A 230,686-nucleotide genomic window follows, 5' to 3' on the forward strand; every position below is an offset into this window, starting at 1 on the left:
CGGATTGGTCTTGGCATACATTGTCTGTGTCTCCTTTACTTCACCGTTTACAGAAAGAGAAAAACGGATGTCGCCGCTGCTCTTATTATCTTGTATTCCGTAATACGTAAAAAAGCGTGAATACGGACTATCTTCAGCAAAGTTGAACGTGAAGCTGCCTTTAGCATGAGTGCTGAAAGTTTTGTAAAAATTGATACCGTCAACAGGGAACTCATATTCGCCGTCAATACCCCTGTCGAAAACAATTTTATTATTATATCCGCTCGTAGCAGCATTCCACTTGACATCCTGTCCGATCCATTTAAAACGCTCGACGCCATTGTCCTCTATCAACTCAGAAAGATACTGTGCTCCGGTTGCAGTGATAAATTTAGCACGATATGCATATCTGTCAGTTGTGTCAAGCAGAGGCACCGTGAAGTTACGGTCGAGCGTCTCCGGTATTGGCAGCAGATAATATCCGTCTGACAATGGTATATTGTCTGAAGACACTGTGCTTTTGCCGTCACGCAGACTGAAGGACACTACCTGAACATTCTGTATTTCCTCGCCTCCGGCATTGACCTTAGCCAATATCATACGGCCCGAGACACCGCCGTCGGCACTTGGAACAAGTCCTATCAGCTCAATGCTCTGAGCCTGTACTGACAGGCCGAGCCATGATAGGATTGAAACAATTATATATCTTGCTTTCATTATCTTACGTTTATTTTGTTTGTATAATCCTTGTTAGATGTGCGCACACGCACGATGTATGTGCCTGAAGGCAACTGATGAGAGTAGCTGTCTGAAGACGTTGTCGTGTAGACGCATCGGCGTCCGGCTGTGTCGAACATTTCTATTACCGACTTGCCTGAGAGGCCTTCTATGCGGCATGTGTTTCCGTCGATGCTTACCGAAGGCTTGCCGCCGGCAACCTGACCTACGCCAGTGGTCTCCTCATGTACACTAAGCACGAGTGCAAAGCGCGACTTGGCTTCATCAACATTATTGACGTCAAATTCATATCCGTTGCCGTCGAGCAGACTCCATCTCTGACCTGTTGACTTGTCAAGCAGTTCTGCCTTGTCGTTAAGACCATAGCCATAAGATTTTATTGCAGCTATACGGAACTTTCCTGTAGACGAGAGTCGCAAGTAAAGCGGTATCTCAACCTTTTTGCCCGGAAGCACGTTTACCGACAGGTTGCGGTTTCCGCAGACAGTGGCAATCTCGTTGGTCTTAGAGTTGAGTCCTCCCCACATCTTCACGGCATCCTCACCGAGAACAAATCCGGCAGAAGTTTCATCCTGCAGCTTCACCTCAGTGCGGTCGGCCAGCTTGTCTGAGTCGCCCTCATAGAGACCGATACGCAGCATCTTGCTTTCATGCAGCATGTAGTGGTCGAACACGCGGCGGCTTATGCTCGTATTCTTAGCCTCTGGTGTTATCACAAGACTCGCACCTGCCTGACGTGTCTGCACGAAGAACGGCTGGAACGGCATCAGCTTCTGAGTCTCGTCATAGTTCTCAACCATATCCCAGGCTGTATATGTGTCGCTTTCAGGATTATACTGGTAGAGATATTTCACCACCTCATCCTCATTCAGCACGACATTATGCTCCTTCGTAAGGTTTATGTTAGACAGATACGGATTACCTATGAGGTTCCATCCTGCGTCAAACTCGCTCTCGCTCGGATAATATTCAAGCATATCTGCATAAGCTGCGTTGCCGTTGCTGAGCAAGCTGCCTAGAGATGTGTTCACGATACCCTCCGCACCTCCGTCAGAGTCAATCTTTATCTTAACGCCGTCGCTGAGCACACCCTGCAACAGCTTAGCCTTTACGCCAAACGACACGTATGGCGATGTAGCCTCTATCACATTCGCTCCGTCTTCATTGTCAGCCAGCGACAGCTCTACAATAGGCTCGAGCGCAACGTTGAGCTTAAGTTCGCTATTGTCGGTAACTCCCGAAAGCTTTATTGTAACAGGATTAACAGCCAGACTGTTAAGGTTGTCACGATTAATCGTCACAATGATATCCTGTTCTGCCGGACCGTTAAGGTCGAGTTCTGATATGTTTGCAGAAGCATATTCTGACTCAACTACAGACACCTGCACCTTGCTTGTCGGATTCTTGCTTATCACACGGCTCTTTACAGTTATCTTGTTGTTTACGTCGCTTATAATTATAGTGTCGCCGTCAGCATGACCGTCAACAGACAGATTTACCTTTACAGGATATTCACCCGCAGCACCGTCGTACATCAGCATCATCTCACATCCGTCATTAAGAGTTGTGCCGTCAACCTCAAACTTCATTCTGCCGTTATCCTGACTCAACATCGGAACAAACGTTGAGAATGGTTCTGTAGATCCTATCGGACGCAGAGCCAACGTAACCGCCGGTGCCGATTCTGCCTGCTGCATAGCGAAGCTTACTGTTGCCTTCTGGCCAGATGAGAACACCGACGCCTTGCTCATGGTCAACGTATAGAACGAGTTGCTCAGCGGCGTAAGCTCTGCATGGTCAGCATTTGCATAGTTATAAGGTGTTCCGTTCATCACGCCAATGCCGAAGCTTGCGCTTACTCCCTGCGGAGCTGCCACATGAACGGCCTGACCAGCCTCTGTATCCTGACTGTTCTGGCTGAACGTAGCAGTGGGGTGATATGGCATGTGAGAGAAGTCTTCGTTAGACGTTGTTCCATACAGAGTGAGCTGAGTGCCCGTAACAACATCATAAACTTTTCCGTCCTCGTTCGTATGATCCATATCGATGAACGACACCAGACCCGGCTCGTCAAGACGCGGATTGTTCAGCATATACTTGCGTATCTCGTCAGACGAGAGCGCACGGCTCCACAACATCACCTGGTCAATGGCACCCTTAAACCACTTGTCACCCTGATAGTTCTGTCCAAGAAGCAATGCCGAATTTATCTTGGCAGTAGGCACGCTTGTCGAGCGGAAATACTCTGCTCCATTAAGATATACATGGAATCCGTCTGAAGCTGCCACAAGTGCCACATGCATCCAGCGGCCTACATCCGTAGACTTGAAATAATGTGTGGTAGACCATCCGTAATATCCGTCATTCCAGTGGAAGCGCAGGTTCTTGTCTGCAATATGTATTCCGCAAACTCCACCGTTGCTGCCGCGGAAGAATATCAGAGGCTTAACGCTCTTGAGCATATCCTCGTTGTCCACACGCACCCATCCCATCATGGTGACATTGTTGAGTCCATTAAGACTTCCGCTTATCTGAGACGACTGCACAGCAGCTCCGCCACTTGTAAATGTCATGGCCTTACCCGGATCCTGTGGCAGCATCTTGTTGTTCACAGTGATCACCAGCGGCACCATTGTACCGTTCTTGCTTTCGATGGTATCCTTAAGAGTCTTGCTACCTTTCAGCATTTCTACGTCAAGCTGCAACTTTGCCACAGCCTTGCCGTTGACGAACTTCATGTTATCAGCAACCTTGAACAGTCCTGTTCTCGAGCTGATTTCATAAATTCCTTCAGGCTCATTCATTCCGCCTACAAGGCGCGCATTTACATCATATGAAATATCGCTTTGATCATAAACGTCGATTTCGTTTCCTTCCCAGTTTCCTGCGAGCGAAGGCTCTACCGCAGCCTTATTCTCAAGCACGGCGAGCATCTTGTCTGCCAGTCCGGCAGCTTTCACGCCTTTGGCAACAAGCGTTTTTCCGCTTTCGCCAGCCTCCATGTCGGCCACTTTCATCCACACCTTTTGGTCTTCATACAAGCCGCAGGCATAGAGCTGATACTGCTTTCCGCTATGCCATGACAGAGGCAGCTCTATATCAAGAGTCAGCTGACCGGCATCAGAGAACGGACGTATCTGGAACACCTCGGAAGCAGCAACATAATACTGAGTGTTGACACCCATGCTGTCCGGATGCAGGTTTGCATAACGATAGACACCGAATTCAGGCGACTGATCGCCCGAAGGCGTAAGATATATAGCAGTACCGTTGCCTGTGTCATAGGCTGTACGTCCCTGAGGAGTTTTCACCTCTGACTTGACTGCACCTACAGCCACCGGCATCTTCACATAAGAAGTAACGGCCTGAGTACGCGGAGCCATTCCTGCACGCGAGAAGAGCTCATGCTCCTTGTCAAGCGCTCCGGCATTGAAGTCGTTGTAGTAAACCAAAGCGTCAGCCTCCGATGTGTCATGAGAGAACATGGCGCGCTTAACATCGTTCGCGTTGAGCGCACGGTTCCATATCTTCAGTTCGTCTACACTTCCCTTCATCGCCATGCTCTCAAATCCGTCGGCAAAGAGCGACAGGTTGACAGCACTGTTAAGCGGAGCCCACTGCACTATGCGCGGAGCCGAAGCCACCTCGCTGCCATTTATATATAATGTAACATTTCCGTCACGGTCTTCGCTCAAGGCTACATGCGACCAGCGTCCCTTAGTCAGCGCTCCGCCTACGAGGTCGGTCTGCTGAGTCTCGTTTGTGTCGTATGTTGCACGGTCGAACAGCTGTGCTGGCGCATAGCGGAACTTCAGCTTGCCCTGATCCAGGAGCAACGCCCATCCGCGCGTATCGCGCTGCTGCTCTACAGGACGGTTACACAGAATGACACCGTCGTTCTCCGGTTTAATCCAGAAGTCTATGGTAAAGTCATTAAAGAAGTAGTCAACATTTCCCAAGTCTATACGGCCGCTACCGTTGCTGTAAAGAGCCTGGCCAGGCTTCGGAGTGTAATCAACAGCCGTTGCCTTTGCCGAAGACGACTTGACTGTATATTCAGCCGACTCTGTTGTTACGTCCGGCGACTCGCGCAGGGTCAGCTTCAGCTTAACTCTGTCTCCGTCCTTCAGGTTAGACGTGAAATACTGATACGGATTGTTCACATCTGTCCCGTTTACATACCATGTATAGTCATAGTAAAGCGGAATAGTCCACTTTGTATCAATTCCGAATGTGCGGCGTCCGTTGACATTAGAAAGTTCTTTCAGCGCAAAGCCGTTCTTGAAATAGCGGTCAGCCGGATGCTCAAGGTCAGCTACCCACACGCCACGTCCGTAATCGCCTATCACCATTTCCTGGGTGGTATAGTTCAAGGCAAGACGCTTTGCCGAAAGCGGATTATATCCCTTAAGCCACAACGACCATTGGCCAGTATTGTGGTCGCGCAGATATATACCTGACGAAGAGCTGAAGAAATACAGGTCTCCTGTTCCCTCATGGAAGAATATATCGTCACACGAAATTGACGGCAGACCCTGCGAGAGGTTTTCGCTGTCTCCTGTTGTAAGATCATATTTAAGCACCTTTCCGGTCTGTGCAACATATATAACGTTGCTGTTATTCGGATCAGCAGCAATCCAGGCATTAGTAAACTTAGCCGGAACTTTAGAGCCGTTGGAACCGATCACCTTGACAGTCTCAAACGTATTGCCATTGTCTGTCGACTTGACAATTGTGTGGTTGGTGTTCAGCACAAACAGTGTAGGCTTGTCGCCGTCACGTGTTATCGCAAAATCACGCGCACCTGTTCCCGCACCGGTCTCATCCACTGTATTTGCAGACAGGTTTATCGTCTTGCGGCCGAAGTCCTCTATACGGAAGAACGACTGGGCATTGTTTCCCGGATTGTGAATCAGATACCAGTAGCCTGTACATACATCAGCCATCGAATAGCCTTCATACCAAGAGCTGAGCGATACGCCTTCAAGGCCTCCGCCTCCGCTTCCTGAGAAATAGCATGTGCCGGCATAAGGATTAAGGAAGGCTTCCGTACCCTCATATCCGCGCCAGTTGCCCCAGCGTCCGTAGCGGTATGTCTGAGCGTCCACATCCTGCGTGTTGCCAAGCATTGTCTGGTCGCCAAACTCGTTTACCTTAATAGAATAGTGCAGCTGATTGCCCATCGAGCTGTTTATGTTAGTCCACTCATGATTGTTTATGTCCTTATCCTTTACCAGAAGTCCCGCATCAGAGCCGCGGAACACGCGTCCGCTGCGGTGAGACACGATGCAGTGGTTGTCTGCATTATGACGTGCACTCGTAGTTGTATAGTACTGTCCGTTGTCGGCCAGAGCCTTAAGGCGGTTACCCCATCCGAACTCTCTGAACGTATGTCCGCCGTCACTGCTTATTGCAGAACTCATTGAGCATCCGTAGAGCCACTGGGGATCCTTAAAGTTTACGCCAAATCCGCCGAGCCAGCCCCATGGCGACTCGTTTCCGAAGGCCAGTCCGCTGCCGATACCATTTATAGGCTCCTGCAGCGTGCGCCATGTCTTTCCGCCGTCGTCTGAACGGTAAACAGCAGAATATACGCCATAGCTGACGTTACGCGACGCTGTTGCAAACCACATCTGCAACGGGTTGTCGGGATTCACTTCAAGGAAACTCTGGGTTGTAGCCTTAAACGGGAACTCGTTCACCTGACTGTAACGCAGTTCTGTTCCGTCCTGATTATACACGTCGAACGTCATGCGCTTTATTTCAAAGCTTCCGTCGCTCTTCGGGGTAAGTCCGTCTTCAGAGTAATATATGCTGCGTGATGTCGGTATATATATAATGTTGCGGTTTGTGGGATGGAAGGCAAAGTTCTGGAAGAACGAACCCTTCATTCCTGTCTCAGGGTGTGTCTCCTTCAGGTTATCCGGCAGCACAATCTGCTTCCAGTTGACGCCCTTGTCCTCGCTGTACCACAACTGGCTGCCGAGATAATTCGAACCCGACTGTATTGCGCCGATAAACTTCAGTTTTCCCGACGCATCTTTAAAGGCATAGCCGCGCTTAAACGACTTATGCGTAGCGCCCTGCACCCTAGTCCAGTTCTGTCCGCCGTCCGTAGTTTCATACACAGCACTACTGTTGCCGTTCTTCATAAAGGCAAAGAAATGGTTCCAGTCATCCGGGTCTACGGGTATAGCCGAATGTGAGCAGATCTTGCGGAACTCACGGTCGGGTATTCTGTCCGTAACGCAGTCCCATGTCTTGCCAAGATTATCCGTACGGAATATTCCGCCTCCGTCAGGGATAACCATCAAGGCATCAGGGTCAGTAGGATGCACTACTATCCAGTGCACACGGCCCGTATAAGGCTTCTGCTGCACGGGGCGGAAGTAGCCGGGATTACGTATACCCTTCATCCTGTCTTCAGGCGTATAAGGTATTTCGGGATAATATGTCTCAAGCTGTTTTGAATAAAGGCGACGAACCGACTTCATTGTCTCACCGTAATAAGCCGTATCCACAAACTGATAGATAGAGTCGCTGCCCGGCGTGTGGCCAAAAGTAGGAAGCCACTGCTTGGCATACATACCATACTCGCGCGAACCGCGCACCTTTCCACGATTCGTTTTTATGTATCGGTCCATAATCCTTGTTATCTCCTGCGGGAACCATCCGTCGCGCGCAAGCTTGATGTAGACCTCATCATTCAACAAATCCTCCTTTTTCACCTGTTCATAAGCAGAATCGGGTAATGTGGAAACAGCACGTTCCATCTTCGAACGCTTCTTGTCGTCAACGTTCTTCTCGCGGCCCAGATGTGCCTGCATGAACACGAACGGCAGCAGAAGCGCCACTAATCCTGTCAATCTTTTTCTAACCATAATACCTTTATTTCTGTTTATATAAGTTTTTGCATCAAATAATCTATTATCTGTTTCTCTGATGTGTGTGCAAAATTATACATTTGTAGCCAATTTAAAAAATAATTCGGATTATATTTGGCATAAATTAATAAATTTCCTGTTTTTTGTTCTATTTTAAATAACTTTTAAACAATCATGTCAACAAATACAAAATAATTGACTAACATCAATTCTTACAATTTGTAAACTATACCAACCAATATTTTGCCGTATCTGAAAAATAGAACTATTATTTTGATAAATAAAACAACTCATTCGTAACATATAGAAAGAATTGACTTATATCAAGAAGGCAGCATGCAGGAAAGACAGATTCTTGATTTTATAACATTATTTCATTATGCTTAATAGGCATTTCACCCATATTTTTACTATAAAAATCATAAAATCTTGACGATTACCGGCCAAATTAAATAATAAACATTAAAAAAATTATGTTCCATTTGTATTATTGCATACATATTGTGTATCTTTGCACCCGAATCAAAAATACATTTAAATTATGAAGATGAAAAAAGAATACGTTTCACCCTCAATTCAAGTGTTACAGATAGAGTCGGAGAACATCCTTAGCGGAAGCAATTTCAATGGCATGGATGGATTACCTTCTGATCCAAGAAACTCATATTTTGATGAAGACGAAGAGTATTAACAAGACAAATAAGCATTATTATTTAATCAGATAGGACCGTTACATCAGATAACGGTTTTATTTTGTCTGAAACATTGCTCCATAAAGACAAAATCCATTGGTAGCAAAAACAGCAACAGCGTTTACAATTATAATATTACAGGATAACAGCAATTTAAGAAATTAATCACCGACATGAAGAAGACTATTATTGCGGTTGCGTGCATCATTGCAGGCTGCACGACAAAGACTAAGGCAAACACGGCCGACAGCGTCAACACATTCCGCTCTGTCAACCTGCAGGAGGTTGTTGTGTCTGTAAACAGAGAGCAGACACGCAAAATCAACACTCCGCAGCACGTTGTGAGCGTGCCGAAGAGCTTTATCGACTATGCCAACAGGCAGTCGACAGCCGACCTGCTCAGCGAAACGGGACAGGTGCTCGTGCAGAAGAGCCAGCAGGGCGGCGGAAGCCCTATCCTGAGAGGATTTGAGGCATCGAGAATACTGCTCGTTGTCGACGGCATAAGGATGAACAACCTTATATATAGAAGCGGACACCTGCAGAACTGCCTCACCGTTGACCAGTTTGCGCTGAAGAACATGGAGGTGCTTTTCGGTCCGTCGTCGCTCAACTACGGCTCTGACGCCCTTGGCGGAACAATTACTTTCAACACGCTCTCGCCTACCCTTGCCGCCGACGGACAGACACACACAAGCGAAGGGCATGCAGTGCTTAGGTATGGCAGCGCAAATCAAGAAGGCACGGCTCACGTTGATTTCAACTACGGAACAGAGAAGTTTGCGTCGCTCACGTCGTTCACGTTCAGCAACTTCGGCGACCTGCGCGCCGGAACAACGCGCAACCCTTTCCTGCCAGATGACGACAGCTACATTGAGAGCAACATATACGTGCAGCCGCAGGACGGCAAGAACGACATAATGCTGTATAACGAGAAGCCGCAGCTGCAGAAGCGCTCGGGCTACTTTCAGTATGACTTCATGCAGAAGCTGCTCTACAAGCCCAACGCCAACAGCCAGCACATGATTAATTTCCAGCTGTCTAACACCAACAACTTCAACCGCTACGACCGTCTGAGCGTAACGGAGGTGAAGGACGGCGAGCTGCGCCCAAAGTTTGCAGAGTGGTACTACGGACCGCAGTTCCGACTCCTCGCTGCTTACCATTACGACGGACGCAACCAGCTCGGAGCCGACAGAGTGCACATGGCCGTTGCATATCAGAACGTGAAGGAGAGCCGCCACGACCGCAAGTTCCAGAAGGAGGAGCTTTACAACAACTGGGAGAACGTTAACATCGTGTCGCTCAACACCGACTGGATTAAGTTTATGGACAACCACAAGCTGCATCTCGGAATAGACGGAACGCTGAGCTTCCTCAAGTCTACCGCCAACACCGAGAACGTGCTGACAGGCGAAACATCATACAACACCACACGCTATCCCGACGGAAGCAACAGCATGCACACCATCGAGGCATTTGCCACACACGTGTGGAACATCAGTCCGAAGTGGAGCATGCACGACGGAGTGCGCCTCGGCTACGCCACCACTTATTCGAGCGTGCTCAACGTTGACGAGTTCCCCTTCTTCGGCGGCGACAGTCAGCGCAAGAACAACCTTACATACAGCGCGGCGATAGGCATGAACTGGCTGCCCACAAAGACATGGAAAATCGCCCTCTCTGCATCGACTGCTTACCGCGTGCCCAACATCGACAATACATCTAAGGTGTTCGACTCTAAGGTAAGCACCGTTACAATACCCAACAAGGACATCAGACCGGAGAAGACCGTGTCGGTTGACCTCAACATAACAAAGCACATCGACAACGTGCTGACATGGGAGAACGTTGTATACGGCACCTACTACTTCGACGCCATAACCACGGCGCGCGGCACATTCATGGGCGAAAGCCAGATGGAATATCAGGGCGAGATGTGCGACGTCTACACATACACCAACGCCAAGACGGCCGTATTGTGGGGCTTTTCGTCGAGCCTGACCGCCACACCGACAAGACAGACCGAGCTTTATGCTTCGTTCAACTATACCTACGGCCGCATTCTGAGCGGCGAGAAGAAGCAGCCGCTCGACCACATTCCGCCAATCTACGGACGCGTGGGAGCAGCATTGCTGACCGCTGACGGCAAGGGACGCTTCGACATGTACGCCCTCTACAACGGCAAGAAGTCGGTTGACGACTACAACATGGACGGCGAGGACAACATCGACTACGCCACCGTGAAAGGTGCCGACGGCGAAGGCATGCCGGCATGGTTCACCCTCAACGTAAAGGGCAGCTACAACCTTAACAAGAGTCTGACGCTGCAGGCCGGCGTTGAGAACATCCTCGACACCCAGTACCGCGTGTTCTCGTCTGGCATCAACGCTCCGGGACGCAACGTATATGCAGCCCTGAGAATGACATTCTGATGCATGCCGTGCAAGACAACGGCTGCATAAGGCAGACGAAGCCGCATTAAGGCGGCCGCCCCGGCAGGAACATCACAACAAGAACAATGCTGACCGAGGCCACTAAAACTAACTTCCAATCGGCCATTAAGCCGCATAAGGTCTAACTATACAAGCAAACCGATGCTTTCATCCGTTCAGGACGAAACGGCGATACGGCCGAAACAAAATGACCGATTTGGACCAAACAGAAAAATAGGGGTTAAACATAAAAAAGTTTTTTCGAAAAACTCGTCACTCGTCACATCTCGACATATCAACTTGATATACAGAGACATACGATGTGACGAGTTGTTTTTTCAACTCATCACACACCGCTTCTACACCATGTTTTTGTACCTCCCTGATTTAGGTTGACTCCAAGTAGGCTTTTCCTGATTAGAGTTGACTTCTGCATGGTGTGCACTTCTCATTTCGGTTGACCTAAAACAAATTCTGAAAGGTATCCTTTCATCATGCAAAAGGACACCTTTCAGAATACAATACGTGGCCTTTTAGCTTGTAAAAGACCACATATCAGAAACCGGCTCTAAACATGCCTGTATGTAAGTATTATATTTCCGTCGTATTCCTTGCGGTCGCACAGCTCTGCCGAGGCAGGAATTTGCGGTGCGGCAGTGCCTCCGCCTACGGTGCGCGGCGATATTTCTACGCGCAGTTCGTCCCAGCATCCGTCCTCGGCGAGGAAACTCCGGTGGGTTTCGGCTCCGCCTTCAACCAGCAGCGACTGAATTCCCTTGCCGTAAAGCCATTTCATCAGCTGCGGCACAATGGGCTTGCTGAAGTCGGCTTCGGGCACAAACGGCCTGTTGCGGTCGATTACTATGCGCATCGGGTCACGTCCCGCCCACAGTCTTACGTTAAGCTGCGGCTTGTCGCGCTCCGCCGTAACACGGCCCACGAGTATGGCGTCGTTCTCCGCCCTGAGCTTATGCACGAGCATCTTGGTGAACGGCGTTGACAATGCCACAGGCCTGAAGTTGTCGTCTATAAACCCGTTTGCCGTCTGACACCATTTCAGCGTCACATAAGGACGGCTGTGAGTGTTGAACGTCATGAAACGGCTGTTCAGCTCAAGACATTCTTTCTCAAGCACGCCCACCGTAACCTCTATGCCTGCGTCGCGCAACTTCTGTATGCCGCGGCCCTTCACCTTGGCAAAGGGGTCTACGCATCCTACCACCACGCGCCTTACGCCCTTGCTCACAATGAGGTCGGCGCACGGCGGCGTGCGGCCGTAATGAGAGCATGGCTCGAGGCTAACATACATGGTCGACTTGCTGAGCAGTGCCCCATCCTGCGGCTTCACCGACGCAAAGGCGTTCACTTCGGCGTGGCCTTCGCCGCATCTTATATGATATCCCTCGCCTATTATGCGGCCGTCTTCGCTCACAATAACGGCCCCCACCATAGGGTTTGGCCTTGCCGTAAGCCGTCCGCAGCGTGCCAGTTGAAGGCACCGGCGCATATACATTTTGTCTTTTTCAGTCTGTTCCATGCTGCAAATATACTTCAAGTGAACGAGAAACAGAAATTTACGGGTGCGAGATTCTCCCTTAACTTCACTCCAAAGGCGCTGCAGGTTTATAAAAAAATCTTAAAAATACTGTTCTTTATATACGACATAAGGCCAAAAACGCTTATCTTTGTAATATCATTTTGATATCATAATAAACTCTTATTTATAACCAAAAAACACCTTATTTATGGAAAACAAGGAATTCATTTTCAAAGGTATGACACTCAACGGCATCGGCATGCTCGTTCTCAACCTGTTTCTCTACATCGCGTCGGTAGGTCTGATTGCTCTTTCGCCCACGACATTCAGTGGCGCCACGGCCATAGCTTCAGGCGTGGCAGGCGGCATACTGTTCATTGTCAATATCATCGTCAGCTGCGGTTTCGTGAAGGTTGAGCCGGGCGAGGCGCGCGTGATGATGTTCTTCGGCAAGTACCGCGGCACGTTCAACACGCCCGGTTACCATTGGATTAATCCGTTTATCACCACCAAGAAGCTGTCGATGCGCGCACGCAACCTCGACGCCGAACCTATAAAGGTGAACGACAAGACGGGCAACCCGGTAATGATTGGTATGGTGCTGGTGTGGAAACTGAAAGATACATACAAGGCAATGTTCGAGATTGACGCGCAGACCATGGCAGAGTCGAAGGCTGCCGGCGACGCTGCTGCTGCAAGTGCAAAGACTGCCAACATAATGAACGCCTTCGAGAAGTTTGTGCGCATACAGGCTGACGCCGCCCTGCGACAGGTGGCCGGACAGTATGCCTACGACGACGGCGAGCAGGACAACGGCGAACTGACTCTGCGCGACGGCAGCGACGAGATAAACAAGGAACTTGAAGCCAAGATTGACGAGCGCCTGGCAATGGCAGGTATTGAGGTAATTGAGGCCCGCATCAACTATCTGGCCTATGCTCCCGAGATTGCTGCTGTGATGCTGCGCCGTCAGCAGGCAACGGCAGTTATTGCCGCACGCGAGAAGATTGTGGAAGGTGCCGTGTCGATGGTGAAGATGGCTCTCGACAAGCTTTCGGACGAAGAGATTGTTGAACTCGACGAGGAGAAGAAGGCAGCCATGGTGAGCAACCTGCTCGTTGTGCTCTGCGGCGACGATACGGCACAGCCCGTAATCAACACCGGAACGCTGAACCACTGATATAATTCATAATTCACAATTAAGAATTCATAATTGGGAGCGCGCTGTCATGCCGACGGCATAGCTCCCATAAGTTCCATATCTCCCACAACACCCATCACATGCTAAAGAAGAAAAGCAAGAAACAACTAATGGAATTCAGCCGTTCGCCAAAGCTGTCGGGCAAGGTCAACGTGTGTCTCGGCCTGCCGCTGACAGCCCTTTGGCTGCTGCGCTGCTGGAAGATTGACTGCTGGTATAACGGCACAACGATACTTTCATACATCGTACTCCTACTGATGCTGAGCACCGGCATCTACCGCTGGGCGTTCCGCAAGGGTGCCATAAGCGACACGGTTACGCTTGGAGGCTTCAGCAACCGCATGTACCTGCGCTACAGACAACTGTATATGCCAGTGGGCATTGGGGCAGGCTTTCTGCTGATATTTGTCTTCACGACGCTACTAACACTCATAGGCGACGGCATTGACGGACTTACCATCCAGAGATTATCTGAAGAACTGGCCACTTTCGGTTGGATGTTTATCCTGGTTTTGTATAAAGTTCTGAAGTCATACGTCGACTTCTACGAATATTACCGCTCGCCCGAAGCATCCCGAATGAAGGTCGACTGATATTGATTATACGGCAGACAAGGAGGAATGAAACATGATTAAACAATACCTAAGCAGCATAAACATAACTAAATACAGCTGCAGCGCAAGGCTGTATGGCAAAATACATATCGGCATAGGACTGCTCGTTGTGCTGTTCATCATTGCATGTATGGCCATTGAAGGAATGCCGGAGCCGATGATTTTGATTATTATGAGTCTGATAGCCATAGGCATCTTAGGCTATGGGGCTTATTTCACATGGCTGCGCGGAAAGCCGCTGAAACGCGAGATTACGCTCGGCTCATGGTCCAACAGACTGTATCTGCGCAGCAGATGGCTGTTTATCACGGCAGGCATAATCACCAGCCTGGCAGGATATGTCGTCACTATAATGATTCTATCGCTGATTTCCAACGGCTATGAAGGCATGATTTCTGTGATGATAAAGAAGATGAACGACTGGTTCGCACTGCTGATTCTGCTCATATACAAAGTGTTTCATTCTTACATGAGCTATTATCTGTACTACCGCTCGCCCGAATACAGGGCTTCGCTGAACAAAGATAAAGACACAATACGGGCATAAACGGCAGCAGCCCATAAGGCCGCCGGACGCAAACCCGCAAACATAGAAGATGAAGAAAGACAACAACACCAAGAGCTTTGTCCTGCGTGTGGACTCAGAGACGATGGCAGCCATAGAGAAATGGGCTGCCGACGAGTTCCGTTCCACCAACGGACAGCTGCAATGGATAATATCGGAGGCGCTGCGCAAGAGCGGACGACTGCCGAAGAAAAAGCGCGCACGCAAAGATGAAGGAAAGGAGAATGAAGAATGACATACCGTGAACTGTGGCGCACACTCGAACCGCTGTATGGCAACGGTGAGGCGCGTGCCATTACCGACTATGTGCTAGATGTCTGCTTCGGAGTGTCGAAGGCCGACATCCTGTGCGGAGCCGTTGAAGAGATGACGGCAGAAAAGACTGCAGAACTGAACAAGATATTCGGGCGTCTTATGAAAGGCGAGCCTGTGCAGTATGTGCTCGGGCGCGCCGAATTCTGCGGGCGCTGGTTCAGTGTCCGCCCCGGTGTGCTCATACCCCGCCCCGAGACCGAGGAGCTTTGCGCGTGGATAACAGCCGACAGCAAGGCTTCGGCCAGCCCGAAGGTGCTCGACATCGGCACGGGAAGCGGCTGCATAGCCATAACGCTGCAGCTCGACATGCCGGAAAGTAAGGTTACGGCGTGGGACATTTCAGCCGATGCGCTCGACGTGGCACGCGAGAACGCACAACAACTAGGCGCCAACGTAAACTTCGTAAAGCTGGATGCGCTCAACGCAAAGCCTGAAGGCGAATGGGACGTGATAGTGAGCAATCCGCCATATATCTGCGAAAAAGAGAAGAAGGACATGGCCGTCAACGTGCTGGAACATGAGCCTCACACGGCCCTATTCGTGCCCGACGCCGACCCGCTGCTGTTCTACCGCGCCATAACGCGCCTTGCGGTGCAGACGCTTAGCAAGGGCGGACGGCTGTATTTTGAGATTAACCCGATATATGCCGACGACACTTGCCATATGATGCAGACCGAAGGCATGACGGCAGTAGAGCTGCGAAGCGACATGTACGGCAAGCAACGCATGGCAAAGGGCGTAAAGGCATAACGACAAAACAGAGCAAACAGACAACACGGCAACATACACATAGCCGGCAGTGCCGGCACAACATGACAAAGAGATGAAACAGATAACAGAACAGGAGGCATTCTTCAAGCTGTCGGCCATGTGCGCCGCAGCCGAGCACTGCCGCCACGAGATGAGTGAGAAGATGGCGCGCTGGCAGCTGCCCGACGACGTGCAGGAGCGCATAATGCAGCGGCTTGTTGACGAAAAGTATATCGACGAGGAGCGCTACTGCCGCTTCTTCGTGCGCGACAAGATACGATACAACAAATGGGGACGCCGAAAGGTGGAACAGGCGCTGATGATGAAGCGCATACCGCGCGACATAATATCGGGCGCGCTCGGTGAGGTTGACGCCGAAGAATACATCGCCGTGCTGCGCCCCCTGCTGCAGAGCAAGCGCAAGACGATAAAGGCGGCAAGCGAATATGAGCTTAACGCCAAACTGATAAGGTTTGCCATGGGCCGCGGCTTCGACATGGACATAATAAGAGAGTGTCTCGACTGTGAGGAGTTTTAAGCCACACCGTCCGCCACGATATGGCTTCACTGTATGCCAATGGCCATGATACGTGTTGGAAATATGACTCACAGAAAGTGTTATATGGGCAATCCTGCATGCCATGAGCGGAGATTAAGGCATACGGGAAACGGTAAAAAGTCAGGACAAAATTATTTTTCAATCCAGAAAAACAAAGTATAATGTATGTTAACAGGCATACGTTATACCATGCAATAAATTAACTTTTCTTTACTTTCCGACAGTTTTTAGCCGCCGAAACTTATGATTTCGGCAGCCAAAAGCATGCCTTTCAGCATGCAAAAGGCATGTTTTCGCACTGTAAAAGGGCACCTTTTGCAGCACAAACAGCCGTATAACGGCAAGCAGGAAACCGCAAGACGGCACACAACCGGCGTAAATCACTACATATCAACACATTACACAAAACATTCATTTTTCGCTATTTTTACGGCAAAACCACGCTGCAGCGGAGAGCACCGCTGCTCTAAGAGCGTCAAACGGACGGCGAACGGTAAAATTATTTTACACATCACGTCAAGCCGCAGCATAACCACAGGCGCATAACCGGTCTGCGCCATGACGCCCGAACGCCACGGCCGGCGGCAACATCAGAGCGTATTTTGTATGCCGTGCGGCAGATTTCGGCTCACGCAGCAAACGGTTTGCCCTTATTTTTTATTGTTCATGCCGCGTATAGTTCTTATTTTCAAACAAATTGCTTACCTTTGCAAAGCAAAAAGATGAAAGAGAAATAACAAACTAAAGAAATGAATATAGCAGGTGAGATTAGCAGCAGCGTGATAAAGGCCGTGAAGGAGCTTTACGGAGCCGACATCACAGAGAACATGGTTCAGCTGCAGAAGACAAAACGCGAGTTTGAGGGTAGCCTTACCCTGGTGGTTTTTCCGTTCCTAAAGATATCAAGACAGAAGCCCGAAGCTACGGCCGAGGCCATTGGCAACTGGCTTGTTGAAAACTGCGAGCACGTTGAGCGCTTCAACGTGGTCAAGGGATTTCTTAACCTCGTGCTGGCACAGCAGTCATGGATCAAGCTGCTCAACGCCATCAGCGCCGACGAGCACTACGGCGAGCGCAAGGCCGGAGCCGACGCTCCGCTGGTGATGATAGAATACTCATCGCCCAACACCAACAAGCCGCTCCACCTAGGACACGTGCGCAACAACCTGCTGGGCTGGAGCCTTGCACAGATTATGGAGGCAAACGGCAACCGTGTTGTCAAGACCAACATCGTGAACGACCGCGGAATACACATCTGCAAGTCGATGCTGGCATGGCTGAAATGGGGCAACGGCGAGACACCCGAGAGCAGCGGCAAGAAGGGCGACCACCTGATTGGCGACTACTATGTGGCCTTCGACAAACACTACCGCGAGGAGGTTAAGGAGCTTGAGGCTAAGTTTAAGGCTGAGGGCATGACCGACGAGGAGGCCGAGAAGAAGGCCAAGGACGAGGCTCCGCTGATAAAGGAGGCTCACGACATGCTCGTGAAATGGGAAGCCAACGACCCCGAGGTGCGCGCACTGTGGGAGAAGATGAACTCATGGGTTTACGCCGGATTCGACGAGACTTACAAGGCTCTGGGCGTAGGCTTCGACAAGATATACTATGAGTCGCAGACTTATCTGAAGGGAAAGGCAAAGGTGGAGGAAGGACTCGAGAAGGGACTCTTCTTCCGCAAGGACGACAACAGCGTATGGGCCGACCTCTCTGACGAGGGCCTCGACCAGAAGCTGCTGCTCCGTTCAGACGGTACTTCGGTTTACATGACGCAGGACATCGGCACGGCAGAGATGCGCTTCAACGACTATCCTATCGACAAGATGATATATGTTGTGGGCAACGAGCAGAACTATCACTTCCAGGTGCTGTCAATATTGCTCGACCGCCTCGGCTTCAAGTGGGGCAAGGAGCTTGTCCACTTCTCTTACGGTATGGTGGAGCTGCCTAACGGCAAGATGAAGAGCCGCGAGGGAACGGTGGTTGACGCCGACGACCTGATAGCAGCAATGATAGACGACGCACGCCGCACAAGCGAGGAACTGGGCAAGTTTGCCGACATGAGCGACGAGGAGCGTGCCGAGGTTTCGCGCATGGTAGGTATGGGTGCGCTCAAATACTTCATCCTGAAGGTTGACGCCCGCAAGAACATGCTGTTCAATCCTGAAGAGTCAATCGACTTCAACGGCAACACAGGTCCGTTCATTCAGTACACTTACGCCCGCATACGCAGCATCCTGCGCAAGGCCGAGGCTCAGGGCATAGCAGTGCCCGAGGCATTCAGCGGCAACGTAAACCTGAGCGTCAAGGAGACAGAACTGATACAGAAGATGAACGAATATGAGGCTGCCGTGCGCCAGGCCGGCATAGACTACAGCCCGAGCGGCATAGCCAACTACTGCTACGAGCTGACCAAGGAGTTCAACCAGTTCTATCATGACTTCAGCATCCTCGGTGCCGACACTGACGACGAGAAGGCTCTGCGCCTGCTCATCGCCAAGAACGTGGCCAAGACTCTGAAGAACGGCATGAGACTGCTCGGAATCGAAATGCCGGAAAGAATGTAATAATTGTTGAGGAGTTAGAGCAGTTAAAGTAGTTATCGCTCACGGTGTGAGCTTAGTAGTTAAAGTCAAATGCCTTCAAGGCGTGATTTTAGTTTTGTTCAACTGCTCTAACTCCTTTATCTTTCATGATATCAACTTATCTTATTTCATCAGCCAAGGTGCTCAATATAAACTGCTCCACTAAATACCAGTTATTATGAACTATGAATTAACGAACTGTAATCCTCCAGATTATCGTAATGACACAGTACTGCCTCTTCCTTTGGAAGTTAAGGCTGACGCATGGGCTGTTGACGCGGCATGCAGCGGCAATCCGGGACAGATGGAGTACAGGGGCATCGACCTTACTACGGGCGCTGTGGTGTTTCATTACGGTCCGGTGTTCGGAACAAACAACATTGGCGAATTCCTTGCCATCGTGCATGCACTGGCGCTTATGGAGCAGAAAGGCATCAAGAAGACTATATACAGCGACAGCTTCACTGCCATAACATGGGTAAAGAAGATGCAGTGCAAGACAAAACTGGAGCGCACGGCCAAGACCGCACAGCTGTATAACGTCATAGCAAGAGCCGAAAACTGGCTGCGCACGCACATGTTCCGCACGGAACTCATCCAGTGGGACACGCGCAAATGGGGAGACATTCCGGCCGACTTCGGACGAAAATAGCCCCGCGTCTGCAATGCAGGCATACAAATAAGCCGGCATGACGGCATAAAAAGTTATAAAAACATCAACCTAAAACATCATGAACCCTTACACACAATGCGCCCTGCTCTCGGCCTCAACGTTGAGAATGTTGCCGCACATACTGCTATATCTGCGCTTCAGGAAGACCATTGACGCCGACCTCGAGCCTTACGGAGAAGGCAAGGGCGGCATACTTACCTTTATTAAGGTGTGCACACGGCAGAAGGTGTTCCGCAACCTGTTTTATTATCGCCTTGGCGAATACCGCTCCGTGTTCATCAAGTGGCTCATGCCCGAGGACAAGTCGCTCCACATAACATGCCCGTCGATAGGCGAAGGATGCCATCTAGAGCATTCTTATTCAACCTATCTCAACGCCGACAGCATAGGCCGCAACTTCTATTGTCTGCACCTCGTTACGCTCGGCAACGGCAAGGACGGACGCCCCACCATAGGCGACAACGTAAGCATATACACAGGTTCGATGGTGTTCGGCAAGGTAAGGATTGGCAACAACGTCAGGATTGGCGCCGCCACAGTTATATATAAGGATGTGCCCGACAACTGCACCGTGGTGGGCAATCCGGCCGTTATAGTAAAGAAGGACGGCAAGAAAGTGAATATTCCATTATAACAAAATATCAACAAGACACATGACCGAATTTGAGAAAATGCGCAGCAGCCAGCTCTACAACTTCTCCGACCCGGAGATATTCAAGAGTCTTGACCACGCAAAGAAGCTGTGTGCCAGGCTGCAGACAGTCACCATAACAGACGACTGCTACCGTGAGATGATTGAAGACCTCATACCCGGCATACCGGAGGACAGCGTGGTGTGCCCGCCGTTCCACTGCGACCACGGCAACGGCATAACCATGGGGCGCAACGTGTTCGTAAACTACAACTGCGTGATGCTCGACGGAGGACGCATTACCATAGGCGACAACGTGCTTATAGGCCCCAACTGCCAGATATACACGCCGCAGCATCCGATGGACTACGTGCCGCGCCGCGGTACGATAGAGACGGCTTATCCTGTAACCATAGGCGAGGACACATGGCTCTGCGGCAGTGTTATCGTGTGTCCGGGTGTAACGATAGGCAAGCGATGCATCATTGCTGCCGGCAGCGTGGTTACTAAAGACATACCCGACGACTCGCTCGCGGCAGGCAATCCGGCTGTGGTAAAGCGCCGCCCGGTGGTTGACAAATAAGCCACGCGCGGCTCATCTTCATCACTATACAACAACAAAGATTATTTTCTGATTATGAAACCAGTTGACAAGAAGTCTCTTCTCTTTGTGTGTCTCGGCAATATATGCCGCTCTCCGGCTGCCGAGGCAATACTGAAATATAAGCTCGAAGACAACAAGCGCCTGGCAGGACGCATTGAGGTAGACTCTGCCGGCATCGGTTCATGGCACGAAGGGCAGCTGCCCGACCGCCGCATGAGAAGCCACGGAGCAAGCCGCGGATACGACCTGAGCAGCAGGGCAAGACAGATTAAGCCTGCCGACTTCAGCCGCTTCGACTATGTTTTCGCGATGGATCATCAGAATGTGGCCGACCTTAACCGCGTGGCACGCAACGACGACGACCGCAAGAAGATAATGTGTACGGCCGACTTCATGACCCATCATCCGCAATACGACACCGTGCCCGACCCATATTACGGAGGCGATGCCGACTTCGAGCTGGCTCTCGACCTTATCGAAGATGCCTGCGACGGCATCATTGCATGGCTCGAAAAACAGCTGTAATGCTCTGACGAGCAATGCCTAAGCCATAGCAAGGCTGACAGCATACCCATTTATTATTAGCGCCGCATATACCTGCAAATAGGTATATGCGGCGCTCTGTTTTCACACCCCAGCACACTTAACGCTGCCAAACATGGCTCATCGTGCCGTGCAAGGCATGAAAACAGGCCGGCCATCACCCTTTTTGGTGATTCGAAACGCACATTCATTTAATCTTATTTTACCGATTTTTAAGTATTGTAAACATTTTTACAAGCCATTACCTTTGCATCGAAAAATCAAAAAATAAGACATAAATGAACTTAACGGGAAAAACTTTTCTGACATGTGCCGCAGCCATTCTGTTCACTTCCGCACAGATGCAGGCACAACATTCGGCTGCCGACAGCGTGTATCAGCACGCCAAGGGCAACCGCCTGAGCATTGGCGGATATGGCGAGGTGGCACTGACACGCAACTTCTACAGCGACAACGTTTATCGTTATTCTAACGCAAGCCAGTATAAGAACGATCCGAGCCACGGACGCTTCGACATTCCGCATGCCGTGATATACATAAGCTACGATTTCGGAAAGGGCTGGAGCATGTCGAGCGAGATTGAGTTTGAGCACGGCGGAGCAGGCGGTGCCGTTGAGAAAGAGTTTGAAGAGGCCGGCGAATGGGAACAGGAAACCGAGAAAGGCGGCGAGGTGGAGCTGGAGCAGTTCTGGATTCAGAAGTCGTTTGCACGCTGGGCAAATATCCGTATCGGACATATAGTAGTACCCGTAGGCCTTACCAACGCCCATCATGAGCCGCTCAACTTCTTTACAGTCTACCGCCCCGAAGGCGAATCTACCATTCTTCCCTGCACATGGCACGACACAGGCATCAGCTTCTGGGGCCGTTCGGGCGACTTCCGTTATGAGGTGCAGTTCATTGCCGGACTAGACGCCTTCATGTTCGACCGCGACAACTGGGTGCAGAACGGTGCCGGTTCGCCATTCGAATTTAAGGTGGCCAACAAGTATGGCTTTGCCGCACGCATCGACAACTACACCATTCCGGGCCTGCGCATCGGTCTTAGCGGATACTACGGACAGTCGATGCACAACACCTATCCGCACGACATGGAAGGCGAAGGCAAGGCCAACGACAAGGTTAAGGGCAACGTCTATATCGGAGCTTTCGATTTCACCTACTCGGGCCACAACTGGATTGTAAGAGGTAACGCCGACTACGGATATGTGAGCGATGCATCGAAGATAAGCGCAATAAAGCGCAACCTCGTGTCGAGCGGCGCGCCTTATAAGAAGTCGCCCGTGGGCAAGAATGCCGTAGCGGCAGGCATCGAGGCCGGATACGACATTTTCTCACAGATACCCAAGCTCAGAAACAAGAACCAGAAGCTGTATGCCTTTGGCAGATATGAGTACTACGACTCATACATTCCTGCCGCCGACCAGGCCGACTACGAATATACCGACCGCAACCGCATGGCCGTAGGCCTCAACTACTACCCCGTTCCGCAGATTGTCGTGAAGGGCGAATACTCAAAAAGATTCCTCAAATCAAAATACAACGACGAGCCTTCGGTGTCGATAGGCGTGGCATATCAGGGATTCTTCCTGTAAGACGACGAAGCCGGACACCCTGAATGTATAGAAGAAACGATACAAGTATTAATATTAAAACAAAGTAAGCTATGGAAAAAATCTTTAAATTGCCCCTTGCACTCATGCTCGGAGCAGCAGTAATGTTTGGTTTTTCGTCATGCAGCGACGATGACGACATCAACGACGGCAGTGCGTTGACAGAGAAAGAAGCCTTTCTGAAAGAGGCGGCAGGCGTGTATGTGAACGACGTTGTATATTCAACCTACGGAAGTCTGGCTGCCGAGACAAACAGCCTTTACGAACAGCTGTATGCCGTTAAGGAGAAGTTTAAGACAGACCCGAACTCGGTTACGCAGACAGAGATTGACAACATCTGCGCCACATTCCTGAGTGCGCGCGCCTATTGGGAAAAGAGCGAGGCATTCCTGTTCGGCGCAGCAACCGACTTCGGCATCGATCCGCACATCGACACATGGCCGCTCGACCTGGAAGGACTGGCCACAGAGCTGAAGAACACCGACAAAGTGGCCAACATGGACGGCGAAGACGGCATATCCTATGCAGCCAACAAGCTGGGACAGGAGCTGCTGGGATTCCACGGCATTGAGTTTATCATCTTCCGCGACGGCGCCAACCGCAAGATAGAGAAGCTGCGCGGCGTTGAAGACGACCCTGATTTTGTTAAGGTGGCAACAAACGTTACAGGTCTTGAAGAACTGATTTATGCCACAGCCGTTGCCGGCGATCTACGCGACCGCTGCTATCAGCTCAACGTATCATGGAACGCCGACGCACCCGAAGAGCAGCGCACACGTGTCGTAGACGAGTGTGAACTGCCTTGCACCGTGGGCAGCGGCAACAACTCTTACGGCACAAACATGCTCAACGCCGGTCAGGCCGGAAGCACTTATGCCATGTGGCGCGAGGTGGCAAGTACCATCCTGCTGAGCGGATGCGAGAATATTGCAAAGGAAGTGTACTCACAGAAGATGGGACTTGCCTACAGCGGCGAAGACCCCAACTACATTGAGTCGCCCTACAGCAAGCGCTCCTTCTATGACTTCTACGACAACATCATAAGCATAGAGAACAGCATATACGGCGGCGTTGAAGGCAACCGCAACGAAAGCAAGTCGATCATGGCGTACTTGAAAAAGTATAACCCGGAACTTGCCGCCACGGTTGAGACAAACATAAAGAACTCTCTCGATAAACTTACGGCATGCCAGAACAGCGGCACTGCCTTTGTTGACAATCCCAAAGCTCAGTGTGTGGCCGACGCCATAGCTGCCATAGAAGCGCTCGATGCAAGCCTGACGGCAGCATCAACATGGATTGCAGCCAACTGACAATACTTTTTAAAGGTTATTAGAAGTTATGCCACGGCAAGCCTTCACACGGTCTGCGTGACGTAACTTTACGCCTGAAAGGCAAGAGCAATCGCTGAACCGATAAAGAAAGCAAAGACAAAATAATCTTAAAACAGCATATTATGAAATTTATAAATATCAGAAACTGTCATGTTGCCGCTCTCGCGGCGTGTGCCTGTCTGTCGTTTCAGGCCTGCACTGACGATGAGCGTCTGCCGGAGAACACGGGCGACATTGAGTATGTGGGACAGGATGTGGGCAACTTCTCGGCCGACGAGTGGTATCCGGGCGGCAAGCTCGGCACTACCGAAAACGTAGGCGCGGGCTGCTATGAAGACGACGCCCCTATAGTAGACGAAATGGGACTGCTAAGTGAATTTCATCTCGGTGAGGTGCTCTTTGAGCGCAACTTCAACACGAGCACTCCGCCGTTCAACGGCCTAGGGCCGGCATCGGTCAGAAAGTCGTGCATCGACTGCCATCCGGGCTACGGTCACGGCAAGAGGCAGGAGTCATATAAGGCTGGCTTCGGCAACGGCTACCTGCTCGTGATATATCATCCCGAAGACGGAGCCAACAGCAACGACGGCCCCTACATCAGCGAGGTAACGGGCATGCCGCAGACACAGGCCGTGTCACCGTTTCTTCCGCCCATTGACGAGGACAAAATCAGCATGACATGGAAAACCGTGGAAGGTACGATGCCGAGCGGACTGTCGGCAACGGAGTTTCCCGACGGCGAGAAATATCAGCTCATATATCCCGAAGTGACCATTTCGCAGGATGCGTTCAACACCGACCCGAAGCCTACCAACATTGCCGTGCGCCTGGAGTCGACGATAGGCATAATGGGCACGGGCCTCATTGACGCCATACCCGAGGACTCGCTCAAGAAGCAGTATCAGGAGGAGGCTAAATACATAGAGCTTAACCCTGCCATGTGGGACAAGGCCGCCAACGACTGGGCATCTACGGCCTACTACACCAACTGGACTTCGCCGGGCGCGCTGGCCGACGGCACTCCCGTCACGGGGATGATAAAGCGCTACACCTATGCGCTGACACGTGCCAGCCTGCAGGACGGCGCAGGAGCCAACGCCATGTGGAACATTCCGAACGTGAGCCGTCCTGACCGCCCGAAGCTCTACACCACCGACGCATGGGCCTTGGCGATGTCGAAGAATCAGGATGTGATTGCTGCGATAAAGAGCGACCCTACGTCGCCGTATTATGCCGACGGAACTGACAGCGGCATTGCCGACGCCGTGAAGAATCTGCTGTCACCAAGCACCAACCAGTTTGACAACCAGTGGCACAACTTTGAGCCGGAGATGAGCAACGACAACTTCTACGCCTTCATGGTGTGGCACCGCGGACTGGCCATACCTCGCGCCCGCAACCTCAACGACCCTGATGTGCAGCGCGGCAAGAAGCTGTTTATGGAGATTGGCTGCGCCACATGCCACCGTCCGTCGTGGACAACGGGCGACGACAACTACTGGACGCCCGACGTGATAAAGGGCAAGCCGCTGCCTAAGTATCCTCGCCAGAAGATTTATCCTTACTCTGACTTCGTGCAACACCGTCTGCACATGATCAACGACATTCACGGCTCATGGTGCCGCACCACACCGCTGTGGGGCCGCGGTCTGTCGCTGATTAACACCGGCGCACAAGACCGTCTGCACGACTGCCGCGCACGCAACGAGATAGAGGCCATAATGTGGCATGCCTACAGCAAGGAGAGCGACGCATACGCCTCGGCAGCAAAGTTCTATAACCTCAGCAAGGCCGACCGCGACGCCGTGGTGAAGTTCCTGCAGGCGATATGATTTTTTGTAGTTAAAGGAGTTAGAGTAGTTAAAGGAGTTAAAGTCATATGTCTTGTGGCTTTACTCCTTTTGAATATTGTGAATAAGTAATTCAATAAATATTTTTGCTTAACTTCTAAAGAGCAAGGCTATTGACTTTAACTCCTTTAACTACTCTAAACTCCCGTCTTACAAAAGTGAAAAATCCAAATGCGTAGTGGTTGAAAAGAAACAGCAAGACTATTGACTTTAACTCCTAGCCAACTTGTTGGCGATAACTACTTCTAACTCCTTTAACTCCTAAAAGCACATGACCCTTTCCCGTTCCCTCCTTGCTCTTTACGTGAGCATCATAACGATAATGGCTGCGGCCACGATAACAGAGAAATACATGGGCAGCGACTATGTTGCCGACGCCATATACGGCTCATGGTGGTTTGCCGTCATGTGGGCACTGCTGGCAGCAACAGGCGTGGCGTATATCGTGAAGAGGCGCATAAGGCGCGCGTCGGTGCTGCTGCTCCACGGCTCGTTCGTCGTGATACTGCTCGGCGCCCTGCTCACCCACGTGTCGGCATCGCAAGGCACGGTCAGACTACGGCTCGGCGAGACAACCGACACGTATGTGGTCAGCACGAAAGACGGCGACATACGGCACACGCTGCCGTTCAAGCTAAGGCTGAAGTCGTTCGACATACACTATCACGACGGCACAAAAGCCGTGGCCGACTATGTAACAAGGCTCACCGTTACCGACGGCGACAAGACCACAGAGGCACTTGTGTCGATGAACAACATATTCAGCTACAAGTCTGTAAGGCTCTATCAGATGTCTTACTCCCCCGACATGTGCGGCAGCGTGTTATCGGTCAACCGCGACCCATGGGGCATACCCGTAACCTACTGCGGCTACGCCCTGCTCTTTATTGCAATGGTGTGGATGCTCATCGACCCCAAGGGGCCTTACCGCCGCCTGCTGCGCAGCGACATCGTGAGAAAGGGAATGATGACCTTTGCGCTGCTTGTCGCCACTACGTTCATGGCTCACGGCGCAACGACGCTGCCCAAGGAGACGGCCGACAAGTTCGGACGGCTGTATGTTCTCTACAACAACCGCGTATGCCCGCTGCAGACTCTCGCCATAGACTTCACGAAGAAGCTGTGCGGAAGCGCAAGCTACGGCGGCTACACGGTAGAACAGGTGCTGATGGGCTTCGTTATGTGGCCCGACGAGTGGAGCCGCGAGCCGCTGCTCCGACTGAAGGGCGGCGCCCTGCGCGACAGGCTGCAGCTGCCCCGCCACTGCACCATAAACACCTTCTTCAACGACATGATGGGCGGATACATCATTGGCCCCTACCTGAACGAATACTACAACGGGCACGACGACGAGTTTCACCGCCAGGTGGCCGACGTAGACGCGCGCATACAGCTCGTGATGGACCTGCGGCGCGGCAAGCTGCTGAAGGTGTTTCCGTATACCGTCAACGGCAACACCACATGGTATGCCCCAACAGACATCATGCCCGACTCTGCCGTAGCCCCGGCCGACAGACAGTATATGCAGAACGTATTTTCGCTGATATATCAGGAGGCGCTGGCCGGCAACATGGCTTCTGTGGGCAACATTGCCGACAAGATGCTGCGCTATCAGCACAAGAACGGCGGCAGCTCGCTGCCTTCGGACATGCAGACGCGGGCCGAACGGCTGTATAACGCCGTGCCCTTTGCCACCATTCTCTTCATGCTCAACCTCGGCATGGGCTTCGCCACGCTGTTTGCCGTTCTCTGGCTTATGACACGCCCCACAAGGCGCACCTTGCGCGGCAGCATGCTAATGAAAATTGCAGTAGCTGTCATGCTGCTTTCTTTCGCGGCGCTCACTCTCTGCGTGGCTCTGCGCTGGCTGATAAGGGGCACCGCACCCATGGCAAACGGCTACGAGACGATGCTGCTCATGGCATGGATAATCATGGCCGCGTCGCTGCTGCTGTGCCGCCGTTTCGCCATAGTGCTCACCTTCGGCTTCATCATGTCGGGCTTCTTCCTGCTCGTGTCGCACATAAGCCAGATGGATCCGCAGATAACCCACATCATGCCGGTGCTGCAGTCGCCCCTGCTCAGCATCCACGTATCGGTGATAATGACGGCCTTCGCCCTGCTCTCGCTCACCTTCATCTGCGGCATCACGGCCCTGCTGCTGCGCGCCATGAGGGGCAGCCGTGCAGAGGGGCTCGCCGCTCAGCTTGCAGCCCTGCGCGCCCTGTCGCAGCTGTTCTACTATCCTGCCATGGCGGCCCTGGCCGTGGGCATATTCGTAGGCGCGGTGTGGGCCAACGTGTCGTGGGGCACCTACTGGAGCTGGGACGCCAAGGAGGTGTGGGCGCTGATAACCTTCATGGTGTATGCCGCGGCTGCACACGGGACATCGCTCCCGATGATGCGCAGGCCCATGCCGTGGCACGTGTTTATGGTGGCAGCCTTTGCCACAATACTGATGACATACTTCGGCGTGAACTATTTTCTCGGCGGAATGCACTCGTATGCATGACGCCGGGACAGAGCCGATGCACTCAAGGGCAGCAAAAGGCAATGCTGCCCGGACTGTCGTTTTGTAAAAAAATCGGATAAATTCCGTCCGTTTGACGCTCTCAGAACAGCGATGCCCGTGGCAAAGCCATAGTTTGGCGCAAAAAACACGAAAAACATTGCTGTTTTGTCATCTTCCTTATTATCAGCACTTTATGCTTACGAAGAGACAAAACTGCAATGGTTAAAAAATATTACTCTGCCGTTTACGGTGCAAAAGTGGGCCACTTACGCTGCAAAACATGCCCACTTTTCGTCCGTAAAGCATGCTTTCAGACTCAAAAAACCATGCTTTTATTCCTTTAATAGTATGATAAAAGTAAATGTATGTTAACCATGCAACATTTTTATCCAATAAAATTAACATCCGTTGTATTTTAATTTTCCAAAACGGAAAATATTTTTGTCATAAGTTTTTACCACGCAACAAAGCCCATGAGCAGGGCGGAAAACATGATAAGACACAAAATAAAACGGGAGGCCTCTTCACAGAGACTTCCCGTCAGTTAACTTAAAACAATCAATAAAAGAAATAGATTGTCACGTTAAAATTATATGTTCGGCGGCACACACGGGGCACATCAGCCCCACTGCCGTCAGTCTTTATATTGATAATGTCTGGCTATTATCTTATGAAGAGCAGCTCACGATACTTAGGCAGAGTCCAGAGCTCGTCGGCAACGATAAGCTCGAGCTTGTCTATGTGGTAGCGTATCTCCTCCATCTTTGGAGCCACCGTGTCGTGATATGCTATGGCTTTCTCGCGCTCGCTCTCAATCTTGTTGGCCACCTTGCGCGCGTTGATAAGCTCGTCAACACCGTTCTCTATTATCTGCGTGCGCTCGGCAATCTCCTCAATAATCTTGATGTTGCGCGAACAGAGCTTCTCAACCTTCTCCTTAGAGAATATCTGCAGCATGTTCTGAACGTTCTTGGCCAGCTGGCTCTGATAGTGGGTTGCCACAGGTATGATGTGGTTCATCGACAGGTCGCCCATTACACGTGCCTCAATCTGTATGCGCTTGGTGTATGTGTCCCATTTAACCTCGTTGCGGGCAGCAAGCTCTTTCTCGCTCATCACGTTCATGTCTTCAAACATCTTTATCGACTCCTTGCTCAGGTAGTTGTCGAAGATAAGCGGACAGCTTGTCTCGCAGTCGAGTCCGCGGCGCTTTGCCTCCTCAACCCACTCGTCAGAATATCCGTTTCCGTCGAAGCGTATGGGCTTGCAGGTCTTGATGTCCTCACGCAGCACGTCGATGATGGCGCTTGTCTGGTCTTGTCCCTTCTCGATGAGGGCGTCAACGCGCTTCTTGAAGTCGGTCAGAGCCTCAGCCACGGCAGTGTTGAGGGCTATCATGGCCGAAGCACAGTTGGCCTCGCTGCCCACGGCACGGAACTCGAAGCGGTTACCTGTAAAGGCAAACGGACTTGTACGGTTGCGGTCGGTGTTGTCTATGAGCAGTTCGGGTATCTCAGGTATGTCGAGCGTCATGCCCTGCTTGCCTGCCACGTTGAACAGGTCCTTGCTGTTGCTGTTCTCTATATGGTCGAGCAGTTCTGACAGCTGCTTGCCGAGGAACGAAGATATGATTGCCGGAGGTGCCTCATTGGCTCCCAGACGATGGGCGTTGGTTGCGCTCATGATAGAAGCCTTGAGCAGTCCGTTGTGTCTGTATACGCCCATGAGAGTCTCAACGATGAAGGTAACGAAGCGCAGGTTGTCTTCAGGGGTCTTGCCCGGTGCATGCAGCAGCACGCCGGTGTCGGTAGACAAGCTCCAGTTGTTGTGCTTGCCCGAACCGTTGATGCCTGCGAAGGGCTTCTCATGCAGCAGTACGCGGAAGCCGTGCTTGCGTGCCACTTTCTTCATGAGCGACATGAGCAGCATGTTGTGGTCGATGGCCAGGTTGGTCTCCTCGAATATAGGAGCTATCTCAAACTGGTTGGGGGCAACCTCGTTATGGCGTGTCTTACAGGGGATCGACAGCTCGAGAGCCTGCACCTCAAGGTCTTTCATGAAGGCCTGTACGCGGTCGGGGATGGTGCCGAAGTAGTGGTCGTCCATCTGCTGGTTCTTGGCAGAGTCGTGGCCCATCAGGGTGCGTCCTGTAAGCATCAGGTCGGGACGTGCGCTGTAGAGTCCCTCGTCAACGAGGAAATACTCCTGCTCCCATCCAAGGTTGCATGTAACCTTTTTTACTCTCTGATCGAAATAATGACAAACCTCAGTTGCGGCAGTGTTCACAGCGTGAAGGGCACGCAGCAGCGGAGCCTTGTAGTCGAGAGCCTCGCCGGTGTAAGAGATGAAGATAGTAGGAATACACAGCGTGTCGTCCATGATGAACACGGGTGATGTGGGATCCCAGGCTGAATATCCGCGTGCCTCGAAGGTGTTTCTGATACCGCCGTTGGGGAACGAGCTTGCGTCAGGCTCCTGCTGTACGAGCAGCTTGCCCGAGAACTCCTCTATCATGCCGCCCTTGCCGTCGTGCTCTATGAAGGCGTCGTGCTTCTCGGCAGTGCCTTCTGTAAGCGGCTGAAACCAGTGAGTGTAGTGTGTAACGCCGTTCTCCTCGGCCCACTGCTTCATGCCGGCAGCCACTGCATCGGCTATAGAGCGGTCGAGTCGCGAACCGTTGTCAATGACATCAATGAGCTTGTCATATACATCTGCAGGCAGGTACTTATACATCTTTGCCCTATTGAAGACATACTTGCCGAAGTATTCTGACGGGCGTTCCAGCGGAACCATTACTTCCAGCGGCTTTTTCTTGAAAGCCTCTTCAACAACCTGAAATCTTAAGTTTGTCATTGTTAAAAAGTTTTATTTATTATACTTATGCCTATTCTTTATCTGAAAACATATGCAAAGATAATGCTAAATTTCATTATGACACCTTTTTATGAGATAAATGTTGCTTTTTTTTACATTCATAGCACAATTTATAATACAAAGTAAGTCTTTCGCAGACTTAAATTGGCATAGCATGCGCCACACGCCACCACTCACCCACATGTCATTGACGCCACGTCGCCCGGTGTGTACTTACGCCCGTCAAGCAGAAACCTTACGGCCCGGCGTCCTGCCGCATTCTACTTCTGCATCCACAGACTTATGCGGCGCATGGCCTCCTTGCAGTCTTCACGCTCACCGAAGGCTGTAAGCCTTACGAAGCCTTCGCCGCTCGGCCCGAAGCCTACGCCCGGCGTGCATACCACCTGCGCTCCATAGAGCATCTGCTCAAAGAACTTCCAGCTGTCAATGTTGCCCGGAGTCTTCACCCAGAGATACGGAGCGTTTACGCCGCCATACACCTTCAGTCCTAAAGATGTCAGCGTCTCGCGCATTATCTTGGCGTTGTCCATATAGTATTTTATAGTCTCCCTTACCTGCTCCTTGCCCTCGGGGGTATATATTGCCTCGGCTGCGCGCTGGCTTATATAGCTTGTGCCGTTAAACTTGGTGCACTGCCTGCGATACCACATCGGATTCAGCGGATAGCGCTCCTTGCCGTCTATGCTGGCAGCCGTAAGTTCCTTGGGCACAACCGTATAGCCGCATCTAACGCCGGTGAATCCTGCCGTCTTCGAGAAGCTTCTGAACTCTATCGCAACCTTGCGCGCCCCTTTTATCTCATAGATCGAATGGGGAATGTCGTCGTCCTGAATATAAGCCTCGTATGCAGCGTCATAGAATATCAGAGTGTCGTTTTTCAGCGCATAGTTCACCCACTTGCGCAGTTCTTCCTTCGTTATAACGGTTCCCGTAGGGTTGTTCGGATAACACAGGTATATTATGTCGACACGCTGGTCGGGTATCTGTGGCACAAAGTTGTTCTCTTCCGTGCATGGTATGTAGGTAACGTTGCTCCACTTGCCGTCAACAAGCGCACCAGCCCTGCCGCACATCACGTTTGAGTCGACATATACGGGATATACCGGATCGGTAACGCCGAAGTTGTTGTCCCAGCGCACCAGCTCGCCAATGTTGCCCGTGTCGCTCTTTGCACCGTCGTTGACGAACACCTCACTCGGGTCGATATGTATGCCGCGCGAAAGATAGTCGTTCTTCACGATAGCCTCACGCAGGAACATGTATCCCTGTTCAGGACCGTATCCGTGAAAGCCTTCCCTGGTGCTCATCTCTTCAACGGCCTTGTGCATGGCCTTGATAACAGCAGGACACAGCGGACGCGTAACGTCGCCGATGCCAAGGCTTATCACATTGGCCTTCTGATGCGACACCTTAAAGGCGTTCACCTTTTTCGCAATGTCGGCAAACAGATAGTTTTTTGTCAGTTTTAGATAATGTTCGTTTATTAATGCCATATTTATTTTTTTATTGATGTTTAAGTTATTTTCTTTTCTATGTTGCGTTTGTTCTTAATTCCGGCCTCTGCCTGTTTCTAAAAATTCCTGATACAATCTTTTGCCTTAAAAACTCACCTTATCTGATTTATGCTTATATCCGCAGACCTTATCAAGGAAGCAGTATCTCGCCGTCAAACACAAATTCGGCACCGCCAGTAAGATAAACATGATTGTCAGTTTCTTTCCATTCAATTTCGAGCGTGCCTCCGTCCATCACGACCTTACTGCTGCAGCCTGCCACTCCGAGCTTTGCCGCCGCAACAGCCGTGGCACATGCCCCGGTGCCGCATGCCATCGTTATGCCGCTTCCACGCTCCCACACCCTTGTACGCAGCGTGTCTTTCTCAACGAGATGGGCAAACTCTATATTACAGCGTGCAGGGAAAGCCTCGTGATGCTCCAGCAAGCGCCCGTAGGTCTCTACGTCGGCAAGGCCTTCAGCGTCAGTGAATATCACGAAATGCGGATTACCCATCGACACAAACATGCCTTTAAAGAGTTTTCCGCCGGCTTCAAGCATGCCTCCCGCCTCGGCGTCTGTCCTAGGCACAAACTGTCCGGCCACATCAAAGCGCGGCTCAAGCATATCTACGGTTACGCTGTCAACCTTCTGTCCGCAGACATGCAGGTTCAGAGTCTTTATTCCTGAAAGAGTTTCGAGGCGTATAGTACGACTCGACGTCATGCCTTTTTCATAAAGATACTTTCCAATGCACCTTGAGGCATTGCCGCACATCATTGCTTCAGAACCGTCGGCATTGAATATGCGCATGGAAAAATCGGCATCGGCAGACACAGGGCGCCCTATCAGCACCAGTCCGTCGCTGCCTATGCCCTTATGGCGCGAACTCCACTTTATGGCAGCCTCAACAGGAGAAGGAATATTATACAGCAACGTATTAACATAAATATAATCATTCCCGGCTCCGTGCATCTTCGTAAATCTAATCATTGTTGGTGTCATTATGATTATCTTTTCACGTTAATGTTTTCTTTTTGCATGATTTTCAATGCAAATTTACAACATCTTGTGAAACATTTTCCTATTTTTGTCGAATTATTACACAACTTTAAATTAAAAATTACATTTAACTCTCAAATACATCAATTTAATAATAGATTAAAACATATATAACCATATAAATTAACAATTATCACTCGAGCCGATATCCATATATAATAATTCAACAATTTTCATCACGGCGTCATTCTTACTACATTTTGTTCTATATAAAACTATTATACTTACAATTTATAACAATAAAACTTTATTTTGATTACATTTTAAAAGAAAAATTACATTCCAACAAACATAACGACATAATACATTTGCATTTACGCACATATTGACATAATTTTGCAGACATAAATTACAAAACGAAAAGATAAAACCATTATTAATTATCAAAAAGCAACTAATCATGAAGAAAATTGAAGCAATTATCCGCAAGACAAAATTTGAGGAAGTGAAGGAGGCTTTGCTTGCGGCAGACATTGAATGGTTTTCTTACTATGACGTAAGGGGCGAAGGAAAAACGCGCCAGGCACGTATCTATCGCGGCGTAATGTATGACACGAGCTGCATAGAACGCACTCTAATCAGCATAGTGGTAAGAGAAAAGAATGTCGAAAAGACGGTTGCAGCAATACAGAAGGCTGCATACACAGGAGAGATTGGCGACGGAAGGATATTCGTGATACCAATTGAAAATGCCATACGCATACGCACAGGCGAGCAGGGAGACATCGCCCTATATAATGCGGAGCAGGAGAAATAGCTGCTGCTTCTTCGGCAAAAGCCGTCTATGCCGTTAATGACAACAATATCTTCATCTAGACCAAAAGTGGTATTTTGTTACATATAATAAGACATTCCTGCCAACGACGGCATGACAGGAATGTTTATCAAGGTAAAGTTATTTGCATTTAAAGTTTTTAGGATTATGACAGATTTGACAATAGGATTAAATACGGTATGGATGCTCCTTGCCGCAATGCTCGTATTCTTCATGCAGCCTGGATTTGCCTTCTGCGAGGCAGGATTCACCAGGAGCAAGAACACAGTGAACATATTGTTCAAGAACTTTGTCGACTTCATGGTCGGCTCATTGCTGTTCTGGTTCGTCGGCTTTGGCTTCATGTTCGGCAGCGGTGGCGAAGGCTTCATCGGAGCGCCAAACTTCTGCGACCTTTCGTTCTACACTCACCCGGCCGGACTGCCCACCGAGGGCTTTCTTATGTTTCAGACGGTGTTCTGCGCAACATCAGCAACGATAGTGTCAGGAGCAATGGCAGAGCGCACGAAGTTCAGCATGTACGTTATTTATTCAATTCTAATCTCACTAATAATTTATCCGGTAGAAGGCCACTGGACATGGGGAGGAGGATGGCTCATGGACGGCAGCGGAGACTCCTTCATGATGCGTACTTTCGGACATACTTTCCACGACTTTGCCGGGTCTGCCGTAGTGCATTCCGTAGGAGGTGTATTGGCTTTCACAGGGGCATTCATCCTCGGACCGCGCATAGGAAAATACGACAAGAACAACAAAAGCAAGGCCATACCGGGACACAACCTTACGCTGGCAGCCCTCGGGGTGTTCATCCTGTGGTTCGGATGGTTCGGATTCAACCCCGGCTCGCAGCTTGCCGTAGCCACAGCGGCCGACCGCACGGCGGTATCTCACGTTTTTCTCACGACAAACCTTGCAGCCGTAGCCGGAGGCATAGCCACTATGTGCGTAAGCTGGATTAAATACGGCAAGCCTTCGTTCTCGCTTACGCTTAACGGCATACTGGCAGGACTTGTGGGCATAACAGCCGGATGCGACATTGTGTCGCCTGCAGGTGCAGTAGTCATAGGCCTTGTATGCGGAACCGTACTTGTATTTGCCATTGAATTTATAGACACCAGGCTCCACATAGACGACCCCGTGGGCGCAAGCTCCGTGCATGGCGTATGCGGCATATTGGGCACGCTGATGACAGGACTGCTAGCCGTTGACGGAGGACTGATGTACAGCGGAGACTTGAGTTTGCTTGGGGCCCAGTGCATGGGCATTATATGCATAGACGCCTGGGCTGCCGCCTCAGGTTGCCTGATGTTCTATGCAATAAAGAAGATTGCCGGACTGCGTGTAGACAAACGTGTAGAGGAAGAGGGCCTCGACATCTACGAGCACGGCGAATCGGCATATAACTGATAAAAAGATGAATGTTTTTCAGGATAAATGATGCGCAGGAATTATGATCTGTCCCGTTCAGAGGAATGGGATAATCATATATTCCTTACTAAAAGACCTGCTAACAGCCAGCCAACCTTGTTGACCACGAACAATAGAGTATTAGTGTATCATTATTATTTAACGATGCGACATCGGTTGCATAATATCTTTTGTTGACGAAAAGAGCCGCTGCGCACAGATGCGCACGGCTCTTTTTTTATAATTATAACCAAGAAGTAAGCATTATCCATCGGTTTAACCCTACATATAGCCTCAACTGCCAGCTTCCGCCACAGGCATGGCTGTCCACATGAAAAGAGCAGATGGTTGACGACATAAAAGAAGCGACAAATACCAACAGAATGCACAAATGCCACTGCCGGACAAAACTATATGCAGAGCAACGACAGATCAAGATTATGCGCTATTTGAGATGACTAAAGCAGACTGTCATGGACAATTTGGAGGCAGTAAAAACTTATGACAAAAATATTTTCCGTTCTAGAATCACAAAGTACAACAGATGTTAAATTTTACAGATAAAAAGCCTGCACCCATTAACATCTATTCACTATTAAACTCGTAAAATGATGTCTGAAGAAAGATTTTATGGGCAAAAAAGTGCATTTCTGAAGCAAAAGTGACCGCCTTACGATATGTAAAGCGGCCACTTTTGCACCATAAACGGCATAGTAATATATTTTAACTATTGCACTTGCATCATAGAGACGGCGTAAAGCACTGATAATAAGGCACATGACAAAATGTGCAATTTTTCGCGTTTTTTGCGCCGACTTACGGCTTTGCCGCCGGCATCGCCATTCTGGGAGCGTCAAACGGACGGAAATTATCAGTTTTCTTTACTTTTTCATCCTCATGTTGAGCTGATAGATAGCGGGCAGGAATATGAACATAGAGAATATGAGCGACAGCACCACACTCTTCTGATTGCCGCCGAAAAGCCCGTCGAGACTGCTCATCGAGGCTATATGCGGGAACAGCGTGCACAAGACGTACACCACGGTGTTGTTGACCCAATGGACGGCCACACCGGGCAGGATGCTCCCCGTGCGGTAATACATCCAGCCGAGCAACAGACCAATGAGGAAGGCATGGGGCATCTGGGCTGGATTTAGATGGATGACGGCAAACACGGCGGCTGATATCAATATGGCCACCCACGGACGCGAGAAGCAGCCGAGAAGCGACTTGAGGATGGCGCCGCGGAACACGGTCTCCTCAACAAACGGAACCAGCAGGCAGAGCACAAAATAGCCATACTGGCTGCTCATGAGCTGGCGGAATGTTTCTTCTGACGTGTTGGCCAGGTCAGGCATAAGGCTCTGAAGCCACACCGAAGGCAGCAGAGTGCCGAGCGAGGCTATGCCGCTCCAGAAGAATATGCCCCACTTGCCTGAACGCAGATAGGCAGGCGAGAGCACGGCCCACTTGCGCCAGACAAACAGCGCAAGCGTGAGGGCACTGTAAACAGCGCACGAAAGTATCTGCATGGGGGCGGTTATCAGCTCAAGCTTCTGACCGTTAAGCACGGCGAGCACGTCTGACGAGGAATGGCCGGCGGCGAGAAGCCACACGGCAAACACCGCCCACGACACGAAATACTGTATGCAGATGAATGCAAACAGATATAATAATGCTTTCTTCATTTCTTGAATTTATGTGATAAAACTATGTTTTAACAGGAAAAATATGTGCGAATGGGCGCATCGCACTTAGCAATCACACCCTTTCGAGTATCTTTTCGGCAGCTTCGCGGTCGAGCCACAGCTGGTCTACGAGCTTTTTGATTGAGCAGAACTTCTGCTCGTCGCGCAGGCGGTGATAGAACAGCACGTCTACCTGCCGGCCGTAGATATCTTCCTCAAAGTCGAAGATGTTAACCTCGAGCGTGGTTTCATGACCGTCAAAGGTTGGCCTTGTGCCGATGTTCATCATGCCGTTGAGCAGACCGTCGCAGCCCTCCACCCTTACTTTCACGGCATAAACGCCATGCTCGGGTATCAGCTTCTGCGCATCGTCCACCTCAATGTTGGCCGTAGGAAAACCCAGTTTGCGTCCCTCACGGTAGCCGCCCTTCACCTTACCTGAAAAGAAGTAAGGATAGCCAAGGCACATGGCAGCCATGTCGGCCTCGCCTCCGGAAAGGAATGTGCGTATAACCGAGGAGCTTACGTTGACGCCGTTGAGCACGAAAGCATTGCCGCGCACCACCTCGATGCCTATCTCGCGGCCGTAGCCCACATAGTCGTCAAAGCCTTCTGTGCGGCTGTGGCCGAAGCGGTTGTCGTAGCCCATGATGAGTTTTCTTACGTTCAGGCGGTCGCGCAGCACGTCGCGCATAAAGTCGTAGGCAGTCATGGCAGCCATTTCGCGGTCGAAGTGGAGCACTACGCAGTTGTCGGCACCAGTCTTTGACAGCAGTGCCAGCTTCTCGTCGAGCGTAGACAGCAGCTTGGGCTGAAATTCCATGTTGAGCACCTGGCGCGGATGTCGGTCGAAGGTTATCACCGTCGACTGCAGTTCAGAGCTGGCCGCCGCGCAGTCGGTTACAGACTTTATGAGATACCGGTGTCCGCGGTGAACGCCGTCGAAAAATCCGATGGTGGCCACGCAGGGCGCCATCTCAGCGCTGTCGGTATCTGTAAATATAGTTCTCATAAGCTACTTTACGGTTATTATTTCACACACGGTCGAGCCATTCGTCGCCCGTAAGGTTAAGGCTCATCATGCCCAGCTGGCTGGCAGCAGCACAGTTTACGGGCGAGTCATCGATAAACAACGTCTCGTAGGCCGCCATGCCCGAGTCCATGAGCACCTTGCCGAATATCTGCGGGTCGGGCTTCAGCATGTGCATGCGGTACGACAGATATGTTTTCTCAAAATAGTCGTCAACGTCCATGCCGTCATTCCTGAACATGCCGTCCAGGGCCTTCTGCCAGTGTATGGGGTTGGTGTTGCTCAGCAGCACCATGCGGTAGCGCCCCCTGAGGCTTGCCAGTTTCTCGAGCCGCTGGCGGGGTATGCCTGTCAGCAATGCGTTCCATGCCTCACAGATGTCTGCATCGTCAGCATTAAAGCCGGTGCAGATGCGTCTCACCTCGTTGCAGAACTCTTCAACGCCGGTGTTGCCCACCTCAAGGTCGTGAAACAGGTCTTCCTGACGGCACTCGTCAACGTACCTTACTATCTCGTGTGCTCCAATCTTGTCGAAAGCCTCGATGCAGCGATGCTTGTCAAGATTGACAAGCACGCCGCCGAAGTCGAATATTATGTTCTTTATTTCTTGCATCTCAGCCTCTTTATTCCGCGCCATATCTCACCTACCCACATTACTATGGATGTTGCGCCGATTATGGTTATCCATTCCATGGCCGACAGCGGTTCCGTGCGGAACATCTTGCCGCCGAAGGTTACGATGAGCCACTGGCCTGCAAGGATGAACAGCAGAACGAGCAGCAGACCGTTGTCGTGCTTGAAGTCGTGGAACGCCGAATGGTTAGAGCCGAACGACTTGGCGTTGAACAGATTCCAGAACTGCAGCATGACGAACGTAGTGAAGAATATCGAGAGTTCATGTATATGAAGGTCGGCACCGCTCGACAGACTGTGCAGGAGCAATGCGAACAGCACGGCAAAGAATGCCAGGCCGCAGAACACGATGCCCTTGGCCATGCCGCGTGTGATGATAAAGTCGGTGCGCTTGCGCGGTTTTTCCTTCATCACCTCCTCCGACGGCGGCAGAGATGCCAGAGCCAGTGCGGCAAAGGTGTCCATTATGATGTTCACCCACAATATCTGTGTAACGGTGAGCGGCATCTCTGTTCCTATCACTGAGCCGCAAAGCACGAGCAGCAGAGCCGTAACGTTTACTACGAGCTGGAAGAACAGGAAGCGCTGTATGTTGCGGTAGAGCGAGCGGCCCCACATAACGGCGTTGACAATGCTGCGGAACGAGTCGTCTATCAGCGTCATGTCGCTGGCCTCCTTGGCAACCGACGTTCCCGAACCGAGCGACAGGCCCACATGGGCGTGGTTGAGCGCAGGGGCATCGTTGGTTCCGTCGCCTGTAACGGCCACCACGGCGTCGTGTTTCTGCAGCAGGTTCACAAGGCGCTGCTTGTCGGTCGGCCTTGCACGGCTCATCACCTTCAGCTTCATCACACGGTTGAAAGCCTCATCGTCGCTCAAAGCAGCAAAGTCGGGACCTGTTATCTGAGCCTCGGCAGGCGTATCGGCATCCCAGATGCCTATCTGGCGGGCTATCTCGATAGCAGTGGCCGATGTGTCGCCGGTTACTATCTTAACGGTTATACCTGCGTCGATACATTCCTTCACGGCTGCGGGCACGTCGGGACGTATCGGGTCGCTTATGGCTGCCACGGCCTGGAACGTAAGGTGAGCGTCGGGCGTCAGCTTGGCAGTGTCGATGTCCTCGCCGTTGCCGAGCACCTTATATGCAAACGCCAGTGTACGCATGGCCTGGTTCTGATATCCCGTCAGGCGCTCGCGTATCTCATTGCGGCGCGCGTCGTCTATGTCGCAGAACTTGGCAACAATCTCGGGCGCACCCTTCACGAAGAGCACTCGCTCAGAGCCGCGTTTAACTATGGTTGCCATATACTTGCGTTCGGTAGAGAACGGCAGCTGATGCTCTATGTTGTCTGCCTGGCGCAATGCCTTATAGTCAGTCTTGTTCTTCTCGAGCCACAGCAGCAGGGCCACTTCTGTAGGGTTACCAATGCCCTTGCCGCCTTCTTCGTCGAGATGTGCGGTTGTGTTGTATGCTATGGCTTCGTTAAACAGAGCAGCGTCGTCGGCATACATTGCCATGTCGGCCACCTGCATCTTGTTTTGCGTCAGCGTACCCGTCTTGTCGGTGCATATCACCGTAACGGCACCCATTGTCTCGCAGGCATGCAGCTTGCGCACAAGGTTGTTGTTCTTGAGCATGCGGCGCATGTTGAGAGCCAAGCTGAGCGTAACGGCCATAGGCATGCCCTCGGGCACAGACATCACAATGAGCGTAACGGCCATCATGAAGTATTCGAGCACCACCTTCACCATGCCGAGATAGTTGTCCGAATGCCACAGGTTGTGCGGATCGGTCAGTATGTCGCGGCCGAGGAATATCACAAATGCTGCCACTGATATGCCCACACCAAACTTGCTTATCATCTTGGCAAGCTTGTCGAGCTGCATGTTCAGAGGAGTCTTAACCGAAGTCATCTCCGTACTTGAGCGTGCCACCTTGCCTATTTCAGTAGCATCGCCAACCTCAGAAACCTGATACACGCCGCGGCCGTTCATCACCATAGTGCTGCGCAGCACCTTCGACGAGGGATAAGTGGCCTCCTTGTCGTTCTTGTCGGGGTCGGCATGCTTTGTTATTATCGGCTCGCCGGTGAGCGAAGACTCGTCTATCTGCAGGTCGGTCGACTCGATAAGCGTTCCGTCGGCAGGTATCTCGTCGCCGACTTCTATTATAACAATGTCGCCCACGACAATGTCCTTGCGTGCCACCTGCACCACCTTGCCGTTGCGGCGCACCTTTACTGGCGACTCCTCGCCTAGAGCCGTAAGCACATTAAACTTCTTGGCCGCGTCCATCTCGAAGTAAAAGCCGATGGTGGTGGCAAGGATTATGGCAAGGATAATGCCGATAGACTCAATGTAGTTGTTCTCGATTACGGCAAGACCGAGCGAGATAACAGCTGCAAAAAGTAAGATTTTGATTATCGGATCCTTGTATTTTTCAAGATAAAGTTTCCACAAGGGTGTCCTCTCCGGGGGTGTAAGCACATTCTCGCCATGCGCCGAACGGCTCTTTTCCACTTCATTATCCGTCAGCCCGGGCTGATTGGTGAATAATGGGTTAAATTCGTTACTCATTTAAGACGTATAAATAATGAATTGATATTATAATCCGACTTGAACATCACAGACCCGTCAAGACCCGTAAGCCTCATTATGAGTCCGTTAATTTTACATTCTGCAAAGTTAACATAATTCGCTGAATTGTATCAACGAGATGCCCACAATCATGGTTTTTTAACGAATATTTTACCGCAAAACAACTTTTCTTCGTCATTTAAAGCATATTTTGCAAAAAATATTTGGTTATTTGAATAAATAGCTATACCTTTGCACACGAAAACTTAACACCACAAGGTTTAAGAGGGCTTTTAGCTCAGTTGGTTAGAGCAACAGACTCATAATCTGGAGGTCCCAGGTTCAAGCCCTGGATGGCCCACCGAAAACAGGAAAGCAAAATGCTTTCCTGTTTTTTGTTGTATATATCAGAATTTATACTATGCCTTTTTATAGCAACCTTCATCAATCGCAAATCCACGTTTAATTGCACAATCCTCAAATATTGCTAATGCTTCCTCTATGTTTTTTATTTTCCCATAATTTATTTTTCAGCTAAAATCATTATAAACATTGTCAAAGTTCTCTATCTTATATTTTCATAGTACACAGGGTTTTGGCCATAACTTCTTTATGATTTTCATCCATTTTTCTTTTCTCCACTCATCTAATGTTATTTCTGCATTCAGTCCGATTATGCTTTTATCCTTTTTCCTTATCCATTTCAGAGTCTTTTTACTTTCTTTTGTGTATAATGGAAGTAAAGCAGATGCGGCTATATATCTGACAGAGACATTTTTGTGTTCTAGATAGGGCAACAGCAAATCCATTTTATTTTTTTTCTTGAGAAAGTTTATACATTTCGTTATAATGTCATGAGTTTTATTACAAATTTTGTAATTGCCAGAAATAATAGCTTCTCCTTGTATGATAGCATTTTTCTCAAAAAGATTCAATGCTCCTTCTATAGTTCTTATATTTCTCATATTTATATGAGTTTATTGCATTTATATTTTCATTTATTTTATATTTTTGTGTTTCGACAAGACCATGTGTTTTTTATGCCAGATGAACTTTCATTATTTTATTTTTACATATATAACAGAATCAAGTTCTTTAGCGGTGTATGTCATTTTTCTGTCATACATTTGGTATTTAACGATTGTGTCCCAAGGATTATTATAGAATACGGAAGTTGATATTATGTAAAAACGCATTTTGCCGTCATAGCTCTGACTGAAGAAACGTTCTGTTATATTGCCTTGATGGTACGTCCGGTGAGAATGTGCATGGAGATAGAAGTCTTTTTGTTGCTTTATTTTTTCTTTTTCTTTGTCAAATGATTTTATGATTCTTATGTTTGTGCTGTCACCATGCACACCCATTGTGTCAGAGGATGTATAAAAACATATTATGTCACTGTCAGTGAAGTTTATTATTGTTATGTCATTGCCACTGAAATACGTTACGGCAGAATCATAATTTGGGTCATGGCTTATTGGTAAAAAGACAAACAAAACAAGAATCAATACTAATAACGGTCCGAATAATAAACCTAAAATGAGCTTTGCTATCCTATCCATATTTTATTCATGTTTTTATCTGACTTCAATAATTCCATCTGACAATTTAAGTTCCTTTGCTGTATATGTCAGTTTCTTGTCATACATCTGATATTTAACGATTGTGTCCCAAGGATTGTTAAAGAATACGGAATCTGTGATAAAATAAAAGCGTATCTTTCCGTCCGGGCTGTAACTGAAAACGCCTTCAATACTTTTTGCAGGATATGAAAATCGTCCGTTATCTTTTCTATTTATATAATGATCATTCAGTCCGATGATATTGCTCTTGTTTTCGTCATATCCTTTGTAAAATTTAGAATTCAAACTGTCACAATAAGCCCCTAAAGAATCATAATACGAGTCGTATGTCACGTAATTTTTATCCGTGTAATTTATAACTCGTATGCTATATACGTAATCCATATAGCAACTATTTAATAAAAATAATGCAACAAGAGTATAAAGTGCTTTTTTTGTGATTTTAATCATGTCAACATAAATTTAATTATATTCTATACAATTTCAGGTCTCCATTTATCAAGTATATTTGTGTTTTAATGAAGAAATATTATTTATGTACACACTTATAATCCGATTTTTGTTACTATTCGTTTTGCCATAATCCTGTCTTTGTTGTTAATCTAATTCCCGTATTGCAAATTTGTCTGTTTTAATTTTGCATATAATACTATGGTATGGAAACACCCATCCGAGATTGTAGTGTCTGTATTTACCAGTCAGTTCACCGATACGTATATGTTCTTTATTAATCTGCCATACATACCAGTTATATGATTTCGTCATTTTGCTAAAATCTCCTTCACTGAACAGCCTGAACATTATCTTATCCGGCTCGCCGAGATTTTTGCTTTTACCGACTTTGTACCATACATTATCCAGAATACCTAATTTAAGTATTGTATGGGCACAAAAATGTATATCGTCTTTCACGATTTCCTCAATATCCGGCTCGTAATCCATAGGATAATGTTTTTTGAATACTCGTATCACCGAGCTGTTCAGTTGTGTCATGTCATTTGCCACATATTGAAAAAAACATTTATACTTGTTGTCTATCTCCACACAAAAGACATATCCGATTTTTGTTACTATTCGTTTTGCCATAATTCTTTATTTGCTGGTGTTCGATAAGATTTTTGAGAATAAATAATAATGTAAACTTAGCGGGCAAAAAAGTTGTAAACCATTTCTGGTATGTTCATATAAATCTAATCTTTTCGCCCGGAATTTTGGCATTTACTCGTATACATTGTGGAAATATATACCTTTAATTCCATAGTCTTGCATTTTTCTCATGGTTTTGAGTCCAATGATTACTAATTGTGTTTTCATTTGAAATGAACCGAATCTATGATTAGTGCGAAGGATGAAATCATCTGTTTGTAGAATGAAGTCGGGGCTTTTATAAAAAGGTCTTGAACAAATAATCTCATCATAAGAACCGCAGCACTCTCTCTTGTTCATAAATTTAACTTTGCTGCGTACGTCATCCACTTTAAATATTCCCTCAGGCATAAAATAATAAAATCCCGGTGATGCCGTTATTTGTATGAAAGTCAAATCAGGATAATTGTTTTCTTCGCAAAATCTTTTGAAGGTTTCTGTCACTATACAAAAAAGATCATAGGTATAAAATAAATCCCCTTTTTTCTTTCTTATTTTATAAGACATATTTATCACGTCTTCTAACCTGTTGTCTTACCCTGAAAAAAGTTGACTCATAAATAAAATAATTATGAGGAAAAATAAATCACAAAAGGGTCAATATCTTCAAAAAGTGATAGATCTTCGCTCTTCAGGTGTAAGTTTTTTGGGAATATCAAAAATAATTCCCGTATCAGAGGCTACAGTTCGCCGCTGGTGTGCTAAATTTGCACCTGAATTGTATTATGTCGATTTTATGACAAAGAAAAAGACACTAAGAGAGAAGCATGTTCGTGACTCAGTCAGCCTCCCGTCAGACATAGAGGCCCTTCAGGCCGAGATACTCCGTCTTAAGTCCGAACTGACCAAGGCCGAGATAAAGGCCGAGGCTTATGACGAGATGATAAATGTGGCCGAATCCGAGTTAGGCATCAGCATAAGAAAAAAATCTGGCGCCAAACAGTAACATTCCTGCACACGAAGAACCCTGTCCGATACAGGGTGAGACATCTTTGTGCGCTGTTTGGCGTAAGCAAGCAGGCCTATTACAAGTATGATGAGTCAAAGTCAATGATGAGGGCCGCCCGTGATGCCTTTGTGATTGAGTATGTCCGCAAGGTGCGCCGTATAGACCCCGGAATAGGCGCATTGAAGCTCTGGCACATGTACCGGCGTGATTTCAGCGGCAACAGTCCCGTCGGCCGTGACCGTTTTATAGAAATAATGTCATGTAACGGCATGATTCTCCGTAAAAGGTTGCGCCGTCCACGTACCACTGACTCAAGGCACGGTCTTCCGACATATCCCAATCTTATAAAGGAAATGTTGCCCCTCAGACCTAACCAGCTATGGGTCAGTGACATAACGTACATAATTATTTGGACAGACGACATACACTACCGTTTCTGCTACCTTTCAATTGTACTTGATGCATATACAGAAGAGATTGTAGGATACTGTGTCGGTCCGACGCTTGAGACGGCTTATCCCATTGAAGCACTGTGCATGGCTTTGGGAAGGCTGAAGGGCATGGACGGCATCAGCCTTATACATCATTCAGACCGCGGCGTACAATACGCAAGTTCCGAATATGTCAGGCTGCTTAATAAAAATGGTATAAGTATCAGTATGACGGAGACCGGGGATCCGAAGGACAATGCACAGGCAGAGCGTATTAATGGTACCATAAAGAACGAACTCCTTAAGGGTATGAGGTTCACCGACATCGGCCAGGTCAGGGAAGCCGTGGCAACGGCCGTGGACTTCTACAACAACGAAAGGCCGCACATGAGCATCAACATGATGACACCGGCACAGGCTGCTTCATGTCAGGGTGAGATATCTAAGCGTTGGAGCAGTTTTAGGACAAAGGCCATAAAAAACAGACAGGAATGCTCCGATATTGGAGAAGATGGACTATCTTTGCCTTCTGTTCATGGTGTCCTTTCCGGGCTACGCCCTCCAAGGACACCATGAACAGGGATTCTGTCCCGGTAAAAGTCAACTTTAATCAGTAATTAAAAGTAGAGTCAACCAATAACAGTTATAAGTTTAACCAGAGTCAACTTTAATCAGGGAATGGCTTGTTAGAAGTCAACCAATTTTAGGAAAGGACACAATCTTACAAACCATAAAAAAGTTTTTAAAGAAACTCATCACTCGTCACATCTGCATATAATAATTTGACATTCAATGCATTACGATGTGACGAGTTGACTTTCCAACTCGTCACACTATCGGCTGTCTCCATGTTATGTGATGAGTTTGGCCGGCAACTCATCACACTATAACACGCTGAGCGACAATAGGTTAAGCTGCAATGTGACGAGTGATGAGTTCCTTTTAAAAATATATTCGCCCGTATCATCAACATAGAAACATAAACATTACAACAAGAATGTGCAGCAGACGTTATAAATGCCATTATATTAAAATCTGTATAAAACAAAACGCTGACATACAAAAGCATACCTTTTACACCGCAAAACATGGCCTTTCAGCATGCAAAAGGGCACGTTTTAGAGATATGAAGATATCCAATAAATAAAAGTATAATACTTGATATCAACAATATACCCCCTATTATTCCACACATTTTAACCACGCTAAACAACTGTTTGAACAACTTGAATCAATTTATCTTAAAAAGATTTAGAGGAATGGCGGCTTAATGATAAATTGGCTAATTTTGCAACATCGGCTAATAGCCGGGAAACGATGTGAGGAGGCGAACGACAGGGAACGGAATGAAAGAAATTTATTTTTGATGTGACATATGAAAAGGATTTTATTTATAATAACCGCGGCAATAATTCTTGTGGCATGCGCCACGACGGACAGGCAACAGAATGACAGGAAGAAACAGGAGAAGGCTGAGATGATAAGCAGGGCGGTGTGCAACCGCGACTTCAAGATAAACGTGCAGACGGCTCACCCAACGAGAGGCATGTCGGTGCAGCTGACGGCAGACTTCGACCTGAGGATTAAAGGCGACAGCGTGGTGTCGTATCTGCCCTACTTCGGCAGAGCTTACAACGTGCCTTACGGCGGCGGAAAGGGGCTCAACTTCAGCGGCGTGACAGAGAACTTCAAGATAACGCAGCCTAAACGCGACAGAAAGCACGTGGAGTTCAGCGTAAAGAACGATGAGGATACATATAAATTCCACATTGATATTTTTGACAACGGCAGTGCGTCGATAAACGTCATGCCGCAGCAACGCGAGATGATATCGTTCAATGGCGAGATTGAACTGCACGAATGACGCCACAACGGCGACCTTGAAAGAAACCATTTTTGGGGATAGGCGCATGGACTAAAATGTAAACATTTCGGACGTCAGCCGAACAATTAACGCTCTCAGAGCAGCGATGCTATTCACAAATACGGGATTTTACATGAAAAACGCCCAAAATAGGGCGTTTATGTTAAGTTGTTATCATTCAACACATTACGCACGCTGAGCAACAAAACAGCAAGAGTTAAAAAATATTACTCGCCCACTTACGGTGCGAAAGTGGGCCTTTTACGAAGTGAAAGCAGGCCGTTTTCTACTCAAAAGTCATAGATTAAGGCACAAAAAACGCATGTTTTGGCTCGCTTAAAACAGCTAAAAGCAAACGTATGTTAATTAAGAAGACATACAAGCGCATTAAATTTAACATCCGTTACACATCAGATTTCTAGATTGAAAAATTATTTTGTCCTAATTTTTTACTACTAGCCAAACTATATGTCAAGGAGCCTTACAGTCAAGAAACAGCATCCTTAATGCGAAGCAAAAAATACGTTTGATTTTTCTGTCGTAAAACCTAAAACGGCTATACCTATTGTATTAATTCAGCAAAGATCAGAAAATTAAGATGCATATATAAAAGCTGCAAATCATAATTGGCTTGCACATCGCTTTATTTCTCTATCTTTGATATTTATAAATAAAAAAGGAACGCGCGACAACGGCGCGTTCCTTTTTTAAAGAAAGAGAGTGTTTATTTCTTGGTTACGTTAAGTTTGGCAACCTTACTGCCGGCCTTAACCAGATATATACCTTCGGGGCGGCTGTTAATATCGATACATACAGCATCGGCAGAACGGGCTGTAGCCGTAGCCACTACATGTCCGGCTGAATCATAGACAAATACAGGCATGCCTGCCTCAAGTCCGTAGACATAAATGCTGCTGCCGTCTGCTGTGATGCGTATGCCGTCGTTTCCGTCAACGGTCTCTATGCCGCTGGTGAACACGCGCACGATGTTAGAGCCAACCTCGCCATAGCCAGAGTAAACAGCCTTAACCTGATATTCGTTGTATTCTGTAGTCTTGGCCGTGTTGTCGAGATAAGAAGTCTCGGCTATCAGAGCTGCAGTGAGTCTGCCTCCGTTGCAGTAGACATTGTATCCCTCGAAGCCGAAGAGTGGCGACGTAGACTCGCTGACAGCCTGGGTGCGCAGTCTGACATCGGCAGACGGAGCCTTTCGTGATGCGACGTTGAACGCGCCGAAGGCCGGAGCCTGAGCGGCCGAACTGAAGTCGGCATAAGGACGCAGCACTATCGTTATGTTCCAGTTGCCGTCGATGTCGTTGTCGGTCAGCGTCTCCCATGTAGTTCCGTCAGAAGAGTAAAGGTCGCCCTTGCCGACAACGGCAGGTCCCTCATCGTATCCGAGCGGTACAGATATCTCATTGTGCTCAACATAGAGTACCACTCTGAGCGTACGGTCAGGATTAATCTGCAGCGGAGTATTCAGCTTGATGTTGTTGAAACTATACTGGCGCAGATTAGTGACATACTGCTGGCGCACAAGGTCGGTACCCTCATAAACGAGCAAGAACATCTGGTCGGGAACGTTATTTACATAAACCTCAACCTCTGAAAGCGACAGATGGCCGTAAGACTGCAAATCGTCTGATGTCCACTGTACGCCGGCGAAATATCCACCGCCGCTGGGCAGACCGGCAGCATCGTGTGCCGTACCGCTGTGCCATCTGAGGTTGATGCCGTCGCCTATAGCCGGAGCACTCCAGTAGAGCTGCACTCCATCAGAAGTCTTCTCGGCAGAAAGCATGCCCGGAGCCTGATAGTTGTTGCTATAGTCTACAACTGCCGTAACAGGCTCTGACAGCTCGCTCAGACCGGAAGTAACGTAGATAGCGCTCACCTGATAGTTATATGTGCCAGGCAGCAGGTTATGATCAGTGTAGCTTACGGCTGTAACAGGCTCCTCGTTGAGTTTGACGCCGTCGCGGTAAACATAGTATCCGTGGATGAGAGCATGGTCTTCTGTATCAACAGAAACTGCGTCAACATACTGAGATGTCTTGTCGGCATCGCTTCGCAGGGCCACGTATGCTACAGATGCAGGCAGCATGAAGCTGAACTTCTGCCAGTTTTCAGTTGTCGTGACAGTTGACAGCTTCTGGAAGTCGGCCTCCGACGTAGAGCTGCCCGACGATGTATAGACAGATATAGAGCCTACGCCTTTGCTGTCGTTCTCATTGCGTGCCACAAACGAGAACAGATTCTCGGCATTATCAGCCTCGCCTACAGGAATTATCAGCAGCGAGCTGTTGCCGGCTGCAGCCTCAACAGACTTGTCGCCCTGATAAGCCGTTGCAGATGTCACGGTCCATGCATCATTGCTGTTTATCCAGCCTTCGCGTGCGAATACAGAACCATCCGTCTGTCCTTCAGCGCTCTCATACACAGCAGCGTCGAGGGTTGCGGGGTCAACGAACGAGAGGTTAACGTTGTAGCCACACTCAGCCGGCACGGCCTTAATGTCAGAAGGAGGAACACAGTCGCCTGCGTCGACAATAGTAACAGTAGCTGCCTGAGACTTGTCAGACACAGAGCCGTCTATATAAACCGTCTGTACAGCATAGCTATATGTACCGGGGTCGGTTTCCTCGGTTGTATATGAGCGATATTTCAGCGGTTTGTCGTTCACCTTTACATCGTTGCGGTAAACGTTGTAGCCCTCAAGACCGAGTATTGTTCCCGGATCAAGGAAGATGAAGCGCGCGCTGGTTGGTCCCTGCAGTGCAAGTGCAAGAATGTTGAGTCCCTCCTTAGTAGTGATGAGCGACATGCCGCCAGCAGCCGTACCCGTCTCCGGACTGAGTTCGGGATAATCCTTAAGGTCGACAGAAGCCATCTTCTTGCCTGTGGTAAGGTCATACATCGACACTACATACGGATTTTCATAACCCTGCTCGAAGGCATAAAGCACGCCGTTATAATAAGCCGTTCCGGCCGCACCAGGATAAGACGGTCCTGTGCCAAGCTTGCTTCCTCGCTTATCGATGTAGATGGATGTCTCCCAGTCGCCAACCTCAAAGCCTCCGCGGCCGTTGTCGAGGTCAGGTATGTAAGCCAAATGGCGTGCTACTTCCGAGATAGAGATAGTGTCTGTAGCCACGCGCTTGTCCATGTCTATCTTATAAATCCAATTGCCGTTTGTAGAGGCATAAAAGTCCTCACCGTCGTATGCAAGGTTGAGTATTCCGTTGTCGACACCGTCTATCGAGAATCCTTCAACAAACTCGCCGTCAAGTGTATACTTGTTTACAGCCCCCTTGACGCTGTGCATTGTGGTGTAGATATACTCGCCGTCTGAAGCCACGCCCATCTCACCTGAGATGTAGCCCTTAAACTGGTTGATATACTCAAGACAGCCGTCGTTAGTGTTAACCTTGGTTGTCGTAAGGTCTATCGGGAACGACATGCCACCTTCTACAGGCAAATCCCAGCGCAGACGCACCGTGCGGTTGAGTTCAACGTCAGCGTTGATATTGCCTGGAGCAACAGGAGTGCCAAGGTCTAGTATCTCTGCCGTTACACCTGAGGTGAAGCCAGACACGCCGCCGTCGGCATAAACAGAGCGTACTTTGTAGACATGTTTGCCAGGCTCTGTCACCTCATCATGATAAGTAAGCTCACTTATAGGAGCCGTGGTTATCTGAGCGTCGTCGCGGAACACCTCATAGCCTACAGGTGCGTCTTCTGCATCGTCAGCCGGTGCAAAGTGAGCGGCAATGTTAACATTACCCGTGCCGCATCCTTCTCTTGAACAGGTTGACCATACAGAACCGTCGGTTGAAATAAGGTTACTCTTGCCCTCAACGGCCTTACCGGCATCAATACCGATAGGCATTACGCCGGCATCATGAGACACGAGGAACGAAACGATATACTCGTGGCCTCGCTCTATTGTTATAGGCTTGTTGAGCGAAACTGTGTTAAACTGTCCATACTTAATATCATCAGCATCAACGTTCTGCGAGTAAACCGACTTGCCGTCCTTATATATTCTGAGCGACAGGGCCTGGCACAACTCCTTGACATATACGTCAACCTTGTCGAGCTTCATGCCGCGATGCTCAATGAGGTCGTCGCCAGTCCACTTGGCTCCAATCCAGAAGATGCCGCCGTCGGCCAGACCTACGCCGGTGCTGCATGTGCCGTTGTCGTAGCGCATTGTGGTTTCGTTCTGACGGACGAGTCCGGGCTGTGTCCACGACAGAGCCACATTCTTGTTCTCAGAGATGCTTGCGCTCAGTGCAGTCGGTGCGAAATAAGGAGCACCCACGGTCATCTTGTAGACAACAGAGTCAGAATGGTTGGTCTCTACATCATTATAGATAGCCGTAACAGTGTATTTATATTCGCCACGTATAACGCCTTTGTCAACATAAGCAGTTTCTGCCAATGGTTTCTCGTTAAGGCGCACGCCATCGCGATATACATTGTATCCCGAAGGAGTAGCCTCTGCCTCGCCGCTCTTCCATGCCAGATTGACGTCAATGCCGTTCTCGCTTGATGCCGTAAGCTCTACAGGGCGCGGTGTGACGCAAGGGCCGACAGCCGTATAGCTGACATCTATCTTTCCAGCATTAACGTCTGGCAGAGTGAATATATTGAGATCAGCAGAATAATCCTTACCCACAACACCCTTTATGGCATTATAAGTAATCTTAACTTCCTGCTTCTCGCCGGCCTTCAGCACTCCAGCCTTTGGCGAATAAGAGAGCCAGTCGCCTGCATCACACAGCTTGTACACATAAATTCGGGCCGGTGACTGCTCCATTATGCCCACCAACGACAATGTTCCGTCAAACAGACTGGTTGTTGTCTCTATTCCGGCACCATATATCATCGGCGTGTACTGATAATCAGGCGTGTCAGAAACCTCGTGCTTAACATCAGTAAGCCTGCGTGTATTAAGGTTATACTGGCGCAGCACGATGCGGTCAACGCCCTGATAAGACATCTCCTCATGTGAGAGCCACAGATAAGGACCGCCGGGAGTTGTATTGTCGTAAGCAGAACCGTACACGTCAAGACTCTCTTCGTCAGAAATGTTGCGCATGGCCGAAGTTATCTTGCCTTCACGGTTAATGCGGCATATAGTGTTAGAACCGCCTGCCCAGAACTCATCGCTCCTTGGGTCGTAGGCAATGTGGGTGATGTTTATCTTAGGATCGTCAACAATGGTTATAGTCTTGACAAGCCGTTTGTTGCGCAGGTCGAGCTGATAGATGGCATTAGTGTCATCGCTTCCGTAGAAATAAGTTCCGTCGAACGCCATATCGTCCACCTTATAATACATGCCCTCAACATCGAACTCTTCGATGAATCTTCCGTTGCGGTCGTACTTATAGAACTTGCCAATGTTGTACCATGAAGATGTGTAGAAGTATTCTCCGTCGAAAACGATGGCCGACTGCAAATCGCCCGATGCGCCGAAGCTCTGCTGCAGCTGGAAACGGCCAGATATGTCTCCAGAACCTATCTCATGGTCAGCCAGCATACGCCACATAACCTCACCGTCGCCCGTATTTTCAAGCGTCACGGTCTTTTCAACTTTATCTTCAACATTAAGGTCTTCATGCAGCTCAGTCTCACAGACAGAAAGAACCGGAGTAGTTACATTTACGACCTCGTCGTTAGCTGAAGAGTTCTCAACGATCCATTTACCCTTATATAGGTTATGGCCTTCCTCGTCAATGATAATGGTATATGTGTCAGCCTCAATCTTCTCAAAGCTAATCTTGTTGCCGTCAGCACCAGCCTTAGCATTATATCTGCCTCCGCCGTCACCTTCGAGCGAGACGCTGCACCCGGCAAATGGAGTTCCGCCTGCGAGAACTGTCAGGCTGGCTGAAGTCCATTCAGGATTCCATACCTTTATGTCGTCAACATACCAATAGTCGATATAGAAAGCCTCCTCACCATGGGCACGGAAACGTACCTGGAAAAGATTCCCCGTAAGATACGGGCTGAGATCTATCAGCTCCTGGCGCCATGAATATGTACCCTCGTCGCTCAGATAATACTTGCAGCGTGTCCAGTTCTTGCCGTCGCACGACACTTCTACAGAGAGTGTGTCGCCCGTGGTGCTGTTATAGTTGAGCATACGAAGGTCGAAACGCAGCCATGTGTTCTTGACATCTGTTGTATTGAGCTGTCTCGATATGAGCGACTGTGAATAGTTCTTCAAAGAAGAATACTGATATGCAGCACAAGGATCAACAAGACCATAGGTATAATAATCTACACTCCACTTACTTGGATTACCGGCATCATCAGCAGGTGTCGACCACTTGTCGGCATCAAGCACCCACGAACTGAAGTCGTCTTCGAAAGGAAGAAGCCTTATGTCGGGCACTTCCACATTGACAGGCTCTGACATTCCTGTCTCGGTGCCATCTTCATAAACAGCCGTAACGGTATAAGTGTAGTTGCCGTAGTCGGGCACCTCGTCAGAATATACCAGACTAACAATAGGTTCAGCATTTACCTTGACAGAATTTCTGTACAGGTTGAATCCAACGAGCGGATTGCTTGCAGCAGCCTTAAGCGGGCGCACGTTGTTAGTGCCGACAAAAATGTCGTCGATAAATAACATGAAAGCATCATTCGACACACAGTTTATCGTAACATATTTTGCGTCCTTAGGTATCTTATAGCTCATCAGTGTCCATGTGGTAGGCACCTCTACATAGTCGCCATCTGAAACCCATATAAAGTCAGAAGCACGCTTGCCAGTGGTTGAATATCCCACACGGATGCGTTCAAGGCCATAAGTGTCTTTATAGCTCTTTGCCCTGAAGCTTATCTGGAAGTCTCTGTCAAAGTTCAGCTCAGGCGATATAATAAAGTCGTTGCTCTGACCCTGAACGGCAAAGTCAACCAGCATCTTCGTGCCAGAATATGGCTTAGCGTCAGGATTGTCGGCAACAGACGGAGTTGTCTTTGCCACATTCATAACGATGAATGCCATCTTGTTGCCCTGATTAGGAAACGATGTCGCAGCCCATGTATATGTCTGTTCATTGTCCATGTCAAGATACTCCCACCCTACACTGCCGGGAGAGTTGATGACAAAGTCAGGATGGCCTTCAAAGTCATCATAATATCCGTCGGTAGGCTCCGGACTGTTCCACTGCAAAGTAACAGTCTTGTCGTCTACTCCAACCATGTGCAGTCCGTCAGGAACGCCGTCGGCCGTTCCCTGCAACGACATCCGCGTAGGGGCAGCCCAATGCTGTGCTGCCGGAGGCGGAGCTATATGCTTTGGCTTTACTCTTAAGCTGTCGGCAGCTGAGACGCTCAGAGCCGCAGCTGAAGCCAATACTGAAAGAAAATATCCAATATATTTCATCTCAAAACACATTTTATTTAACCATCAATTTGAATGTTTTTTCGTGTTCATTTCCAGACACCTTAACAATTGTCACGCCTTTATAGCCCTGCAGCGCAAACTTGCATGCATCGCCGTCGGCCACACCCGAATAAAGAATCTGTCCCGAAGGTGAAGCACAAGTTATCTTGTCACCGGCATGCAGACCGCCAAGAATCACCATGCCCCTGCCGGCCGTTGCATAGAGGTCGCCGCCTACAGGAACGAACACACCTGTTGCATCATATTTGAAGTAAGCTGGCTCGGAAGAGTCATAAAATAGAGAACCGTCACCTGCAGTTACCGTAATGGCATAAGTCTTGCCTGTGAGGAATTCACCGGCAGAAGTCTCGCCGATAGTCATCGTCGTACCGTCATCAGGTGTCGCTCCTGAAGCAAGCATATCCCATACATAGCCATCGTTATAAGACATTGTGAGATAGTTGATTGTAGCTGTACGGCCGCCGTAATTGAGCGAGAAGCGCATCTTGCGGTACTTCTTGTCTTTTACATAATTCTCCAACAACACCTCAGAGCCTTCAGTGTCAAGCGAGCTTACCTCCTTAGCCGGACCTACAGTTTCCCACGTCTGTCCGTCTACAGTTCCTTCTATCTTAACTACACTCGTGCCATAAGGACCGCCTGACTTAAGGATAAATTTACAGTCGGTTATTCCTTCAGGATAGTCACGTGTCTCTACAACTCCATTACCATAGAATGAAAGTGTACCGGCTCTTACTTCGACATCGCCCGTAATATCAGCAAAATCGCTCAACGGAACGAACACAGTATTGTTGAACACTTCGTCTGTTACTTCAGCAAAATCAAGATAATATTTTGATGCGTTTTTAACCGGAGTCCAATCAACCTGCAATGTACTGTTGTCCTTAAGTCCAAAATTGGTAATCTGAGGCTTTCCGAGCTTCTCTGTAAGATAGAATTGCCATAGCCACAGGTTTGTCTGAAGTTTCTTCGATTTGCATACAAAAGCGATATACACTTCTTTGCCTGCATAATCCTTAAGGTCAACCTCTTCAGGAACGGCTTCGCCAAAGCTGTCTGCAAAAGAGAAACGCTTGAGCAGATGGAAATCACTGATATCTCTTGACTCAGTCGATACGTATACATCCAAGTCTTCAACAGTGGTTGACTCCATCACACCTCGTATAAAATACAAAGCACCATTCTCCGGAACCTTCATGCGGCACGAAATAAGCCAGTCGTCAGCATCGTTCCAGTAGTCAAACTGATATACAACGCCTTCTGTCGTCTCATCATAAATCCATGTAGTTCCGTCGCCGTTGTTGTCTACTATATTCCAGCAGTCAAGTTCACCGTTTGTCCATGAAGTAAAATCTCCAATATAAGGAGCCTCCATCACCTTACACTCCGTGGTGACAGGAACAGAAGCACCATATACGACAGAATTGTCTGCCATAACCATATATGCACGCACGTTATAAAGACTGCCCGGCTCAAGTCCTGTTATCTCTGCGCTGACCTTATCAGCCACAGCGTCAACCTCCACGTGTGTTCCTTCTATTGTAGGTTCGTCTTTCAAAGCCCAGCAGAAACCCATCGACTTAACGTCTTGAAGTTTCTTGACAATTGTAGCCTCTGCCTTCAGTGAGGTGTCACGAATAGACTTAGGCACCTCTGTGCGTATCACAGATATAGGTGTAACTCCACCATTAACTTGGAATGTCACCAGTCCGTCGGACTCGTTTATGTTGGTGACAGATACGTTTACGGGGTCGCCGTTCCAGTTAATGGCCGCAGGAGATGATGTGGGAGAGAACTCCGTATTGCCCGAACGGCCCGGATAAGTGTCTCCGGCACGCGAGTTTGTATCATCTATGCCATCGGCGGCAACAATATACATACATCTGTGCTTGGCATTATTGTTAGGTCCGTTTATCGACCAGTATTTCTCCACCATCTCGTCGGTATAGTCATAATGGTAAATAAGCAGGCCATGGGCCGGGATATACTTGTCCCATCCTGTCTGCTGGCGATTCTCAAGCACAAACCACTCAAAGCCAGTACCGGGAGTTCTGTCGGGCTGGCAGTCGATATATCTTGCCTCATTGTCCGCAACAGTCTTCAGCGTAACGTCCTCAGCGTCTTTCAGTTCAACAGGCGAGCACCATCCCATCTGCATGCGTTCAAAGGCCATGAGGCATGGAGGTGTGCGGCTGTCGTTGTTATAACTTCCTGATGCATAAAGACTATAAGCACCGGGATCTATGCCGTAGCCGTCAGTATAGTCGTCTGTGTCGTACATATCCTTAAGTCCGAGCACATGGCCAAACTCATGAGTAAACGTTCCTATACCATCCATCTTCACTCCGCTTGTTCCGACAAGTTCGGCAGAGCAGCTGTAATTGTTACATGTTATGCCATCTATCTTGAACGCCTGATCTCCAAGAGTCCATGAGTGAGGCCACATATCGTCTGCATTTCCTGTACTTGCCTCGCTGTATCCGGCATAGATAACGTTGACGTTGTCCATATATCCGTCGCCGTCGTTATCAAACTGCGAGAAGTCCATGTCAGGATTGTCGGCCTTGGCCATTGTCAGTGCCTCGACAACCATATCGCGCGGATTTACGTCACCGCCGGCTGATTCGTCATTGGCAGCATAATAAGTCTGCTCATGAGCAAGAGTGTAAGGACCGACGACAACAAAATTAGGGATAAACTGCCCCATGGAGTTGTCTCTATAATAGTCTTTCACGCTTCCGGTACCTCCGTCAACAGAGTAGCCCGGCTCGTTAAGCCATTTTGTAAAATCCTCATTCTTGAAATTCATCGCCTTGTCCTTGAAGTTGACAAGGATAACAAGATATTCGCTCTCCTTTACCTCAGCATTGCTCTTTACCATACGTGGCGCCGAAACCTTACGCGCCAGTATCTGCTCAGGGCGCTTTATATCTTTCTTTCTGAAAGACATAAGCAAATCCATCTGCTTGCGCACCGGAACCAACTGGCCAAGAAACTTCTGTTCGTCAGCCGAGCGTTTACCTACATTACTTACTCGCTGTGAGGTCAACAAGCGCAGCTTGTTCTTCTCATCCAGCCGTTCATACTTGAAAAAGCCATCCTTGTCTTTTCTGATAAGATAGCCGTCAACAGTGGTCATGTAATGAAAATTCTCGTCTCCGTGTATTCTCACAGTCAAAGTGGTGCCATCAGGCTGCACTACGGTTATAGGCCGCGGATTAGACTTGATACCATAAACATTGACCGAGAAACCTAGCGCCAGAGACAGAATCAGAGCACTGAATTTCTTTGATCTAGACATGAATTGTTGATTTAATTAATAAAAAAACGGAAAGGTCTGAGATATCCAGACCCTTTCAGTATGTTAATTTTTTATATTAGTCTTTTACAACTACCTTTATAGCCTTATTGTTTACTCTGACGATATACAATCCTTTTTCAACATTGAATGTTGTTTGTCCCTTTACATAAGCTGATTTTACCATCTTGCCTGACAGATCGTAAACTGAAACGTTTGCGCCTGCTGCTGAAGGAGTGACAGTAATGCAGCCTGAACCTACAGTAACATTCTCTGCATCAAGACCTGTCGCAGATATGCCGGTAGCAATGTTTGCCGACATTGTAACCAATGCACCGCCGGGATTAGTCTGTTCAAGTTTCATGATGTATTTGCCAGGAGTCTCTACGGTGTAAGTAAGATTGTAAGAGCCGTTATAATTTTCGTCATATACATATCCTGAAACTGCCAAAGGATTGTTAAGGTCGTCGGCACTGTAAAGCGTCATATAATAATAGTTGTTGGCATCGGCTGTTATCTTAAGGTCGCCTTCTGCCAGGTCGGCATAATACCATACAGGATTCAGACGTGAAGCTTCCTTCAGCTGGTTCTCACCGACAACTAACTCTATAGGATTGTCTGACAACTTGCCCGGCTCATAATCACGCAGATTGAACGTAACTGTCTTGCCTTCTTGTGCAGACAATGTTACAACCTGAACATAGAACACCTCATCCTTAGATGCGCCAAACTTGCCAAAGAAGGTTATTCCTACGGTGCTTGGCTTGGTTATATCAACAGGATAGCTGTCGCCGTCACGCATTACACGAACAGTAGACGACTGATATGAAGCATTCTGCTCATAATTGATGTCAGAACTGATTTCAAGCATTCCGTCAGCAGGTGCTACATACCTATACCATGTTGTCTGGGCTGACTTTGGAACATCAGCTGAACTACCTTCAACAACAATAGCTGTCTCCTTTGACTCGCCTTCTCCATAGGCAACTTCTTCAAGGTCGAAAGTGCCGTCGGCAGTAACATCTGAGAACTGAATGACATATTCAGTACCCTTTACAATCTCAGTCTTTATTGAGAATCCGTCCTGAACGGCTGTTCTATAAGAAGGATAAGGGCCTGAGCTCATAGGAAACTGAACCTTGACAGCAGGATCTGACGGTGATATAACCAGCCATCCGTTAAGCGTAGCTGTATATTTATAATATTTGTCACTGCCGCTCTTAAGGTCATTTGTTCCTACCACTGCAGGTATAGGATTGCCATAGACATCGCCCTGAGCAATATCCTCTACAGATACATTATACTTGAATCCGTTTATATCTTCATTAAGATTCCAGCATATTATATAGGTGTTGCCTGCACTAACTTCTACCTTAACATCCTTTGTACCGCTGGCGAGCGAAGAATACATATTGTTCTGGTCGTATACGGCAACATTAGTGGCTGAGCTGAGGAAATCAGCTTCACTGCTTATATTGAGGATTTTTGGTGTGCCTGCCTCTCCAGGTATCGTAATGCTGTAATAATACTGACCGTTGTATTGTGGAAGTGTGTTCTCACCCAGCTCAATAGCCTTAGGATTGTTGAACGAATCGCCTTCACCGGCAGGAACTAGAGTCATGTCAAACAAATCAGGTGAACCCGTAGCCTCATTCTTCTCTATGCAAATAAGATAGGTGTTGCCCTTAACCGCATTGAAGCGCAGCAGGAAACATCCGTCAACACTTGCAATCGGACTATACATAGAGTTGGCATTATACACGCTTACAGTTCCGCCATAAAGATATGAATCAGAGCTGAGCATTACAAATCCGTTGTCCTCAGCAACATAGCTATACCAGTATTCTCCAATTTCTGCCGGCAGCTCGTTGCCTTCAGCCTTGCCTGTGAAAGGCATATCGCTCGACGTACCTATAGTAGGATGCGTAATAACAAAGTTACCGATAAGCGGCGATGTGGAAGCCTTAATCTTTATTATATACACCTTTCCGGCTTCTACTTCAGTTTTGCCAACAACCGTACCGCTGACATAGCTCAAACTGACGCTCGTTTCCTCACTGCTGTTTTCCTCGCAGACAGACAGGCCTGACAAAGAGCCTGTAAAGGTCATCTCGAGCACACCTTCTTCTGAGCACTCATATTTTAGGTATGTAACAGAAGAGTATGTTTCTGTACTATAGTTACTTGGAATAAAGAAGTTACTCTGCCCCGTTACGTCGATAGCTTCCTCCTTGGTCTGTCCACCTTCGACAATAGCATTTTCTGCTTTCATGTCAAACGAAATCTCGCTTCCGCCCCTTGTGTTCAAAATAAGATAAACCGTCTGACCAGCCTTAACAGGAACAATACTGCCTGTTGCAGAGTTTATTCCATAAATCATTTTGTTGTAGGTACCGTCTTCAGACATCACATAACTTAACCCTTCACCTTTGACGGTTGTAAAAGTCAGCAATTGTCCTGACTCAGCCGGTGCTGTATACTTATAATACAAAGTAACATAGCCCGACTGACCTGTCAGATCATAACTGTTTGTTCCAACCTGCAAATCTAATGCCGTAGAGACATCAGTCTGCGCAAACAAACTGCATAAACAAAATTGCAGAAATGTTAAAAGTATTAACTTCTTCATAAGCACTAATTTAATGTTATAATGTTATTGTTTTTGCGACAAATGACGTATTATCTTATCAATTTGAGTTTAGATTTACCTTTATCTTATATTTTATAGTTAAAAAGAAATGGTTTGCGAATTACACAAACGAAATTTGAGAGTTAGAAGTGACTCCAACTCTTCTTTATAGTTTCCGATATTGTCGAAGAAATCCTTGATGGCCTGTCTGAATTTCTCTTTTGTCCTGTAGAATCCGGTGTTAATGACCTTCTTCCTGAGGAACTTCCAAAGCCTTTCAATCAAATTGAGGTTCGGCGAGTAAGGCGGCAGGAATATCTGTTTGATTTTCGTCCCGTTTACCCATTCCTTGAGCTTTTTGTTGTGATAATAGCGGGCATTGTCGGAGATGATATAGATGACGGAAGCTTCGGGATGCCTTTCCAAGGCTGACTGATAAACATCCCGGGTGGATTCGGCATTGACGCTCTCACAGTCATGCGCTATCACATCTGTCACGTCATATGCATTAAGCAACCCGTTGATGTTCACCCTGTCACGACCGCTGACGGTCGGCTGTTCAAGTCTCTCGCCTTTCTCTATCCACGCATAAGTGGAACGGCTGTTGTGGGTCGGATGGACACCGTCCGCATAATAAACCACCGCATCTTCCGGCATACCGGAAAGAATTTCTGAAAGTTTCCCGGCAAAGGCCGCCTGCCTTGAGGCATCAGCCTCACAAGGGACTTCCGATGTCTTCTTATAGGTAAATCCGATGCGGTTCAGCAAGTCTGCAACCCCCTGGGGAGTGTATTCAACGCCGAATGCGGACTTTATCCAGGCCGCCACACCTTTGGCATCCGTATATATGTGCTCGCGTAGTTCCTTGCACAAGGCTGCCAGCTGACGGCTGTCAAGAAGCCCCCAATAACCCTTGTAACGGTTTTCCAGAAGTTCATCAGCACCACCATGTAAATAAGCGGAACGATAACGGTATACAGTGGAAACGTCTATTCCAAGACATGAGGACACGAAAGAGGGCGTATTACCCATGCCCAACATCAGAATGCAAGTCACACGGGCATAGTCGGAACTTCCGGCTAAATTCCGTTGAAGTTTACGCAAAACTTCCATTTCTGATGTCGACAACTGAATTTCCATAGTGCAAAGATACTATTTTTTGAATGATTTTTCGCATTTCACTTACTTTTGACTATAACATCTTATAGTGCAAATATCGTAATATTTTTTAATATCAGCAAAAGATTATGTAATAAAATTCGAATCAATATACATTAATATAATTATTATAGATATATTTCGTTATTTTTAATACGAATAATAACTTTTTCAAGTCGATATCATACGATTTAATAGTAATTTCACATAAATAACAAAATAAGCACTCGTAAAAATATGTTATAGACAGATACATTATATTAAAAAATACATATAATAAAAATGGCTACCAAGCTTACAGAACGGTAAAATAAACTATATATATTTTCAGGTAGACACCAAGGCAAGAAATCGTTAATTTACAGAAAATATTATATTTTATCACTACTGTCCAAAGAAATTTTCCCATAGAGTCAACTGACCATCATCGGAGTTTTTCATCGGACGTTTTGGTTTAACGAATAGTTCGCCTAAGGGTTTCCTCTCGAAGAGAACTTTCCCTATAGCGGACGATAAAATATAAAGATCTTGATCGACATTATACACTTTCTTTGCAATGGCAAGCAGCAGATAGTCGCAGATGGCAATCCAAATCTGCGAGAAAACCGCATTCTGGCTCGTACCATAGAACGACTTGATATGCAGCCGCTGCTTTATCCATTTGAAGAAACATTCCACCTGCCAGCGTTCCCTATAGAGCTCTGCGATAGTCAGGTAGGAGTGGGTGAAGTCGTTGGTCAGGAATCTATAGACATTGCCTGTAGCATAATCTTCATAAACGACCATACGGAGAGTTTCAGGATACCACTTGGAGGTTCTAGGACCGGTAAGTCTGATTACAGAGTCACTAATAACACCAGTGTGCTTGTCAACGAGGCGTTCCTCCACCATTTCATACTTCATGTTGTCCTTGGCTCTTGTTACGAAGAACGCCTGCTGACGATGGAAGTGGTTGAACAACTGCCTGAAGTCAACATAGCCCTTATCCATGAGATAGTAACTGCCCGGCTCTACAGGAATCAGGCTCATAGCCTTGGAGTCGTGGACAGCAGCCTCTGTCAGATAGATGAAGGTTGGTATGGAACCACGCAAATCCAACAGCGTATGCATCTTCACTCCACCTTTGTCATGATGCAGGCGTGCCCACGGACAGAGCTGAAGGCACAACTTAATTGTACTGCTATCAAAGGCATATACGATGCCGTCCACGTCAAGTCGGGAAGGCTCATTCTGATACAGTTCCCTTGCCCAGGCAATCAGAATCTGCCCAAAGTCATAGTATATACGCCAGTCCTTTGTCTCATTAATATGGGCCAAGGTAGAACGCTGGATATACTTTATCCCACTCGAATAGAGTTTGGAAGACAGTGCAACCAGTGTTGCATCAATGCTGCGGAGGCTAATCTGGTCGGTGAACTGGGCAAAGCTCATCACCAAGAACTGGTCTCTGCATTTGAACCCGATGGCATGTCTGTTGCCATTGTATCTCTTTACGCATTTGTCGAACTCATATCTTGGTATGAGCGACATAATCTGAGCGAATACGGTCTTTCCCTGATTCATGATTTCCGCCTCTTGCAATACGATTTGCAAAAGTAAAAAATCAAATCTCGAAAAAATAATATTCGCGTAACTCATTGTAAACGATTAATTTAAATCATGTCTAAGATATTTTCTTTGGACAGCAGTGATATTTTATACAAATCACGATTGCTTAAGAAAGGAGAATACACATCCGCAAAAGGAGCCATGTCATGAATCAAAAGGCCACATTTCAGCATACAAAAGCATATCTTTCATGATACATTTAGGTATATTTTGCAGAACATGGAACAATACATTAAAATAAAAAATTCTAAGTTTTATACATAAAATAAACACCTAACGGAATAGCAAATTTGAGTAAAGCGTAGCGAACAGACTGAAAAAGCGTTCGTTACGCTATATTTTTCTCTTGTTCAAAAGCCAAGAAGAGACAGAATATGGACAAACGCAGCAAAAGTTCAGTTACTTTATCATTACCCGTGCGATGATGCAAATTTCTTGCGAAACCTAAATTTTGCATCGTTTGGCGTTATGTGTCGTATCTGTCGGTAACTCACTATGAATTAATTTTGTAACCAAAAAAAAGTGAGTTATGAGAAGTACATTTAAGGTATTGTTCTACGTGAAGAAAGGCAGTGAGAAACCCAACGGCAACCTGCCTTTGATGTGTCGCATTACGGTGGACGGAGAGATTAAGCAGTTCAGTTGCAAGATGGATGTTCCCTTGCGCCTGTGGGACGTGAAGAACAACCGTGCTTCGGGTAAGAGTGCCGAAGCGCAAAGAATCAACCGTGCCGTTGACAAAATCAGAGTGGAGATAAACCGCCGTTATCAAGAGTTGATGCAGACGGACGGTTATGTCACTGCTGCCAAGTTGAAAGATGCCTATCTCGGCATCGGTATCAAACAGGAAACCTTGCTAAAACTGTTTGAACAACACAACAGCGAATTTGCCAAGAAAGTGGGACACAGCAGGGCAAAAGGAACATTCCGACGTTATGTTACCGTCTGCAAGCACATCCGTGAGTTCCTACCCCATACCTACAAGCGTGAAGATATTCCGTTAAAAGAGTTGAACCTCTCGTTCATCAACGACTTCGAGTATTTCCTGCGTACTGAGAAAAAATGCCGCACCAATACCATTTGGGGCTACATGATTGTGCTGAAACACATTATTTCCATAGCGAGGAATGACGGTCGTCTGCCGTTCAATCCCTTTGCAGGGTACATCAACTCTCCCGAAAGCGTGGACAGAGGGTATATTACGAGAGAGGAGATACACACAATGATGAACACCGATATGCCCGACAAGACACACGAGCTTGTCAGGGATTTATTTCTGTTCTCCACCTTTACAGGTTTGGCATATTCCGATGTCAAGAACCTTACGGAAGACAACCTGCAAACATTCTTTGACGGAAATCTGTGGATTATCACCCGAAGAAAGAAAACTAACACGGAATCCAATATCCGATTGTTGGATGTTCCCCGAAAGATAATAGAGAAGTACAGGGGTATGACAAGAGATAATAAAGTATTCCCCATGCCGAGTAACACGACTTGCAACAAGAAGCTGAAAGCCATTGCCAAGTTGTGCGGTATAAAAGTCCACTTGACCTATCATGTAGCAAGACATTCGGCAGCGACCACTGTGCTGTTATCCAACGGAGTACCCATTGAAACCGTCAGCCGACTTTTGGGACATACCAACATAAAAACGACCCAAATTTACGCAAAAATCACAGCCCAAAAGATTAGTCAGGATATGGAAACATTGTCGCACAAACTGGAGGATATGGAAAAGAACATTTGCAATGCCATTCAGTAACCCTTAAATCAAACGATAATGAAAGAGGAAAGAAACATCATAACAATGAACGAGTTCGGCAATGTAGTTATGCCGAAAGATATACAGGCAACCGCCATGAGTGAGTGGGAGCTTTGCGAGTTGTTCAATGTAACCGCCCCGACTATCAGGGCAGGGATAAAGACACTCTGCAAGAACGGCATTCTGAATGAGTGTGAGATAAGGCATACCATCCGACTGTCCGACAAGTGCAGCATGGAGGTTTACAGCCTTGAAACGATAATCGCCCTTGCGTTCCGTATCGGCACATACAGTGCGAAGCAGGTGCGCAATGCCGTTCTTGAAAGACTGTACTTGCGAAAAGAGAAAACAAGCATCTTCTTTTCGCTGAACACCAACGGCATAGCCAAAGCCGAATACTTCTCGTAGCTGAATTGGTTGCACGACTGACGGAATCCATTCATTCAGTCACGAATAGAGTAATCAAGCCAGCGTGTCAGCATATAATCTGACCGACATATCAACAGGAACTCCAATTTTTTCTCCCGAAAAGCGTAATCCCCACATTCGTTTTTTGGGAGTTTTTTCGTCTGTCCTGCCCGACTTCCGTTCCAAACCATTGAAAGTTTTTTCTTCGGGGGCTATTTGTCACCGTTCTGCCGCGTTTTGCGTAACAACTTATCCGATAAATGCTTATACTTTTGTAGCTGGTATTTTTCAAACTTAAAACCATTTGATTATGTCAGCTAACAAACAACAAGACAGCCACAGACCGCCATCGGATGGTGGCATGGCAAAGGAGGAATTCATCCGAGTGGGGACTACGCTTTACAAGATTGTGGAGCAGCCCAAACTGAACGGAGGGTATGTAAGGAAACGCATAGCATGGAACAACGAAACCCTGCGCCAAGACTACGGCAAGGACTACATCGGCAGCGTTCCCAAGTATGACGGCTTCTGCACCGTACCCGAACACATCGGCTACCATCCCGTGGTCGGCAAGTTCCTTAACCTCTATGAACCGATAGACCACCAACCTAAAGAGGGCGATTTCTCGCATATCCAATCTTTGGTAGGTCACATCTTCGGGGAGCAATACGAGTTGGGCATGGACTACCTACAACTGCTCTACTTGTACCCCATTCAAAAGCTGCCTATCCTGCTGTTGGTATCAGAGGAACGCAACACAGGCAAAAGCACATTTCTGAATTTTCTAAAACTCCTATTTCAGAACAATGTAACCTTTAACACCAACGAGGATTTCCGTAGCCAATTCAATTCCGACTGGGCCGGCAAACTGCTTATCGTGGTGGACGAGGTGCTGCTCAACCGTAGGGAGGACAGCGAGCGGTTGAAGAACCTAAGCACCACACTTTCCTACAAGGTGGAAGCCAAAGGCAAAGACCGTGACGAGATAGCGTTTTTCGCCAAGTTCGTGCTATGCTCCAACAACGAGTACTTGCCTGTAATCATTGATGCAGGGGAAACACGCTATTGGGTACGCAAGATAGACCGCTTGCAGTCTGATGATACCGACTTCCTGCAAAAGCTGAAAGCGGAGATACCCGCCTTTCTTCATTTCCTGCAACACAGAACACTATCCACCGAAAAGGAAAGCCGTATGTGGTTTGCTCCATCGCTGTTGCATACCGAAGCCTTGCAGAAGATAATCCGCAGCAACCGTAACCGACTGGAGATAGAGATGCACGAGCTGATACTTGACATCATGGATAGTGTCGGCACGGACACATTCTCGTTCTGCTACAACGACATTCTTCTGTTGCTGGTACACTCGCAGGTAAAAGTGGAGAAGCACCAAGTCCGAAAGGTGTTGCAGGAGTGTTGGAAACTTACGCCTGCACCCAACGGACTGACCTATACCACCTACCAATTCAACTACAATCGGGAGTGTCGGTATGAGCCTGTAAAACGGGTCGGTCGTTTCTATTCTGTCACGAGGGAACAACTTGAATCCCTGTAATATCATTCTTTTTTTTGTTGAATTGATGAATAAGGATATAACTATGCTGACAATAAACAATATACACTCTCAACAAAATCTCAACAATCGAAAAGAGAAGTTGAGAGAGGAACAGCACCCGATTGTTGATTTCTCTTTTGGCGAGTGGTTTGTTGAGAAGATGTTGAGCAAATATCTTTCTGTAAATAAATGTGTTATATAAGCCATTCAACAAATCAACGTTTTTACAATCATCATCAAATCTATAGAATATCATGAACATACAAGAAGTTAAACAAATCAGAATCGCAGACTATCTGCAAAGTTTGGGTTACACGCCCGTCAAGCAACAGGGCAGCAGCTTTTGGTACAAATCACCGCTGAGAGAGGAAACGGACGCATCTTTCAAGGTAAACACAGAACTCAACAAATGGTACGATTTTGGACTTGGCAAGGGCGGTAACATCATCGCATTGGCAGCGGAACTCTACCATACGGAAGATGTAACCTGCCTGTTGAAGCGCATAGAGGAACGGACACCATACATCCGCCCTGCATCGTTTTCTTTTGGCAAGCAGCAATCCGACAACCGCACTTATCGGGTATTAAGAGTTGGCGAGCTGTCATCACCTGCGCTCATTGCCTATCTGCAAGAAAGGGGGATAGACATTGAACTCGCCAAAAGGGAGTGTAAGGAACTGCGGTTTGAGAATGCCGACAAACCCTATTTCGCCATCGGCTTCCCGAATATGGCAAGAGGGTATGAAGTGCGTAATAGATACTTCAAGGGATGTGTCGCCCCGAAGGACATCACCCATATCCGACAGCAAAAAGAGCCACGAACCGTCTGTTATCTTTTCGAGGGCTTCATGGATTATCTCTCGTTCCTGACCATCCGAGTAAAGAACAATCCGCAACACCCACGATTGAATGCACAGGATTACGTCATTCTCAACTCCGTTTCCAACCTCTCGAAAGCGGAAAGCATATTGGCAACCTATACCCGAATCGGCTGTTTCCTTGACAATGACACAGCAGGACGGAACGCATACGCCAACCTGCAACGGATGTTGGGTGACCGCTTGCAGGATATGTCGGTTCACTATGCAGGGTATAATGACTTGAACGAGTACCTGTGCAAAAAACTCTTGTCCCAATCGACAGAGCCGATAAAGGAGGAGAAGCAAGTACAATCCGCAAGGCGGATGATGCAGCCACCGAAAAAGAAAGGGCTGAAAATATAGAGGGGAACAGGTTCGCTTTCCCAAGGGTATTTAGACAGAAATACCATAGCTCAATAGGGCGTTTTCTTCACGCATTACACGGTAATGCTAAAAACTCCCTATCGAGCCAAAGGGAAATCCCTTTGGAAACCCTGAGAGCCAATGCCACAGGCAGAGAATACACTCATAACAATAACCGTAAAAATCAAACTACATGGGATATTTTTCATTGGACATAAAGAAAGCAAAAGGTTCATCGGACACCGTACAATCCGACCATATAGAGAGAAGAATCATACCTAAAAACGCAGACCCGACAAGAACGCATCTGAACAGGGTACTTATAGAATACCCCGATGGCGTTCATGGCAGGGATGAAGCGATTGCCCACAGGCTGAACACGGCAGGCATCAAGCGGAAGATTACACATGACCAAGTCCGTGTAGTCCGAGTGGTTCTGTCGGGAACACATGAGGACATGATGGACATACAGGAAAACGGAAGACTTGACGAATGGTGCAGCGACAGCATCCAATGGCTGCAAGCCACATTCGGCAGGGAGAACGTGGTTGCCGCCCATCTTCACATGGACGAGAAGACACCGCATATCCATGCAGCCATTGTTCCCATCGTGACAGGTGAAAGGCGCAAAGCCAAGAAAGAGCAGGAAGACGGCAAACGGAAGTATCACAAGAAAGCAAATACCGTCCGTTTGTGTGCCGATGACCTGTTCAACCGTCAGACCTTGATTGCGTACCACGACAATTATGCAAGGGTTATGGCTAAATACGGATTACAGCGAGGTGTGCGAGGTTCCGAAGCACGGCACACCACCACGACACAGTATTATCGGGACATACAGAAAAAGAACGCTGCCCTTGATGCAGAAAACAAGCGGTTACAGGAGCAGAAAACCGAAACCGAACAGGAACTCAGACAAGCCAAGAAAGAGGTACAGACCGAGAAACTGAAAGGTGCAGCCACCACCGCAGCGACCAACATAGCTGAAAGTGTCGGTTCTCTTTTCGGGAGCAACAAGGTCAAGACTTTGGAAAGGGAGAACACCGCCCTGTATCGGGAAGTTGCCACCCATGAGGAAACCATTGAGATACTGCAAAACCGCATACACACGATGCAAACCGAGCACAACCGCCAGTTGTTGGAAATACAGCAGAATCACCGTAAGGAGATGGCGGAAAAAAGTGTCAGACACAAAGATGAAGTATCAGGTTTGAAACGCATTATCGAAAAGCTGTGTGCATGGTTTCCTATGGCAAAGGAAATTATGAGAATAGAGAGCCTGTGCCGCCTTGTCGGGTTCAATGAAAGGCAGACCACGACATTGACTTATGGTAAGCCTTTGATATACGAGGGCAAACTTTATTCGGAGGAACATAATCGGAGTTTTACGACAGAAAGAGCAGGCTTTCAAGTGGTGAAAGACCCTGCGGACAAGTCTAAACTGACACTCGTAATCAACCGCCAGCCCATAGGCGAATGGTTCAGGGAACAGTTCGACAGGCTACGGCAGAGCATACGACAGCCAATTCAACCACAAAGGAAAAGTAGAGGAATTACATAAGTAGTTAAAACAGATTGCAATAAGCCTCCGATAATCGTATTTCCCTATCAGAGGCTTATTGCTGTTTAGATTTAGTTACGTTTCATAAATCATGATTTTTGTTTTTGATTGTCGACCTTTCTAAGTTGTGGAAGACATAAGGCTATTATAGCGAGAAGCAGAATAGCCATACCTGAGAACAAAAACCAACGGTTTACCCCGATTTGGTCTGCAAATGCACCCGACACTACCAACCCAAGCGGCATGGCAAACGACATGATGCTGCCAAGAAGTCCGAAAACACGCCCTAAATACTCGGGTTGTATCTGTTCTTGAAATAGCGCGGTCTGTACTCCATTATAGAATGGGGCAGAAAAGCCCATCAACGTACAACATATCGCAAATATCATAAAACCATTGGTTGGTAGCAAGCCGGAAACAGTCAATGACACTCCCATAAGAAAGATAGAGCCGATGATATTTGCCATGCGCTTTTTGAAACCTCCCCATGCGCCCAATAGAAGTCCGCCCAACAACATACCAACTGCAAAAACAATTTCCACCACGGAAGCATGCAAGGTACTTCCCTCGAAATAATTCATACTCATCAGCGGAAATAGCGCATTGATTGGCATATAAATGAACATATTGATTGCTCCTATCCAAAGCAATGTGAAAAGAGCTTTATTTTGTCGTATTGCGTTATAGCCAATGCGCAGTTCGGTGAAAAAGTTTTCTTGCTGCAGCGCTTCAATCGGTTGTTTTGGGATGTGAACCATTGCAACAGTGATACAGGCAATTATTGCTCCGAATACGTCAAGGGCAACCGCAGAATTCAACCCCCATTTTGCATAGAGAAAAGCGGCAATTGCCGGACTTAGGATGAAACTTGCCGATTGGATGGACTGGGTGTAGCCGGCACATTTGACTAACTGTTCTTCAGGCACTAAAAGAGGTGTTACCGCACTTAACGCAGGGGAATGGAATGCAGTGCCAACGCTTCTAATGAAGAGGATGAGCATTACTATCCATACAGGTAGTTCCGCTGACAGGGAAATTACGGTAAGTACCAGTCCAGCACAAGCTATGATGACATCTGCACCAATCATGACCATTTTCCGGTTCCAGCGGTCAACAAGTACTCCGATTGCAGAACCTAAAACCGCTTGAGGTAGAAACCCAACCAAGGTCGCCATTGACAACACCATCGCAGACCCTGTTGTATTTGTCAGATGCCAGATGATGGCCATTTGAAGAACCCCACTTGTTATCAGGGACACAGCTTGCCCCGCCCATATTGTATAGAAATCTTGTTTCCAATTTCTGATTTTTTCCATTTGAATTTTTCCTTTTATCTTTTGAATGTTTCTTGATTTTATAGCACAAAAAATCTCTCGACAAGCCTGAAATAGCATGCCGGATTACAAAGACAATGACATTCAAATCGAATTAATTAGATTTGAATGTGGAAAAATTACCAAGGTTTATGATATGCAATATTAACGGTGTTTTTACCTGTTAATATTGTACAATTGTTCATAATCATATTGAAAACCACTATATATGTTGCGACTTATCTTAATTGGGATGGTATTATATGCACACCGAATCCGCTGCAAAGTTACAATAAATTATTCGATTTTTGCACTAACTAAAGTAAAGAATTTCAATGCTTCCTGAATTTTGCCTTTCCTTTTTTATCCAAATCTGCAAAAAATAACGGCATAAGCAAATAGGTATATATCGAAAGGCAAAAAATGGCGAATACTGTTTGTATTGGATACTATATCAAAGATTTGTCGTATCTTTGCACCTGAAAGAGTTATTTGATAGTAAAACACCGCAAAACGCTGAAAATCGCACGGTTTCCTAGTCGTTACCATTACTTTTCAGATACTCCGTTAAATGTTTATTCATCAAACGGTTAGACGAAACCGTTCAGAATTTAAAATATAAGAACCGAAGGTCAGCGCAGCTAATTTGTGATCCGAAATACATTCAGATTTTTTTCTACAAATTAATCTACATCATGCTATCGTTGAATAGAAAAAGGAAGACAGCGGATTGAAAATCACTAGTGTTCGAAAGATTTTAACTATCTGAAAGTCAGTTATTTACTTGCATATATCAATATTTTTTTGTATCTTTACATCATAATAATAGAGCAAAAAATATTGAAATGAAAGATGTAAAAGTTCATGCAAAAGACATCCTGCGCATGATACCCGATGTAGAACTGGCCAAACTGTCCAGTTCTACAAAAGTGGACTATTGCGCCAAGGTATTGAGCGGCGAGCGGATGTTCTATCTCCTTGTATTTGCCCTCCTGGCGGCAGATCAGATAAGTCAGCGCAAACTTGAGGTTGTATTCAACAATTCCATGTTCAAGACGCTGTTCAACATAAGTGCAGACGCCCATGTTACGCACAGTTCCATTTCCACCCGCCTGTCAAAGATAGACCTGAGCTTCTTTGAGAAAGCCTATGAGATTATATACAGACGTTTCTCCCAACTGTACACTGAAGAGGAAATTATGCATCTGTATCTGATACGTGTTGACAGTTCCATGGTGGCCGAATGCTGCAACAGGCTCAAGGCCGGTTTCACCGTCGGCAAGAAGCCCGGAGACGGAAGGCAGCCGCGCAAGCAGATAAAGTATACCATGGCATACGACGGTTTCGCCGTCAGACTGGCCGAGGTGTTCAACGAGGCTGTATATCTTAGCGAGGACATGGCCATCCCAAAGGTAGTACTCAAGCTTGTCAAAAAAGACAGCAGACAGGCGAACTTATAGGTTATAGACCGCGGTCTCAGTTCCCTGGACAACTTTAACGCCATAAACGAGTGTGATGGCAAATTTGTAGGAAGGATAAAGACCAGCCGCAACATGGAAGTGGTGGAAAGCCTTATGAAAGAAGACACAGACACCGACCTTGGCAATCTTGAGCTGTATGAGGACAATATTGTACATCTGTACGACAATGAGGAGAAGAAATACTCCGAAACGCCATACCGCGTTATAAAGGCACGCTTCAAGCATCCGCGTGACACCACACGCCCTGCAAACAAAGGCAAGGTAAGGAGGGTTGAGAACGAGGTGTTCCTGATAACCAACGATTTCGGCCTTACGCCGAAGCAGGTAGCCGAGGCATACAGGAGACGCTGGGATATAGAGGTATTCTTCAAGTTCCTGAAGCAGAACCTGTCTTTCTCGCATTTCGTGTCAACAAGTGAGAACGGAATTAAGGTTATACTGTACATGACGCTCATCACTGCCATGCTCGTGATGATTTACAAGCGTGAGAACGGCCTGGGATTCTCTATAGGCAAATTCATGTTCTTTATGGAGATGCAGGATTGGGTCTGTCAACTCATGGTTGTGCTAAATGGCGGTAATGCGGACAAACAGAATAGTGATTTTCGGTTGAAGGCAAGAATTCCGTAAAAACGGATTTAAGCCATTGCAACATAACCTGGATAAAATAATCTTTCGAACACTAGTGATTGAAAATCCTGATACTTATTTCCGGCGGAGCGCAGATCCGCCGGCACATTTGCATTGTAGATTTATATCGTTGATTGCTAAAGGTGTAGACATTGGATGGCTGAGTCAGCGCCAACAAGTTGGACGGAAACTACAAGGCTATTGTTCTGTCGGATATGCACGAGTTGTTGAGCAAAGCGAAAAATTCGACAGCATATAATATAAGAACCGAAGGTCAGCGCAGCTAATTTGTGATCCGAAATACATTCAGATTTTTTCCATAAATTAATCTACATCATGCTATCGTTGAATAGAAAAAGGAAGACAGCGGATTGAAAATCCTTATATTCATTTCCGGCGGAGCGCAGATCCGCCAGCACATTTGCATTGTGGATTTATATCGTTGGTTGCTATAGGTGTAGACATTGGATGGCTGAGTTAACACCAACAAGTTGGACGGAAACTACAAGGCTATTGTTCTGTCGGATATGCACGAGTTGTTGAGCAAAGCGAAAAATTCGACAGCATATAATATAAGAACCGAAGGTCAGCGCAGCTAATTTGTGATCCGAAATACATTCAGATTTTTTCCATAAATTAATCTACATCATGCTATCGTTGAATAGAAAAAGGAAGACAGCGGATTGAAAATCCTTATATTCATTTCCGGCGGAGCGCAGATCCGCCAGCACATTTGCATTGTGGATTTATATCGTTGGTTGCTATAGGTGTAGACATTGGATGGCTGAGTTAACACCAACAAGTTGGACGGAAACTACAAGGCTATTGTTCTGTCGGATATGCACGAGTTGTTGAGCAAAGCGAAAAATTCGACTGCATAAAATATCAGAACCGAAGGTCAGCTATTGTTCTGTCGGATATGCTATCCGACAGCATAAAATATCAGGATTTGTGATCCGAAAAACATTCAGATTTGTTTTCTACACATCAATCTGCATCATGCTATCGTTGAATAGAAAAAGGAAGATAGCGGATTGAAAATCCTGATACTCATTTCCGGCGGAGCGCAGATCCGCCGGCACATTTGCATTGTAGATTTATATCGTTGATTGCTAAATGTGGAGACATTGGATGGCTGAGTCAGCGCCAACAAGGTGACCGGAAACAACAAGGCTATTGTTCTGTCGGATATGCTATCCGACAGCATAAAATATCAGGATCTGTGATCCGAAAAGCATTCCGATTTTTTTCCATAATCAGCCTGCACCGAGATCCGAAATACATTCAGATTTATCTTTGCTACTCAACACATTCCTTCTTAATTCAAACTATTAACCTGCTGTTTGCCGATAAAAAACGGGCCACTTTCGATGCAAAAGTGGCCCGTTTACGACTCGAAAACGATAGGTTAACAGTCTGAAAGCAGCAGACATGGTTTTGCTTACGGTTTATGTCGCACGACGGCATGCCGAGACTGCACGTTAAGCAAAGCAGAGCGTTTTGCTTACAGATTTTTGACATTAATCCGTCCCGCGGCTTTTCCATGCCGGCAGCAACCGACAAAAAGCGCACGCGTAACAGCTGGCGCTGCCAATTAAAACATCAGCGCGACAATATGAATTTTATCACCCACATCATGCATGATTCAGGCTAAAAACATGATTTTAGACATAAAAACAGGCATAAATCAAGAAAAATCGAGGATTGTCAGGGCTTTGTCAGGGTAGAAAAGCTTGGAAGTGATATGTGAATTAAATAATTTTGCGATGTGAATAACGCCTGAATCAAAATCGGGCAACACAACAAAACAATGAAATTTATACAAAAAAACACCCATAGTCCGGATAGGGTAAAAATCAGTAACAAACCTACATGAACCTTAAAAAAAGAACGATTATGAAGAAATTATTATTCCTAGCAATGACGATGCTGAGCACATGTTTCATGTCAGCACAGATAATGAAGGAAATTCCAGGATTACGCTATCACGCAATGAGCGAGAACGGCAAATGGATGTTATCCGTAGATAATGGCTACATAGGAATACTAAATACTGAGACCGACGAACTGCAGGAATACTGCGACGGAGTAACAGGCTACACCCTCGGAATGGGCAACATGGTAACCAATGACGGATTTTTAGTTGGTAATATTGACGGCGCGCCTTCAATATTAGACATTGAGAAAAAAGAATGGAAACAGCTACCTGTAAAAAAAGGCGACACATATTCATCAGCCAACGCCATAACAAACTCACGGAAATATATAGTGGGATACATTGGCAACAGCAACGGATTCGGAAATACTACTATTGAACCCGTTATATGGACAATGAACAGCGACGGTACATATGCAGATTACGAAAAATTGCCTTATCCGGAGAAAGACTTCACTGGAGTTGCACCACAATACATTCTGCCAAACTGCATTTCAGAAGACGGCACTGTAATCGGTGCGCAGCTTGTAAGACAAGACAACGAATGTCTGCCGATGATATACAAAAAAGCTGAAGACGGCACATGGACCTATGAAGTGTATGACAAAGGCTTATGCGAAGAGGGTACAGAATTTCCTGAGTTTCCGACAGAAGAACCTATCGTACCAAGTTATTACGATTATTTGAGCCAAGAAGAAGCCGGAGCATACAAACAGGACTCAACAGAATACGCCGACTCGTTGTGGGCCTACACCATTGGCGAATCAACCCAAAGGCCGACATATTATCCCGACCCAAAATATTACATGACAGAAGAAAACCTTAATATGTATAACGAAGCATGGGATAGCTATTTGACACTTAGCGATGAATATTCACAAAAACTCATGAACTTCCGAAGCTTCTACTACGAACATGTAACACCTAACTTCTACACAATGAATGGTGTATGGCTGTCAACAAACGGAAAATATTATGCCACGACTTGTAAGAAAGGATGGGAAGGGACTATTGGAGACGCAGCACTGCTGACAGTTGGCAAAACTTCTGAACTATATGACTATAAAGACGGTTTGTCAGGCTACTGTGTAACCAATGACGGAGACTTCTTCGTATCCGACGCTGGCACGGCATATGTCTATCCTGCCAACAGCAAAGAAAAAGTTACTCTAATTGACTGGCTTAGGTCCAAAGGTGAAACAGAAGCTGCCGACTGGCTATCTGACAAAGAAACTGGTATAGCTATATGCAGTGGCGACGGTCGTGTAATATCAGGATATTTTGGTGCGGCAGGCATATACGACAGTTGGTTGATCAAGCTCGACGGAACGCCTACAGGCATAACCGGCATTGAGCAGGATGGCAACAGCCACGTTAAGGCATACGACCTGCAGGGACGCATCGTGGCTGAAGGCGAATACAACGAGGTAAGAAACAATCTGAAAAGGGGTATATATATTATCAACGGCCGAAAGGTTGTAGTAAAATGAGAGTAGAAGAGCATGCGCCGCAGCAAAATCATAGCTGCGGTGCATGTCTGTAAACATCTGATTATCAGGGGATAAACATTATTTAACACCATTGTCCACCTTTTTATCCCCTATTTTATGCACCATAAATCAATAAAGAATGCTATCTTTGGAAGTCTGAAACGGCAAATTATCAAAATCATTAACCATAATCATCACGTTATGAGAAAAACATTTTTTACACTGATTGCACTGCTGCTGTCGCTCACGACAGTCAACGCACAGATGCTCACACCAGACGGAAGCATCACAGTAACAAAACAACGCACAGCCGTAATTAACAAGCACATGGCTCCGGCAATGGGTCCCAACCGCATAGCGATGGACGCAGACGAGAGAATAATGGGCTTCTATGACTCAGACGAAATGGGCACAAACGCCCTCGGACTGAACGGCAGCGGCCAGTTTAAAGCCGGCGTTGAGTTCACCAAGGCACAGATAGGCCACTTCGTTGGCGGACAGATAACCAAAGTGCGCTTCGCTCTCGGCGAGCTCATCGGAGCATCTAAAGTAAGCGTCTACAAGGTTGCGCTCGAAAGCGGTGAGATGACACTCATGTCGGAAGAGGCCGTAGCCAGCACACAGAAGGGATGGAACGACGTTACGCTCACAACACCTGTAGCCGTAGAAGACGGTGTGGACTATCTCATCTGCTACGACTTCACATCAGTTCCGGGAAAATATCCGCTGGTAGTAGACCAGGACGTAAACCCGGGCGGAGCTGTTGACGGCGGATGCCTCATGTACGGAAACCTCGGAGAGGGCGGCGAAGGATGGTACAACTTCGGCACACAATACGGCAACTTCTGCATACAGGCCGTTGTTAAGGGTGGCAGCTTCCCCGACGAAGACATCACCATAAGCTCATTCACATCATCAAAATTCGTGCAGGCAGGACAGAACATCGCCTACAGCTACAGAATAAAGAACAACGGAAACAACATCCCGTCTGCATACACCATCGACGTGATGCTTGACAACAACGTGATAGCTACAGCCGAAACACCCGTTGCGCTGACAAACAGCCCGCAGACCGTGAACGGCAACGCCACAATACCTGCAGACGCTGCATCAGGCAAGCACACACTGGCCGTTAAGGTGACAAAGATAAACGGACAGGCTCCTACAGAGTACACCGAGGACGACATTGCCGGCATGGACGTCAGCGTATATGCCGAAAGCATGCTGAGACAGAAGAACCTCGTTGAGCAGTTCACTTCAACAAAATGTACATACTGCCCGCTGGCAGACCCCGTTCTCCAGAAGCTTTCAGACATGCGCGGCGACATCATCATCGTGGCACACCACAACAAGATACCTGCAGCCGGCGACCCGATGATCTGCGACGATGCACTTGCCATATCAGACATGTTCAACATGAGCGGCAACCCGTCAGGAATGTTCAACAGATACTATGAGCCCAGCATGGAGCTGAACGCTGATCAGACACTGACTCTCGGACTCGGATACAACTCACAGTATGTAGACCTGGCTGCCGAGATGCTCAATCAGGTGGTTGAAAACTCTAACAGCGTGCCGGCATTCGCAAACATCAACATCAAGACTGAATACAACGAAAGCACAAGAGAACTGAGCGTTGAGGTTTACGGTAGCGGCGTCAGCGAGTTTAAAGACTACGTAGGCGAAGACGCAGCTCTGTCAGTGTTCCTCACAGAAGACGGCATACAGGCAGCCCAGACAGGCGGCAGCAGAGACGAAATACACGACAACGTTATGCGCAAGGCTTTGTCAGATGCATTCGGCAGCGCCATCAACTGGGACGGCAACACATACAGCAACAAGTACACTATCACTCTCGACAGCTCATGGAAGCCCGAAAACATGCACGTAGTGGCATTCATCAACCGTCCGGTAACAGATAATTCAGCCATGGACGACGTATGGATCAACAACGCCGAGATATGTAAGCTTGGCGAAAGCATCACAGCCGGCATCGAAGCCCCGATAACAGACAAGGGCACTGGCGTAGAGGTTGAGCGCTACACAGTAGACGGCCGCAAGATAAGCAAGCCTGTGAAGGGCCTGAACATCGTAAAGATGTCTGACGGCAGAACAATAAAAGTTATCGTGAAGTAATTTTCTTCAAAAGCACATCAGGCAGCTGACGGGACAAAAGCCTCAGGCAGCTGCCGCCATAACACAGCAAAGCCCCCTATGCGCACAACGCAGCGCATAGGGGCTTTGTCATATAATAGCGTCAGCAGAGCCGTCAGGCTGCATAAGGCAGGATTAAATCAGAATACTTGCCGCAACACGCAGACAGCCTTCAGCAGCTACGGGAGGCGCCCATAACACGCCATATATCAGGAAAAGAACGGCACGACACCGGCAAAGCCAAAATATCGCGCCTTAAACAAGGCAGAAAATACATTTCGAAGCAACAGAGCGGCAACGATACTCAAAAATTATAAAAACACATATTTTTCTGCTAAAAAGCCACATTTAGGCATAAAAACAGCCTAAAATAAGGGAATTTCGAAGGTTGTCAGGGTTTTGTCAGGGTAGAAAAACTTGACTTTAAGATATGATTTTAATAATTTTGCGGTGTAAATCATGATTGCGCAAGCAAAAAACATGAAAATACATAAAAGAAATTGCATAAAGTTCCCATAATCCGGATATGGGTACATACAGCAGAAAAAATCCTACACAACCTTAAAAAAGAACGATTATGAAAAAGTTATTATTACTTGTAGTGACGTTGCTGAGCACAAGTTTAATGTCAGCACAGACAATGAAGGAACTCCCCGGACTGCGCTACCATGCCATGAGCGAAAACGGAAAATGGATGTTAACCGTTGAACAGGGATGGATAGGAATACTTAACACTGAGACTGACGACTTTCAGCAATATGGCGGGGGCGACATAGGATACGACCTCGGCATGGGCAACATGGTTACTAACGACGGATACCTTGTTGGCTGTATAGATGGCAAACCGGCTATACTGAATATAGATAAACAGGAATGGCAGGAGCTCCCCGTAAGGAAAGGCGACACATTCTATTCAACAGCCAACGCCATAACCAACTCACGCAAATACATAGCAGGATTCATTGGCACAGACAAAGGATTCGGAAATACAAAAATAAAGCCAGTAATATGGACAATGAACAGCGACGGAACTTACGGAGAATATGAAGACCTGCCTTATCCTGAAAAAGACTTCACAGGCGTTGCTCCTATGTATATACTCCCAAACTGTATATCAGAAGACGGAAAGGTGATAGCAGCTCAGCTCATGAGACAAGACGACGAATGTCTGCCGATGGTATACAGAAAAGCAGAAGACGGCACATGGACTTATGAAGTTTATGACAAAGGACTGTGCGAAGAAGGGCTGGAATTTCCTGAGTTTCCGACAGAAGAACCTGTGGAGCCAAGTTATTACAACTATATGAGCCAAGAACAAGCAGATGCCTACAAACAAGACTCAACGGAATATGCAGACTCATTGTGGGCCTATAACATAGGCGAGTCAACAGAAATGCCAACATATTATCCTGATCCTAAATATTATATGACAGAAGAGAATCTGAATCTCTATAATGAGGCATGGGAAGAATGTGTGGCAATAAGTGACGAATACTCAAAACAACTAATGAACTTCAGAAACTTCTATTATGAGCATGTTACACTAAATTACTACGCACAAAATGGTGTGTGGCTGTCTACTAATGGAAAATATTATGCTACAACGTGTGAAAAGAATTATGCTGTAGGCGATGCGGCATTATTCACCATAGACGAAACACTCAAACCGCACGACTATCAAGACGGACTCTACGGCTACTGCGTAACCGACGACGGTGACTTCTTTGTGTCAAACCTCAGCACAGCTTATGTATATCCTGCAAACAGCACAGAAAAGGTAACTCTTATCGACTGGCTCAAGTCTAAAGGCGAAACAGAAGCAGCCGAGTGGCTGTCGGACAGAGAAACAGGAACAGCTATCTGCAGCGGCGACGGACGCGTGATATCAGGATTCTATGGAGCACCCGGAAACTACACCAGCTGGATTATCAAGCTCGACGAGACGCCTACAGGCATAACAGACATTGAGCAGGACGGCAACAGCCACGTGAAGGCATACGACCTGCAGGGACGCATCGTGGCTGAAGGCGAATACAACGAGGTAAGAAATAATCTGAAAAGAGGTATATATATTATCAACGGCCGCAAAATTGTGGTAAAATAAAAGTAACGTTTTTCTAAAAGCCGGCACATCCTGTCATGTGCCGGCAAATAATAAAACGATCTTGACATATAAAAAAGAGCTGCAATAAAGACAAAAAGAAAGGAGACGAAAAAAGAAAGAAAAAATAAAGAAAAAATAAAAAACAAGCATATTAACCTCTATATTAAACCCAAACCGTGCATAATGCAAGATTGGGATTAAACATAAAAATATTTAGAAGATAAATCTAAATACATCACTCGCCTTATCAGACCAAAGTATTAACCCCTTAATAATTACGAACTATGAAAAAGCAAGTACTTTTCGCTGCAGTTGCAACATTATTAGCTTCTGCCCCGTCTTCTGCTCAGATTAAAATGCAGAAAGACAATTTTATTCCGTTAAGCATCTCTAACGACGGAACTGTTTGCGGAACCTATGGACAGGCTACACCATATTTCTTATGGTCGTCGCAGGACGGAAACATGACAGATATAGGCGGATCGTCAAACGGTCCGGGGTCGGCAGGCAACGGAGTGATATCAGCCGACGGCAAATATATTTCGGGTGTTGCACATACGATACTAAAGCCAGATACCGAGCTGAAACGCAAGTCTTATATAGAGAAATACACATTCAATGATATCGTTAACGTAAACAAAGGATACATAGCAGTAGGCAAGACTGATGACAATAAGGGTATTGTAATCAGAAACACAGGATTCAATACAAGATGGAATCCTACTAATATGGATTCACCTATAAATACAGTATGTTTCCTTAACAACTATGTTGGAATAATTGCAGGTGACAATGCTTTTTATCAAGTTACCACTAGCTCAGGCTCATGGTGGACTGATGAATATGAGCATCCGGGCAAGGACGACGATGTAGACAAGTTTGTGGATGTAGACTTCAGCGGCGAGTTCTATGGTGCTGCAGCAGCAGTTCTGGCTGACGGCAGCGGCGCGCTTTACTATTCGGAGAATGGTGCAGAGACATGGAGCGCAGCTACAGGCTGGGAAGGCCATCCCGCAGCTATATGCCATGCATCAGACAAGAAGTTCTACATGGTTACTGAGGAAGGACGCATATACACATCTGAAGGCGCAGGCGAATGGACACAGTGCGGCGACCTTGGCAAGGCGCTAAAGGCTGTAAGCTTCGCTGACACGGAGAAAGGAATAGTAGTAGGCGACAACATCATAGCCGTAACCACAGACGGCGGAACCACATGGACTGAAATTGAGTCTGAAATAAGCGGCACATGGCTATCTGCCGTATGGAACGGCGACGATGTCTACGTGGCAGGCAAAGGCGAGGCCATAATATATTCAGCCGACAACGGCAAGACATGGGAGCAGATAAACACTGACCTGGCCGACACTGAAGGAACAGTAAACAGCATCATATATAACGGTAATGAATTATATACATGCGGTACTTCGAGCACATTCTATTTCCGTCAGTCAGAGGCTACGGAAACACAAATCCGCGAAATGGCACGCTATGACAGAAACGCCGACGAATGGACTCCTCTCGGTTATTTCTCACCAATGGGTGAAAGTGGAAGTAGTGGTTATTGTGTATCAGGAGATGGAAAAACTGTTGGAGGAAACGCTTACGTAATAAGAAATGCTGACTCGTTCAAATTCAAAAACGTGGCAGCTGCAGCAATATGGAATGAAGAAGACGGCAAACTGATAGAGTTGCCCGGACTATATCAGGAAAAAACATCAAACGCACGCATTGATGCACTGAACGCAGACGGCACAGTAGCCGTAGGCTATCAGGACATTGACGGTATGTGGGTGTCATCTGTATGGAAGAAGGAAAACGGTGTATGGGGCGACGGCGTCATTCTGTTCAAGGACAAAGAAGTAGGCCTTGCTGACTACGAAAACGTTATGCAGGAGTGCTCATGTGTTTCTCCAAACGGCAAATGGGTTGGCGGATACGGCTTATACATACCTACAGGACCGCTTGCCTATGCATCCGACGACTCTGCTGACAAGCATGAAATATCAGAACCTTATATATGGAACGAAGAAACAGGCGTGATACAGTTAGGCATGCTCGAGAACGCACCTTCGACAAATGGTTTTTATGGATTTGTAAGCAATGTGTCTGACGACGGCTCGCTGGCCTTCGGTACATTCCAGACCACAATGCCCGGAATAGAGATATGGGGTGTGCCGTTCATCTGGACTAAGGAAGACGGCATGCGCGACCTCAACGACTGGATAACAGAGAAATATAATACAGACTTAGATGGTTATAGAATTTTTGGTGTAACAGATTTATCTGATAACGGACAATATCTGCTTTGCTCAATCCGCAAGGGCAGCGAGTCAGGCGCTTGCGTCATCGACCTTAATGCTGAAGGCACAGGCATCAGCCTCGGCGAGACAGCAGCCGACAACAGCGTGAGGATATATCCTAACCCGGTATCAGACATGATACACATCGACCTCAACTCGGCAGAGAACGTGAAGATTAGCCTCTACGGACTGACGGGCAACATGGTCAAGACAGCTGCAGAGAGCGGCACAACAGCCACGATGAACGTAACCGATGTGCCCGAGGGCATGTATATCCTCGTGGTGGATAACGGAAAGAACAAGACAGTAAGAAAAATGCACATCACTCACTGATTAGCATGCCGTGCTTAATCTGAATCACGTATGGGCACGGCATATTGAATGGGGCGACGGCATGACATAACTGTTGTGAAACATTAAGGCCGGCGCCCCGTCTTTTTATGACACGGCTTCATAGCATAAAAAATATTATCTTAACAGCCGTCACCGCCACAAAGATGCACAGCCTGCAGGCAGCTATCCCGGCAAGGCATTTACCCCTGAATGTTTAACCCCATACGCCACACCGGGAATATATTTGCCGGACACTTCTGCCATACCTACAGTCACACATAAAGACACCGGCAGCCGGCAGCATGCGCATCGGAGTGACGCGTGGCGGCTGTTGATATGATGATGCCGGGGTTGGGTAAAGAATAAGGATAAATATATATCAGGCAGCCTATTGCCCATATATATCATGACGCGCTGTCCTGCCCGTCGTCAATTATCGACTGCAGATATCCGCGTATCGACACGTCGCTGCCGAGGCTAATCTTCTTACGGAGCCTGTTGCGGCTCTTCTCTACCGACTCAACCTCGCGGAACGTTATCTGCGATATCTCCTTCGAGGTCAGTCCCATGTATATGTAGGCACACAGGCGGCAGTCATTCTGCGTAAGGTTAGGGTGAGCCTCCTTGAGCTTGGCGTCGAAGAGTGGCGACACCTCGTTGAAGTATGTCTTGAAGCCCTCGTTGAGCCTATTGGCGGTCTGCTGGCGCAGCTTAAGCGATATGCCGTTGACGCGCTTGCGCGTGTCTTCCTCGGCTATGTCCTTGCTCAACTCGGCAAGCTCCTCGCAGATGTTCTTGTGCAGATTGTCTATCGACGAAAGGTCTATCGAGAATGTCGTCAGCTCGCGGCTCTTCTTTCCTATTTCGCTCTCCATTCTCTTTTTCTCCCATTCGTGCTCTTTCTGCTCAAGCATCCTCAGCTTCTTTTCCTGTTCGAGTATTATAGCGCTCTGTCGCTGCTCGTTTTTGCGCTTCTTTATGCTGACAACCACGAGCACCGACAGCAGCACGGCCACGAGTATGGTGGCCACAGATATTATCGTGCGGTTGCGCAGCTTGATGTTGGCAAAATCATACTTCATCTTCAGCTCCATGTTGTCGTTGCGCAGCTGTGCTATGTCATACCATGTCATCATCTGGAAGAGCTGCCTCTTCTGGTTGTCAAAGTTGAGCGAGTCGTTGAGTTTCATGCTCTCCTGCAGGCATCTCGACGCCCTTTCGTAATAGTTGAGCTTCATGTAGAGAGTGGCTATCTCCTTGAGATACTTGCCCTTTATGGCGTCCGACTGCTTCGGTATCACCTTCTCCTCGATATACCCAATCTCGCTGAGAGCCTTATGCTTCTGCCCCATGGCTATGTAAAGCTGCACGAAGTTGAGCCTTATCATCAGCTCTGACACCGTAAACTTTTCGCCCGGCAGCGTCTTCTCTGCCATCACAAGAGCCCTCTCGGCCTCTTTATATTTGCCCATCTCGGTGAGCAGTCCGCCCTTGTTGATATAAACGCGCGACAGCACATCTCTGTTGCCGGCGGCACACTGTATCGCACTGTCGAGGCAGGCAATGGCCTTGGGCATGTCCTTCTGTCCGCAGTAGACCAGCGCCATGTTGTTATACAATATGCTGCTTACCCCTGCCAGGCTCTTCAGACTTATCAGCATCCTCAGAGCCTTGGCATAGTCATGCGTGTCATAGTAGAGCTGCGCCTGATTGGTGTATATCTGCGACAGCACCTTCCTGAAGCCGTGCTTGCGGGCAATGGCCGCTGCCCTGTCGAACATCTTGCGGCCTTCCTCATGAAATCCGAGCATAGTGTAGCCTATTCCGGCCGAGTTGGCATACTTTGCCATTATCAGGAAGTCGGTCTTCTTTGAAGCCGTCTTCTTCACCTCATTGAACACCATCCTGGCAAAAAGCACCTCAGACAGGAAGTCGCCCTTCTCGGTGAACATCTTGCACATGGGATAATAGCTCGCTGCCAGCTGCGCAGGCTTCAGCGAGTCGGCATTGCTGCGGTTAATCTTGTTGATTTCGTTCAGATAAAACTTCCTGCCGGGCGTGTGCTGCACATACTCCTTCAGATATGCCGTCCACCGCTCCTTCAGCGCATTCTTTTCTGCCCCGCCTGCCACCGCAGGACACACACACGACAACAGCAATGCTGCCACTGCGGCGCGTAGAGCCACGCAGCGCACACCGCGGCATGCCGCAGCGCAACATTCAATGACACAGGCTAAAAGGAAAGGCAGACATAAGGCAGGTCTGCCGTATTGGGTATACATCAAGCGCATAACAGATAAAATTAATTTCAGCGGCAAAACATCAAACAGAAATACCGCCCATGTCAGCATCACGCTGCATGACGGCAGGCCGTGGCGTAAGACTTGTATGCATAGAGAGCCGCAATACTCAAAACATAATATCAGACAAGGCCGGTCTCAAAGGTACGAATTATTAATCAAAACGTGGCCACTTTATCCGCTATTTTTGTCTTTTTGCCGTAAATTAAGCCCTATCCTGCCGCCTTAACAAGGCCTTAACGACGTATGACATTGCGCCGTACGGCGTATGCTTTTTCTGCCTGTGCGGCGGGCCATGACTGAGATAATGCAGCCAGAACGGCGGCAACATAAAGCTGGAGGCAGATAGCCACGCAACAAATCATAACATTAATTATGCCGCCACAATGACAGTTATATCACTTTTTTGTTATAACTTTGCGCCCGGAATATAAACGTTTATAAGACATGTCATTAAAATGTGGTATAGTAGGACTGCCTAATGTGGGCAAGTCTACGATTTTCAACTGCCTGTCGAGCGCGAAGGCACAGGCAGCCAACTTTCCTTTTTGCACCATCGAACCTAACGTCGGCGTGATAACCGTGCCCGACAAACGCCTGACAAAGCTCGCCGAGATTGTTCATCCGGGACGCATCGTGCCCGCAACCTGCGAGATTGTGGACATTGCCGGACTCGTAAAGGGTGCCAGCAAGGGCGAAGGTCTGGGCAACAAGTTCCTCGGAAACATACGCGAAACCGACGCCATCATACACGTGCTGCGCTGCTTTGACGACGACAACATCACTCACGTTGACGGCAGCATAGACCCTATACGCGACAAGGAAATCATCGACACCGAGCTGCAGCTGAAGGACCTCGAGACCATAGAGGGACGCCTGAGCAGGCAGCAGAAGGTGGCAGCCGCCGGAAACAAGGAGGCAAAAATAGAAGTAGGGGTGCTCGAGGCATACAAGGAAGTGCTCGAACAGGGCAAGAACGCACGCGTGGTTGAGTTTGACAGCAAGGAAGAGCAGGACGCCGCACGCAACCTGTTCCTGCTGACGGCTAAGCCCGTACTGTATGTGTGCAACGTCGACGAGGCATCTGCCAAGACCGGCAACGACTACAGCCGCCGCGTTGAGGAGGTGGCAAAGGCCGAAGGCGCCGAGGTGCTCGTAATAGCAGGCAAGACAGAGGAAGACATAGCAAGCCTTGAGACATACGAAGACAAGCAGATGTTCCTCGACGAGCTTGGCCTCGAAGAGAGCGGCGTAAACCGTCTGATAAAGAAAGCCTACGCCCTGCTTAACCTCGAGACATTCATCACCGCAGGCGAGATGGAGGTTAAGGCATGGACATATCACAAGGGCTGGAAGGCTCCTCAGTGTGCCGGTGTAATCCACACCGACTTCGAGAAGGGCTTTATCCGCGCCGAGGTGATAAAGTATGACGACTACATCAAATACGGCTCTGAGGCTGCAGTGCGCGAAGCCGGCAAACTGGGCATCGAAGGCAAAGACTATGTTGTGCAGGACGGCGACATCATGCACTTCAGGTTTAATGTATAAATTTTAAGAGCAAAAGAGGCTTGAAAGAGTAGTTAAAGGAGTCAAAGTAGTTACCGCTCCCTGTGGTCGCTCAGGAGTTAAAGTCAAATGCCTTTAAACCTGCGCACCATAAAAACGTTAACTGCACAGGCTCTGCTCAACAGGCAAGGCTAATGACTTTAACTACCAGCAGGCCCAAGCCTGCGATAACTCCTTTAACTACTCTAACTACATAAATATTACCTATCATGATTTCCGAATTATTATACATCCTGTGGAACCCCAACCTGGTGGCATTTCATCTCGGGCCGATGTCCATACGCTGGTATTCGCTGTGCTGGCTCCTGGGCCTTGCGTCGGCATATTTCATCGTGAAGAGGCTCTACAAGGAGCAGAAGATAAAGCCGGAGCTGTTCGATCCGCTGTTCATCTACTGCTTCGTGGGCATACTGATAGGCGCCCGTCTGGGCCACTGCCTGTTCTATGAGCCCGACTATTTCCTGTCGAGCGGCAAGCATATAGTGGAGATGATACTGCCAATACACTTCATGGCCGACGGCTCTTGGAAGTTCACCGGATATGAAGGACTGGCAAGCCACGGCGGAACCATCGGACTAATCATCGCCCTCTGGCTATACGTGCGCCGCACAAAGGTGAACATCTGGCGCGTGCTCGACAACGTGGCGATAGCAACTCCCGTAACAGCATGCTTTATCCGACTGGGCAACCTCATGAACTCTGAAATCATAGGCAAGGCAACAGACGTGCCTTGGGCGTTCATCTTCGAGCGCGTCGACATGATTCCGCGCCATCCGGGACAGCTCTACGAGGCTATAGCCTACGCCATATTCTTCGTCATAGGCTGGTATTTCTACCGCAAAAAACCGCAGCGAGTGGGTACAGGATTCTTCTTCGGACTCTGCATAACGCTCATCTTCACGGCACGATTCTTCATAGAGTTCACAAAGGACATACAGGAAGAGTTTGAGGCTTCAATGCTGCTCAACATGGGACAGCTGCTCAGCATACCGTTCATTATAGTCGGCTTACTTTGCATATTCAACCGAAAGTTAATGGAACGACTCGGAACTGAAAAACAAATAAGCAAAGACAAGAAGAGCGAATAAGGGTGAATAAGCCAATAAAGAATAAGCATTGACATTATTACCTACAAGATGAACAACCTACTCTACATACTATGGAATCCTGACCTGGTGGCCTTTAACATAGGACCAATATCTGTATTTTGGTACTCATTGTGCTGGCTCATAGGACTCGCGTCAGCGTATTTCATTGTGAAGAGGCTCTACAAGGAACAGAAAATAAAGCCGGAGCTGTTCGACCCACTGTTCATCTACTGTTTCGTGGGTATACTAGTAGGCATGAGATTGGGCCACTGTCTGTTATATGATCCTGACTATTTCCTGTCGAGCGGCAAGCATATAGTGGAGATGATACTGCCAATACACTTCATGGAGGACGGATCGTGGAAGTTCATAGGATATAAAGGACTGGCAAGCCACGGCGGAACCATCGGACTAATCATCGCCCTCTGGTTCTATGTCCGCCGAACAAAGATTAATATCTGGCGAGTGCTCGACAACGTGGCGATAGCAACTCCCGTAACGGCATGCTTTATCCGACTGGGCAACCTCATGAACTCTGAAATCATAGGCAAGGCAACCGACGTGCCCTGGGCGTTCATCTTCGAGCGCGTTGACATGACTCCTCGCCATCCGGGACAGCTCTACGAGGCCATAGCCTACGCCATTTTCTTCTTCGTAGGATGGTATTTCTACCGCAAAAAGCCGCAGCGCGTGGGCACAGGATTCTTCTTCGGACTCTGCATAACACTCATCTTCACGGCACGATTCTTCATCGAGTTCACAAAGGACATACAGAAAGACTTCGAGGCTTCAATGCTGCTCAACATGGGACAGCTGCTCAGCATCCCGTTCGTAATCATAGGCATTCTCTGCATGAAGGGCGGAAAATGGATGCAGAAACTGGGCATTGAAAAATAGACTGATATCCTACGGCTTAACGGCCGAAATAGGGAAATACAGAGGAAAACAAGGGAAATTAGGGGAAATTTGCGGAAAATTTCCCCTAATTTCTTTTTTATTGCCCATTACGTTCAAGCAAAAAAAACATAACAAAAGGGATTTTCTGCCGGACATAAAATCCGTTCTGACGCGTTTTCTTGTGTTCGGCGTGAAGATGAGGGCTGTTTATGAGAAAACGGCTCACACGGGCTTAAAACGCCGTTATAAAAGAATGTCAGCATGACTTCATGATACTGACGCGCAACAATGATGCCATGCTGACATATAGAGCATATAATCTGACAAGGATTAGTCAAGCTTCAGCTCAAAGTCCACCACGTCGAGCCAGCGCCCGAGCTTGTAGCCTACATCGTGAAAATGCGACGCCTGACTGAAGCCCAGCTTGCGGTGAAGCTCTATGCTCGCCTCGTTGCAGCCCGTTATGCAGGCTATCAGCACCTTGTATCCGCGCCGGCGGCACTCGTCTATCAGGCGGTGCATCAGGGCAGTGCCGAGGCCGCGGCGGGTGAAGTCGGGCGAGAGATATATCGTCGTCTCGTAAGTGTTGCAGTAGGCGGCGCGCTCCTTCCACGGATGGGCATAGCATATTCCTGCCACGCGGCCGTCTTCTTCAGCCACGAGATAAGGGCAGCTTGCCGATATGTGCCCCACCCTTTCGGCCATCTGCTCTTCGGTGAGCGTCTCGGTCTCAAATGTCTCAACGCCCTCTACGATGTATCTGTTGTAGAGCGCGGTTATCTCCTGAATGTCTTTTTCCTCAACGTAACGTATCATTTCTGTATAATTTATGTTTGCTTTATCTCTTTATCCTCTACGTGCCGCGGCCTGCCATGCGCTGACAGATGCCGCAGGCGCCCTTGCATACATGCAACACAATCGAAGCCTGACGCCTGACATGCGCCTGACCTCGATTGCAGTATGAATAATCCGAGCCCCGGCCGTACCAGGCCCGGCGTGGCTTTACTGTCTGTTCACGCTGATCTTAATGCTGCGGTCGGCTATCTTCACCAGCACGACGCCGTCCGTGCGGCCTGCGCTGAGCGTTATGCTGCCTGCCGACGCCTTGCCTGCCGAGAGCATCATGCCGCCCACGCTGTAGAGCGCAACCTGCTCGCCGTCGGCAAGTCCGCTTACGGTGATGCAGCCGTCATGCGAGCTTACCACTACGCCGCGGCGCTCACCAAGGTTTATTCCGGCAGTGTTCAGCGTGGCGTCGATGAAGCACAGCACGGCCTTAGCCTCCTCGCTGTTAAGATAGCCGTGTGCCGATGCATACACGGTTATGTCGTATGCCGCACCGAGAGCCACATTGCCGTCGGCCGAGTAGGCTCCTTCAACGGCGTCAGACGCGCTTATCGTGTAATGATATTCCGCCCCTTCGGTGGCGCATCCGAACGTCAGCGAGTTGTCGGCATAGGCTATTGTCGGCGTGGCGCACCTCACGGGGTCAACCACCTGTCCGTCTTCCTCTATGATAAACTTAAACCCGCTCCACGGCTCCTTGACCTTATAGAGCGCCGTGGTGCCTACCGGCACGTGCAGGCGGCACTCTGTATATATGTCGCCGAACACGAAATTGCCCGTGCTCACCTCGTCAGGGTCGTCCCACTGGCAGGTTACGTCGGCAAGATAAGTGCAGTCCGAGAAGCTGCCGCTGCCCAGCGTCTCTACGCTCCTTGGCAGCAGTATCGAGGTCAGTCCGCTGCAATTGCGGAAGCATCCGGCGCCAATGTTCTTCAGTCCGGCAGGCAGAGTGATTCCGCTGAGCGAGGTGCAGTTGCTGAAGCAGTCATCATACAGCTTCTCGATACTCTCCGGCAGGGTTACCGAAGCCAGCTTTGAGCAGTAGCTGAAACATTCTTCGTAGAGCCTCGTTACGCCGCTCGGCACGACTATCGACTCTAAGGCTGAGCAGCTCTCGAAGCATCTGCTCTCTATGTTGTCTATGCTGTTGGGCAATGTTATTGCCTGAAGAGCAGTGCAGCCTGAGAAGCAACTGCTCCTTAAGTCGGTGATGCCGTCGGGCAGACTGACCGACGTGAGCGAAGTGCAGCCCGAGAAACACTCCTCGCCAAGTTCCCTCACACCCTGCGGGATGTCTATCGACTCGAGCGAAGTGCAATGATAGAAGCATCTCTTCTTCAGCTCCGTCAGGCTTCCCTCAAACTTCACCGATCCAAGCGACGAGCAGCTGTGGAAGCAGCTCTCGCCCATAGTGGTCAGACTTGCCGGCAGAGTTACCGAAGTGAGGCTCTTGCAGGCGTAGAAGCACTGATAGCCAAGCTCCGTGATGCCCTTGGGCAAACTGATAGCCTTAAGCCTGTCGCAGCCTGAGAAACATGCGCTGCCAAGCGATGTAACTCCTGCCGGCAGCTCAATCGCCTCAAGCATGTAGCAACGCTCAAAGCACATATCACCGAGCGATACGAGATTTTCGGGCAGGTCTACCGACTTAAGAGAGTAACAGAAAGAGAAGCTGTTGCCACCCAGCGAAGTTATGTTGTCGGGCAGGTCTGCCGATACAAGCTTAGAACACGACGAGAAGCACGACGAGCCCATCACGGTAACAGTGTTGGGAAGCACAACTCCCGTAATGTCGTTTCCGCTGAAGGCATTGTTCTGCACGGTGGTAACCGTATAGTCATCTCCGCCGTATCTCACGGTCTCAGGTATCACGATGTCGCCCGTAAGTCCCTTCTGCTGCATCACCGATGCCTTTCCGCCGTCGAGCAGATAAGTTATTCCGTCGATTGTAGCCGTCTCCTGTGCGCTGCCTGCCAGGGTCATCGCCGCCGCCAGACATGTAAGGATAATTTTCTTCATAAATAGTTTTTTTAATGTTCAAGAAATGTATGTGTTCACTTGTTTTATTTGTAAAAATAGCCGATCGTTTCTCCGTGCAAAAATAAGAAAAAAACAACAAACCGAAAGGTCCTGCCCGAAAAAACAGCATTTTCCTGACTTCGTCACTCAAAAAAACTAAACATTATAATTCGTTGATAAACAATATTTTGTAATTTTGTGTCACCCATTTTAGGGTGACACGATGCAAAAAACATGTTTATACGTAAAAAGAAATACCCATCAGGCAATGTAGGTGTCATAGTGGTTGAAAAGGTCAAGGGCAAGATGAATGAGCTTACCACTATAGGTATAGCGCGCACTCAAGAAGAGGTAGATTCTCTCGTAATGAAAGGTCGTAAATGGATATATGAGGAACAGGAACACCGCCATCCACGGCTGGATCTTTTCGGTGAGGAACGTAAGAAGTGTGATGCAGAACTTCTGAGTGCCGAACAGATGCTTTCGTGCATAACCAACATCTCGATCAATGGAGCGGACCTGATACTTGACCGTGTCTTTGACAGCGTTGGATTCAACAGGATAGATGATGAGGTATTCCGCCAACTTGTAAAAGCCCGTTTGTCTTATCCTGCAAGCAAAGCTGCGACAGTGGAGTATCTGAAGAATCATTTTGACGAAGATGTCAGCCTGTCGAAGATCTATCGTTATTTGGACAAACTGAGCGATAACCAACATAAGATAGTTCAGGACATAAGCGTCCTTCACACGAAGAATATTTTAGGCGGCCACATCGGTGTGCTGTTTTATGATGTCACCACACTCTATTTTGAATCGGACTATGAGGACGAGCTTCGCAAAACCGGTTTCTCCAAGGAAGGGCGTCATCAGAACCCTCAGATTATATTGGGACTGTTGGTCAGCATTGGCGGCTATCCGCTTGCGTATTGCATCCATGAGGGCAACAAGTACGAGGGGCACACGATGCTTCCGGTAGTGACTGAATTTGTCCGGAAATATGAGCTGGAAGATTTTGTCGTGGTGGCTGACTCAGGGTTGATGAACAACGATAATATAGCCGACCTTGAAGCAAACGGTTACAAGTATATCATCGGTGCGAAAATCAAGAACGAGAGCAGGAAGATACAGGAATGGATACTGGAGCAGCCTAAGACGGACTGCCAAATGGTTGAATACGATAAAGGTAACGGACAGAGGTTGTTGGTCGGATATACAGAAGAGCGTGCCCGAAAGGATGCTTATAACCGTGAGAAAGGTATACGCCGTCTGGAGAAGGCATACCACAGAGGTACGCTTACCAAAGACAATATCAACAAGCGTGGATACAACAAATTCCTGAAAATGGAAGGAAATGTAAAGGTGACCATCAATTACGAGAAACTGGAGAAGGATGCGAAATGGGATGGTCTCAAAGGATACCTTACCAATACGAATATACACGTCAATGACGTATATGCCGCCTACCATAACCTGTGGCATGTTGAAAGAGCTTTCCGCATATCAAAATCAAAGATTGAGATAAGACCAATGTTTCACTTTACAAGGCGCAGGATAGAAGCACATGTCTGTATCTGCTTCGTGGCCTTGAAAGTTTACAAGGAATTGGAGCGTCTGCTGAAACTATCAGGCATAAATATGAGTGTGGACAAGGTGCTCGAACTTGCTAAAACTATAGTGACTATACAGATGACATTGCCTCAAAGTAAGCAGACTATCAACAGAACTATGCTGATGAAACGTCATCAACGCATTGCTTCATTGTTTACTGATGATTTTTGGGTGACACGTTGACGAAGTCAGGACATGTAAGGATAATTTTCTTCATAAATAGTTTTTTTAATGTTCAAGAAATGTATGTGTTCACTTGTTTTATTTGTAAAAATAGCCGATCGTTTCTCCGTGCAAAAATAAGAAAAAAACAACAAACCGAAAGGTCCTGCCCGAAAAAACAGCATTTTGTGTCGACCAACGCCTTGTATGGCATCAACCCACCCTTAATGCCGACGGCAGGTTTTGGGGATATTTTGCGGAAATAAAACACCTGCAACGAACCGCCAAAAAACGATATGTGCCCTTTCGCACGGCAAAAGCATATCTTCTGCACGGCAAAAGAGCACATATCAGAGGCCGAAAGACGGCCTTTTATAATACACTGAAACTCAATACGTTATACAATACATGGCGACGCACGCCAGCGTCGGCGGCAGACTGATGCATACCATGCCGCCGTAGGGCACGCCATAGGGTATGAGCCACGGCAGCGTCAGGCCTCAGTTCGGCCTGCCACGGCTGCCTTCATGCCTGCCTTGGCGTTGGCATACATGCGCACGATGATGTCGCACGCCTGGTCTAACGTCATCGAGCCTGTGTTTATCATCAGGTCGTAGTTGCGCGGATCGTCCCAGCGCTGACCCGTGTAATATTCATAGTGAGTGCCGCGGGCCTTGTTGAGCCTCTTTATCTCGGCCTCCGCCTTAACCTTGTCCAGGCCGTATTCAGACGTGCATCGGTCGATGGCTGTGTCACGGTCGCAATAGCAGAACACGCGCACAACGCCCGGACGGCCCTTCAGCACAAAGTCGGCGCAGCGCCCCACGATTACGCACGGCTCCTTGTCGGCCAGCTGCTGCACTATCTTGCTCTCGGCAAGGAAGAGCACGTCGTCCGACAGTCCCCTGCCCGCCTGCGTGCCGTAGCCCTGCGACAGTATGCACTTCAGCCAGAACGACGGTATGGTCTGCTCGTTGCGCCTTATGTAGTCTTCGTTGATGCCGCTGCTCTTTGCCGCCATCTTTATAAATTCGCGGTCGTAGAGCCTTACGCCGAGTCTCGAGGCAAGCATCTCGCCCAGCATGTGGCCGCCGCTGCCAAACTCGCGGGCTATGGTAACCACCACGTCGGCAGGCGCCGCGGCAGCCTTGCCTTCGGTCTGCTTAGAGTAGCCCAGCACGCCGTTGAGCACACGGCAGAACGGTGTGAGGAAGTGAACTATCGGCCCCACGAGCAGCGCCGCAGCCACCGTGCCCTCGCGCACGCCGTGTATGCCGCCTATGAAGAGCATCGAGAATACGCAGGCAAGGATGACGTTGCCCACGTCGAAGCCCAGTTTAACGTAGCCGAAGTCGCCGCCTATGCGCCTTGCCAGCACCCTGACGAAGAACTCGCCCGCCACCATTGCCACGTCGGCCTTAACCTCGAGCGTTATGCCGCACGCCAGAATGACGCATCCGGCGAGCATGCTGAGCAGCTGCATGGGATAGGCCTCGGGCTGAAGCCACGACAGCGACGACATGGATATGTCGATAAACGTGCCGAAACAGAGCGTAACGGGTATCTGTATGAGATACATGCGGAGGTCGGCGCGCAGCTGTGAGCGGCTCATCATGAGCGGCTCTGTGGCCACGAAAAGAAGGTTTACGATGATGGTCCACTGGCCCATGGTAAGGGGCGTGAACATACTCAGCACGTAGTTGACGCTCGTTATGGGCGACGTGCCCAGCAGAGCCTTTGTGATGAAGGCTATGCCGTAGGCGTTGATAAACACCGAAATGATAAAAAGGATGTAACGCCTTGTTAGAAATATTGTCTTTTTCTGCATAATATTTTGACTTGAAAACAAATCTGTTCTAATGGAGAATTGAGAATGGAGAATGGATAATTATGATTTGACTTGAGGGGTATTGAGATGCCGGATGTTGAGCGTGCTGCCGGTGTATTTTGGCTTTTACGGCTGTAATGCTGTCCCCTGCAACTATTCTGTTCTCCTTTCTGATTATGCTATCCTTTCTTTTGTCTTTATTCTCCACGGAGAAATGTTCTCCTTTGTATTGTATTCTGATTTAAATCACGGCGCAGAACTTATTATCAGTGTGCGTATATGTTGATGACTTACGACATTCATTCATGCCGACAGTCATAGACTTAAAATGTCTGATGGGCTGCCATACGGCGCCTTGTCTTTAACCCAAATCGGCTATTATGATTCGGTATGAAAGCCTTAATGCACAAAAGTGATAAAACCATGTGCGGTATGATGACCTGTTGGGGGTTGGTTTTCTGCCGCCAATACAGCGCGCACCGCGCCACGGCGGCAGCCCTGCCCTGCCCTATTTGCCTGTAACTATGCGCTTTATGTCGTTCAGTTTGTTGAGCGCCTCCACGGGCGTCAGGTTGTTGATGTCGAGCCCCAGTATCTCGTCGCGCACCTGGCACAGCACTGGGTCGTCGAGCTGGAAGAAGCTGAGCTGCATGCCCTGCCGGCTCATGTTTATCTTCTCTGCCGACGGCTTGCCCACTCCGCCAACCTGGGCGTTGTCTGCCTCAAGCTCCTTCAGTATGGTCTCTGCCCTCTTCACGATGCTCTTTGGCATGCCGGCTATCTGCGCCACGTGTATACCGAACGAGTGCTCAGAGCCGCCCGGCTCGAGCTTTCTCAGGAAGATAACCTTGCCGCCCGACTCTCTTACGCTTACGTTGAAGTTCTTTATGCGGGCAAAGTTTTTCTCCATCTCGTTGAGCTCGTGATAGTGAGTGGCAAAAAGCGTGCGCGCCTGAGCCTTGGGATGCTCGTGGAGATACTCCACAATGGCCCACGCTATGCTTATTCCATCGTATGTGGACGTGCCTCGTCCAAGCTCGTCGAAGAGCACCAGCGAGCGCGGAGTAACGTTGTTGAGGATGTTGGCAGCCTCGGTCATCTCAACCATGAAGGTCGACTCGCCCAGCGATATGTTGTCCGACGCCCCCACACGTGTGAATATCTTGTCCACCAGACCTATCCTCGCGCTCTCTGCCGGCACGAAACATCCTATCTGGGCCAGCAGCACAATCAGTGCCGTCTGTCGCAGCAGAGCCGACTTTCCGGCCATGTTCGGACCTGTGATTATTATTATCTGCTGCTTCTTGTCGTCGAGATATATGTCGTTGGGCACATAGCTCTCGCCCACGGGCAGCTGCGTCTCTATCACCGGGTGGCGTCCCTGATGTATGTCGAGCACAATGTTGTCGGCATCAATGGCAGGACGGATGTAGCCGTGTTCGGCGGCAGTCTTGGCGAAAGACAGCAGACAGTCGATACGGGCTATGAGCGACGCGTCGGTCTGTATGGCGGGAATATACTCCTGCATCGACAGCACCAGCTCGGAGAACAGCTTGCTCTCCAGCTGCAATATTTTGTCTTCGGCACCCAGAATCTTCTCCTCATATTCCTTCAGCTCCTGCGTTATATAGCGCTCGGCGTTGGCAAGAGTCTGCTTTCTCACCCACTCCTCCGGCACCTTGTCCTTGTAGATGTTTCGCACCTCGAGGTAATAGCCGAACACGTTGTTGTAGCCTATCTTCAGCGACGATATGCCCGTAAGCTCAGTTTCGCGCTCCTGTATCTTCAGCAGATAGTCTTTGCCGCTGTAGGCAATGTTGCGCAGTTCGTCGAGCTCGCTGCTTACGCCGTTCTTTATCACGCCGCCCTTGCTCACGAGCTGCGGCGAGTCCTCGTTGACCTCTCGCTCAATGCGGTCGCGCAGGCCCTCGCACAGCGCCATCTGGTCGCCTATGCGGCGCAGCACGGCGTTGTCTGCCTCGAGACATGCACGCCTTACGGGCACCAGGGCCTGCAGGGCTGTCTTGAGCTGCACCACCTCGCGCGGCGACACACGGCCCACGGCAACCTTTGATATGATGCGCTCAAGGTCGCCAATGCGGTGGAGCTGACTGTCGAGAAGGTCTTTGAATTCGGGATGGCGGAAGAAATATTCAACCACGTCGAGCCTGTCTTCTATCACGCGGGCATCTCTCAGGGGGAACACCACCCAGCGTTTCAGCATGCGGGCCCCCATCGGCGACACGGTGCGGTCAATGACGTCGAGCAGCGACGAGCCGTCGTCCTGCATGGGGTGCAGCAGCTCCAGAGAGCGTATGGTGAACTTGTCGAGCCTTACGTAGCGCTCTTCCTCAATGCGCGATAGCGACGTTATGTGGCCAATGTGCGTGTGCTGCGTCATCTCGAGATACTGAAGTATGGCTCCGCTCGCCACCACTCCACTCCTTAGATGCTCCACGCCGAAGCCCTTGAGCGACTTTACGTCGAAGTGGCTCAGCAGCTTCTGGTTGGCAGACTGCTCGGTGAAAACCCAGTCGTCGAGCTCGAAGGTGAAGAACTTGTTGCCGAACCAGCGCTCAAACTCTGCCCTGCGGCCGCGCTCAAAGAGCACTTCCTTAGGCGAGAAGTTTACGAGCAGCTTCTCTACATAGTCGTAGGAGCCTTCGCCCGTGAGGAATTCGCCGGTAGATATGTCGAGAAACGCCACTCCGCAGGCCGTCTTGCCGAAGTTGACGGCTGCCAGAAAGTTGTTTTCCTTGTAGTTAAGCACGTTGTCGGTCATGGCCACTCCGGGCGTAACCAGTTCGGTTATGCCTCGCTTAACGAGCTTCTTGGTGAGCTTGGGGTCCTCCAGCTGGTCGCAGATGGCCACTCTCCTGCCCGCCCTTACGAGCTTTGGCAGATACGTGTCGAGCGCATGATGCGGAAATCCGGCCATCTCCGTAGGGTCTTTCGAGCCTCCGTTGTTGCGCCTGGTGAGCGTTATGCCCAGTATCTTGCTGGCGTCTACGGCGTCCTGAAGGTATGTCTCATAAAAGTCTCCGCAACGAAACAGCAGCAGCGCGTCGGGGTGCTTTGCCTTCAGCGACATAAACTGCTTCATCATCGGGGTTAGTTCGTTGTCTTTCTTTGCCATGATCTGTTGTGGATAGCCTGCCTGTTCTGGTCTGTAAGTCAGGCACTATGGGTTATTTTCAAGCTGCAAACTTACTAATTTTTTTCCAATTTCTGACTGACCGAAAAGGAAAAACAGCTGAAAACTGAGAATTGAAAGACAATTAAGCGGCTGTTCTTAATCTCTTCCAATTCCCAGTTTTCAAATCCCAATTTTCTATTTCTTATAAGTTTGTTGTCATCTTTTTCCGCTGAAGCCCTTTGTCGGAGTGGTTTTCTGCGTCGTTGTCGAGGGCTTGCTTCCTGTGCTTCTTACGGGCTTTGTACCGCTGAACGAGCCTGAAGGCTTTACAGTTATGCTGCCCGATGTGCCCGTACCTCTCGACGGACGGCTCGTAGCGGGCTTGCCGGCTGAGGTTGTAGGCTTCTTGTTGGTAGTGGGACGGCCGTGCGACGCGGTGCCCGTAGAAGGCTTGGGAGCCGTAACCGTGTGGCCCTGATTAGTCGGTTTAGAGGGCTTTGGGGTTGTCGTCACGCTGTGGCCCGAGTGGTTTGTGGTGCCCGTCCTTACCGGCGTCAGCTTGTGAGCGCTGCTGTATGTGCGGCCCTTATACCAGCTCTTGCCGCCGTTGCTGCGCCAGCTGTGGCCTCCTCGGTAGGTGGTGTAGACGCTGGGGCGGCTGTAATAATAGTAAGAGCGGTCAGTGTAGCGCGTATAGATGCTGTATCTGAAGCCCGAACTCCAGTAGACCGGACGGTAGAAATATGTCCTTGACATATACAGGTTATACTGTGCCGCGGTGAGCACATAGCTCAGGTCGAGGTTGCGGCGCGTCCAGCACGTAGAGTAAAGGTCGTCCTGATAGTTGAGCGCCATGAGATAGTCGAGATTTATTTCATACACGGCGTCATACTGGCTCTCATAGAGTCCCAGTTCGTATGCCATCTTGTCTGTCAGGAACAGGGCCTCCTCACGGGCCTGCGTATATGTCATTGCCTGCAACGTAACCGTGGTTATCATCATTATGATGAAGGATGTAAGTAATCGTTTCATAACCGTCAATTTTTTAAATGTTAGACAATCAGCAGTATCAAACAAATGTTCTGAGAGCAAAGATAGTGAAATTTGGGCTAAAATGCAAGCTGTTTACCCTACAACAGCATCGGATTTTCCCTACAATTCAGCGGGATTTGCCCCCGCACACGGCACAGACGGGCACAACTGCCGTGGCTGAAGGGCAGGGCAGAGGGGGCAGGAAATAAAACTTTTTTTAATGTTTTTATATCGCATTGCGAACATATATTGCACAAAAGCGGCATAATTTTGCCCCCGGAACAGGACCTTAGCCCGACAAGGAGAGATTGTTTCATGAGATAACACGGGCCCGGCGCCGCCACGCAAGCTACCGCGGGGCAGGGCAGAGGGCACAAATACAACAGACCTTTAAAACTGATTTTAGAAATGATTGTAAGTATTAACCTGAACGAAGAGAGACAGAAAGACTTTGCCGACATGCTGAGCAAGGAACAGCGCGACAGCGCAAGGCGCATAATGGCGCAGCAACTGGGCCAGCTGCTGACACGCAACCCGGCCGAAAACCTGTACTGGACGGAGAGCAAGACCGACCTTATGGAGCTGGTCTACGACGTCTACATGGCCGAAAGCCCCGTTGACAGGCTGGGCCGCCCCTACAGCTTCAGCGAGATGGCGCGCAGGGCATGCACCGTGCTGCACGTGCCCATGCCGAAGAATCCCTACGCCATGGTGTATAACGCGAGAGAGAGGAAGGGCGTGAAGCAGAAGTCGTTCTTCAGCCGCTACTGCTGGCTGATGTACTGCAGGCACTCGCGCAACCCGCTCTACGCCATGATAAGATGCATGCGCTGAACAGACAACGCAACGGCAAGGTAACCATGAAAAACATTAACAGACCATAAAACACAAGACAATGGACAAGAACACACAGACAAGACTGTCGGAACACTTCACGCTGGAGGAGATGTGCCGCTCGGGCGCGGCAGTAAGACACCGCATAGACAACACGCCCGACAGAGAACAGACCGAACGCCTCAGGCAGCTCTGCCTGAACGTGCTGGAGCCGCTGCGCAGGCGATTCGGCGTGATACGCATAACGAGCGGATTCCGCTCCGAACGGCTCAACGCCATAGTGGGCGGGGCTAACACCTCGCAGCACATGAGGGGCGAGGCTGCCGACATACACATATCGGGCATGGAGACGGGGCGCAAGATGTATGCCTACATAACCGCCAACCTCGACTTCGACCAGCTGCTCTTTGAGCACTCCATGAGCAACGGGGCGTGCTGGCTGCACGTATCCTACAAGGCCGGCAAGGGCCAAAACCGCCGCCAGGCCATACCTTTCTACAAGGCGGCATGAGCCCACGCAACGCGCTGACACCCAGCACATTGCAAAAGGCAGCCTTTCGTGCTGCAAAAAGTTATCTTTCATCCTGCAAAAGGCCGTCTTCCGCACTCCGAAAGGCGGTCTTTCTGTTATGCACGGCATAGCGTATATTTATAAAAGATTTGGTGGATACCGACATTTCGCGCAGAAAAAATTTGGTGGAAGGCGGAATTATGGGCACCTATGTGTGAAATACACCAAGGATTATCGCCGGGAAAACGGCATCAACTATCTGCCTGTATACATGACCATGTTATTATAATCAACATACGCATACGAGACAAATATATGCCGCAAAACGAACATGGCAAACACGGGAAACAGAAAGGAAAAACACCGCAAATGCCATGAACGTAATGCGGCCGGATAGGTATGAAACTAAAACGTCATGTTCATGCTCACGCCAACGCTGCGGCCGTCGTAGTAGGGCAGGGCGGCAAGAGCCGTGGAGCGGCGGCAGGACGACTTGCGGAACAGCAGGGGATAGAGCCTGTAGGCCAGTTTAGTGCTTACGATGCCTATGCACGCACCCGCCACAACGTCGTTTATCCAGTGGCGGTCGTTGTAGACGCGCAGATAGGCCGTGAGCGGAGCCACCACAAAACCCGACCAGGCTATAAGGGGCGACACCGACTTGTATTCTTCATAAAGAAACTGCGCGCCCATGAAGGCCGTGGCTGTGTGTCCCGACGGAAAAGAGTTGCGCGTGCTTACGTCGGGGCGGCGCTCGCTTATGGCCAGCTTCATGGTGTTGACGATAATGCCCATCGTGGCATACGACATGGCAAGCATGATGGTGCGGTCCTTGAACGAGTGGCGGCCGCGCACGCCTGCAAGGTTAAGCCCGTAGACAGCCACCACGGGCGAATACTGCACATAGTCGTCAGCATGCATCTTGCGCCTGTCCTTCGGCACGAGGGCGTATCTCACGGCACGCTTCTGCCTGACCATCCATCCGTTCTCGATATACAGCGCCGACACGCCTACGAGGGCGGCAGGCACCACTATGTCGACAGCCCTGAGCCTGTGGCCGTCGTCGAAGGTGCAACGCCGCTGCACATCGCAGCTAAGGCTGTCGGCAGCACTGACGCCTGAAGCAGCACAGAGCAGCAGCATAATAAGGATGATCCTGAAGTTGAACATTTCTTTATATTTCATCATTTCGTTAATTTTTCCGGTGTGTCAAGCAATGTCATTGCCGATGGCATAAACCGGCAAAGATATCACACGGAAATGCTGAAAACCACCTATCGGGAAACTATTTTTTTAATGTATTTTTCAATATACGCATATCCCGAAAACTTATTTTAACCAAACAGCAAGCATCAACACAAGCTGTAGCACAAAGCACGGCCTACGACGGCAGTCAGCCAAGGCACAAACAGCCCGGCAAGCCGAAAGCATCATAAGCACGGCAAAAAGCCATGCGGGCGTAAGCGCCTGACAGTCAACACGAAACGAAACATCGGAACTGATCATGAAAGCATACTAACAGCAGTTGAGCATACAGTCTATCGTGGTAAAACTTGACATCGCTGATCAGAAAGTGTATCTTTGCAAACGTGAACGACATGAAGCCGCAGGCACCTCTAAGGACTGCATGGACAGCCGGCAACCATCAGCCGCCGAAGCGGCGCCGGGCAGCATGAAAGACACAACTGACACAAAGAAGCTTCTTAATGCAGAGAGAAACACACACAGATTATTAACCATTAAAAAAGAAAGGAAAAAAAGATTATGGCAGTTTTTTATAAGTTGTATCAGGAAAACAGAGAAGGTTCGGCAAACAAGGGCAAGTGGTATGCACGCGCCGTGCACACGGGCACAGTTACAATAGACGACCTGGCAGACGAGATGCAGGCCAACTGTACGGTGAAGAGGGCCGACATCGTGGCCGTACTGAGCGAGCTGGTGGAGACGATGCAGAAGCATCTGCAGATGTCGCACCGCGTGAAGCTCGACCGCCTCGGCACATTCAAGATCGGCATGCACACCAGTCCGGCCGACACCGTGAAGGACTTTACGGCAAGCGGCAACGTCAAGTCGGTGCACGTGCTGTTTCAGCCCGAGACCAAGATTGACAAGAACAAGACCCGCACCCGCGCACTGCTTACGGGCTGCAAGGTGCAGGAGCTGCCCAAGAACGCTGTGAGCGACGCCCTCGACGACGTGGAGGCCGTGTAGCAGCAGGGCATGAATGAATGCAGACGATGAACGTAAAACACATAAATTAAACCCAAAACGGTCATTAGGATTCGGTCGGGATTTAGCTTTATATTGAGCAGATTTTCGTTATATTTTTAGCAGGCATAGCAGGCTATGTCAAGAAAAATCTGACAAAAAGACGCCAATAGAAACAAAAAGACAGACTGAAAGCATCAATGCACAAAATTGATAAAGTAATATGCGGTCTGATGACCGATTTGGGTTAGAAAACTTACAAAAACAAAACAGACAATGGGAACAAAAGACAAGAACAACATTTCGATAATTCTGAAGGTGATAGTGGCAGTGGCAACAGCCATCTTGGGCGTGTTCGGAGTGAACGCGGCAATCTGAAAAGGATGCAGTTAATCAAAATCAACCAACCGGTCCGGCAGGCATTTCAGTCTGCCGGATTTTTATGTTTATTCAAAAAATATACAAAAAATGTGCATTTTTTTAATAAAAAAAATATAATTGTAAAAATAAATCGCTATATTTGGCAAATAAAACTCAAACATATAACACATAAACCTTAAAGCCTATGGGAAAATAATAGACACCAACATCTAAGAGATTAAAATCATTACACAAAATTAACCTGTTAAACTTATAGCTTATGAAAAAACTGATATTTATGCTCATGGCAGTAATCTGTTTCACGGCATGCTCAAACGACGACAACGACCCCCAAAAGCCTATTAATCCGGAACAGCCAAAAGCCGTGGAGCTGAACGATACCACCCTGACATTTGAACTGAATGCAGACACTGCAACTGTAAACATAGGCAGCAGCGAAGGCTGGTGGATAGAAGAAATTACGACAGAGGAAGACACTCTGAAACCTACAGCCGAGGAGAAGCAGCTGATGGCAGGAGGCGGAGCGTATGAAGCGCGATGCCAGTGGGTAAGCATGAAACGCAACGGCAGCAGCATCGAAGTGGCTGTAGACGATAACGTATATAAAGAACGCACTTTCAAGATTGTCCTTGCCACAGCCGACAGCACGGCCACCATCACGGGCGTGCAGGAAGAAATGATTACAGGCTGGTGGGACGACATCATAGGCCTGTCGACCAAGACCGTAACGCTCAACGGGGCAGGAGACCCTGCTACTGTAACTACCGAAGGAAAACACTGGTGGATAACATCAATAGAGGTTGACGGAGAGACGCTGTATAATTCCTACTACGACAACACAGAGAACAGAAACATGTATCAGACGGGCAAGTTCAACAAAAAGTGCGACTGGCTCAACGTAAGCGTGGACGACTGGACGCTGAACATATCGGCAGACATGAACTACGGAGAAGAAAGAACATTCAGAATAAACGTAGAGGCAGGTGACTACTTTGACTATATTAACGGCACGCAGGAAGAGCTGATGACGGGAGGAGGCACCCCCATAAACCTAAAGCCAAAACAAGTTACGATACCGGCAGAAGGCGGCACACAGACATGCACGACAGACAAAGACATTGCATGGATAATACACTGCACTTACATTAACGATAATATCTATTATGCCACATTGGATGAAAAAGAAAACTGCGCAGACACGGGCAAATTTGAAAAAACTTACGAATGGCTGACCGTGAAGCGCGACGGCGAAAATCTGTATGTAACGGCACAACCAAACAATACAGGAAAGGAAAGAACCTTCAAAGTGGTGATTACGGCAGGCGACGCAGGAGACACTCTATACGGCACGCAGCCGGCACAATGACGACGCAGGCAACACGCACACCGCAGACACTACAGGACGCAACGGCGGCTGAACACACATCATCCGTCCCATATATCCCTTTACGAGAAGGATATGGGGCGGATGATGTTCAATTTGCAACATAGTTTACAAAATATAATAAAAACAATTTTATTTCGTACAATCGAATTTTTGCATTATCTTTGCATAATATAATTATGTGTCATGCCTGACAGCAAATGTAATAACAAATGACAGGCTTAAAGAATTGCTCACCCTACATCGTACAGATATAACAAAGTTACTTAAAAATTTATGTAACAATAAACTTTTAATATCTGAAGGAAACGGCAGGGGAACAAAATATTATATTAATAAAAAGGTTGACACCTCAGAAGAAAAGGTTGACACCCCGGAAGAAAAGGTTGACAATACTAATACACATCTAAAAAGAGATGAACTTGAGCGGTTAATAACAGAAAAAGCAAAAGAATACATTTCTTTGGAAGAAATAGCTTTAAGAACTGGGAAAAAATCCAGTTATCTTAAAAATAAGATAATACCGGAAATGATTAGGAAAAATAAGTTGAAAAGACTTTATGCACAGACACCTAACCATCCCGAACAAAAATATAAAGCAACAGAAGAATAAAAAAACAACGATACGGAACAATGGAATACAATTTCAGAGAGATTGAGAAGAAATGGCAGAAACAGTGGGCCGAGATGAAGACCTACCAGGTTACTGAAGACAAGAGCAGGGAGAAATTCTATGTGCTCAACATGTTTCCTTATCCATCGGGAGCAGGACTGCACGTGGGACATCCGCTGGGATACATAGCCAGCGACATCTACGCCCGCTACAAGAGGCTGATGGGATATAACGTGCTCAACCCCATGGGATACGATGCCTACGGACTGCCCGCCGAGCAGTATGCCATACAGACAGGACAGCATCCGGCCATAACTACGGCCGAAAACATAAGCAGATACCGCAGCCAGCTGGACAAGATAGGATTCTCGTTCGACTGGAACCGCGAGGTGCGCACCTGCGAGCCTAAATATTACAAATGGACACAGTGGGCATTCCAGAAGATGTTCAACTCGTTCTACTGCAACACTTGCCAGAAGGCACAGCCTATAGAGAAGCTCATAGAGCACTTCAGCCAGAAGGGCACCGAGGGACTCGACGTGGCACAGAGCGAGGAGATGAGCTTCACGGCAGCCGAATGGAACGCCATGAGCGAGAAGGAGCAGCAGCAAGTGCTGATGAACTACCGCATAGCCTATCTGGGCGAGACGATGGTTAACTGGTGTGCCGGACTGGGCACCGTGCTTGCCAACGACGAGGTGGTAGACGGCGTGAGCGTGCGCGGCGGTTATCCCGTGGTGCAGAAGAAGATGATGCAGTGGTGTCTGCGCGTAAGCGCCTATGCACAGCGCCTGCTCGACGGACTCGACACTGTAGACTGGACTGAGTCGCTGAAGGAGACTCAGCGCAACTGGATCGGCCGTTCTGAAGGAACAGAGATGCAGTTTAAGGTGGCAGGACAAGACTGGGACTTCACCATCTTCACCACACGTGCCGACACAATATTCGGCGTAACGTTCATGGTGCTGGCACCTGAAAGCGAACTCGTTGAGAAACTTACCACACCTGAGCAGAAAGCCGAGGTGGACGCATATATAGAGCGCACAAAGAAGCGCACCGAGCGCGAGCGCATCAGCGACCGCTCTGTTACGGGCGTGTTCTCAGGCTCTTACGCCATCAATCCGTTCACGGGCGAGAACATTCCTATCTGGATTTCTGACTATGTGCTGGCAGGATACGGCACAGGAGCCATCATGGCTGTGCCTGCGCACGACTCGCGCGACTATGCCTTTGCCAAGCACTTCGGACTGGAGATACGTCCGCTCATAGAGGGATGCGACGTAAGCGAGGAGAGCTTCGACGCCAAAGAGGGCACCGTGTGCAACTCGCCTAAGAGCGGAGTGGAGACTCTCGACGGATTCTCGCTCAACGGCCTGAGCGTAAAGGAGGCTATAAAGAAGACCAAGGAGTTTGTAACTTCTCACAACATGGGCCGCGTGAAGGTTAACTACCGTCTGCGCGACGCCATCTTCTCACGCCAGCGCTACTGGGGCGAGCCGTTCCCGGTTTACTATAAGGACGGCATGCCTTACATGATTTCAGAAGACAAGCTGCCGCTCGAGCTGCCCGAGATTGACCAGTATAAGCCTACAGAGACAGGAGAGCCACCGCTCGGACACGCAAAGAAATGGGCTTGGGACACAGAGAAGAACGAGGTTGTGGACAAGAGCCTGATTGACAACAAGACAATATTCCCGCTCGAGCTCAACACCATGCCGGGCTTTGCAGGCTCATCAGCCTACTATCTGCGCTACATGGATCCGCACAACGACAACGCCCTCGTGGGCGAGGAGGCCGACCACTACTGGCAGAACGTTGACCTGTATGTGGGCGGAACAGAGCACGCCACGGGCCACCTTATATACTCACGCTTCTGGAACAAGTTCCTGTTCGACCTCGGTGTGTCGTGCCAGGAGGAGCCTTACAAGAAGCTCGTCAACCAGGGTATGATTCAGGGACGCTCTAACTTCGTTTACCGCGTAAACAGCGACGACCACTCTAAGAAGCCGCTCTTCGTTAGTCTCGGACTAAAAGACCAGTATGACGTAACGCCTATACACGTTGACGTAAACATCGTTCACGGCGACGTGCTCGACACAGAGGCATTCAAGGCATGGCGCCCCGAATACAACGACGCCGAATTCATACTCGAAGACGGCAAGTATGTGTGCGGATGGGCTATAGAGAAGATGTCAAAGTCGATGTTCAACGTTGTCAACCCCGACATGATTGTAGACAAATACGGAGCCGACACGCTGCGTCTCTACGAGATGTTCCTCGGTCCGGTAGAGCAGAGCAAGCCTTGGGACACCAACGGAATAGACGGCTGCCACCGCTTCCTGAAGAAGTTCTGGGCACTGTTCTACGATCAGCGCACGGGCGAATTCCTGCCCGACCAGAGCGAGCCTACGCCGGAGCAGTATAAGTCTGTCCACAAGCTCATCAAGAAGGTTACGCAAGACATCGAGCAGTTCAGCTACAACACCAGCATATCTGCCTTCATGATTTGCGTCAACGAGCTGCATCAGCTCAAATGCCACAACCAGGCATTGCTGACCGACGTGGTAGGCCTGATAGCTCCGTTTGCTCCGCACATAGCCGAAGAGCTGTGGCACGCACTGGGCAACAGCGGCAGCATATTTGACGCATGCTGGCCCGAATACAACGAGAAATACCTCGTTGAGAGCACCGTTCAGATGGGTATAGCCTTCAACGGCAAGCGCCGCTTCGAGATGCAGTTTGCAGCCGACGCCGACAACGCAGCCATAGAGCAGGCTGTGATGGCCGACCAGAGAACGGCAAAATACATCGACGGCAAGCAGATAGTAAAGGTTATCATCGTGCCGAAGAGAATGGTCAACGTGGTTGTTAAATAACAGCCGCGCCCATATCACTAAGGCAAACAGCAAAATAACAGGACACACACAGGCGGCAAAGGCCGGGCAACACAGCAGAGCCCGGCCACTGAGCCGGCCTGACTCACTCACAGGAGCCGACGCGCTCATGATAAAACCGTTATGTCAACAGAATTAAAAAGAAACACACTTTCACCTTAAAAAAATCACAAGCCATGCAGAAGCAAATATTAATTCGTGAAGCCAAAGACTACTTCAACATCACCCTCGGGCTGATGCTCTACACGTTCGCCTTCACGGTGTTCCTCCTGCCTTACGAGATAGTAACGGGAGGTATAGCGGGAATCGGCGCCGTGGTGTTCTACGCCACGAAGTTCCCCGTTCAGTACACATTCTTCATAATCAACGCCGTGCTCATCGTGGCCGCGCTGAAGATACTGGGCTGGCGCTTCCTGATGAAGACCATCTACGCCACGTTCATGCTGACGTTCCTGCTCGACGTGGCCCAGAGAGTTGTCATCCAGCCCGACGGCACGTTCTACAAGCTGCTGGGCGACGGCAACGACTTCATGTCGCTCGTCATCGGATGTATGATGACCGGCACGGCCCTGGCCATAGTGTTCCTCAACAACGGCTCTACGGGCGGCACCGACATCATAGCGGCCTCGGTCAACAAGTACCGCAACATATCGCTCGGCCGCGTAATCCTGCTAATCGACGTGTGCATCATAGGCAGCTGTCTGTTCATCGACACGTTCGGTCCCGTGCAGTTACGCTGCCAGAAGGTGGTGTTCGGCTTCTGCACCATGTTCATCGAGTGCACCATGCTCGACTACGTGATGAACTGGCAGCGCCAGTCGGTGCAGTTCATGATATTCTCAAAGAAATATCAGGAGATAGCCAACGCCATAGCCACCACCACCGACCACACGATAACCATACTCGACGGTCACGGATGGTATACGGGCAAGGAGACCAAGGTGCTCTGTCTGCTGGCAAAGAAGAACGAGAGCGTGACGATATTCCGACTGATAAAGGTTATCGACCCCAACGCCTTTGTGAGCCAGAGCTCCGTGATAGGCGTATACGGCGAGGGCTTCGACCAGATAAAGGTGAAAGTGCCCAAGAAGATGAAAGACAATACGCTAAACGGCAAGTGACGGCAAAAGGCCGCTGCCACGGGCGCACAGAGAAACAATAAAGAAAAGATGAAAATAGTTTTCGCAACAAACAACAAGAACAAGCTGGCCGAGATAAGAGACATGCTCGGCGACAAGATAGAAGTGATGTCGCTGGCCGACATCAACTGCCACGAGGACATACCCGAGACGGCAGACACGCTGGAGGGAAACGCCCTGCAGAAAGCCCGCTACGTGTTTGACAAATACGGCATGAGCTGCTTTGCCGACGACACCGGACTCGAGGTGGACGCGCTGGGCGGAGAACCGGGAGTCTACTCGGCACGATATGCCGGCGGCGAAGGTCACGACAGCGAGGCCAACATGGCAAAGCTGATGCAGAAGCTCGGCGACAACGACAACCGCAAGGCGCGCTTCCGCACGGTGATAGCCCTGATAACGGGCAGCGGCGACGACGGCGTGAAGCTGTTTGAAGGCGTGGCAGAAGGCGACATAATACGCGAGAAGAGGGGAGGAGAGGGCTTCGGCTACGACCCAATATTCCGCCCCGAAGGCTACGACAAGACATTTGCCGAACTGGGCCACGAGATAAAGAACAAGATATCTCACCGCGCCAGGGCCGTGCAGAAACTTGTAGAATATCTTAAACAGGCAAGCGGCAACAGATAGCCGCCTGCCTTTATATTATCATCACCGCCGCCGGAAAGCGCTGCGCAAAGCGCTCTGGCGGCGCAACGGCAATGCCGCTGAACGAAGAATTTTGGCATTTTATAAAACAAATCTTACCTGCCGGCGTTATATCATTGAGCAACAAGCCACAAGCTGTAAACAAAACAATTATGCGAAAAATAAACACCCATATCCTCAGACATATCATGTCATGCTGTCTGCCGTGCCTTTTTCTGCTATTATCAGTGCCGGCCAATGCAATAAGCGGCGGCAGCACAGACGGCTGGACCCTCTATCCAAGCTACGGCAACATAACAGAAATAGAGCCCACGGGCAAGGAGGTGTACGTGCTGGCATCCAACAGTCTGTTTTCGTATAACCCCGCAGACGGACTTGTTGCCACCTACGACAAGACAAATATGCTGTCGGACATCGAGATATCGCACATAGCATGGTCAAAATCGGCCAGTAGACTTATCGTTACCTACACAAACTCTAACATCGACCTGCTTTCAAGAAACGGCAGCGTGATCAACGTGCCCGACCTCTACATGAAGGAAGCTACCTACGACAAGACAATAAACAACATTTATATATATAACCAATATGCCTATCTGTCGACAGCCTTCGGCATAGTGAAGATGAACGTAAGCAACGGAAGCATTGCCGACTCGTATCAGCTCGGATTTCAGGTTGACTACTGCTACATCGAGGGCAACTACATCTATGCTGCATCGAGCACCCAGGGCATCTACCGCGGCAACATGCAGGACAACCTGCTCGACAAAGGCAACTGGAGCCGCACGGGCGACTATGTGGCGCAGAACATAGACCGCACAAAGGTGTACGACCAGACCGACGGCACATGGTGGACCAAGACCGAAGACGGAAAGCTAACAGGATATAAGATAAACAGCGACAACGTGCCCGTGTATGTAACCGAAGGCGTTGCACCCGACGGACCCGCATCCAACAACTTCTACCGCATATACATCAACAACGGAAGCCTCTATGGCGTGGGCGGCCTGTGGTCGCAGGAGACCGACGGCAACCGCCCGGGCGAAGTTCACGTGTGGAACGGCGACAGCTGGTCGGAGTTTGAAAAGGTTACAACAGACAAGATAGGCCACAGCTACGTTGACGTGCTGTGCCTCGACTTCGACCCAACAATAAGCGGACACGTCATGGTGGGCGCCAAGAGCGGCATGTATGAGTTTCAGGACGGCAAGTTCGTGAAGCACTACACAACGGACAACAGCGCGCTCGAGTCGCCGTTCAATCCGCCGTCGAAAGACTATACCATCGTTACATCTGTAAAATACGACGCAGCCGGAAACCTCTGGGCGCTCAACTCGCTGATAAGCAACAGCATAAAGTGCCTCTCGAAAAGCGACGGAAAATGGACTACATACAAGCATTCTGAACTGTCGGGCACCAACAGCTACGACCTTGAGAAAGCCTTTATCAGCAAGACCAACGGCAAGATGTGGTTTGTAAACAACAACTACAACAACACCATACTTTACTCATACGACTATGCCAACGACGTGCTGACAAAATACGGACCGAGCATAATAAACCAAGACGGAACAAGCCTCGGCGCAAACTATATATTCAGTCCGGTTGAAGACAGGGAAGGAAACGTATGGGTAGGCACCAACGCCGGACCTGTTTATCTCTCGGCAAGCGCCATACAGAACGGCTCAACTTACTTCACGCAGCACAAAGTGCCGCGCAACGACGGCACCAACTATGCCGACTATCTGCTATCGGGCATCGACGTGCGCGCCATAGCCATCGACGGCGGCAACCGCAAATGGATAGGCACCAACTCTAACGGAGTGTTCCTCATCAGCGACGATAACAACACGCAGATAAGCCACTTCACCACAGACAACTCGCCTCTTCCGTCAAACCTTGTGCAGGACATAGCCATCGACGGTGCGTCGGGCCGTGTATATTTCGCCACAGACAAGGGCTTATGTTCTTATCAGAGCGACGCAACAGAGCCGACAGACGAGATGACCAAGGACAACGTATACGCATATCCCAATCCCGTAAGACCCGACTACACGGGCCTGATAACCATCACAGGCCTTAGCTATGACGCCGACGTGAAGATAGTAACGTCGAGCGGAGCACTCGTAAACCAGGGCCGAAGCACGGGCGGATCATACACATGGGACGGCTGCGACCTCAACGGCAAGCGTGTGGCATCGGGCGTGTATATGGTTGAGACGGCAACATCGTCGGGCGACAAGGGCACCGTGTGCAAGATTGCCATAGTAAACTGACATCACAACAGACATAAAAATCTCAGCAGGAACACGTGACACGAAATACAGACATCCTATCTCACGAAAACACATTATGGACGCAGGGCATATCGGCAATAATGGTTATGCTGATGCACTTCATAATGCAGATTGAAGGTTACCCCCGCATCGTCAACATATTAGGCAGCATAGGCGTGGCTGCGTTTCTGTTCATATCAGGCTTCGGATTAAACGAAAGCTACAAGAAAAGCGGTCTTGCCGGCTACTGGCACAAACGCATCGTGCGCGTAATAATACCGTGCTGGCTCGTCTTTCTGTTCAAGCTGCCGTTTGAAGAGCAGTTCAGCCTGTCAAGGCTTGTCCACAACCTGCTCTTCACCGACTCGGAACTGTGGTTTGTCGACTATATCGTAAGATGGTATATCATCTACTGGCTGGCGCGCAGACTATCACCGCGCCACACCACCAAGATACTTGCAGGCTTCTCAGTGGCTTTCATCTTCGCCCAGCAGCTCATGTGCGAGCAGGCCTTTTCGTTCTTCTGCGGATACATCGTGTCGCAGCATTATGACAAGGTAAGACAGACAAGCCGCGGCAGGATAATAAAATTCACGGCGGCAGCCTTTGCCTACGGCACGGCGTTCATGCTCATCAAGGAAATTCCGTTCGTAAGGGGATACATCGGCACCGTGCCCTTCAACATCATACTGCTCAACATCAAGCTGCCGCTGGCAGTAGCCATAATCACAGCTCCATACATATTACCGCAGCTGAAGAGGCTCAGACCTATATCATGGTTCGGCAAGATAAGCTATGAAATATACATAGTTCACTTCTTCGTCCTGCCGTTTGTAACCGACTTTTTATCAATAATTAAATACATGGCGGCGTCTACCGTCATTGCCGCCGTGTTCAACAGGATAAACAACGAGCTGAAGAACAACTTCACCACGGTGTTCACCTCAATACTCTACATCGCCGTATGCTACATCATGGCATGTAAATACAGCATGAGGGCCACCGAACATTTCGGATACGTCAGCATGAGCTATGCCGTCATCCTTGCGCTCGTCACGCTGCTGTTTAATCGCCGAAAGACAATTATAAGCAGACATTCTGAGGCAATATTCTGGTCAATGGCTGTGATAATGGCAGTTGCAATGGCAGCCGTGCAGTATCATTTCGACCCCATGCAGAACCAAGTTGACCGCTGGTCGGCCATAGCCAATCCGCTCACCGCCATGTTCAGCGGCCAGTTTCCTTATTCGGCACAGACCCATTTAGGCGGCTATGCCTCGCCGTTCCCGGTGTGGATGGTGTTCCACATACCTTTCTGGGCACTCGGCAACGTAGGCCTTTCAGAGATTTTCACCGCCCTGCTGTTCGTCATCAGCGTCAAGGCCGCCTACGGCTCTCAGGCAGGCATAAAGGCCACCGTGCTGCTTGCGCTCAGCCTTAACCTGTGGTATGAAACGGCTGTAAGGAGCGACCTTATATCCAATTTTCTTCTTCTTGCATCATTTATAAACCTTCTTATATGCAAGAAGATAACCTTCAGTAAATATCCTTTGATGCTCGCTGCTATAGCCGGCCTGTGGCTGTCAACGAGAATAAGCACGGCCTTTCCTCTCTTCATCATGTTCTTTCCCTTCTGGCTCAAGCTTTCTGCGGGCCGCAAGGTGTCCACGCTGCTCATTGCCGCAGCCGTGCTGTGCCTTACGTTCCTGCCGTTTGCATTGTGGGACTGGCACGAACTGTTCTATGCCGAGAACAATCCGTTCTCGCTTCAGTCGAGACAGGGACGCCCGGCCGACTCGCTTCTGCTGCTCGCGGTTGCAGTGATAATGGCTTTAAAATGGAAGGGAAACAACAAGATGCTTATGCTATTCTCGGCTATAATGCTTATCCTCGTGCCAGTGCTGGCATACGGACACAATATGTATGTGTACGGCAACTGGACCGACATATTCAATTCGGCATACGACATAACCTATCTCGACGCCTCGCTGCCGTTCTGCATCACGCTCATGGCAGCCTTCGGAGCATGTCAGATGCAGGCAAAGAAACCCAGCTTGTAGAGCTTGAATACTGCCAACGACGGCTTATTTCCACGCAGATTGCGCAGTTCGGCGCCGCTGAACAGCCTGTGAAACAGCCTGACAAGCCACAGCATGTGCATCGACCTCAGCCTGCCCACCATGCCGAGCAGCGGCGAATAGTCTTTTAGTTCGCCGGCAAACTGATGCAGAGTGAGCATGGCCTCCTCTATCTTCTTCAGATAAGCCGCGTTGCCCTCGAAGCACGTATAAGCCACAGGATTGTCTATATGCCTTACCACGATGCCGTTGTTGCGGAACGCACGGCCAAGCATCACGTCCTCATATCCGTAGCCCTTTATCCTTTCGTCGTAAGGCACACGCTCAAGAACGGAGCGGTGATAAAAGAAGTTTGTCGTGCGGAACGAATTGTATGGCAGCCTGTTTCTCACCTCAACCGAATGGTTTTTCTCCTCAAATTTCTCATATCTGAAGCGCAGGTTCTCCTTATATAGTCTTGCCGAATCAGCCCCTCCGTCAACACACACACCGCCGCATACAGCCTCGCCGCGCTGAGCTCCGCTGCTGAGATAGCGCAGCAGAAAGTCGTCGTAGACCAGACTGAGGCGCGCGTCGACCATCAGATGCCACTCATATTTGCCCTTAGACGTCATATTGTTGCGCATGGCTGCACGGCAGTCGTGATGGCGGTCAATAACGTAGCGGCAGTGAGAAAGGCCGTCTATCGCCCTGTTTTCGGCTATCACGGCCTCGTTGGTGCTTCCGTCGTCTATTGCGAGAATCTCATATTCAAGGCCGTCTATGGCTTCGGCCTGTGAATGGAGCACGCTGACAAGCGCCACGGCACTGTCGTTATAGACGGGTATAAGTATTGACAATTCGTTTATCATTTTGTTTTGCACAGATATGAATATTTAAGGTGCTGCCGCCGGCGTACCTCTTTTGCAGGCCGGCGTATGTCATGCAAATATAATGAAAGGCGAGTGAAAAGTCAAAAGAAAAACGATGTATTTTGTTTTTGACTATTCCGAGCCGAATCCTATATTATGCAAATATAGTGAAAGGCGAGAGCATTGCAAAAATCAAAAACTTATTTTTGATTTTGTACTGCCGAGCCGAATCCTATATTATGCAAATATAATGAAAGCCGGCGGCAAAACAAAATAAAAGGCGCAGTTTTTAGACCGCGCCGCCAAGCGCGTACAATATACGCACCTTAAAAAACACAATAAACAGCATAATTTGCAAATAATGCTATTTATTTTTTTAAATTTGCAAGTATGAAACTCAGTATCATCGTTCCCGTTTACAACGCCGAAAAGACGCTCGGCAGATGCTTGGACAGCATACTGTCGCAGACGTATGAAGACTTCGAGGTGCTGCTCGTTGACGACGGCTCTACCGACGGCAGCGGTCTGACGGCCGACAAGATAGCGCAGGGCGACAGCCGCCTCACCGTCATACATAAGGCCAACGGAGGCCCCTCGGCGGCACGCAACTGTGCGCTCGACCGCATCAGAGGAGAGTATGTAACCTTTGCCGACAGCGACGACGAGCTCACACCGGGCACGCTCGGCAGGATAATGGCCATAATGGAGCAGCATCCTGAATACGACATACTTGAATATCCGGCTACGGAACGGCCCGGACGCAAGGACATGCACGTGATGAACCCGGACAGCAGGGTGTATGCCGACGCCATCGGATGGCTCTCCGACCACGGCTTCGGCCACTGCTGGATGTGGAACAAGGTGTTCCGCAGGCAGATGTTCGACGGCGTAAGGTTTCCTGAAGACAGAAGGATGTTTGAAGACGGCATCGTCCTCGGCAAGATCATTAGCCGCCATCCTGTGATGGCAACCACCGGCGAAGGCATGTATCTCTACCACTGGAACGGCGACGGACTGACAGCCAAGGCTGCCTGCGGCGGACTCGTAACCATGCTCGAGGCACAGCTCGAAGTGGTGAAAATGCTCGGCATTGACACGAGAGAGAAGAAATGGCACAGACTCTACATGGACATGTTCACGGCGCAGCTGTATGCCTACCGCGCCACTGGCAGACTGATGCTGCACAGCCAGAAGGTTGCAGCCGATATGCACGGAGGCATGAGCGGCATGATAAAATCGCTAATGCTCAACACGTTAGGACTGAAGACAGCGTGCAGGATATTCAAAACACTAAGACCATGAAGATTGTTTATCTGATAGAAGACTTCGCCATAAAGGGCGGGGCAGAGCGCATGATATCCGAAAAGGCCAACACCTTTACGGCCGTGAAGGGGCACGACGTAACCATTGTGTCGATATTCAGCGACAGCCGTCCGCCGGCATATCCGCTCAACGGCGTGTCGTTCGTAAGTCTGGGCGTGCCCTTTGCCGCCACTGACTGCAGCCTGCTTGCCAAGACCATGTCGCGCCTTAGGGTGCTTACGTCGGCTGCCGTGCGCTTCAACAGACTGATGTCTGAGCTTCGCCCCGACGTAATATTCTTCACGCTGCCCATGGGAGCGCTGCTCCTGCCGCTCTACCGCGGCAACGCAAAGAGAGTGTATGAGTCGCACTCGGCACGGCAGTTTACGCCTTACCACAGCTTGTTCGCGCCCATGGAGCTTATGGCCGACACCGTGGTGTGCATAACAGAACAGGACGCACGGCAGTATGCACGGGCACGCAATAAGAGAGTTATACCCAACTTTATCAACACTCCCGGCCACACCGCCGAAGACTACGGCGCAAAAAGGGCGCTGGCGGCAGGCAGACTTGAGCATCCAAAAGGCTTCGACATCCTTATCAGATGCTGGAAGGAGATAGACAATGCGCATCCTGACTGGCGGCTCGACATCTACGGCGAAGGCTCGCTGCGCGAAAGTCTGCAGCAACAGATAGACCAACTGGGGCTGAGCGGAAAGATAAGACTGTGCGGACGCACCGAAGACATGATGCAGACATACCCCAGATACAGCCTAATGCTGGCCACGTCGAGGTTTGAGGGCTTCTCGCTCGTGCTTGCCGAGGCACAGGCATGCGGACTGCCTGCCGTGACGTTCGACTTTAAATATGGTGCACGCGAGATTGTTGCCGACGGCATAACGGGCACAATAGTGCCGCAGGACGACATGCAGGGCTTTGCCAGGGCAGCAATAGACATAATGGCGTCTGAAGACAAGCGCCGCAACTATGGCGAAGAGGCTGCAAGGCGGACGATGCGCTTCTCGCGCGACAGGGTGATGGAGGAGTGGTACAGGCTGCTTGACGACCTGAGCCGATGAGCATCCCGCGCAGTATATCTTCTGATGAAACAAGCAGGGCAACAGCTTACAAGACGAGATATGACTACATATAATGTCATACCGCCTTACCGCAACTATAGCCTCAGGCATACTTTAATGGCTGTGCTTATGCTGCATGACATTTACACATACGGATAAATAATACATAAAGAAAATAGCACCTCAGGCGGTGCTATTTTTTGTTTACCCAAAATCGGCTATCAGTATTTATATAAAGCCATTTGCCGTCTGATGACAGATTTGGGCTTAAATACATGTTTCTTATTTCAACACAAACTAATCACGGCGCACAGAATATTTCTTATACACTTCAACATATTCTGCCGCCACCTTGCGGTAGTCGTGATACTTTCTTACAAACTCCACGCTCTGCTTTGACAGCAGTGCCACGTTGCCGGGCGTCAGGAGCGCCTGCTCGAGCGTAGCCACATTGTCGTCGAAGCTCTTCTCGGGACTTACGTTTATTATAGGCCTCAGTTTCTTCTCGCCTATAAACTCATAAAACTCTTCCTCGCCACCGCCTATAACCACCGTTCCGCGCGCCATTGCCGCCAGCGAGTTCATCGACGGCGTGTAGCTGTAGAACTGGTCCACCTGCACGTCGGCCTCGTCAAGCATCACGCAATAACGGTCGTAGGGCACGTCCTCGACATACATCACGCTGAGCCGTCCGGGATGCCTGCGATCAATCTCTTCTATCATCTCGGCTATCTTGCGCGCACCTTTCAGATACTCGCGCCTGCTCTGCACGCCCACCAGCACCTTTATTTTGCCGTCTGTGCCCTTCACGCGTGCGTCATGGGGCACATGCATGGGCAGAGGCACATAATGCAGCCTTGAGCGAAAAGAATCGACGTCGTAGGCAAGATAATACTCATACAGGCACGCCACGAAGGCGTCTGAGCTGCCGGCTGCCTTGTTGAAGCACGACACACACTCGGGCAGGCGCTGCTCTGCCAGTCGGGCCTTGTTCTGCTCCTGGTTGCGCACGCAGCCGTTCCAGTACATGTCCGAATATTCGGGCACGCCCTTCAGCTGGCGCTCGAGCACCTGCGGATCGTCGCCGTAGCATCCTTTTATAAGACAGCGGTTGTGGCGCTTCAGGAAACTGATGAGCATCTTGTTCCAGCTCATCTTCAGCGGCACAAACTGATAGTTGTGTATCTGCACCACATCGTTGCCGCACAGCCGCCTTATGTTGCGCAGGAGCGTGAGCAGCACCTTCAGTCCGCCAAGCTTTCCCCACCGCGGGTCGCGCCTGAGGTCGATGTCGCGCGGACAGTCGCGCGGAGCGTTGCCGTCAGACATCAGCACCACGTCGTGTCCAAGCTCAGCCAGACCGTCTCTCAGCGTAGCATGGGCATAGCTCGCCTCACCAATTAATAATATACGCACGGATTTTTTGGAATTAAAAATTAAAAAGTAAAAATTAAAAATTAAAAAATTAAGGAGCAAAAATTAAAAGGCGGGAAAGAACGGAATGTCAGGAAACTAACGGCTTTGCGGCTTGCATGAAATAGCCGGCTAAAGTTTTCCGTCTTTTATTATCCCTTCATTCTTCCCAGCCTTTTAATTTTTACTTTTTAATTTTTAATTATGAACAATCTCTAGCTCATCTCCAGCATGCGGTTTATCGGCTTCACTGCCTCGGCTGCTATGTCGGCAGGAACGTCTACGCTGGGCCATTCATATTTAAGGGCGTTGTAAACTTTGAGCAGAGTGTTCATCTTCATGTATTCACACTCGTTGCAAGAGCAGCCTACGGAGCCTTCGCTCACTTCGGGCGGCACGGGCAGGAACACCGTGTCGGGGCACTGGCGCTGCATCTCGAACAGTATGCCCGGCTCTGTTGCCACGATATACTCCTTGTCGGGATGTGCCACGGCATAGTCGAGCAGCACTGCCGTTGAGCCTACCACGTCGGCAAGCTTCACTACGGGACCCTTGCACTCGGGGTGAACCAGCACGATGGCGTCGGGGTGTTCCTTCTTCATCTCAACGATGGCCTGAGGCGAGAAGCGCTCATGCACATGGCATCCGCCGTTCCAGAGCAGCATCTCGCGGCCCGTAACGGCGTTGATGTAGCTGCCCAGGTTGTGGTCGGGTCCGAAGATAATCTTCTCGTCCTTCGGCAGCTGGTCTACTATCTTCTTTGCGTTGCCGCTCGTAACCACCACGTCGGTCAGCGCCTTCACGGCAGCCGTAGTGTTGACATAGCTCACCACGGTGTAGCCCGGGTGCTCCTGCTTAAACTTCTTGAGGTCTTCGGCGCGGCATGAGTCGGCCAGCGAGCATCCGGCGTTGAGGTCAGGACAGATCACCAGCTTTTCGGGGCAAAGTATCTTGCACGTCTCTGCCATGAAGTGAACGCCGCACATCACGATAATCTTGGCGTCGGTCTTGGCAGCCTTGCGCGCCAGGGCCAGCGAGTCGCCAATGAAGTCGGCCACCTTCTGCACCGATCCGTCGGTGTAGTAGTGGGCCAGTATTATGGCGTCTTTCTCCTTGCACATTCTTCTTATCTCGGCGGCCAGGTCGGTGCCGTTGTCAGCAGGCTCGTCTATGTAGCCCTTCTCTGTCCATTCTTCTTTAACCATAGTGTTTGTTTCTTTTGCCGTGTGTGCTTGTCCTGCTTTCAGGTTACCCTCAGGTTTCCACACCCACATAATTATTCTTATCCTTTGTTTTCCTTTTTTAAAAAAGAGAATGAGTTGTATGATATGCCGTTGATTTGTTCAAAACTTTAGGGCTGAAAGTTTGCTTATTTGGTTATCAACCCGTGGTTATGTGTTTTCAACATGTGCCATTAATATCTTCTGTCTGACTGTCAGGCGTTAAGGCATCTTATCCACAATTCTCCTGTCAGACTGCAAATTTAATAAGTTTATATCTTTTTTCGCCATTTATCTGTTGAAAACTTGCTTATTTTGTCTGTATAAAGGTGTTGATATACACGTGTATAATGTCGTGCCCGTGTGGCGTGTTGATATCCACATATTTTTCCAACGGTTTTCCACATGGTTATCAACAGGGTTTTCAACAGTGTTCCGTTGTTCTTTGTCCGCTGTGGCGTTTGTGCTTGTTTTCATGGTGTTTTCTGCGTTGTTTTAGGTCTGTGGCGTGGCTTTATCCCGTTTTTCGTGTTGCTGTATGCGTTTTTCGTGTTGTGATATGCCGTCTTTTGCCTTGCAACAGGTGGCTTTTTGCATTGCGATATGTGGCTTTTCGTGTGCTGAAAGATGTGCTTTCGGCTTGTTGATAAATGGTGTTTATTTTGTTGATAAGTTTTGTAACGGCCTTAGGCTCACGCTTTTATGATATGTTGAAATCTTGTTGAAAAGTGCCGTTATGCTTATTCTTTCCGGTGTGTTTTTCTGATGTGCCTATCTTCTGCGCAGTTTTTTCAGCCGTTCTGTCAGGCTGTTCCAAAGCGATGTCTTTTTGTGCAGTATAAACAGCGAGGCGGCTGTGCTCGCCAGGGTAAGCATTATGCCGAGGCAGGCGCTCAGCAGAGTGTTGCCGATAAGTGTTGAAAGATATGCCGCTATGCCTATCGGCAGATGTATGGCGGCATAGGTGCATACGCCTTTCGAGGGGCGGTAGGCGTAGCGTGTGTGGGCATAGGTGTATATCAGCGTCAGCTCGAAGAGATACGACACAAGCAGTCCGGCGCCCGTGCCCGTCAGTCCCATCAGGCGGTATCCGCCCATCACGGCTGCCACCTGCATGGCTGCCGACAGCGTTTCGAGTACGAAGAAGGCCTTAGAGTGGCTCTTGGCGAGCGTCATGTAGGCTATGGGCAGCGTTATGGCCCTGAGGTACATCGACATGACGGCTATCTGAGCCATGGGCACCACGGGCGTGAACTTGCGGCTGTAGAGCATCGGCACCACCAGCGGCAGAGCCACAATGAGCAGCGTGAGCATGGGTGCCACGATGAGCAGCGACACCTCTATCTGGCGGTTGGCCGTGAGCTTCATGGCCTGGTTGTCGTGGTTGACGGCCGACAGGCGCGGAAAGTAGTCGGTCTCCATCGCCGAGAATACCATGCCCGAGTAGGTTATCGTAAGCACGAATCCCGCGTTGTATAGTCCCACTATGTCGAGGTCGGCCTCGGCGTTGAGCAGCGCACGCAGCAGCATCTCGGCTCCGCTTGCCATTATGCCCGACATGATGAAGGCTATGCCCAGCCTTACCATCTCCATGCCTTCGCCCAGCAGGCCCTTAGTTCCGCTGAGCCGCAGGGGATAAGCCCTGTAAGAATATACCACCGTTATTATCATCGTGGCAAGCGCCATGAGTATTATCACGGGCACGATACCGGTCCATCTGAACATCCAGTATATGGGCACGGATATCAGCAGCGAGGCTATGACCGACCATATCTGCACCACGGCGAGCGCCCTTAGCCGTCGTGTGGCCTTCAGTATGGCCGTCTCGCCGCCCGTTATGGCCATCAGCGCCACGGCAGGCGAGAGCAGCATGAAGTGGAGCGTGTGGTCGCCCCACGAGAAGGCGAGGCTGTTGAGCAGCGGTCCGGCGGCTATGCACACGAGCATGCCGAGCAGTGCAGCCACGAGGCTCCATGCCCTGACAATCCTGATGAAGCGCTCCATGCCTTCTGTGTCGCCCTGATCGTAGAGTTCTGATATGTGCTTTATCGCACTGAAGGATATTCCGAGGTTGGTGGCCTGCGAGATAAAGTTGACCGAAGAGTTGAGAAGCGACGCCAGTCCCATGCCGGCAGGTCCGAGCAGCAGGGCCGTAATCTTGTTGCGTACAAGGCCGATAATGATGTTGAGTCCCTGCACGCCGCCGAATATTCCAGTATATTTCAGCACATGTCCGTAGCTGTCTTTACTTTCGTCTTTATCCATTTAAGATATAGAACGGCGGAATTGGGGAAATATTGTTTGGTTTAGTAGTTAAAGGAGTTAATGCCGAATGTATTGTTGGTTTAGGAGTTAAAGTAGTTAGAGGAGTTAAAGTAGTTAAAGCCAAATGCAATGTTGGTTTGGTAGTTAAAGAAGTTAAAGTCAAATGTATTGTTGGTTTTAGAAGTTAAAGTAGTTAGAGTAATTAAATCCGAATGCATTATTTGTTCTTTTCGCAAGCACTACGTTTGCTATTGTGCCGGCGGATCTGCGATCCGCCGGAATTTATTATAAGGATCTCCAGATCCGCTTAAAATACCGCTTTTTAAGTTAAAAGTGAAAAGCAGGCGCAAAAGCGCAATTAAAAATGAAAAATTAAAAATGAAAAACGCCTGACGGAAGCGAATGGTTAAGAGTGAAAAATCCAAATGCTTTGTGGTCAGATGTTTACAAATAAAAGAAAAACGTCCCGTTGAAATAATAACCAACGGGACGTTCTTTATTGTCTTAATACATATCTTTCTTACTTCTTAATTCTCACTTCTTAATTAAAATAAATGCTGCCCAGTATTGTGGCTTCGAGTAGGGACGAACGGTCTTCATTACTTTCTTCTTCGGCCACACCCATCGGCCTAAGCGCCTTATCTGTCCGTGCGACTTGTCGTCCTCGTCTGTCTCCACTTCTATCTTCACTTCATGGCAGCGCAGGTCGGTCTTGGCTTGGGCGAAGGCTTCCGACATGGGCATGCCGCCGAGCAGATGATGATAAAAACGGGTCATGAGCAGCTTGGTGGCCTTGTCGTCAACGTTCCACAGACTTGCCACTATCGCGCCGGCTCCTGCCTTCTTCAGTCCGCGCTGAAAGCCGAACACGCCCTCGGAAGTTATCGGTCCGAGACCCGTCTGACATGCCGACAGCACTACGAGGGCTGCCCTGTCGAGGCGCATCTCTGAGGCTTCGCGTGCCAGCAGTATGCCGTCGTCGTAGGCGCTGTATGCCGGCTGCACCATGCGGTTGGCACCAGCAAACACCAGTCCGCTGCGGCTCATCGTGTCGTCTTCGCGCAGACTGTCGCGGCAGAACGCCAGCGGCTCGGGCCTGTCGGTGTCGGCAAAGCAGAAGCCGTGGGTGGCAAGATGTATCATTGAGCACGACGGGGCGGCGAGCTTGAAGGCCGTTTCGGTGGCCTGCGTGCCTTTTATGCATTCAGCCTTTATGCCGTTGCCTTTTGCTATCATGCTCCTTATGGTGTCTGCCTCTGCCGCCGTGGCGGGCAGATAGGCGTAGGCTCCGTTGGCTGCGGGCGGCAGATGCAGGGCTGAGAGTATGCTGCTTGCGCTGCGGTCGGGCGCTGCTGTAGCTTCGTCCTGGGTCTTTGCGTCGCATTCGTCATAGCTCACTCCGCCCATTATCAGTGCTTTTCCCCTGATGTCTTTGTCGTCATTGGCAAGCTCGCGCGTAGAACTGAGGCGGCACACGTCGCTGCCGTTCATGGCGTCGGTCATGTTCTCTATGGCAAGCAGATGCAGCAGACCGTCGGGCGCGAAGTATATCCGTCCGCGCTTAGTCAGCAGCGGTTTCAGCTTCGACCATATCATAGAGCTAAGCTTAGTGTCGGTGTATATGGCGTTCTTGTCGGCAGCGCGCATCGAGTTCATCGCCTCGTTGAGCGTTCGGCCGTCGGTCAGCCTGAAGTTGCGCAGACTGTCTTCTGTCCACAGCGGCACGAATCCCACCTTGCCAGTGCCGTCAAGGGTCAGTGCGGCATAGCGTCGCGCCGATGTGCTGCCGTATCTTATAAACTCTATTGCCCTCTCGTTGCGCCCCAGCCGCCGCGCTATGTCGGCCGATGTCAGCCTCATGTTGGCGTTGAAGCTCCTGTATCCGTCCATCATGGCCATCAGCCTCTGCTCCTGCCTGTCGGCTTCGGCGTAGAGCGAGTCGCGCTGCCGTGCGTCAGAGCTGCCCTTGTCGGCCTCACGCCTCAGTGATGCTATGCTGTCATAAAGCCTCGATGCAGATGTGTCGCGCCGTGCCTCGGCCTCTATGTTGCGCTCAACCTGCAGCAGAAGACACTTGGAGAAGAGCGCCACGTCGTAGAGCAGCTGCGGGTCGGCGGCCTCGGTGGCGTAACATTCGGTTACAAGCGGTTCGTTGCTGAACCAGAAATCCTGCCGCTGCTTGTCGGTAAGGAAGGCAAACGAGCGGCACACATAGTTGCGCATAAGGCCGAAATACGTCTTAAACCACGCCGCCGCTTCTGTCTTCCGTCCGGCTTTCAGCAGAATTTCGGCGCGCTTTCTTACGCTTATCGCATAGTCGGGATGCTTCTCTCCGAGGTTTATTTTCTGCCATGTCAGGCACGAGTCAATGTGTGCCAGGGCTTTGTCTGCATGTCCGCATCCGCTCTCAGCCAGCGCCAGGTTAGCCATCACGATGTATCGTCCGGCTCCCTCTGCCAGCATGCCTGCAGCCTTGCCGAGCGATGCCGCCGCCGCTTCGTGCTGTCCGAGCGACATCTCTATAAATCCGCGGTTGGCCGTCAGCGTGGCCTTCTGCTCTGCGCTTATGCCGTCGGTCGGTGCCGTGGCGAGCAGCTGCAGGGCGTCGCCGCCGCGTCCGAGGTATGCATACGCCGATGCAAGGTTTATCAGCCGTGTGTCCTGACCTATCGTGGCGTCGAGCGGCTCGAGCAGGTCTACGGCGTCGGCGTATAGTCCGAGAGTGAGATACAGGTTGCTCATGTTCAGTTTTCCGCGCACGTCGAGCAGTCCTTCGCTGTCAATTGTGCGGTAGTTTTCGAGCGCCTCGCGATAGTTTCCCGTCTGTCTGTTGCACGTGGCCATGCCCGTCAGCGCCCTTAGCCGCCACGATCCGGGTATGCCTTTCTTGTCGTTCACCTCACGGTAGGCTTCAATAGCTTCGGCATAGCTCCCCGCGTTGCGCAGCGAGTCGGCCCTGAGCAGCGTTGCCACCGTCTGTCCTTCTGCCGTGGCGGCAGCGGCTGATAATATCAATAATGCAAGAAAACGAAACACGATGATAATCAGGAATTAAAAATTAAGAATTAAGAAAACATGTATAAATAATATTGAGGCAGCTGGATTTTTTGCCTTAACCCTAATATGTGGTGAGAATCCGGATGGAAGCACCGATACGCAAACAGACAAAACAGCATGAGCTCTGATAACCTTTCAGGGCTTAGTGAGCCTCATTTATGGTTTGTCATGCCGCTTCAGCCGTTTCGGCTTGTCTGATGCCTTTAGCTGCCTGGGGCTGTTCAGTTGGACACGATAATAAAGCTCAGGTCTTTGTCCGACTTGTTCTCCACGGTTATCACCAGCTCGCCGGCACGTTCTATCGTCCAGTTGAGCGTGCAGCAGTCCTTGCCTCCGTCGGCCTTGTCTGCCAGTTTGCGGCCGCTGCCCTTGTCGTCTACGTAGAGATTCACTTTGCCTCCGCACTCGGGCACCACCATCAGCTGCTGTTCGCCCTGCGCCATCATCGAGTAAGTTACGCTGCCGCCTGCCGCTACGGCGCGGTGGGTGCATCTTAGCGGAGCGCTCGTTGCCCTCATCTTGTAGGCGTCTTCAACCTCTATGAGCCCCATGTCGAGGTTTTTCAGCAGCAGTTCGTCAAGATATTCAACGTTATATTGCAGATGTCCGCGCATCGGCACGGCGCTCTTGGTGTCGACAGAGCTGAGCGTCAGTTCGCTGAACGGTATCTCGCTTATCATCTCCATGCCCGCCATCACGTTGTCGGCAGAGCGTGCCGTAACGGCGTCGCGTATCATCATGCACGCCTTTTCGGCCTTCATCATCAGTTCGGTTGTGTTTTGCGCATGTATGGCCGATGCACATACGGCAAGCACAAGCAATAATATTTTTCTCATGTCAGTAATATTTTAGTTGTCAGTCAATGTTCATTCATGTCCTTTCTGCTGTCTTTCCCCTTGCCTCTGTCGGAGGTATCGTCGGGTCGGCGCGGCCTTATTCGGCGTCAAGCAGGGTGAAGGCAGCCCAGAAGAACGGCTCGCGGTGCTGCTGTCTCATGTTGTTCACGGCAGTCCTGAAGGCCTCGCGCTTGGTCATTCCGCCGAGCCACAGCCTGTAGAAGTCCTGCATGAATATCGCCGTGGCGCGGTCGTTCACGTTCCATAGCGACATCATCAGCGTGTTGACGCCTGCCTCCTTAAATCCGCGCTGCAGTCCGTACACGCCCTCGGTGGTGTAGCTTCCGAGCGCCGTCTCGCATGCCGACAGCACAGCCATGTCGGTGTTGCCAAGGTCGAGCAGCGACAGCTCGTTGGCGGTCAGTATGCCGTCCTCGCGGTCGGGCTTGCGTTCGCCCGTCCATGTGGCGTTGGCACCTACGAAGGCAAGTCCTGTGCGCTGCATGGCGTGGTGCTTTGAGCCGGGATGGTTGCGCAGGAACGCATATTCGTCGGCATCCTTTGAGCCGTCTATGAAGAATCCGTGCGTGGCCAGATGTATTATGTCCGTGCTCTGTCCGTCGAGCTTGTAGAATGCCGTTTCGGTGGCGTTGCTGCCCGTTATGGTGTCGGCCTTGATGTCGGCTTTGGCCATGCATCGGGCTATGGCGTCGGTCTCGCGTCGCGTCTCGTCAAGATATACGAAGGCTTCCTGCATCGCTGCTCGTGTGTTGTTGCTGCCGTTGCCTGCTGCCTGCGCTGCCTGTCCGTCGCTGTAGTAGATGCCTCCGAACACGGTTGCCGTTCTTATGTCGTGCTTTCCGGCTCTGCTTACGAGCCTTGCTGTGGTAGACAGCTGTCGCAGGTCGTATCTGTCTATGAGGCAGCTGTCGGCCGATACGGGTATGGCGGCAAAGGCAATGCGGTTGAGTTCGCCTGTGGGCGAGAAGTATACGGTGGACGTGTTGCCGAGATATTGCTCAAGCGGCCGCCATATTATGTCGTAGAGCTTTGACCTTCCGAAGGTGTAGAGTCTGCGCACACGTGTTTCGGCAGGCATGAAGTCGGTCTGTCTAAGCAGCGCGGTCAGCTGTCTTGCCCCGTTGAGCATCACGGCAGCGGGACGTTCAAGTCCGGGCTTTATTATGAGGGCTGCCATGGCCGTGTCGGTGGCTACAAACTCTATGGCTGCCTCGCCGGGGCTGAGCGCCTTTCTAATCTCCTGCCACGACACAACTCTCATGGTGTCTGTGCGGTAGGCCTCGGTGCTGCGTGCCAGGCTCTTCTCTATGCGCTCTATCTGCTGCTGTATGCCGCTCAGCTGCTTGCTCGTCTCTGTGTCGCCTGTTCCTGCGTTGAGAGCGCGTGCCGCTTCGTTAAGGCGTGCAAGCGTGTCGAGCTGAGATATCAGCGCATTGTCGCCCGAGCGTATTATCGAGCGGCGTATGCGTTCCCACGAATGCAGCAGCAGACCTTTGTCAAACAGTGCTGCGTCGTAGGCCTGAGCTGCCAGCTCCCGGCTCTTGCGCGGCAGCATCCAGTTGATCATCAGGCCGCTTGTGCTGTGGTCGGCAAGAAACTGCGCGCGTTCGTAAGAGCCAAGATAGTCGAAGTTTGAGAGCACATATCTGCGTATCTGACCGGCGTATCCGGCTGCCGCTTCCACGGCTTCGTCGTCTCTGTTGAGCGCATAGCACAGCTCTGCCTGCCAGCGGCTTATCTGTATCTGGTCGAATATTGAGAAACGGTCAAGCTGCCTGTAGCATTCGGTGTTGTAGGGCAGCGCGCTTCTGAAGTCGCCGCGCATGACGTAAAGTCCTGCCATGTTCTGTGCCGCCGTCCACGGCCTGTGGCACAGCGAGTCGGCTTCGGCCATCAGTCTGTAGTAGTGAGTGATCTTTGATGTGTCTCTTACCATGCCGTAATAGTTGGCAAGAGCCTGTATGAGCATATAGTATTCGGGCAGTACACGGTAGTCGGCACCCTGCACAAAGCCGGGATATCCCTGCTCCATGTCGAGCAGCTGCGGTATCAGTTCGCCCAGCTGGCTGCTTATGTATTCGCGCGAGTTTCCGGCTCCGTCCTGCTGTTCCGCCGCAACGGGTGTGGTAGCATACAGTCTGGTGCCGTTGGTTACAATGTTTGTGAGCAGTCTTAACACATACGAATACTTTATGTCCTTGTTGTAGTTGCCTCTTTTATATACGAGGAATGTGGGCGATATTATGCCCGTGCACTGCGTGAAAATCTTGTTGAGGTTGCCCGGAGTCCTCAGCCGCGTTATGTCCACGCGGTTCCACATGCAGTCGAGATATGTCGTTGTGCCCTGCATGTTGTCCCTCTCAAGCTCCTCTATCATGCTCTCGTTCAGCTCCTCAGCCTTGTGGTCTTGTCCGAGAGCCATGTAAAGAGTGTACAGATTCTTTGAGAAGTTGAGATAAAATCCGGGCGAAATGTCGGTTATCTTCTTTGCCAGGAGGTATCCTCGCTGAAGGTAGAATTCGGCAGAGTCGGGCCTGTTCTCGCTGATGTGCCATGCGCTGAGATACAGATATCCGTTTACGGCGAGCGACGGCAGCTGTGCGGTGTCTGTCAGCAGCGGTTCGGCAGCCGACTCAAACAGTCGCCTTGTCTTCCTGTCGTTCTTGCCCTGCATCATCCTTATGCGTCCGAGCAGTGTGCGGGCGCTTGCCAGATATGCCTTGCGCATGGTCTTGCCGTCGTCCTTTATCAGCTTTGTCACCACGCCGGCGGCATCGTCGAGCCGGTATTCGTCAGCGAGATGCACGGCATAGCTCATGGTCGGCATAAACTTTTCGAGCCTTGCCTCGCCGTAGGTTTTCAGTGCTGCCTGCCAGCAGCTGTCCACCGTTGCCGAGTCGGCGGGCTGTCCGCTGCTGCCGTATAGCACTGCCAGGTCGTATCGTGCCTTGGCTTCATATCTGCGTCCTATGGTTCCGGGCAGCATCGTTGCCTCGTCCACCGTCTTGCGCTGCATGTCGAGCGCCTTGTCGTGTTCGGCGTTCTGTGCCAGTCGTGTGGCTATCTTTCCGCCTGTTGCCACGCGCGTCCAGCTGGGCTGCGTGCTCCTTTCGGCATAACATTTCATTATCTCTTCAGACAGGCTGAGATATATCTTCGGGTCTACCAGCGATGCCAGCGTCATGAATCCGTCGCACGCATCGATGTATCTGTCGTCGCATCTGCCCGTCCGGTTCATCAGTTTTATGTAGAGCTCAACCAGCTGCGAGCCGTCGCCCGCCTGTCCGTCGGCTATGTTGTCCATGAGTCTTATCAGCGCCACCTGCTGCAGCATGTCGGCATACGCCCTGCTGTCTTCGCCGTAATAGTTGCGGTAATATTTCAGGTAAGTGGCGTATTTTCTGCTTTCCGACACGTCTGTCCCATCGTTAAGGGCAGTAGTCCATTTGGCTATCTTGACTTCGCATAGCATCGGTGTGCCCAGCGGCCAGTAGGCAAGGGCGTAGACGAACATGCTGTCGAAGCACGGCGAGCCGGCAGCAAGCGTCATAAGCCGCATTGACATCACGTCGGGATGGCTGTATCCCAAAGCTCCCGATGCTATCCTGAAGGCTTCTTTCACGTAGTATCTGCCCAAGAGCCATTCGGCCGTTGCCACGCTGTCGGGCAGTTCTGCCGGTCTGCTGCCGCCGAATTCTGCCACGTCGGCTTCGTCAGACTCGCGCCCGAAGCCGCGGCCCTGCCTTATCATGGCAAGCATCGACATGGTCAGCGCGTCGTCTGCCGTGCTCTTGCGTCCTCTGAAGTATCTGAGAAAATCGTGCTCGAGCCTGCTCTCCTCGGCATAAAGCAGCGGAGAGTCGCCCTCGGTGTAGTTGGCTTTTATGAAGAGTCGTGTGGCGTTGTAGAGCATTGTTTCGGCCGTAAGCCTGTCCTTGCTTATTCCGCCGCGGCTCTTTTCTGCCAGCCTGCAGGCGTCGCATATCGAGCTGTATGCGCGGCCTGCGTCGGTCTGCACGGATATTACGGCTATGTGGTATCTTGCCCTTGCCTCCACGTCGGGCCTTTGCGGCACTGTCTTCTGTGCTGCCAGGGCTATGGCCTTGAGGGCTTCGGTCTTGCGCCTGTCGGCATGGTCAAGGCTGTCGGTCTGTCTGAATGATGCATATGCGGCAAGTGCGGGCACCAGTGCTGCGGCCTTGCGCAGCACTGCCGTGTATGCCGGCTCGCGCGACAGCGTGGCAGCGGCGTCGGCGGCAGCCCTTAGCAGGTCGGCGTCTGTGGCAAATGCCGTGTCTACGTTGGCAGCCGCCCATTTGCGGTGGGCCAATATGTCGGTTATGGCTTCGCTCCTTGCCTTGTCGTCATCCTGCTGCGCGGCGGCCCTGTGTGCGGCGTGGCTTGCTGCCGCAGCATAGGTCTTGCCGGCATGCGTCGGCATGGCAAGAAGCGACATAAGTATAAATAGACATAACAGTGGTTTCATAAGCCGTTTTATGTTATTGTTGTCCAGCCGTTGCCGGGTGCCTGTTGATGTCGTGCCTGCGCCTTGTCCATCCGTCCTCCCGGCTTTAGGCATGTGCCTGTTGCTATTTGTCGGGTGCCAGGTCGAGCTTGTCTATTATGTCGCCCGTTATCATGTCGGCAGGTGCGCTCAGCGTGGTTATCACCCATTGCTTTGATATCTCGTCCCATTTCTGCGACTCTATCACCTTCCATACGTTGTCGGTCCAGCCCTCCTTCGGCGTCAGTTTCTTGCGGCGCTTGCGGTCGTTTCTCCATTCGTCGCGGTATTCGTCGGTTACGTCGCAGCTCTCCTTCAGCGTTACAGACATCTTGTATTCGCCCGTTCCCCAGCTGTTGTGATACTGGTCGTTCTCGTCGCGGTATGCCATGAACGAGCGCGGCACGATGAAGCTCTCGCCCTTTATCACCAGTGGCGAGCCCTTGCTGCGTCCGCGCACGTAGCGGTATTTGCCGTCGGCCGCCACCTGTGACGAGTCGATGGGCACGGTCAGCTCGAAGCGTCCCAGCTCCTTGTCCTTCTGAAGCACGGTCAGCTCGTTTATCCACGACGATGTAAGCGTCATGGTCATGTCTATCTGATAGCTGCCGCGCTCGCTGAAATAGAAGGGCAGGGGCAGAGATGAGTTGGGCAGGTTAGACTCCTTCGGGCATAGTATGAGCGTGTCGAGCACCAGCTCAAACTTAGAGTGGTTCACTATGCGGTAGAGCTTGCTGTGGTCTACGTGGCATGATATGTAGAACACGGTGTCGCCTTTCTCGCCGCGGCGCAGGCATCCTATGCCGTTGAAGCGCATGCCGCGCGGGTCCATCGCCCCGTCTGTCGACGGCACCGAATAGAAGTCGTTGAGTTCGCTCACCGTGCCGAACTTGGTCTCAAAGGTGCTCTCGGCCTTAACCGTCTCCTCCCATTCGTTCTTCAGGCGCGACGGTCTTGTTATGAGCGATGCTATGGCGTTGACGCCCATGTCGATGAAGCTCGTCACGTATCCTCCGGCAATGCCCTTTCCGGCGTTTGCCATCGCCATGCCCAGGTCGGCCATGTAGCCTCCGCGGGCAGCGCGCTCGTTGCTCAGGTCCTGTATCTCGCTGCTCAGGGCGTCGCTCGTGTATATGAATGTCTCGTAGGTTACTTGTGCTTTTGTCTCAGTCGGTGCAAGCCATATGGCCATGAATGCCAGAATAAGATATGCTGCCGACGCTGCTGAATGTTTAATATTCATGTTGTGAATGATTTTAGATTGTGTGATAATATATTGTTAACGTTTTGGCAAAAATAATATTTTTTTACCATAAAAGCAAAGATATGCTTTATGATGTTGGCCGTAACACTTGTTATTTTCTGCCGAAAATAAGGGCTCAGGCAGGCGTTTTGACGAATAATTTACATTTTCTGACATACGCGTGCTTTGTCCTTCGGCCGCATGATGCTAACTTTGCATGCAAAAAAGATGGATATATTCAGCAACGATATAAGCTCGGCAAAGGGCACGTTCAGGGTGTTCCGCCTTGTCAACTCGCAGGGTTGCGAGGCTGCTCTGTCGTCGCTTGGCGCGGGCATCACGGCTATAAGGGTGCCCGACGCACGCGGACGGATAGACGACGTGGTGCTGGGATATGCCCGGCATGCCGACTATCTCTACGACAGCGCCTGCGCCGGAAAGACGCCCGGACGATATGCCAACCGCATTGCGCGCGGCAGGTTCAGCATAGGCAGAGACGAGTATCAGTTGGCTATCAACAATCCGCCCAACGCGCTGCACGGGGGCAACGACGGATTTCACAACGTGATATGGGGCGCCGAGCCTCATGACGGCGGCGTAAGGTTCACGTATCATGCCGCCGACGGCGAGGAGGGATATCCGGGAGCCATGGACGTGGCGGTTGACTATGTGTGGAACGACGATAACGAGCTGACCATTAGCTATGAGGCAACTGCCGACAGACCCACCATTGTCAATCTTACCAACCATGCCTACTTCAACCTTGCGGGCGAAGGCTCGGGCTCGTGCCTGAGTCAGCGGCTCAGGCTTAACTGCCACAGATGGCTGCCTGCCGACGTCACGGACATTCCGCTGGGAAGCATTGAGCCGGTGGAGGGCACTCCGATGGACTTTCTGCAGGCCAAGGCGCTGGGCAGGGACATAGGTGCCGACTTCAGCAACATGAGGACGGGCAAGGGATACAACCACTTCTTCTTCGTAGACGGATGGAACGGCGACGGGCAGCTGAGGCTCGTGGCTGTGCTCGACGACGATGAGAGCCGCCGCCGTCTGAGCGTCTACTCCACACAGTGCGGAGCCATGCTCTACACGGGCAACTGGCTTGCCGACAACCTGCCCGTGGGCAAGAGCGGCCGAAGGTATGCCGACCACGACGGCGTGGCCATTGAGTGTCAGGGTGCGCCCGACGCTCCCAACCATCCTTCACTGCCGTGCCAGGTGCTGATGCCGGGCGAGACATACCGCCATGTGATTAAATACGCATTTTCGATTAATTGTTAGAGAGTAGTAACATGGTTTGTTTTCAACCGTGGAGCGCGCCCCTGCCATAGGCTTTCGGGGCGCGTTTTTTTGTTGCTTTGCGGTAAGGATCTTTGCCTACGTGTATTTATAGCTTTAAAATATGTAAGCAAAAGCGTCTGTTACTCTGACAAAATGCTTATTAGGTATATATAAAAATTACTGACTGACACAAAACTTTTCTGTTTTAATTACAATGTAAAACATGGCATTTTAGCTCGCAAAACGTGGCTTTCCGGCGTGTTAAAAGCCGCGTTTCGTCTTGCAATATGCCGCCTTATGTCGAGCCGTATACCGATGCCTTATCAGCAGCACTGCAGGCGGCTCACTTCATGACGGCATAAAAAATGCGGCAGAACTGTCACAGCCCCGCCGCATCTGTAATTAAAACATGTTTTGTTAACAACAGACAAATTAATTATAAAGTCTTGAATGCCTGTATTCCCTGATGATTGATGTCCAGGGCTTCGGCCTCGCCAAGATAGCGCATGCTCTTGTCCTTGTTGCCGAGTCCGCAGTAGCCCAGTGCCATCATGTATTTGCAGTGAATCTCGTTGCGCACCTGAAGGTCGTCTTCCCATATCAAGAGGTCGGGCAGGGAGACGGCGAAATAGTCCATCCTTACCTTGTCGAAGAGATGCTTCTCGCCATAGTTGACCAACTTGTGGAAACGGCCGTTGGCCTCGCCCGTGCGGCCCAGTTTGAGCAGCGCCATGCCCTGATAGAATATCTTGTCGGGCTTTGCGTCGTTATAGTAGAGCGCTGCGGCAGGCTCTGTAGGTCCTTCGGTTGCCTTCAGCCAGCATTGGCGCGCCTTGTCGGTCTGGTTCATGGCGTCGTATGCCACGCCCATCAGATAGTAGAAGTCGTTGTCCTGCGCTCCGTACAGCTTGCCTTCGCCGAGATGATGAGGATATACAAGGCACTCTTCGAACAGGCTCACGGCATCGGCATAGCGCCCTTCGGCTATGGCCTTCTTTGCCAGTTCCACGCGTGCAAACTGATATTGTGCCGGCACCTTGCCTTCGCCGCCCTCCCAGGGGTGGAATATGTGGGCGTCGAGCTTGGTCTTTGCCTCCTCATACTGTCCTGTCTGGTTGAGCAGGGTTATCTCCTCGAGCAGCAGGTCGTCGCGTTTGGCAACGAGGTTGCCGTATTTTCTGAGCAGTGTGAGACGCTCGGCGTGAGGACGGCGCATGCATTTATACAGCTGGTCGAGCTCCATTAGCACGCGGGCGTCGGTGTCGTCAAGCGCAAAAGCCTTCTCCATTAGTCTCACTGCCTTGTCCTTGTCGCCCTGCTTGTTGAATGCCGCCAGGGCAAGATTGCGCCACACCGTGGGGAACTTGTCGTCGGCTGCAGCCGATCTTTCCCATGCCTTTATTGCAAGGTCATACTGCCGCTTGTCGTAGTAGAGGCAACCCAGATAATAAGGTGCTTTGGCTGCCCGGGGCAGATGTGCCATGGCGCAGTTGAGCGCGAGCACGGCTTCAAGACGGTTGGGGAAGCAGTAGTCAGAAGGATATATCTCGGCCTTGGCAAACAGCTCTTTGGCTGCTTCGGCGTCGGTTGCGGCGTTGCACCAGCCCATATAATAATATGTCATAGGCGTCAATGCTCCCTCTTCTATTGCTATATTCCACAGCTTCAGCGCCTCGCACGTGCAGCCTGCCGCGCAGTAGTCGAGCGCTATCTCGTCGTAGTTGTTGGCGCATCGTCTCATCATCGTCTTCAGCAGCTGCAGTGTGTCGTCGTCGCCCGTTATGAGATATTTCTCAAACAGACAGCCGTAGTTGAATCTGTCAATCCCGAGCGACTCCTCAATCAGTTTCAGAGCCTCGTCGTTGCGTCCCGCCTTGCGCAGTAGGGTAGCTTTCAGCGCGCGCGCCTTGTGGTTGTGCCAGTTGCGTATCAGCGAGCGGTCTATTTCGTCCAAGGCGTCGTCCAGACGGTTGCACATCAGAGATATTTGTGCGCAGGCAAAATAGCCCGCATCCTGCCATGCGCCGTTCCATGTCGACTTGTAGAACTGGTCGTAAGCCTCGTCTGTGCGGCCCTGATACTTCAGCGCCAGTCCGAGGTTGTATATCGGTTCGCCGTCGTATGGGTTGGGGTTGCGCTTCATCAGCACCCTGACAGCCGTGCGCAGATACTTCTCGGCACGCTCAAAGCGCCCCTTGCGGATGTACCACAGGCCGAGGGCGTTGTTGTTTCTCACGTCAAGCGGGTCGCGGCGCAGAGCCTCTTCGTAGTAGTCAACGGGGTTGTATGTGGCGTGGCGGTATTGCTCAAGGTGCAGACCTGTCAGATAGAGCTGCTCCGTGGTCTTTATCTCCTCGGGCAGCAGGGCTGCTTCGGCAGCGTCGGGTATTGGCTTAACCTCGTCGGGCTCGCTGTGCCATGTCAGCAGCGTGCGTCCTCCGGCTGTTATGTTGAGGTTGAGCTGACTGAGCTTGGCGCCCTTCACGTCCACATTCTCCTCCATTATGTTCTCAGGCGTTATCGTAACTTCCTTGCTGTAATAAACCGTTCCGTCGTCGTTGCGCAGCTCAACGAATACATGCTGCTCCGACGTGGCAAATATCTTGAAGTTCACTTTGCCCGACTTGCCGTCCTGATCGATGTTCATCAGCAGGTCTTTAGTGGCGTTCTTAACAATGCCAAGCTCGCGGTAGGGCAGAAAATACTGCACAAACGACTTCTCCTCATAGGGCTGAAGCCATGTGAAGTCGGGCTGATTTTCGGTGTAGACACCTGCCATAAGCTCAATGTAAGGGCCGTCGGTATCGGTAAGGTTGCGGTCCCACGCGCGTCCGAAGTCGCCGTTGCCCCATGTCCACTGCTTCTTTCCGGGCGAGATGTGATGGTTTGCCACGTGCAGCATTCCGGCCTTTGTGTCGTTCTCGTAGCCGCCCTCAAAGTCATACTTGCTGTTAACGGCCATATAGCTCGTAGGCACAAAGATGTTCTTATAGTTAGAGATGTCAACTCCCGCCGAATAGTCCATCTTGTAATATGTGCCCGTTGCTATCGGGAACGAGCTTACGGCGCGCTTGCCGTGGTCGAACACCGCGTTGATGTCGGGCGGGAACACACTCTGGTAATGGTCATTAACGGCTACGGCAGGGTTGGCCCACCACAGGAACGTCTGCGGCACGTCGGTGCGGTTATACACTGCGCCCTTTATTTCAAGATAAGCATGCCCCAGCCTCAGAGTGAATCCTGCCATACCCTTCTGATGGAACATGCGCTCTATTTCGCTCACCCACACCGTTACGCTGCCGTCGCTGTTGTGCTCAATGGCGGTGTCAACGGGCATGAAGGTGCTGGGGCGGTGATGCTGCGGCCAGTTGAACTCTATGCCTCCCGAAATCCAGGGGCCTGCCAGACCCACCAGTGCCGGCTTTATCACGTGGTTGTAGTAGATAAAGTGTCGCCGGCGTATCTTGTCGTAAGCCATCTGCACGCGTCCGCCCAGTTCGGGCAGAATCATCACCTTTATATATTCGTTCTCAATGAAGACAACCTCATATTCCTTGTCGGTTTTCTCGTCGGAAATCGACTCGATCACGGGGTAGGGATAAACCACTCCGCTCGAACCCTGATATACTCTCTTTTCAAGGAATATCGGATTTTTCTCGGGTGTGCCCACCTCATAGGTAGGTATCACCACCTTTTCTCTCCATGCTTTTACCATTTTAAAAACTCTTTTATATGTTATTTTTCTTTTTTTCTTTATATCATTGCTGACGGGCAGCATTGTCTGATGCCGTCATCAATGGGCTGTTATTATTGTTATGCGGCATTATTTTGTAAGTTCCTTCTCAATCTCTTCGAGCGATTTTCCCTTAGTTTCGGGCAGCATGCGCATGAAGTAGACGAAGCCTGCGGCGCATATTGCTGCATAAATCCAGAACGTGCCGTAGCTGCCGAGCGAGCTGTTGAGCAGCGGAAAGGTGTAGGTAAGCGTGGTGCTGCCCGTCCACAGCGCAAAGGTGCATGTGCCCACGGCAACAGCCCTGACGCGACTCGGAAACAGTTCGGCTATAAGCACCCACGTAACCGGACCGAGAGTCATGGCATAGCAGGCAATGGCCATAACAACGAGCGCCACCATGATGATGCCCTTAATCTCGAAATAATAGCACGTGCCCAGCACAAGATATATCAATGCGAGACCGCACGAGCCTATGAGCATGAGACGGCGGCGGCCAAGACGCTCGACGGTGAATATGGCTACGATGGTGAATATAACGTTGGTTACGCCCGTTACGACGATGTTGAACAGCACGTCGCTGAGCGAATAGCCTGCCGACTGGAATATCTCCTGGGCGTAGTTGAATATCACGTTGGTGCCGCTCCACTGCTGAAAAACGGCCACCACGATGCCGATGATGACGATGCTTGTGAGCGGACGGCTGAACAGCGTGCGCAGTCCGTGCTGCGAGCTGTCGGCATGAGCTGCGGCAGATATTGCCTTCAGCTCCTCGTCGGCATAGCTGCTGCCGCCTATGCGTGCAAGAATGGCGCGCGCATCATTGTCATTGCCCTTCATGGCAAGCCAGCGCGGACTCTCGGGAATGAAGAACACAAGGATGAGGAAGGCCAGCGCCGGGAAGGCTCCCGCCCAGAACATCCAGCGCCATCCCGTCTGACAGTTCCACGTGTCAATGGTGTTCATCACCACGGGTTCGGCTATCAGCCAGTTGGTTATCTGTGCCGCCAGGATGCCTATCACTATCGTCAACTGGTTGAGCGACACCAGTTTGCCGCGTATGTGCGACGGTGCCACCTCGGCTATATACATTGGCGAGAGGCCCGAAGCCATGCCTATGCCCACGCCGCTGAGGAAGCGCGCCGCCAGAAAATAGCTGAAATGGCTGAAATATCCCGTGCCGAAGGCAGACAAAAGGAACACCACCGACGAGGCGATGAGCAGCTTTTTGCGGCCGAAACGGTCGGCAAGACTGCCGGCGGTCATGGCTCCCGTGAGGCATCCCACGAGGGCTATGCTCATGGCAAGACCCTGCATGCCGGGGTCGTCGGCAATGTTGAAATACACTTCGTAGAACGGCTTTGCGCCGCCAATCACCACCCAGTCGTAGCCGAACAGCAGTCCGCCCATGGCCGAAACGATGCAGATAAAATATACAAAACCTTTGTTGAATGTTTTCATGGGTTACTTATGGTTTATAGTTTTACGTTTTTTCTCTTTCCTTTCACGCCGCCTTACGGCCTTGCTTGTTGCCCGCGGCGCGCTCGTCATGCCGTTTTATCATGGTCTGCAGCTTGTGTCTTGTCATGTGTGCCGCAGCCTTTAAACGGTGTTTTTTTATTATCTTATTATTTGTACATTAGGCAGCCGTGGCCGCCTATGTTGTTTAACACCGCAAAGTTACGCACATCCGCCGACATAAAAAATAGAAAAAAATAAGAATAAAATGGACAATATTATTATTGTTTTCAGTATATTTGCATCACAGTCTTTTACCATTTAAAACAATGTTGAGAATAAAAAGCGGATTTTCGGGCGAGCGCTCGCTTGTGCTGCCCAAGATGGTTACCGACATGATGGCAGCCGACGCCATTGTGTCTGTGCTCTACGTAACCGACATAGGCTATTATCCAAAGGCAGAAAACCACTACCGCGAGCGCCGCGAACCCATAGACCAGTATGTGTTTATCTATTGCATCGACGGCCGCGGAAGCTACGAGGTGGGCGGCAACAGCTACGAAGTGGCTGCCAATCAGTATTTTATCCTGCCCGCCGGAGTGCCCCACAGATATCAGGCCGACGCCGAAGATCCGTGGACAATCTACTGGATTCACTTCAAGGGCATGCTCGCCCCCTATTATGCCGCCGACGCTATAGCTCCCACGTCGGTGAATCCCGGCATACACTCGCGCATAAGCAACCGCATAAACATGTTTGAGGAGCTGTTTGAGACGCTCAATTCGGGCTACAGCATAGAGAGCATCCGCTACGCCATGTCGCTCTTTCACCACTATCTGGCCTCGCTCCGCTATGTTCACCAATACCGCAGCGTGGGCGAGAAGATAGACGAAGGCAACGTGGTTGAGGCCGCCATACATTATATGAAAGAGAACATAGAGCGCCACATGACGCTGCAGGAGGTGGCTGATTTCACGGGCTATTCGGCGTCGCATTTCTCCATGCTGTTCAAGGCAAAGACGGGGCACAGTCCGCTCAACTACATCAACCTGCTTAAAATTCAGCGTGCCTGCCTGCTGCTCGACACCACGCAGATGCGCATGAACCAGATATGCCACAAGCTCGGCATAGACGACCCATATTATTTCTCCCGCCTTTTCAGCAAGATAATGGGCATGAGTCCGCGCGCCTACCGCACGAAGCCGAAGGCGTAGAGGGCGGGATTTTTTAAATTAAAAATTAAAAAGTAAAAAGTAAAAATTGACAGGGGAGAGATTTCTTTGGGGGTAATTCATAATTGGCTGATGCCGAACTTCGCATTCACAATTTATAATTCATGATTCATAATTAACAATTAGCTGACGCCGAACCTCGTTTAATAATTGGCTGATGCCCAACTTCGTATTCACAATACATAATTCCTAATTTAAGATTTCATAATTAGTAATTTATACTTCTTGTTTCTTACATCATAGCTCTAACTTCTTGTTATTGGCCTATTTCGCTCCTTTTGGCGTAAAATTTATATTTTCTGAATATTTTGTTTCCGTATAGTATTGCGATGTTTGCTAATTTTGCAGCCGTAAAATTGTAACTTAAACCGATACTTTGAAAATGACATCAAGAATAACATTCATATTAGCCTTTATTATGACTGCTGCCCTGCAGGTCAGGGCCGACAATATATTATGGTATCAGCAGCCGGCCGGCGAATGGATGGAAGCCATGCCTGCGGGCAACGGCCGCCTGTCGGCTATGGTCTACGGAGGCATAGCCCGCGAGAGGATAGCCCTCGGCGAGATCAGCTTGTGGTCGGGAAAGCCCGACGCATCTAACAACGACATATGCGGAAAGGATAAGCTCGACGAGATGCGACGCTGCTTCTTCAACGGCGACCCGGAGCGCGGCAACGAGCTGGGCAACAAATATCTCAACGGACTGGGCCGCTCCTTCGGCACTCATCTGCCGCTCGGCGACATGGTGGCCGACTTCAGATATCCGTGCGGACAGATACGCAACTACCGCAGGAGCATCGACATGGACAGCTCGGTGGTGGCCGTTACGTTCAGCTGCGGCGACACAGACTACCGCAGGGAATACATAGCCGACTATCCCGACGACGTGATTGCCATGCGCTACACTGCCAGCCGCAAGGGAGCAATAACGGCAACGTTCGGTCTTAACCTGCTGCGCAAGGCCGGCGTGAAGGCCACGAAAGACGGGCTGACGCTGGCGGGCAAGGTAGACTTTCCGCTGCACGGAGCGGGCGGAGTGAGCTTCTGCGGCGAGGTGAGACTGCTGCCCGAGGGCGGAACAGTAAGCACGACAGACACCACTGTAACCATAGAGGGAGCCGATGCGCTCACCATTATAATAGATGTGCGCACCGACTATAACAACAAAGACTACATGCAGCTATGCGCTGCCACTGTTGACAAGGCCGCAGACAAGGGCTACGGAGCGCTGAGAAATGCCCACGTGGCCGACTATACGGCGCTCTTCGGGCGCATGGACATATCCCTGGGCGAGGGCGCAGGCAGCCAGTTGCCCACAGACACACGCCTGAGGCTGGCGCAGGCAGGGGCATCCGACCCTATGCTCGACGCCCTCTTCTTTCAGTACGGACGCTACATGCTCATATCGTCGTCGCGTCCGAGCGGCATGCCTCTGTGTGCCAACCTGCAGGGAATATGGAACGACAACGGGGCATGCAACATGCCATGGACGTGCGACTATCATCTCGACATAAACATACAGCAGAACTACTGGGCTGCCAACCGCGCCAACCTGGCCGAATGCAACGAGCCGCTGTTCAGCTATATCAGCATGCTTGCCGACAGCGGAGCCGTGACGGCGCGCAAGATGTACGGCTGCGGCGGATGGGTGGCACACACCGTGTGCAACGCATGGGGCTACACATCGCCGGGCTGGGGCGTAGGCTGGGGCATGAACGTAACGGGCGGAGCATGGCTCGCCACGCATCTGTGGAGCCACTATCTCTACACGCGCGACAACGACTATCTGCGCCGCACGGGCTATCCGCTGCTGAAAAGGACGGCAGAGTTCTTCATGGACTACATGGTGAAAGACCCGCGCACGGGCTATCTCGTAACCGGACCGAGCATATCGCCCGAGAACGGATATGTGTCAGAGAAGGGCAACCACCTAAGCCTGTCGATGATGCCTACGGTAGACCGCGCCGTGGTTTACGACATATATTCGGCATGCATTGAGGCATCGAAGATACTCGGCACCGACAAGGCCATGCGCCGCCGCCTTGAGCGCGACATAAAGATGCTGCCGCCCCTGATGACGGGCAGCGACGGACAGGTGCGCGAATGGCTCGACGACGTGCGCCGCAGCGACCCTGCCCACCGCCACTCGTCGCATCTGCTGACGCTCTTTCCCTTCGGACAGATATCCTATACGCGCAATCCCGACCTGATGGCAGCGGCGCGCAAGGGGCTCGAGATGCAGACAGGACAGAAGGGATGGGAAGACACCGAATGGAGCACGGCCAACATGCTTTGCTATTATGCCCGCATGAAAGACGCGCCGGCTGCCTACGGATGGCTGCAGAACCTGTTCAGAAAGTTCACCCGCGAGAACCTAATGACCGTGTCGCCGGCAGGAGTTGCCATGGCAGAGTACGACATATTCAGCTTCGACGCCACCGAGGCGAGCGTTGCCGGAATGTGCGAGATGCTGCTGCAGAGCTACGACGGCTTCATAGAGTTTCTGCCGGCATTGCCAAGCCAGTGGAGCACGGGCCATGTCAGCGGACTGTGTGCCGAGGGCGGACTCGTGGTGGACATGAGCTGGCGCGACGGCAAGATGACGTCGGCACGCATAAAGGCCACGGCCGACTGCACTTTCAGCGTGAAGGGCATAAGCGGCAAGATCAGGCTGAAGAAAGGAGAGGAAAAACTCATAAATTTCTGACCTGATAATATAATTTTATGAATTTTATATTGTTTAAACATGACGATATACGAAGTCTTTAGTCTTAAATATAATGTGTAGTGATTTTATATTAGCGGCATGTTCCTGCCGCGAACGAAAAAGAGGTTGGGGCCTTCGGGCCGTGTGGTTGCTATAAGAAAAAGTTTCTTTTGATGTTATATGATTATATGTTTATTGACGTTTGAGTTTAGATTTGCATGATTTAGTTTTACCATAAATTGTTTTATTAATTAATATCGGGCAATCACAATTCAGGGTAATATACAGGGGCGGCTTTCCGGTGACGGAAGGCCGCTCTTCTTTTATATCTCCTGTCAGCCTCTTGCTGTCCGTCTGCCGTGCATGCCCGTTCCTTCGGGAGTTTGTCGCCGCTCTGCCCGGGCTGGTCTTCATGCCGCATATATCTTTGCTCTGCAGGCAGATGTTTTTATTCTGCCGTCATGCTGTTCTCCTTCAGCCTTTCTGTAGATTTCAGTCTGCCGTCATGCTGCTTTCCTTCAGATGTCTTGTAGTTTTCAGTCAGCATTTTTCGCCAGCAGTATGGCGCAGCAGCCGGCGGAATGTTCAACAAAAACTGCCGTTGATGTATGGCAAAATTGGGGCAGCGTGATGCCGCGATGATTTACGTTTGACGCTCTCAGAATGGCCATGCCCGTGGCGAAACCGCGGTTGGATGCTGAAAATTGCACAAAAATGCACTTCTGTGTTAACCGCCTGATGTGCAGGGCGTTAAGCCGTTCTGCGGTCTGCCGTGCCCATTGTTAAAAAACATTACTGTGCCGTTTGAGGTGCAAAAACGATAGGTTTAAGCCACAGAAGAGATGCTTCTGCAGCGCAAAAACAGCCCGTTTGCGCCCCGAAAGGCATCATTTTGCGGCAGAGAAAGATGCCGTAAGGTGAATGTATGTTAAATATTTGGCATCTGTGAGTCTATTGAATTAACATCCGTTATGAATTGATTTTCCAGATTGAGAAAAATTTTTGTCCTGACTTTTTACCTTTTCCGCTGCCTCCGGCTGCCGTTTTCAGCAAAATAGAGAGATATGAAGAGCCGTGCATGATGACAATATAATCACAATTTAGTCCTGCGTTTTTGTAAAGAAATATGATGGCGAGGCTGTGGCTGTCCAGTCGCCGTGCAGCCCCAGAACCCCATTGCCGTCAATGATTTTTGCCGCCGTAGGCTGTTGGCCCTAATCTGTTAAATTATTTATACATACAGACCTGAAAATGCAAAAAAACGCCCCTCAACCCCCGCTTTTTGGCCAATTTGAGCCATTTTTGCTAATTTTTGCCAAATTTGCTCCATTTTCGTCGCCCTATATATTATATTTTTGCAGCAGAAAATTTGTGGCAAAATGGCTGAAAATGAAAAATGCGATAAAGCAGCCTGAACAATTTATTTAATAACAAATAAAAACCTTGAATCATTTAATACCGTAAAAAAGTAAAACAGAGAAAATCATGTAAACATTAACATTTCCAAGTTTAACCCAGAGCGGACGTCAGCCGGCATAATGAGGCTGAGCCGAGAAAAGAAAAAATTAAGAATAATTAATAATCAATACTAATTAACATGAAAAGGAAACTTTCTACTTTATTAATGCTCCTGGCATTGTTCTGCACGCAGGCAGTCTTTGCCCAGACAACAGTGACAGGACAAGTGGTGGATGAAAACGCTGAGCCGCTCATCGGCGCGTCAGTGCAGCTGAAAGGCACATCCACGGGAATGCCTACCGACATCAACGGTAACTTCAAAGTCGACGCAAAGAGCGGACAGACGCTTGTTGTGTCTTACATCGGATATGACACCCGCGAGGTGAAGGTGCCGGCATCGGGCAGCATGAAGATTGTGCTCAAGGCATCAGAAAGCTCACTCGACGGCGTTGTCGTAGTGGGTGTGCTCATGAAGAAGAGCGACCTTACGGGAGCCGTGTCGCATGTCGATGCCGACGTGCTGACCGAGAAGCCCGTGACCACCATCAACGAGGCACTGCAGGGACGCGTTGCCGGCGTGAACATCACAAAGGGTATCACTCCGAGCGACGACTCGTCGATAAAGATCCGCGGTACCAACACCATCAACTCGGGCTCGTCACCTATATATGTAGTAGACGGTCTGGTTATGGACAACCAGTTCGGATTCTTCAACTCTATCAACATCAACGACGTTGAGTCTATCGAGGTTCTCAAGGACGCTTCGGCCACAGCCCTCTACGGTTCGCGCGGTGCCAACGGTGTTATCGTGGTTACAACCAAGAAGGCTCGCAAGGGCGAAGGCACAGTGAGCTACGACGGCTGGGTGAGCTTCTCTACCATGGGCCACCGCCCCGAGACCATGAACGCACAGCAGACATTCGAGCTGCGCGCCGAGGCCTTTGCCAACGGATACGCCTTCAACAACCCCAACGCCACGGCTGAGGAGAAGCAGGCTTACTGGGACAACGTGATCATGGGCTCTAACACAGTGTTCTCCGACGAGGAGTTTGCAGGCTACCGCAGCGGCAAGACATACGACTGGCTGAAGCAGGTTACGCAGACAGGCGTTGAGCACAACCACAGCGTGAGCTTCTCTAAGGGCAGCGACAACAGCAACGTATATGTAAGCCTCGGATACAGCGGACTCGAAGGTATCGTGAAGGGCACAAAGCAGGACAAATACTACGGCCGTATCAACGCCGAGACACAGATAAAGCCCTGGCTGAAGATAGGTACAAACACATCTTACACCTACATGCACGACGACATGCCGTCGGGCGACGTATATAACAAGGCTCTCGAAAAGTCGAACCCGCTCATCGACTACACTCCCTACATGGACGACGCCACACGCCACAACGAAGAATATCTGACTCTCTACTGGCGCGTGCACACAGAGGAGAACAACAACGACTTCAACCCGTTCAACTCTATGGAGATAAAGACAGAGCGCGCACGCTATCACTTCACATCGGCCAACTATGTGAACATCAACCCGATAAAGGGACTCAACATACGCTCTACATTCGCCCTGAACAGATCAGAGCAGAGCTGGAACCAGTTTATACCTACAGGCATACAGGAGTCTATACGCCACAAGAACGGCGACGCCTACGCCACACAGCAGCGCTTCGGCGAGACACAGTGGCAGTGGGACAACACCATCAGCTACGACACACAGATTGACGGAGTGCACAACCTGAACGCCTTCCTCGGAACATCGGCATCAAGATATATATATAATGTGGTTAAGGCAGGCGGCAAGCGCTTCGCAAGCAACGACCTCGGATGGAACGTGCTGGGCAGCTCTGCCGACAGAGAGAACCGCGAGATAGAGTCTGACCTGCAGAACTCATCGCTCATGTCATACGTAGGACGCGTAAACTATAACTACGACCACCGCTACTACGTAACCTTGACCGGACGCTACGACGGATCTTCTAAGTTTGCAGCAGGCAACAGATGGGGCTTCCTGCCGTCATTCTCGCTCGCATGGGACATGACCAACGAGAAGTTCTTCCCGCAGCAGTCATATCTGTCACGCCTGAAGCTGCGCGGAGGCTACGGAGTTGTGGGTAACCAGGACATCAGCAACTACATGTATCTCACGCTCTACTATCCGCAGGCATCCAACGGCGAAGCCTTCTACGGCACCGACGGCCGCCGCGGCACACCGGGACTGACATGGGAGAAGCAGAAGCAGACCAACATAGGAGCCGACCTCGGATTCTTCGACAACAGGCTCAACATCTCGTTCGACTACTACATGATCAGAAACTCTAACCTCCTCATGTCTCACTCGCTGCCCAAGACATCGGGCTACACCTACACCGTGGAGAACATCGGAGAGCTGGAGAACAACGGATTCGAGCTCACCATCGGCGCAACACCTATACGCACCAAGGACTTCACATGGAACATCAGCGCCAACCTGTCGCACGACCAGAACAAGGTTACGAAGCTCTATGCAGGCGTTGACGAGATACTCAACGGCACCGACCGCTCGGGCAACATCTTCATAGGCGAGTCGCTCAGCAACATCTACACATACAAGTGCGGAGGCATTGCCAACGAGAACAACCGCGAGCTCTGGGAGAACGTCGACTTCAACGGACGCACCATCGGACTGGGCGACCTCTTCGTGCTCGACATCGACGGACCTGAGGGCAAGCCCGACGGCGTGGTCGACTCTTACGACCGCTACGTTTACGGCGACACCGACCCCGACATCTACGGAGGCTTCTCTACCGACCTTACATGGAAGGGACTCTCGCTCAACGCCGTGTTCACCTACTCGCTCGGCGGACACAGAATCAGCTCTTACTATGAGAACCTCGTAAGCTCTGTAGGTCTGAGCTATGCTTCTACCGACCTGGCTGACCACTGGACAGAGAGCAACACCGACGCCTACTTCCCAAGAGTGATGACAAACACCGTGGGCTACAACAAGTTCTACGCATGGGAGACAGACCGCTACATCCAGAACTCGTCTTACCTGCGCCTGGCTACGCTCACCCTGGCATACAACCTGCCCGACAACTGGCTCAAGCGCATACACATGAAGTCGCTCCGCCTCTACTTCACGGCAAGCAACCTCTTCACCATAACCGACTATAAGGGCTTCGACCCGGAACTTGGCGACTACAACTATCCGCCTACAAGGTCGTACACAATCGGATTAAACTTCAGTTTCTAACACTATCACCATTAAAATAGAAAAACCATGAAAATTAAAAATAAAATAATGACATTGGGCCTGGCGGCAATATCAGCCGTTGCCATGTCTTCATGTTCGGATTTTCTGGATGAAGGACCGAAGACCTCGCTTCCGGAAGACATCATATATTCAGACACTGCCTATGTAGAGTCGAACGTGCAGACTCTCTACAAGAACTGGCGCGGACTCTTCACCGACAGGTATCTCTGGGAGCAGATGGTAGGAACCGACGAGATACAGTCGGGAGCATACCAGGCGCTCAAGGAAGACGGCGGACGCCGCGGATCGCTCGACAAGTATGACGCCCTGCTCACCTCTGAGCTGTCATACGTGGTGGAGCAGTGGGAGAACCGCTGGCCCACAGTGAGCGAGGCTGCCAAGATAGTAAACTCGCTCGGAAAGCTCAATCTTGACGAAGACAAGAAGGTAGCCGGACTCTACGGCGAGGCAAGCTTCATACGCGGCGGACTCATGATGGAGCTGGCCATGCTCTACGGACGCATTCCTATCATCGACGTGAGCCGTCAGGACGAGCTGGGCTACGGCCGTCAGCCGCTCAAGGACGTATGGCAGTTTATCATCAACGACCTGAAGAACGCCGCACAGTATTGCCCCGAGACCAACAACCCTGGACGCGCCACACGCTATGCAGCCTCTATGATGCTGGGATATGCCTACATGGCAGCACCCGAGGAGACAGGCCTGCGCGACTTCAGCCTGGCAAAGGATGCGCTCGAGACCGTTGTGAAAGGCCCCTTCAAGCTCGTGGCTTACTATGACCTGTGGGACTACAGCATAACAAACACAAGCGAGTCGATACTCGAGTGGCAGTTCAACAACGTTTATCCTGACTGCAACAGCGTGCAGTTCCAGATAGGCTCGCGTGCCGTTCAGTCATACTTCGGCGACGGATGCTACTACAGCGGCTACGACCATGCCGTGCCTTCACAGTGGGCATACAGCAACGTTGAGGACGGAGGAATATGGGAAGACGGCGACATACGCAAGGAAGAGTCTATACGCTACGACTTCACATACTACGGACAGACACCTACGCTCGACAACATCCTGTGGGAGGAGCTTGGCGACGACCACGACGAGCTGCTGCCACATATCAAGAAGTATGAAGACTTCCGCACCGACTCTCACTCAGGCCTTGGCATCAACAACGAGTGGAACTCAGGCAAGAACATCCCGTTCCTGCGCCTTGCCAACGCCATTCTGCTCTACGCCGAGTGTCTCAACGAACTGGGACAGACGGGCGAAGCCGTTAAGCAGGTGAACATCGTGAGAAAGCGCGCATGGGAAGACAGCCTGCCTGCCGACAAGGCATGGAGCGAGGGCATGAGCCAGGACGAGTTCCGCAAGGAGATAATGACAGAGCGCGTGCGCGAGCTCTTCGGCGAGCGCTGGCGCAAGTTCGACCTCATCCGCACAGGCCACTTCCTCGACTACGTGTCAGAGCGCAACAAGTGGGCTAAGCGTTCGGGAACAATCCATGCTTACAACGTTCTGTGGCCGATACCTCTGACAGAGATCAACCAGAACGAGGACATGACCATGGACGACCAGAACGAAGGTTACAGATAAAAAACACAGCGGGCTGCGGCCTTGGCCATAGGCTGCAGCCACGCTGCCTTATAAAGGCGGGGCATAGCAGGGCCGTGTGTGCTTATGATAATAAAAAATATTCTTGCAAACTGTTATATCTGAAGCATACACCAATTTTAACCTACAGGCATACACTGGCCCGGTTATGCCCCGCCTTAAAAAAACAAAACAGGAAAACACAGTCCCTGTCTTACACGTATCATCGGCATCATTGCCGGAGCCTTAGTCTTCAGGATAAAAAAATGAAAATACAGCCAATCATATTGTTGCCGGCGTGCCACATAATCGGCATGCTTCTTGCCCGGGCTGCACAGGCGGCCCTGAGCGCGGCGTAGCCGGCATTCAAAGGCACAGCATGTAATTATTAACCTATTTAATTTATATAAAAGATATGAAAGCAAAACTTTACCTCGTCTCGGCTCTTATAGCCTCTGCCGGTACGGCCTTTGCAGCCTCGCAGAAGCCGCAGTACAATGAGATGACGCTGCCCGGAGGCGTGTCGACGGCATATTTCCGCGGAAGCCTGGTATATGCCGACGTAAACGGCGACGGCAACATGGACCTCATCGTGAAGGGCCGCGACCTTAACAACGGATGGAATCCAGACGTGGTGCTGATAACCACCGACAACAGCGGCAACCTTGACAACTCTGTCAAGCTGCCCGCAAGCATGCCCTATGAGAGCACGCTGAGCGCATTCGACTTCAACAACGACGGCCACGTTGACTATCTGCTCTGCAACTACGGCTACGAACTTTACAGAAACAACGGCGACGGCACCTTTGCCAAGGTGGAGAACTTCGCGCTCGAGAGCAACCTCAACATCAGCGACGACAACGGAACGTCGGAGTGCTGGTATATGGGACTGACGGCCATTGCCGACTTCGACATGGACGGCTATCAGGACCTCGTGGTGATGGATGCCGACGGCAATCCGGTGATGTATAAGAACAACGGCGGCGACGGCACCTTCGCAAAGGTGGCCGACTCGGGACTCTTCGCGCAGCGCAACGGAACAATGGCCGTGGGCGACTTCAACAACGACGGATGCCCCGACCTGGCCGTGAGCGGATGGAGCGACGCCGTGGGCAACGACTGCATAACAATCAACAAGAACAACGGCGACGGCACCTTCACGCGTGTTACTTCTGACGCCTTTGCCGGAACAGAGAAAGGCCAGATAATGTTCGTCGACGTTGACGGCGACGGCCGCCTCGACCTCTTCGTTACGGGACAGAGCGGCACAGAGTCGTGGGCAAGCGTGGCATATATCTACAGAAACAACGGCGACGAGACATTCAGCAAGGTCGACGCATCGCTCACAGGAGCACACAAGAGCGGATGCGACTGGGCCGACGTAAACGGCGACGGCATGATAGACATCATCTACTCGGGCGAGACAAGCAACGAGAGCAGGGCAGTGGTGGCAATCAACGAGGGCGGACTGGCCTTCACACAATATGACGACCTGCTCTGCAAGGCACGCGGAGGCGTGGCTGTGGCTGCATACGATATTAACAAGAACGGTTTCCCAAACATAGCAATAATGGGATACAACAACGACGGAGCTCCCCACATGCACGTGTATAACGGACTTTGCTCGCGCAACGTCAACGAGGCTCCCACAGCACCTGCCAACCTCGCCATGAAGGCTGACGGCGGAAAGGTTACGCTGACATGGGACGCCGCCGCTGACAGCAAGACTCCTGCCGAGGCGCTGCGCTACAACGTGTATGTCAAGCTGACCGACGGAAGTCTTGTTACGGTCATTCCGGCCGACCCCGCAACGGGCGCTCTCAGACTGGGCGACGTAAATGCCGCGCTGACATCGCGCAGCTATACGCTCAACATCAGCTCAGATAAGATAGCAGAATGGGGCGTGCAGGCAATAGACGGAGGCAAGATGGCAGGACCATTTGCCAAGTATGACCCCACATCGGGCATAGACACTGTAACTGACGGAGCCGCAGGCATCAGCATAATGTGCAGCGGCAACGCCATAACAGTGAGCGCAGACGCAACGCTGACTGTGGCCGACATGGCAGGCAACGTGCTGCTTGGCACAAAGGTTGCTGCCGGACAGGCCGTACAGACAGGTCTTAAAGCCGGAGCCTACATCGTCAAGGCTGAAGGCAAGGACGGAGCAGCAGTGGTGAGAAAGTTCATCATCAGATAGTATTGTTTTTCTAAGATTATTAATTAAAGTTTGTTTCTGAATGAGTGACGCCGGAGGTTTTCCACTTAAAGGGCGTCAAGAATCTCCGGCCGAACTCTCATTCCGGAAGTAAGACAGACAGCCGGGCAGGGTGCAGAATAATAAGCACCCGTTATGCAACAAAATAGGCCCCAGGTAGTTTAATAGTTGTAAAGTAATCATAAAGACATGCCGCGGCAAGGCTGGCATCAGTCACATAGCCTGTGAGGCAGGCGTTGTCTTCAATAAAAATAAATAATAATATGAAAATAGGAAAAGTGATATCAATGGCCGTTATGCTGGCATGTCCTGCGTGGATGTCGGCACAGCACAATATTACAGACGGCGCATGGAACATAACATTCGACGAGTCGGCCAAGACGCTCACTTACGAGCAGAACGGCAAGCAGCTGATAAAGGGAGCCTACGTTGAGGTGCACAACGCAGCCGAGGAGAAGCTCCTGTCGAAAGACTATCCCAGCGTGTCGCTCACGTCAGAGGCTGTAAGCGATGTGTTCGGCAGCGGAACAAAGTATACATACACCTATTCGGGCCTGGCCGGAAAGGATAACATAGAGCAGTCGATATACATCTATCCGGGCAAGAACTATCTGCTCGTAGAGGCTGCCATCGTGGCAACGGGCGGAACGACAAAGACCAACTACATTGCTCCGATGGTGAGCACCACGTCAACGACCTTCCTCCCCTCGGGCGGAGAGAACGTGGTGTACGACATGCCTCACGACAACGACAACTGGGTGGGCTATTCGGCACAGCCCTGGAGCATAGGTCAGCCTAACACATCGTGCGAGGTGTCGGCCATGTACGACGTGCTCAGCCGCCAGGGACTCGTAGTGGGATCAATAGAACACGACAACTGGAAGAGCGGAATAACCGTTACGCCTAACGGACAGAACCGCCTGCGCAACCTTACGGTGGCTGCCGGAGTGGTGAGCAGCCGCACCAACGACGTGTGGGAAGGACGCCCGTCGCTCACCAAGCACGGCTCTATATCAGGACAGAGAGTGCGCTCGCCTAAGTATTTCTTCGGATATTATGCCGACTGGCGCAACGGTCTTGAGGAACTGGGCGAGGCTACCGAGAAGCTCTGCCCGAAACTGAAGTGGGACAAGGGCACCATCTTTGCATGGCAGAGCTGGGGCGGAATGGCAGAGCACGTAAACTATGAGGGAGCAGTCAACGTGTCTGACTTCTTCAAGCAGCAGCTCGAGCCTAACAACTTCCACAACGAGAACGGCGAGTGCTACATCGTGCTCGACTCTTTCTGGGACAACCTCAGCGACGACCAGCTCAGAAGCTTCGTGCAGCACTGCAAGCAGAACGGACAGCACCCCGGAATATATCACACACCGTTCTCTTACTGGGGCAACGAGTCGCAGGCTGCCATGTACAGACCTTACGAAGGCAGTCCTTACACATGGGCCGACATAGCCATCAGGGCCAACGGACAGCTCAGAAAGATTGCCTCAATAGCTCTCGACCCGACTCACCCCGGTACGCTCGAGTATAACAGAGAGAGATTCAAGAAGTTCAAGGACCTTGGTTTCGAGTATATCAAGCTCGACTTCATCAACAACGGAACCCTCGAGGCCGACAAGTTCTATGAGCCGGGCATAACAACGGGTATGCAGGCCTACACTTACGGTATGGACAAGATTCTGGAGATGGCCGACGGCATGTTTGTCGACCTGTCTATCGCGCCCGTGTTCCCTGCCAAGGGACATGCACGCCGTATATCATGCGACAGCTGGGGCGAGCTCGACAACAGTATGTACACGCTCAACAGCATTGAGCTGGGCTGGTGGCTCGACCGCGTTTATCCTTACAACGACCCCGACCACCTCGTGCTCTCGAGAGCTGAGAGCGAAGGAGCCGCACGCATAAGATACACTTGCGGAGCCATGACGGGCACGGTGCTGCTCGGCGACAACTACAGTCTGGCAGGCTCTTATCCCGGCAAGCAGTCGGAGCGCGACCTGGCAATGAAGATTGCCACTAATGCCGACATCAATGCCGTGGCACACATCGGACGCTCTTTCCGCCCGGTAGACGGCAGGCTCGCCACGATGTTCAGCCGTTACGACAAGTATACTTACGGAGTTGACCAGGAGTTTGTGCTCGACACCGAAGACGCTCTCTATTATGTAGTGTTCAATTACGACAAGTCAGCACAGTACACCAAGACTGCCGACTTTGAGCGCCTCGGCATATCAAAGGACAACGTTAAGGGCATAAAGGAGCTCTGGACAGGTCAGACGGTTGAGGTTACAGGCAACGGATTCAATGTTGCAGTTCCGCAGTGCGACGTAAGAATGTACCGCATCGACAAGAACAGCGACGGCACAGGCATTGCCGGTGTAACCGAAGGAAATTCACAGAATGTTAAAATCAACTATAGCAACGGGAGCCTTACAATGGAGGCTCCCGAAGCCATATCATCTGTTGCAGTCTATGACATGTCGGGAGCATTGCTGCTGAACGACACATTCAAGTCAGCCGCAGGCAGCGCTGCCGTAGCCTTTGACGCCAAGGCCGGAGTGTATGTGGCAAGGATAGTGCTCGAGTCTGGCTGCCCGGTGGCAAAGAAGATTCTCGTAAAATAACATCATGCTTATGGCCGGCATCAGTACGGCAGACACGGCATAAAGCAGCAGTGCGGCACAAGCCGTAAGGCTGACATCAGAAACACACTTGCCGCCCGGCGGCAGAAGTATTATCAGAAACAAACAAATTGATCATGAAGCAAAGTACAGTTAAAGCCCCTAAAACCATAGCAGCCCTTATCATGGCCGTGCTTGCGTTAGCCCTGCTGGCGGCATGTCCGGCTTATGCCACGGGCAACTATTCGTTCAAGCGCATTGACAACACCTTCGGGCTGTCGTCGAGCAACGTAAAGTGTGTGGCCGAAGACAGCTACGGATTTATATGGCTCGGCACGAAGAACGGACTTCACCGCTACGACGGCCTCGACATGCGCAGGCTTAACTGCTTTGACCACAAAAAGAAACAGGGCAACAACAACATTGCGGCCCTGTATGAAGACGAACGCAAGATGATGTGGGTGGGAACAGACCGCGGTGTGTATCTTTACAACCCGAAGACCGACACGTTCAGCTTTCTTGACCGCAAGGACAGGCGCAACGGCAAGTATCCCGACAACTGGGTGCAGACCATCGACGGCGACGGCAAGGGCAACGTGTGGGTGCTTCTGCCCGACCTCGGCGTGTTTCATTATCACGGACAGAGCGTCGACTATTATTCAGTAACGCCGATAAAGGACAACCTGAAAGAAAAGTTCCCGTCTAACATCTGTGTCGACGACAACGGCGACGTGTGGGTAACCACGGCAAGCGCCGGAATATACAAGTTTGACAAGCGTGCCAGAAGGTTTGTAAGGGTGGTGGCCGCCGACGGACAGGACATGGAGGGCGTGATGTTCACCACTGTGGTTGAAGACACCGACGGCTCGCTCATCTTTGCGTCTACCAACGGCTATCTGTTTCGATACAATCCTGTGCATAACACATTCTCTAAAATAAACTTCTCGGCAGAAGGCAAGATATATATGCGCTGCATGCAGTGCTTTGAAGACGAAATATGGATAGGAACACAGCACGGACTGTATATCCTCAACAAATATGACAACACCGAGACCGTGCTGCACGAAGATCCGCTCAACAAGTTCAGCCTGTCTGACGACATAATCTACTGTCTCTACGAGAGCAGGAGCGGCGACGTGTGGATAGGCACGTCTTTCGGCGGAGTGAACTACACATCAAGAAACAAGTTTTACTTTAAGGTGTTCGGCCTGTGGTCGGGGCTTACCGGAAGGGTGGTCAACGGACTTACGCAGAGCGCTGACAACCGCATATGGATAGGAACGGAGGACAGGGGGCTGTTCTCGCTCAATCCGTCAACTAACATAATATCTGCAATCAGTGACATAACGGCAGCACAGAAGACGGTGCTGCTGCTTACAGCATTCAACGGCAGCGTCTATGCCGGATTCTCGCGCGGCGGACTGCTGCGTGTCGACGGCAGCGGCAGGGTGTCAACCGTGCTTAACATCAAGGAGAAGGACAACAGCGTGTATTCATATCTCAAGGACAGCCGCGGCAACGAGTGGGTGGGCCTTGGCTACGCGCTCTACCGCCGCGATGCCGGACAGAAAGACTTCAGGCACGTCAACGAAACCGGCTACGACTGGATATTCAATCTCTTTGAGGCTCACGACGGCACCGTATGGATAGGCACCATGGGCAACGGCGTATGGAGATACACGCCGTCTACGGGCAAATACAAGAGATACGTGTCGGGCGAGACATCGCGCAGCGGGCTGCGCTCCAACAGCATAAGCTCGTTTATGGAAGACAGCCGCGGCAACGTGTGGGTGTCTACCGACCGCGGCGGAATAAGCCGCTATAACAAGAAAGAAGACAACTTCACGTCGTTCGGAATAGAGGAGGGACTGCCCGACGACGTGGCGTACAACATACTTGAGGACAACAACGGCAACCTGTGGTTCGGCACCAACAAGGGCCTCGTGAAGTTTAATCCCGACACAAGGGCCGTGAGAGTGTTCACCGTGAAAGACGGACTGCCCAACAACCAGTTTAACTACAACTCGGCCATCAAGGCCAACGACGGTCTGTTCTACTTTGGAAGCATAGGCGGAATAATAGCCTTCAACCCCGACAAGGAAGACAACCAGACCATGCAGTCGTCGCTGTATTTCACTCAGCTGAGGATACTTAACGAGGAAGTTACCGTAGACACAAAGAACTCGCCGCTGAAGGAGAACATCATGTTCACCAGACGCCTCACCCTGCCTTACGACATGGCAACATTCTCGCTGAGGGTGGTGTCGCCGAGCTTCGGCGTTACCAGCGGCAGCATGTACAGCTACAAGCTCGAGCCCGTCAACTCAGAATGGATAAGCATGTCGGGCAACCAGATATCGTTTGCCAACCTGCCTCCGGGCACATACAACCTGTGTGTAAAGGTTGACACACACGGACAGACCATAACCAAAAGTCTTGAGATAGTGATAACTCCGCCATGGTACAGTTCTAAATGGGCCTATCTGGCATACATTATACTTATCGTGGCCGGAGTTATGCTGTGGTTTGTGCTCTACCGCAACCACAAGGAGAAGCAGCTGCGCGAGCGCCAGCACCTCTTTGCCGTGAACAAGGAGAAGGAGCTGTATCAGAACAAGGTGAACTTCTTTACCGAAGTGGCCCACGAGATACGCACGCCGCTGACGCTGATCGACGCGCCGCTCGAGGCCATAGAGGAGATAGGGATAAACAACAGCCGCGTGCAGCACTATCTGAAAGTTACGCGGCAGAATACCAAGCGGCTGCTCAACCTTACGGGCCAGCTGCTCGACTTCCAGAAGATCGACTCCAACAGGCTCACGTTCAAATATGAGAACGTAGACATAAGCGCGCTGGTGAACGAGACCATTGACCGCTTTGAGCCTGCCATGACGCTGAAGGACAAGGAGCTGATAAGAAACGTGGCCGACGAGCCCGTGATAGTTTCTACCGACAGGGAGGCCGTCATCAAGATTCTGAGCAACCTGCTTAACAACGCCCTGAAGTATGCCCGCCGCAGGGTGAAGGTGTCGCTCACTACAGACGACAGCAACTTCATAATAAAGGTTACGAGCGACGGCGACAAGATATCAGACAGCGAGAAGAAGCTAATCTTCAAGCGCTTCTACCAGATAGACAAGTCGAACAGCGGCGAGAACGGCGTGGGCATAGGCCTTCCGCTTTCGCTTTCGCTCGCATCGCTGCTGGGCGGAAGTCTTGAGCTGGCCGACGACGGCAGCGACGGCAACACCTTTGTGGCCATACTGCCGCAGAACAAGGAGGGCATAAAGCACAACAACAAGCTGACCGTTGACACGTCTGACTATCTGCTCGAGGAAGAAACCAACCAGGCAAAGGAGAACACAGGCGGATACACCGTGCTGATAGTTGAGGACAACGACAACATGCGCGAGTTTCTGGCCGAGCAGGCCAACATGTCGTTCACGATAGAGACGGCGCGCAACGGCAAGGAGGCTCTCGAGAAGCTGGCCGGCAGCCACATCGACCTGATAGTGTCTGACGTGATGATGCCCGAGATGGACGGCTTCAGCCTGTGCAAGGCGGTCAAGGCAGACATCAACCTGTCGCACATACCAATAGTGTTCATCACCGCCAAGAACGACCTTGAGAGCAAGATAAAGGGCCTTCAGCTCGGCGCCGAGGCATATATAGAGAAGCCCTTCTCGGTGAAGTTCTTCCGCCAGCTCATACGTTCGCTGCTCGACAACAGGCGGCGCGAGCGCGAGTCGTTCTCCAAAAAGCCCTTCTTCAACATGGACAACATGCACATGACGAAGGCCGACGAGGAGTTTATGAACAAGGTCATAAAGATTATAGAGGACAACGTGGGCGAAGACAACTTCAACGTGGAGTGCATGGCTGACATTCTGTGCATGAGCCACTCGAGCCTGCTGCGCAAGATAAAGTCGGTGTTCAACATGTCGCCCGTTGAGCTTATCAGGCTCATCAAGCTGAAGAAGGCCGCCGAGCTCATACAGGAGGGCAAGCACCTCATAGGCGACATCTGCTATATGGTGGGCATATCGTCGCCGTCGTATTTCAGCAAGCTGTTCTTCAAGCAGTTTGGCATAAGCCCGAAGGACTTTGAGAAGCAGTGCAGGGAGAAGCAGGGCAACGGCTGAGCACCATAAAAAAAACGGACAGACCAGGATTGTTACGGCAATGGCATGTGTGCCGGCACCGGCGCTGAAAGCCGGCGCCGTGGCCCGTGCCATGACCGCGAAGATGATAAGGACAAAATGTTTTAACCTATGAAAACAAGCAATTTCAGACGCATTGCGGCAGCTGCTGCCGTGGCCTTGTGTGCCGCCGGAGCAGACGCAAAGGTGGTGCTGCCTCACTTTGTTACCGACAGCATGGTGGTTCAGCAGCAGAGCCTCTGGACCATAACGGGCAGGAGCAGCGGCAGCAGGGTGAAGGTCAGGGCCTCGTGGAGCAGGCATGCCCTGACGGCTAAGGTGATGAGCGACGGCACGTTCAGCATCAGGCTGGCCACGCCCAAGGCCGGAGGACCCTACACGATAACCTTCGACGACGGCGACAGGACCACGTTGCGCGACATCTATTCGGGCGAGGTGTGGCTCTGCTCGGGGCAGTCGAACATGGAGATGCCCGTGGGCGGCTGGGGAAAGGTGATGAACTACTGGCACGAGATAATGTCGGCCAATCATCCCGAAGTGAGATTCTTGCAGATAAGCAAGCAGCGCAGCTTTGTGCCCGCGGCCGACACCGACGTGAACATGGGCGGCTGGCGCACGTGCACGCCGGAGACCGTTGAGAACTTCTCGTCGGTGGCATACTTCTATGCCCGCGAGATGTCAAGGCGCCTGGGCGTCCATGTGGGCGTGATAGACTGCACCTGGGGCGGCACGCCGGCCGAGGCTTGGAGCAGCTATGCAGGCGTCAGCTCGGTTGAGGGCTTTGAGAACGAGACAGGCATGATGGCCGACAACGGCTTCGACAAGGACAGGATAAAGGCCGAATATGAGCGCCGCGTGGCCGAGTGGGTGAGCATGGCCACGGAGGGTGTGGCCGACAGCGGCGGCAAGGTGTGCCTGCCCGCCGACGGCAGTCTGCCCGTGATGCCCGTTCCGGGGCAGTGGGAAAGCTCAGCCCTGCCCGGATTCAACGGCATTGTGCTGATGCAGCGCGAGATCGACATACCTGCCGGATGGGCAGGAAAGCCCGTGGAGCTGCACCTCGGAGCCATAGACGACGAAGACGTTACCTACTTTAACGGAACAAAGATAGCCGAAGGCTCGGGCTACAACGTGGAGCGCACCTACACCGTTCCGGCAGAGCTGGTGAAGGGCGGCAAGGCTCTGATAACCGTAAGAGTTACCGACTTTGAGGGAGAGGGCGGCATCTGCGGCAGCGCTTCAGACCTGTTTGCACGGCAGGGCGACAGCCGCCTGCCGCTCGACGGCAACTGGGCATACAAGGTGGCTGCCGACTTCGGCAAGCTGCCGCGGCGTCCTGTGTCGGCCGAGAGCGCGTCTTTCCCCACGGTGCTGTACAACGCCATGCTTTATCCGCTGCGGCAGTTGCCCATAAAGGGCGTGCTGTGGTATCAGGGCTGCGCCAACGTGGGGCGTGCCGCCCAGTATGGGCCGCTGTTCCGCCGGCTTATATCCGACTGGCGCCGCCTGTGGGGCAACGACAGCCTGCCGTTCTACTTTGTTCAGCTGGCGGCATATCTTAAGCCCGTGCAGGTGCAGCCCGACTCTGAGTGGGCGGCGCTGCGGCAGGCACAGGCAGGCGCGCTGAGCCTTGACGGCACGGCCATGGTGGTTACGACAGACATAGGCGACAGCACCGACATACATCCGAAGAACAAGCAGGAGGTGGCGCGCAGGCTGTCGCTCGTGGCCCTCCGGCGCGCCTACGGCTTCAGCGACATAACCGACAGGGCGCCCGCCCTGAGCAACTGCGAGATAAAGGGCAGCGAGGCAGTGCTGAGGTTTGACGGCGACGTGGTTACCAGGGGCGAGGCTCCGCGAGGCTTCATCGTGCTGACCGACAAGGGGCAGTGGGCTGCGCCCGAAGCCGTGAAGACCGACGCGCGCACCATAAGGATAACCGCAGGCGGAAACATAGTGGCCGTGAGATACAACTGGGCCGACTATCCCTGCGGCAACCTGTTCGGGCCGACGGGGCTGCCCGTGGCTCTGTTTGAGGCAGGCTCACGCTGACCGTGAGGCCCTGCGCACAGGAAAATCAGGACATTAAGGACATAAATATTTTTAACTAATAAAACACAGTAAAGACATGAAAATCGTAACAAAACTATTCGTGGCACTGGGCCTGCTGGCATTTGTCTGCAAGGCCGGAGCCAAAGAACAGATTGTGGTAGAGACCGGCAGCACGAGCCTCGTGTTCACCGTGGGCGACAACGGCCGGCTGTACCAGAGCTACTTCGGCAAGCGCCTTACGGACAAGAGCGAGTATGCCATGCTGCCGCAGGGCAAGGAGGCATACATGACACACGGCATGGAAGACTACTTTGAGCCTGCGCTCCACATAACGCGCTCTGACGGCAACCCGTCGACGCTGCTGAAATACAAGAGGCACGAGACAAAGGCATGCGACGGCGGCACGGAGACCGTGATATATCTTGCCGACCCCGTGTATGCCGACGAGGTGGCAATGCACTTTGTGGCCTACGCCAAGGAAGACGTGTTTAAGGCGTGGACCGAGATATTCAACAGGGAGAAGTCGGCCATAACGCTCGAGAAGTATGCCTCGTCGATGCTCCACATGTATGCGCCGAAATATTACCTGACACAGTATAACGGCGACTGGGCCACCGAGGCGGGCAGCCACACGCAGGAGCTTTACTTCGGCAAGAAGGTGATAGACACCAAGCTGGGAGCGCGCGCCGACATGTTCTGCCAGCCCTTCTTCCAGCTGTCGCTCGGCAGCAAGGCCACTGAGAGAGAGGGCGAGGTGCTGGTGGGCACGCTGGCATGGACGGGCAACTTCAGGTTTACGTTCGAGGTTGACAACCTTGGCGGCCTGCGCGTGATAAGCGGCATCAACCCCTATGCGTCGCAGTACACCGTGGCAAAGAACAAGAGCTTCAGGACTCCTGAGTTTATCTTCACCCTGAGCCAGAGCGGAACAGGACACGCCAGCCGCAACCTGCACGACTGGGCGCGCAAGTATCAGATAAAGGACGGCCAGGGCGACCGCATGACGCTGCTGAACAACTGGGAGGCTACTTACTTCGACTTCGACGAGAACAAGCTGCTCTCGCTCATCGGCGAGGCCAAGGAGCTGGGCGTTGACATGTTCCTGCTCGACGACGGATGGTTCGGCAACAAATACAAGCGCCACAGCGACACGCAGGCACTGGGCGACTGGGAGGTTACGGCCGACAAGCTGCCCAACGGCATAGGACGACTGACGGAGGAGGCCAAGAAGCAGGGCGTGAAGTTCGGCCTGTGGATAGAGCCTGAGATGGTTAGCCCCAAGTCGGAGCTGTATGAGAAGCACAAGGACTGGGTGATAACGCTGCCTAACCGCGAGGAGTATTACTTCAGAAACCAGCTCGTGCTCGACCTGTCTAACCCCAAGGTGCAGGACTATGTGTTCGGCGTGGTGGACGGACTGATGACGAAGTATCCCGACATAGCCTACTTCAAGTGGGACTGCAACAGCCCGATAACCAACATCTACTCTAACTACGAGAAGATGAAGCAGACACACCTTTATGTTGACTACGTGCGCGGACTCTACAACGTACTGGAGCGCATCAAGGCAAAATATCCCGACCTGCCCATGATGCTGTGCTCGGGCGGAGGCGGACGCACCGACTATGAGGCGCTGAAATATTTTGTAGAGATGTGGCCGAGCGACAACACCGACCCCGTGGAGCGCATCTTCATACAGTGGGGCTACTCGCAGGTGTTCCCTGCCAAGGTGCAGTGTGCCCACGTAACTACATGGAACAAGGCGGCAAGCATAAAGTTCAGGGTGAACGTGGCCATGATGGGCAAGATGGGCTTCGACATCAACCTGCACGACATTCCGGCAGGAGAGCTGGCCTACTGCAAGCAGTCGATAGCCGACTTCAACAGGCTGAAGCCCGTGATACTCGACGGCGACCAGTATCGCCTCGTGTCGCCATACGAGGGCAACCACACCTCTACGATGTATGTCAGCAAGGACAAGGCCAGCGCCGTGGTGTTTGCCTTCGACATATTCCCGCGCTACAGCGAGAAGCTATACAACGTGGTGATGGAAGGGCTCGACGCTTCGAAGAAGTATGACGTGCGCGAGATAAACCGTGCCGACGGCTCGCAGGGCGAGGTGAAGACCTACTCGGGCGAGTATCTCATGACCGTTGGTCTGCCGCTCTTCAGCGCGCAGAAGCTGAGCAGCCGCGTGTATGAGCTGAAGGCAAGATAACGGGGCCGATGCCTTTGAAATAAAACTAAAAAGGTCCGGCAGCCATGTCCTGATGACGTGGCTGCCGGACTTTCTTTTATCCCATATCTGCCTTCGCAGGGCATGGCTGCCGTTAGTGTGCCTGCCTCATTGCCGCCGGCTTTTGGGCGGCATGGGCGGATGTGCAGGGCTGAAGCATGCGGCGCCGTGAATGGTATGAGGCGGCTGCATGACGCCTGACTGGTTGCCTGACTCCGGGCGGCATGCATGGTGGCTGCCCGTATATTTGCCGCTGCGGACATAAATAAAGCCCGGAGCCAGAGAGTCTGACGCCGGGCAATGAAGCGCTCTTCACAAAAAATAATGTCCTATTTCATAATTTTTATTGCCTTGCTTGTTCCGTCGGCATACTTGCTTACCATGATGCTTACGCCCTGGGCTGCATTGCTGATGCGGCGGCCTGAGAGGTCGAAGTATTCTGTTGCTACGACATCCTTGTTGCTGTTTTCAACATTGCTGATGGCTGTTGTAGACTTGCCTGTTATGGTCATGTTTTTGCAAGATCCGCTGAAATAGTATCCTTCATCATTCTGGCTGTCGCCGGGATAGTAGAAGTAGTCAGTCAGTTCTATTCCGCTCTCAGATGTGTAAGAGTCGCTCGAGCTGCTGTATGTGAACTTGCAGTTGTCAACAAAGTCTGTTGCTGTTCCGAAGAGCAGTGCATTGTCGTCGCTTGCCACTCCGTAAGAAGAAACGATGAGGTCGTCGCCTTCAAACGTTCCCATCAACCATGCCTCAGGATATTCGGGCAGGAGGCTCTTTATATAGCAAATATCGCCAAGGTTTACTATGTCGACAGTTGCAGATTTGCTGTTTCCGTAGTAGTCGTTGTATGTATATTTGTGTGAAACGGCTTCTGGGAAGAGTTCTGCCGGATAATAGTAGAAAGATGTGCAGTAGGTGTACAGCTGAGTCTGGCTGCCGTTGGTGAGGAATGCTGCGAGATATTCGCCTTCAGCAGAGTAGTAGATGCCGCTCTCAGAGTCGAGTGTCAGTTTGAAGTTGCTGCTTGTTGAAGGTTCGCCTGTCTCAGCGTCCATGTAACATACATACAGAGACAGTCCGTCTTCGTTGTATATCTCCTGGTTGTTCTCTATGGTTATCTCCTTTGTGCTCTCGTTGTATGTACCTTTAAGATATATGCCTTCGCCCACAATAGTGCTAAGGAACATGTTTGGTATGCTTACCGTGCCGTCATTGCCGAACACGATGTCATTTTTTACGTGCAGTCTCTGCATCAGGCCTACCTGAGTTACTGACTCGCCGTAGTCTGCATAGTATGATTTGGTTGTTCCTTCAGGTGCGGCCTGTGCCTTCACCTTGTTTGTGCTGTTTGCTTTTTTCAGGTTAACGCGGTTGGAGGTCTCAAATTTCATGCTGTTTTCAGCTTTCAGTCCGTTCAGTCTGGTTGCCTTTAGCATTGGTGTCTGTGCAAATGTGTTCATTGAGAACAGTGTAAATGCAATAAGTAAAAGTTTCTTCATAAGCTAACTTTTAGTCGGTTAAACATTATAAGTTGATGTTGTATTTCTCTTCAAAAGTAATATTTTTTATCTTAAATGAGATTAAAATTGAAATATTTTTTTAGTTTTATGTTATCATAATTGATTTATATCAATCGGAAAATACGAAAAGTTACAGATTGTAAGTCTTTGCGCTGCTTTGTTTGCCCTTTGTTATTTAATAAGTGTAAAGTTGCGTCTTTTATGTTATGTACGTGCGCCTGTGCGTTACTTTTCTTATGGGCGCCGCGCGCGTATGTGCATGCGCCTGTTTCTGCCTGTGCGCGCGTGTGCAGCTGTCTTGTTCGTATGCGTGCGCACGGCCGTGTTTGTAGGGCTTCCGTCGTTGCCGTTATGCCGGCTTTGGGCATCGGGATATGGGCTGGAAGATGGTAAAAACTCAGGACAAAATTATTTTCCGTTCTGGAAAATCAAAATATAACGGATGTTAAAATACGGTTTTCAAATATATTCTTTTATTAACATCGGTTAGCTTTTGTGTGCGTTGTGTGTCTTAAAACCGGTATTTTCAGACGCCAAAAGGGCGCTTTTCATGGTGCCGGAGCACCGCTTTCGGTGCCTAAACCTATCGTTTTTGCATCGCAAACGGCACAGTAATGTTTTTTAACACGGCCGACCGAGTATCCGTTTTGATGTAAATGCCTGAATGTCAGATGTTTGTCGAAAATGCTGATTTTTCGGCTTTTTCGCGCCAAACGGCCGTGGCGCCACGGCTGTGGCCATTCTGAGAGCGTCAAGCGTCATGTCTTTTGTCATAAAAGTTTACAAAAGTCTGTCTCCCCGTGCAGCGTGTCCTGCCTGTAGGTCTTCCGCCGCCGGCAGGGGCATATGCGCCCCCGTGGCGTCAGATTATGCCGAAATGGCGCAGCGCCTTGCTCACGCCGTCGTTGTCAACATGGTCGGTAACGTATGATGCCAGCGCCTTCACGTCGTCTATGGCGTTGCCCATGGCCACGCCTATGCCCGCCGCGCAGATTATCGACTTGTCGTTGCCGCCGTCGCCGAAGGCCATAGTCTCGCTGATGTCCATGCCCAGGTGTTCGGCCATGCGCTGCAGCGCCTTGCCCTTGTCGGCCCCGCGCGCCGTTACGTCGGCAAATGCCGGATACCATCTTGCGGCTATGCAGTGGGGCAGCTGCGGCATGACGAGCTTCTCCTGCTGCTCGTCTATGATGGGCGTAAGCTGCAGTATGGGCTGGCTTAGCACCGTGTCGAGACTGATGTCCTCGCCCAGATCGTTGACGTTGAGCAGCTGTCGGAACACCTTGTCAACCATCTCGTCGGGATGATACACCGTGAGGTCTTTCGCCCCAACCACCATCGTGGCAAAGTTCATCTCGTCTGCCAGCCGTATCAGCGTGCGCGCGTCCTCGAGCGGAATGTCTACGCAGCTCACCACCTTGTCGCCTATGAAGCTGTAGGCGCCGTTAGTGGTTATATATCCGTCTATCAGATGTTCTATGGCGTGCAGGTTGTTGATCAGTTTCACCGGCCGTCCGGTAGATATATACACGCCCACGCCGTTTCTCTTTGCCTGTTCGAGTGCGTCAACCGTTGATTGTGGTATCTCGTGTGTGTTGAAGCTCACGAGTGTTCCGTCTATGTCAAAAAATAAAGCCTTAATCATACTCTTTTCCTGAAATTATCTTTATTGAGTGCAAAGATAGTGCAAGCCGAGTGCACTGCAAAATGAAAAACATAGTTTTTTAAGTTTGCAGTGCCGAGGCGCTGCCTATATTATTTAAAGATAGTGCAAGCCGAGTGCACTGCAAAATGAAAAACATAGTTTTTTAAGTTTGCAGTGCCGAGGCGCTGCCTATATTATTTAAAGATAGTGCAAGCCGAGTGCACTGCAAAATGAAAGACACAGTTTTTTAAGTTTGCATTGTTGAGGCGAAGCCTATATTATTTAAAGATAGTGCAAGCCGAGTGCACTGCAAAATGAAAAACGTAGTTTTTTAATTTTGCATTGTTGAGGCGAAGCCTGTTTTATATAATATAAGAAGTATGAATTTCGGATCGAAGATCCTTATACTCTATGCTGTCGGATTTTTCGCTTTGCTCAACAACTCGTGCAAATCCGACAGAACAATAGCCTTGCAAAATGATAACGCTATTTGTGGCTATATGTAAATCTACAGTATGAAAAACAAAGACTGATGTAAGCTGTATTTGGTTTCATATAAAACATATTTGCGATGCGAAAAAACAAGACTAATGTTCTGTCGGATTTGCAATCCGACAGCATAGAATATAAGGATCTGTGATCCGCAACTCATACCGCTTAACCAATGAAAATAAAAAATAATATGCATTCATTTTGCCATGCACTCGGCTTGCACTATCTTTGCCGTAATAAACAAAGGTAATGAATATGGGAAAGACCGAATATGAGATAATAACCGGAGAGATGACGGCGCTGCGTGACGACGCACAGAGCGAGCAGCTGCAGCACTTCTTCAAGACTGGCGAAGGCGAATATGGACATGGCGACAAGTTCTTGGGCATTAAGGTGCCTGCGACTCGAAGCGTGGCAAAGCGGCACAAGACGGCTGACAACGACACGTTAAGGCGGCTCATGCAGTCGGAATGGCACGAGATAAGGCTCTGCGCGCTGCTCATAATGGTTGAGAAGATGAAGAAGGCCGACGACGGAGCGCGCCGCGAACTTACCGACATGTATCTCTCTGTTACAGACCGCATAAACAACTGGGACCTCGTAGACCTCAGTGCGCCGCATATCGTGGGGAGCTATCTGCTCGACAAGCCGCGCGACCTGCTCTACACCCTTGCCGGCAGCCCCCTGCTATGGGACAACCGCATAGCCATGGTGGCCACCTATGCCTTCATAAAGCAGGGCGACCTCGACGACACCTATGACCTCGCATTGCGCTTCATCAGTCATCCGCATGAGCTTATGCACAAGGCCACGGGCTGGATGCTGCGCGAGGCAGGCAAGCGCGACATGGGCAGACTGAGAGCCTTCGTCATGGAGCATCATGCACAGATGCCGCGCACCATGCTGCGCTATGCCATCGAGAAGTTTCCCGAAGACGAGCGCAAGATGATACTCAGAATGAAGTGAGCCTTAACCCCCTATAGGCTGTTATGCTTTCGGGCTGAAAGCATCAATGCGCAAAATAGATAAAGCTGTGTGCGGTATGATGACCGTCAGGGTAGATAAGGCAGGCCGCACGCAACGCCAGACAGGCAGATGAACACGGGGCAGACGGCTAATTTGGGTTAAAATGCAAAGTAATGACTAAACCTTTTCAGTCTGCGTGCATCTAAATAAAATGAATGCCGTCAGGTTTGCTGACAAACATGAGGCAACGACTAACTATTTACAAACAACAAACGTTACATTTATACCTAAATTATGAAAAAAGGATTCATCGTGATGGCTCTTGCCGCTACATTCGCACTTACCGCCGTAACGCCGGCTGAGGGCCAGACAAAGAAAACAAGTCAGACTAAAACAGACAAGAAAGACAACAAGCAGAAAACCTATAAGACGTGGACGTCGTGGGCTGCACATCTCGAGCCTGAGTTCTTCACTACGGCCGAGGCAGTGCGCATAGGCGACAACGTGCTGCTGTATCAGCAGAACACGGGCGGATGGCCGAAGAACATCGACATGGCCAGGAACATGACCGACGCCGACAAGAAGAAGGCAGAGGCCGACAAGAGCATTGCCAAGTACAGCACGATAGACAACCGCGCCACCTCTACCGAGATAATCTACCTGTCGAAGCTGTATAACGCCACGGGCACAGAGAAGTATAAGGACGCCGTGCTCAGGGGCATGCAGTATCTCTTTGATGCACAGTATGACAACGGCGGCTGGCCGCAGTTTTATCCCTACAACAAGAAGTATCACACGCACATCACATATAACGACGACGCCATGATCAACGTGATGAAGATCATGCGCGACGCAAGTCTGGGCAAGGCTCCATTCGCCTTCTTCCCCGACAGCGTAAAGATGAAGGCCAAGACGGCTCTCGACAATGGCATCAGCTGCATACTGAAAACGCAGTATGTGCAGAACGGCAAGCCCACGGTGTGGTGTGCGCAGCACGACGAGAAGACCCTGCTGCCCGCCAACGCACGCGCCTTCGAGCTGGCGTCGCTCAGCGGACAGGAGTCTGACGACATCGTGCTCTTCCTCATGTCGCTGTCAAAGCCCTCGCCCGAGGTGGTCAACTGTATTGAGGCAGCCGTGGAGTGGTTCCGCCAGAACGAGATAGACGGATACAAGATAGAGAACTTCAAGAACAGCGACGGCAAGAAAGACTGGCGCCTGGTGAAGTGTGCCGAGGGCGAGGTGTCGAAGCCTCTGTGGGCACGCTTCTATACGCTCGAGGACAACCGCCCATTCTTCTGCGACCGCGATGGCGTGATGAAGTTCGACGTCAGCGAGATAGGCCACGAGCGTCGCACAGGCTACAGCTGGTACAACTCTGAGGCTCTTAAGGTGTTTAAGAAGTATGAGCAGTGGAGCAAGAAATACGGAAAGAACAAGACGGAGGGTAACTGATGAGATATTTTATTTATGCAGACAACCGGCAGCAGGGGCCTTTCTCCGTAAGCGAACTTATGGAGCGCGGCCTCTCTTCGGAGACTCTTGTGTGGGCCGAGGGCATGGAGCAGTGGACTCCGGCCTGGCAGGTGAGGGAACTTAAGGACGCCATGGAGGGCAAGGCGCAGCCCGGCCCCGTGCCTCCGCCCCTGCCGTTTGAGCCGTCGGCACGTGCAGAGAGCGCTTCAGGTCAGGCTGACGGCGGACGCGACGACCGCACAGGCGCATCCGGCAGCGCGGCATATTCGGCCGGGCAGGGCGGAGTCAGCGTCACGTCGGGCATGGCCGATGCTGCCGAAGAGATAATATATGAGCCTCGCCGCAGGCACATCGGCGGCCGCGTGGCAGGCATAGTGGTGGCCGTTGTCATAGCCTTTGCGCTCACCGTAACCTGTCCTACGCGCGAACAGCACTGCGAAGCCGTGGCAGGCGAGATAAGCGCGGCCATAAGCCAGAGCAACGGCGCGTCGGGCTTCTGGGGCATGTTCAGCAACATATTTGCCTCGGGCGTGGTCAACATGGCCGTAAGCCAGTTTCTGGATGTAGACAACTATTATCTCTTCTCCATAGGTACAATCAACATCGAGGGCAAGTCGAGAGCCGTGTCGTTCGGCATTCTCAACCACGTGTTCACCTTCGACAACGACTATATCAGGGAGGCTCTCAACGAGGAGCGCATGGCCGAGTGATGCCTTCTGCTCATTCTTTTTGTGTGGATTGACGTCTGAATAGTGTTTCAAGATGTCACATTGCAGCGGCGCAGGCTGCGATAGAGGATACTCTCTAAGACTGGAAGCCCTCAGGCAGAATAGCAATTAAGATTTGTATCAGGCTGTAATCTACCGATTTACGCGGTAATTACAGCCTGAGTTGCGTTAAGACAGTTCGTGCAGTTGACATCAAAAAATGAGCCAAATGAGCGTATTTGTTTTACTCTATGTTTACCCCAAAAATCATCATGTTTACCCCTGTTTACCCCAAAGAATTTCTTGTATTTATCTAAAAAGGAAATAGGTATGACAACATTTAAAGCAACGGTAAAAAAGCCGAGAAGCGATGGCTTTTACACAGTTTACATCAGGATTACGCACCAGCGCAAATCCAGTTATATTAAAACAAATAAAATTGTAGACGCTGCTCATATTACGAAAGGTGGTGATCTCACTGACCCTGTTGTAAATGAGTATTGCGCTATGCTCATCAGGCAATATACGGACCGCTTGAACCGCGTGAATGCGACTTGTTGGGAAATAAAGGAAGTAATAGAGTTCTTGTTGAAAGACGATGAAGAAGCGTGCTTCAGCGATTACGCGCGAAAGTTCATAGACAGGATGGAAGCGGATGGACACGAACGCAATGCAAAGAATTACAGACTTGCGGTAAACCATTTAGAACGCTTCATGGGGACAACCCGACTTCTGTTTAGCAACTTGTCATCTTCTGCAATAAATCTTTGGATAGAGAGTCTGTCAAAAACAAACCGAGCCAAAGAAATGTACCCTACATGTGTACGACAAATTTTCAAAAAAGCTATAGTCGAGCTAAATGATGAAGAGCGTGGTGTTATACGCATAAAGTTCAATCCTTGGCTTAAAGTGGCAATTCCCAAATCTGACAATACAATGAAACGTGCCATCAGTGCGGAAGCCTGCCGTGAGTTCTTCAACCGTCCTCTTCCAAAAACAAAGATGCTGTCTCCCCTTCCGGAACTTGGCCGGGATGTAGCACTTCTATCACTGTGTATCGGCGGTATCAACACCGTTGACCTTTACGAACTCAAAAAGAAGGATTACAACAATGGCATTATCGGCTATAAAAGGGCAAAGACACGTCACAGCCGCAGAGACGAGGCATATATGGAAATGAGAATAGAGCCATTTATCCAAGAGACCTTTAATAAGTATCTCTCCAAAGATGAGGATGATGAGTACCTGTTCGTATTCCACAGCCGTTACAGCAATTCCGACAGTTTCAATGCTAACGTAAATATCGGAATACGCAAGATATGCGCCGACATGGGCATGAAAAAGGAGGACTACTACTGCTATTATACGTTCAGGCATACGTGGGCAACCATTGCCCAAAACGATTGTGATGCAAACCTTTATGAAGTTGCATTTGGCATGAATCACAGTCATGGGTTCAATGTAACAAGAGGCTACTTAAAACTGGACTTTACTCCTGCGTGGGAACTTAATGCCAAGATTATTGATTTCATTTTCTTCAGCAATAAGAAGAGTAAACAAGGCAAAGCTCGTGACCTTGAAGCTCCAGAGGAAAAACTTTTCCGCATTTCAAAAAAGATGATGATATACGGACGCGCTTATTTCAAAGGAGATGTTGTTGGTGAACTAACAGATATCGGTTTTAGTAACGTTGACGAAGTTATCTCCGAACTAGTCAAACAGCTACCCAAAGATATTCCTATCGGTTGTACAGTCCAGTTCAGACTTAAAAATTGTGATAGTCAAAGAGAGGTTGTCTATGAAAGAAGCAAAGGCAAAGGATTTTAGCCTGCTTGTCAGTTAGGTAAACACCTGACATGAGGGAAGAACACCTTTCCGCCCGACTACAACACGAAGCCGTACCTGCCCGTCCGAGACAGGTCGGCTTTGCTGCTTCACCCTTATCTTGAATCCGGCGGACGGTTGACACAACACCGCCCCAGGAAGATGCCGACCAACAGCAGTAATCCCTTCCATACAAGGACGCACACCTTCTTCAACAACCATCCGGCAAGCCGCAGCACGTTCCTTACCAGCCATAACACCAACCGCCACAACAGCGAAAGTATGATGATGACAGGCACCAGGTATATTATCAGTAACAGTTCAAACATATACTCAAATTTAAGTGAAACCATAAGCCATACGAGGCTATTTTCCACCATAAATATACTAAAAATCAGCGAGATATGAAAATATTCCGGCAACTTTATCCTGACAAAATCATTGATTGACAAACGATTGCCCATTGTGCTTCCATATCAAGATAGCTTTATACATATCGTTTGGAATATACTGGTGACAAGTGTCTGTATTTCCAAAATCCGAAATCATCAGGTGCAAAAAACTAGTTTTCTCAGGTCTGATGAGTGACTATAAAGTAATGTCAAGGTCGTCTTAGCCTTGGTCGGCCATTACATTACTACATTATTGCATCATGTTGAAATATCCAAGCTCATTACCAATCTGAAAAATCTGATGCCTGTGCTTCCTTTTCCCTCTTGTTATCGAACAAACGGATAATGATTCTAATAATTCACGAATAGATGAACTAATATAACCGGACACTTGAAACCAAAGTAAGCCCCATTTCGCACCTTGGATTACAAGATAACTGGATGACCCGATACTCACAGACCGAGGAAAATCCTATTCGATACACCCGGCAATCGGATGCTCTCGATATCCCGGTCAAAATGATATGTTCCTTGAAGAATAGTGTTGTGCATTTTGTACGGAAGCCCCTTTTCACGGTAATTTTGGCGCAAGAAAGAACCCGGGATGACATTGCCCTGCGTTGCAGGATTTTCTAAGCAAGTTGTACTTTTGTGGCCACAAAACTCCGTTTGTTCTCCCAAAAAGTGACTTGCCGGATGCCATGCACCGGAGCGGCACCGCCGCTGTTTCGCCCTGCGAAATAAGGTAAGACAATCCCGGTTGCAAACAAACCGGAACATGAAGGAACATAGGAACAAGTACATCAAGGTAAGGATGACCCCGGAAGAAGTCCGGGCGTTCAAGGAGAAATCGGCCGGGTACAAGACCGTAAGCCATTACGTGCGCAAGGCACTCGAAGAGTATTCAAACGTAAGCGTCAGGCGGCAGCTTGAACTCATGCAGGAACTCGGTTCGTTCTACCGAAGATACCAAAGTGAACTGTCTCATATCGGTGGAAATCTCAATCAGGCAGTAAAGCGTGCCAACGAGCTGACGGTTGCCGGGTTGCTGCCGCCAAGCTATATCCAAGAAGTCCTGTTGCCGGTCATCCGGGACACACAGAACATAGTCAACGGGATAAAGAGGCAGCTTGACACCCTCACACAGAGAATAGGCAGACCTTAGGACAACATATACATTAACCCAGATAACTCCACCCCAAGATGATAGCGACCATATTACCCGGAAGCGCGGACTTTCATGCCGTGGGTTACAACGAGCACAAGGTGTCGAAAGGGCTTGCCCGGCTCATCGAGATGCGGAACTTCGGGACGGTCGGCCTGGCAGACAGACCCACTACAGAAGAACTTACCGGCTATCTTAAAAAATACAGTTCCACCAATAACCGCATCCGAAAACCCCAATTCCATGTGGCCGTCAGCTGCAAAGGCCGTGAGATGACGGAATCCGAGCTGCTGGACTTCGCGCACCGTTACCTCAAGGAAATGGGATATGCCGAACCCGGACAACCGTGGCTCATCTACGCCCACCATGACACCGACAACACCCACCTGCACATCATCACCTCACGGGTCGCCCCCGACGGCAGGAAGATAGCACACAGCCACGAGCGCAGGCGTTCCCAGGAAGTCATAGACCGTATTCTTGGCACGGACAGGCAGAAGAAGACCGCCGACGACATTGAAGCGGCCAGGCAATATACCTTTTCTTCTTTTGCCCAGTTTAAGGCAATAATGGTTTCTATGGGATATGAGGTATATCAGAAAGAAGGGATAGTATTCATCAAGCATGGCGGCAAGGTGCAGCGGCAAATTCCGCTGGCCGAAGTCGAGCGGCTTTTCAAAAGCGGCTACAGGGAACGCGCCCGTTGCCGCCAGCTGCGGAGCATCTTCAAAAAATACCGGGACGTGAGCGGCAGCAAAGAAGAGTTGCAGAAAGAGCTGAAAGAAAAGTTCGGCATCAGTCTCGTTTTCTTCGGCAGGAAAGACGTTCCCTACGGCTACATGATTGTCGACCACGCCCACCGCACCGTCATCAACGGGGCGAGGGTGCTGGCCACGGAAGAACTGCTGGACTTCGCCACCCCGGAGCAACGCTTCGCACGCATAGAGGACTACATAGACCGGCTGCTCACCCTCAATCCGAAAATCACACAGGGCGAGATTTTCCAGAAGCTGAGAAAACAGCGTGCCTATATCAAGAAAGGTGTCATCCACTTCGACGGGCAGACACGCCCGTTAAAGCCGTTCATGGCGGAAGCCATCGACCGGAACAACCGCATCCGTATCATTGAGATGTTCCACCCGGTTACCGAAGCCGAGCGCGACCTGCTCTGCAAAATCTTCAAGGTGAGCCGCCCCGACCTGGTGGAATTGTCAGGCGGCAGGCCGCAATCCCACACGGATGCCGTCAGCCGCCTGCATGAAATCTTCAATGACGAGAACGTCTTTTCCGTGCGGAACGCCCTTCATGAGGAAGGCTTCATCATCCGGAAGGAAGCGGGCGCGGCATACGCCGTCAACTTCGACAGGCACATCGTGATAGACCTTGCGGCGGAAGGGCTTGACACGGAACGGTTGAAGCCCCGGCCACGAAAACAGCAGCCCCGGCAGATACATTCCACTGGAAACGGAGGAAAGAAGATGCACCTACATGGACTGAAGGATTCCGGTGCCGGAAGCCATGCCGAAAAGCGTGAGTGGGAAGTCGGAAGTAAGGGCGGCTACGACGACATTGACGACGGGCGCAACCTCAAACGGTAGCCCAGGAGGGGAAAACGGAGACTCCCTTTTGTCACATTTTTAGCCGCATAGGCCATTCTTTTGCTTGTTATGTTACCCTAAACACTTCGGTCAGACAGACCGGAAACACAAAAGTGTTGTGCATTTCGTCACCGTCCTTTCCGGTGCATACTTTTGCACCGAACCAAACGACCGTGGACAAAATGATACAGACACCCGTCATCGTGACATTCGCCAACCAGAAAGGGGGAGTCGGCAAGACGACCCTCTGCGTCACCTTCGCCAACTACCTTGTGACGAAAGGTGTGCGTGCCGTGGTCATCGACTGCGATTTCCAGCATTCCATCCTGAAGTGCCGCAAGGCCGACATCAAGAAATACGGCGAGGAAGCCGTACCTTACGACGTGCTGGCCTACGAGGCCAACGACAAGCAGGCCATGACCGCGCTCATGGAGAAGCTGCACAACGACCCCAGCATAGACGTGGTGCTCATGGACTCGCCCGGCAGCCTGAAGGCGGAGGGGCTGATACCCATGTTCGTCAACTCGGACATCATCGTCGTGCCGTTCCATTACGACCTGGTGACCGTCCCCTCCACCGCGAGCTTCCTCCTGTTCATCGACCGCCTGCGCAAGGCCGTGGGCGGACGGATGAAAGCCCGGCTCTTCATCGTCCCCAACCTCCATGACGGACGGGTGGGCAAACGCTCCGAGCTGGAACTGTGGGAGAACACGGGGAAGACCTTCGCCAACTACGGGCTGGTGACGGACAAGATTCCCAAGCGGGCCGACATGGAACGCTTCAGTACGGTGGCGGAACTGGACATGCAAGCCGCAATCGTAAGCCCGGTATTCGACAGGATATACGCCGGAATCTTCGGCGACGACAGCCCCAAAGACATAAACCATCAATGACTATAGCGTAATGAACAAGGAATTACAAATAGACGACCTCACCAGAGGCATCAATGACGACGAATCTGCATTCAAGGGAGAAGGACAAGCGGAGCAAGGCACCGCACATCCCGGCGACAAGTGCTGGCAGGACTTCATGGCCTACCTTGAAGCGCCGACGGACGGGAACGGCAAGGCAGACCGTCTGGTATGCAAACTCGACCGCGACCTGGCCGACTCGCTTGACGACTGCGACATCCGTGGCCGCTGCCGTTCCGACCTCGTGAACGCCATCGTCCGCTCGTTCTTCGAGAACCACCTTTTCCGGCTGGCGCAATACCGCCGCGAGAAGAAATCATTGTTCAACAACTATAACCCCGAATCCCATGCGTAGAATCAACTGGACAGAAGCCATGCTCTCCCGGCTTGCCGAGCTTTACCCCGTGGAGACCACTGCACATACTGCTTATATGCTCCAGATAGGCGTGACGGCCGTGAAGGAGAAAGCTCGCGAACTCGGACTGGAGAAGCTGGTCAAGAGCCGGTGGCTGGAACGTGCCGGACACATCAGCCGCCACTTCGACAACCGCTCCTACGCCGAGATGGCCTGCGACCTGGGCATCAGCCGCACCACAGTCAGCCGCATGGCACGCAAGCTGGAGCTGAGCCGGAGCAAGGAAATGGGTTACGCGATGTCGTCCCGTGTTCGCCGCGAGATGGTCCGCCGCGAACGGCGCAGGGCAATCTTCGGGCTTGACCCCCTCACACGCCTCAAGGTCATCTCACACCGCGCCAAGGTCAGGATACGCTCCCGGCTGAAAGCCAAGGGCTACATTACCGGCGTACACCGGAACATACTGTACTTCACCGAAGCCACATGCCGGAAAGCCCGGCTGGAAGCCAAAGCCGCCAGGCTCGGACTGGCCTTCCAGCCTTTTCCCGGAGACAACACACCATTATCCAATGCCATATAGCCATGCAGTACGGACAAATCGTTTTTATCCTTTTCGTGGCAATGGCCTGCTATTACGTCTTCCTCATCTTCACGGACATAAGGACAGCGCAGGCGGCTCAGAACGCGGAAAAGGAGAACCATACGGAAGAAGAGATAGACATATCGGACGAGGCAAAGAGCTTCCGCCCGACCAGAGTCAGCAGGGATGAGGAAAAGAAGGAAGAGGCGGTTGGCAACGGGCAATCCGAACCGGACTCACCCCAAGAAAAAGGCTTCCGCCGTCCCGGTTACCGTGAGGCCGTCATGACCGACGGCATCCTTGTGGACGACCTCATCCACGAAATCGACAGGCTGGCGGAAAGCGGCACCAGCGACCTCGGCCTGGTCATATACACCTGCGAGAACGCAAGGTGAGAATCACACGTTCCTTTAGCGACCCCTGTTCCTTCGGCGATGAAACAACCATTTAACGAATTAAAGAAATGCAGGAATTAAAGAGAAGATGCCTACGCGCATTCGTCCGTTTCAAGCAGTCCGCGTTCGCCCGGAAGGGCGCGCTCGCCCTCGTGGCACTCACCCTCGCCGCCGGCGACGTCATGGCTGGCAGCAAGGGGGCGGCGGGCTTCACCAAGGCCACCCAGGAAGTAAGCTCCTACCAGACACCCGTCTCCAACCTCATGAAAGCCATTGCGGCGGTCATCGTGCTGGTAGGCGCTTTTAACGTTTATTTTAAGATGCGTGCGTCCGTAATGGATATGTGCTAAATTCCTCATTAGCAAGAGGATGGGTTAGAGTTCGATGACCCACTTCCACCCGACTTACCTGGCGAGGAAACTTCAAGGGGAACGTAGCACGTCGGGAAAGCGATAAGTTGACTAACTGCTAAGTCACGACTGAATCGCAAGGAAGAAAGACAGACATAAGGATAAAGTCTGGATTGATTGAACGATAGTCTCGCGACCATCGAAGTAGTTACGGCGGAAGGCAGTTACAAACGCCGTATTGTGGTGCACTGCTTCCCTGCATTTGGAGTAAGTGCAAGAACCTCGCCACAACGCAGCCGCAATAAGCGGAAAGAGACGAAAGTCGTATCCGATAGTCTGTCATGCCAATAGTTGGCACATATCTAAACGGAGATTGTCTAAGTCGGAATGCCGAAAGGCTATAGAGGTAGGCTCTTGAATATCCGATATGACAACGGAATCCTCGTAGTAGTCCGAGCAAGGGAAAGCCTTGTACATGGCGAAGGGGGATAGTTATTAACTTAATACAAATAAAGGAAGATGAGTGATTCATCAAAAAGAAATCCCGAAGGAGTATTAAAAACTCTCATGGAACACAGCAATGTTTCGGGCTACAAGTTCGAACGGCTGTATCGTAATCTATTCAATGAACGGCTGTTCTTCGTTGCCTATCAACGCATCTATGCGAAGCAGGGCAACATGACACCCGGCACAGATGGCAAAACCATCGACCAAATGAGCATTCAGCGAATAGAGCGTGTCATTGCAAGTCTCAGAGATGAGACTTATCAACCGAATCCTGCACGGAGGGTGTACATCCCAAAGAAAAACGGAAAGAAACGTCCGTTGGGCATACCCTCGTTTGAGGACAAATTGGTGCAAGAGGTAGTAAGGATGCTGCTGGAAGCAATGTACGAGGGCTGGTTTGAATGGACCTCTCACGGTTTCCGCCCCAACCGCAGCTGCCACACCGCACTAACACAGATTCAGAAAACGTTCTCGGGTGCAAAGTGGTTTATAGAGGGAGACATAAAGGGCTTCTTCGACAACATAGACCATAATGTGCTGATTGGCATACTGCGCAAGCGTATCGCAGATGAACGTTTCCTACGTCTGATAAGAAAGTTTCTCAAAGCAGGCTATCTGGAAGATTGGAAGTACTTCAACACGTACTCGGGAACACCACAAGGAGGTATCATCAGCCCGATTTTGGCGAATATCTACCTTGATGAGTTCGACAAGTACATGAAAGAATACTGCGAGATTTTCCGTAAAGGGAAGCAAAGGCACGTCAACAACGAATACTTCCGTCTGAACACTCGCAGGGGCTTGCTGAAAAAGAAAATGGAATCAGAAACAGATGAAGTAAAGAAAGCTGAACTTGTGCGATTATACAATGATATGCACAAACGAATGCTTTCAATACCCGTAAAGGATGCTATGGACAAGAATTACAGAAGGATGCAGTACGTAAGATATGCTGATGATTTTCTTATCGGAATCATCGGCAGTAAGGCGGAATGCGAAGAAGTGAAAGCGAATATCGCCCGATATATGAGTGAAAAGCTGAAACTTGAACTCTCGGACAAGAAAACACTCATCACCCATGCGCAGGACAAGGCCAAATTCTTAGGGTACGAGGTTTCTGTAAGAAAATCCGAAGCGAAGAAGAGAACCAAGAAAGGCTATCTTTCAAGGGTCTTCAATGGAGCGGTTGTCCTATCTGTTAACATCGAGACCGCAAGACGGAAGCTCTCCGACTATGGCGCACTGAAAATAGAGCGACCCAATGGTAAGGATTGCTGGAGGTCTGCGGCAAGAGAATACATGATAGGTATGAAGCCCGAAGACATTCTCGCCCAATTCAATGGCGAAATCAGAGGGTTTTATAACTACTTCTCTATCGCTCACAATACATCCTCGGTCTGTTCCAATTTCGGCTACATTATGGAGTGGAGTCTGTACAAGACCCTTGGGCAGAAACTCAACCTATCGTCTATGCAGGTAAAGGCAAAATACCGCAAGGATAAAGATTTTGTCATACCATACAAAGACAGCAAGGGCAGAGAGAAGTACAGAATCCTCTACAATGGCGGTTTCAAACGTAAAGCACCGCAGGACAACGAGGCATACGACTGTATGCCCCAGCGTCTCGCCATCCCTTACCCCAGTCTTGCAGAAAGACTGATGGAGGGACACTGCGAACTATGCGGTAACGAGGGGCGGATGCTCATGCACCATGTCCGAAACCTCAACTTGCTCAAAGGTGAATTGAAGTCGGAAGCACTGATGCTCAAACAGCATAGAAAGACCCTCGTTGTATGTGAGAATTGTAATGCGTTGATTCAAAAAGGTGTATTATGAGAGCGATGTTAATAATGGAGAGCCGTATACATGGAGACGTGTACGTACGGTTCGGGGGCAGACACTATGAAACGTGCCGCAGCAATGCGGTAACGCGCGTGGTGTCGAGCCTACAGAACGGCGACCAGGATGTCAAGAAGACCATCATGCTGACCATCGGCGGATGTATCGCATTCATCGCATTGTCAGAGGCTCTGCCGCTTTTCTTCACGTAAGGCCATGGAAGAGGACAAGAACAGTCAGGACGGCTTCCCCGTGTTCAAGGGACTCCAGAAACCGCTGGAGTTCATGGGCATCCGGGGCCGTTTCCTCACGCTGGCGGCGGTGGCCATAGGCGTGTCCTTCGTGGGGTTCATCGCCTTTTCCATCGTCCTGGGGAAACTCGCCGGGTTCGTCGCCATGCTGGTGATGGCCGCCGCAGGGCTGGCCACCATCTTCGTGAAGCAGCGCGGCGGACTGCACAACAAGAAACGGGCGAAGGGAATCTACGTCTATAAGAACATCCGGAAAACGGATTAAAGAGAATTGAAGAACTGATAAAAACAGAAAGCATCCTATGGCACAGAACAGGAAACGGGCATTCGAGGGGCTTTACGCCCAGCTGGAAGAGACGGACGGCCATGCCGTCCTCTTCTCCGCCAGGGGCGAGCCTTCGGTCATATTCGAGACGGCCAACCCCGTGCAGCAGCTATGCACGGACGCGGAGCAGTACCTGCGCTTCCAAGACGTGCTCTCCAACCTCGTACAGACACTCGGCGAGGGCTACGCCCTGCAGAAGCAGGACATCTTCTGCAGACAGGCCTACCACCACGACGTGCCGGAGGATGCGGAGTTCCTGACGCGGAGCTACTTCCGCTACTTCGAGGGAAGGGAGTTCACCGAGATACGCACCTACCTTGTCATCACGCAGGAGGCGCAGCGCGGCCAGTTCGTGCAGTACGACCCGAAGAAGTGGGCGGAGTTCCATTCCAAGGTGGCCAAGGCGGAGGACATCCTGAGCGAGAGGCACATCCGCCACAGGCGGCTGACAAGGGACGAGGTGGACGAATACTGCCACCGCTTCATGGCCTTCCGCTTCCGCCACGCCCCGTTCTCCATGAGCAACTTCAAGGCTTCGGACGAGTACCTGAAGGTGGGCGGCCGCGTGGTGCGCTCCTATCCGCTGGTGGACATCGACGAGATAAACCTGCCCTCACGCATCAGGCCCTACACGCAGGCCAGCGTCAACGGCTACGGCATCGCCACAGACCTTTTCTCGTTTCTGACAAGCGTTCCCCATGCGGATTGCGTGGTGTACAACCAGGTGGTGCAGATACCCGGACAGCGCAAGCTGCTCCGCAAGCTCCAGGCCAAGGCCAAGCGTCACGGCTCCATGCCCGACCCGAGCAACCGGATAGCCAAGGCAGACATCGAGGAGGTCTTGGAAAAGCTTGCCGTGGACAGTTCGCTGCTGGTCTACGCCAACTTCAACATCCTGGTGAGCTGCCCGGCGGACAAGGTAACGCCCGTCACTTCCTACCTGGAAACCAAGCTGTACGGGTGCGGCATCATGCCCTCGCGCACGGCCTACAACCAGCTGGAGCTGTTCACCGACAGCTTCCCCGGCAATGCCTACGCCTTCAATCCCGACTACGACCTGTTCCTTACCCTGTCGGACGCCGCCCTGTGCTTCTTCTTCAAGGAACACCTGAAGGAATCGGAGGACACGCCCCTGACCACGTACTACACCGACCGGCAGGGGCTGCCCGTCTGCATCGACATCACGGGCAAGGAGGGCAAGGTGAAGATGACCGACAACGCCAACTTCTTCTGTATCGGGCCAAGCGGAAGCGGCAAGTCGTTTCATATGAACTCAGTCGTCCGCCAGTTGTTGGAACAGCAGACGGATGTGGTCATGGTGGACACGGGCGACTCCTACGAGGGCATCTGTGGCTACTACGGCGGCACGTACATCTCCTATTCCAAGGAGAAACCTATCTCCATGAACCCCTTCAAGGTCACGGCGGAGGAATACAGGCTGAACTTCGGCGAGAAGAAAAACTTCCTCAAATCGCTGGTGTTTCTCATATTCAAGGGCAGCGCATTTCCGAGCAAGATAGAGGACATGATAGTCAACCAAACCCTCGTGGAGTATTACGATGCCTATTTCCATCCTTTCGAGAAATTCACGGAGAAGCAGCGTGCGGAGTTGCGGCAGAAGCTACTTGTAGACGCCAAGATGGATGACGATTACGAGAAGTACAACCATGAGATGGAAGATATTGACCGCCTGATAAACGCCAAGGATTCGCCGGAGGTGCCGGAAAGCCGCGCCCTGCTGCTCCCCTCGGAAGTTAGGCGCATGAAGCTCGTCCGCCAGTGCCGTTCGCTTATGGTCCTCATGCGCGACAAGGCCGCCTCGGAGTCCGAAAGGGAACACGCCGCACATATCGTGGAGAAATACCGCAAGGAGCTGTACGAGAATACCATGCTTGTCAAGATTGACAGGCAGATAGACCGCATGGAGGAGCAGAAACGGCGGATGAAGGTCAGGGAACTTTCCTTCAACTCCTACTACGAGTTCGCCGTGGAGCGCATCCCGCAAATCACTTCCCTGGAGAAAATAACATTCGACATACACAACTTCGCAGCCATCCTCAAGCAGTTCTACCGGGGCGGCGAGCTGGAGACGACGCTGAACGCCGACCTGGATGTTGACCTCTTCAACGAGTGTTTCATCGTATTCGAAATCGACAAGATAAAAGATGACCCTGTACTTTTCCCCATCGTGGTGCTCATCATCATGGACGTGTTCCTCCAGAAAATGCGCATCAAGAAAGGGCGCAAGGCCCTGATAATCGAAGAGGCGTGGAAGGCCATCGCCTCGCCCACGATGGCGGAGTACATCAAGTACCTGTACAAGACCGTCCGCAAGTTCCACGGCATCGCCGGGGTGGTCACGCAGGAGCTGAACGACGTGATAGACTCGCCCATCGTGAAGGAGGCCATCATTAATAATTCCGATGTGAAGATACTGCTTGACCAGTCCAAGTTCAAGGACAGGTACGAACAGATAGCCGCCATACTGGGGCTGACCCCCGTTCAGCGTCAGCAGATATTCACCATCAACGCGCTTGACAACCACGAGGGGCGCAGCTACTTCAAGGAGGTGTGGATATGCCGGGGACAGCATTCCGACGTCTACGGCGTGGAGGAAGCCCCCGAATGTTACTGGGCCTACACCACCGAGCGGACGGAAAAAGAGGCGTTGAAAACATACCTGCGGCACTACGGCACGGTGCAGGAGGCCATCACGCGCATCGAGGCCGACCGTAAAAAAGCGGGCAGCCCCAAGTACCTGGAGTTCGCCAGACAAGTCAACCAACATCAAAAAGTAATGTCATTATGGGAAAGCTGAAAAACATATTGTTAGGAACATTCCTGTTTGCCGCGTCCGCCCCCACGTTTGCCGGATGGCGCATCGTCATAGACCGTAACTGCATCGCAACGGTGGGCGCCAACCTGGCCTCGCAGAAGCTCATCGAGGGGCAGCACAACCAACGGCTGGACTCCATCGCCTCCAAGAAGCAGAAGGTGGAACTCTACACCGTGAGCATGGCCACCATCAAGGAGCTGTACAAGCTCTCGATGGAAAACATCTCCGGTTTCGGTACGGAGAGTCTTTACTACAAGGAAATCGGAAGTTGCGCCTTCGATATCCTCAAAGACGTGCCGGAACTTATTGAAACGGTGGGCAGGGCGAAGTTTACGAACAAGCTGCTTTGCCTCAATGAACTCGGCAACCTCGTAGCCGAGACCCAACAACTGGTGGGCGACTTCGTGAACATCGTGAACAACGCCAGGGTGCAGAACCCGCTCAAAGGGGAAGCCACGGCGGAGAGGAAAAGCGACGGGTACAACCTGCTCGACCGCTACGAGCGGCTGACCCTGGCCAATCGCATATATACTGACCTTACGAAGATACGCTACAAGGTGGAGGGAATGATGCTCATGGCACAGTATGCCACAGCGGACGACCTCTTCTTTGCCATCGACCCGGAGGGCTGGGCAAACGTGGTGACCATGAAGAACCGTGTCGGTAGCCTTGTCCAGTCATGGAACGGGTTTGTAGCTTCCAATTACTGAACCAGACAACAAGAGCCATGGACTATAATATAAAAGGTATAGGAAATTACAGGGCGTTTTTTGTTGCCGCCTTTATGGCAATCGCCGTCCTGTCGCTTCCCGTCAGGGTATCGGCCGGAGTCATCCCCAAAGACCTCCCGACCATCGAGGCCCTGATTGCCTTGCACAAGGCCGTCAAGAAGGACGAGGACAAGGCCATGCAGCGTGTGGCCGCCAGCTTCGGCGAGCAGTCGCTCCTCACCAAGGGGGCCGGCAAGTTCAACGACGTGCGCACCACCCTGAACACCAAGCTGGACAATGCCCATTCCTACTTAGTGCTGGCAGGCGCCATCTCTTCCACGGCCAACGCGCTGTACCGGTTGGTGAAGGAATACAAGGACTTCACCTCCAACACGTTCGGCCATGTCAGCAAGAAGCCCTTCGTGGCGTGGTACTATGCCGACGCCAACCTGGCCATATCGAGGGAAGTGAAGCACTGCTACAAGCTTTATGCGTCGGTGGCCGCTTCCGGCATCAACCTGATGAAGGCTTCCATGGACGAGAAGCTGAACCTGGTGATGACGCTGAAAACCACCATCGACAGGGCGAGGTACATCATCGACAACGCGAACTTGTACTGCTACCTCATTACCGACTGCGGATGGAAGCCGGATTACATCTGGGAGATACTGAACTCCGAGGTCAAGGACGAGATAGCGAAAACGATAATAGACAAATGGAACAAAGGATATGAAAGTTAAAGAGGCCATATTATTGCTGTGTGTAGTCTTCGCCCCGGTTGTGGCGGAAGCACAAGTGCCCGTCCGTGACAACGAGAAGAAGAAACAGTGGCAGTCCATGGAGAACGGGCCGTGGGACTTCGCGCCCGACTGGTACTATTATTTCCTGCACAAGGGTTACTCCGGCGCGGAAATGTATTGGAAATGGGCGGGCTTCAAGTCCGGCTTCCGTGTCCGCTTCAAGGAATCCAAGTCGAACATCAAACGCATCATGCCCACACGGGTCATATCCGAGGAGACCCAGCGGCAGAAGCTGGAGAAGGTGGAGGAAGAACGCAAATATGTGGAAGAGCTGTACAAGGAGGAGCTTGTCCGGGAGGCCGACCGCGCCGTTGACCTGGTCTATCCGGCCTACAAGGACGAGTTCAACCGGATGCAGGACTGCATCACCGACGGCCTGCTCTATTGCATGACGAAAAGCGGCGGAAAGTTGAAGCCGCAGGTAGACGAACTGGGCAGGCAGAATGAAATCCTTTGCTCAGATATTGCCTATATCCGCAAGACGGGCGTGGGCTACGGACTGGAGAACGCCAAGCGGCAGCAAGCCTACGAAGAAGCCAAAGGAAAGATGGAGGCACTCGTGAAACAGACCGCCAACCTCTGCGCCGTGGCCGCCACACATTATTAGAATTAAAATGTATTACATGAAGATAAGAATACGATTATGCAACTGTCTGCTGTTTTATTGACCATAGGCCTTCCGGCCATCGACGAGAGCCTGGACAAGCTCCTTGTCGCCATGGAGACGTTCCCCAACGTGGCCGTGCTGGGCGACGCGGTGGGACTGGCCCGTATCATCGGGCTGCTGCTCGCCCTCTGCGTGGGTTCCTACGAGTGCTGGATGATGATGCTCGGACGGCGCGGCATGGACGTGATGAAGCTCCTCCGCATCGTCGGCATCTCCATCTGCATCTCTTCCTCCTCGTGGATATGTGACGCCCTGCAGGTGCCCGGCAAGGGACTTGAAAGCGCGAGCAAGGCGATGGCGCAGGCCAAGAACAAGGAGGTGGCCGCCTTCGAGCTGAAGGTGGCTCAAAAACAAAGCGAGTACCTTGACCGGCTGCGCACCGTACAGGATTCCATCGCAACCGCGCAGCAGGTGGCCGCCATCGGACAGGACGCCGCATGGTGGGACAAACTCATCTACAACGTGGAGAACCTTGGCAACACCATCAACAACTACGCCCAACGGGCGGTGGTGGCCACGGAGACCAAGGTCAGCGAATGGATAAACGATGTCATCCGCTTCGTGGGAGAGCTGATTTTCCAGATGTCCTACTACGGCATCCTCGTGGCGCAGCGCATCTTCATGGCCATCATGATGATATTCTGCCCCATCATGTTCGCCCTGTCCCTCGCCCCGCCGTGGAACTCGGCGTGGAGCCAGTGGATGTCCAAGTTCCTTTCCCTCTCGCTGTGGGGCTTCGTGACCTACATGTGCCTGTACTACGTTGACTTCATCCTGCTTTACAACCTGCAACAGGATTTGGTGGCCTACGACCACCTGCTTCACGGTTCGGTCAATTCGTGGTCGCAGATAGGCGCATTGGGGCTGCAGGGCATCGGCTCCAACTGCATGTACGCCATGGGAATGCTGGTCGGCGCGTACATTATACGTTTCGTCCCGGAAGTGGCCTCGTGGCTCATCCCCGGCGGCGTAAGTTCGGGCGCGGCCACGGCGGCAGGCTCCACGGCGACGGGCATCGCTTCCATGGCAGGAGGTGCGGCCGGTTCGGTGGCCGGGGGCGCGGTTTCCATGGTCAAGCCCAAATCAGGAAGATAAAATCATAAAAATAAAGAAATATGCTCATAGAATCACTGGCACAGAAAACAAGGCTCGCCATGGTGACGGTGCTGGCCACCATAGGCGGATGCGCCGTCATCTGCGGCTTCACCGTATGGTGCTGCATCTCCCTCGTAAACAAGGAAAGGGAGCAGATATACATATTGGACGGCGACATCCCGTTCCTCGCCGAGCGCGCGCAGCTGGAGGCTAATTTCACGATGGAGGCCCAGGCGCACATCCAGCTCTTCCATCAGTATTTCTTCAACCTGCCGCCCGACAACGACTACATCAAGTGGACGCTCGGCAAGGCCATGTACATGGCGGACGGCACGGCGTTGAAGCAAAAGCAGGCGATGGACGAGAACGGCTTTTATTCCGACATCATCTCCTCGTCGGCGGTCTGCACCGTCATGTGCGATTCCATCGACTTCGACGAACAGGAACGGAAGTTCACCTACTACGGTACGCAGCTCATCAAGCGGCGCACCCGTGACCTGAAGCGTTCTTTGGTCACGACCGGATATGTCGAGTCCGTGCCAAGGACGCGGAACAATCCCCACGGATTGCTGATTACCAACTGGAGGACGCTCGAAAACAAGGATTTGGACTACTAAATGTAATTTGGATATGAGAATCAGAAAGAAACTTCGGGAAAGCAGGCTAAGGACGCACCTGCAAATCCGCACATGGCTGCAGCCCAAATTGGGCAAGGCCGGGGAAAGGCTCCGCTTGGTCGGTCGCATCCGTCTGGCGAACATCTGGGCCCGGAAGCATCCGAAAAGGACTTTTGCCTGTGTTACGGGAACATTGTCGCTCTTGCTGGTATGCTCCCTTATCATGAACAATAGCAAGCCGGACGAGACGGACAACGCACACGGCATCGGCGTCATTGCCAATATGGAACCCTTGTTCCAAGGCTTCCGCACCATACAGTCGAACAAAGGCCTGCACCGTGCCACGATACAGGAGCTGGTGGACAGCGGACGGGCCATCCGACGGGAACTTGACTCCCTGATAGCCATGCCTCGGAAAACGCACGGTGACTCCCTGCGGATTGTCAGGCAGTACAGGCGGCTGGAGAACATTGTAAAATTCATCAATAACGGAGAACATGATTAAAGTCAATTTCAAACAACCCAAGTACATCTTCCCGGCCGTCATCTTCATACCGCTGTGCGCCCTGGTGTATTTCGTGATGCAGACCTTCGGGGGAGGCGGAGAGCCGGAACAGGCCGTGGCCACTGACCGCATCAACACGGAACTACCCGAAGCACACGCAGAGGAAGCAGGGGACAAGATGTACGAGATGTCGCGCCGCTTCGGCGACGAGGACGCCTTTACCGCCGTGGGCGGCATCGGCGAGGAAAAGGAGGAGAAAGAGGAGCCGGGACACGGCTACAGCGAGGAGGAACTGGACGGACTGGACGCAGCGGAAGCAGAGCGCATCCGTAGGCAGCAGGAAATGGAGGAACTGGAACGCTCGCTGGCGGAGTCCAGGCGGCACATCAATTCATACGCCTATGGCAACAATGCACCTTCGGACCGTCCGTCTGATGGAAGCAGTGGCATGGGCTACACTTCGCAGGACGACTTCGCCCGTGACCTGGAGGAAATCCAGCGCCGCAGCTACGAGAGGCAGAAGGCCATCGGGCGCGGCCTTGGGTTCGGCGACCCGGAAGCGGAAGAGGCGGCCAAAAGGCAGCGTGCAGACTCATTGGCGAAAGTCCGCAAGGAAGAGGCGGAACGAAACCGGCCGAACCTTGTCATCAAGTCTGCCGACACCAATGCGGACAAGTTCCATACGGTGGCCGCTCCCGACGGTGCGGCGGAAGCCAGGCTGATACGCGCCATGATAGACCAGACCACCAAGGCCAAGGAAGGCACGCGCCTGCGCTTCAAGCTGCTTGACGATGTGACGGTGAGCGGCACAAAGTTGAGGAAAGGCACTTACCTCTACGGCACGGTGACGGGATTCTCCAGCCAGCGAGTGAAGGCTACCATCACCAGCATACTTGCCGGGGACAAGTTCATCAAGGTCAAGCTGTCCGTATTCGACAACGACGGCATGGAGGGCTTCTACGTGCCCGAATCCTCGTTCCGCGATTTCGTGAAGGACGCGGGTTCCAACGTGGTGCAGCAGGACATCAACATAGAGTCCGACGGCGGCTACGGCTCAGGAATATCCGGCGAGGCCGTTGCATTGCAGGCCCTGCAGAACATGTACAACTCCGCCACATCCGCCCTGTCGTCCAACATACGGAAGAACAAGGCGAAAATCAAGTACAACACCATCGTCTACCTCATCAACTCGGACGATGCAAGGTAAACATGATTTGAAAACAAATACATACTTATATATGAAAGCAAGAACCATCTTACTGACTTTGCTCTGTGCCGTGGGCATGGCCGCCTACGCCAACGAGAAAATCTATGTCAACCGGGATGTGACCACACACATCGTCATGCCCGAACCCATCAAGCTGGTGGACATCTCCACCCCGAAGATTGCCGGGAATCAGTGTACGGACAACATCGTCCGCATCAAGCCGTACCATGATGAGGGTGATTCCATACAGTCCGGCGGCTACACGGAGAACGAGCTGCTGGGCACCATCACGCTCATCGGGGAAAGACACATCGCGCAATATGACGTCCTTTATACCGAAGAGCCAGGACAGGCGGCCGCCATCTTCGAGGTGCCGTACACCCACACGCAGTCCTACATCAACCCAGAAGTCACCATGCCCATGTCCGAGATGGCACGCTATGCGTGGGCGGTGTACGGCAGCAGGCGCAAGTACAACCAGATCGTGACGAGGGCGCACGGGATGAAGGCCACGGTCAACAACATCTACGCCGTCGGGGATTACTTCTTCATCGACTTTTCGCTGTGCAACAAAACGAAGATTCCCTACGACATCGAGGAAATCCGCGTGAAGCTCACGGACAAGAAGGAAACCAAGGCGACCAACTCGCAGACCATTGAGCTGTCGCCCGTGTTCACGCTCAACTCCACGAGGAAGTTCAAAAAGGACTACCGCAACGTGATGGTGCTGCCCAAGCTGACCTTCCCCGACGAGAAGGTGTTGCGCATTGAAATATCCGAGAACCAGATCAGCGGACGGGTCATCGTGCTGACCCTCGAATACGAGGACATCCTCCATGCGGACGGCTTCGATGCCGACATCCTGAAGGACGCTGCCTACTATCCTTATTACTACATCTCTTATTCTGACAAATGATGAAGAAGTTTCTGATTACCTTATGCTGTGCGGCCGTTTCCATTGGCGCATCCGCACAGGACGGCAAGCTGGCGGTAAACGCCGGCTTCCTGTTCCCGTCCACCCTGAACGCAACAATCGGCTACGAGCGTCCGTTGTCATACGGGAATGCCGTGGAACTGTACGGCGAGGCCGGCACCCATTGGCAGGAAAAGGATTTCTGGAAAGGCTACTATTGGGACGGCGGCATCGTCTACAAGCATCGGCTGGTGCGCTATAAGAACGGTATGCTGCGTTTCCGCTTCGGCCCGCAGTTCGGCGCGGTGCAAAAACGGTTCTTCATCGGATTGGAGGGAGGGTTTGAATACAGCTATGTATTCCGTAACGGCTGGGAGTTCGCCCTGATACAGAAGAACAACGTGAACTTCCTGCACGGCGACACGTTCCGCAACGGGTTGTTGTTTGGAATGAGAATTCCTTTTTAACCACTTGTAAACAAAACAGAAGGCATGGCATTTGAAGAGACAAGGGAACAGCAGCAGATGTACAACTATTTCCGCAGTTGTATTTACATCTTCCTGATTATAGAGATTGTGATGAACCTGCCTGTCACGGCGGACAACCGCATCACGCAGTTCATTCTCGATCTGTTGGGGCGTTTCAAGGTATTCAACACCGTATCGGGCTGCAAGGTGGCGGAGCTGGTGTGCATCTGCATCGTCTGTATCGGCACCAAGGCGAAGAAGGCGTTGAAGTTCAATGTGCGCACGATGGTGGTCTATCCCGTGCTGGCCGGGTTGACCCTTGTCGGGCTGTGCTTCGTGTTCCACGGGATGTATTTCGGCGTCAGCTGGTTCGGTTTCCCTGCCAACCGCATCCTCTACGCCATCTGCTCGGTTGTCGGCACCATGCTGGTGCATCAGGGGCTGGACGGCATCGCCAAGTATTACAACAACAAGGTGGGCGAAGACCGCTTCAACTTCGAGAACGAATCGTTTCAACAGTCGGAGAATCTTGTCGCCAATGACTATTCAGTGAACATCCCCATGATATACTATTGGAAACGGAAGATGCACAAGGGATGGATAAACATCATCAACCCGTTCCGTGGGACAATCGTGTTGGGAACGCCCGGTTCTGGAAAGTCCTTCGGTGTCATTGACCCGTTCATCCGGCAGCACGCCGCCAAGGGGTTCGCCATGATGGTCTATGACTTCAAGTACCCCACGCTTGCCAAGACGCTCTTCTACCAGTTCTGCAAGAACCGGAAGGCCGGCAGGCTGCCTGCCAACTGCGGTTTCCGCACCATCAACTTTACCGATGTGGAGTATTCCGACCGCATCAATCCCATACAGCGGAAGTACATCCCCGACCTTGCGGCGGCTTCGGAAACGGCGGCTACCCTGCTGGCATCGCTCAACAAGGGCGGCGGCGAGAAGAAGGGAGGCTCAGAGGCGTTCTTCACCAACTCGGCGGAGAACTTCCTCGCGGCCATCATCTACTTCTTCGTAAACTTCCACCCCGTAGGCTTCAAGGACGGCAGGAAGCTCAGGCGCTTCATCCTACACGAGGGAAAGAAGCTGGAAATCGTCATCAGAAATTGGGACGACTTCAATGCCATTGACAAGGACGGCAACGTAGTGCTGGATTTTGTGGACGAAAAAGGTAATGACGTCTCCACTGACGAAGATAGGATGTTCGTAGACTTGAACGGTTACAGCTACAAAGACCGCACAGGGAAGCTGATACGTATCGACCGCTGCTGGTATGAGGACAAGGACGGCAACGAGGTGGAACCGGACACCATTACGGGGGAATATTCGGATATGCCGCACGTGCTCTCTTTTCTGGGTAGGCCATACGACCAGGTGTTCAACATCCTCATGCAGGACGATAAGATAGCCTCGCTCATGGCGCCGTTCAAGAGTGCCTACGAGAACAAGGCCAACGACCAGCTGGAAGGAATGGTGGGCACGCTCCGCGTCAACGCCGCAAGGCTCGTGTCGCCGGAAGCCTATTGGGTGTTCACCGGAGACGACTTCGACCTGAAGATTTCCGACAGGGAGCATCCGAGTTATCTCGTGATAGCCAACGACCCGGAAAAGGAGCAGGTCATCGGCTCGCTCAACGCCCTTGTGCTGAACCGCCTGATAACCCGGGTGAACTCCAAGGGGAACATCCCGGTGAGCATCATCGTGGACGAGCTGCCCACGCTGTACTTCCACAAGATTGACCGACTTATCGGTACGGCACGCTCCAACAAGGTGGCCGTGACATTAGGTTTTCAGGAACTTCCACAACTGGAGGCGGACTACGGCAAGGTGGGGATGCAGAAAATCATCACCACGTGCGGCAACATCTTCATGGGGGCTGCCCGTAACAAGGAGACGCTGGAATGGGCGCAGAACGACGTGTTCGGCAAGGCCAAGCAGACCTCGCGCTCCATATCCATCAACGACCAGAAGGTGTCCACCACCATATCAGAGAAGATGGACTACCTCGTTCCGGCGGCGAAGATAGCGGACATGGCCACCGGATGGCTGGCCGGACAGGCGGCGCGCGACTTCACCGCCACGGACGAGAGTATGTTGGAGAAGTTCGACATCGAACAGTCGGAGGAGTTCAAGACCACCAAGTATTTCTGCAAGACGCACTTCGACATGAAGAAGATTAAGGACGAGGAGGAACACTACGTGCCGCTGCCCAAAATCTACGAGTTCAAGAACGACAGGGAGAAGGAAATTCTGCTCAACCGCAATTTCAAACGGGTTAATCAGGAGGTAGAGGATATGGTCAAGGAACTGCTTGGAATGAGCTAAGTGATTGTCTAACCGTTTCTGATAACATATTGAAAGATAATGATATATGAATATTGGTTCGACTTCCTATCTGCCTGAACCGCTTCCTTTGTTGAGCGGAAGCGCATTGAAAATCATCGCCGTGGTTTCCATGGTTATTGACCATTACGCATATTATCTTATGGATGGCAATACAATGACTTATGAGGTGATGCGGTGCTTCGGGCGTATCGCCTTCCCCGTGTTCGCTTTCCTGGTTGCGGAAGGTTTCGCCCATACGCGGAACAGGATGCGGCACTTCCTTTCCCTCATGTTGTTCGCAGTCGTCAGCGAAGTGCCGTGGTATCTGTTGAACGGTGCGGACGGCACGCACAACGTGATGTTCACGCTGGCCTTGGGAGTGGCGGCATTGGCCGCATTCGAGAGGCTTTGGGAACATCGTATCTTATGCTGTTGTTCCATATTGATGACGGCATGGCTAGCGGCATGGTTGGAAGCGGACTACGAATGGAGGGGTGTGCTGATGATAGTAGTGTTCTACCTGTTGAATATGGGCAAGAACACACCGGTCACTTTGCGCAGGATAATGCAGCTGCTGTTTGCTTTTCCGCTGATGATGCACTACGGCATAATCGGTGCGCTGCTTGCCTGTGCGGTCATCTTCCTGTATAACGGCACAAGGGGGTTCATCCACGGGAATGTGGCCAAGTACTGTTTCTATGCCTTTTATCCAGCACATCTGTTCCTTTTATGCATCTGTTGAATGTTCACTTCAACAGGAAGTCAAATAAACGTCCGTCCGCATCCGGGAACAATCCTTGAAAGTGCTTTTCTATCCGCCGGCGCGACTCTTCGGGAGTGCGGTCGGGATGGCAGCTGTCCTTGCCCAAGAGGACTTCAGGCATGGTAAGCAACGACCATCCCCCAGCCGTAGTTGCGCCCGTGCCGGTCTTTCGGATAGACGAAATCCTCCGTGACGATATAACAGCCCATTTCAAGACGTGAGATGTAGGTATCGAACTTGCCGCGCATCTTCGTTCCCGTAAAGCCGCAGGCTTTGCGCAGTCACGGGTAATCATGCTGCCGTTTTCCTGCAATGTCTGAAGTATCATGTCCTCAATGCTGCTTTCCTCCGGATGTGGATACACATTTCGGCGCCAGTTGCAGAAGTCCGGCCACCATTCGCGGCTTATGAAGGCAGCTTTCCGGTCAAAGAACTTGCCGTATGCGCATCCGCTCTCCCGGATGATGTCGCCTTTCCATTCCCATAGCGGCCATTCCCATCCGCCGTCGGGCAACGTGACGTAACGGCATTCCTCGTCAACCGCTTCTTCCGCCGACCATCCGTCCAGTCCCATGTGCAGCAACGGCAGGAAGCCGATTTCGTTGATGTATTCAACCAATCCGCTGCAATTATATATCTCGTTTATTTTCATGGCAACTTTTTTATGTATTCGGACAAGAGTTCCTTAGAATCTTATCCATGCTCTTCCCTTTGGCAAGTTCGTCAACGAGCTTGTCAAGATACCTTATCTCACGCATCAGTGGTTCTGCAATGATCTCGACCCGAACACCGCAGACCGTTCCCTTGATAAGCAGGCGGTCGGGATTCAACTGTGGGGCGTTCTGAAAAAAATCGCCGTATGTAATGTCGGTGGCGAGAATTTCCGTAAGCTGTCCGGGCGTGTACCCTGTGAGCCATTGCACAATCTGCCGCACCTCGCTTTCCGACCGTCCCTTCCGTTCGGCCTTGGCAACCAGCAAGGGATAGACCTTGGCCAACGGCATCTGATATACTTTGTTCGTTTCCATGACACATTTATATGATGGCTGTTCACGTTCGTTTATATTGGGACAAAGTTGCTGTTCTTTTGCTAATCAGGCAATTTCCAGCTCGTTTCTTGTCATATTCTACAAAATTTTAGGAAAAGGCGTCGGAAATCATAGGTTTATGCACTTGTAATTATCTATATTCCGCCATAATTTGGTTTATGCTATTCGCCATATTTCACAATGCTGTAACCGTGATGAAACATCAGGATGCTATTTTTGTCATCAAATCCATTAAACATTCGTATCATGAAAGAAAAGGACCTGCGCAAAGAAGTCTATAAAGAAAGCAAGAAGAGCCAACGAAAGGAAACGGTTATTGTCTTTGCAGTAATAGCCGGGGCAGGTGCTCTTTTCTGGTGCGCATTGATTCCGATTAATTTTTGGTTTGGTTGTGGATTAGGCCTTTTCTTAATCGCAGTGGCTTGCTTCTTTGCCCATGCTACCTGGAAGAGGCATCAGACGGAGCTTCACGCGGTTGCGCAAGGTATCTTGACGGAAGCCGAAGTGGTGGAACTGAAGGATGAAAAGGACTCTGACGGCAAGCTGACGACAATGGCCGTCTATGAATTTGCCTTGCCCGGAGGCTCGAAGCAGCGCTTCAAGGAATCCGTTTCTTCCTCGATGGCAGGGATTTTTGGGCTGATACGGGTGGGCGTCAAGCTTCCCCTGTTTGTTGACCGGAATAATCCGGACATTTTCTATAAGATGAAACACCGCCTTACGGAACAATCCGTTCCGGATATGGACGATGCCGTCATCAGCCAATACCTCGGAAAGTATGGGAATAGCTTGGACAGGCTACGGCCTGAGGAGGTTGTCCGGGGATACAAGATGTTCGGGCGGATATGGAGGACATTCTTAGGGCTCGTCATCGCCGGTGCGTTGGCAGGCATCGGTTTCGTGGTGTACAATAACTGGCGGAATATGCGCCATGACGACATCGGGCTTCCTCCCGGCGTGTTTATTTCCCTCATAGGCACTACGGAGGTCTACCAGTATTTCCCCGAAACCAATGAGTGGAGCTACTATGCAGATGATTTTGGTGTAGCGCGGACAGCCCGTTGGCGTTATGACAGCAAATGCCGCAAGCCGCTCCAACTGGGCTACACCGGTGCCTCTTTTACATCCCAAGGGGCGAGCGACTGGCCGGAACTGCTCATTCCCGAAAGTTACCGTGATCGGTTGGACGAGTTTGCCGCAGACAAGACGGACAACAGTTTGACTCCTCCATGATTTATCATTTGTCCTATTCACTAAAAAACATATTCATTATGTATCCCGACAGAGAGAAGGCATTGGCCAAAGGCAGACGGAAAGGCAAAACCTTTATCCGCGTATTCTGCGGCATATTTATTTCGGTAGGTATTATCCTGCTCATCGTCGGCATCGCCGTTGGTGTCAGCGGCCACACATTCCGGCAAAAGGCTGAACCGACGGATGCCGTTATCTTGGCCATGCGCGGAGCGAGCAGCGAATCGTTGGGTACTCCTGTCGTGGAATATACCGTAGACGGAAAATCCTATACGGCCATGCTCAACATGGCATCCTCGTCCATGTATCCGGGCAAGCGGATAACCATATATTATCAGAAAAACAATCCGCGGGAAGTGCGCTATCTGGACGATAACGGTTGGCTGATTCTCATCTTCGCGTTTATAGGAACCGTGTTTACCGGAATTGGGACGGCCTTCTGGCTGGTGAAACGCAGCCATGAGCGGAAAGCCCGTCAGCTGTTGGCAACGGGGGAAGTGGTGGAAGCGGAAATTACAGGCATCGGTGAAGATACAAGCAGTTCGATGAACGGACATCATCCTATCATGGTCAGTTGCCGCTACACCGCACCGGATGGACGGGTGTACTTCTTCCGCAGCGGTTCCTTCTGGTATGAAAGCTACGAGATAGACCCGAAGAAGAAGGTGCGCGTGTATGTGGACCGCAACAATCCGGCAAATTATTATGTAGATGTGGACAGTGCCGTAGGATAAAGAGTCATCCCTTTATGCAAAGAATTATGCGGCTATTGAAATCATTTATCGTTTGGATATGCTTCATCCCTGTGGCAATACTCAATGGCGGATTGCGTGAATATGTACTGGTCAAGTTTATTGGAGAAGAAACGGCATTACCCGTGAGCGGGATATTGCTAAGCGTATTCATCTTTCTGGTAACATGGCTGATGCTTCCCCGTTTGGTAAAAGGCTGTGGCATGAAAGGCTGTCTGGCAATAGGTGTTTGCTGGGCGTTATTGACCGCAGCCTTCGAGTCTGCCGCCGGAATTACCGGAGGCAGTACCATTACGGAAATTCTTGCCGCCTACAATCCATCGACGGGCAATCTGTGGGTGCTTGTATTGGCGACGACATTACTGTCACCTGTGCTGCTGAAAATGTTCAAACAGATTTAATTTAGAGGTATTGCTCCAATATACGGCTTAGCGAACGGACATACCTTGGGTCTTCCGCATAGCCGATGTTCTTCAGCCAAAGGAGATAGTCACCGCCCTTGAACTTGTACTGTACCTTGGTATAATAGGCCCGGACACTTTCCGTCCAATGGCCGAACTCAAAGTATTTCCCTGTCCGTGGGTTGGTCAGGCCGAACAGATTGTGCTTGTTCCTGCATACCGGGGAGGTGAACCATCCGGTTTCAAGGATGGCCTGTGCCAATACGATTTTCGGATATTGTATTCTGTTTTGTATAATTTCCGCATAAAGATTGGGAATGGTCAGTTCGGGAAGCTCTGATTTTAGGGATATCCTTTTGTTACCTTTTTGGCCTTTTCCCTTATTCTTTTCCTTTATCGGGGTATTTATGTGCAAGGTGTCGTTTCTGACACTTTGCACAATGTTGCTGATTGTATCATCTTCTTTTGCAGCTGTTTGCATTGTTTCCTTTCCGGAATCGGGCATTAAGTCTGAGTCTTTGGTAATGGTGTAAAACTGTGCGGAAGCCGTGATGGGCAGAAGCAACAGCATCAGTGACGACAGAATAGTGTTGTGCATTTCTTTTTCTCGTTTGGGTGAAAATACTTTTGCAGGGTGTTCAAGCGGTTCCGGCCGCAAAATTAACCCGTAAAAACAAGTTTGAAGAAATGGACAACAGAAATCTATCCGAAACGCTGCCCTACGGAAAGCTGGCAATGTTGGGCATTGACAGGGAAAAGGCAGACCTCCTGCCGCAGGAAGTGAAGGAAAAGCTGCTCTCCGGCGAAATCACGCCCCTTGTGCAAGTATCCATCCGTGCGCAGAATGGCAATGCTGTCACGCTGCCGCTCAAACTCCAGATGGTGGCCGACAGGCAAGGCAACCCGGCTTTGATGGCCTATCCCGTCAGGGCGGCTCTCGAAACGGAACGCAACAAGGCTATCGCCCTGACGGAACAGGAAGCGGAACGCCTCAGAAAGGGGGAAGTCATCCAAAAGGCCGTGGATGTGAACGGCGAAAAGACCCGGCAGTACCTCCAGCTTGACCCGGAAACGAAGTCCGTCATTCACCGCCGCGTAACTGAAATACGGCTGGAACAAAAGCTGAAGGACATGGAGAAGGTGAACGACATCGAGCTGGGCACGCAGCAGAAGCAACAGGTACGCGACGGCAAGCCCGTGGAACTCAATGTCGGCGGCGAGAAGGTGTCGGTCGGCGTTGACCTGAGGGAGCCGCAGGGCTTCAAAGTCATCAAGGGCGACCTGAAGGAATGGGAACGGCAACAGAAGATTCGTTACGACGAGCTGCATCCCGAATACCTCGGACTGGTGCAGACCGACAACAACCGCTGGGAATACCGGAAGGTCGTGGACAGGCAGTCGCAGGAACGCGCCATGAAGCTGCATTCCCCAAAAGAAAATATCACTCAAAGTCTTAAACGCTAAATCCATCCGCTTATGGCGAAAAAAGCAGAACTGGAAAATGTCCCAGACGTATTGGGACAGTTTAACTCGCTGAAACAGAAACATCCCGACGCGATGCTCCTCTTCCGCAAGGGGGATTTTTACGAGATGTACAAGGAGGATGCGGTCAAGGCCGCCGCCGTACTGGCCATCACGCTGACCAGCAGAGTTCTTCCCGGTGAGAAAGACCCCGTCAAATACACCCTGTTTCCCTATCACGCCTTGGATGTATATCTTCCCAAACTGATACGCTCTGGGCAGAGGGTGGCCATCTGTGACCAGCTCGAAACACCCAAACTGAAAAAGGAAGAGCAAACCAAGCAAAAGACCGGGGAGAAAACCAAGGTAAAAGAAGAAATCATACCCAACAATACCGATATGGCAAAGAAGAAGAAAGAACAGGCCGTGCAGGATAAGCCTGTCCAAACTGCCCCCAATGAGGTGAAGGAGAAACCTGCCCGTCAGAAAAATACGGAACAGAAGGCCGCTGCGGAACAGAAACCCGAAGCAAAGGCGGATGCCAATGTGGAACAGCAGGCCGAGGCGAAGAAGGAACGCAAGCCGCGCGAGCCGCAGATGGTGACGGCCGACGGCGGCAAGGTGACCCACGGCCATGCCTACCAGGGCAAGGACAACCCGGAGGACTGGTATTTCACCGCAAAAATTGACGGGCAGCAGCTCAAGCCGCAGAAGATGGATGCCGCCGACCTCGCCGCCTACCAGAAGAAGGAGCTGACCGTGCCGCAACTGATGGAACGCTACTACCCGACGAAGCTGATGCCGAAAGTGCCGGAGGACACCTACAGGTTCCCCCGGCAGATGGAGGGCGCGGAAGGTGCGGTAGCCATCGAGAAGTTCAATGTCTACAAGGAGAAGGACGAGCAGCGTCCCGACTTCGGACGGTACAAGTTCTATGCCCAGGTGGACGGCGCAAGGATGTCCGCCGTGGCCTCGCGCCAGGACTTGAACGCCTACTTCGACCGGGTGATGACCCCGAACCAGCTCATCGAGAAGAACTTCGGCGAGCGGCTGCACCTGAAGTCCGCCTACGAGAAGTACCGGCTTCCCGAAGGCGTTGACCCCAAGGGCGTCCGTGTGGCGAAAGACCACACCGACAACAAGTGGAAGGTGTATGTGGACATGGGTGACAAGGGCAAGACCGCCCGGCATGAAATCTCCTTTGACGACGGCTATTCGCTTTTCAAGACCCGTACCGCCACACGCGAGCAGATTGCGGCCAAGTACCTCACCCCGGAAATCAACGGGCTGCTCTCGGCCCAGACCAACAGGCTGGAGAAATCAAACTCAATGAAAATGTAAATCACTCACTCATAATAAAATAACATAATTATGTCAGAAGCAATAAAACACGAGGAGCTGGTTGAACTCCTCCAGGAAGGCAAGATAGGCTATCTCCGCTTCGTGCTGGAGGGCGAGAACGGACAGGACTATCTGGAGTGGTGCCGTGCGCACAGCACAGACCCTTCGGACGAGTCCGCCGAGTTTTATGTGGAACAGACGGACATCATGCAGATGGAACGCCAGCTAATCGACGACGAGGACTATGGCATCTGGAACTAATCCGTCATCCGCCAGTTCCGGACAGGCGGCCATAGACCGCTTCGCCGAAATGATGATTAGGCGCATGGAGCAGATGAAGGCGTCCGACTGGAAAAAAGGCTGGATTGGCGGTGCGTCGGGGTACACCGGACTGCCACAGAACGTGGGAGGACGCAACTATTCCGGCTCCAACTCCTTCTTCCTGCAGCTCCACACGGCGGCCAACGGCTACGACCTGCCCGTGTTCCTCACCTTCAAGCAGGCGCACAACCTGAAAGCCCACGTGCTCAAAGGCGAGAAGGCCTTCCCCGTCATCTATTGGGACATGCTCGTGAAAGACAAGGACGGCAGGAAGGTCAGTTCGGAGGAATACCGGGCCATGAGCAAAGAGGAGAAGGAAGGCATGGAGGTCATCCCGTTCGTCAAGGCGTTTCCCGTGTACAACGTGGCGCAGACCAACCTGGCCGAAGTGCAGCCCGAACGGATGCAGAAGCTCATGGACAGGTTCAGGCTGCCCGAACTCCGCGACACGGAAGGCATGTACGCCCACGCCGCGCTTGACAGGATGGTCGAAACGCAGGGCTGGGTCTGCCCGATACAGGCGGACAAGCGTGTGGACGGGGCGTATTACTCGCCGGGACAGGACATCGTGGTGCTGCCCATGAAGGCGCAGTTCAACATTGGGAGTACGCCCGATGAAATCTACCGTGGCGGCATGGAGTTCTATTCCACCATGCTACATGAGATGGCCCACTCCACCATGACACCGCAGCGGCTCAACCGCGACGGCATGGGTAGGTTCGGAGACCCCAAGTATGCCAAGGAGGAGCTTGTCGCCGAACTGACGGCGGCGATGATAAGCCATTCGATGGGCTTTGACTCGAAGGTCACGGACAACTCGGCCGCCTACCTGGATTCGTGGATCGGCGTGTTGAAACAGGAGCCGAAATTCATCGTCTCGGTCATGGCGGACGTGAACAGGGCTTCGGACATGATACTCGACCATGTGGACAGGCAGCGGCTGGCCTTGAACGAACAGCCCTATTTGGCCAAGAACGACCCGCTCGCCCCGCTTGCCCCCGGCGAGGAAGTGCCCTTCAGGAACGCGGCCATCGTCAAGACACGCGGCGGCGACTACGCCATCCGTGCCTCGTATGACGGCGTGGAGCTGGGTCTGAAGAAGGTGTCGAAAGGCACGGCCCGGACTTACTTCCAGCTTACGGACTACAAGGACAAGGCGGCCTTCCTGAACATGACAGCACGCAAGACCTTCGGACCGGAGATTGCCATGATGGGCAGGACGCAGGCCGTAAGCGCCAAGATGAGTATCTAATCCAAACAAAGTAATACCGTATGCCGGACTACAAGGTAAACTTCAAGGAACTCAAGTCACGTGTCGGCGTGACCGATGTGGCCTACGCCCTCGGCTACCGCCTTGACCGCAAGGCCGGCGTGGGACGTTACATCGAGCTGGTATTGGGTGACGGACGGGAGAAGCGTGACACCATCATTGTCAGCCATCCCAACGACAGGGGCACCCAGACGTTCTTCCGCCGGGACGGCTCCAAAGGGGATGTCCTGACACTTATCCGTGAGAATCTGGGTGCCTTTTTCGTCACCGGTAAGGACGATTGGCAGAAGACTGCCAAGGTCATGGCACGCTTCGCCAATATGCCCGAACCGGAATACCATGAAGATTGGGAATACCTGAAATCAGCCAAGGCTGCATCAGCTTTTGATATTTCACGATATGAAGTGAAGCAAATAGACATGGAGCGCATTCCTCAGATCTTCCACCAACGCGGACTATCCGATGAAACGGTCAGACAATTTGCCCCATTCGTTTTTCTCATACGGGACAGACGGAACGGGAATTTTGACGGCTACAACATCGGCTTTCCCTATACCGACACGGATAATCAGGTGAAAGGATATGAAGTACGCGGTTACGGCGGCTACAAGTCAAAGGCTGCAGGCACGGATTCCTCTTCGGCGGCATGGGTGGCCGACTTTTCCGGCGGTAATCCGGAAGCGGTCAGGTGCGTATTCTTTTGTGAGTCCGCCTTCGATGCGATGGCTTTCCACCAGATGAACAGAAACCAGTTGCACCCGGATGTGGCATTGGTCTCCCTCGGAGGGACATTCTCCGACAACCAGATAACCGGTGTGATGAATCGTTTTCCTAACGCCAAGGCTTTCGACTGTTTTGACAACGACATTGCCGGGCGCATCTACGGTCTTCGCATGATTGGCTTGCTGGAGGGCATCCCGATGAAAATCAGCAAAACGGAGGGCTACCTGCAAGTAGAAGCCGGAGGCAAGAATTTTACCGTCAATCCGGGAAAGGCGTTGCCCTCACAGCTTGCCGCACATCTGCCCGTCCATTATCGCACCGGACAATGGCTACCGCCCAAGGCGTTCAAGGACTGGAACGACTGCCTCTTGAACAAGCCGGTGGCTCCGGTTCTCGTCCCACGCAAGGAGGAACGCGACCGGAATCTGGCGGAGCGGAGAAAAGGTAATCTCAAAATGTAACGTAACATGGAACATATATGAAAGCAATCAGACTGAAAATGGCCGCCGGGGCGTTGGCCCTGTGGTTGGCCGGAGGCCATACCGTTCCGGCGTTCGCCCAACAGATAGATCCGGCACTGGCCGGTGCGGTGACGGCACAGACGCTGGAACTGAAAAGCCTGCACGACAAGCGCAGGAAGACGCAGGAGAAGATAATCGCCGCCGAAGCCGCCGTGACGGTCGCCCTCGACCGGGTGCACAGCGTGGAGAATAAGATGCTGGAATACCTCTCCAATGCGCAGGGTGCGGTGCAGAATCTTTACCAGATTAAACGTGCAGGGGAACTGGTGACGACCGAGATACCGCAGAACTGCAGCCTGCTGCTCAAATCGGTGGGAAGCAACCTCAAGGGCACGGCGATAGCGGCCATCGTGTCGGACGAGCTGACGGACGCGGCCACGCAGATGGCTGCGCTCTATCCGTTCATGAAACAGCTCGTGACTTCGGGCAGTTACGATGTGACAGGGGCTGACGGGAAGAACGAGAAGCACAAGGTCAACCTGCTGGACTCTTCAGAACGCTATTACATCGCCAACGAGGTGGTGACCAAGCTTGAAACCATCAACACCGACCTGTTCATCCTGGCCTGGCAGGTGCGCACGCTCTCGTGGAACGACCTCTGGTTCTCGCTCGACCCGGAAGGATGGGCCAATGTGATGTCCGGCAAGAACATTATCGGAGGCATCGTGGCCGACTGGAAGCGTGGATTCAATTAGGATTTTATCATCAAAATAGTGTACCATAATCATACAGCAATGGAAACAGAAAAGAAAATCATCGGCCGCTGCCCCTTGTGCGGCGGCAACGTGGTCAAGACCTGCAAAGGGTACCGCTGTGAGCATAACATCGGCGACAGCCCCTCTTGCGTACTGAACATCAACGCCATCATCGGCAACCGCAAGATGGCGGACGCGGAGGTGGCGGTACTGTTGGAGAAACGCCGCATCCTGCTGGACGGCTTCGCCAGCAAGGAGGGCAAGACATTCCCGACCGTGCTGGAACTGACCGACGACGGCAACATCCTGATGCAGCCGGCCATCGGCAGGTGTCCGCACTGCGGAGGGGAAATCCGTGTGGGAAGCCGGGCATTCAACTGCTCCAACTATGCCAACCAAAACGCTCCCTGCTCCTTCGCCATCTGGCGCAACATCGGCGGACACCAGCTCACTCTGGAGGAAGCCGGGGAAATCTGCGAGAAGGGCATCACTTCTTCGGAACTGGAGATGTACCGTGAGGACGGCAGCATCTACCGCAAACGGCTCGGCGTGTCGCCGGACAAACTTCAAATTGTGAAGATATGAGACCGGGGATGAAGATTGGGATAATACTCGCCTCCATCGTGCTGTTCTGGAGCGGCGTGTTTTGTCTTGTCTGCTGTTCGGACAATCTGAATGACCGTGCGGCGGACATGGCCGAAAAGGCATTGAGGGCATCGGTGGACAATCCCGAATCCATACGGATATTGGCTGTCAGCAAGCCGGATTCCGTGTTCGGGCATACCTACATCACGCAGGAGGAGAAGATGGCCCTTTCCATGGCCATGGTGGAAATCAACAGGAAGGTGATGGAAGCGACGGACGGGCTTGAGGACTTCGACCCGGACGACAAGGAGACGGCCGCCCTGATGGAGCGGCAGATGTCGGCCATGTCGAGCCTGAGGCGGCTGATGGACTTCGGCGGCCCGCTTGACGGGAGTCCGCAACCGTTCAGCGGCTGGAAGATCAAGGTTGACTTCGAGGGCGTGGACACGGACGGCCGAAGTTATCATTCCGAATACTGGTTCATCCTGGACAAGGAGGCGCAATGCGTGGTGAAGTCTTTTGAGATACCCTTGCCGTAGAAGGCTAAGAATTTTATTCCTAGATATATTGAAATCTCGGTGTCATCGGTTATGGCATCGGGATTTCCTGTTCTTGAACCTATGGGCGTTCCGCTCCGGCAGATTTTCCGCTACAAAGCAACGGAAGGCCGTGGCGGCGGCGAACGACGCTCCTCTTGCCTGCGTGGAAAGCGTCCGGCAGCCTTCCGCGATTTGTGCCAAATCGGGTATTCCGGCCTCTTTCCACTGGTCACGTCCGCCTTTTGCCCCTTGCGCCTTCCGTCATGCCGTACCGTAAAATCCCGGAGCGGAAGCCGCAAGGCTTCAAACAAAAGGGAAAAAGATTAGAACTTCAAAATTCAGACGTTATGGCAATAAAACTCATTGACAGAGAGGAAAGTGTCAGCTACAAGGGCTGTATTTATGAGCTTACCTTGTTGTGGGACAGGGAAAGCGTCCGCAAGTGCTTCTGCGGTATGCCGCCGTTTTTCGCCCACATCCGCAAGGACGGAGCAAACTTCGCTATAATAGATTGTTATTCAAACGACAATGAGCGGTTTGTCGTAAAGAAGTTCATGCCGTCCTTACTGGCAAGGCCGGACTGGCAGGTGCGCTTCGACAGGGACATCAACACCATACCATTTTTGGAACTGCTGGCAGGACTGCCGATTTAACCGTATGGATTTTATCAACGTAAAAACAAGGACATATGAAAGGAACAGAACATTTCAAGGAGATTATCAAGAGTTATCTTGACCAGAGGGCAAAGGAAGATGAGCTTTTCCGTGCCAAGTATGAAACCACGGCACGCACCATTGACGATGTGGTGACTTTTATCCTACACGAAGTGAAAAACTCCGGCTGTTGTGGTTTCTCGGACAGCGAGATATATTCAATGGCGGTACACGCCATAGACGAGCCTGACCTTGAAATAGGCAAGCCGTTGCAGTGCAGTGTGGTGGTTAACCATCATATTGAACTGACGGAGGAGGAAAAGTCGGAACAGAGGGCACTCGCGCTCAAACGCTATCAGGACGAGGAGCTGCGCAAGATACAGGCACGCAATGCGAGGCCGAAAGCCCACAAGCCGCAACCGGAGAGCCAACCGACATTATCACTCTTTGACAACTTTTGAGCATGAAACCGAGGAACAGATTTGAAAAGGCGGTGGCGGCTTCCAATGGGAAGCTGACCGCCCTCAGCCCCAAAGCTGTTGAATGGGCTGTAAGTAATGTTATTGTACATATCGCATTCCGCACGTCCGGCCATAACTGCACGTGCGGTGACTGCGGAGCGAAGTTTGACCATAAAGGGAAAGGCAAGACGGTATGTTGCCCTCATTGCGGACACCGCTTGCAGGTAAGGGACACGTTGAAGCGCAAGGAAGTGCAGTCCGCCTATTTCTCTTCCCTTGAAGTGGTGGACGGCTTGCAAGTTCAGCGTGTGTTCCTGCTGAGAGCCGTATGCCGGAAAGGAATGATGTTGAAAACGTCCTGCATGGAGGTGTGCCGCCTGTGGCTCAATACCGAGGGCAGAATTGCGGTGACATCAAGGGCGAGGACTTTGGGCTGGTATGTGGACAGCTTTAATTGGTGTACAGATATTGACTTGAAACTTTTGTCCGAGGTGCATTGGGTGATTTCCGACACATACGTTTACCCCCGTTACAAGGTGCTTCCCGAACTGAGGCGCAACGGCATGAGAGGCAGGCTTCCCGATGATTGCCATCCGGCAAGGCTGATGAAGGCGTTGCTGACGGACAGCCGGATAGAGACGATGATGAAGTCCAAGGACTTGCAGGCCGTGGCTTACTTTGTGAGCCGTCCGCTGGATTTGGACACGTGCTGGCAGTCGTACAAGGTGGCCGCACGACATCATTACCGCCCGTCCGACTACGGCCTGTGGTGCGATACCGTCCGCTTGTTGGAGCAATGCGAAAAGGACATCCATAATGCTAAGTATGTCTGCCCTATAGACCTCAAAGCCGCCCATGACCATTGGCTGGACAAAAGGAACAAGGCGGCGGAGAAGCGCAGGAGTCAGGAGCAGATGTTGAGAGCCAAGGCGAAAGAGACGGACTTCTATAGGGAAAAGTCCCGCTACTTCGGGATTGTCATCAGCGACGACGACATTGAAATATCTGTGCTTGATTCCATAGAGGCTTTCCAAGCAGAGGGAAGCAGCCTTCACCATTGCGTGTTCCAATGCGAGTATTACGCCAAGGTGGACAGCGTTATCCTGTCGGCACACGACCGCCAGGGCAACCGCATCGAGACCGTGGAATTCTCGTTGAGCCAGGGCAAGGTCATACAGAGCCGGGGGCTGTGCAACTCCAACACGGAATACCACGACCGAATTGTAGGACTTGTAAACGCCAACGCCTACCGCTTCCTGGAGGCGAGGACACCGGCATAATTCCTTGAAATGTTCAGACCCCGACCTGCGCCGTGAGGTGTGGGTCGGGGTAATGTATTCCTTTGAGGTAAGAATTGTGCCGTTCTACTCCTTACTATTGTTTTCCTCCTCTATCAGGGCATTGCGATGATAACCGTGCCGCACAAAAGAGTCCACAAAAATCAATTCCTTGTACCATTCCCCTTTTTCATCCTTTTTATTTTGGAAGCGGAAAAATCCTCTGACGAATATTTCATTGTCATTCACAATCTTGCGGAACCACCTCGAATCCATTACAATTACTTCCTGACCGCTCTCATTCCTGACCTTTTCTTTGCTTTTGTACCCCAAAATCTTATCATCCAATTTAGCGGTTGTTCCAACGGGTACGATGATTGTTTCTACCTTTACATATTTTTTAACGGCAAGATATACCATCAATTTGTTAGCCAACCTCTCATAAATTTGTTCCCGTTCCTCCTTATTCCCGGCAAAAAGCTGGTCATCTGCCGTCAATGTCGGCCACGTGTATATATGCCGTACATTGTCCTTGGTTGATTCTATGTAAAAATACATATACAGGTTGCTAATGCCGCCATCCTCCCTGAACAGCCACACATGCAATGTGTCTTCTCCAAATCCATAAACAATCGTCCCGCAGTCTCTGGAAAGGAGTATGCCACAGACATTATCCTTGTAGAACTCTTGGAAAAGCTGATGGTCAATGCCGTAAAATGATTTTGCGCTTTTCTTCATGACTACCTCAAAAGAGGGCATGAGAAGTTCGGGTAAGCCCCAATCCGGTTGTGTCTGGCGGACATCAGACAGGAATTTCAGGCCATTGGCCAAATATCCAAAATGTTGCTTGTTGCTCAGCATGGGCACGCCGAATTTTCCTTCATCTTCCACGTTGTCAATATTGAGCAGCCAAGATATGATAGGTCGTTTGCGGATTATCATAAGCTATTTATATTATAGGTTCAACTTGCAATGGCAGGAATAGGTTTAATCTTTCCTGTAAGAGTTCGCCACGGTTTCTTTTAATTCTTCGTCAGGAACTTCCTTGCAAAAAATGTAATATACTGTTGTGCTGGTTGAGCTTGCTCCTCCATATGCGCCTACAAATCCGCCCCCAGTGGTAACAGATTTCGTATCGACTAATTCCCATCCTTGAAGAGACATATAATTCAATGCCCCTATCAGGGAGTTGAATTTCAAATCTTTGCCATCAGTTCCCTTGACAGTTTGCGGCTTTCTGTCTGTGCCATCATCAAGTTTTATGGAATTTTTCTTGTATTCCATCTCTACATACAGTTTTTTAGCACATGCAAGCTGTGCTGTCAAAAGTAACACTGCCAATAACACGAAAACCTTTCTCATAATGAATTTAATTTAATGGTACATTTATAATTGAATGTTGTTTTACTCATATATCTTTGATTTTCAATGGTAAGTATAATTTGTAGAGAACACGTTATTCTTGTTGTAGCTTTTCTATCATCCCTCCTGAGATTGATAAGATATTGTCAATCAATAGGATTTCATTTGTCTCTAAAATGACAGTTCTTCCCAACTCATCGTACCTCCGTATTACTCCGGTAATTGTGATATTTCTGCCGCCGTCTTTTAACGTGTCAGGAATAAAATAGATGAATGTAAGATTGGAACGCTCACCGATATGGCCAATGGCATAGGTCAGACGCCTGGACAGTATCTCCTGTTCGTCCGATGACAGTATCTGCCTCGGTGTGGTCTGCCGTGCGGTCTCAGCTATCGCCTCGTCATGGCCGGTCAGAGCGGCGAAGGGCGCAAACTGGGCGGCACGGTTTATCATCGGCATCGGCTTCCGGGTCTTGGAGACATGGTGCGGCAGGTGGATGATGTCGTCATATCTACTCATGGTGTCCTCCTATCTGCTGGTTGCGTTCCCGCTGGGTGGCTCCGTCCGCATAGTTCAACCCTTTGAGGATGGCGTTCTTGCCGAACTTCTTCTTTATCTGCAGCACGGCTTCCTGGCGGCGGCGTTCCCTAGCCAGCATCTCTTCTTCAGCTTTCTGTTCCTTTTCCTGCTTTTCGTAGTCGGTGAAAAGGTCGAGCTGCACCGCTTTATTGTCTGGCTGTATATCCGCCTCGTGCATAAGATGGTTTGCCGACAGGGTGATGCGGCGTACCAGCAGGTCGGGGTTTACGATGCGGTCGAACAGTCCGCCGGCCTTTTCCATGAGGATTGTTTCGGAAGAGGTCGGACGCTCCATGTTTACTGTTCCGTGAGCATGAACCGGGACTTGTCTGCCGTAGCGGTCGGTCGCTATTTTGCCTTGATACTTTTCCCGGATATCCCTGTCCGTCAGCGATTCGGTGTCATAGCCGATGGTCAGCACAAGCTGGTCGGTCACCAGTTTCTTGTCAACCAGGTCGAGTGAGACACTGTCCGCCATTTCCAGTACCACATTCCGTGCCTTGACTGCCGTATAGGGCGACTGGAGCACCTGTCCGCTGCTGACTGAGTTTGTTTCCGGACGGTATGCCTTTATCAAGTCCATAGTCACAGGTTCCCATCCCCAGGCATGGTCTATCAGCAGTTCCGCATTGACCCCGAACAGTTTATACAGCAAGTCCTCACGCTCAATGGAACAGCGGGCGATGTCGCCCATTGTCAGGATGCCGTAGGTGGCCAACCGTGCGGCAATTCCACGCCCCACGCGCCAGAAGTCCGTAAGCGGTGTATGCTCCCACAACAGACGGCGGTAGGTCATCTCGTCCAGTTCCGCGATGCGCACGCCGTCCTTGTCGGCGGGCATTTTCTTGGCCACAATATCCATTGCCACCTTGCAGAGATAAAGGTTCGTACCGATTCCGGCGGTGGCGGTGATGCCTGTCTCGGCCAGCACCTCCCGGATGATTTTCATGGCCAGCTCGTGAGCCGTCATCCGGTAATTCTTCAGGTAGGATGTCACGTCCATAAAAACCTCGTCGATGGAATAGACATGGATGTCCTCCGGGGCGATGTGGCGGAGATATATTTCATAAATGCGTGTGCTGTATTGGATGTAATGCGCCATGCGTGGCTGTGCCACCAGATAGTCCACGGCCAGCTCCTTGTGTGCGTCCAGTTCCTTTTTCGAGTGCGATTTCCCGGAGCGTCCCCGCTGCCGGTTCACCTCACGCACCCTCTGCACCACCTCGAACAGCCGTGGCCTGCCGCCGATTCCATAGCTTTTCAGCGCAGGCGACACGGCCAGACAGATGGTCTTTTCCGTCCGCGACGGGTCGGCCACGACCAGGCACGTGTTGAGCGGGTCAAGTCCCCGTTCCACACATTCTACCGAGGCGTAGAATGACTTCAGGTCAATGGCTATGTATTGGCGTTCGGTATTCATGTTTATTTGTCTCCTTTGTCATAACCCACCGTAGGTTCGGCGGCAATGGCTGTTTCATCCTCCGGATTTCCCAAGATGTAGGGGCGTATCTGTTTGGGTGATACGGATTGCCCCAATGCCGGGTTCAACCGTTCTTTCAGCCTCGTGTTGCGTTTCAGCACCGTCATGTTGCGGATGGCAAATGCGAGTGCTTTCTTCGTGCCGATGAGCACGCATATCTTCTTGGCACGGGTGATACCCGTGTAAATCAGGTTGCGTTGCAGCATCACATAGTGGGTCATCAAGACGGGCATCACCACGATGGGATATTCCGAACCTTGCGACTTGTGGATGGTGGTGGCATAGGCCAGTGTCAGCTCGTCCAGTTCGGAAACATCGTATTCCACGATGCGCCCTTCAAAGTTGATGTATAAGGTGCGCTCTTCTAGATCGACTGATTCTACGAAGCCCAAGTCCCCGTTGAAGACGTCCTTGTCATAGTTGTTCCGCAGCTGCATCACCCTGTCGCCCTGACGGAACGAATAGCCGCTGCGGTTTAGCGACACGCCCGAAGGGTTCAACGCCTGCTGCAAGGCCATGTTCAGATTGGCCGCGCCTACTATTCCCCGTTGCATGGGTGTCAGCACCTGGATGTCGGCTGTTTTCCGGTGATAGGCTTTGGGCAGGCGGTTCTTCACGAGGTTCACGATTTCCTCGGCTACCTTCTCCGGGGCTTCCTGTTGCATGAAGAAGAAGTCGGTGTCCTTGCCGTTGCTGGTATCGGGGAAACGGCCCTGGTTGATGGCGTGGGCACTCATCACAATGCGGCTGGACTGTGCCTGCCGGAAGATGCGCGTCAGGCGGATGACGGGTATCTTTTCACTGTCGATAATATCGCGGAGTACGTTGCCGGCTCCCACGCTGGGTAATTGGTCGATGTCGCCCACCATGACGAGGCGCATGGAAGTGGAGACCGCCTTCATCAGATTGTTCATCAGGATGATGTCTATCATGGAACATTCGTCCACGATGAGCGCGTCGCCTTCCAGCGGATTCTCTTCGTTGCGTTTGTAGCCGTCCTTCGGATTGTACTCCAGCAGGCGGTGAATGGTTTTGGCCTCCATGCCCGTAGCCTCGCTCATCCGCTTGGCAGCCCGTCCGGTGGGAGCGGCCAGCAGGATGCGTAGCCCCAGATGTTTCAGTGCGGCGATGATACCTTGGGTCGTAGTGGTCTTGCCTGTGCCGGGCCCGCCAGTCAGCACCATAACCTTGGAGCGAAGGGCTTCCCCGATGGCCTGCAACTGCACCTCGTCATACGTGATGCCCGTTTCCTTGGACAGTTCCGCTGCATTGAACCGGGTCGCAAAGAGATTGCTTTCCGACTCACGGAGCAGGGCAAGCAGACGGTTGGCCGTGCCCACCTCGGCAAAGTAGAACGGAGGCAGGTAGATGGCTTCATCCTCTATCTTCAGGTCTTCCGTCCGTGCCATGTCGGTCAGGGTTTTGCGGATGGAGTCCTCATCCGCTTCCAGCAGACAGATGGCGGCTTTCACCAGCTGCTCCTCCTCGGCATACACGTGTCCCTCATTGGCCAGTTGGTTCAGGGTGTAGATGATGCCGCTCTTGCAGCGACGCAGGTCGTTCTTCTCATATCCCATCTTCCCTGCGATTCCGTCAGCTGTCTTGAAGCCGATGCCCCAGATGTCATCCGCCAGGCGGTAAGGGTTCTCTTTCACTTTGTCGATGCTCTCCTTGCCGTATTGGCGGTATATCTTGGCTGCATAGGCCGTGCTTACCCCATAGCCTTGCAGGAAAAGCATCACGTTCTTGATGTCCTTCTGCTTCTCCCAGCTCTCGCGGATTTTTTCCACACGCTTCCTGCCGATGCCCGGCACTTCATACAGCCGTTCGATGTCGGTCTCTATCACCTCGATGGTATCCAGCCCGAACTGCTTCACAATGAGTTGGGCGAACTTCGGCCCGATTCCTTTCACCAGACCGCTTCCCAGATATTTCTCAATGCCATAGACAGTGGCAGGCATCACTTCCTCCCAAGTCTGACAGACGAACTGGCTGCCATAACGCTTGTCAACCTTCCAGTCACCTTCGCACAGCAGCACGCTTCCGGCAGGCACCTCCAACAGGTTGCCCACCAAGGTCACAAGGTCGTCATAACCTTTCACCTTGACTTTCATGACAGAATATCCGTTCTCCAGATTCTGATAGGTGATGCGTTCCACTACACAGCGAAGTTTGGGCATAGGCGTTATTTTTTGAAGAATAAATCTTTTAATTTGGCAATACAATCTTCAGACAGTTCTTCTTCCGGTTGGCAAGAACCGATTTTACAGTTGCTCAAGAAGTTTAGTTCCTGCAAGTCAACTATAATCGGCCCTTTGACCAACGTCAGTACATACGGGGCGCAATCATCAACCATGTTCAGCTCCTCTTCCGGATTCTCCAAGAAAAGCATGGCATCCTCGCCTATGGCAATTGTGTGCATCAGGTAGAGTTCAGCATCCGCTCCACATTGGTGAATGAATACCACCTTGTCACCTTTTCGGGGTAAATCTCTTTCCCAAGGAGGGAAACCACCCCAACGGAAATGTGTGATACCATCTTGATAAAGAAATTCCAAAAGGTTTTGGCAGGAACTGTTATCCATCTTTTGTACATACCAACTTTCCGTACTCTCTATCTTGCTTTTAATATAGATGGTCATACGTAAGCGTTCATCGTAAGTTCCATTATCCTTGACAGTGGTAAGTTCCGCAGTAAAGGCGTCACCCCATCCCATATCCATCATTTTCGCCACCATTTCGTTTTCCTTTCGTGGTACATAGCCGATGATGCAATCAAAGTCAAAATTTTCCGTATCACCTTCCATATCATCGGCTAATGCCACGGCCACCGCATTGCGGTCATGCTTATTGGCGCGCTCGCGAATCAAGACTAGCTCCGCACCTTCATACAGCTCATCCCAAAAGTCTTCCGGATGATGGAAGTTCCAGCCGGCAACAGCACATTCCTTGAAAAACGCCCTTTTCTTTTTGGGTTCGGGAAAATTGGACATTCCTTCAGGAAGCGGTACAGGCATACCTTCTGTAATTTCTATTTTGTCATTGTATTCGGGTGGGGCAACATCACCTTGTAGGGCAATGAGGTCATTGTCCGTATCACCGCCCGGATTGAAGGTGTCAACCATCTCCTTCATCTGTCGGTCAAGTTCAATATTTTCAATACCTTTCTCCTTTAATTGCCTTTGCAGGTCTTGCAGTTCAGTGTCACATTTGGGGCATGTGCCAGCGCAATCCCCTTCGTGGCGGCATTCTGCTGGCTGATAGGTCAATCCATACTGCGTGGCTATCCGCTTTCGGATTTCTCTGAGCAAATTGCATTTATCCTTTCCGTTCATGTTGCAGTCCTTTTGTTTGAGGGTGATATTTTGATTCTCTTTGAAGGTAGCGTACACATTCAAAATTCGTAAACCCCATTCTTTCCAGTTCATCAAGGCTGTAGTCCACATCCTTATCCGTATTATAACCAGGAATAAGGGGGACTTTCACGGTGATATCCTTCACCCGGCAGGTCTGGAGCAGTACGCTCAGTGAGTGGTCACGGATACAGCTCGGTTGCCCGGTATATCGTTCGTAGATGACATGGTTGATGTCCTTTATATCCACTATCCAATGGTCTACTACCGGTGCGAGTTGTCGGATGGTGTCTTCAGGACAGTAAAGTGAGGTTTCCAATGTGATTTTCCAGACATTACCGCATATCCGACGAAATTCCTCTATGAAACTGGCGTATCGGGTCGGCTCGCCGCCCCCAAAACAGATGCCACCTCCCGTTGCCTGAAAGTAAAGGTCGTCTACCTTCACACGGTCATAGAGTTCATTGACATCCAATTGTATGATTTCTTTTTTCAACGAAAGGCCATTGTTGCTATACGAATAGATTTCCTCATGACAGCGGTTGTTCAGACAGTAGGCACACCGAAGCGGACAACCCATGAAACAAACCAACGTAGTGATTCCATGGCCGTCCGTTCCCATCCGTAGACGGTCTATGGCAAAGATGTGAGCCAGACGAAACGCTTGATGCTTGTCCGATGATTTCATAGTGAATGCTACTTATTTTATCTTATTGAGTTTTTCTCTCACATCCATCAATGCGAACCCAAGCAGGTTTTCTCCTTTCCATAAACGGGGGTTCCTGCAGTCTGGGTCATCTTCTTTCATGCCAATCCCCCAAACTGTATCGTAGGGGCTGGCTTCCACCAATATCTTATCTCTTGTGCCAAGCAGAAAGACTTTCAGCTCTTCATTATCCATGAATTTGTGCAGATTGCCGGTAATGACAATTTCCATACGATGCTTTTGCCATTTGTATTCGTCAAAATTCCGCACTTCTCTACCTAATGCCTTAATCTCTTTCGGATCTGTAGATGCCAAGATTCTTTTTCTTGTATCTTCATCGCCCATGATTCGTGCCTTTTCTGCCATCATGAACTGTTCCGCACAGTTGTAATGGATACCATTTACGGTAAACCTGCAAGGGAACCATTGGCTGAGACAGGCTTTGGTCGTTTCACCCGGCTTGCCGTGATGTCCCCAAAAGAACAAGAAATCCGGATTGGAAATATCATAGAGGTCTTCTTTCCTTAATCCTCCATTCACATTCGTATAGTCTAAAGTGTGGTACCATTCCCTGAAACTATCCAAATTCGCGAAATCACCTCCCCAATGAAGCCAGCGGTTAAGCAACAGGGCTTTCATCGACATGGGCACACCGTCATCCGGGCATAAGTCGGCAAGTCCGCAATGTTTGTAATAATCCAAATCCTCTTCTATGTGAGGATGGTCTTGTGGAAATAGATTGAACTTCACCCAGCATCTTTCATAATTAAACAACATGCCCTTCATCTGTGAACGAAAAGGACATAATCGCTCTCCTTTATAATAATGGCACTGTTCCAGCAGCATCAGCTTCTGTGGTGGAAACTCGGCCGACATATACATTCCGAACACCCATTCTTTATTGACCGGTTGGTGCATGAGGTCATCAGTAAGTACCACTCCTCTTTCAAAGTCTTCGCACAGACCATACTTTTCAAAGTGTTCGTGCCAATCATAATGGTCATAACTGCCCCACAACAGTTCAAAATAGTGCTGATGTTCCCAGATACCGTGAGAAAGCGTACCTACGGAATAGGGGTTCTTTGCTTGCATCCGCTTTGCCAACACGTCAATAGCGGCCTTGCTTAACGGACGGCTTTGCATGATTACCTCCTCAAACGATTCCGGCAACACAATGTTTTCTTCCACTATCGCTTCTTTGAACAAGGGAGCGATGTCCTCCGCCTTGAATCCGGCTATTCCGCAACCAATGGGAGTCACCAGAAAAGTCAGTTCCTTGTGTTCCTTGGCAAAAGCAATGAACTCATCCACATAGGGGCGAATGGTTTCCACGCCACCTTGCATGGTCGGTATGGCATAGCATTGACCTTGCAACCCTACACCATTGCCCCAGATGGCACCGAACTTTTCGTATGCCATACGTGCCGCTCCTCCACCGTGCATTCCTTGCAGATTACTTCCGAATACAAAAATCTCATTCGCCCTTAGGTTCGTGATTCTTTCTGGTGTATATGTGGGTCTGAAGTATTCCATATTTGTTCAATTATTGGTTTCGTTTTGGGTATGGTTGATGGACACATTGAATGCCTTGCAACGGCGGTTCTGCTGGTTGGCCCGACTTAGGGAGAAACGGCCGAACTTTTCATAGATGTCCAGTCCGCGCCCCAAAGTGATGGTCCATCCCGTGTCGGTCTGTATCATGCGGTCGTGGTCGGCCTTGAAGTCGTAGGTGAACTCAATGCCCAGGGGCAGCAGTTCATCGGCCAGGTCGTTGAAGCTGTCTATTACTTCCGCCACCTTCTCATCGTCCTCGTTCTGTGTACTTAGGTGAATCTTGATGGTGTCCTGCACGGATGTCACGTCACGCACCATCTGGATAAAGTCTACCAAGTTGTCTATCTGGTAGGGTTGACGGATAAACGGGTCGGTCAGCCTGATTTCCTTGGCCGTGCGCAGATAGTCGCCAAAGAGTCCCTTATAGGTGATGCCGCCCTGGTTTTCGCGGATGGTAATGACCTTGGAAGTCAAAGCAGGAATACGGGGACGTTTTCCCTTGGTGGTAGAGGATGATGTTTCGGATGTGGTTCCCTCCATGCCTGCCTTTTGCTCTTGCTCCGAAGACGGATGGGCATTGTCTTGATTTTGGCTCGTGGCATTTTGAGAACCAAACTCCAAGCCTTCCAGCGTTTCCACTTTCACGCTTTCTCCCGTGGGCAACCAGGTGTAGACAAACTTTGCAGGCTCTGCATTGAAAGTCTCGTCAATGGCATACAGCTGGTCCTTCACACGCTTGCGCCCTTCGGTGGCAAAGTCTATGATTTCCCGTGCTTCCTCATCGGTCATCCGACCGTCTGGATAGAGCAACTTGCTGAATCCGGAGAAAGTCTTGCGGATGGCCAGATGGTCGCGTTCAGACAGCGAGCCGTCAAACCGCGCATATTCTTTCAACGCCGATGTATGGTCGTCATTCCGCAACTCGTGCAGCACGGCGGCTATATAGTCTGTAATCAGTCCGTATCCGGTCGAAAAGCTGTTCTTCTTCAGAATCCTGACTTCCCATCCGGGATTATACAGGTGGATGCGGTCGAGGAAAGCCCCTTTGATGAAGGAAGTGGGAATGGACTCAAACAGATGCGAGTTTTTCAACATATAGGGCACGGTGTGCTTGGTGTTTCCCACAAATACCATCGACGCGCTGGCTTCATGCGTCCCCTTGCCTCGGTTAAACGATTTGTTGGCCAGGTAATTCTGCATGGTGTCTATCAACACGGCATCCACGTTGCGGCCTTTCTGCTGCTCGAATTCGTCCCATGCCACCACGTCCCAGTAGCCCACTAGTCCCAATATTTCCTTGTTGCCTTGCATCTTGACAAACAGCCGCGCTGAGGTCACGTCGCCTCCGCTGACCAGCACGCCGTAAGGTGACAACTCTTGGAACACATGGCTCTTGCCCGTGCCTTTGGGCCCCAGCTCCACGAAGTTGTAATTGTTCTCTACATGAGGAAGCAATCGGGCCAGCGTGATGAATTTCTCGCGGCGGTTCATCACCTCCGGGTTCAGGCCGACCGTGTGCATCAAGAAGTCCAGCCATTCCTCCGTGGTGAATTTGGAACGTTGTTCGATGTATTCCTCCAGGTCGATGTGGGAAATCTGTATGGGTTTCAGGTTCTGTATCTCCCAACGCACCTTGACCTCTTCGCCCGACACATAGCCGATGGTGACAATGCACCATACACCGTTGCCCGACAACAGTTTGGGATTCTTGCGGACATATTCCGTCCCGATAGGCACGCCCGACAGGCCGAGATTGGCAAAGGTGGCGTTGTACTCGTCGCTCCGCTCGTTGAGGGTGACGGTCACTTTGTCTATCACCCTGTGCTTGCCGTGTTCGCGAATGATGCCCTTGATGCTCTCCGCCTCCGCACGATGCACGTAATTGTTCCGGATTACCTGCTTGACTTTCTCCAGTCCGTCGTTGATGATTTCTTCGTCATCGCTGGCACAATACTGTCCCAGCAGATACTCCAACACGTAGGTAGGCACCGGCAGTCCGCCTTTCACGAGGAAAGCCAGGTCCTTCCGCACCACCTTGCCGATGAAGGCATCCAATATCTTTTGCTGCAGTTCCATCATTCAAAGTCAAAATCGTTTTCAATTAAGGTATTGTTCGTCACATTCTCTTTGATGAGCGGATTCAGGTCGTCCGCTGCGTCAAACACTTTCAGTTGGAGCACCTTGGCGTCCACGTTCCGGTTCAAGGTCAGGTCCACCTGAATCTTCCGGTTGTCCAGCGACGGGTCGGTCTTGTCCAGCAGGATATCCTTGACAGGTGTGACCGGCTCGTCGTTGTGATACAAGGCCACGCGGATGTATCTTTCCTTCATGTCCATGGAAACAGCCTCCGTCTGCAACAGCTTGAAGCGCAGCCGGGATGCCTGGATGGACAGTTTGCGGTCGAGCACCATCACCCCCACAGGCTGTTTGTTGTCATCGCGCTCCTGATGACATATTATAATAGGTATGATTAGTTCCTGCATGGAAGCTCCGCCATGCGTGAACATATATCCCCCGGAAGGTGCCGCCAAGCGATTCGTTCCCTGCGGCACGGCCACATACACATCGCTTCCGTTCAAGATACCCGACACTTCACTGAGCGGAAACTTCACCATCCCCGTGGCTTCGGCATCCGAGCGGGTCAGATAGTAACGGGTGCTGCGCTCAATGGCTTCCTCTTCTATCTTGTGCTTGTCTTTTTCCGCAAAGTCGATGTCATTGAACAGGAAACCGTGGTCGCTGGTGACATACACTTCCGTGACGTTGTAGCTTGCGAGGATTTTGGGAATCATCGTGGCCAGTTCGTTGATGGCTTCCCGGCATGCCTGCGTCACTTGCTTGGCCGTACCGTCGTGTCCGGCCTTGTCTATCGTGTCGTGGAAGATATACACCAACGGATGTTTGAATATCTCGCGGTTCTTCTGTTGGTTGTATTCCGCTACGGTCTCAAACGGGACACAGATGGCTCCATCCTTGTATCTTTGCAAGTGTTCCGAGCGTTTTTCGGTGGTGCTCAGTATATGGTTGTCTACTGACATATTCTGACTGTCCTCTTGTCCATAGAGTTTCAGCTCCCGGTGGGGTAAAAGCGCCGGTTTGCCGTATTTGGTCTCCGTGGGCAGCATGGCCAGCATGGCTTTCAGCGTGGCGACATGCTTGGACCGGGCCAGTTCGCCTATCAGTTCTTGCGCCACCTCGTAGCGCAGGGCGTCGCTCACGATGACGGCCACTTTCTTCTGCATGGGCCGGATGCGCTTCTCATAGAAATCTTGCTGACGGGACAGGTGTACTCCGCCCATGCCTCCGGTTTCCTGAATGCAGCGAGTCCATTCCTGATTCATGCGGTTGTTGAGCTTGCTGTAATGCAGGTCAAGACTGTGCTTGGCCTGCTGGATGTCGGGGAACAATCCGCACGAAGGGTCCACCTTGAAATACTGTTCGGTGGCCTGCCGGTAAAGCTGGTCCAACACGTAATAATCCTCCTGATAGCGCATCACGTATTCGTTGGGCGTGTTGAGCGTGAGCGAGCCGAGTGCCAATGCTTTCTGGTAGTATCGCGCCACGGTCAGGCAATAGTCCATGACCGAAGCCGTCATACCGCGTCCGTTCAGCTTCAGCATCAGGTCTTCTATCCGTCTAATGACCGCCTCCGGCTCGGTTTCCATCTTATCCTTGAGCAGTCCGGCCACGATGGGCTGGCAGAGGCGTGGCGGCACGAAATAGTAGTTGGCGTCCGTTCCGTACCAGCGTATCAGCTCATCATCGCGGACGGCATCGCCCAGTTCGTCCATCACCTCCAACAGCGCGTCCGCCGTCTTTTCCTGACTGAGTGCCAGTTCCAAGAGGCGGTTCATCTGTTGCAGGGCAAGGGTGTTGTCTATGCGCCATTGCTTATAGTTATCCGCTGCCACGGGGGCAAGATTCTGCACGATAGCGTTGTATTTCAACACCTTCACCACATCAGCCACTTTTTCTTCCGTATTGTCATCGATGGTTGTGCCGAAAATGTCTGTCAGCTTCCGTCCCAAGGCTTCGACTGCATCCTTGCATTTGCGCAGCTTCACGAAGAAGTCCGTCCGCTTCTGTTGCTCCGCGTCCCGTCCCAACAAGATGACGCGCAAAAGGATAGCATCCCATTCCAGGATGCGCTGCACGCCCATGTAGCTGCTGATGAATCCTCGGACCAGCTTGTCGGTCGTGATGCTCCGGTCCTGGTAATAGGGGGCGAACAGGCGCAGCATCCTTTCCGACTGCAACGCCATGATGTTCCTTTCCACAAAGCGCATCATCGGCTTGTCCGTGTCGGGTAATCCGTACTGTTGCATAAAGGCGGTATAATCTTGGCTTTTGTATTCCATATTGGCCGTCAGCACGTCGAGCAGCGGAAAATTCTCCCTCAACGATTTCTTTTGCAAAGGGGACTCCTGATGGAAGTATAACACCACCCGGTCATCGGCCCAGGCGTTGTCCAGATTGTACTTCACAGTGAACCAATCCCCCTGGAAGTCCACAAAGCGGTAGCCTTCCTTCCACTGCACCTCGCGAAGCTCGTCAGCAAGGAACTCGTCATTAAAGATAAAGAGGACTTTCAAGTCAGGCTCTCTATCAAAGTAATTGTATATTTTGTCTATCGCGCTCATTTCTTCCGGTATTTTTGGTTCATGTCGGAAGGTCTTTCTGGTATTGTTCTTTCCAAATACCCTGCTTCAACCAAGTCCGTAATATAAGTTTGGATATTCTTGCTATGATAACTTACCCCGGCTCTTTCAAGTATTTCACGACTACTACGAGGTACGTTGCAATAATTGACCACATCCTTTTGCTTGGGAGTGAGTTTCATCCGGCGAGTGTCAGGGGTCACACCAAAAGTGTCAGGGGTAGCCTCATTTTTGCCAGGGCGAGTGTCAGGGGTCACATCAAAAGTGTCAGGGGTAGTCTCGTTTTTGCCGGGAATAGTGTCAGGGGTAGCCTCGTTTCTGCTAAGGATAGTGTCAGAGTCCGCCTCTAAATTAGGATTCCTTTTTATCGTAATCAAAAACTCATGTGTCCTTTCGTCATTCTTGAACTCTACTTGCAGTCCATCTTCCAAGGCACGCTGGATGCCCGTTCCTGCTCCCGTATAAGGCAGAAGATAGATGGCATTGCTGAAAAGGAAATTGTTACGGGGCATGGAGGTGCCATTGGTAATGTCTTCCACTTGCAAGCCGTTGGGCAGGATGCCGGGACTGTGTATCTCCACCCGGTTGTCAAAAATGAAGATACGGATAGGTGCATTCCAGTTCAGAGAGCGGTGAACAAGGGCATTGACCACAAACTCAACCAGGCTGCTATAAGGAATTTCGAGCCTGCCCAACGAATTAAATTCTTTCTCCACCTGTACGTTTTTAAGATTCCGGGTAAAGAAAGCCATGATGGTTTCAAACTGATGCAGCAGGTTTCCCTCCATATCCGCATCGTTCACTTTGTCACGGAATTGCTTGCCGCCTATATGGTTCCCGACAAAACTGATGCACTTAGCCGTCATGACCGGCAGCCAACGCTGGGTGTATTTGCCGAACAGCAGCATGGCGGCTACGGTCAGACTTCCGTCTGGACGGATAAAGCGCAGGTTACGCATCAGCTTGTTCAGGTCGTGTCCCTTAGCAATGGCATTGGCGATGTCGTCAAGAGATGCCTCACGAAGAGCGTCGCCTACCAGACCTTTCTTTTCCAATACGATGGAGAAGCGGTTTTGCAGGAATATCTTGAGGGTATCTTCATCCAAGTCGGCCAGTGTAGCATCTTTCACTACGGCTTCATCCGGGGCGAAACTGCCACATTCGGACATCATCTCCGCCAGTTCGGCATTGTCAAACACCTTGCGCTTGTCAGCACCGTTCTTTATCCAGACAATGCCTTTGTTGTCGTGGTAAGGCTTATTGTTTCCCTCTTTGATGGTTGCCACCACCACGCTGCCGCCTTCCACTTGGGCTGTATCAATGTCGAGCAAGATGCTTGGAACGACATTTTCCGAAGCGATATTGCCGAGCATGTTGGTTGTTTCCTGCACCTCGGCATACGACAAGGGGTTAAATTCTCCTGTCTTATCATTGATGCCAATCACAAGCTGACCTCCTCGATAATTACTCATGGCAACCAGTTCGCAACCTATGTCATATTTGTCCAAGATGCGTTCCTTGAACTGCACCTTGCTTACTTCGCCGAGGTCTCTGAGCCGTAGTATATCTTCTGTTGTCATAATCAATTCATTTTAATTATTGCATCCAATGGTTTCATGTCTGGGAACTCTTCAGACATAGATTTTCCTGAAAGTAGTAACAAAAATGTTGGTCTATCGTAGTGAAACTCTATAAAAATTAGACCATTCTCTTCTTTTTGAATATTTGTAATTTGGCAAGAATTAAGTATTCTATATCCAAATGGAATATTAAAGGTTCGATTATTCAATTCATACTTAAATACCCTTTCGTCTGTTGTTACAATAGAAATATGGTCATTTACTTTGAATGATTCAATAAGTTCTCCTCCTTTTTCTGTTTTCGTAGAAAAATTGAGTCCATCTTTATCATCACAACGAACATTTATGGGTTCTCGGTACAGATATGAACATATGTATGCTGCAATCCGCCAACTTTGTTCGGTACATTCATTATAGACTTTGAATTTTTTTCCGATAGCCAGTTCTATTCGTTTTATATCTTTGTAATACCGTTTAAAACATTCATAATTATTATCCTCAAGACTTTGTAGTGGACTTGTTAAATTTAATGGAAATTTTGAAAGCTCTTGAATAATAAAAGCTTCATTTGCAAATAAAGCACATGGCACCTCTATCCACTTTATAGCATTATCGTTATTCTTATATTGTTTCTTGAAGTCAAAATTAAATGTAACTGTTGCAGGAGAACCTTCTTGAAAAACATGAAGTTCTATTCTCATAAAATAAACGTCGCAATCAACATAGAATCTTATCGCTTTATCGTTCAAAAGATAAACCTTTGCCGTAACTGTTTCAAGAAAGTCTCTCGATGGAATTTGGAAAGTTAAATCAAATTTTTTTTCAACAGGAGAAACAAGAATTTCTTTAATATCACTTGTGAGGACTACGCCATTAACAAGGTGTTGACATTTCAGTAGATTTTCTCCCGCAATTCTAAAACAAGGTCTTTGTGGGAAGAATTGATTCGATACAAGTTCTCCATCCTTTTCAAAATCGAGATTTTTCAGTTTTTCACCAATTTCAGCCTTAACAGACATCTGTATTTGATGTAGCAACGGCTTTTCGGTTGTCGATTCTACATTTTTTATAGCATTATTTCCTTGAACAGGAGTTTGAACTGTGGGAAGAATCTGATAGGATTTTAAGAATCGTGTGCAAGTTTCTCCGGAAATATATTTATTTTTGAAGTCCTCAGTAATATGCTCTTTCAACTCCTCTATAAGTTGCGTCAAAAAAACATTGGCTACGGCATCAAAATAATGCACCTTCAATTCTTTCAGCTTTTCCTGCTTTTCTGGTGAAATGCCTGGAGCAATTAAAAACATTTCATTTTGATTGTTTCCTTGTGCATCTGAAACCTTTTGGATTATGTCAAGTATGTTATTGTCTTCAAGGCTATATCCAATAAATAGAATATTCTTTGTTGCAAACTCAGTCTTTACCAAATCCCACATTATCGGATTTTTACTGGCAGTAAAAAACTGTTTATAGTCATCGGAAGTAATAACTACCGAATCAGGATCTGTAAAATCTCCATGGACTTTTACAACGGTAAAAGGCTTATTCATATAAGCACAATCAGCATCATTTCTGACCACGCATACATCATTTTTTGCATAAGAATCTTCTAGTAGGGTGTCATAATTTGTAGTAAAGATTCTTCTAAAGTGTGGAATCTTTGCTAACAAATTATGGTCATCCATACATGTAGGCTCAAAATCAAAAGCCTTTCTCAATATCCTCATCAGCGGATTCCTACTGCCTAAATGGATTTCATTAACAAAAAAGTTTGATAAATCAGCAAGACTATCATTTTCATGGGATTTTCTTTTTTCTGTATCGTAAATTCTTTCTAAAATAGACTTTTGGAGATCCCAAACAGATGGGGCACCGGCTTCCTTAGAGAAACCAGCGCCTATAAATAGCGATACTTGTTCGCGTCTAACTAATGAGATAAGCTCTTCAAACATACTTTTTCCTATTTATTTCAATTTCGCCAACACATCTCCGAACTTGGCATAGTTTACTACCACGCCATCGTCCAAGTCGAAGGCTATTTGCTCGTCGGCCACGGTGTGCAGGCAGTCGTGATACTCGCGGCACTCGGCAATTTGTCGCGTGATGCTGTCTAATTGCTTGCGCTCACGAGCATTGAGGTTGGCGGCGTTGGCTTCCATCTCGGATTGTTTCTGCACCAGCCATTCGATGTGGGGAAGGAGGTACTTCGTGCGGATGCGCTCCGCCGTGTAGGCGTTCATGCGGTGCATGTAAGCCAGGCATTGGAATGCACCTTTCTTTGACGAGAACAACCAATAGATGGGGCGGTTCTGGTACATCTTTTTGTGGTCTTTCCAGAAGTCTTTCACGAAATAGTCGTCAAGGCTCTTACCCAAAGCGGCTTCTACACAGTTGAGATTGTCCACCAAGGTATCTTCGCCGAAGGCCACCACGAGCCAACGCTTGAACATCACCGTGGCATTATCTGCAAAGTCTGTATCACTGGGCATCAACGGCAAAATGCCGTCCTCGTCAATGTTCCATTGCTGGCCATTGAAGGTATAAGGAGCTGTTTCCTCTGCTGTAGGTTCAGGATGGGCTATGTGCAAGCCGAGCTTGTCGAGACGATAGCGGCCCAGCATACAGCCTACGGCATAACTTATAAGCTGTTTCGCAATTACATCATCTTGCCAATCAAGGTAATATTTCCCGGAAACAGTTAGACCAGCACCTGTTTCGTCGGTAATAATACTTCCGTCTTCTGTGGTTAAAAGATATTCATTGGTTACTTTAACTTCGCCTTGCTGTAGGATAGTTACCTCACTCAGAGGCACGTCGGGCGTCAGTTCGTCCTCCAGGCCATATATCTCGATAAACTGGCGGTTCAGCTCCTCCTCGTTGGCATGAAGTTGGAGGAATTGCTCCGTCCAATGCTCCCGGTAGGCATCCATCAGGTCGGACAGGCGGTGCGAACCTTCACCCTGCTCCTTGCCGAGACGGACGAGTTCGTTCTCTTGGAAGTCCCAAGAGGTTTCGTGGGCGTCCCAGTCGGATTTGGAGATGGAGATGTTTTGGGAAACGAGGAGGTCAATATTATTAGTAGTTGAAGGAATTTTTATCGGCATCTTTTTTATATCTCCTGCATTGCAATTTAATGTGGGAGATATTATCGTAAGGCACTTAGATAAAACTTTACTATTTAGTAATCCATGATAGAAGTCATACGAACGTTCATCTTTAACAATGCAAACCATACCAGCATTAGAGAAAATTGCTCCTGCAATATGCTCTCTGACACAAAAATGTGTTGAGCTTATTGCATTCCAAGTTATTCCTTTTCGGAAATATAACTCTTTTGAAGGAAGATGATTTCCCATAGAAGATAAAATGCTTATGCTTTCTTTATCAAAAGAGATAACATATTCATTATTACCATACCACTTTCGAAAGCTTCCACCTTTATTAAAAGGATACCACTTCTTATTTAGAATTAAAGCTTCATCAAAAGATTGACATTCTAAAAAGAACTTTTTAGAATCAACTTCAGTCCAAAATCTAACAAAGCGAGATGTGTCGCCAGAAGCCATTCCTTGTCTAACATATGATTCTGTATCTAAGATTCTATTTTTGAATGCCTCAATCATCTTCTCACTCACCCAATACCCAATCGGGCTTCCCGGAATCTTCTCGAAGTTCTGTTGGGAGACGTGGGGATAGCCATTCTCTCCGGCGAGAAACATCCGCTCCTTATCCCCACAGTTCTTACCATCGACCAATCGGAAGTAGGTTCCTGTGGTGTATGGCGTATGCTTGGTTACCACAAAAGCCGTGTTCTGCACCACCTCGCCCGACAGTTCATCGAATGTGCGAGGCCCCAAGTGCAGCATACTGTCTATCTGCAAGGTTTCAAGCAAATGGGTACGCAACTTCTCAAACGAAGAAAGGAACATCCAGCTTTGCATATTAATCATGCCATACTTCCCGTTCTCTGCCAACCGTTCCTCTGCCACTTGCATAAACACGGAGAACAAGTCCGCCTTCCCTGCCTCGTAGTTCTTCTTCACATAGTTAGACAACACGGCATTCATATTGCCACCACCCATATAAGGCGGATTCATCACCAAAGCGTGATACCGTTCCGTCAATGCCAAAATGATGCGCATGTAGGGCAGCAAGCCACTTACACTCTCACCGGGCATCGTTTGCTGTTCGTACTCCTCCGTGCGGACAGCAAGGATGTTGCGTGTGCGCTCCGAGAGGCCGAACTTCATGATGCTGCCCAAGTTGTCCGCCTCGTCCATCAAGCATACGGCATCGGCCAGTTCCGTGATGGCTTCGCCGTTGTCCGTCATGATATAATCGGCCAACGCACGGGTCAGATGCTCCTTATCGGGATAAGGCTGCGGCATGTCCAGCACACGGGGCATACAATGGCAGTCGGCAAAGGAGGCATCACGTTGGCAAGCCTTCAGCAGCAGGGCGAACTGCGCCAATTGCTTGGCGCGGGTGTCAATGTCAATGCCCGTCAGGTTGCGGCGGAAGATGTGCTCGATGGCCTCGCGGCGGCTGTAGCCCTCATTGATATATAAGGTATAAAGCATGTCGAACATTTCGCCCAGGATGTGGCCGGAACCACAGGCCAGGTCGACCAGGCGCAGGTCGGTCAGGTCGCCGTAACAGAGGATGCGGTCATCCGGGGTAGGCTCGGAGGGATTCACCAGATACTTCCAGTCTTGCGCCACCTCCGTCTCGTAAGGATTGTTGTCTAAGTAGATGCGTCCTACGGTGTTCTGCACCATGTACTTCACAATCCAGTTGGGCGTGAATATCTGCGTGGCGGCAGGAATCTCGCTGGCGGTGAATTTCCCCTTCGCGGCAAACACCTCGTCCTTCTTCTCGGCGATGTAGAACTGGTAGAGCCAGCCGATGAGTTCCGAGGAGCGGTAATCCTCCTCGGCGATAAAATCCGTGTGGTTGATGAGGTCTACAAAACCTCCCTCAGCCAGAATATTGGCCGGCAGCAGTAGTTCGGTGTAGTCGGCGATATGACCGAAGCAGCGGTGGAGGATGGGCGTGGCATGGCAGAAGGCCGTGATGAGCAGGCTGAACTGTTCCGCCGTCCGGCTGTCATCGTCGAGCAGCGGCATCAGTCGGCTCCGCTCTTCCTCGTTCATCTGCGGCAAGCGTCCCTGCCGTGCCTCGCTCACAATGAGCGGCACATAGACACCAGGACTCTCATACTGCAATACGGGCGGTATCAGCCCGTTCTTGGTCATGATGCGGATGGCCATCAATCGGTTAAACCACGTATAGGCAGCTTCCTCCACCACGTCCTTCAGTCCATGCCGGCGGATGGCGGCGGCCAAGGATTGCCACTTATGATAGAAATCTTCCGTCACGGTGTCGCCCATAAAGGTGGCGCCGCCGCCCAACAGTTGCGGCTCTTCCACGGGCGTACCGTCCGCCCGGAAGCCGAGGGCGGTAAAGCGGTGCACCACGCCCTGCATCAATATATTGCGTGCTTCGGTTGCGAAGCGTTTTAGTTTATTCGTTTCCATGCTTAGCTTACTATAATGTCGTTGTCTTCATTGATATACCGCATCAGTTGCACCTTGAGCGACTGCAAGTAGCGGTCTACATCGGCCTCGGTGTGCATCGGCTCGGTGGTATGCGTGTTCAAACGGACAATCTTCCGCACACGCGGCCTGGGCTGTGGAGGTACTGGCTGTCCGCCGTCATCGTGTACCGAGCCGCCCCCATTGTCAGGCGGTGTCGGAGGCATATAGGGCTTCGAAGGAATGGCGGCATTGATGCGGTGCATCTGTTCCTCGTAGAAAGCCGAGGTGTCGGCATTGGCCTGCAGGGCATAGAAGTTGTTAGTGCCCGTATTCAGGGAAATGGTGGTGTCGCGACGAGCGAACTTGTCGCGGCTCACGTGCATCTCTTCGGCATACTTCTCCAGTTCGTCGAACACGGCGTTGTAGCGGGCAGTGACGATTTCCACCAGTTCCTTGCGCTTCTGCTGCAGCTGTGCCTCGATGGCCTTTCTCATCTTGATGTAGGCAGGCATCTTCGTCCAAGGCTCTTCATCAGTGTGGATGGCACGCAGGGCGGCGACAGCCTCTTGTCCCTCAGCAGGAAGAAAATCGAAGTTGTCGCGGTTGTCATCAATGAACTTACGCACCCCGTTGTAGCGGTCGAACTGTTCGCCATAGAACATATTGATGCTCTTGCAGCGGTCGAACAGACAGGCGGCTTCGTCACGGGCGGCAATGATGGTCTCGAAGAACTTTTGAGGGTCGCGCACCGTGAGCCATTGCTCCATCAGCATAATGGCCTCGTCGATGGTATGCGCGAAGGGGCATCCGTTGATTTTACGTGAAAGGTCGCGATAGTTCTTCAATAGCTGGTTGAGCGCACTGTCCTCAGTCTCCTTGCAAGCCCGGAACAGCTCCGTGCAGTCGTTGCTGCCCTTCACGGAGACCACGTTGAAGATGTGCTTCCACGCCTCGATGAATGCGTTGAGCAGTTCCTGCGAGATGGCCTTGGCCCGTTCGACGGTGAACTTCGCGGCATCGCGCACAATGTTCCGGGCCGTGTCCTCACGGCTCACGTTGGGGTTGCCCATGTAGTTGTAGGCATAGAGATGGCGGCGCACCAACTCGTTCAGGAAATAGATGGTGGCGAAATCGCTCCAACCGTAAGGAACACGGGCAAACTGTCGCAAGGCATCGGCCACAGTAACATCGTGTGGCTGACGGTCGAGCCAGTTCTTCACCTTCTCTTCCGCCGCAGTGGGAGTCACAAGCAGACCCGGATCTATCGGGCGGAGTATCTTGGCTGACAGTTCGGGGTTGGTGCGTGGCACTTCCCGATTGTCTGCGAGCTTGGCGAATGGATAAAGCGTCTCCATGTGTCGAGCCAGGAGGGTTTTGTAACGCTCAGCCTTCCGTGCCGTTCCCGTCTCGGAAGGTGAGAGGGCATTGGCGCAGGAGATGACGGGACAGGTGTCGAGCATCTGCTGGAACTGGGGCTTGATTTCCTTTTCGTAAAGTTCCTTGGCACGTTGCTTGAAGATTTCCTTGGTGCGCTGGCGTTCCTCGCTGATGGCAGGCTCCTGGGCGAACCGCTGCACCCGGCAATAGTAAAGGAAGTTGGCGCGGAGTTCCTGGTTCTCCTTGAACAACGGGTAAAGGAAGAACACCAAGTGGGTGCCTTGCGGACTGTTGTTCAGGCTGAAGGCATACTGGTCGGGGTTGTCCGTGCTGGCCGTTGTCACGAAGTCCACTTGGATGTCCGCATTATTACTGAGGTAATTCCGTCCGTCGATGCTGATGCCCACCGTGAAGGAACGGGTGGCGAACTGCTCCTTGTTGGACGGATTGCCGAAATGGGCGAAGAAGATATTGCGCAGCTCGTCGCTGTAGGTGTTGCTGTCCACCTGCTGGTTCTTGATAATCTGGGCCACCTTCGACTCTTCCTCGGTAAAGAACTCGTAGATTTCGCTACCTGCGTCGGTCTTCACCTTCCGGATGACGGCCTTGTCGATGAGATAGGCCAGGACGGCAGACACTTCCTGCTTGATGGCCGCCTTGCTGGCATCCATTTTCGACATGAGCAGGGTGACCACATTGTCGATGGTGGCGGAGAACTGCTGCTTGTCCTCCTCCTTCAGGTTGCATATCATGAAGAGGATGTAGACCACGCGGCGGTAGAACGCCTGTTTCTTCTCGTCCTCGATGACATCGAGTGCCTGGCGTGCGTTCTCGAAAGCCCGCTGTCCCAGGTGCTGCATGGAGCCTTGTACCATCGCGCCAAAGAACTTGTCGAACGGGATGAACTCGCCCACCTCCATGTCCTGCGTCTCACGGGCGATGGAATAGGTAATGTTGATGAGCGAACGCTCGTTGCCCTTCACCTGCTTGTCCACATAGTTCATGGTCTCGAAGGAGTCGAGCACCTTCTTGATGAGCTGGAACTGATAGGGTACGAACGGATAGTAAGCCACGAAGTTGTCCTTGTCGTGATAGGTCTTGTAGGTGCTGGGCAGGACAAACTGCGCGTCGAGCTTGGCCTTGTCCTTCGCATACATGTCGGCCAGCATCACTTCCGCTTCGCCTTTCTTGTCGAGGATACGCTTCTGCGTGATATATTCCGGCGAAGTGCCTTGCAGGGAA

Annotated in this window: 159 protein-coding genes, 1 tRNA gene and 2 pseudogenes (2 of these 162 running past the window's edge); 102 read left to right on the forward strand and 60 right to left on the reverse strand. The window is 50.7% G+C overall.

The genetic code is table 11. From position 1 onward, the window contains the following. Both EJL04_RS11440 and EJL04_RS11445 read right to left on the reverse strand, forming a co-directional pair. On the reverse strand, positions 1 to 696 hold the start of the coding sequence (locus tag EJL04_RS11440; protein ID WP_125104997.1) for an NPCBM/NEW2 domain-containing protein. It extends 1,284 nt beyond the left edge of the window; only the first 696 of its 1,980 coding nucleotides appear in the window; the start codon lies at positions 694 to 696; the stop codon falls past the left edge of the window. Next, the gene (locus EJL04_RS11445; RefSeq protein WP_125104998.1) at positions 696 to 7,598 is read right to left on the reverse strand and encodes a LamG-like jellyroll fold domain-containing protein; all 6,903 of its coding nucleotides are present in this window, start codon (positions 7,596 to 7,598) and stop codon (positions 696 to 698) included. The genes EJL04_RS11440 and EJL04_RS11445 overlap by 1 nt, the downstream gene beginning before the upstream one ends. A 544-nt stretch (positions 7,599 to 8,142) precedes the next feature. On the opposite strand from EJL04_RS11445, the gene EJL04_RS16385 reads away from it, so the two are divergent. Both EJL04_RS16385 and EJL04_RS11450 read left to right on the forward strand, forming a co-directional pair. Continuing rightward, positions 8,143 to 8,292 (forward strand): hypothetical protein, encoded by a 150-nt coding sequence (locus EJL04_RS16385; RefSeq protein ID WP_021853708.1) that lies wholly within the window; start codon positions 8,143 to 8,145, stop codon positions 8,290 to 8,292. Positions 8,293 to 8,466: 174 nt separating this feature from the next. Next, entirely contained in the window at positions 8,467 to 10,728 is a 2,262-nt protein-coding gene (locus EJL04_RS11450; RefSeq protein WP_125104999.1) for a TonB-dependent receptor plug domain-containing protein, read from the forward strand. Between the two features lie 568 nt (positions 10,729 to 11,296). Here the strand turns inward: EJL04_RS11450 and ribD are convergent. Then, a complete protein-coding gene (gene ribD, locus EJL04_RS11455; protein WP_125105000.1) occupies positions 11,297 to 12,265 on the reverse strand; it encodes a bifunctional diaminohydroxyphosphoribosylaminopyrimidine deaminase/5-amino-6-(5-phosphoribosylamino)uracil reductase RibD in 969 nt (322 codons plus the stop codon). A 208-nt stretch (positions 12,266 to 12,473) separates the two neighbouring features. Here ribD and EJL04_RS11460 point away from each other — a divergent pair, with 208 nt between their 5' ends. From EJL04_RS11460 to EJL04_RS11530, 15 genes are all read left to right on the forward strand, one after another. Continuing rightward, positions 12,474 to 13,445: an SPFH domain-containing protein gene (locus EJL04_RS11460; protein WP_125105001.1), complete on the forward strand. Its 972-nt coding sequence runs from the start codon at positions 12,474 to 12,476 to the stop codon at positions 13,443 to 13,445. 101 nt (positions 13,446 to 13,546) lie between these two features. Next, a complete protein-coding gene (locus tag EJL04_RS11465; RefSeq protein WP_125105002.1) occupies positions 13,547 to 14,059 on the forward strand; it encodes a hypothetical protein in 513 nt (170 codons plus the stop codon). A 34-nt stretch (positions 14,060 to 14,093) separates the two neighbouring features. Next, positions 14,094 to 14,627, forward strand: coding sequence for a hypothetical protein (locus tag EJL04_RS11470; protein ID WP_125105003.1), 534 nt, complete (start codon positions 14,094 to 14,096; stop codon positions 14,625 to 14,627). Positions 14,628 to 14,676: 49 nt separating this feature from the next. Next, a complete protein-coding gene (locus EJL04_RS11475) occupies positions 14,677 to 14,880 on the forward strand; it encodes a type II toxin-antitoxin system antitoxin (RefSeq protein WP_021853714.1) in 204 nt (67 codons plus the stop codon). Then, positions 14,877 to 15,710, forward strand: a complete 834-nt coding sequence (prmC, locus tag EJL04_RS11480; protein ID WP_125105004.1) for a peptide chain release factor N(5)-glutamine methyltransferase — start codon at positions 14,877 to 14,879, stop codon at positions 15,708 to 15,710. Before EJL04_RS11475 ends, prmC begins: the two co-directional genes overlap by 4 nt. 73 nt (positions 15,711 to 15,783) lie before the next feature. Continuing rightward, positions 15,784 to 16,248 (forward strand): regulatory protein RecX, encoded by a 465-nt coding sequence (locus EJL04_RS11485; RefSeq protein WP_125105005.1) that lies wholly within the window; start codon positions 15,784 to 15,786, stop codon positions 16,246 to 16,248. 770 nt (positions 16,249 to 17,018) lie between these two features. Beyond that, positions 17,019 to 18,836: an arginine--tRNA ligase gene (gene argS / locus EJL04_RS11490; protein ID WP_125105006.1), complete on the forward strand. Its 1,818-nt coding sequence runs from the start codon at positions 17,019 to 17,021 to the stop codon at positions 18,834 to 18,836. A gap of 196 nt (positions 18,837 to 19,032) precedes the next feature. Further along, positions 19,033 to 19,506 (forward strand): RNase H family protein, encoded by a 474-nt coding sequence (locus EJL04_RS11495; protein ID WP_125105007.1) that lies wholly within the window; start codon positions 19,033 to 19,035, stop codon positions 19,504 to 19,506. A 79-nt stretch (positions 19,507 to 19,585) separates the two neighbouring features. Then, positions 19,586 to 20,161 (forward strand): serine acetyltransferase, encoded by a 576-nt coding sequence (locus EJL04_RS11500; protein WP_125105008.1) that lies wholly within the window; start codon positions 19,586 to 19,588, stop codon positions 20,159 to 20,161. Between the two features lie 19 nt (positions 20,162 to 20,180). Beyond that, positions 20,181 to 20,741 carry a sugar O-acetyltransferase gene (locus EJL04_RS11505; protein ID WP_021853720.1) on the forward strand — a complete coding sequence of 187 codons (561 nt, stop codon included), beginning with the start codon at positions 20,181 to 20,183 and terminating at the stop codon, positions 20,739 to 20,741. 54 nt (positions 20,742 to 20,795) lie between these two features. After that, positions 20,796 to 21,287, forward strand: a complete 492-nt coding sequence (locus EJL04_RS11510) for a low molecular weight protein-tyrosine-phosphatase (RefSeq protein ID WP_125105009.1) — start codon at positions 20,796 to 20,798, stop codon at positions 21,285 to 21,287. A 359-nt stretch (positions 21,288 to 21,646) separates the two neighbouring features. Continuing rightward, complete coding sequence (locus EJL04_RS11515; RefSeq protein ID WP_241210013.1) at positions 21,647 to 22,900, forward strand: hypothetical protein; 1,254 nt, start codon at positions 21,647 to 21,649, stop codon at positions 22,898 to 22,900. Between the two features lie 71 nt (positions 22,901 to 22,971). Further along, positions 22,972 to 24,231, forward strand: a complete 1,260-nt coding sequence (locus tag EJL04_RS11520; protein ID WP_082335192.1) for an imelysin family protein — start codon at positions 22,972 to 22,974, stop codon at positions 24,229 to 24,231. Positions 24,232 to 24,374: 143 nt separating this feature from the next. After that, positions 24,375 to 26,084, forward strand: coding sequence for a di-heme oxidoredictase family protein (locus tag EJL04_RS11525; RefSeq protein WP_125105011.1), 1,710 nt, complete (start codon positions 24,375 to 24,377; stop codon positions 26,082 to 26,084). Positions 26,085 to 26,373: 289 nt separating this feature from the next. Next, the gene (locus tag EJL04_RS11530; RefSeq protein ID WP_125105012.1) at positions 26,374 to 28,614 is read left to right on the forward strand and encodes a cytochrome c biogenesis protein CcsA; all 2,241 of its coding nucleotides are present in this window, start codon (positions 26,374 to 26,376) and stop codon (positions 28,612 to 28,614) included. 663 nt (positions 28,615 to 29,277) lie between these two features. Here the strand turns inward: EJL04_RS11530 and EJL04_RS11535 are convergent. The 3 genes from EJL04_RS11535 to dapF form a co-directional block, all read right to left on the reverse strand. Further along, positions 29,278 to 31,467, reverse strand: a complete 2,190-nt coding sequence (locus EJL04_RS11535; RefSeq protein WP_125105013.1) for a glutamine synthetase III family protein — start codon at positions 31,465 to 31,467, stop codon at positions 29,278 to 29,280. A gap of 281 nt (positions 31,468 to 31,748) precedes the next feature. Continuing rightward, complete coding sequence (locus EJL04_RS11540; RefSeq protein WP_125105014.1) at positions 31,749 to 32,984, reverse strand: LL-diaminopimelate aminotransferase; 1,236 nt, start codon at positions 32,982 to 32,984, stop codon at positions 31,749 to 31,751. A gap of 151 nt (positions 32,985 to 33,135) precedes the next feature. Next, positions 33,136 to 33,978 carry a diaminopimelate epimerase gene (gene dapF, locus EJL04_RS11545; protein WP_241209990.1) on the reverse strand — a complete coding sequence of 281 codons (843 nt, stop codon included), beginning with the start codon at positions 33,976 to 33,978 and terminating at the stop codon, positions 33,136 to 33,138. A 469-nt stretch (positions 33,979 to 34,447) separates the two neighbouring features. Between dapF and EJL04_RS11550 the strand changes: the two genes are divergently transcribed. Together EJL04_RS11550 and EJL04_RS11555 are read left to right on the forward strand one after the other, a co-directional pair. Continuing rightward, the gene (locus tag EJL04_RS11550; RefSeq protein WP_125105016.1) at positions 34,448 to 34,804 is read left to right on the forward strand and encodes a P-II family nitrogen regulator; all 357 of its coding nucleotides are present in this window, start codon (positions 34,448 to 34,450) and stop codon (positions 34,802 to 34,804) included. A gap of 165 nt (positions 34,805 to 34,969) precedes the next feature. Next, entirely contained in the window at positions 34,970 to 36,229 is a 1,260-nt protein-coding gene (locus EJL04_RS11555; RefSeq protein WP_125105017.1) for an ammonium transporter, read from the forward strand. Between the two features lie 881 nt (positions 36,230 to 37,110). Here EJL04_RS11555 and EJL04_RS11560 read toward each other — a convergent pair. The 4 genes from EJL04_RS11560 to EJL04_RS11575 form a co-directional block, all read right to left on the reverse strand. After that, positions 37,111 to 37,917 carry a CPBP family intramembrane glutamic endopeptidase gene (locus tag EJL04_RS11560; RefSeq protein WP_125105018.1) on the reverse strand — a complete coding sequence of 269 codons (807 nt, stop codon included), beginning with the start codon at positions 37,915 to 37,917 and terminating at the stop codon, positions 37,111 to 37,113. 73 nt (positions 37,918 to 37,990) lie between these two features. Next, on the reverse strand, positions 37,991 to 38,929 hold the full coding sequence (gene ribF / locus EJL04_RS11565) for a riboflavin biosynthesis protein RibF (RefSeq protein WP_125105019.1): 939 nt from the start codon (positions 38,927 to 38,929) through the stop codon (positions 37,991 to 37,993). Positions 38,930 to 38,951: 22 nt separating this feature from the next. Beyond that, on the reverse strand, positions 38,952 to 39,560 hold the full coding sequence (locus EJL04_RS11570; RefSeq protein ID WP_125105355.1) for an HAD family hydrolase: 609 nt from the start codon (positions 39,558 to 39,560) through the stop codon (positions 38,952 to 38,954). Beyond that, positions 39,548 to 42,160, reverse strand: a complete 2,613-nt coding sequence (locus EJL04_RS11575; protein ID WP_125105020.1) for a calcium-translocating P-type ATPase, PMCA-type — start codon at positions 42,158 to 42,160, stop codon at positions 39,548 to 39,550. The genes EJL04_RS11570 and EJL04_RS11575 overlap by 13 nt, the downstream gene beginning before the upstream one ends. 287 nt (positions 42,161 to 42,447) lie before the next feature. On the opposite strand from EJL04_RS11575, the gene EJL04_RS11580 reads away from it, so the two are divergent. Then, a tRNA-Ile gene (locus EJL04_RS11580) sits at positions 42,448 to 42,521 on the forward strand. Positions 42,522 to 42,738: 217 nt separating this feature from the next. Here EJL04_RS11580 and EJL04_RS11585 read toward each other — a convergent pair. The 5 genes from EJL04_RS11585 to EJL04_RS11605 all read right to left on the reverse strand — a co-directional run bounded on the left by EJL04_RS11585 (position 42,739) and on the right by EJL04_RS11605 (position 45,396). Continuing rightward, on the reverse strand, positions 42,739 to 43,125 hold the full coding sequence (locus EJL04_RS11585) for a DUF2019 domain-containing protein (protein ID WP_125105021.1): 387 nt from the start codon (positions 43,123 to 43,125) through the stop codon (positions 42,739 to 42,741). 93 nt (positions 43,126 to 43,218) lie between these two features. After that, positions 43,219 to 43,722 (reverse strand): hypothetical protein, encoded by a 504-nt coding sequence (locus EJL04_RS11590; protein ID WP_125105022.1) that lies wholly within the window; start codon positions 43,720 to 43,722, stop codon positions 43,219 to 43,221. 15 nt (positions 43,723 to 43,737) lie between these two features. Further along, on the reverse strand, positions 43,738 to 44,127 hold the full coding sequence (locus EJL04_RS11595) for a hypothetical protein (protein ID WP_125105023.1): 390 nt from the start codon (positions 44,125 to 44,127) through the stop codon (positions 43,738 to 43,740). A gap of 213 nt (positions 44,128 to 44,340) precedes the next feature. After that, positions 44,341 to 44,829 carry an Imm26 family immunity protein gene (locus tag EJL04_RS11600; RefSeq protein WP_125105024.1) on the reverse strand — a complete coding sequence of 163 codons (489 nt, stop codon included), beginning with the start codon at positions 44,827 to 44,829 and terminating at the stop codon, positions 44,341 to 44,343. A gap of 132 nt (positions 44,830 to 44,961) precedes the next feature. Then, positions 44,962 to 45,396 (reverse strand): hypothetical protein, encoded by a 435-nt coding sequence (locus EJL04_RS11605; protein ID WP_125105025.1) that lies wholly within the window; start codon positions 45,394 to 45,396, stop codon positions 44,962 to 44,964. A gap of 64 nt (positions 45,397 to 45,460) precedes the next feature. On the opposite strand from EJL04_RS11605, the gene EJL04_RS11610 reads away from it, so the two are divergent. From EJL04_RS11610 to EJL04_RS11620, 3 genes are all read left to right on the forward strand, one after another. Further along, positions 45,461 to 45,835: a transposase gene (locus tag EJL04_RS11610; protein WP_125103787.1), complete on the forward strand. Its 375-nt coding sequence runs from the start codon at positions 45,461 to 45,463 to the stop codon at positions 45,833 to 45,835. A 35-nt stretch (positions 45,836 to 45,870) separates the two neighbouring features. After that, on the forward strand, positions 45,871 to 46,845 hold the full coding sequence (locus EJL04_RS11615) for an IS3 family transposase (RefSeq protein WP_241209919.1): 975 nt from the start codon (positions 45,871 to 45,873) through the stop codon (positions 46,843 to 46,845). A 799-nt stretch (positions 46,846 to 47,644) separates the two neighbouring features. Then, positions 47,645 to 48,133, forward strand: coding sequence for a DUF4251 domain-containing protein (locus EJL04_RS11620; RefSeq protein ID WP_125105026.1), 489 nt, complete (start codon positions 47,645 to 47,647; stop codon positions 48,131 to 48,133). A gap of 724 nt (positions 48,134 to 48,857) precedes the next feature. Here EJL04_RS11620 and EJL04_RS11625 read toward each other — a convergent pair. From EJL04_RS11625 to EJL04_RS11645, 5 genes are all read right to left on the reverse strand, one after another. Then, positions 48,858 to 55,532, reverse strand: coding sequence for a rhamnogalacturonan endolyase family protein (locus EJL04_RS11625; RefSeq protein ID WP_125105027.1), 6,675 nt, complete (start codon positions 55,530 to 55,532; stop codon positions 48,858 to 48,860). 13 nt (positions 55,533 to 55,545) lie between these two features. Next, on the reverse strand, positions 55,546 to 58,854 hold the full coding sequence (locus EJL04_RS11630; protein ID WP_125105028.1) for a M6 family metalloprotease domain-containing protein: 3,309 nt from the start codon (positions 58,852 to 58,854) through the stop codon (positions 55,546 to 55,548). A 76-nt stretch (positions 58,855 to 58,930) separates the two neighbouring features. Further along, positions 58,931 to 61,480: a T9SS type A sorting domain-containing protein gene (locus tag EJL04_RS11635; RefSeq protein WP_125105029.1), complete on the reverse strand. Its 2,550-nt coding sequence runs from the start codon at positions 61,478 to 61,480 to the stop codon at positions 58,931 to 58,933. A gap of 99 nt (positions 61,481 to 61,579) precedes the next feature. Continuing rightward, positions 61,580 to 62,620 (reverse strand): IS630 family transposase, encoded by a 1,041-nt coding sequence (locus EJL04_RS11640; protein WP_125103825.1) that lies wholly within the window; start codon positions 62,618 to 62,620, stop codon positions 61,580 to 61,582. Between the two features lie 402 nt (positions 62,621 to 63,022). Further along, positions 63,023 to 64,201, reverse strand: a complete 1,179-nt coding sequence (locus EJL04_RS11645; protein ID WP_420899303.1) for an IS4 family transposase — start codon at positions 64,199 to 64,201, stop codon at positions 63,023 to 63,025. Between the two features lie 574 nt (positions 64,202 to 64,775). On the opposite strand from EJL04_RS11645, the gene EJL04_RS11650 reads away from it, so the two are divergent. The 6 genes from EJL04_RS11650 to mobV all read left to right on the forward strand — a co-directional run bounded on the left by EJL04_RS11650 (position 64,776) and on the right by mobV (position 70,755). Further along, positions 64,776 to 66,011, forward strand: a complete 1,236-nt coding sequence (locus EJL04_RS11650) for a site-specific integrase (protein WP_016564205.1) — start codon at positions 64,776 to 64,778, stop codon at positions 66,009 to 66,011. 18 nt (positions 66,012 to 66,029) lie between these two features. Then, positions 66,030 to 66,419 (forward strand): hypothetical protein, encoded by a 390-nt coding sequence (locus EJL04_RS11655; protein WP_016564204.1) that lies wholly within the window; start codon positions 66,030 to 66,032, stop codon positions 66,417 to 66,419. 310 nt (positions 66,420 to 66,729) lie between these two features. After that, positions 66,730 to 67,971 carry a primase-helicase family protein gene (locus tag EJL04_RS11660; RefSeq protein ID WP_016564203.1) on the forward strand — a complete coding sequence of 414 codons (1,242 nt, stop codon included), beginning with the start codon at positions 66,730 to 66,732 and terminating at the stop codon, positions 67,969 to 67,971. Positions 67,972 to 68,014: 43 nt separating this feature from the next. Continuing rightward, entirely contained in the window at positions 68,015 to 68,173 is a 159-nt protein-coding gene (locus EJL04_RS16390) for a hypothetical protein (protein ID WP_016564202.1), read from the forward strand. A 52-nt stretch (positions 68,174 to 68,225) separates the two neighbouring features. Next, entirely contained in the window at positions 68,226 to 69,194 is a 969-nt protein-coding gene (locus EJL04_RS11665) for a toprim domain-containing protein (RefSeq protein ID WP_016564201.1), read from the forward strand. 193 nt (positions 69,195 to 69,387) lie between these two features. Further along, positions 69,388 to 70,755 (forward strand): MobV family relaxase, encoded by a 1,368-nt coding sequence (mobV, locus tag EJL04_RS11670; RefSeq protein ID WP_022508104.1) that lies wholly within the window; start codon positions 69,388 to 69,390, stop codon positions 70,753 to 70,755. 89 nt (positions 70,756 to 70,844) lie between these two features. Here mobV and EJL04_RS11675 read toward each other — a convergent pair whose 3' ends face one another. After that, a complete protein-coding gene (locus tag EJL04_RS11675; protein ID WP_016564142.1) occupies positions 70,845 to 72,071 on the reverse strand; it encodes an MFS transporter in 1,227 nt (408 codons plus the stop codon). A gap of 842 nt (positions 72,072 to 72,913) precedes the next feature. Between EJL04_RS11675 and EJL04_RS11680 the strand changes: the two genes are divergently transcribed. The 6 genes from EJL04_RS11680 (at position 72,914) to EJL04_RS11705 (ending at position 84,496) form a co-directional block, all read left to right on the forward strand. Then, entirely contained in the window at positions 72,914 to 73,528 is a 615-nt protein-coding gene (locus EJL04_RS11680) for a hypothetical protein (protein ID WP_125105031.1), read from the forward strand. Between the two features lie 3 nt (positions 73,529 to 73,531). Next, entirely contained in the window at positions 73,532 to 74,179 is a 648-nt protein-coding gene (locus EJL04_RS11685; protein WP_125105032.1) for a transposase, read from the forward strand. Positions 74,180 to 76,075: 1,896 nt separating this feature from the next. Further along, positions 76,076 to 77,605, forward strand: a complete 1,530-nt coding sequence (locus EJL04_RS11690) for a hypothetical protein (RefSeq protein WP_125105033.1) — start codon at positions 76,076 to 76,078, stop codon at positions 77,603 to 77,605. Positions 77,606 to 77,806: 201 nt separating this feature from the next. Next, on the forward strand, positions 77,807 to 79,741 hold the full coding sequence (locus EJL04_RS11695; protein WP_164511756.1) for an Omp28-related outer membrane protein: 1,935 nt from the start codon (positions 77,807 to 77,809) through the stop codon (positions 79,739 to 79,741). A 595-nt stretch (positions 79,742 to 80,336) separates the two neighbouring features. Continuing rightward, positions 80,337 to 81,863 carry a hypothetical protein gene (locus EJL04_RS11700; protein ID WP_125105035.1) on the forward strand — a complete coding sequence of 509 codons (1,527 nt, stop codon included), beginning with the start codon at positions 80,337 to 80,339 and terminating at the stop codon, positions 81,861 to 81,863. A gap of 284 nt (positions 81,864 to 82,147) precedes the next feature. Then, positions 82,148 to 84,496, forward strand: a complete 2,349-nt coding sequence (locus tag EJL04_RS11705) for a T9SS type A sorting domain-containing protein (RefSeq protein ID WP_125105036.1) — start codon at positions 82,148 to 82,150, stop codon at positions 84,494 to 84,496. 404 nt (positions 84,497 to 84,900) lie between these two features. On the opposite strand, the gene EJL04_RS11710 is transcribed toward EJL04_RS11705, so the two are convergent. Further along, entirely contained in the window at positions 84,901 to 86,787 is a 1,887-nt protein-coding gene (locus EJL04_RS11710; RefSeq protein WP_164511757.1) for a tetratricopeptide repeat protein, read from the reverse strand. 456 nt (positions 86,788 to 87,243) lie between these two features. On the opposite strand from EJL04_RS11710, the gene ychF reads away from it, so the two are divergent. The 3 genes from ychF (at position 87,244) to lgt (EJL04_RS11725) (ending at position 90,347) form a co-directional block, all read left to right on the forward strand. Further along, positions 87,244 to 88,344, forward strand: a complete 1,101-nt coding sequence (gene ychF / locus EJL04_RS11715) for a redox-regulated ATPase YchF (protein ID WP_125105038.1) — start codon at positions 87,244 to 87,246, stop codon at positions 88,342 to 88,344. 227 nt (positions 88,345 to 88,571) lie between these two features. Continuing rightward, a complete protein-coding gene (lgt, locus tag EJL04_RS11720) occupies positions 88,572 to 89,450 on the forward strand; it encodes a prolipoprotein diacylglyceryl transferase (RefSeq protein ID WP_125105039.1) in 879 nt (292 codons plus the stop codon). A 48-nt stretch (positions 89,451 to 89,498) separates the two neighbouring features. Beyond that, positions 89,499 to 90,347, forward strand: coding sequence for a prolipoprotein diacylglyceryl transferase (lgt, locus tag EJL04_RS11725; protein WP_125105040.1), 849 nt, complete (start codon positions 89,499 to 89,501; stop codon positions 90,345 to 90,347). A gap of 330 nt (positions 90,348 to 90,677) precedes the next feature. Here lgt (EJL04_RS11725) and EJL04_RS11730 read toward each other — a convergent pair whose 3' ends face one another. Continuing rightward, complete coding sequence (locus EJL04_RS11730) at positions 90,678 to 91,163, reverse strand: GNAT family N-acetyltransferase (RefSeq protein ID WP_021855807.1); 486 nt, start codon at positions 91,161 to 91,163, stop codon at positions 90,678 to 90,680. Between the two features lie 186 nt (positions 91,164 to 91,349). Further along, positions 91,350 to 93,212, reverse strand: coding sequence for a leucine-rich repeat domain-containing protein (locus tag EJL04_RS11735; protein WP_125105041.1), 1,863 nt, complete (start codon positions 93,210 to 93,212; stop codon positions 91,350 to 91,352). 234 nt (positions 93,213 to 93,446) lie between these two features. On the opposite strand from EJL04_RS11735, the gene EJL04_RS11740 reads away from it, so the two are divergent. Then, the gene (locus tag EJL04_RS11740; protein WP_125103887.1) at positions 93,447 to 95,003 is read left to right on the forward strand and encodes an IS1634 family transposase; all 1,557 of its coding nucleotides are present in this window, start codon (positions 93,447 to 93,449) and stop codon (positions 95,001 to 95,003) included. Between the two features lie 472 nt (positions 95,004 to 95,475). Here EJL04_RS11740 and EJL04_RS11745 read toward each other — a convergent pair whose 3' ends face one another. From EJL04_RS11745 to EJL04_RS11755, 3 genes are all read right to left on the reverse strand, one after another. Further along, positions 95,476 to 96,810, reverse strand: coding sequence for a cytidylate kinase family protein (locus EJL04_RS11745; RefSeq protein ID WP_125105042.1), 1,335 nt, complete (start codon positions 96,808 to 96,810; stop codon positions 95,476 to 95,478). A 508-nt stretch (positions 96,811 to 97,318) separates the two neighbouring features. Further along, on the reverse strand, positions 97,319 to 99,946 hold the full coding sequence (mutS, locus tag EJL04_RS11750; protein WP_053398917.1) for a DNA mismatch repair protein MutS: 2,628 nt from the start codon (positions 99,944 to 99,946) through the stop codon (positions 97,319 to 97,321). 216 nt (positions 99,947 to 100,162) lie between these two features. Beyond that, complete coding sequence (locus EJL04_RS11755) at positions 100,163 to 100,978, reverse strand: hypothetical protein (RefSeq protein ID WP_125105043.1); 816 nt, start codon at positions 100,976 to 100,978, stop codon at positions 100,163 to 100,165. 408 nt (positions 100,979 to 101,386) lie between these two features. Here EJL04_RS11755 and EJL04_RS11760 point away from each other — a divergent pair, with 408 nt between their 5' ends. Next, positions 101,387 to 101,812, forward strand: coding sequence for a hypothetical protein (locus EJL04_RS11760; RefSeq protein ID WP_053398915.1), 426 nt, complete (start codon positions 101,387 to 101,389; stop codon positions 101,810 to 101,812). Positions 101,813 to 101,873: 61 nt separating this feature from the next. Next, positions 101,874 to 102,323, forward strand: a complete 450-nt coding sequence (locus EJL04_RS11765; protein WP_125105044.1) for a D-Ala-D-Ala carboxypeptidase family metallohydrolase — start codon at positions 101,874 to 101,876, stop codon at positions 102,321 to 102,323. Positions 102,324 to 102,728: 405 nt separating this feature from the next. On the opposite strand, the gene EJL04_RS11770 is transcribed toward EJL04_RS11765, so the two are convergent. Next, a complete protein-coding gene (locus tag EJL04_RS11770) occupies positions 102,729 to 103,511 on the reverse strand; it encodes a phosphatase PAP2 family protein (RefSeq protein WP_125105045.1) in 783 nt (260 codons plus the stop codon). Between the two features lie 576 nt (positions 103,512 to 104,087). On the opposite strand from EJL04_RS11770, the gene EJL04_RS11775 reads away from it, so the two are divergent. The 9 genes from EJL04_RS11775 to EJL04_RS11810 all read left to right on the forward strand — a co-directional run bounded on the left by EJL04_RS11775 (position 104,088) and on the right by EJL04_RS11810 (position 115,926). Continuing rightward, positions 104,088 to 104,534: an HU family DNA-binding protein gene (locus EJL04_RS11775; RefSeq protein ID WP_053398911.1), complete on the forward strand. Its 447-nt coding sequence runs from the start codon at positions 104,088 to 104,090 to the stop codon at positions 104,532 to 104,534. 273 nt (positions 104,535 to 104,807) lie between these two features. Beyond that, positions 104,808 to 104,909, forward strand: a complete 102-nt coding sequence (locus tag EJL04_RS16395) for a smalltalk protein (RefSeq protein WP_021855817.1) — start codon at positions 104,808 to 104,810, stop codon at positions 104,907 to 104,909. A 262-nt stretch (positions 104,910 to 105,171) separates the two neighbouring features. Then, the gene (locus EJL04_RS11780; protein WP_125105046.1) at positions 105,172 to 106,278 is read left to right on the forward strand and encodes a BACON domain-containing protein; all 1,107 of its coding nucleotides are present in this window, start codon (positions 105,172 to 105,174) and stop codon (positions 106,276 to 106,278) included. A 199-nt stretch (positions 106,279 to 106,477) separates the two neighbouring features. Continuing rightward, positions 106,478 to 106,909, forward strand: coding sequence for a hypothetical protein (locus tag EJL04_RS11785; RefSeq protein WP_125105047.1), 432 nt, complete (start codon positions 106,478 to 106,480; stop codon positions 106,907 to 106,909). A 20-nt stretch (positions 106,910 to 106,929) separates the two neighbouring features. Then, positions 106,930 to 109,785 (forward strand): leucine--tRNA ligase, encoded by a 2,856-nt coding sequence (gene leuS, locus EJL04_RS11790; RefSeq protein ID WP_125105048.1) that lies wholly within the window; start codon positions 106,930 to 106,932, stop codon positions 109,783 to 109,785. Between the two features lie 194 nt (positions 109,786 to 109,979). Then, positions 109,980 to 110,924 carry a YitT family protein gene (locus EJL04_RS11795; RefSeq protein WP_021855820.1) on the forward strand — a complete coding sequence of 315 codons (945 nt, stop codon included), beginning with the start codon at positions 109,980 to 109,982 and terminating at the stop codon, positions 110,922 to 110,924. A gap of 48 nt (positions 110,925 to 110,972) precedes the next feature. Next, positions 110,973 to 111,572: a non-canonical purine NTP diphosphatase gene (locus tag EJL04_RS11800; protein ID WP_021855821.1), complete on the forward strand. Its 600-nt coding sequence runs from the start codon at positions 110,973 to 110,975 to the stop codon at positions 111,570 to 111,572. 170 nt (positions 111,573 to 111,742) lie between these two features. Then, positions 111,743 to 113,866, forward strand: a complete 2,124-nt coding sequence (porZ, locus tag EJL04_RS11805) for a type IX secretion system anionic LPS delivery protein PorZ (protein ID WP_241209991.1) — start codon at positions 111,743 to 111,745, stop codon at positions 113,864 to 113,866. A 35-nt stretch (positions 113,867 to 113,901) separates the two neighbouring features. Then, positions 113,902 to 115,926 carry an acyltransferase family protein gene (locus EJL04_RS11810; protein WP_125105049.1) on the forward strand — a complete coding sequence of 675 codons (2,025 nt, stop codon included), beginning with the start codon at positions 113,902 to 113,904 and terminating at the stop codon, positions 115,924 to 115,926. Here EJL04_RS11810 and EJL04_RS11815 read toward each other — a convergent pair. Continuing rightward, the gene (locus EJL04_RS11815) at positions 115,896 to 116,795 is read right to left on the reverse strand and encodes a glycosyltransferase family 2 protein (protein ID WP_125105050.1); all 900 of its coding nucleotides are present in this window, start codon (positions 116,793 to 116,795) and stop codon (positions 115,896 to 115,898) included. The two genes, EJL04_RS11810 and EJL04_RS11815, sit on opposite strands and share 31 nt — an antisense overlap. A gap of 390 nt (positions 116,796 to 117,185) precedes the next feature. On the opposite strand from EJL04_RS11815, the gene EJL04_RS11820 reads away from it, so the two are divergent. Together EJL04_RS11820 and EJL04_RS11825 are read left to right on the forward strand one after the other, a co-directional pair. After that, entirely contained in the window at positions 117,186 to 118,097 is a 912-nt protein-coding gene (locus EJL04_RS11820) for a glycosyltransferase family 2 protein (RefSeq protein WP_125105051.1), read from the forward strand. Continuing rightward, positions 118,094 to 119,176 (forward strand): glycosyltransferase family 4 protein, encoded by a 1,083-nt coding sequence (locus EJL04_RS11825; RefSeq protein ID WP_164511758.1) that lies wholly within the window; start codon positions 118,094 to 118,096, stop codon positions 119,174 to 119,176. Before EJL04_RS11820 ends, EJL04_RS11825 begins: the two co-directional genes overlap by 4 nt. Before the next feature lie 297 nt (positions 119,177 to 119,473). On the opposite strand, the gene EJL04_RS11830 is transcribed toward EJL04_RS11825, so the two are convergent. The 8 genes from EJL04_RS11830 to EJL04_RS11865 all read right to left on the reverse strand — a co-directional run bounded on the left by EJL04_RS11830 (position 119,474) and on the right by EJL04_RS11865 (position 133,735). Then, positions 119,474 to 120,592, reverse strand: coding sequence for a glycosyltransferase (locus EJL04_RS11830; protein ID WP_125105053.1), 1,119 nt, complete (start codon positions 120,590 to 120,592; stop codon positions 119,474 to 119,476). Between the two features lie 212 nt (positions 120,593 to 120,804). Further along, positions 120,805 to 121,794, reverse strand: coding sequence for a quinolinate synthase NadA (gene nadA, locus EJL04_RS11835; protein WP_125105357.1), 990 nt, complete (start codon positions 121,792 to 121,794; stop codon positions 120,805 to 120,807). A gap of 786 nt (positions 121,795 to 122,580) precedes the next feature. Then, a complete protein-coding gene (locus tag EJL04_RS11840) occupies positions 122,581 to 124,074 on the reverse strand; it encodes an oligosaccharide flippase family protein (protein ID WP_125105054.1) in 1,494 nt (497 codons plus the stop codon). A gap of 248 nt (positions 124,075 to 124,322) precedes the next feature. Then, positions 124,323 to 124,559 carry a hypothetical protein gene (locus tag EJL04_RS11845; protein ID WP_125105055.1) on the reverse strand — a complete coding sequence of 79 codons (237 nt, stop codon included), beginning with the start codon at positions 124,557 to 124,559 and terminating at the stop codon, positions 124,323 to 124,325. Between the two features lie 49 nt (positions 124,560 to 124,608). Beyond that, positions 124,609 to 127,110: a CHAT domain-containing protein gene (locus EJL04_RS11850; protein WP_125105056.1), complete on the reverse strand. Its 2,502-nt coding sequence runs from the start codon at positions 127,108 to 127,110 to the stop codon at positions 124,609 to 124,611. A gap of 242 nt (positions 127,111 to 127,352) precedes the next feature. After that, positions 127,353 to 127,967 (reverse strand): hypothetical protein, encoded by a 615-nt coding sequence (locus tag EJL04_RS11855; protein WP_125105057.1) that lies wholly within the window; start codon positions 127,965 to 127,967, stop codon positions 127,353 to 127,355. A 97-nt stretch (positions 127,968 to 128,064) separates the two neighbouring features. After that, positions 128,065 to 132,474 (reverse strand): CHAT domain-containing protein, encoded by a 4,410-nt coding sequence (locus EJL04_RS11860; RefSeq protein WP_164511759.1) that lies wholly within the window; start codon positions 132,472 to 132,474, stop codon positions 128,065 to 128,067. Positions 132,475 to 132,577: 103 nt separating this feature from the next. After that, complete coding sequence (locus EJL04_RS11865; RefSeq protein WP_125105059.1) at positions 132,578 to 133,735, reverse strand: hypothetical protein; 1,158 nt, start codon at positions 133,733 to 133,735, stop codon at positions 132,578 to 132,580. 228 nt (positions 133,736 to 133,963) lie between these two features. Between EJL04_RS11865 and EJL04_RS11870 the strand changes: the two genes are divergently transcribed. After that, complete coding sequence (locus tag EJL04_RS11870) at positions 133,964 to 135,016, forward strand: aldose epimerase family protein (protein ID WP_125105060.1); 1,053 nt, start codon at positions 133,964 to 133,966, stop codon at positions 135,014 to 135,016. A 436-nt stretch (positions 135,017 to 135,452) separates the two neighbouring features. On the opposite strand, the gene EJL04_RS11875 is transcribed toward EJL04_RS11870, so the two are convergent. Together EJL04_RS11875 and EJL04_RS11880 are read right to left on the reverse strand one after the other, a co-directional pair. Next, a complete protein-coding gene (locus EJL04_RS11875) occupies positions 135,453 to 138,731 on the reverse strand; it encodes a DUF5107 domain-containing protein (protein ID WP_125105061.1) in 3,279 nt (1,092 codons plus the stop codon). 108 nt (positions 138,732 to 138,839) lie between these two features. After that, on the reverse strand, positions 138,840 to 140,210 hold the full coding sequence (locus EJL04_RS11880; RefSeq protein WP_125105062.1) for a sugar porter family MFS transporter: 1,371 nt from the start codon (positions 140,208 to 140,210) through the stop codon (positions 138,840 to 138,842). 326 nt (positions 140,211 to 140,536) lie between these two features. Here EJL04_RS11880 and EJL04_RS11885 point away from each other — a divergent pair, with 326 nt between their 5' ends. From EJL04_RS11885 to EJL04_RS11925, 9 genes are all read left to right on the forward strand, one after another. Beyond that, positions 140,537 to 141,421, forward strand: a complete 885-nt coding sequence (locus EJL04_RS11885) for an AraC family transcriptional regulator (protein ID WP_125105063.1) — start codon at positions 140,537 to 140,539, stop codon at positions 141,419 to 141,421. Positions 141,422 to 141,821: 400 nt separating this feature from the next. Continuing rightward, a complete protein-coding gene (locus EJL04_RS11890; RefSeq protein WP_125105064.1) occupies positions 141,822 to 144,149 on the forward strand; it encodes a glycoside hydrolase family 95 protein in 2,328 nt (775 codons plus the stop codon). Positions 144,150 to 145,746: 1,597 nt separating this feature from the next. Next, entirely contained in the window at positions 145,747 to 148,845 is a 3,099-nt protein-coding gene (locus tag EJL04_RS11895) for a SusC/RagA family TonB-linked outer membrane protein (protein WP_021855842.1), read from the forward strand. A 27-nt stretch (positions 148,846 to 148,872) separates the two neighbouring features. Then, complete coding sequence (locus EJL04_RS11900; RefSeq protein WP_125105065.1) at positions 148,873 to 150,456, forward strand: RagB/SusD family nutrient uptake outer membrane protein; 1,584 nt, start codon at positions 148,873 to 148,875, stop codon at positions 150,454 to 150,456. A 412-nt stretch (positions 150,457 to 150,868) separates the two neighbouring features. Further along, the gene (locus EJL04_RS11905; RefSeq protein WP_125105066.1) at positions 150,869 to 152,653 is read left to right on the forward strand and encodes a T9SS type A sorting domain-containing protein; all 1,785 of its coding nucleotides are present in this window, start codon (positions 150,869 to 150,871) and stop codon (positions 152,651 to 152,653) included. A 281-nt stretch (positions 152,654 to 152,934) separates the two neighbouring features. Beyond that, positions 152,935 to 155,295, forward strand: coding sequence for an alpha-galactosidase (locus tag EJL04_RS11910; protein WP_125105067.1), 2,361 nt, complete (start codon positions 152,935 to 152,937; stop codon positions 155,293 to 155,295). A gap of 134 nt (positions 155,296 to 155,429) precedes the next feature. Then, entirely contained in the window at positions 155,430 to 159,434 is a 4,005-nt protein-coding gene (locus tag EJL04_RS11915) for a hybrid sensor histidine kinase/response regulator transcription factor (RefSeq protein ID WP_125105068.1), read from the forward strand. Between the two features lie 129 nt (positions 159,435 to 159,563). Then, positions 159,564 to 161,504, forward strand: coding sequence for a sialate O-acetylesterase (locus EJL04_RS11920; protein WP_125105069.1), 1,941 nt, complete (start codon positions 159,564 to 159,566; stop codon positions 161,502 to 161,504). A gap of 76 nt (positions 161,505 to 161,580) precedes the next feature. Then, the gene (locus EJL04_RS11925; protein ID WP_125105070.1) at positions 161,581 to 163,722 is read left to right on the forward strand and encodes an alpha-galactosidase; all 2,142 of its coding nucleotides are present in this window, start codon (positions 161,581 to 161,583) and stop codon (positions 163,720 to 163,722) included. Between the two features lie 347 nt (positions 163,723 to 164,069). On the opposite strand, the gene EJL04_RS11930 is transcribed toward EJL04_RS11925, so the two are convergent. Next, positions 164,070 to 165,245 (reverse strand): hypothetical protein, encoded by a 1,176-nt coding sequence (locus tag EJL04_RS11930; protein ID WP_125105071.1) that lies wholly within the window; start codon positions 165,243 to 165,245, stop codon positions 164,070 to 164,072. 883 nt (positions 165,246 to 166,128) lie between these two features. Continuing rightward, positions 166,129 to 166,911, reverse strand: coding sequence for a Cof-type HAD-IIB family hydrolase (locus EJL04_RS11935; RefSeq protein WP_125105072.1), 783 nt, complete (start codon positions 166,909 to 166,911; stop codon positions 166,129 to 166,131). A gap of 747 nt (positions 166,912 to 167,658) precedes the next feature. Between EJL04_RS11935 and EJL04_RS11940 the strand changes: the two genes are divergently transcribed. The 4 genes from EJL04_RS11940 (at position 167,659) to EJL04_RS11955 (ending at position 172,379) form a co-directional block, all read left to right on the forward strand. Further along, positions 167,659 to 168,369: a DNA alkylation repair protein gene (locus EJL04_RS11940; protein WP_420899304.1), complete on the forward strand. Its 711-nt coding sequence runs from the start codon at positions 167,659 to 167,661 to the stop codon at positions 168,367 to 168,369. 294 nt (positions 168,370 to 168,663) lie between these two features. Next, positions 168,664 to 169,824, forward strand: coding sequence for a pectate lyase (gene pelA / locus EJL04_RS11945; RefSeq protein WP_125105074.1), 1,161 nt, complete (start codon positions 168,664 to 168,666; stop codon positions 169,822 to 169,824). Then, positions 169,824 to 170,555, forward strand: a complete 732-nt coding sequence (locus tag EJL04_RS16400) for a GYF domain-containing protein (RefSeq protein WP_164511760.1) — start codon at positions 169,824 to 169,826, stop codon at positions 170,553 to 170,555. The genes pelA and EJL04_RS16400 overlap by 1 nt, the downstream gene beginning before the upstream one ends. A gap of 327 nt (positions 170,556 to 170,882) precedes the next feature. After that, on the forward strand, positions 170,883 to 172,379 hold the full coding sequence (locus EJL04_RS11955; RefSeq protein ID WP_087330307.1) for a tyrosine-type recombinase/integrase: 1,497 nt from the start codon (positions 170,883 to 170,885) through the stop codon (positions 172,377 to 172,379). Between the two features lie 113 nt (positions 172,380 to 172,492). Here EJL04_RS11955 and EJL04_RS11960 read toward each other — a convergent pair whose 3' ends face one another. Further along, positions 172,493 to 172,705, reverse strand: a complete 213-nt coding sequence (locus EJL04_RS11960) for a hypothetical protein (RefSeq protein WP_087330395.1) — start codon at positions 172,703 to 172,705, stop codon at positions 172,493 to 172,495. An 841-nt stretch (positions 172,706 to 173,546) separates the two neighbouring features. On the opposite strand from EJL04_RS11960, the gene EJL04_RS11965 reads away from it, so the two are divergent. The 22 genes and pseudogenes from EJL04_RS11965 (at position 173,547) to EJL04_RS12070 (ending at position 193,937) form a co-directional block, all read left to right on the forward strand. Next, positions 173,547 to 173,933: a plasmid mobilization protein gene (locus tag EJL04_RS11965; protein ID WP_125105075.1), complete on the forward strand. Its 387-nt coding sequence runs from the start codon at positions 173,547 to 173,549 to the stop codon at positions 173,931 to 173,933. A 38-nt stretch (positions 173,934 to 173,971) separates the two neighbouring features. Then, complete coding sequence (locus EJL04_RS11970) at positions 173,972 to 175,531, forward strand: relaxase/mobilization nuclease domain-containing protein (protein WP_125105076.1); 1,560 nt, start codon at positions 173,972 to 173,974, stop codon at positions 175,529 to 175,531. Between the two features lie 182 nt (positions 175,532 to 175,713). Then, the gene (locus tag EJL04_RS11975) at positions 175,714 to 176,424 is read left to right on the forward strand and encodes a ParA family protein (protein WP_125105077.1); all 711 of its coding nucleotides are present in this window, start codon (positions 175,714 to 175,716) and stop codon (positions 176,422 to 176,424) included. 10 nt (positions 176,425 to 176,434) lie between these two features. Then, positions 176,435 to 176,797, forward strand: coding sequence for a hypothetical protein (locus EJL04_RS11980; RefSeq protein WP_125105078.1), 363 nt, complete (start codon positions 176,435 to 176,437; stop codon positions 176,795 to 176,797). Beyond that, positions 176,790 to 177,377 carry a MarR family transcriptional regulator gene (locus EJL04_RS11985; RefSeq protein WP_172774792.1) on the forward strand — a complete coding sequence of 196 codons (588 nt, stop codon included), beginning with the start codon at positions 176,790 to 176,792 and terminating at the stop codon, positions 177,375 to 177,377. The genes EJL04_RS11980 and EJL04_RS11985 overlap by 8 nt, the downstream gene beginning before the upstream one ends. 2 nt (positions 177,378 to 177,379) lie before the next feature. Next, positions 177,380 to 177,772: a hypothetical protein gene (locus EJL04_RS11990; protein ID WP_125105079.1), complete on the forward strand. Its 393-nt coding sequence runs from the start codon at positions 177,380 to 177,382 to the stop codon at positions 177,770 to 177,772. A gap of 68 nt (positions 177,773 to 177,840) precedes the next feature. After that, the gene (locus tag EJL04_RS11995) at positions 177,841 to 178,122 is read left to right on the forward strand and encodes a DUF4134 family protein (protein WP_125105080.1); all 282 of its coding nucleotides are present in this window, start codon (positions 177,841 to 177,843) and stop codon (positions 178,120 to 178,122) included. Between the two features lie 519 nt (positions 178,123 to 178,641). Beyond that, complete coding sequence (locus EJL04_RS12000; protein ID WP_125105081.1) at positions 178,642 to 180,465, forward strand: reverse transcriptase/maturase family protein; 1,824 nt, start codon at positions 178,642 to 178,644, stop codon at positions 180,463 to 180,465. 98 nt (positions 180,466 to 180,563) lie between these two features. After that, positions 180,564 to 180,680: pseudogene (locus EJL04_RS16835) on the forward strand (DUF4134 family protein); the annotation flags it as partial. Positions 180,681 to 180,684: 4 nt separating this feature from the next. After that, positions 180,685 to 180,984: a DUF4133 domain-containing protein gene (locus tag EJL04_RS12010; protein ID WP_125105082.1), complete on the forward strand. Its 300-nt coding sequence runs from the start codon at positions 180,685 to 180,687 to the stop codon at positions 180,982 to 180,984. A gap of 37 nt (positions 180,985 to 181,021) precedes the next feature. Continuing rightward, on the forward strand, positions 181,022 to 183,862 hold the full coding sequence (locus EJL04_RS12015; protein WP_125105083.1) for a TraG family conjugative transposon ATPase: 2,841 nt from the start codon (positions 181,022 to 181,024) through the stop codon (positions 183,860 to 183,862). After that, positions 183,850 to 184,590 (forward strand): hypothetical protein, encoded by a 741-nt coding sequence (locus EJL04_RS12020; RefSeq protein WP_125105084.1) that lies wholly within the window; start codon positions 183,850 to 183,852, stop codon positions 184,588 to 184,590. The genes EJL04_RS12015 and EJL04_RS12020 overlap by 13 nt, the downstream gene beginning before the upstream one ends. Positions 184,591 to 184,664: 74 nt before the next feature. Next, entirely contained in the window at positions 184,665 to 185,330 is a 666-nt protein-coding gene (locus tag EJL04_RS12025) for a hypothetical protein (protein ID WP_125105360.1), read from the forward strand. After that, on the forward strand, positions 185,320 to 185,997 hold the full coding sequence (locus tag EJL04_RS12030) for a DUF5045 domain-containing protein (RefSeq protein WP_125105085.1): 678 nt from the start codon (positions 185,320 to 185,322) through the stop codon (positions 185,995 to 185,997). Before EJL04_RS12025 ends, EJL04_RS12030 begins: the two co-directional genes overlap by 11 nt. A gap of 36 nt (positions 185,998 to 186,033) precedes the next feature. Next, positions 186,034 to 187,152 carry a TraJ family protein gene (locus tag EJL04_RS12035; RefSeq protein ID WP_087330327.1) on the forward strand — a complete coding sequence of 373 codons (1,119 nt, stop codon included), beginning with the start codon at positions 186,034 to 186,036 and terminating at the stop codon, positions 187,150 to 187,152. A gap of 20 nt (positions 187,153 to 187,172) precedes the next feature. After that, positions 187,173 to 187,769, forward strand: a complete 597-nt coding sequence (traK, locus tag EJL04_RS12040; protein WP_087330330.1) for a conjugative transposon protein TraK — start codon at positions 187,173 to 187,175, stop codon at positions 187,767 to 187,769. 13 nt (positions 187,770 to 187,782) lie between these two features. After that, positions 187,783 to 188,274, forward strand: a complete 492-nt coding sequence (locus tag EJL04_RS12045) for a hypothetical protein (protein WP_125105086.1) — start codon at positions 187,783 to 187,785, stop codon at positions 188,272 to 188,274. Then, positions 188,267 to 189,481 (forward strand): conjugative transposon protein TraM, encoded by a 1,215-nt coding sequence (locus EJL04_RS12050; RefSeq protein WP_125105087.1) that lies wholly within the window; start codon positions 188,267 to 188,269, stop codon positions 189,479 to 189,481. Before EJL04_RS12045 ends, EJL04_RS12050 begins: the two co-directional genes overlap by 8 nt. 31 nt (positions 189,482 to 189,512) lie before the next feature. Beyond that, the gene (gene traN / locus EJL04_RS12055) at positions 189,513 to 190,397 is read left to right on the forward strand and encodes a conjugative transposon protein TraN (protein WP_125105088.1); all 885 of its coding nucleotides are present in this window, start codon (positions 189,513 to 189,515) and stop codon (positions 190,395 to 190,397) included. Next, positions 190,397 to 190,861, forward strand: coding sequence for a hypothetical protein (locus EJL04_RS12060; RefSeq protein ID WP_125105361.1), 465 nt, complete (start codon positions 190,397 to 190,399; stop codon positions 190,859 to 190,861). The genes traN and EJL04_RS12060 overlap by 1 nt, the downstream gene beginning before the upstream one ends. Before the next feature lie 24 nt (positions 190,862 to 190,885). Next, positions 190,886 to 193,195: a type IV secretory system conjugative DNA transfer family protein gene (locus tag EJL04_RS12065; RefSeq protein ID WP_125105089.1), complete on the forward strand. Its 2,310-nt coding sequence runs from the start codon at positions 190,886 to 190,888 to the stop codon at positions 193,193 to 193,195. A 46-nt stretch (positions 193,196 to 193,241) separates the two neighbouring features. Beyond that, entirely contained in the window at positions 193,242 to 193,937 is a 696-nt protein-coding gene (locus EJL04_RS12070; protein ID WP_125105090.1) for a TraX family protein, read from the forward strand. A gap of 4 nt (positions 193,938 to 193,941) precedes the next feature. Here EJL04_RS12070 and EJL04_RS12075 read toward each other — a convergent pair whose 3' ends face one another. After that, positions 193,942 to 194,610 (reverse strand): AlkZ-related protein, encoded by a 669-nt coding sequence (locus tag EJL04_RS12075; RefSeq protein ID WP_338142724.1) that lies wholly within the window; start codon positions 194,608 to 194,610, stop codon positions 193,942 to 193,944. Positions 194,611 to 194,620: 10 nt separating this feature from the next. Then, positions 194,621 to 194,986, reverse strand: coding sequence for a DUF2200 domain-containing protein (locus EJL04_RS12080; protein WP_125105091.1), 366 nt, complete (start codon positions 194,984 to 194,986; stop codon positions 194,621 to 194,623). Between the two features lie 267 nt (positions 194,987 to 195,253). Between EJL04_RS12080 and EJL04_RS12085 the strand changes: the two genes are divergently transcribed. The 3 genes from EJL04_RS12085 to EJL04_RS12095 are packed head-to-tail and all read left to right on the forward strand — an operon-like array spanning position 195,254 to position 197,411. Next, on the forward strand, positions 195,254 to 196,240 hold the full coding sequence (locus tag EJL04_RS12085) for a DUF3592 domain-containing protein (RefSeq protein ID WP_125105092.1): 987 nt from the start codon (positions 195,254 to 195,256) through the stop codon (positions 196,238 to 196,240). Between the two features lie 38 nt (positions 196,241 to 196,278). Then, complete coding sequence (locus tag EJL04_RS12090; RefSeq protein WP_164511761.1) at positions 196,279 to 196,992, forward strand: DUF3592 domain-containing protein; 714 nt, start codon at positions 196,279 to 196,281, stop codon at positions 196,990 to 196,992. Positions 196,993 to 197,006: 14 nt separating this feature from the next. Next, complete coding sequence (locus EJL04_RS12095) at positions 197,007 to 197,411, forward strand: hypothetical protein (protein ID WP_239446186.1); 405 nt, start codon at positions 197,007 to 197,009, stop codon at positions 197,409 to 197,411. Between the two features lies 1 nt (position 197,412). Here the strand turns inward: EJL04_RS12095 and EJL04_RS12100 are convergent, their stop codons facing one another. Next, on the reverse strand, positions 197,413 to 198,009 hold the full coding sequence (locus EJL04_RS12100) for a glucosaminidase domain-containing protein (protein ID WP_125105094.1): 597 nt from the start codon (positions 198,007 to 198,009) through the stop codon (positions 197,413 to 197,415). An 89-nt stretch (positions 198,010 to 198,098) separates the two neighbouring features. Between EJL04_RS12100 and EJL04_RS12105 the strand changes: the two genes are divergently transcribed. From EJL04_RS12105 to EJL04_RS12155, 11 genes are all read left to right on the forward strand, one after another. Beyond that, positions 198,099 to 198,875 carry a DUF4099 domain-containing protein gene (locus tag EJL04_RS12105; RefSeq protein WP_087330403.1) on the forward strand — a complete coding sequence of 259 codons (777 nt, stop codon included), beginning with the start codon at positions 198,099 to 198,101 and terminating at the stop codon, positions 198,873 to 198,875. 12 nt (positions 198,876 to 198,887) lie between these two features. Then, positions 198,888 to 200,213, forward strand: a complete 1,326-nt coding sequence (locus EJL04_RS12110; protein ID WP_125105095.1) for a MutS N-terminal domain-containing protein — start codon at positions 198,888 to 198,890, stop codon at positions 200,211 to 200,213. A 30-nt stretch (positions 200,214 to 200,243) separates the two neighbouring features. Continuing rightward, positions 200,244 to 200,474: a hypothetical protein gene (locus EJL04_RS12115; protein WP_125105096.1), complete on the forward strand. Its 231-nt coding sequence runs from the start codon at positions 200,244 to 200,246 to the stop codon at positions 200,472 to 200,474. Then, on the forward strand, positions 200,458 to 201,786 hold the full coding sequence (locus tag EJL04_RS12120) for an ArdC family protein (protein ID WP_125105097.1): 1,329 nt from the start codon (positions 200,458 to 200,460) through the stop codon (positions 201,784 to 201,786). Before EJL04_RS12115 ends, EJL04_RS12120 begins: the two co-directional genes overlap by 17 nt. 20 nt (positions 201,787 to 201,806) lie before the next feature. After that, the gene (locus EJL04_RS12125; RefSeq protein ID WP_125105098.1) at positions 201,807 to 202,988 is read left to right on the forward strand and encodes a DUF3991 and TOPRIM domain-containing protein; all 1,182 of its coding nucleotides are present in this window, start codon (positions 201,807 to 201,809) and stop codon (positions 202,986 to 202,988) included. A gap of 17 nt (positions 202,989 to 203,005) precedes the next feature. Further along, positions 203,006 to 203,743, forward strand: coding sequence for a hypothetical protein (locus EJL04_RS12130; protein ID WP_125105099.1), 738 nt, complete (start codon positions 203,006 to 203,008; stop codon positions 203,741 to 203,743). Between the two features lie 39 nt (positions 203,744 to 203,782). Further along, positions 203,783 to 204,328, forward strand: a complete 546-nt coding sequence (locus EJL04_RS12135; protein ID WP_125105100.1) for a topoisomerase C-terminal repeat-containing protein — start codon at positions 203,783 to 203,785, stop codon at positions 204,326 to 204,328. Continuing rightward, complete coding sequence (locus tag EJL04_RS12140; protein ID WP_125105101.1) at positions 204,325 to 204,867, forward strand: hypothetical protein; 543 nt, start codon at positions 204,325 to 204,327, stop codon at positions 204,865 to 204,867. Before EJL04_RS12135 ends, EJL04_RS12140 begins: the two co-directional genes overlap by 4 nt. A 347-nt stretch (positions 204,868 to 205,214) precedes the next feature. Next, on the forward strand, positions 205,215 to 205,520 hold the full coding sequence (locus EJL04_RS12145; RefSeq protein WP_087207595.1) for a hypothetical protein: 306 nt from the start codon (positions 205,215 to 205,217) through the stop codon (positions 205,518 to 205,520). Between the two features lie 35 nt (positions 205,521 to 205,555). Beyond that, positions 205,556 to 205,981, forward strand: coding sequence for a PcfK-like family protein (locus EJL04_RS12150; protein ID WP_087207535.1), 426 nt, complete (start codon positions 205,556 to 205,558; stop codon positions 205,979 to 205,981). 2 nt (positions 205,982 to 205,983) lie between these two features. Further along, the gene (locus tag EJL04_RS12155) at positions 205,984 to 207,261 is read left to right on the forward strand and encodes a PcfJ domain-containing protein (RefSeq protein ID WP_125105102.1); all 1,278 of its coding nucleotides are present in this window, start codon (positions 205,984 to 205,986) and stop codon (positions 207,259 to 207,261) included. A gap of 84 nt (positions 207,262 to 207,345) precedes the next feature. Here EJL04_RS12155 and EJL04_RS12160 read toward each other — a convergent pair whose 3' ends face one another. The 15 genes and pseudogenes from EJL04_RS12160 to brxC all read right to left on the reverse strand — a co-directional run. Next, positions 207,346 to 208,149 (reverse strand): hypothetical protein, encoded by an 804-nt coding sequence (locus EJL04_RS12160; protein WP_125105103.1) that lies wholly within the window; start codon positions 208,147 to 208,149, stop codon positions 207,346 to 207,348. A gap of 96 nt (positions 208,150 to 208,245) precedes the next feature. Beyond that, entirely contained in the window at positions 208,246 to 208,620 is a 375-nt protein-coding gene (locus EJL04_RS12165; RefSeq protein ID WP_125105104.1) for a hypothetical protein, read from the reverse strand. 94 nt (positions 208,621 to 208,714) lie between these two features. After that, positions 208,715 to 209,140, reverse strand: a complete 426-nt coding sequence (locus EJL04_RS12170) for a YolD-like family protein (RefSeq protein WP_125105105.1) — start codon at positions 209,138 to 209,140, stop codon at positions 208,715 to 208,717. Beyond that, the gene (locus EJL04_RS12175; protein ID WP_125105106.1) at positions 209,133 to 210,620 is read right to left on the reverse strand and encodes a Y-family DNA polymerase; all 1,488 of its coding nucleotides are present in this window, start codon (positions 210,618 to 210,620) and stop codon (positions 209,133 to 209,135) included. Before EJL04_RS12175 ends, EJL04_RS12170 begins: the two co-directional genes overlap by 8 nt. Positions 210,621 to 210,622: 2 nt before the next feature. After that, positions 210,623 to 212,860, reverse strand: a complete 2,238-nt coding sequence (gene recD2 / locus EJL04_RS12180; protein WP_125105362.1) for an SF1B family DNA helicase RecD2 — start codon at positions 212,858 to 212,860, stop codon at positions 210,623 to 210,625. Positions 212,861 to 212,865: 5 nt separating this feature from the next. Beyond that, positions 212,866 to 214,014 carry an HIRAN domain-containing protein gene (locus EJL04_RS12185; RefSeq protein WP_164511762.1) on the reverse strand — a complete coding sequence of 383 codons (1,149 nt, stop codon included), beginning with the start codon at positions 214,012 to 214,014 and terminating at the stop codon, positions 212,866 to 212,868. After that, positions 213,998 to 214,720 carry a radical SAM protein gene (locus EJL04_RS12190; RefSeq protein ID WP_125105108.1) on the reverse strand — a complete coding sequence of 241 codons (723 nt, stop codon included), beginning with the start codon at positions 214,718 to 214,720 and terminating at the stop codon, positions 213,998 to 214,000. Before EJL04_RS12190 ends, EJL04_RS12185 begins: the two co-directional genes overlap by 17 nt. Positions 214,721 to 214,732: 12 nt before the next feature. After that, positions 214,733 to 215,881, reverse strand: coding sequence for an NADAR family protein (locus EJL04_RS16760; protein WP_338142729.1), 1,149 nt, complete (start codon positions 215,879 to 215,881; stop codon positions 214,733 to 214,735). Next, positions 215,882 to 216,271, reverse strand: a pseudogene (locus EJL04_RS16645) (A1S_2505 family phage non-structural protein); the annotation flags it as partial. Positions 216,272 to 216,277: 6 nt separating this feature from the next. After that, positions 216,278 to 218,371, reverse strand: a complete 2,094-nt coding sequence (gene brxL, locus EJL04_RS12205) for a BREX system Lon protease-like protein BrxL (protein WP_338142725.1) — start codon at positions 218,369 to 218,371, stop codon at positions 216,278 to 216,280. After that, positions 218,368 to 220,932, reverse strand: coding sequence for a BREX-1 system phosphatase PglZ type A (gene pglZ, locus EJL04_RS12210; protein WP_125105109.1), 2,565 nt, complete (start codon positions 220,930 to 220,932; stop codon positions 218,368 to 218,370). Before pglZ ends, brxL begins: the two co-directional genes overlap by 4 nt. Next, a complete protein-coding gene (locus EJL04_RS12215) occupies positions 220,929 to 222,530 on the reverse strand; it encodes an RNA-binding domain-containing protein (protein WP_125105110.1) in 1,602 nt (533 codons plus the stop codon). The genes pglZ and EJL04_RS12215 overlap by 4 nt, the downstream gene beginning before the upstream one ends. Positions 222,531 to 222,532: 2 nt before the next feature. Continuing rightward, positions 222,533 to 224,482 (reverse strand): SIR2 family NAD-dependent protein deacylase, encoded by a 1,950-nt coding sequence (locus tag EJL04_RS12220; RefSeq protein WP_125105111.1) that lies wholly within the window; start codon positions 224,480 to 224,482, stop codon positions 222,533 to 222,535. 12 nt (positions 224,483 to 224,494) lie between these two features. Beyond that, a complete protein-coding gene (gene pglX / locus EJL04_RS12225) occupies positions 224,495 to 228,067 on the reverse strand; it encodes a BREX-1 system adenine-specific DNA-methyltransferase PglX (RefSeq protein WP_125105112.1) in 3,573 nt (1,190 codons plus the stop codon). A 2-nt stretch (positions 228,068 to 228,069) separates the two neighbouring features. After that, a protein-coding gene (gene brxC, locus EJL04_RS12230) for a BREX system P-loop protein BrxC (protein ID WP_125105113.1) crosses the window boundary here: on the reverse strand, positions 228,070 to 230,686 show its 3' portion. It continues 1,037 nt past the right edge of the window; only the last 2,617 of its 3,654 coding nucleotides appear in the window; the start codon falls outside the window, past its right edge; the stop codon is at positions 228,070 to 228,072.

Source organism: Prevotella marseillensis, from assembly GCF_900625065.1.
GTDB lineage: Bacteria > Bacteroidota > Bacteroidia > Bacteroidales > Bacteroidaceae > Prevotella > Prevotella rara.

What these genes read in the sequence shown, in the direction of transcription:
- EJL04_RS11445 (WP_125104998.1), bottom strand. Translation starts at nt 7,598, where the DNA reads ATGGTTAGAAAAAGATTGACAGGATTAGTGGCGCTTCTGCTGCCGTTC.
- EJL04_RS16385 (WP_021853708.1), top strand. Translation starts at nt 8,143, where the DNA reads ATGAAGATGAAAAAAGAATACGTTTCACCCTCAATTCAAGTGTTACAG.
- EJL04_RS11450 (WP_125104999.1), top strand. Translation starts at nt 8,467, where the DNA reads ATGAAGAAGACTATTATTGCGGTTGCGTGCATCATTGCAGGCTGCACG.
- ribD (WP_125105000.1), bottom strand. Translation starts at nt 12,265, where the DNA reads ATGGAACAGACTGAAAAAGACAAAATGTATATGCGCCGGTGCCTTCAA.
- EJL04_RS11460 (WP_125105001.1), top strand. Translation starts at nt 12,474, where the DNA reads ATGGAAAACAAGGAATTCATTTTCAAAGGTATGACACTCAACGGCATC.
- EJL04_RS11465 (WP_125105002.1), top strand. Translation starts at nt 13,547, where the DNA reads ATGCTAAAGAAGAAAAGCAAGAAACAACTAATGGAATTCAGCCGTTCG.
- EJL04_RS11470 (WP_125105003.1), top strand. Translation starts at nt 14,094, where the DNA reads ATGATTAAACAATACCTAAGCAGCATAAACATAACTAAATACAGCTGC.
- EJL04_RS11475 (WP_021853714.1), top strand. Translation starts at nt 14,677, where the DNA reads ATGAAGAAAGACAACAACACCAAGAGCTTTGTCCTGCGTGTGGACTCA.
- prmC (WP_125105004.1), top strand. Translation starts at nt 14,877, where the DNA reads ATGACATACCGTGAACTGTGGCGCACACTCGAACCGCTGTATGGCAAC.
- EJL04_RS11485 (WP_125105005.1), top strand. Translation starts at nt 15,784, where the DNA reads ATGAAACAGATAACAGAACAGGAGGCATTCTTCAAGCTGTCGGCCATG.
- argS (WP_125105006.1), top strand. Translation starts at nt 17,019, where the DNA reads ATGAATATAGCAGGTGAGATTAGCAGCAGCGTGATAAAGGCCGTGAAG.
- EJL04_RS11495 (WP_125105007.1), top strand. Translation starts at nt 19,033, where the DNA reads ATGAACTATGAATTAACGAACTGTAATCCTCCAGATTATCGTAATGAC.
- EJL04_RS11500 (WP_125105008.1), top strand. Translation starts at nt 19,586, where the DNA reads ATGAACCCTTACACACAATGCGCCCTGCTCTCGGCCTCAACGTTGAGA.
- EJL04_RS11505 (WP_021853720.1), top strand. Translation starts at nt 20,181, where the DNA reads ATGACCGAATTTGAGAAAATGCGCAGCAGCCAGCTCTACAACTTCTCC.
- EJL04_RS11510 (WP_125105009.1), top strand. Translation starts at nt 20,796, where the DNA reads ATGAAACCAGTTGACAAGAAGTCTCTTCTCTTTGTGTGTCTCGGCAAT.
- EJL04_RS11515 (WP_241210013.1), top strand. Translation starts at nt 21,647, where the DNA reads ATGCAGGCACAACATTCGGCTGCCGACAGCGTGTATCAGCACGCCAAG.
- EJL04_RS11520 (WP_082335192.1), top strand. Translation starts at nt 22,972, where the DNA reads ATGGAAAAAATCTTTAAATTGCCCCTTGCACTCATGCTCGGAGCAGCA.
- EJL04_RS11525 (WP_125105011.1), top strand. Translation starts at nt 24,375, where the DNA reads ATGAAATTTATAAATATCAGAAACTGTCATGTTGCCGCTCTCGCGGCG.
- EJL04_RS11530 (WP_125105012.1), top strand. Translation starts at nt 26,374, where the DNA reads ATGACCCTTTCCCGTTCCCTCCTTGCTCTTTACGTGAGCATCATAACG.
- EJL04_RS11535 (WP_125105013.1), bottom strand. Translation starts at nt 31,467, where the DNA reads ATGACAAACTTAAGATTTCAGGTTGTTGAAGAGGCTTTCAAGAAAAAG.
- EJL04_RS11540 (WP_125105014.1), bottom strand. Translation starts at nt 32,984, where the DNA reads ATGGCATTAATAAACGAACATTATCTAAAACTGACAAAAAACTATCTG.
- dapF (WP_241209990.1), bottom strand. Translation starts at nt 33,978, where the DNA reads ATGATTAGATTTACGAAGATGCACGGAGCCGGGAATGATTATATTTAT.
- EJL04_RS11550 (WP_125105016.1), top strand. Translation starts at nt 34,448, where the DNA reads ATGAAGAAAATTGAAGCAATTATCCGCAAGACAAAATTTGAGGAAGTG.
- EJL04_RS11555 (WP_125105017.1), top strand. Translation starts at nt 34,970, where the DNA reads ATGACAGATTTGACAATAGGATTAAATACGGTATGGATGCTCCTTGCC.
- EJL04_RS11560 (WP_125105018.1), bottom strand. Translation starts at nt 37,917, where the DNA reads ATGAAGAAAGCATTATTATATCTGTTTGCATTCATCTGCATACAGTAT.
- ribF (WP_125105019.1), bottom strand. Translation starts at nt 38,929, where the DNA reads ATGAGAACTATATTTACAGATACCGACAGCGCTGAGATGGCGCCCTGC.
- EJL04_RS11570 (WP_125105355.1), bottom strand. Translation starts at nt 39,560, where the DNA reads ATGCAAGAAATAAAGAACATAATATTCGACTTCGGCGGCGTGCTTGTC.
- EJL04_RS11575 (WP_125105020.1), bottom strand. Translation starts at nt 42,160, where the DNA reads ATGAGTAACGAATTTAACCCATTATTCACCAATCAGCCCGGGCTGACG.
- EJL04_RS11585 (WP_125105021.1), bottom strand. Translation starts at nt 43,125, where the DNA reads ATGAGAAATATAAGAACTATAGAAGGAGCATTGAATCTTTTTGAGAAA.
- EJL04_RS11590 (WP_125105022.1), bottom strand. Translation starts at nt 43,722, where the DNA reads ATGGATAGGATAGCAAAGCTCATTTTAGGTTTATTATTCGGACCGTTA.
- EJL04_RS11595 (WP_125105023.1), bottom strand. Translation starts at nt 44,127, where the DNA reads ATGGATTACGTATATAGCATACGAGTTATAAATTACACGGATAAAAAT.
- EJL04_RS11600 (WP_125105024.1), bottom strand. Translation starts at nt 44,829, where the DNA reads ATGGCAAAACGAATAGTAACAAAAATCGGATATGTCTTTTGTGTGGAG.
- EJL04_RS11605 (WP_125105025.1), bottom strand. Translation starts at nt 45,396, where the DNA reads ATGTCTTATAAAATAAGAAAGAAAAAAGGGGATTTATTTTATACCTAT.
- EJL04_RS11610 (WP_125103787.1), top strand. Translation starts at nt 45,461, where the DNA reads ATGAGGAAAAATAAATCACAAAAGGGTCAATATCTTCAAAAAGTGATA.
- EJL04_RS11620 (WP_125105026.1), top strand. Translation starts at nt 47,645, where the DNA reads ATGAAAAGGATTTTATTTATAATAACCGCGGCAATAATTCTTGTGGCA.
- EJL04_RS11625 (WP_125105027.1), bottom strand. Translation starts at nt 55,532, where the DNA reads ATGAAATATATTGGATATTTTCTTTCAGTATTGGCTTCAGCTGCGGCT.
- EJL04_RS11630 (WP_125105028.1), bottom strand. Translation starts at nt 58,854, where the DNA reads ATGTCTAGATCAAAGAAATTCAGTGCTCTGATTCTGTCTCTGGCGCTA.
- EJL04_RS11635 (WP_125105029.1), bottom strand. Translation starts at nt 61,480, where the DNA reads ATGAAGAAGTTAATACTTTTAACATTTCTGCAATTTTGTTTATGCAGT.
- EJL04_RS11640 (WP_125103825.1), bottom strand. Translation starts at nt 62,620, where the DNA reads ATGGAAATTCAGTTGTCGACATCAGAAATGGAAGTTTTGCGTAAACTT.
- EJL04_RS11645 (WP_420899303.1), bottom strand. Translation starts at nt 64,201, where the DNA reads ATGAATCAGGGAAAGACCGTATTCGCTCAGATTATGTCGCTCATACCA.
- EJL04_RS11650 (WP_016564205.1), top strand. Translation starts at nt 64,776, where the DNA reads ATGAGAAGTACATTTAAGGTATTGTTCTACGTGAAGAAAGGCAGTGAG.
- EJL04_RS11655 (WP_016564204.1), top strand. Translation starts at nt 66,030, where the DNA reads ATGAAAGAGGAAAGAAACATCATAACAATGAACGAGTTCGGCAATGTA.
- EJL04_RS11660 (WP_016564203.1), top strand. Translation starts at nt 66,730, where the DNA reads ATGTCAGCTAACAAACAACAAGACAGCCACAGACCGCCATCGGATGGT.
- EJL04_RS16390 (WP_016564202.1), top strand. Translation starts at nt 68,015, where the DNA reads ATGCTGACAATAAACAATATACACTCTCAACAAAATCTCAACAATCGA.
- EJL04_RS11665 (WP_016564201.1), top strand. Translation starts at nt 68,226, where the DNA reads ATGAACATACAAGAAGTTAAACAAATCAGAATCGCAGACTATCTGCAA.
- mobV (WP_022508104.1), top strand. Translation starts at nt 69,388, where the DNA reads ATGGGATATTTTTCATTGGACATAAAGAAAGCAAAAGGTTCATCGGAC.
- EJL04_RS11675 (WP_016564142.1), bottom strand. Translation starts at nt 72,071, where the DNA reads ATGGAAAAAATCAGAAATTGGAAACAAGATTTCTATACAATATGGGCG.
- EJL04_RS11680 (WP_125105031.1), top strand. Translation starts at nt 72,914, where the DNA reads ATGAAAGATGTAAAAGTTCATGCAAAAGACATCCTGCGCATGATACCC.
- EJL04_RS11690 (WP_125105033.1), top strand. Translation starts at nt 76,076, where the DNA reads ATGAAGAAATTATTATTCCTAGCAATGACGATGCTGAGCACATGTTTC.
- EJL04_RS11695 (WP_164511756.1), top strand. Translation starts at nt 77,807, where the DNA reads ATGAGAAAAACATTTTTTACACTGATTGCACTGCTGCTGTCGCTCACG.
- EJL04_RS11700 (WP_125105035.1), top strand. Translation starts at nt 80,337, where the DNA reads ATGAAAAAGTTATTATTACTTGTAGTGACGTTGCTGAGCACAAGTTTA.
- EJL04_RS11705 (WP_125105036.1), top strand. Translation starts at nt 82,148, where the DNA reads ATGAAAAAGCAAGTACTTTTCGCTGCAGTTGCAACATTATTAGCTTCT.
- EJL04_RS11710 (WP_164511757.1), bottom strand. Translation starts at nt 86,787, where the DNA reads ATGCGCTTGATGTATACCCAATACGGCAGACCTGCCTTATGTCTGCCT.
- ychF (WP_125105038.1), top strand. Translation starts at nt 87,244, where the DNA reads ATGTCATTAAAATGTGGTATAGTAGGACTGCCTAATGTGGGCAAGTCT.
- lgt (WP_125105039.1), top strand. Translation starts at nt 88,572, where the DNA reads ATGATTTCCGAATTATTATACATCCTGTGGAACCCCAACCTGGTGGCA.
- lgt (WP_125105040.1), top strand. Translation starts at nt 89,499, where the DNA reads ATGAACAACCTACTCTACATACTATGGAATCCTGACCTGGTGGCCTTT.
- EJL04_RS11730 (WP_021855807.1), bottom strand. Translation starts at nt 91,163, where the DNA reads ATGATACGTTACGTTGAGGAAAAAGACATTCAGGAGATAACCGCGCTC.
- EJL04_RS11735 (WP_125105041.1), bottom strand. Translation starts at nt 93,212, where the DNA reads ATGAAGAAAATTATCCTTACATGTCTGGCGGCGGCGATGACCCTGGCA.
- EJL04_RS11740 (WP_125103887.1), top strand. Translation starts at nt 93,447, where the DNA reads ATGTTTATACGTAAAAAGAAATACCCATCAGGCAATGTAGGTGTCATA.
- EJL04_RS11745 (WP_125105042.1), bottom strand. Translation starts at nt 96,810, where the DNA reads ATGCAGAAAAAGACAATATTTCTAACAAGGCGTTACATCCTTTTTATC.
- mutS (WP_053398917.1), bottom strand. Translation starts at nt 99,946, where the DNA reads ATGGCAAAGAAAGACAACGAACTAACCCCGATGATGAAGCAGTTTATG.
- EJL04_RS11755 (WP_125105043.1), bottom strand. Translation starts at nt 100,978, where the DNA reads ATGAAACGATTACTTACATCCTTCATCATAATGATGATAACCACGGTT.
- EJL04_RS11760 (WP_053398915.1), top strand. Translation starts at nt 101,387, where the DNA reads ATGATTGTAAGTATTAACCTGAACGAAGAGAGACAGAAAGACTTTGCC.
- EJL04_RS11765 (WP_125105044.1), top strand. Translation starts at nt 101,874, where the DNA reads ATGGACAAGAACACACAGACAAGACTGTCGGAACACTTCACGCTGGAG.
- EJL04_RS11770 (WP_125105045.1), bottom strand. Translation starts at nt 103,511, where the DNA reads ATGATGAAATATAAAGAAATGTTCAACTTCAGGATCATCCTTATTATG.
- EJL04_RS11775 (WP_053398911.1), top strand. Translation starts at nt 104,088, where the DNA reads ATGGCAGTTTTTTATAAGTTGTATCAGGAAAACAGAGAAGGTTCGGCA.
- EJL04_RS16395 (WP_021855817.1), top strand. Translation starts at nt 104,808, where the DNA reads ATGGGAACAAAAGACAAGAACAACATTTCGATAATTCTGAAGGTGATA.
- EJL04_RS11780 (WP_125105046.1), top strand. Translation starts at nt 105,172, where the DNA reads ATGAAAAAACTGATATTTATGCTCATGGCAGTAATCTGTTTCACGGCA.
- leuS (WP_125105048.1), top strand. Translation starts at nt 106,930, where the DNA reads ATGGAATACAATTTCAGAGAGATTGAGAAGAAATGGCAGAAACAGTGG.
- EJL04_RS11795 (WP_021855820.1), top strand. Translation starts at nt 109,980, where the DNA reads ATGCAGAAGCAAATATTAATTCGTGAAGCCAAAGACTACTTCAACATC.
- EJL04_RS11800 (WP_021855821.1), top strand. Translation starts at nt 110,973, where the DNA reads ATGAAAATAGTTTTCGCAACAAACAACAAGAACAAGCTGGCCGAGATA.
- porZ (WP_241209991.1), top strand. Translation starts at nt 111,743, where the DNA reads ATGCGAAAAATAAACACCCATATCCTCAGACATATCATGTCATGCTGT.
- EJL04_RS11815 (WP_125105050.1), bottom strand. Translation starts at nt 116,795, where the DNA reads ATGATAAACGAATTGTCAATACTTATACCCGTCTATAACGACAGTGCC.
- EJL04_RS11820 (WP_125105051.1), top strand. Translation starts at nt 117,186, where the DNA reads ATGAAACTCAGTATCATCGTTCCCGTTTACAACGCCGAAAAGACGCTC.
- EJL04_RS11825 (WP_164511758.1), top strand. Translation starts at nt 118,094, where the DNA reads ATGAAGATTGTTTATCTGATAGAAGACTTCGCCATAAAGGGCGGGGCA.
- nadA (WP_125105357.1), bottom strand. Translation starts at nt 121,794, where the DNA reads ATGGTTAAAGAAGAATGGACAGAGAAGGGCTACATAGACGAGCCTGCT.
- EJL04_RS11840 (WP_125105054.1), bottom strand. Translation starts at nt 124,074, where the DNA reads ATGGATAAAGACGAAAGTAAAGACAGCTACGGACATGTGCTGAAATAT.
- EJL04_RS11855 (WP_125105057.1), bottom strand. Translation starts at nt 127,967, where the DNA reads ATGAGAAAAATATTATTGCTTGTGCTTGCCGTATGTGCATCGGCCATA.
- EJL04_RS11860 (WP_164511759.1), bottom strand. Translation starts at nt 132,474, where the DNA reads ATGAAACCACTGTTATGTCTATTTATACTTATGTCGCTTCTTGCCATG.
- EJL04_RS11865 (WP_125105059.1), bottom strand. Translation starts at nt 133,735, where the DNA reads ATGAATATTAAACATTCAGCAGCGTCGGCAGCATATCTTATTCTGGCA.
- EJL04_RS11870 (WP_125105060.1), top strand. Translation starts at nt 133,964, where the DNA reads ATGGATATATTCAGCAACGATATAAGCTCGGCAAAGGGCACGTTCAGG.
- EJL04_RS11875 (WP_125105061.1), bottom strand. Translation starts at nt 138,731, where the DNA reads ATGGTAAAAGCATGGAGAGAAAAGGTGGTGATACCTACCTATGAGGTG.
- EJL04_RS11880 (WP_125105062.1), bottom strand. Translation starts at nt 140,210, where the DNA reads ATGAAAACATTCAACAAAGGTTTTGTATATTTTATCTGCATCGTTTCG.
- EJL04_RS11885 (WP_125105063.1), top strand. Translation starts at nt 140,537, where the DNA reads ATGTTGAGAATAAAAAGCGGATTTTCGGGCGAGCGCTCGCTTGTGCTG.
- EJL04_RS11890 (WP_125105064.1), top strand. Translation starts at nt 141,822, where the DNA reads ATGACATCAAGAATAACATTCATATTAGCCTTTATTATGACTGCTGCC.
- EJL04_RS11895 (WP_021855842.1), top strand. Translation starts at nt 145,747, where the DNA reads ATGAAAAGGAAACTTTCTACTTTATTAATGCTCCTGGCATTGTTCTGC.
- EJL04_RS11900 (WP_125105065.1), top strand. Translation starts at nt 148,873, where the DNA reads ATGAAAATTAAAAATAAAATAATGACATTGGGCCTGGCGGCAATATCA.
- EJL04_RS11905 (WP_125105066.1), top strand. Translation starts at nt 150,869, where the DNA reads ATGAAAGCAAAACTTTACCTCGTCTCGGCTCTTATAGCCTCTGCCGGT.
- EJL04_RS11910 (WP_125105067.1), top strand. Translation starts at nt 152,935, where the DNA reads ATGAAAATAGGAAAAGTGATATCAATGGCCGTTATGCTGGCATGTCCT.
- EJL04_RS11915 (WP_125105068.1), top strand. Translation starts at nt 155,430, where the DNA reads ATGAAGCAAAGTACAGTTAAAGCCCCTAAAACCATAGCAGCCCTTATC.
- EJL04_RS11920 (WP_125105069.1), top strand. Translation starts at nt 159,564, where the DNA reads ATGAAAACAAGCAATTTCAGACGCATTGCGGCAGCTGCTGCCGTGGCC.
- EJL04_RS11925 (WP_125105070.1), top strand. Translation starts at nt 161,581, where the DNA reads ATGAAAATCGTAACAAAACTATTCGTGGCACTGGGCCTGCTGGCATTT.
- EJL04_RS11930 (WP_125105071.1), bottom strand. Translation starts at nt 165,245, where the DNA reads ATGAAGAAACTTTTACTTATTGCATTTACACTGTTCTCAATGAACACA.
- EJL04_RS11935 (WP_125105072.1), bottom strand. Translation starts at nt 166,911, where the DNA reads ATGATTAAGGCTTTATTTTTTGACATAGACGGAACACTCGTGAGCTTC.
- EJL04_RS11940 (WP_420899304.1), top strand. Translation starts at nt 167,659, where the DNA reads ATGGGAAAGACCGAATATGAGATAATAACCGGAGAGATGACGGCGCTG.
- pelA (WP_125105074.1), top strand. Translation starts at nt 168,664, where the DNA reads ATGAAAAAAGGATTCATCGTGATGGCTCTTGCCGCTACATTCGCACTT.
- EJL04_RS16400 (WP_164511760.1), top strand. Translation starts at nt 169,824, where the DNA reads ATGAGATATTTTATTTATGCAGACAACCGGCAGCAGGGGCCTTTCTCC.
- EJL04_RS11955 (WP_087330307.1), top strand. Translation starts at nt 170,883, where the DNA reads ATGACAACATTTAAAGCAACGGTAAAAAAGCCGAGAAGCGATGGCTTT.
- EJL04_RS11960 (WP_087330395.1), bottom strand. Translation starts at nt 172,705, where the DNA reads ATGTTTGAACTGTTACTGATAATATACCTGGTGCCTGTCATCATCATA.
- EJL04_RS11965 (WP_125105075.1), top strand. Translation starts at nt 173,547, where the DNA reads ATGAAGGAACATAGGAACAAGTACATCAAGGTAAGGATGACCCCGGAA.
- EJL04_RS11970 (WP_125105076.1), top strand. Translation starts at nt 173,972, where the DNA reads ATGATAGCGACCATATTACCCGGAAGCGCGGACTTTCATGCCGTGGGT.
- EJL04_RS11975 (WP_125105077.1), top strand. Translation starts at nt 175,714, where the DNA reads ATGATACAGACACCCGTCATCGTGACATTCGCCAACCAGAAAGGGGGA.
- EJL04_RS11980 (WP_125105078.1), top strand. Translation starts at nt 176,435, where the DNA reads ATGAACAAGGAATTACAAATAGACGACCTCACCAGAGGCATCAATGAC.
- EJL04_RS11985 (WP_172774792.1), top strand. Translation starts at nt 176,790, where the DNA reads ATGCGTAGAATCAACTGGACAGAAGCCATGCTCTCCCGGCTTGCCGAG.
- EJL04_RS11990 (WP_125105079.1), top strand. Translation starts at nt 177,380, where the DNA reads ATGCAGTACGGACAAATCGTTTTTATCCTTTTCGTGGCAATGGCCTGC.
- EJL04_RS11995 (WP_125105080.1), top strand. Translation starts at nt 177,841, where the DNA reads ATGCAGGAATTAAAGAGAAGATGCCTACGCGCATTCGTCCGTTTCAAG.
- EJL04_RS12000 (WP_125105081.1), top strand. Translation starts at nt 178,642, where the DNA reads ATGAGTGATTCATCAAAAAGAAATCCCGAAGGAGTATTAAAAACTCTC.
- EJL04_RS12010 (WP_125105082.1), top strand. Translation starts at nt 180,685, where the DNA reads ATGGAAGAGGACAAGAACAGTCAGGACGGCTTCCCCGTGTTCAAGGGA.
- EJL04_RS12015 (WP_125105083.1), top strand. Translation starts at nt 181,022, where the DNA reads ATGGCACAGAACAGGAAACGGGCATTCGAGGGGCTTTACGCCCAGCTG.
- EJL04_RS12020 (WP_125105084.1), top strand. Translation starts at nt 183,850, where the DNA reads ATGGGAAAGCTGAAAAACATATTGTTAGGAACATTCCTGTTTGCCGCG.
- EJL04_RS12025 (WP_125105360.1), top strand. Translation starts at nt 184,665, where the DNA reads ATGGCAATCGCCGTCCTGTCGCTTCCCGTCAGGGTATCGGCCGGAGTC.
- EJL04_RS12030 (WP_125105085.1), top strand. Translation starts at nt 185,320, where the DNA reads ATGAAAGTTAAAGAGGCCATATTATTGCTGTGTGTAGTCTTCGCCCCG.
- EJL04_RS12035 (WP_087330327.1), top strand. Translation starts at nt 186,034, where the DNA reads ATGCAACTGTCTGCTGTTTTATTGACCATAGGCCTTCCGGCCATCGAC.
- traK (WP_087330330.1), top strand. Translation starts at nt 187,173, where the DNA reads ATGCTCATAGAATCACTGGCACAGAAAACAAGGCTCGCCATGGTGACG.
- EJL04_RS12045 (WP_125105086.1), top strand. Translation starts at nt 187,783, where the DNA reads ATGAGAATCAGAAAGAAACTTCGGGAAAGCAGGCTAAGGACGCACCTG.
- EJL04_RS12050 (WP_125105087.1), top strand. Translation starts at nt 188,267, where the DNA reads ATGATTAAAGTCAATTTCAAACAACCCAAGTACATCTTCCCGGCCGTC.
- traN (WP_125105088.1), top strand. Translation starts at nt 189,513, where the DNA reads ATGAAAGCAAGAACCATCTTACTGACTTTGCTCTGTGCCGTGGGCATG.
- EJL04_RS12060 (WP_125105361.1), top strand. Translation starts at nt 190,397, where the DNA reads ATGAAGAAGTTTCTGATTACCTTATGCTGTGCGGCCGTTTCCATTGGC.
- EJL04_RS12065 (WP_125105089.1), top strand. Translation starts at nt 190,886, where the DNA reads ATGGCATTTGAAGAGACAAGGGAACAGCAGCAGATGTACAACTATTTC.
- EJL04_RS12070 (WP_125105090.1), top strand. Translation starts at nt 193,242, where the DNA reads ATGAATATTGGTTCGACTTCCTATCTGCCTGAACCGCTTCCTTTGTTG.
- EJL04_RS12075 (WP_338142724.1), bottom strand. Translation starts at nt 194,610, where the DNA reads ATGAAAATAAACGAGATATATAATTGCAGCGGATTGGTTGAATACATC.
- EJL04_RS12080 (WP_125105091.1), bottom strand. Translation starts at nt 194,986, where the DNA reads ATGGAAACGAACAAAGTATATCAGATGCCGTTGGCCAAGGTCTATCCC.
- EJL04_RS12085 (WP_125105092.1), top strand. Translation starts at nt 195,254, where the DNA reads ATGAAAGAAAAGGACCTGCGCAAAGAAGTCTATAAAGAAAGCAAGAAG.
- EJL04_RS12090 (WP_164511761.1), top strand. Translation starts at nt 196,279, where the DNA reads ATGTATCCCGACAGAGAGAAGGCATTGGCCAAAGGCAGACGGAAAGGC.
- EJL04_RS12095 (WP_239446186.1), top strand. Translation starts at nt 197,007, where the DNA reads ATGCAAAGAATTATGCGGCTATTGAAATCATTTATCGTTTGGATATGC.
- EJL04_RS12100 (WP_125105094.1), bottom strand. Translation starts at nt 198,009, where the DNA reads ATGCACAACACTATTCTGTCGTCACTGATGCTGTTGCTTCTGCCCATC.
- EJL04_RS12105 (WP_087330403.1), top strand. Translation starts at nt 198,099, where the DNA reads ATGGACAACAGAAATCTATCCGAAACGCTGCCCTACGGAAAGCTGGCA.
- EJL04_RS12110 (WP_125105095.1), top strand. Translation starts at nt 198,888, where the DNA reads ATGGCGAAAAAAGCAGAACTGGAAAATGTCCCAGACGTATTGGGACAG.
- EJL04_RS12115 (WP_125105096.1), top strand. Translation starts at nt 200,244, where the DNA reads ATGTCAGAAGCAATAAAACACGAGGAGCTGGTTGAACTCCTCCAGGAA.
- EJL04_RS12120 (WP_125105097.1), top strand. Translation starts at nt 200,458, where the DNA reads ATGGCATCTGGAACTAATCCGTCATCCGCCAGTTCCGGACAGGCGGCC.
- EJL04_RS12125 (WP_125105098.1), top strand. Translation starts at nt 201,807, where the DNA reads ATGCCGGACTACAAGGTAAACTTCAAGGAACTCAAGTCACGTGTCGGC.
- EJL04_RS12130 (WP_125105099.1), top strand. Translation starts at nt 203,006, where the DNA reads ATGAAAGCAATCAGACTGAAAATGGCCGCCGGGGCGTTGGCCCTGTGG.
- EJL04_RS12135 (WP_125105100.1), top strand. Translation starts at nt 203,783, where the DNA reads ATGGAAACAGAAAAGAAAATCATCGGCCGCTGCCCCTTGTGCGGCGGC.
- EJL04_RS12140 (WP_125105101.1), top strand. Translation starts at nt 204,325, where the DNA reads ATGAGACCGGGGATGAAGATTGGGATAATACTCGCCTCCATCGTGCTG.
- EJL04_RS12145 (WP_087207595.1), top strand. Translation starts at nt 205,215, where the DNA reads ATGGCAATAAAACTCATTGACAGAGAGGAAAGTGTCAGCTACAAGGGC.
- EJL04_RS12150 (WP_087207535.1), top strand. Translation starts at nt 205,556, where the DNA reads ATGAAAGGAACAGAACATTTCAAGGAGATTATCAAGAGTTATCTTGAC.
- EJL04_RS12155 (WP_125105102.1), top strand. Translation starts at nt 205,984, where the DNA reads ATGAAACCGAGGAACAGATTTGAAAAGGCGGTGGCGGCTTCCAATGGG.
- EJL04_RS12165 (WP_125105104.1), bottom strand. Translation starts at nt 208,620, where the DNA reads ATGAGAAAGGTTTTCGTGTTATTGGCAGTGTTACTTTTGACAGCACAG.
- EJL04_RS12170 (WP_125105105.1), bottom strand. Translation starts at nt 209,140, where the DNA reads ATGAGTAGATATGACGACATCATCCACCTGCCGCACCATGTCTCCAAG.
- EJL04_RS12175 (WP_125105106.1), bottom strand. Translation starts at nt 210,620, where the DNA reads ATGAATACCGAACGCCAATACATAGCCATTGACCTGAAGTCATTCTAC.
- recD2 (WP_125105362.1), bottom strand. Translation starts at nt 212,860, where the DNA reads ATGCCCAAACTTCGCTGTGTAGTGGAACGCATCACCTATCAGAATCTG.
- EJL04_RS12185 (WP_164511762.1), bottom strand. Translation starts at nt 214,014, where the DNA reads ATGAACGGAAAGGATAAATGCAATTTGCTCAGAGAAATCCGAAAGCGG.
- EJL04_RS12190 (WP_125105108.1), bottom strand. Translation starts at nt 214,720, where the DNA reads ATGAAATCATCGGACAAGCATCAAGCGTTTCGTCTGGCTCACATCTTT.
- EJL04_RS16760 (WP_338142729.1), bottom strand. Translation starts at nt 215,881, where the DNA reads ATGCAAAGCCGTCCGTTAAGCAAGGCCGCTATTGACGTGTTGGCAAAG.
- brxL (WP_338142725.1), bottom strand. Translation starts at nt 218,371, where the DNA reads ATGATGGAACTGCAGCAAAAGATATTGGATGCCTTCATCGGCAAGGTG.
- pglZ (WP_125105109.1), bottom strand. Translation starts at nt 220,932, where the DNA reads ATGAGCGCGATAGACAAAATATACAATTACTTTGATAGAGAGCCTGAC.
- EJL04_RS12215 (WP_125105110.1), bottom strand. Translation starts at nt 222,530, where the DNA reads ATGACAACAGAAGATATACTACGGCTCAGAGACCTCGGCGAAGTAAGC.
- EJL04_RS12220 (WP_125105111.1), bottom strand. Translation starts at nt 224,482, where the DNA reads ATGTTTGAAGAGCTTATCTCATTAGTTAGACGCGAACAAGTATCGCTA.
- pglX (WP_125105112.1), bottom strand. Translation starts at nt 228,067, where the DNA reads ATGGAAACGAATAAACTAAAACGCTTCGCAACCGAAGCACGCAATATA.